Here is a 230,686-nt window from a genome sequence, read left to right on the forward strand (position 1 = left end):
GGCAGCGGACCAGTCCTCGCCGCGGGCCTCGTACTGGTCGCGTTTAACGGTGGCCAGGACACTCGAGGCTTGGTTTCCGCCCATGACGGAGATCCGGGATGCCGGCCACATCCAAAGAAACCTAGGTGAGTAGGCCCGGCCACACATGGAGTAGTTGCCCGCGCCGAAGGACCCGCCGATGACTACGGTCAGCTTCGGTACGCGCGCGGTGGCAACGGCTGTGACCATCTTGGCGCCGTTCTTGGCGATGCCGCCGTGTTCGTAGTCTTTGCCGACCATGAAGCCGGAGAGGTTCTGCAGGAAGATCAGCGGGATGCCGCGCTGGTCGCACAGTTCGATGAAGTGCGCTCCTTTGAGCGCGGATTCGCTGAAGAGCACGCCGTTGTTTGCGACGATCCCGACCGGGTGACCGTGGAGCCTGGCGAAGCCGGTGACCAGGGTGGTGCCGTAGTTCGCTTTGAACTCATGGAACTCGCTGCCGTCCACCAGCCGGGCGATGACCTCCCGGACATCGTATTGAGCGTTCACGTCAACGGGAACGACGTCATAGAGTTCGTCCGGCTCCGCCAGCGGCGGGAGTACGACGTCGGCTACGTCCCAGACGGGCGCAGCGGGCCTGGGCAGGGTTGCCACGATGTTGCGGACGATCTGCAGGGCGTGTTCGTCGTTTTCGGCCAAATGATCCGTAACACCCGAGATCTTCGAATGGACCTCACCGCCGCCCAGTTCCTCGGCCGTGACGATCTCGCCGATCGCGGCCTTCACCAGCGGCGGGCCTCCCAGGAAGATGGTGCCCTGGTTCCGGACGATGACCGTCTCGTCGCTCATCGCCGGGACATATGCGCCGCCGGCGGTGCAGGAGCCCATGACGGACGCGATCTGCGGGATGCCGGCCGCGGACATTTTGGCCTGGTTGTAGAAGATGCGGCCGAAATGTTCCTTGTCCGGGAAGACTTCATCCTGCTTGGGCAGAAAGGCTCCGCCGGAGTCCACCAGGTAAATGCAAGGGAGCCGGTTTTCCAGGGCGATTTCCTGGGCCCGGAGGTGTTTCTTCACCGTCATCGGATAGTAGGTGCCGCCCTTGACAGTTGCGTCGTTGGAGATCACCAGCACCTGGCGGCCGTGGACGAGTCCGATTCCCGCGATGACGCCTGCGCCGGGGGCCTCGTCCTGGTACATTCCGTTCGCGGCCAGAGGGGCAATCTCGAGGAAAGGACTGCCCTCATCAAGCAGCTGGTCGATGCGGTCCCGTGGCAGGAGCTTGCCCCGGCTGACGTGTCGCTGGCGGGACTTTTCCGAACCTCCCAAGGAGGCCTTGGCCATGCGGCGTTTTAAGTCGAGGGCGAGGAACTTTTGCTCCGAGGGTTGAGGTTCGGGCTGTATTTGCAATGATTTGTCGCTGTGGTTCAACGTTTCCATCTGTTTCCTTTTTCAAATCTTGGGTCAGGTATGTGAATACTGGTCCCACCTATGCGGGTCAGCGGCTTACTTTTCCCATCAGCGAGGCCAGTGGCCGCAGGAAGATCGGCCGGGCAAGCCACCACGCCGTGGCCATGAAGGCAAGGGATCCGGCGAAAATCCATAGCCCTGTCCAGCCGCCATCATCGGTGGCGGCGTACATGTGGTTCAGGTTTCGCACGGCCCCGGTGGCCAGAACCAGGGTGACGTGGACAATGATGAAGGCCACGAAGTAGATCATCACCGGCAGGTGGACTGCCCGCGCCGCTTCCAGGGGGTATGCCCGGTTCAAGCCAGTGGCGTTTTTGGGCCATGCTCCGGATATGCGCAGCCCGGTCAGGATGGCAAGCGGCGCGGCGATGAAGATGGTGGTGAAGTAGCTGAGCAGCTGCAAGGAGTTGTAATTGTTCCACCCGTTCTCCAGCGGCCAGTTCAGTGAGGCGTACTGAAGTAAGGCTGAGAGAGCGTTGGGGAAGACGTCCCAGCTTGTGGGCACCACACGCATCCATTGACCTGTTGCGAAGAGCAGCACAAAGAATATGATGCCGTTCAGGATCCAGAGGGCGTCCAGGGTGAGATGGAACCACAAATTGAGGCTGATTTTCGCCGGTTTTTCCTTGGTCCGGACCAGGCCGGTGTTGTTCCGGGTCCAGTAGGCGGGCGGCCTGGGGCTGGTGCGAACCTGCCAGCCCGACCGGATGATCAGCAGGATCAGGAGGGAATTCAGAAAGTGTTGCCATCCCAGCCACGCCGGAAGTCCGACCGGCGCACCGGCGGGCAGAGGGGACTCTCCGGGATACACGGACAGGAAGTCCTGCACCGGGGATAGTTCACGCAGACAGCGGGCAGCGACCACCAGTACGAGCAGCACCGCCACAACTGCGATGGCGCGCAAGGCCATCCGGAACCATTTGTTCTTGACAACAGGGAAGGGTTTCACCGGCGTCGCCATGGGGTGTCTACCGTTTACGCGCTTCGAGGGCTTCGATGAATTGCGGGACGACTGTGAACACGTCACCGACAATTCCAAAGTCTGCGATGTCGAAGATGGGGGCGTCTTCGTCCTTGTTGATGGCCACGATGGTGGTGGCGGTCTGCATTCCCGCGCGGTGTTGGATTGCCCCCGAGATTCCCAAGGCAACGTACAGCTGAGGGGAAACCGTCATCCCGGTCTGACCCACCTGTGCCTGCGGCGTCACGTAACCGGCATCCACTGCCGCCCGTGAGGCGCCGACAGCGGCACCGAGGGCGTCAGCGAGATCCTCTACCAATGCGAAATTGTCTTTTGAGCCAAGACCCCGGCCTCCGGAAACTACTTTGGCGGCCCTGCGAAGCTCTGGTCGGGTAGCGTCCGCGGGCGTCTCATCGACCGAGTCGATGATGGCAGCTGGCCCATCGTCGTTCGGTACCGCCACGACTGTGACTTTCGGCGTGGCTGCAGGGGCCCGGTCGGTAACGGCACCTTGGCGAAGCGTGACGACGGCCGGGGTGCGCTCGGCTGTGTCTGCTGCGGATTCGGTGGAGTAGGCACCGCCGAATACTGAATGCACGGCCACGATCCTCCCGTCGGCCGTATGGACGGCCACCGCGTCGATACAGATTCCCGCCGTGATCCGCACCGCGAGGCGAGCAGCCACCTCGCGGCCCTGCAGCGAATGGGACACCAAAACTGCCACCGGGTCCAAAGCTTCAACAGCAACAGCCAGGCCAGTGGTCTCGGGGCTTGTGAGCAAAGCACCGACTTGGTCGGATTCGGCAATGACGACGTGCTCCGCGCCCAGAACGCCAAGCCGTTCGCCAAGATGTCCGCCTGTGCCTGGGGTGACAACGACCACAGCCGTGGGGGTGCCCAGTTGTGCAGCTGCACCAAGCAGCTCAGCAGCAGATTCGTGAGGTTCCCCAGAGGCGGAGGTTTCGATGAACGCCAGAATATTAGCCATGGTGGGATTCCTTAGATTAGTTGGGAAGATGCCAGGAACGAGGCCAACTGCAGTCCGGCGTCGCCATCGTCGAAAATTTTGACACCACCCGTCCGAACCGGTCGTTTGGTCACCGCCAGCAGCGCACAGCGGGATGCAGCGATGTCCGGCAGGTCCTCCAGAGACAAGGTGGTCACCGTCTTGCGCTTCGCGCTCAAAATGCCCTTGAAGTTGGGGAACCGAGGCTCGGCGGAGCGTTCGGTCACTGAGACCAAAGCCGGCAGTGCTGCGTGCACGGCGGTGCGACGCCCATCCTCCTCGCGTTCCGCGGCTACGGAATCCTCCGTGATTGTCACGTTATGCACGGCTCCAAGGAGTGGTAGCGCCAGGATTTCGGAGATCATCGCGGGTACCACTCCGCCGCTCCCATCAGTGGACTCATTTCCTGCGATCACTATGTCGAAGTCCATGGTGTTCAGGGCGGCCGCCAGCACCGCGGCGGTCCGCAGCGCGTCGGCGCCGGAAAGTGCCGGGTCAGAGATGTGGACGGCCGAGTCGGCACCCACCTGCAGGCCTTTCCGCACTGCCTTTCCTGCCGCGTCCGGACCCATGGACAGCACGACGACCTCGGTTCCCTTGTGGGAATCTTTGTAGGAGAGAGCCACGTCAAGGGAGCGTTCGTTTATTTCATCGGGCATCAACTCGCCATTCTGGCGCTCCAGAAGCCCAGTGGAGAGGTCAAGACTGAGCCCCTCGTCAGTATCCGGAACCTGCTTCATAAGTACAACGATCTTCATTCATCCACTCCTCTGGAAATATGCACGATGAACCCGATCTCCTTTGAGAAAGGGTGCCCTGCGGGTAACTGATTTTTTCGTACCCGAAGCTGGAGGGGTTTCGCGGCCGGCCTTCTTCTGACGCAGACACACGGTCCTCGCCGGGCTTCTCACCCACTCCATGACCTGGACGTCACATCACTCATAGCGCATCCGTTCTCGTAGGGGTCGTCGGTGAGAAGCCGTTATAGGAAGGGGAAATATTCACGGTGACGGCCGGCCAGCGAGTTGCTTCGGTCTCGCCGCCCTAAACCCGTGGCCTTGTTCAGATTTCAGACCCGGTGGCGGGGTCTGAAGCCTGCAAGGCAGCTGCGTCCGAGGAGTCACATTTGTGCTTGGTAGACATCACAGTTAATAGAGACTAACCTAAATCTCAGTTAAATCCTACTAACTGAGATGATCTTTTGAGGCTTTGATCGCCCCGGACGAATCACCGAAAACCGCTACAGCATCTGCCGCGGCAGAACAGACCTAGCAACAAAAGGAAGTCACAAACATGGTTGATTTTGAGCTCAGTGAAGACCACCAGGACCTCATCAAGACCGTCCGCGAGTTCGCTGACGAAATCGTTGCGCCGGTCTCTGCCAAGCACGACGAAGAGCACAGCTTCCCCTACGAAGTGGTGTCCCAGATGGCCGACATGGGCCTCTTCGGGCTCCCCTTCCCGGAGGAATACGGCGGGATGGGCGGTGACTACTTCGCTCTGGCCTTGGCCCTGGAACAATTGGCCCGGGTAGACCAGTCCGTGGCCATCACCCTCGAGGCCGGCGTATCCCTGGGTGCCATGCCCGTCTACCGGTTCGGCACCGAAGCCCAGAAAGAGCAGTGGCTGCCGATGCTGGCCTCCGGCGAGGCCCTCGCCGGCTTCGGACTCACGGAGCCGGAGGCAGGCTCGGATGCCGGCGGCACCAAGACCCACGCCAGGCGTGAAAACGGAAGCTGGGTGATCAACGGCAACAAGGAGTTCATCACCAACTCCGGCACGGACATCACCCGGATGGTGACGGTCACCGCCGTCACGGGCCAGAGGGAACACAAAGACGGGAGTATCAAAAAGCAAATCTCAACCATCCTGGTCCCCACCGATACCCCCGGCTTCACGGCGGAGAAGGCATACAACAAGGTGGGCTGGAACGCCTCGGACACCCACCCCCTGACGCTGAAAGACGTCCGCGTCCCGGAGGAAAACCTGCTTGGGGAGGAGGGGCGCGGCTATGCAAACTTTTTGTCGATTTTGGACGAGGGCCGCATCGCCATCGCCGCCCTGGCCACGGGAGCGGCTCAGGGTTGCGTGGACCAATCGGTGAAATACGCCAAGGAACGCAGCGCTTTTGGCCAGAACATCGGCAAGTACCAGGCCATTTCCTTCAAGATCGCGCGCATGCAGGCCCGTGCCCACACGGCCAGGCTGGCCTACTACGACGCCGCCGCGCGGATGCTCGCCGGAAGACCGTTTAAGACGCAGGCGGCCATCGCTAAGATGGTCGCAGGCGAGGCGGCCATGGACAACGCGCGGGATGCCACCCAGGTGTTCGGCGGCTATGGCTTCATCAACGAATTCACTGTGGCACGCCACTACCGCGACTCCAAGATCCTTGAAGTGGGGGAGGGCACCACCGAGGTCCAGTTGATGCTCATCGCCCGCGAACTAGGACTTGACACGCCCTCCCAGCGCGTAGGAGCCCACGTATGACCGCTCTGATTGCCGGCTACGCCCGGACCCCTTTCTCCCGGTTCAACGGCCGCTTCGCCTCCATCCCTGCCACAGCCCTCGGCGCCCACGCGATCACCGCAGCCCTGCGCCGCGCCGGCGTGGCTGCCACTGACGTGCAGTACGTCATCGCCGGACACGTACTGCAGGCCGGCACCGGGCAGAACCCGGCCCGACAGTCCGCCGTAGGAGCAGGCATCCCGCTGACCGTCCCCGCGCTGACACTCAACGCGGTGTGCCTCTCCGGGATGGAGGCTGTCGTCGCCGCAGAACGTATGATATCCGGCGGCGAGGCGGATATTGTCGTCGCGGTGGGCCAGGAGTCCATGTCCCTTGCTCCCCACGTCTTCAAGGCGCGGGCCGGGCAAAAATATGGCGCACTTGAAGCCATGGACACCCTTGAGCTCGATGGCCTGACGGACGCCTTCGAAAGGCGCTCGATGGGTATCTCGACCGAAGACGGCAATACGGACTACGGCCTGGACAGAACCAGTCAGGATGCCTGGGCAGCTGCCTCCCACCAGCGCGCTAGTGCCCACGCAGCCTTTCTTGCCGAAGAGATCGAACCCTACACACTGGTCTCGCGCCATGGAAACACCGTCGTGTCTGACGACGACGGTATCCGGACCGGAATGACAGCGGAGTCGCTCGCTGGATTGCGCGCGGCATTCGACAAGGAAGGCACGATCACAGCAGGCAACTCCTCGCAGATCACCGACGGGGCCGCCGCACTGGTACTGGTTGGCGAATCTGCCGCCAATCGGCTTGGCTTGTCGCCGCTGGCCAGAGTGGAATCCCACGCCCTGGTAGCCGGACCTGACGTGCGGCTCCACGACCAACCCGCAAACGCCATCCTTGCCGCACTCAAAAGCATCGGCGCCGGGACCCAAGACCTTGCAGCTGTGGAGATAAACGAGGCATTCGCAGCGGTATCCGTCCAATCCGTCCGCACGCTCGGGGTCAACTCTGACATCGTCAATACCCGCGGCGGGGCAATCGCACTCGGACACCCCATCGGCGCGTCCGGTGCCCGGCTTCTGGGGACCCTTGCACGGCAACTTGTCGAGCTCGGACCGGGACGGCTGGGCGCCGCAGGCATTTGCGGCGGCGGCGGCCAGGGGTCGGCCGTCGTCCTCAGATCACTCTAGGCAGTAGACCCGATTGCTACACCAACGGACCAGCGGACACTGGAGTTGCGGAATGCCAGGCCTTCTCCGTGAAACACTTGCTGAAACTGCGTCGAGCACCAATACCACCCATGTAATTGACCGACGACGCAACGCAGGGTGCTCCACCGAGCAGGGCGCCTGGACAAGTGGCGGTTTGGCCCGCCAGCAGGGGGTTGCTCCAGGCGTTATCCTCGTTCCTGCAGGACTCCGGACCATACCAGGGGTGGCTCCCTTCCCTGCCTATCGGCGAGGGGCCACACCCCGCCAACCCGCCCTCGGGAGACGCACTACACGCGGAGCAATCATTCCCAAGGTGTTTCGTCCAGAGTCGGTGCCCTCATAGGAGCTTTCCCCGCGTAGTGGGAAGGACTTCCTTGAGCCTACCGGGAGGGCGCGTCACGGCAGGGCCAACATTAATTTTTTCGTTCCGGATCCATCCTCTAGAGGAGCTCAACGATGACTCTTAACCCCTCCGCGCATCGCCGGCAGGGAACTCCCCGGGGTGAGGACGATGCATTGCATCGCGACCTCCGCGCATGGGGAGGTCCAGGCTCGGTAGTGGAATCGGAACTCGAACGTCGTGCCACGGCGCACGACGCTTCCCACTACCTTCTCCAACCGCGGGCTGTTGTCCGTCCAGGTTCCGTGGCGGACATGGGTGAGCTTTTCCGGGTCCTTGATCACCATGGTCTGGGGCTCACGTTTCGCTCCGGCGGTACCTCATTGTCGGGGCAGTCTGTAACGGACCAAGTCCTCGTTGACACACGTCGAAACTTCCGGAGCATGGAGGTTTTGGACGGCGGCGGATACCGCGTACGGGTCCAGCCAGGCGTGACTGTGCGTCAAGTCAACCAGCGGCTGGCTCAGTATGGGCGAAAGCTGGGTCCCGACCCGGCAAGCGAGGCGGCCTGCACGATCGGTGGCGTTGTGGCAAACAACTCTTCTGGGATGCATTGTGGGACGGAATTCAACTCTTACAAGACCCTGGAGTCCATGACGTTTGTCACGCCCTCCGGCACTGTAGTGAACACAGCCGATAAAGGGGCGGACCGCACCTTGCGCGAGCATGAGCCGGAGCTCCACGCGGGACTGTTGGGGCTCCGTCGTCGGGTAGTGCAGAGCGCGGACTCGGTACGGACCCTACGTCACCAGTTCTCAATGAAGAACACGATGGGTTACGGGCTCAACGCCTTCCTTGATTTCGAGGAACCGGTGCGAATTCTTGAGCACCTCCTGATCGGCTCCGAGGGCACACTCGGTTTCGTGGCGGAGGCCGTATTCCGCACCGTCGAGGTCATGCCCAAGGTGGCTACGGGTCTGCTCATATTCCCTGACCTGATCAGCGCCACGAGCATCGTGCCAGAGTTGATAGATGTGGAATCTGCCACCGTGGAGCTGCTGGATGCGACATCCCTGCGTGTAGCCCAGCGTACTGGCCAAGGCCCCGCGCGGATCGCGGAGATAAATGTTCAGGACCACGCTGCCCTGCTCGTGGAGTATCAGGGACGAGACGATGAGGAATTGCGGGAGCGTACCGCAGCGGCCAAGCAGCTGTTCACGCGACTGAACCTCAGCACCCCCGCCACGCTTACAGTCGTGCCGGGAGAGCGGGCGGCTCTATGGAAGGCGCGCAAAGGCCTGTACGCTACGGTGGCAGGGAGTCGGCCCACCGGGTCCAATGCTTTGCTGGAGGACATCGTCGTTCCCGTCGCGGCGTTGGGCGAAACTTGCAAGGATCTCACCAGTCTCTTCAAAAGTCACTCATATGAGGATTCGGTGATCTTTGGCCATGCCAAGGATGGCAACGTCCACTTCATGCTCAACGAGAAGTTCGACGACCCAGCGAGTTTGAAACGGTATGAACATTTCACCGAGGAGATGGTCCAGCTTGTCCTGAAGCGTCGCGGCTCGTTGAAGGCCGAGCACGGCACGGGCCGCATGATGGCGCCTTACGTTCGTCGTCAGTACGGGGACGAGCTGTACGAGGTCATGTGTGAGCTGAAGGTGCTCGTTGATCCGCGGAATGCGTTCAATCCAGGCGTCGTGCTCAGCGATGACCCGCGGTCCTATCTCGATCACCTCAAGACGGCGCCTAGTGTGGAGGAGGAAGTCGACCGCTGTGTAGAGTGCGGCTACTGCGAACCGGTTTGTCCCTCCAAGGACCTGACGCTAACGCCGAGGCAGCGCATTGTGGGGCGCCGGGAGATCGAGGCCGCAGAAGTTAGCGGTGACCACGAACTGGCCCAGCGACTCCGCTCGGAGTACGACTACGAGGGCCTGCAGACCTGCGCCGTGGACGGCATGTGTGCCACTGCTTGTCCGGTGAGCATCAACACCGGAGATCTCGTGCGCCGTTTGCGCTCGGAGAACCATTCCGTCGTTGCGGACCGCGTATGGAGTGCCGCCGCGTCGGCCTGGGGAACGACGACACGCGTGGCCAGTCTCGGACTAAGTCTGGCGAATGCCTTTCCGTCGGCCATGCCACGGGCCGTGACCAAGGTGGGCCGAGCCGTATTTGGCACCGAGCACGTGCCTGAGTACAAGGACCTGCTGCCAGGGGGTGGGCGGCCCCGTCCCTCCCACCGCGACGAGGCAGCCACGGCTGTCTTCTTCCCCGCATGCGTCTCGAGCATGTTCGGCACTCCGGACGGGGCGGGGCTTTCTGTATCGGATGCGTTCCTCGCAATATGCGAACGGGCCGGTGTTGCCATCACGATCCCGGACGCTGTTTCCTCCACCTGTTGCGGGACGCCGTGGAAATCCAAAGGCCTACCCTCGGGATACGCCAAGATGGCACCCCGTACGCTCGCTATGCTCTGGGAGGCCACGGACCACGCCCGGCTACCGGTCGTGTGCGACGCATCGTCATGCACGGAAGGATTAGCGGCGATGCGTGATCTGGCCATGGGATCGCCCGAATACAGCACGCTTCGGTTTGTGGACTCGGTGGAATTCGTTGCCGACAACGTCCTCTCCCATCTCAGGGTGACACGGCCCTTGGGCTCCATGGCACTTCACCCGACGTGCTCGTCAGTCCATCTAGGCATTACTGCCGCCTTAGAGACCGTGGCACGGGCAGTAGCCACCGAAATCGTTGTCCCGCAGGAATGGAGCTGCTGCGCTTACGCGGGAGACCGGGGGATGCTACACCCCGAGCTAACGGCTTCTGCTACCGCAGCAGAGGCGGCAGAGATAAGCTCCGGGCAGTACGACGCCTATGCCTCCCTCAACCGCACTTGTGAGCTGGGCATGACAGAGGCAACGGGACGGCCATACTGGCACATTCTCCAGCATTTGGAGAAGGCCACGCGCACTGACAAATCCAGGACGGTATAAGTTCCGGACACTGCTGCCCAACCTCGCGCGGGACCTTCCGCCGCGTGGGTGGGACGCTCCGCTCCCAGTAGGCATTGTTTTTGCCGCCCTCCGGATCGGTCCGCCCAGTTGGGACCAATTTGATCACTCCGCTGTTCCGTTGTTCCAGGACCGCGTGATGCTGGGCACGGTGCCGTCGGCCCTTGGGGGCGGCTGGTTGTCCGAACTTGGGCAGCTGGATCCCCCCTTAGTACAAATGGGTCCCCACCGCAGGAACTCTGGGCGTCATGCGGGGGATACATAACTGGTACCGGGTCCTGCACGCGGTACTCGTGTTGCTGCGGTCTTCCGCTCCTCATGGGCAGGGGTCTACGTGGTCGTCGGCTGGCCTCGGACGGATTGATTGGACTTTTCAGGTTTTCTCCCGGTACAACAAATGGCCCTTGGGTACAGACGCCGAGAACGAGGTCTGTACCCAAGAGCCGTTTGCGTATTCGGCGCCGGGCGTTTATCCGAGCGCCGCGCCGCCGCATACCCGCAGCACTTGACCAGTGACATAGGCGGCGCCTGGGGAGGCGAGATAGGCCACTGCTGCTCCGATCTCTTCAGGGGTACCCATGCGGGCTAGGACCTGCTGGTCGAAGTCGTATGCCACCCCTACGGTCAGTGGAGTTGCTATGGGGCCGGGAGCTACCGAGTTCACTGTGATCCCCAGGCCACCGACCTCCTTGGCCAACCATTTAGTCAACGCGATAACGCCACCCTTGGAGGCGGCATAGGCCGGGCCTGAACGGCCGCCGCCGTCGCCACCTGAAGTCGGGCCGCCCATGATCCCGGATATCGAACTGATGTTGATGATGGTGCCTGTCCCTTGGCGCTCCATGAAGGGATGGATAGCGGCCTGACAAAACAAGAAAGTACCGCGCAGGTTGGTATCGAGGTCCCGGAACCACTCCTCGTCAGTGAACTCGGCAAGGCCGGTCCGGCTTGCAGTCCCGGCGTTGTTCACCACTATGTCCAGGTGCCCGAACAAATCCACCGTTCTGGCAATCACCTTCTCCACTTGGGCACGTTCGCGCACATCGACTGTCATGCCTTCGAAGCGAGCGGCGGGATAGGCCGATCTCAAGACCTCTACGGTGTCCGCCGGTTCGACTACGTCCATCACGACAACGTCAGCACCCCTCTGAGCCAGCGATTCTGCGATGGATCGACCGATTCCACGGGCGGCACCGGTAACAAGGGCAACCTTGCCGGTCAGATCGAAGGGATCGCCGGGGAACAGCTGAACGGATTCACTCACTTCATACTCCGATTGGTTTCATAGTGCAGTTGGATGGTCGACGCGGTGGGCGCATCGCCAAGATGTGGCAGACCGGGCACGCCCGGGTCATCTAGATGGCTGGCGCAGTAGTATCGGTTGCTGCAGGGCTGTGGTGGGTGTCGGCGGCACGGAGGCTCTTACGCAGGGCGAGCAGGGCGATAACGGCTATGAGCTCGAATCCGCCGACCAACCACATTCCGATACGTGAGTCGCCGGTGACGTCCAGCAGCAAACCCGTCATGTATGGGGCAGCAAGGCCGGATATCGCACCCAAGGTGTTGACCAGCGCGATGCCTGCCGCTGCCCCTGCGCCGGCGAGGAAGGTTGAGGGCAGGTACCAGAACACAGGCAGTGCGCAAAAGATGCCGACGGCAGTGATGGAGATGACTACCATCGTGGCGAACGGGGAGTCCATGTACAGGGCCAGCGGGATACTGACTGCCGCAAGTAGCGCAGGCAGTGCGACGTGCCAGACCCGCTCCCCGGTACAGTCAGAGTGCCGCGTCCAGAACACCATGGCGATGGCGCCACAGACGAAAGGAACGGCGACGATCAGGCCGGTCTCGAGGATGGAGAACTTGGTATTAAATGTCTTGGCCAATCCGCCAACGATAGTTGGGAGGAAGAAGCTTAGGGCGAAGAGTCCGTAGCCGATACCAAAATAGACCAGCCCAAGGGCCCACACGCGGGGATCGCGAAGGGTGCGACCAACGGATACGTGCCCTGAGGCAGACGCCGTCTCGTGTTCGGCGTCGATGGTCCCGGCCAGCCACTCTCGCTCCTGGGTAGTGAGCCACTTCGCATGCTGCGGACGGTCCGTCAGGTAGAACCACGCAACCACACCCAGCAGGATTGTCGGAATGCCCTGTAGCAGGAACATCACCTGCCATCCGGCCATACCAAACACACCGTCCACGTATTGGATGATTGCTCCGGACAAAGGCGCGCCCAAGGCAGAGGACAGCGGTAGCGCGATCATGAAGATGCCAATGAGGCGAACCCGCACAGCACGCGGAAACCAGAACGTCAGGTACAGCACGATGCCGGGAAAGAATCCGGCCTCGGCGACACCCAACAGGATCCTCAAAATGTAGAGCGTTGTAGGGGTGTTCACGAATGCCATAGCCACGGCAACAAGACCCCAGCTGACCATGATTCGGGCGATCCATCGGCGTGCCCCGAAACGGTGCAGCGCAAGGTTGCTTGGAACCTCGAAGAATATGTAGCCAATGAAGAAGAGCCCACTCGCCAGGCCGTACATCGTCTCCGTGAGCCCCAGATCCTCGCTCATTGTCAGCTTGGCGAAGGAAATATTGGTTCGGTCCAAGTAGTTGAGGAAGTAGGCCAGACCCAAAAACGGTATGAGCCTCATGGCTACCTTGCGCATAACCTGCTCCTGAAGAGCCGGTTGATCCATATCGGGTTGCCCTTGATTGGTTCCGAAACCCATAAGACAGCCTCCTTGCTGTTTGAAGAGAGGAACCGTGAGCCACGGGTCCGAGAGAGCAGCTGGGGAGTGACGCTGCTTACATCAGCATGGAAGAAGTGTGCCGTAAGTCACTACTGCTAAACAGCGAGAAATCCGCTGCCATTTTCCTCTATTTGTCGAACCTGACCCTGGGCAGGGAAAATAGCCCTGCGGCCCTGACGTGAACCTCGTGCTTGCGCGAGGGGTTTACACTGGGCGACTAGTGCGGATGGTCCACCGGAATCAGATCCAGCATGGTGAGTCCGAGGTGAAGGCTGAGCCTGGTGCGCCCCTCGGACAGATCCAATCCTGTCAGCGTTGCGATGCGTCCCAGGCGGTAGTAGAGGGTTGTGCGGTGTATGTGGAGCGCATCGGATGCCGCAGGTCCGTTACAGGCGTGATCGAGGTAGACGCGCAGCGTTTTGGCCAGGTTCCGATCAGGATCAACGGCGAGAAGCCGCCGCACTTCTTCCGGCAATATATCCTCACTCAGATCCTCGTCGGGTATCCGCAGCAGCAGGGCGTAAGGCCCCACATCCGTCCAGGTTGCTACCGGCGTATCGAGGACAGTCGCCGCGGCCCGCCGCGCCAAGTGTGCCTGCCGGACAGTCTTGTAAGCCTGCTCGAGTCCCGGGACGCAGGGGCCGATTCCCGCCACGCAACCGAACCTCCCGGAGGACAGATCCTCCAACTGATCGATCATTTTCTGAACATGAACGCGTGCAGTAGCCTCCCCGAGGGGCACAGCGCTGCCAAGAAGCAGCAGACCCGTCGCCGATGCGACCATCGCGTGCAGCTGTGTGCCTCGCCCCTGCCGTAGACCCATGGTCAGTACAGCGCGCAGCGCCGCATCGGCATGTGACGCCGTGGCACTATCCCAGGTGCCACGTACCCAGAACTCCACGGCCGTCACGTTCTCGAAATGTCCCAATGCGTGGCTGGCCGCAAGCTCTGCCAGGGCGCGTCGACGCAATACTGCCTCCCGCCCGACCAGGTCAAGGACCGTCTGTTCCTGAACCTTCGAGTCGGCTTCTCTTTGCACCTCCACGGCCATCGCCGCTGCAACATCCTTGGCCGTTTGGTTGATGAGGGACAATTCGGCAGTGGTTAGGGATCTGTCGGCGTCCAGTACCATCAGCTGGCCCAACAGCTCACCCCTCCACCTGATCGGGGCACACACGCGGGCCTTCATCCCCATCTCTTCGTTTGCCGGAATGACTCCTGGCGTGGTCCACGTCGATACGCCCTGGGCGAGAACGTAGCCGATTGCCTTGGTGTCAGCGGCTCGTTTGAGGAACGCCTGCACGCGGATTTGATCTTCATCGCCGAAATGGACGCTGGAATAGAGCAGATGGACGCCCGGGTCGTTGATGACTACGGAACGCCGCAAATGCTCAGCCAGTTCGTCCACTGCAATTTGTATGCCATCGTCAGTCACGCTTCGATTCTACAGATAGAGGAAAACGTTCGGCATTCTCTCGTCGTGAGACGGTCCCTTCCGGGCTTGATACTTGGCATTGTGAGGGGAGACACAGCAGCCCGCACAAAGCGGGAGCTCCTTCCAGCTCTGTTGCCGGTCCCTTACTCCGGCACAAGCTTGAAACAAAGAGGTTTCGATGGTCACTTCACCCCACATCATAGGATGGGCTCATACCCCGTTCGGCCGCCAGCCGCACGAGGACGTCGAGGCGCTGATTGCGGCGGTCAGCAGTGCCGCAGTCGAGGACGCAGGCCTTGATCCCCGCGACATAGACGCTGTCTTCGTAGGGGTCTACAACAACGGATTCTCATCCCAAGGGTTTGAGGCCGCGTTGGTTGGATCGGCTCTGCCGGAGCTGGCCGGAGTGCCAGCCACTCGTGTGGAAAATGCGTGTGCCACCGGTTCTGCCGCCATCTTTGGCGCCCTGGATCGGATCGAGGCCGGGCGTGCCCGGGCGGTGCTCGTCGTCGGCGCGGAGAAGATGACCGCTATCGCAACGCCGGAGGTCAACAGAATCCTGCTCAGCGGCTTGCATCGAAGGACTGAAGAGTCGGTCGGCAGTTTCGCGGGCGTTTTCGCGGGGCTGGCTGACCGGTATGCCGACCGGTACGGCGACCCGCATGACGGCATGGCCATGATCGCAGCAAAGAACCATCGCAATGGCGTCGACAACCCATGGGCCCACATGCGCAAAGACCTCGGCTTTGACTTCTGTGCAACGGAATCCGAGCGAAACCCCAGGGTAGCGGGGCGGCTGCTGCGCACCGACTGCTCACTAGTTTCAGACGGCGCTGCCGCGATGGTGATTACCGATGCCGATATGGCCAGAACGGCCCGCCGTGCCGTCGCAGTCCGCGGACGCGCGCACGTCAACGACCACCTTGCAGTCGCTGCGCGTCCTGACCCCTTGGCGTTCCAAGGTGCGTCCAAGGCGTTCCGCTTTGCCCTCGAAGAAGCGTCCGCAACCCTGCATGACCTCGATCTGCTCGAGACTCACGATTGCTTCACCATCGCCGAGCTTCTGCAGTACGAAGCGTTCGGCATCGCCGAACCTGGCAAGGCAGCCGAGGTCCTGGCCAGTGGCGCCACCCACCGCGACGGATGGCTGCCCGTCAACGTCTCCGGAGGCTTAAAGTCCAAGGGCCACCCCCTGGGAGCGACCGGTGTCTCCCAGCACGTGATGGCGGCAATGCAGCTTGTTGGCGAGGCCGGAGCTATGCAGCTGGCTACAGCCGACCGGGCAGCTGTGTTTAACATGGGTGGCGCCGCCGTCGCCAACTACGCAACAGTATTGGAAAGTGTCCGATGAGCGCCGTCCGTTCAGAAGTGACCAAACTCGCTGGCTCGGGCACCCCTGCCGATCGCCCGGCTCATAGGGCCGTGAACCTGGCCCAATTTCTAACCCAGACCGCCAGGCGGATCCCGGACGCGGATGCCCTGATCCATGGGCAGACACGCTGGAGCTGGCGCGACCTGGACGAGAGGGTCAGCGCCCTTGCCGCCCACATGCTGGAAAGGGGCGTTAAGCCTGGGCAAAGCGTGCTGCTGGACGCTCCGAACCATCCCGAGTTCGTGCAGGCCATGTTTGCCACTTGGCGCATCGGTGCCGTGTTGGTGCCGATCAATACCCGTCTGCACGACAGTGACCTCGCTTCAATCGCGGAAGTGTGCGAACCGGTTCTGATGATCGCCCACTCGTCCACCACCTCCCACGTCAGCGCTGTTAAGGCTGTTGTCGGGCCGGAACTGGAAACGCTGTGGCTGGAAGCCACGGGACCCGATTCGGTCAGCGCTTACGTCCGTCCGTCCGGCCCGTTGCAAAACCTGGGCGTCTGGGCAGGCGACGCCGCCTGGTACTTCCTCACGTCCGGGACCAGCGGCCCGCCGAAAGCCGCCGTACTCACGCACGACCAGCTCGGATACGTAATTACCAACCACCTCGCCGATCTGATGCCCACCACAACCGAGACTGATTGTTCTCTCGTGGTGGCCCCGCTGTCTCACGGCGCCGGCATCCATCTGCTACCGCAGGTGGCACGCGGAGCAGCCACGGTCATCCCGGTCTCATTCAGCCTGAAACCGGCAGAGATCTGGGAGCTTGTCGAGACCGAGCGGGTCGCTAACATGTTCACGGTCCCCACTATCCTCAAGCGCCTGGTCGACGACGAATCAATTAGCCGCCATGATCATTCCTCCCTGCGCTACGTCATCTACGCCGGCGCGCCAATGGCCAGCCGCGACCAGCAGCAGGCGCGCGCCGCCCTTGGGGAGGTTCTCGTGCAGTACTACGGCCTTGCCGAGGTCACGGGCAACATTACCGTTCTGCCTCCGCACCACCACGGCCACACCTCGCCGGTCGAAGTCGAATTCAGTACCTGCGGCTTTCCGCGAACCGGAATGCAAGTAAGTATCCAGGACGATCAGGGCAACGAGTTGCCCGCCCTGGAGCACGGTGAGATTTGTGTAGCCGGGCCAGCGGTTTTCCCTGGTTACCTGAAGAACCCGATGGCCAACGAGAGGGCTTTCCGCCACGGCTGGTTCCGAACCGGAGACATCGGGACATTTGATAGCGAAGGCTTCCTGTACATCACAGGCCGGTCCTCCGACATGTACATCTCCGGGGGCTCAAACATTCACCCTCGGGACATCGAGGAAAAAATCCTCTCCCACCCGGCCGTCCACGAAACACTTGTCCTCGGCATGCCCGACCCCACGTGGGGCGAAATCGGAGTTGCAGTGTGCGTGCTGCACCCAGGTCACTCAGTGAGCGAAGACGAGATGCGCCAGTACCTCTCCGAGCGCATGGCCCGTTACAAGGTGCCCCGACACGTCGTGTTCTGGAATGAGCTGCCCCGCTCAGGAAACGGCAAAATTGTTCGTCGCACGGTACGGGATCTCTTCCTCGAACTCGGCTGGAACCCTCAGGGCAACAGCGCCGGACCGGACAAAGGCGCCACCTGGTGAGCCTCTCCCGCCTGATCCGGCCCCTTGAACACCCAGGAGTTGTCAGTGCGGAACGCCGCACATCGGTGGCTACCCGCAGCATCCCGACGCAGGTGATCCTTCCCGTAGGCGCATCGCTGACCGAGGCCGTGGCGGAAGCCTTGGAAGGACTGGGGGCCACTTCGGGACAGGTAGAGCTGCTCGAAGGGTTCCTCTCCCGAGTCAGCTACTGTTTCCCAGCCTTGTGTGACGACGGATCAGCCGCAGCTTCCTACAGCTCAACGCATGAGGCAGTGGTACCAGCCCGGCTGATCTCCGGATCCGCGACAGTCGGCTTTCGTGACGGGAAACGCTTCGCCCACTGCCATGCCTCCTGGTTCGATGCCAGCGGCGAGGTACGCGGAGGGCATCTTTGGCCAGAAACTATCATTGGACCTGGCCCAGTACAAGCCCTTGTGCACGCCCTGGATGAAGTCGAACTGATCAGCGACACTGATCCTGAGTGCCAGCTTCCGATCTTCACACCCCACCGTCGCCCCTCCCACAATCTGGAGCCTCGCGGTTCGGTCCGTGCAGTCATGTCCCGGCTGGCACCGGGAGTAAAGGTGGACACAGCCGTCCGAGAGATCATGCTAGAACACGGCTTCGAGCGGGCCTCCGTCGCAGGCAGCCTTGGCAGTCTTGTCGGCGCCGTCCTGCACAGGGGGGACAGTGTACTCGTCGTCGACGGCCCCGCGACAGAAGTCACTGTGACCGGTGAGTTTGACCTGCGTGATCCCCACGGCCCGGTTACACGCCTCAGTGGCATGATCATCGACCGCTTTGGCACCGTCCATGCCGGAGACCTCGTCAAGGACGAAACGATTGTGGCATGCACGCTGGAACTACTCGTGGAAGAGGTTACGCAATGATCGAACGTGAACTTGAAGGCAAGATAGTTCTGGTCTTCGGCGCAGGCTCCAGCGGTACCGGCATGAGCAACGGTGAAGCAGCTGCGCTGGCCTACGCCGCGGCAGGAGCGGCCGTGGCAGCAATCGATATGAACACTGATGAGGCTGACCGCGTTAGCGAGGAGATTGTCGCAGCCGGAGGAACTGGCATCAGCATTACCGCCGATGTCACTAGCGTGACTGATGTGGCTAACGCCGTTGCCACCGTCGTGCGAGAGCTCGGGATCCCCGAAGTCCTGCACAACAACGTCGGATCCCCGAAGATGGGTTCGATCTTGGAAACCGGCTTGGACGACTGGAACACGTCCATAGGCCTTAACCTGACCAGCACCTATCTAACATGCCGGAGTACGCTGCCGCATATGCTGAAGGCGGGCCGAGGCGTCATCATCAACGTTTCATCGCTGGCCAGCATTCGCGATACCGGCTATACCTATCCGGCCTACAGTTCCGCCAAGGCAGCGATAAACCAACTGACGGTGTCGCTTGCGCTCACGTATGCCAAACAAGGAATCCGGGCCAACGCCCTCCTGCCCGGACTAATCGACACGCCACTGGTGACAAACAAAATCTCGGATGACCCTCAGGCTCTTGCCACCCGCCACGCCATGAGCCCAACCGGGCGAATGGGCGCACCTCAGGACATCGCGAACGCGGCAGTATTTCTGGCCTCGGACAAGGCGTCGTACATCAGCGGTGTCTGCCTTCCCATCGACGGCGGGCTGGCGGCGCGCTGTGGCTGATCACGCTGCAGCGGCTTGGGTGGCACCCAACGCCACTGTCGTAGGTGATGTCACCATCGGTTCGGAATCGAGCATCTGGTACGGCGCAGTTGCCCGGGCAGATCAGGCACCAATCCGAATTGGTAACGGGTCCAATATCCAGGACAACTGTGTCCTCCACACCGACCCCGGCTTTCCACTCACGATCGGCGACAACACCACCCTCGGCCACGGCGCCATTTGCCACGGTGCCACAATCGGCGATGGGGTTCTGGTAGGCATGGGCGCCATCATCATGAACGGGTCAACGATCGGCGACGGAAGTCTCATCGCAGCTGGCGCCTTAATCCTCGAAGGCACGGCCATTCCACCACGTTCACTCCTGGCGGGGGTTCCTGCCAAAGTGATCAGATCCGTCTCCGATGCCGAAACCGGAGCGCTTCTCGACAATGCCCGAACCTATACTGCATTAGCGCGGCAGCACGTCGAGAACGATCCCGCCCCGGCTCAAGAAAGAACGGCTCACGGCTTACCTTGAGCTGATTGAACAGCTCTCGTCGATGCGCAAGCAGTTCGCTGTCGGAATGAAGGTGAGCAAGTTCAGCGGGCATGTAAAAAGCGATGATCACAATGCGGATACCGTTGATTGGGAGTGGCACGAACAGATGGCAGACCTAGAACGGGCCGAGGTGAAGGCGCGAATTTTTGGCGGCCGGCTTGGTTCTCTATACAACGCCAGTGCCGACGACCTGGTCGGCGATATGTTGGACGCCATCGAAGACCCTGACATCACTGAAACGGAGTGGGATGCATTAACTCGACGCGGCAACCATTTACAGGATGCCTTGGAGGAATCCGCCAAAGCCGACTTGGAAGTGCCGGTGCACCGACGGCCGATGCTGCGCTTGCCTGGCAGCTTCCGGCAGGGATTACGAGTGCCATCTGCAGCTGACTGATCCACGTGCTTCGTGCGATAGAAGCACGATTTTCTCGTCTGGTGACGCCCACTTGAGACGCCGCTTACGGAGATTTCGTAAAGAATATGCGTACGGGGGTGCGGGGGGCAGGGGAGTGCACTGATCGCTCTGCCAGTTAGGCGTTGGCGAGGTTACCTTCGCCTTGCCACAGCTCCCGTCCCAGAGCTGCAAATTCCCAACATAGCGTTTGTGGTTTAGATCATGAACGGGAACGGGTGGATTCTGAAACCCGAGCTATCTTCACGTCGAAGTCCCAGCTGGTGTCGTCTCCGGCGAGGCGGCGGAGCAGGTAGGCGCGGAGCGCGGCGTTGCTGGTCGTGCGTGGGTGGGGAGTGCTTCGCCGTTGAAGAGGTGCGTACGAGTCGCTGACATGAGACACCGACAGGATGCAGTCCTGAAGGTCATCTGAAGGCTCAGAACAGTGTCGTGGAAGCTGCCCTGTGCGCCGTTCGTGGGCAGAGCCGTCACGGAAAACGTCACGGCTTTCCTCCGTAAGCTCCTGACCCAAATCGTTGCCCCGGGCCGCAGTCGAAAAGGTTAGTCCCTGCATTCGGCGAAATAACCCTTACCGGGCAGTAACGGTGGGCCGAACGCTGATCGATCTGATGACGGCACCCGGAGCAAAACTCGCGTGCGGTGAACCTGGAACATCCGATTGGACCATGGCGCTTCAACAGCGTGGGGTAAGCCGGAAGTGAGCATTAGTTGAACCTTCAACTGATTTACCTTACATAACCTCCGTTATCGGTAGTTCACTATCACTTAGGGGAGTGGTAAAAAGGTCGTCCCATTCCAGCTGTCCTGTCTCATCGAAGTTGAGGCAATCTCACTACAGATGATGCATTGCTCCCTAGGCCCTAGGCGCCAGTAGCGCCCACCCTCCAGGCATTGGTCCGCACCCGAAACGGCCGGACCCGGGATGACAGGAGGTAAATGGCGCTCTATCTTAGTTTCAGCGGCTCGAAAGGGCCTCTGAACACTACCCGATAGTTCCATGAAGGAAATTTGGCCCATGGGAATAATGGACGGCGCGGCAAATGGATTGAAAGTGCGTCTCGAGAGCGCTGGTGTGAGGTCGACTCTGGCCTTCGCAATTGGACAGGTGGCCTATGTTTCGCTTCACAAGATTCCGTCGTGGGTGGCTCCGGCAGCGATCTCCAAGTCAGAAATTACATGGTGGGCTTCTGAATGCGAAAAAGACCTCCGCGGAATGCCGGAAGGTGGTCTCGCATCAATAGCAGTGATTCAGGGGCTCTGCAATCATGTCTTCGGAATACATGGAGAAGCCATGTTTGTGGGCTCGTACCCCGAGTTTTCGGAAGACCGATGGGAAGAAACTGTTCGTCGAGTGATGCCCGAGTCAGCGGCGATGAGAATACTAGACAAGAATACGGTCATCGGTTTCAGTGAAGAACTCATCTATTCCGATACGTGGTGGGACAGTAATCGATGGGTGTCATCGGACGTGGCAGATCCGTCAGAAGAGGAGTTAGCCGAAGCTCTGCATACGTCCCTGGCAGCCTCCAAGACTGTTGCCCTTCTTGGGCGCAAATATTTCGACACCCCTCGGGGCGGTACTGGGAAATATGTGCGCGATGAAGTCGTCGATAAGACGCGGGATTTGGACGATCTGTCGATTGTCTGCAATCTGATAGGACCAAATGGGCAGTCTCTGGAAGGCTTACTGATTCAATCGGGTAATCGGATCGGCTTCTTCGACGGTGAAGACATTATGGTCGAGGATCTGAATGACGGATCCCCTATCTTATTTGACGCCGAATCTGTCGTCGAAATATATTGCGCCCTGGATGAGTGTCTGATGGAGGCCGCCGGTGACTGGGAGCGAATCCAGACTGTGCCACTCGCCGGAAAATTGGAGCTGTCCCTTCAATTTCGAAATAATAATGCAATCCTTCTCGAAGTCAGACCCGAGTTCGTGCTGACGGACCCATATCATTCCAGATACTACGTATTGCGACATTTTCTCAATCAGCTGGATCGTGTCCTTAGCGGGAGTCGGTAGGGGATTCCGCACTCATCTGTCCAGACTCAGCTGAGCAGTTGAAAGGCTCTGGTGGAGCCGACGTCCACTCGGACGCAAAGAACGGTGAGCGGGGAGAAGTGTTCCGGAGCCAAGGCTAGGGACCCGGAAAAACTCACTACAACAGCACCGAAATATCCTCGGTACTAGGCCTGGATCAATCAACCAGCCGAAAACCGGGCCGCATAACTACCGTTGGCACCTACCGCCATCCCATCGCGACCGCTGAGTTGTGGTCGCCCTGCTGGATGGCCCCGACGCTGCCCAGAACATGGTTGTCGTAGTTGCGGTACCCGCGTGTTCTCAAGGTTCTTCTACCCCGCAGTTCTCTCCTTTGCCTCAACTAGATTGAGACAAAACGGAGAATTCCGTCTTGCCAAAGTGAGGCAAGCCCTCCAATTCGGCACTATCTGCCTCAACTTGGATGAGATACGACACCAGCGCTGCACTGAAGCCGTCGTGCCCTCGAAGAAGTCAATCGCACAGTGCAAGAGCGGCATCAAGGACTGGGCTGATGTCGATTTTCAGACCGGAAACATCGGGATTCGGCGCCCAGATTGGATCAATGTCGGCATAGTTCCCGTGATCCTTGGCTGTGCCATTGGCTGCGTAGGTCTTGCCATCCGGAGCATCGACAGTGGCCACCTGGAGGTGGCGACCGGCTACCGTGATGCCCTCACAAGTGGGCCACGACGTAAGGAACCTTCAGCGGCCGTTTATCTCCGAAAGTGGTGCTGATGAGAAGACCCGGATCTTTGGCTACCGCAGCGGGCACGTCAACCTTGGCGGGTGGTTTGGCAGCTGCTGGTGCATAAGCGGCGCAGGTTCCATCTTTGGGCTTGCCCAGGGCGACCGCAGGAAAGCTGACTACGACGTAGCCGGCGTTCCCTCCGAGCTTATCCGGACCGCCTCCCGGGGCCCAGGTGCGGTCAACGCAGATCTCGGATGCGTCAACGACGACCCCTTTGAAAGTCATGCCCTTCCAGATGGGCGCGTTGGGAAGTTCGGCCTGGACTGCGGCCTCCGCCTTGGTCACACGCTCCGCATCAGTCAGCGTGCTGACCGGAGTGGCTGATGTGGACACTGTCGAAGTCGACGGCGATGAAGTCTCCCCGGATGCCGGGGACGCAGGCGCGCAGCCGGAGAGAAGCAGCCCGGCAAAGGCGATGCAGGCCGGCGCTGTGTACCGAGAAGTATTCATGGGCTCACTCTACTGACGCATTTGCCGTCGTCAGCGGGACTTCCCCAAGGAGTCGCGCCAAACAGTCAGCGGGCGGCTAGGTTCCCGAACGCTGATCGTCCCGACCCTGGGGCGCTGTTACGCTCCAGAATACGACTGGCTGGGCCCGTCTGGAGGTAGAACAGCCCCTGGATCCTTGTTGATGGAATAGACAACCCGGGTGATTTTGCCTGGGGGAGAGGCTTGGAGCCCTGCTTTCGCAGGGCTCCCGGACTCGGCCTGACTCGAACAGGCTGCCACCCTCACCAGTGTGGGTGCGGTCATCCGGAGCCAGCGCACCTTGAGCGAGGTCCGAACCATTGACTCACACCGCATCCAGGATTTCCAGCGGACAAGCCGACAGCTAGACGGGTGCGCTATCCAAGCTGTTCGGCCGTATGGAAGTTTCCGTTGTAGCCGGCAATCTTCCATTTGCCGTCAGCGGGGTCCTTGGCGACAGCGTACGAAAGTTCCGCTGTCGAGCTTTGGTCCGGCTTGCGGATCCCGTCAGCAGTGACCCCCATCGAATAAGCAGCGGTTGTGTCAAGCATGACGCCTTGCAAGCCATTGCCCTCCACGTAGCGGAACTTCTCGGGCGTGATGATCCGCATGGTCACGCGGGGAGTGTCAGGTCCGTGGACGTACGAGAACCCGGGCTTCGTTGCCATCCACTCTTCTCGGGCCACGTCACCTTTCCCAGCTTTCAGCTCCTCAAGCATGATGGCCTGGTTAGTTGGGTGAATCTGGTCCTTGTGATCCTCAAACCAGAGGTCCGGATTTCCCCCACCGTTGAGGGTGGAGTCGATAGCTTCCTCGGCAATGAACCGGACGATCACCTTTTGGGCTTCGGCGAGGTCGGCCTCTGAGAAGTGGGCCTTCGCGGCGTCGTCGGTGATCGCCGGATTGTATTTCATCGCCGGGTCCGTATCGGCGATGCTCGTCTGAAGGTAGTCGCCTTTGCCGTCGTTGGCGACGCCCTTGGCCACAAGGCCGCTGGACAAAGTGTACGGAAATCTGCTGGTTGGGGATGGCGTCACCGATGAGGTGGCAGCCGCTGAGGCAGCATCCGAGGCGCCTGAAGTGCCGGCGGTCGATGTTGCCTCGGGCGCCGAGCAGGCGGAGGTGAAAAAGAGAGCGCCTCCAATTCCTGCTGCGGCAATGATTTTATGGAAAGTCAGCTGGCCCTTGTTTGACTTGAAATCGACCATTTGCCTGATAGGCCTGACGAAATAGACACAACTCATGTAATCCCCCAATTTTGTGCATGTGGAATGAGAATACATTCCAAGGAGCCGATTGGCCCGTCAGCGCACTGGCCGCGCCGGTGTAGCTACCCCTGATGTGTGCGGCAATGCCGATAACCCTCACCGCAGGACGCCCCTGCTCTTCACTGGACTGCATCAGGTCCCGCGCAGTGCGGGACAGCCTGGCCGCAGCTCGACGGGCCTCGTCGCCATCAGTCGTGGGCTGGGTCGGATTCGGCAGGCTCGATCAGCTCGGGGCCGTTGTTGCGGACGCTGTTGACCCTGGTGCTGACGATTCGAGGAATCAGGGTTCAATTTGTCCACAGAAGAACCCCCTTTTAGCCCCAGCTTGTCATAATCTCCGCTATTGGTGGCCGCCCACGCGGAGACTATTGAGCCGTAACGAGCGCAGCAAACCCGGGGGAGCGCGCTCACGTCCCCCTCGGTGCTCCCCACACCTTAACAATGGCTCCAGACCGGGATGACGGGTCAGGGACACGTCGTGCCAGGTAGAGCCTCGGGGCAGAACATCGACGGAAAAGCATGAGTGCGCTCAGCTGCCTTCCGTATGTACAGGTGCAGTGAGAACGCGTCCCAACGCTTCTGGGCACCCTGGCGGCTGATGACGAACGCCCTGCCGATATTTTGCCCGGAGATACCGTCCGCCCTTGCAGCGGCCACGGCCCCGTCGAGCCGCGCTTCGAGCTTTTTGAAATCCTGGCCCAGCGTGCGAATGGTGTGCAGCGACAGGCTGGCCAACAAGGTTTACTGGCCGATCGTTTCCATGAGGCCATCGGATCAGGTCAGGACCTCCTGGACGACAGTACACGCGCATGGTCGTCTACCTTTCGAGTACCCGGTACTCGTGCGCTTCAACCCGTAGTGACTTGTACTGGTATTTGTACTAGAGCGCTGCCCGCATGCCGCTGCGAACATCAAGTGATCAAGTGGATGGGGGAATCGAATATGAAGCGGTATCGCCCATCTCAGAGCCCTTGCTGTGGCCCCTATGCATCGGGGTGCAGTGGGAAGACAACTTGAAGGAGAACGGTCAGTATGACCCGTCGCGAAGCGCAAGCCCCCGGCTTCCGGGTTGGGAAGCCTGTCCCTGAGCCGACGCAGTATGAAGCTGGAGGGCGGTTGAAGCCGCGGCCATGGCCTGTTGGTCCGAGTGAGAGCTACGGGAAAGTGGACTTTGATGACAGCGAGGGAAAGGCCGTCCTCACCGTCTACGTACAGCGCGAGCCCGATGAAGGTTACGTCCTGCACGTCGAGCACCTAGCCTCGCCGTTGCGGGTGGATGGTACGCTCCTTCGCCTGAGCCCGGCGCCTCACGTTGATCGGGACGCCGCGGACTTCCGCCGGATCACCGCTGCCCGGACGGCTGCCGCGAAGGCCCAGGCCGAGCTCGACGCCGCCGTCAGCGCCGCCCGCGCGAACGGAGACTCCTGGGAGGTTATCGGTGCGGCCCTCGGCATGTCCGCTCGAACTGCGCGGGAGCGGTTCGGAAACACACCGGGACGGCCGTGAGGTCGGCTTCGACGGGTGACGCACGTGCAGGGCATGTTGTTCTCGCTTCTCCACGCAACACCCGCAAGTAGGAGATAGCCACAGATGGCAACAGATACGATCGCACCCGCCGTTACGACCGGGGAAGGCGCGACGGAGGAAGCCGTTCAGCAGAAGACCGCGCTGAACATCGTCGATCCATGTGCGGACGCGGCATGAAGTCACGGCATGGCTGCGAACAACTCAGCCCGCCCAGGGATGACCTCCGCTACACATGCTCCCTCGCCATCCGTCACCCCGGCCGTCATGCCATGGAGCACGATGGGCAGGTCATCGAGTGGGAGGACTACGTCGAGCCGCGCATTCCCGTACCCAAGCCCGACATCATGGTCATGCCAGGCCGGGTGGAGGGTGGGCGCGAGGACTTCTGGAGAGAACTGGGGAAGGTCAATCACTCCGTGGCATACATGCTCCATAGCAGGGAGCGCCCATGGCGGGAGTGGGATGGCAGCACATGGGTGGATCACATGTGGAAGCTCACCCCGGGCACCAAGTTCTATGACCACACGGATGACTGGACCGTGCTCATGGTTGCCGAGACCCCCGTCTCCGTCATCATCTGGACGTGTGAGCGCATGGACGCGCCACTGGTGTATGGCGGCGACAGGCTTGGGCGCGGCGGAAGAGGGAGCAGGGGGCCGGCATCCGTCAGCTTAGGCGACAGCGTAGTTCTGGGGGCCATGAAGATCCTTGCCCGCAGGAAAGGCGAGCCATTCAAGGGCGTATGGCGCGACGAGTTCGTGCCCCTCATGGGCTGCAGGTCATGACCCCGGCAGACGTACCACCGACTGCCCACTAGACCGGGAAGGCGGGGTCTTTTGGTTGGTAGCCGCCCCGTCTTCCCCCTCCTTAACCCAATGGCTACCAAGTGTGTCCACCGTGGACCATGAACCGCGTCCATGTTCCAAAATGGCCGGGGGAGGGGCCCGAAAAAAGGGGACGGTTTCACCTGCGGAATAGGGTGCTCCGGCATCGATACCCGCGACGTCGGGGCGGACGCCGCTAGCGCCGAAGCGATTCGACGGGCCGCCCGCCTAGCCAGTTAAGAGGCACATTGTCGATGAATGAATCAGGAACAAAGTGTGCCTGCCCTCCTGCGCGCGAATTTCGTTTGGCGCTACTGGCGAACCTCGATCTCGGGGTGGTTCTCCTTGACCCATTTGGCCATCCGCTGGTTCCGTCTTGCGATGAATTCCAGCGTGGCTTCCCGGTACGTTACGTACTCGTCTTTTGTGGCCGGCATCCCGGAACGCTTGAAGTTGTCAAAGGGCAGGTAGAACCGAACCTCGTGGTAGTCGGGCGTCACGAGGTCTTGCAGGTGGAAGAAGTCCACGAACTCCATGAACCCATCGAAGAGCTCGAAGAAGTCCGCGTAGGCGTTGATGACACTGGCGAGGGGGCTCTCTGGCTCTCCTGCGTAGTGACGCCGGATGCACTCAAGGGTGAGGTCCATCCGGTCGGCGATGAGCGACCTGAGCCCCCTCGCCTGGTTCATCGTGGGTCGGTCCTTCTTCCTGACGGGCCAGATCATCGCACTGCCGATGGTGTACGGCGGGTTCAGGTAGCGGGCCTGCTCGTCCTGGCTCAGCCCGGCGATAGCGTCGGCCAGAGACCTCGTACGTGCCCTGCCGGTGTAGGAGCTGGTGATGGCATCGCTGCCGTACCAATGCCTCGCCCCGGAGGTGTCAGTGAATATGAGGTAACCCTCCCGACGATCCGATGGCGCGGTCGGGGCGAAAAGGGCACCGGAGCGCAGCTCCTTAGTCCACAGCAGCTCGTGGTCCGCCCGGAGCCTCGGACTGCCACTGTCCGGGTCGGGATTGGCCCTAGCAGGGATGTCGGTCATGTAGTCGAATGAGGTATCGAAGACCCGCCCGCTGGAATTGTATGCGCGCGCCAAGTTTTCTTCTTCGCTGCTGCGGGTTCTCATGTAAACCCAAATAGCATGGTCAAGTACTCGCGGATCCACACCGTAGTGCCCGGCGGCAGCCTTTGCGAGTTGTTCGGTGTAAGTGCTCGACACCTCCTCTCGGCCTATGGCTTCGGCGACGAAACGGCGTACCCACGTATCAGCCTTTACGTCCGGCTCGCCCACTAACATGGTGAAATACGCGAACGTGACCTTGCCCAGGCCAGGCACGGACCTGTAGGCCGACTTCAGACGCTCGAACCTGACCTGTTGCTCCGGAGTCCTCCTCGCACCAAACTCAGCCACGGGAATGTCCTCCGCCCGCTCTACACCCTCCGCCTTGAGACGCTTTGCTGCCTCGATGACAGCAGTAGCCTTCGAAGCTCCACCTGTGACCTGACGGTTCTTTAGCACCTCGCCAAGCTCGGTCGGGTCGAACCCAGCCACGCGCGTCAGCGAATTCGGCCTGTCATCATCAACGAACTCCTTGTATCGGCGCACCGCTGCCCGTACACCAGTGTTCGCTGACCCGTAACGCGCCCTGATTGACAGTACGGCGTCCAAAAGTGCTGCCTCGATCTGGCCCGGCCACCCGCCCGGCCACTCGGGCCAGCCCGGCGGCAGCTTCTCATCGATGTACGCGATCAACTTGCCCAAGTCTTCGACGTACTCGGGTTCCGTTTGCACGGATTCACTCATAGTCTTGCCCCCCGGCCTATGGTCGCCGCCGGCGGCAGCGGCACCACCCGTATCTTGTCACGCACAATTTCGCCTGAACAGCTCTTGCTTGGATTGACCTTCGCCTTGCCAGCGATTTGACGCCGATAATTGTGTCACCAGTGGCTCTCTCCACGCAGCCTCCCCACTCTCCCAGAGCCTTAGGTTTGCTTGGAACTCTCTATAAGCTAGCGCCTAGTACAGTCAGGGGTCAGCCTGGCGTGGGCTGGAGGAACTATGTGGGAATACTCGTGGGACTACAGACTGCACGGAGTGAATATCGACTACTCCCGTCTGGACGAGGAACTCAAAGAGCTGGCACAGGACCTTGTCCAAAAAGGACACCACCCACGCCGAGACGATCCGTACATGGACGAATGGGCTGATTGTAGGGTCGAACAGTTCTTCCCGAGCCCTGGTACGCTTCCACCGCCGCCACGCGCACCAAAGTTGGATGAGGCGAACATAGCTGTCTGGGGGATTTTCCTCCTCATTGGTTCCCTGTTCGCGATAGGGCCGTTATCGGCGTCGCCATCAAGAAACGCCGGATTCATAACAGGCGCGATTGTGTTCTGGATTTGCTACATTGCTCTTTGGATAACGGCAAGGGCCTTGGATAAACGGTATGCAAGAGCCGTGAAACGCTATTGGGCCACTTATGACCCACACCACGTGCACAGGGCAGCGCTCCGGTCGGAACTGGCAAAGAGACTTGGTTCAGCGATCGATGACGCCTGGTATGAATTCAGCAGGCCTATCGCCACGGTTCCGGCGGCCGATATACGCGATAGTCCACGTTCGCAGCTTGCGTGGACCCCTCACGGGCCCAGACCTTCTGCCATGGCGTCATGTAATGATCGTCAGGCGGAATTTTTGGCGAGGGATTGGATGCTGTTCCTGGGGGAATCCGGCTGTCGGGTATCCCCGGCAACTCGGGACGGTGGGGCAGACGTGGTTTCAAAACGCTTTGTGGCTGAAGTTAAGCATCATGCTGCCCCGGTATCCCCCGCGTTGGTGCGGCAGATCTTTGGTGTGGCGACGGCCGAAGGGAAGACGGCGCTTTTCTTTTCTTTGTCTGGTTACTCAGCTGCTGCTGTCGAATTCGGTAAACAAGTGAAGATGGCTTTGTTTGTGTACGACTTCGCCCGAGGAACCCTCATTCCAAAATCCCCGGCAGCGGAACTGGCCTTGGTTAAAGGACTACCAAGCTTGTCGCGATATCTGCGGACTCCTGACGGGTTTTGATACTGAAGACCAGATAGACCGAAGAGTGTGGACTTCGGAGCTTTTTGGCGGTGTTTTGTTGGCGCTCTTTGTCGTTAGTTGCCGATGACGAGGGTGCTGGCGGCTGCCTCGATGACGTCGTCGGTGATGGTTTCGAGTTGGTTGGTCTTCAGTACTCGGGTGATCTGGGGGAAAAGCCGTTCGAGGAGCCGGAAGTTTCCGCGGGTGATTCGTTCGATCGCGGCGATTGCCTGGGCGTCAGTGAAGTCGTCCGGGTCGAGTGATCGGCCGAGTCGTTTCCAGTGCCGATCGAGGACGAACAAGAGCTCGTCGCGACCGAGTGCCCTGTAGCGGTGGGAAAAGCCGAGACGGCTGTAGAGCTGAGGGTAGTGGCGGAATCGTTGGTCGATGCCAGGCATGCCGATGAGGATGATCCCGAGATGGGTGCGGTCGTGGTTGTCGCGGAGGAGTTCGAGCGCGGTTGGGGTGAGGCGTTCGGCTTCGTCGATGATGAGCAGTTCGACCAGTTTGGTGATGCCGTTCATGAGGCGAGGGGTTGTTGGGTCGTTTCGGTGGAGGTGGCCATCGATGCAGGAGGCGATTCGGACCTGGGAGCGGTGGATTTCTGCCATGAGTTCTCTGGGGCGGCAGAGTACTTCGGGGGTGTAGAAGACGGCGCGGGATCTGTTGGCGAGTGAGAAGTGCTTGGCGTCTTCCTCTGCGTCGCGGGACCGCCACTCTGTTATGTAAGGTTCCAGGGCATCCCAGTTTGCGTAGCGCCGGGCGGAGTAGGTTTTGCCGACGCCGGCGTCGCCATGGCAGATGCCGATGGTGTGCTCTTTTCGCACGGCGTTGGCGAACTCGGTGAAACGCCGGTGTTCTTTGGTCACGATGAATGGCTGGTCCATCAGTCGTCCTCTTCGTAGGTGCGAAGCCGCGGCCGGCGGCGCGGTGGTTCAGCGGTTCGGGGTTGTTCGCGGGCAGCAATGATCGGGATGCGGTCGTTGATGGTGCGGCGCAGTTCACGCCGGCGTGCGCGGCGTGCGGCTTCGACGTCCCGCAAACTAAGCCGGAGATTCGGGTGGTCCTCGTCGATGGCGGTGCAGATGAAGCTGTCATGGTCGTAGACGCGGATCTCGGAGATGTCGCGGGGGTCGTAGCGGATGGTGATGGTGCGCCCGACAAATGGCGCCAGGGTGGGCGAGAGGTAGCGCTGCCCTTGGAAATGGATGCCGTCGCGTTGCACGACGCGGTTCTTCGGGACGGCGAGGAGGAGCCCGTCGAGTTCTTCGAGGGTGTCGGGCATGCGTGGAAGCCAGCCGTCAGCGACCCAGGCATCCCGGGGTGATGTGCCGAGTTCGCTGTGTGTCCGGTCGTTGTACGTGGTGATGAATGCCCCGATCTCGCGGTCGAGTGCGGGCAGGTCGAGCACGGGCAGCGGTGTGCGGGGTTCCGGGTCCTAGGCGTCCTGGCAGCGCGGCGAGCACTTCGGTGTTGATCGTTCCGAAGAAACGAAGATCTTGCCGCGGCCTTGAGGCCGGCCGACGGTGGAGTGGATGGTCCGGATGTGCAGCGCGACGGCGGTGCGTTCAAGGTGGTGGCTGGTGAAGTCAGAGCCGTGGTCGACGTGCAGGATGTCGGGCAGTCCGCACATCACCCAGGACGGATTCTGTTTGCGCCAGATCGCCTGCCGCAGTGCGAGGGCTGTGTTCAGGGCTGAGGGTGCGCCGGTAAAGACGGTGTATCCGCAGATTGCCCGGGAGTAGTCGTCCATCACGGCGGTCAGCCAGGGCCGGTCCGGTTTGCCGTTGGCCCCAATGATGAGGATGTCGAGCTCGGTGTGGTCTGCCTGCCATATCTGGTTCGGCCATTCGGCGCGGCGGCGGTACACGAGTTCGTGCCGATCACGGTATGAGGCCGGCCCCTCCAGGGCGAGGGTAACGAGCCCGGGGTCCAGGGACGTAACGATGTCCCGGACGGTTGAATAGCCGGGCGCCGAGGCGTTCCTTTGTCGGGCGTCGGCGACGGCGAGCCGATGCAGTGTCGCAAGGCTCGGGCGCGGCTTTGTCAGAGCGAGCCGTTCGATGAAGGCCACGGTCTCCGCTGCCGTGTGGCGCGTGCCGGCATCGACGCGGGGACGCGGGTCCAGCGCTGCGATCCCACCTTCCTGGAACAACCGGTGCCAGCGCTCCAACGTGCGCAGGCTGACCTTCGTATCCCGGGCCAGCTCCGCGAGGGGGATCTCATCTTCGACGTGCAGTCGAAGGATCCGCCACCGCTCCGCGCCATCCATGCCGCAGCTACATCTTGGTAGTCTCGCGGGTGGCGAAGGCCTGCTGGTGACGGTAAAGCGTTGCCCGGCTCCACCCGACGAGTCGGGCTGCTTCTTCGGCGGTGCGGCCCTTGGCCCGCGCGTCGGTCACGATCCGAAGTTTGTCGGCTATCACGACCGGATCAGAGAGTGGCCGACCGAACCGGGTTCCGCCCTGCCGCGCCGCGGCAATGCCCGCGTTCACGCGTTCGACGATCAGCTCCCGCTCGTACTCGGCCAAAGTCGCAAGCATGTTCAGCATCAGACGGCCCGACGTTGTCGTGGGATCAATACCGTCCGAAATGGATCTCAGGTACACGCCTCGTTCCCGCAGCAGGTTCACCGTGTTCAACACATCGATCAAGGACCGACCGAGCCGGTCCACCCGCCACACGACGACCGTGTCACCCGGCTCTACATACGCGAGGAGTTTCTTCATCCCCGGACGCTCAATGGCTGCCTTGCTTCCGGACGTGACGTCGGCGAAAACATCACGCTTCTGCACCCCGGCATCGACAAGCGCGTCGAGCTGCAGCTTCGAGTCCTGGCCCGACGTACTCACGCGCGTATACCCAAGATGTCTCACCCCGCCATTGTGCCTCAGGAACCCCCGGCCAGCACTGATCTGAGACGATCCACGGTGAGACATCTTTCCAAGACACACGGCGGCCCGGCAGGACGCTGATCCCTTAGACCCTCATCGACATGACGACCGTGTCTTGAAAAGCTTTTGTTTTTCAAGACACCGCCATGCGATGACAGCTGAAACCCTGTACTGGAGGAGCATTCAGGTGTGGGAACCGAATCAACTCACCACTCCTGACGCTCGCGCGTCAGGCCAAAGGGCACCGTATCGCTGAGGGGGGACTGTCCGATAAACGGTGTGTGGGTCCGGCCGGTTTTCATTAGTGAGTGGTCCTTTCGAACCGACCAGTGAAGGTAATCACGAACGCGTTCAGCGCAGGCTTCCACCTCATCACCCAGCGTGCCCGACCGCCGCCGGTCGGATCAAGAGACCTGGTGACCAGATACAGACATTTCAGCGCAGCGGCCTCGTTTGGAAAGTGCCCGCGGGCACTCACGGCCCGTCGGTAGCGGGCATTGATCGACTCGATCGCATTCGTCGTGCAGATCACCCGCCTGATCTCCACGTCGTACTCCAGGAATGGCACAAACTCCGCCCAGGAGGACTCCCAGAGTCGGACGATTGCCGGGTATCGCTGGCCCCACTCGGCCGTGAACTCGGCGAACCGCTCCTTCGCGGCCTGCTCGGACGGGGCGGTGTAGACCGGCTTGAGGGCCTTGACGATCCCGTCGCGGTGCTGGCGTCCGGCGTAGCGGAAGCTGTTGCGGATCAGGTGCACGATGCACTGCTGCACCACCGTTCGCTCCCACGTGGTCGTGATCGCCTCCGGCAGACCCTTGAGCCCATCGCAGACAGCGATGAACACGTCTTCCACGCCGCGGTTCTTCAGCTCGGAGAACACCTGGAGCCAGAACCGGGCGCCCTCGGCGCCGTCGCCGGCCCAGATCCCCAGAATCTCCCGCTCCCCGTTCACGGTGACGCCCATGACGACATAGAACGGGGTGTTGCGCACCTGCCCGTCACGGACCTTGACTACGATCGCGTCCACGAAGAGCACCGGATAGACCGGATCCAACGGTCGGGCCGACCACTCCGCGAGTTCGCCAACAACCTTCTCCGTGATGCGGCTGATGGTGTCTTTGGAGACCTTGGCCCCGTAGACCTCCTCGAAGTGCGCGGCGATTTCCCCGGTGGTCAATCCCCGGGCGGACAGCGAGAGGACGATCTGGTCGATCCCGTCCAAACGTCGTTTTCGCTTGGGCACAATCACCGGCTCGAAAGACCCGTCCCGATCCCGGGGCACCTCAATCTCGACAGGGCCGATCTCGGTCAGCACGGTCTTCGACCTGGTGCCGTTGCGCATGTTGGCTGCGATCGGCGTCTGGCCATGCTCGTGGCCCAGGTGCTCGGTCAGTTCCGCTTCCAGCGCGGTCTCCAGCACATTCCTCGTGAGCTGGTTCAGCAGCCCGCCCGGGCCTACCAGGCTCACGCCCTGCTCCTTGGCCTGCGTGAGCAACCGCTCCGCAAGCTCCTTCTGATCGATGATCTCTCCCGTCACAGGATCGATCATTACCCCTGTCATCTCGGTCGTGGACTCTGACACGGCCGTCTCCTTTCGGATCAGGCCGGACCCTCACACACCGTTTTTCTTACAGTCCCGCTGAGGGCGACGGTGAAGGAATTAAGGTTTATGCGGGTGACTAGAATTCCCTGTTGTCCTCCCTGCAGTGCCTGTGCTTTGGCATGAGTCACCGCCTCATCGAGCTGGCGTTCCATGCTGGCACGGTCCGCCGCTGTGATTGCGATTGTATAGTCCTTGTTGGTACTCATTGCTCCAGCCTTTGCGTTGATGACGTTGGAAAGGCAGGCTATGCAGCATTCAGACCCGCCAGTTCGGATTGGGTGGTTAGTGGCTCAGCAACCTGACTGAATCGGCTCGTGCTGCGGCTTCGAGAGTGATTTCCTGGCACAGGCCCACGTGATTGAGTGGATCGAGTAAGTTCTCGATTTCCAGGCTTGTTAGGTGGGCAGTGACTGTGGGGTTTTCACTTAGGACATCGCCGAATTGCCGACGGGTCCTGATGGCCTCTTGAGCGGATTCGTAGACGACGTCATGCGCGTGCTGCCTGCCGATGGCGTGACCGAGGGAGAGCATGACGGCCTCGGAGGAAACGAGCCCATGGGTGATTTCGAGGTTCGTCCGCATTCGGTCCTCGTCAATTTCCAGGTCGGTGAGGATTAGTTCTAGCCGTGCAAGCAGGTCTCCGGTGAGAATGATGGCACGGCTTAGAGCATCGTCCATCATGGCCGTATTAGCGCCGTTTACTTCCTGATCGTGCAGCATTGCTTCCATTGCCAAGGGCAGGAGGCTGCGGATTTGAGCGGAGATAGTGGTGCAGTCCTGGGAGAGCTGGGGATTTTGCTTGTGCGGCATGGTGGAACTGCCGACGGTCCCCGTTGGTGAAGCTTCCCGGACTTCACCGATTTCTGGGCGCATCAGCGTGTATATTTCACCGGCGACGCGGCCGCCGGTTGCGGCCAGCAAAGCCAAGACAGCGACGTATTCGGCGAACTGGTCTGCGATTCCTCGTGACGGAATGCGCATGCTGCCCAGCCCCAGGTCCTGGGAAAGGAGCTGCTGCACCTCCGGCCCATCGTTGCCAAGGGATGCGAAGCTGCCGACAGCGCCGCCGGCCATGGCATTGAACATCCGGGACTCCAGCTGCCGGAGCCGCTCATGGTGACGGAGGAGCTCATCGATCCACACGGCAACCTTGAAACCGAAAGTGATGGGAACGGCCTGCTGGCTGTGCGTCCGGCCGGCCATGACTGCGGAGGCCCCGCGCCGGGCCAGGAGTGCGGCCGCAGCGAGGGTCTGTTCCAGCTGGTCCAGCAGGATCAGGTGGGCCTTCTTGATCTGCAGCAGATCCCCGGTCTGGGTGATGTTCTGGGTGGTGGCACCCCAGTGCACCCAGCCGCCGTGCTGTTCCCCCGCGGCTTTGCTTAGTTCGGTTATCAGAGCCATCAGGGGGTGGCTGGTGGCCGCGATGCCGCGGTGTATGGCAGGAATGTCCAGCGCCGCCAGCGTTGACTTCGTTGTGATGGCTTCAGCGGCCTCGGCTGGAACGATGCCGAGCTTGGCCTGGGCTCGTGCGAGGGCCGCTTCTACCTGGAGCCAGCTCTCCCAACGGGCTTCGAGGTCGAAGAGGCTCCGGATTCCCGGGTCCGGGACCCGGTAGTCGGTGAAGCGCAACGGGATCGGCTCTCCCAAGGGAGCGGTTATTGCTGGCTGGCTTGGGGTATTGGTCATTTTTCGGATCCTGCGGTGAGACCTTCTGCGAGGAGGCGTTCGCTGCCGAAGAACAGCAGAATGATGGGCAGCGTGAGGATGACGGAGCCTGCCATCAGGATTGTGGTGGGAACTTCGAGGCTCCCGGAGAGCTGGGCGAGGCCGAGGGAGACGGTCCAGTTGTTACGTTCTTCGACCAGGAACAGCAGGGCGAAGAGGAATTCGTTCCAGGCGATCATGAACACGAACAGGGCGTTGGACATGATGGCCGGTCCTGCCAGTGGCAGGCTGATGCGCCACATGATGCCAAACCTGCCCAGCCCGTCCAGGGCGGCTGCCTCCTCGAGGCTTTCCGGAATTGTCTGAAAGTAGTTGCGCAGCATGAAGATGGACACGGCGATGGTCTGGGAGACATAGACCACCAGCAGCACACCGATGGCTCCGCGCAGTCCCAGCCTGGTGAAGAATACGAACAAGGGCACAGCGAGCAGGATGCTGGGGAACAGGTAGACGGCGAGGAACAGTGCGCTGATCTGGCGCCGGCCGAAGAACTGGAGCCTGCTGACGGCGTAGGCGCCGGGGACGGCAATGAGCAGGGTCAGGACCACGGTGCCGAGGGCAACCAGGCCACTGGTAAGGATGAACCCGGCGAATCCTTGGCCGCCGTCGGCGACGGACGCGAGAACGTTCCTGTAGGTGTCGAAGCTGATTTCGGACAGCTTGGGCCAGACCCTCGCAGGGTCAGCAATGAGGGAACCGATGTCCCTCACGGAGAGCGTGACCATGTAATAGAACGGGAAGACGGTGACGAGCAACAGGACGGCGATAACTACCCAGCGCAGGACACGCAGCGTTTTGGTTTCCGCGGTGTCGCGTGACCACGTGGGGGGCCGTCCCGGTGCTGTACTCCGGGACCGGACGTCGTTCAGGGTTGTCATTACGCTACTTCCTCGTCTTTGACGGCAAATTTCATGTAGATCAGGACCATGACGGTCAGGATGGCTGCCAGCACCAGGGCCTGTGCCGACGCGGAGCCGATGTCTCCGCGGCCGATGAGGTAGTTGAAGACGCCTACGCTGACGACTTCGGTGCCGGCGCCGCCGCCGGTGAGCAGGTAGACGTCATCGAAGTTGTTGAAGGTCCAGATGAACCGCAGCACGCTGAGGACGGCGATGGTTGGCAGGAGCTGGGGCAACAGGATGTGGCGGAACATCTGGGTCGGGACCGCACCGTCCATCCGGGCCGCTTCTTCGATTGATTTCGGCACGGCCTGCAGCCTCGCGGTGATGAACAGGAAGACGAAGGGGAATGTCCGCCAAATTTCAAAGGCGATGACCGTGAACAGGGCTGTCGGTACCGGAACGGTCAGGCCAAGGATCGACCAGTCGGTGGTTCGGGTGGTGAGGAAGGATATGGGCTGCTCCCAGCCCAGGAAGCCTGTGCCCCAGGCGTTGACCACACCGAACTGAGGATTGAGCATGGTCTTCCAGACGAACGCCGATGCCACGACAGGGGCAACGTAGGGAAGCAGCATGGCGGCGCGGATCAAGGTGCGGCCGCGGAAAGCGTTCCGCAGTGACAGCGCCGCGGCGAGCCCGACAACGATGGCCCCGGCCGTCCCCAGGATCGAGTACGCCAGTGTTGTTCCGAGGGATGACCACAGGGCTTCGGAGGTCAGGACGCCGATGAAGTTATCCAGCGTGTAGTTGCCGAAGAGGTTCGCGCGGCGGATCTGGATCAGCCGCACGTCCTGGAAGGCCAGCATCATGGTCCACAGGATGGGCAGGACCACCAGGAAGAGCACGATGATGAGGCTGGGTGAAACGAGGGCCAGCCCTGCCCGTGCTTGGCGCCGGCTGACGCCTCCGCCGCGGCGCAAGCCTGCCGGGGGCACAGGGGTCTTCCTGGTGCGGGGTGATTTCCTCAGGGTGGTGGTCATGATTCCTCCGGTGACCTCAGGGTCGGGTATCGGGTGTTCACTGGTCGGTCCGCCGATTACTTCAGGGTGGACTGGATGGTTCGTACGGAATCGGTCGCTGATTTGGCTGCGGCCTGCCCTGACGTTCCGCCCGTGATCATGGAGTTGATGGCTTTGGCGACTGGCTTCTCGGCGAGCAGGGCGCCGGCGAGTGCGCCCTGGCCTTGCGGCACGGCCCAGAGGCTCATCTTTTCCGGCGAGGTGGACAGCTGGTCGATGACGGACTGGGGGTAGAAGTCGGACAGCGGTGCCTTGGTGCTGGTGCCTGAGGACATGGCTTTCCAGGCGTCGACGTATTCCGTCGGGTTATCCTGGGTGCCCTGGCGGGAGGGAACCTTGCCCTCGGGAGCGAAGGCCAACCAACGTTCGTAGCCGTCGCTCATCATGTACTTGACGAAATCAGAGGCAGAGGAAGCGGCTTCCACCGGGATGGCCCAGTTCACCTGGGAGCCGAACTGTGCCGGTTCGGATCCGTCAGGGCCCTTGATGGCCGTGACCACTCTGCTGTTCTTGGCCAGGTATGAGGGGTCGCCGGCGCACTCGGCGCAGGAGGGCAGCATGTCGCCGCGGAGGCCGGCCATCTCGTCAAGGATGAACGAGGAGAACATGACCATGGCCGCCCGGCCGGAGAGGTAGTTGGACCGCGCCGTGTTGGTGTCCTGCTCGCCAGGGACCGAGTACTTGGTCATCAGCTCCTGGTAGAAGTTGAACGATGCGGTGCATTCGGGGCTGTCCAGCGTGATTTCCTTGGAGTCGTTGATCAGCTGGCAGTCGTTGCCCAGTGCCAGGTGCTCGAATGTTTCCTGGTTAGTGGTAAATCCGGAGAACCCGACCTGGCTGCCTGTGGTCAGAGTCTGGGCGGCTTTGAGGATGTCGTCGTAGGTTTCCGGTGTCTTCAGGCCTGCCTTGTCGAACAAATCCTTGCGGTAGACGAGCAGTGATGCCCAGGAATCGCTCGGGACTGCCAGCTGCTTCCCATCGATGCTGGCCAGCTCGAGGGACCGCGGGGCGAAGGTGTCCTTGCCCAGGTCGTTCACCACACGCGACGCCGCGTCACCGTCGAGCAGGTCGTTGGCCTGGAGGGCACCCACTCCTGGCAGCCCAAGCCCGCCGATCACATCGGGAAGTTCACCGGAGGCCGCGGAGGACACGAGCAGTTGGTTGTACTGTGCCTCGTCCACGGCCACAATTTCCACGTCAACGCCGGACTGCTTCGTGAAGTCAGCAGCAATCTGCTTCTGGATTTCGACCCGGTCAGGCTGGCGCTCCAGCGTCCAAACGGTCAGAGACTGCTTCTGGGCAGACTCTTCACCGCCCGGGCTGCAGGAACTGAGTGCCATAGCTCCGGCAAGGGCCACGGCAGCCGCAATAGTCCGCTTCTTTGCGTTCATTGAAATCTCCTGAGTAGATAAGTGATCAATCGATCTAGCAAGATGTAAGCACGTGCTCTAAGTCACTGTCAAGAGGAAATTGGTGCGGAAGCGTCGAAACTCACGTGGCGTAGCGGCCGAAGCTGCAAGTCCTTAGCGTGTTGAACTGCGTCTTGATGCTGGATCGGTATATCATTACTCCAGCAGCGGTCAGAGTGGAATTATCCTCTGATGCAAACGATGGGGCTGGGAGGCTTGGATGTCCGGAACGGTAACCCTGCAGGATGTCGCCGACCACGCAGGTGTTTCGCGCGCCACGGCCTCCCTCGTTCTGCGCGAAACGGGGCGGGTGTCGCAGCAAACCCGGCAACGAGTCGCCGAGTCCATGCAAACGCTCGGATACGTGTACAACCGCGGTGCCGCATCCCTGCGAACTCAGACGGCCAACACGATCGGCGTTGTCGTTACCAATATTGCGAGTCCATTTTTCGGCGAATTGCTCCATGGGCTGGAGACCGGCCTGACGGACTCAGGGTACCTCCCGCTGCTCGTCAACACGGGTGACGATCCTCACCGTCAACGCGAGGCCATCCGGAAACTACGCGAGCACCAGGTCGCCGGACTGGCTCTCGTGCCTGCCACCGGAACCAGCCCATCCCTCATCGACGAGCTCAAGGTCTGGGGACTTGAGCACGTCCTGATGACCCGCTACATCAAGGATGTCGACGCGCCATACGTCGGCGCGGACGACGTGGTCGGCGGCAGGCTCGCTGCAACCCACCTGATAGAGGCTCACGAGTGCCAGACAATTGCCTACCTCGGCGGCCTGCCGGCCATCCTGTCCCGCACGGACCGAACAAAAGGTGTCAAAGAAGCCCTCAAACGAAGCGGACGTGACGCTTCCGCGCTGATCGACATCCCAGGCGCCGTCAACAGTGTCAGCGGCCTCGACCTCGGTCAGCGGCTCATCGAAGCCGGCCCCCTCCCCGACGGCATCATCTGCCATAGCGACAGCATTGCCTTCGGCCTTTACCGGGCACTCCGCATCCATGGCTTGGGGACTTCCACCAAAGTCATCGGCTACGACAACATCGGCGGAGCAGCCCTCTGGGAACCACCCCTGACCAGCGTCGACACCAAAGGCGAAGCCCTCGGACGCCGCGCGGCACGCATGCTGCTCGAGCGAATTCAAGAACCCGGCTCACCTGCCTCAATCGACAAAACCATCCCGCAGCTAGCTGTCAGGCAATCCTGCGGCTGCCAGTAGAACCGTCGGCCACTGCTCCTCGTTCCACCTATCCGCGACATGGAGCGCTGCGAATTTACCGCCACTTATCGCCGCTATTCACAACGTTTGGGCTCCAGGTGGGCGGGGTCCCGGTGGCCGGACTTATCGCAGTTGTAGAACGGGCCCTGGGGGCCATGAGGACGCGCATGTGGGCTACCTTGCTGCTTGCGACGTGCTTTATTCGCCTGAGCTTGGCGTTGGCCATTTCCACCGGCCATCCGGCGTGATCTTGTACGACACTTGGCCGAACAGAAGGTCACTCGTGCCGGCAGGGTTGCCACCGTGGGCCACGTATTTGGCCTTGGTCTCTAAACCTCGTCGCTTGAGGAATCGCAGGAGCCACCACACTGATGCAGCGGCGCAGAGCAATGGGATACCGATCAATGCCCATTGGCGTACGCCGGCCCAGTGCAGGGTGAGCAGGGGGACAGCGATGCCAAGGGCTCCGACGACCGCTACTTGAATCCCGATCATGAACCGGAGTTCCGCGTTCGAGGGTCGGTTGTCGATGTCGTAGAGGTAGTCATCCAGTGATTTCACAGTTTCTTTCCTATCAGATTGCGCCGGCGTGGATTGTCCTGGCGGGGCAGTTTGGTCACGCGACCGCCTAGTTAGTCCAAATCGCCAGAATGCCCCAGGAGCACGCCCGCGCGCTCGACAGCCCCGAACCGCTGCTGTTGGGCAGCTTGTTTCGTTATGCCGAGGATGCGCCCGATTTCACTCCAGGCGGCTCCGGCGGCGCGGGCCGATCGGGCTTCCGCCGCGGTACGCAGGTCAACGGCTGTTGGAGTCACATGCTTTTGGCCTCTCAGGGCAACGTGTTGTCCCAATGGTCGCGCCAGTTTCCGAACAGTCCATAGTTCAGGTTGTCGGAAGGGTTATGCCGGCGCCGATCGCTGGTCGGGAGGTCAGGGAGTCGATCCTCGTCGTGGGCAGCAGCGGAGGTTCCGGAGCGCTGGTTTATCCAAGTTTGTGAAGTCTGCTTTTGCGGTGCAGTCGGCTGTATTCGTTGTTGCTTTTGCGGGGCAGGCACAGGAGTTGGCTGCTTTGGAAGCACCTTTCTCTGCCGCTTGACGTCCTGAATGAGCCTGCCGATATTTTTGAAACCCGGTGTGCCTTTGTGGATCTGCGAAAGGTCCAGCAGTTCGGTCTCCATCCGGTACATCCTGAGCATTGTCTCTACTCCGGGGTAACTCATGCCTTGTGCCATGATTAGCGCGTGGCCGGCTTCGCCCAGGAGCAGTAGCCTGGCCATTTCTCGTTCGGCGGGGGCACCTGCTTTGCCATAGATGTCGGCCAGGGCGCCCCAGGTGTGGAGCAGTGCGTCGAGAAGATATTCGTCCTTCAGCGTTTGGCGGACCTTTGAGTTGCTGAGCTCCAGAATGTCCATGACCAGCGCGTTGGGCATCGTGGCGGCGTGCTCGTGGCTAAGCCGCAGGAAAGCATCGACTCTTGCGGCTGTAATGCCATAGGCCCTCAGCCAAGTGAGTATCGCCTGAGATTGCCCGGTGCCCGGTCGGCGCTCCTCGATGTAAGTCGCCGCGGTCCAGTTGATGAAGCGTGCATATGGGTGTGACTTCATGGTTACCTCCTGTGTCTGAGTGCATCTGCGGATGCCCGAATGATGGGAAAAGCGCAAAAGAAAAGGACCGTCCGGGAGACGGTCCTTCGATTGTTGAGGCTGGCCGGGGGTGTAGTAGCTGCTCCTTTCCGTACTTAAATGAGAAGAACCCCTGCGGTTGCAGAGGTTCGAAGGTTGTTCAGGCGGGATGCCGGTGTGCCGTTACTAACTGATTGGCTACAATGACCCGCCCTGTGCCCAGTTGCCTATAAGAATCATGATGCGGGTCGTGTCAATAGGTCTTTGGTTACGCGCAACTGCGCACGTTGGTATCTATTTCCCAAGATAGCAGCAGCTCCAAATTTGACTGTGCACGCAGAACGCCAGCAGTGTTTTACCGGCTTCCGCAAAGCACAACCCCTGCAGCAAGCGGAGTTCTTTGTTGGGCTGTAACCGATATTCCCGAATCTTCCGTGCCACTTGCAAGTCAATGGTGCCGAAGACCATTGCGAAGGAGATTCAGAGTCATGGGCCGGCCTGCAACTCCGGTTCTTGATTGCTGCAGAACCAGAATCTGCGCTGCGAGAAAGCGCTGCTTCCTTGATCATTTACCATACTGGACAGTGTCAAATTTCTTGCGTACGCGCTTCAGCGCCCGGCTGGGTCCGTTTTGTGTCTCAGGATACTAGGCGAAAAAAATGCGGTTGCGCACGGACGTTTCTGCACGGATTCCACATCGGCGTGCCCGACAATCTTTCATGTGTTGGCTGGTGACATGACCCTGATCATGAGGGCGAACCCCAGGCACCGGTTTCTGACAACACCTCTAGTCCCTCACTCCCCCAGCCTTACAGAATCTAGGTTATCGGTAGTTGACTATCACTTAGGGGAGTGGGTCAACTTCAGGCCGAATTGTGGCCTGAAACTGGCCACAATTCGGCCGCCACAACAGGCGCGGCCCACTCATCGCCCACTAATGGGCTGGATCTGGTCACCGCCTGCCACGTTTCGATCGCCCAAAACGGTGGTGAGCAACAACGGGTCACTTGTGGGCAGGAACTGACCAGCAACAGCCCACAAGCAGCCCAACTGTGGGCCGCGATGCGGTTTTGCTGTGCTGACGGCCGGTTTCGCTGCATTCGAGGTGCTGAAGGCACTACGCAGGCCCACAGCTTGCCCGATGCAGGACGACTATGGACCCATTCTGGCCACAGGTGTCCAGAAGATGGCAGCCTTTGGGCTGCATTTTTTATCACCGCCGGCGCTCTCCGAGCGCCACGCTGTGTGGGATGCACTGTGCCAAGAAGTGCGAGGGGCGGGGGCGGTTGGCGATGCATTGGCGCAAAGCCCCACCGCTCACCAGGCGGTTCAGGAGTCCGGTTCCCTCGAGCAGAAATAGAGCTCCAAAGGAGGAGCAGATCTCTATTTCTGCTCGTGACAACCGTGTGTCAGAGAGTCCCCAAACCACCAGGCGAGCCAAGGAGCAGATGGGGTTAGGCCGGGGCGATACAGGATGGAAGGCCAGTCAGATGACGGCCGCCAACCACCCCCTTTGAGGACCTTCTTCTGGGTACGAAATCCTGCTCTTCCTAAGCCCGTTGATGCAGGGTGGGAGAGCACACTGAGGACACTGCGCAGAAGGTACTTTCCAGCCCCGGGCGGGCAGCGCTTATCCGGGCCCTGCGAGAGATTCCCGAGCCCGGGGGAGCGGTGGACGCGGTACCTGATGCGCCCGGAGAGAGGCGCCGCAGCAGCATCGCTACCACCCTGTGACGACCGCTGTGAGAGATTGCGCCACAAGCTGTGGCGCAAAGTCGACGGGACCGCCGGCGGCGTCCTGGCGAACTGTATTGGAGCTGCCGCCGGCGACACTGGAGCAGCCTTGGGGGAGTACCTGCGGCTGTTCTCGAAGCGGAGTTCTGAAGCAGGATCGCTGCCCCTCTGAAGAGGCTGCGCAGCGGCAACGCCACAGCCGCTGAGGCGGCCATGCAGCAACCTCCGAAGCAGCATGAAGGCGTGTGCAGCGATCCCTGCTGGCCGGTGAACCACCAGTGCCAAGGACATGGGTTGGACTGCTGCGCAGCCCCCTCGCCCCACTGTGACACCGTCTTCGTTCCTCAGACGGCGCCCCTGCGGCAGCTCGTATGGGACCACTGCTCCTGCGTCGCAGCGTCCTGTTGATGTGAGACCAGACGAAGGCTCAGAACCCGTTCCTACTCCTTCGTCGCAGGCCCGTGACGCTGCGTTGCAGCAGGTTCCTACCGGGTGCCATGCACTATCAATCCTGGTAGGAACCGAAAAGCCTTCAACCACCGCAAAGTAGCGCCACTCCAACCCTCCCTCCTACGAGTAGGAACCATAAATGGTCGGGTAGGAACGAAGTGGTAGGCGCTACTTTCCGCTGATACATCAACAGAAATCCCCTCAGTCTTCCGCTAAAGCTCCAGACGTGAGGGATAAAGAGAAAGGGCATAAGGGGGGATGGCACCTCGCTGCGCTCGGTGGTCGGCACAGCCGACATCCCTTCGGTCGCTTCGCTCCCTCACCCTCCGCTGCGCTCCGGGCCCCTTACTGCGTTCGCTGGCGCTCTCTTGCCCCACCAACGCTGCGCGTCGCTGGGGTGCCCCTGGAGCCATCGCTTCGCGAGTGGCACCAGCTTCCCGCCGGCCTGCCGGCCGTCGGACAGAGACTCCAGTGACGATGTCCCAGGCGTCCCTGAGAAGAGCAGAGCGAACGCCCCGCGGCCCCTGTCGACAGAGGCAGGAAGATCGGCTAATGGCTGATGGACTGCAGGGGTTCCACTACGATCTGGTGATCTTCGCCGAAGACCACCGCCAGGCTGACCGCGTGATGATTGAGCGCCGCGGATACGATGAAGATCTGAAGCAATATGGCGTGGGGGAGTACAGCATCGACGCCTACCCATCTGACGGCTGAGAGATGGAACCCTCGAAGTGGATCCCAACTAAGGACCGGGAAGGACCAACAAGAGAAGAAGCCCCAACCGAGTTTACCGGGCGGGGCTTCCTTCTGGTCGAGCCAAAGTTATTGCGCAGCCATGTGCCGCTGCACTTTCACCGCGGTGACCTCGGGGAGCTTCAGGTTCGACAGGCGGACCACAGCTTCCGGAGTTACGCGGCCGCGTTCTTTGTCCAGGGCGACGCGGAGCTGCGCGGCACGGATACCGCGGCGGATCTTCATCGCCTGAGCCTCTCGAGCCGAGACTTTGGAGTGGGTACCTTTAGTCATGGTCGGCCTCCTTCGTGGATTCATTGTCTCCTGATCTATCAGGGTCGTCCACGGCGGACTCACCTGTGGTTCCACATCCCTGCTATCAGTCAGATTCTCATCGGTCTCGGTGGCCGCCAGCGTGAACCCGGGCCCTCTGTTCCCAAGAAAGATGGATAGGTCGCGAGTGGGCGTCGACAGCCGAAAACCGCCTTGTTCGTCGTCGTGGACCCGGTAATGAAGACTCAATCAGCGACCCAGCCAGGTGACCTAAATTCTGACGTCAGGAACGAACGCGATGATTCGACCAAGACATAAATCCACTGCAGGCTGCCGACGGAGCTTTTCAGAAATGATTTCGGTAAATGCGTTACGGAGAAGTGGCTCCTCAACGGGTGTGACCAAGCGCTAGGGTGTCAGCGACGTTGATGCAACAAGAGGAGCTCCGTGAGTTCAGAAATTCCAGAACACCTGCTGGGCACACAACAACATCGGAACGCGCGCGACCTCGGCGACTACCTAGTCCACATGACTACGACACCTCAGGCGCTGGCAAGCATCATCACCTCCGGCCGCATCGAGGCTCGAAAGCCCTTTGGTCTCGGCCGCGGCCTCCATATGGTCGAAGACAAACACAAAGCTGCCGGCTTCACTGAGATGCCCCTGTCAGAACTTGACCGCCTAAGAGACCGCCGTAAGTCCTGGGGTATCGCCTTCAGACGGGATTTTGTGCTCAAGCAGGCGGCCAGCGCGTTTGGTACCTCGACATCGACAAAGCTCCCTACCAGGCTATCCACGGCCTCAAAGAGACGGCCTTCGAGAATCGCGACTGGGACAACCCCATCTGGGCCATCACACCCTTTGTCGATCAGTGGAATCCGGGCAAGAGCTACACCTTCGACTGGGAACGCGAATGGCGAGTCGTTGGTGGCCTGAGATTTGACCTTGAAGACGTAGTCCTTCTCATAGGCCTCGACGGCGTTGAACCGCTCTTTCACGAGAAATTCACCATCGGAGCGCCGTACTACGACGCTCGCGACATGACCTACCAATGGGCCGCAGACACCATCCCAGAGGTCGGCGCAAACATGGACGCAATCCTCGAAGAGTTCCACGTAACCTTCCTAACGCCAGACAATGCTGGAATCCCGTACGACAGTGAAGACGGGTACATGTGGGCGGAAGACGGGTACATGTGGGCGGGGTGCGCTACAGCCTATGAGACTGAGGACGCACTCGAATATCTGTTGCCGGAGGAGACCCCGTGGGAGGTCCTCCAGGCACTCGCCGAGCACCTCAACCCGATCAGCGTTCGATGGGCCGAACGTGAAGAAGTCGACTCGCGCGGCGACGACGATGACGACCTGGATTCTGCTGGAGCTCCTGACGAGGAGGACTCCACCTTCCAGCTACCGAACTGGAGCCTGTGACCGCACTCATTTATGGGGAGAGCCGAGCACCTAGGAATAATCCCCGTGCGAAGTAACGGCCTCGCCTCGTGGGTCACTAGAGCTGGTCGCGAAGAGCTCGATGGGAGGTTAGCCGACACACCTGTTAATCGTGATTCACATCTGGTTGAATGTGGATGACTGATCTTGACAATCCAATGAGACTCCAGCCGGAAAGATCACAGCATGACAAAAACCATCAAGGCCCCTGGTACCTACCGCGGTGGTGCCTACGGCATTGCTGCGGCTAATGCTCGGCTGCCTCTTGATTCCCGGCAGGCTGAAGATTTGATGGACAGGGCCGGCAACGTTACGGTGACGATTCTCCTAAACCAGGAAAACTACTTGCGGCACGTCATCGCCTCGGCCACCGATGGCTCGTCCACCCCTGAGCTCTACGCCCACCGTGCAGCGTTCAGTTTCGGCCGGCCCTTTGAGTGCGCGGCAGAAATCACCGGCGCATCCGGTCCGGACTTTATGGTTTCCTACACCACTCACATTCGCGAGTTTCTCGACGACTGAACGCGGTTCTTCACAAAACCCGGGATTGTCCACTCTAACGACAGCGTCTGCGAATCGGACCGGAATCTACGAGGGCAACCGCTCCCCATCCCCGATGAGGTTTCCGTTTAGCCATTCCCCGCGTTGCCTGGACGCGAGTCCAAGTGAGTGATGTTCCCCTCCTGGTTCGAGCGGTAGAGCCGTTCGGCCCGCACCGAGGTAAGTCCGTAAACCCATCCGCACATGCGTGGAACGTCCGCTCATCACTGAGCGAAGATGACCCTTTGGAGGCCTTCCCGTTTCATTGCCACCCGGTGCTCGTCCGTACCAGTTACGAGTTTGCCCGGGGCGGCTCGGCGGGCGTTTTGCGTCTCCTCCGTGCTGGGGGCGACGGCTGCTAAAGCGGCGATGTTGCGGGCTGCGTTGACATCCCTGTCCAGTACAAAACCACAGACCTGACATTCGAATGTTCGTTCTGCAAGTGCCAGTTTGGCTTTCACTGCGCCGCAGGTTGAACACGTTTTGCTTGTTGGCGCCCACTGATTGATGACTATCAGCTGGGATCCAGCCCAGAACGTCTTATAGGTGAGAAGGCGACGTATCCTGGCGGGTGCCACGTCGAGTATTGAGCGGTTGAGTCCGGCTTTGGCGTGAACATTTTTGCCGAGTTTTTCCACCGTCCCGCGGGATGATCTCGTCATACCCGCGACGTTGAGGTCTTCGATTCCAATGATCGCCCAAGTATTGACTAGGCGGTTCGTCAGGTCATGGGCGTAACCTTCTCGCTGGCGTACTTCGAGATGGGCGAGTCGGCCGATCTTTCCGACGAGTTGCGCCCGGTTGCGGGATCCTTTCTTTGATCTGGCAAGTGCCGTTTGTAGGTGTGCAAGCTTTTTTGCATGTAAGGCTTTGATGCGCGGGTTGGGAATCAGGTCCCCGGTTGAGAGGGCAGCGGTAACCTTCACTCCAAGATCTACACCAACGATTCCGGCAGCCCTCTTTCGTTTCGACAGTCGGGGCATCGGGATTGTTTCTTCCACGGTGAGACTGGCATACCACCGATGGCCGCGACGATTGACCGTAACGGAAGTGACCTCAACGGAGCCGGCGCGAATTTTCCTCTGAAGGCGTCTTGCATGGTCATGGATACGGACTTCGCCGAAAGTTGGGATCCTCAGTCGCCGAGTCGTCGTCAACCGAATCCCTGGCGACTTCCGGTTATGCGTGATCGTGAAAGAGTCTTTGGCAACACCCCGCTTCTTGAAGCGCGGGTACCCGACTCGCCGGCCAGTACGGGTTTGCTGAATGGAAGCGATCCAGTTCTTCCAAGCCTCGTCTGCCTGCCTCATCCCACCGACGAGCGCACTCCGATTCACCGCGTGAATCCAGGGCTCATGTTCCCGGCCGTCACGACCAGGCAAAAGGGATCCGTTGCCGGCGGCGTCCCGGTGGGTGTTTCGAATCGTGGTGAGCCAAGCATTGAAGTCAGGCGTTGACGGGATGGGGATCTTGATGGCCGTGCGAGCTTGCACTTCGGTGAGCGCCTGCTCGTACGTCGCAAAAGCTACCTCCTGGAGCCAGAGTCGGTGGCTACTGCGTTTCGCTCCAATCGCATGGTTGTACATATATCGCGCGGCGCCGGCCCACTGGGAAAGCTGTTCGGCCTGCTGCGGTGACGGATCAAGTGTGAGGCGATAGGCGCGATGAATGACAGTGGTTGCCGTCGCGGTCAGCGTGCTCATGACGCCAAGGTAGTCCCAGGAAACGGCCAGGGACCAGTCTCGTGGTCGCCAGAGCAACTGCAATCGGTCGTGCCAATTCTGGGGCCACTATCGACCGAATTCCGCTCGTAAATCAACCTTTTACGCACATGTGTACAGGAGCACTCCGCTGAACAATAGATTTTCGAATGAGTCTCGGTTGGCTGACTTAGGACGAGATTCGAATGTTATTGATGGGCCTGTCCAAATTTGGGGATGTTACGCGTCATGCACCAATTGTGAAGTCAGAGGCGTGCATGGAGGAAGCCCTGCCGTTGTTGTGCAATAGACGATTAGTCAGCCTCCAGCGAGAATGGGAGCAGCAAGGAGGAAATCCATGACCAGCCGGAGAAAGTACGACCCCAGGAGCAAGGAGCAGGTGTTTGACACGCTGCGGCGTGAGATCCTTGCAGCCCGTTTGAAGGTCACACTCGATGAGCAGTTGGGCCGCACAACGTCCTCGACGGTGAAGCGCCTGTCGAAGATGAAGCTGCCCCCGATCGTCCGGACGTACTGCCCGGTTGACGATGCCTGCGGCTATTCCGACGGGACGTCACTTCCCAAAAACTGAGGATGTGCCATGGCAAGACGGGGGCAGGCGCCCACCGGGCGTACATCAGCGGATTTGTTGCAGCCGCCAAATGTACGCCCGTTGGGCAATCTCTGCTGCTAGGGGACGCGTGGCATTGGTTGAGGTGTTGCACTCTTCATTCGATCCGGGGACCAGGTAGAAGTCTCTCCGACCCCCGGTGTTGTGACGGTGGAATCGCCACTCCCTCCGGGTGCCTGACTTGCCCTCTGGATAATCACGCCAACCGTGAGGAGTCCTGCAAGAATTGCAGCCAGAATCAGTCCTGCCGCCCTACGCCGCTTGTCCGTGCCGAGGTGCACGAAAGTCATGGTCTCGACCTCCTTCGATAGGACTAGTACATCAGGTTGAACATGCTCAGCACGTCGCTTGAGTTAGGTGTTGCGAGCAAAAGTGGCCGGCCAACCGGCATCCTGCGGGATGTCACTGCGTAGACGTAACCCAGGTTGTAGTTGATGGTGTCTTTCAACCAAGGTCCACCGCTGGCACCGCCAGTCATATCGCAGTAGAGAGCCGAATCAGTGCTGCTGAATGCAAAGGCTTCAGAAGTGCCATCACAGTAGTACGGAACCTCTCCGGTATAGGGCGCCCCGGCGGGCCACCCCCAAATGCGCGTGTTGCTCTGTGTGCGTGAGTTACCGGTCACAAGTCCGTTGCCGCCGGTCACGTTAACAAGCTCTTGTCCGTTCCGTGGCTGGAAGGACACAAATGCTTGGTCGTGTGACCAGTCACTACTGTTGATCCATGAATTGAATGTACGCGCCATTTCATAGTTCCAAACGCCGTAATAGCTGTTGGGGCCGTTGAAATAGGCGGGAGCGAAGGCAAACTCCTTGAAAAAGCCTGATCCTGGACCCCCATGGACGCAATGGGCTGCGGTGATGACGAGATTCTTATAGTTGCTATTGATTACCGAACCGGAGCATACATAGTCCCTCCGATCGTACGGATTGTAATAGAACAACTTACCTGCCGTGGAAGGGACAGTCGTTGCAGCGAGAAGAGCTGGTTGATCAGGATTGGTCAGTGGAGCAACTGGTTCCGTCGCCTTGGTAGCCTTCTTTTCCTTGTCTTTGCTGACGTTATCCTGGGCTTCGGTGGGACTAAGAGGAACGGCCGCGGAGGCTTCCGGGTCATCCGCAAGAATCGCCTTCTTCATTCTCTCCGCAGTCCAAGGTTTGGCTGATGCGAATTTCTCCAGAACTGGCTTCGAAATGCTTTGCGTCTGATCTTCATTGGGAAGCGCAATCTTCCCGCTGTCTGGTGCGGCCCCGGCAACCGCGGAACCCGAAAAACTGAGAGCTAGCACCATAAAAATGGTGCTAGTCATGACCGTACCTTTTTTCCGCACAGATATCCCCAACTCTTTGCCGATGCGATTAGGGCGCACTCGATCCCCAATCGACATCTTCGGATGACTTCTACTCGCCGCGCCGCCTACGCTGCTAGTTTCTTCTCCGCCTACAAATGAGGATTCACGACAAAGTCATGGCTCTGTCGGCAGTTGGGGAGAATTCTCGTCCCTTAGTTAGGTAACAGGAGAGAGCTTAACATTTAAGTCTCCTTGTTAAAAGCGCTTCGCCATTCTTTTCGGCCCACCATGTCACCCCGGCTTGGTTCACGCTCGAAGGTAGGAACGCTTCTGTGCAAACCGCTCAAGAACGGCTCGTTCGCGAGCAATACTTGAACCGCGGCGGTCCAGGTAGGTGCCGCTCTTGCCTAAGAGGATGACCTGCGGACGGCGGGCCCTGTCTCTGGCCCGCCGTCCGGTAGATGACGTACTACCTCAATTTAGGACAGTGTCGGCATGCCCTCGCTGACTGGGCCGGAAGGGCGCCTCTCGAAGACCCATCCGGCTGGGAAGCCCCATGTGTAGAGCGCGGATCCACCGCATTCCTGACCTTATGGGTGATGAGGCCTTTCTCCGCTGCTCTTGTTGCAAGCCCTTTCGCAAGGGTTACCGTGTGGTTTCCTTGTTTCCGCCTTCGCATCATGTCCTCGTTCGATTCGTTCACGAATGGCGTGCCAGGTACGGAGTAGTCCCGGCGGCATCGTGCGCCTCCCAGGCCGAGCGGCGTACGAAACCGCGCGCCTTCCGCTTCTTCTTCATCCATTCAGTAACACTGCCGGCGCCGTTGTCGCCGTACGCGTCCCAGCCCCAGTTCCCCACATCAGGCACATGGTCGAACTCCGCGAGCAACGGTTCGATGCCAATAATCCACTGGGCGATGCCCAGTTCCTTGTCTTTGCCGTTGCCGCCGACCGGTACTATCCAATCGCCCGGATCGACGAGCTTTTTCAGGCGTCCGGTGAACACCCTCATCGCTTCGACCGAACCCTTCGGATTCACCCGCTTCTCGTGTGCCACGAAGAGCTGATACAGCATCTCGAAGGGGAGGAAGTCCCGTTCAAAGCCGTCTCCGTATTCTTCCCAGAAGGCCACAACCTTGTCTGAGTCCGCACGAAACTCCGCTTTCGCCTTCGCGACACTCTCCGGCTCACTGAGTTTCGTATAGGCCGGCAGCTCCACGAGTGCCATGTACGCGAACCACTCGCGCACTTCTGCACGTTTGACGTAATCGTTCTTGATGGCAGGATTCTTCTTCATCCCCGCAAACCGCTCGGGAAATTCGATGAACATCTGGCGGTCGTACATAGCCTCTGTCTTGTCTTTGTGCTTCGGGAACTCGTTCAGGCTCGCAATGGTGCTCATGATCAACTGCACCGATATTGGATCCTTGTGTTTGCGATCAAGCAATATGGGGTCTCTCGAGATCACCTGCTTGAGTACCGCGGCATTCTCGATGAATTTGCCCACGTCATCTTCATCCACGAGATTCAGACGCTTGCCGACTGCCGAGCTGAGGGAGAACTGATCCGCAAACTTGCTCGGCGGGATACTGGTCACCAGGTGCGATCCAACGATCGCCCGAATCAACTCAAGGATCGTGCCCTTACCGTTCAAGCCATCCCCGATGAAATACACGAGGACACGCCAGTCAACTGCAGGGCGCAGGCACATACCGATGACCTGCAGGACCAAGGTGCGTGTTCCCTCGTCTGGGATCACTTCACAAAACCAGTCCCAAGCGTTCCAAACGGTACCGTCCACGTTCACGATCTCCGGCACCGGAGGTCCTACTGAGGGCAGACGTGTTGCAAACTTCGACAGGGTCACTCGCTCAGGACCAAATGGCGTCCGCTGGCCAGTGCGGTAGTTGTACCAGCAGTCGTTCAATGGCAGCTCATCAGGGTTTACCAGCTCAGGTTCCTTTGGTACCCGGCGACGCAATGCCAGTTCGACTTCCTTGTGCCAATTCCGATCACCGGTCGGGCGGAGCTTTCCCGCCAGCTGATCCAGGAGACTGAGATCGGAGCGTCGGTAAGTGCCAGCGTGATCACCCTCGTCCTGGTAAAACGAGAGCAGGCCGAGCCCATCATCTGCTGATGTGCCGCCAGGAGTCACATCGCGGATGGAAAAAGCCGACTCAAGCAGAATGGCGGCTTGTATCGGCTGCAGAGTCTGGAATGAATGCAGCGATTTCATTCCGGCTACCTTGCGCGCGGCGTTTTGCTTATTAAGTACTTCCTCTGTTTTCTGCACACATAGTGAGCCGAGCTTATCCAGTGGGATATCACCGACGCTTTTGGCAGTGGAATTGGCACTTTCGACAAGAATCTCATCGAAAGTGAGTAGCAAGCTGCTAGAATTGTTGTCAGCGCCGCCAAACGCTATTTGAGCCGCCTCGTCACTGACGGGGCGGTTTTCTTTTGTGCTCACGGCTATGCACGTCCGAGAGCGGTAGTGAATGTCGAGACGATGATGTCCCGCTGCTCTGGCCTAAAAGGCGGGGCAGCGGCGGCCATGCGACGCGCCCAACTCTTCAGATCGCTGTCAGAAGCGACTATCGGAATGGGTGTGACGGCGGCGTCAAGATCCGGTCTGGTGACGTAGATCTTGCGTCCATCCTTGACAGCGGGTAGACGGCCGGCCTTGATGTAACGGCGGAGGGTGATGACGCTGCGGCCGCTGCATACAGCAGCTGCGCCAAGGTCGAGACGGGTAACGGCAGGCATTTGATGCTCCAAGATGAAGATGGGAGCACAACGAGAAGCCATCTGCACGATCCTGGGTGCTCGGGCCTGCCGGCGCCTGCACCTGGCCCATGAGGGGCCTGCATGATTCCCGTCTCGAAGCCTGCCGGCGATCGTGACGTGACGTCGACCTAAAAGGGAACGTCTGCATTGTTGTTTTGAAGTGCACGCGTCTGCCGACGTCTGCACCTGGCCGCGAGGGCCTGCATGATCTTCCCGTCACGACGCCTGCCAGCGATCGTGACGTGACGCCCGCCTAGGAAACGGGGCGTCTGCACTATGTTCTCCAGCTAACACGCCTGCCGACGGCGTTAGCCTGGCCCCTAAAGGGCTTGCACTTTTCTTCAGCCACGCCGCCTACCGACGAGCGTGACCTGATGTTCAGTTGCGCACCTGGGAATTCCAGATATCAAAACCATATCATCACCTTGATGATCTTTGATAGGCAAATCGCGGACACCGGCGGCAATTCAAATGTTTAGTGCTAGGCCACAGTTGCCCCTCGAAGATCGGAGATGCGAATGCTTGATTGCTCGGGCGGAGGGGAATGGGAGGCAATGTCGCACTAGCGAACTTAGGGTCTGTGCGACATGGTTTCCCCCGAGTTATCAACGAAAACAGTGTCTTGTCGCACTGTCGCACACGTTTGAAAGTTTTCTCTGGGGACGGCTAATGAATAGGGGCCTTCTCAAGTAAGTTCTTTTTTTCAGTGCTACAGTGCGACACTTTGTTTAAACATGCTCAAATATCAACAAAATCTCGTGTCGCACTTGGTGTCGCACATCCTGTCGCACACCAGTATCGAGTGTTGGTGTGCGACGGATTTCGCGGAGAAGTTGCTGTCCGCCGGCAGTCAACTCCTCTGCGACCCTTTGGCTGAGCATGGCCCGCAGGCGGCGCGGCACCTGAGCACGGATGTCTGATTCCGAGCTCTTCAGTCGAAGTTGTTCGAATATATGTTCTATATTTAACCAGTGATCAAGCGAGGTACTCCTGAGGACTCTGACCGCATGTTTGCGCGGATCCATGCGGAAGAGAGCCGTCCGATTGATGATCCGGGTCCCATCAGAGAGTTCCCGAAGTATGGCCGGCCCTTGGTGTACGTGGGCGGACTCTATGGCAAGGCTGTGGGATGGACCCGCAACTATGGCTTGATTGAGTGGCTCGACTCATCCGGCAAATATCACGTGGGCTGGGCGCATTCGTCCAGTATCAAGCGGGTGAAGCCTGAGGAGTGGAAGGGCGCCGGCGGGCTGTAGCGAGCGCGAGCAGTAGTCCCGAGTACTGGTGAAGTAAACAACGGTCTCTGGTCCGCTAAAACGTCTGGTTGACGATGTACTGGCACCGGCCTGAGCGATGACGCTAAAAAATATGGAACCCGCTAGCAGTCGCCGCAGCCCGCCATTTGCACCGCCCGCTCCGGTGACCTCCGCTTTCCCGTCAGCCAGGAAGGAGGTTGTCAGGTTCTTGTCCTTGGCCGGGTCCGATTTGTCGCCGCTGTAGCCCAGGCGCTGCCTGTGCAGCCACACGTCGAGTGCATTCACGGGGGCGTCCGCTCTCTGGTACCTAGGCCAGTAACCGCCTGCAGCCCTTAAGGCCCCCGCAGTTCCTCACCCACTCAGCTACCGCGCCTCGTCTTCGGCCTCCGCGTCGAGGGACTGACCCAGCCGGGGATCACCGCTAGGCGGTCGCGGTAGATGGGGAGACGGTCCCCTGAGCCGCCTCCCGCACCGTGACATGACCTAGCGAGACGAACGGGCTAGGATCGCTGAGGTGGCGCAGCTTTGCGCACGCGGTATTTGAGGAGTGTAGTGATGGATCTGGGGGCCACACGCGTCGAGGTGTTTGCCGATGGCAGGGTTACTGTCGGGGGTGAGCGGATTGCTCCGCCTCCAGGGATGGATCCGTATTCAGCAGCCATTGCGGTCCTTGCTGAATATGCACGCAGCTCGGGTGCGCCGGCCGTGGCTCATGCCGTTGACCATTCCAACGGTCAGGAGGGCAAATTCCAGGTTCTCGCCGATGGAACTGCCGAAGCCCTCGCCGACGCCCCGACTAGTCCTACCCCGGAAGGCCCCGGGAGTACGGGCGGCGTTGCCGAACAGGCTGCCGATGCCGGCGCACCAGAGGCCGCGGGCCGGTTCCCGGATCAGGATGTCTTACCTGTGGTGCTTCCCGCCCGGGAGGCGTTTCCGCAGATGCCACAGGCTGCCACGCAGGGCACTGCGGCGGTGAAGGTACCTGAGCAGGAGCCTTCACCATACGGAACACCTCATGTTGAGACGCAATTCGTCAGGCCGGACCGTCCGCGACCAACCACTGGCGTGAGGGGCGTTTTGTATTCGGCCACTGGTGGGTACTTGAATCTCGGCCCCAGCGCCAAGGACCAGGATGACGCCGAGCTGGAACGAAGGATCGCTCGTCCACTGTCGGGGAGCTTCAACACTGCCGTGCTGAGCCTAAAAGGTGGCATCGGCAAGACCTCCACCACCGTCGGGGTGGGCATGATCCTTGCCGAGTACCGCGGAGACCACCCCTGCGCCATCGACGCCAACCCGGACAGCGGGGACCTGGCCGAGCGTGCACTCGGGGAGATGCTGTACCAGAAGGTCAAACCCCGCACGGTCACGGACATTGTGAGGGACATTGATGCAATCACTTCCCTGACAGCTTTGACGGACTACATGCATCATGCCAACCGGCTGCACCTCGTAGCGGGCGAGCAGGACCCGGCCCTGTCCGATGCCTTGACAGCAGCCGAATACTCCAAGATTCATCACCTCGTCTCCCAGTACTATGCCGTGACGCTGACGGACTGCGGAACCGGGGTTTCGCACCCGGCGATGGCAGGTGTGCTGCCTCGGGCTACCAACCTGGTCATCGCCTCCGGCTACGCCGTCAGCGGCGCGAAGCGTGCCCGCAACACCCTGCAGTGGCTGGCTGGACACGGATACGAAAACCTGGCCCGCAACGCCATCGTGGTTGTAACAGACAAGGACCAGGTGTCGAACCGTGTGGACAAGCGCGCCATCGAAGAGCACCTGGCAGGGTACTGCCGCAAGCTGATCACGGTTCCGCATGACCGTGGCGTGGCTGACGGGGACAGGATCTCCCTCGAGAAGCTTTCTGGCAACACCCGCCGGGCCTACAAGGAGATCGCCGCTGCGATCGTCGACGGGTACCTGTAGGGCAGACCCGCTGCCGGCTTACGGTGCCAGGAGCAGTTCTTGGCGCAGGTGCTGCCCTTGTTCCTGGTCCCATGCGGTGACCAGCGGGAATCGTATCGCCAGATGCTGGAAGGGGCCGAACCCCAGCCTTTCCACGTCCGCACCCTCTATCTTCCGCTGGCTCAAATCAACCTCTTTGGCCAAGGAGGGCCCTAACACGGCTGCCAGCGGAACCCGGTATCGGTCGCTGCCTGAGTAGACACCCATCGAATCTGCACCGAAGTGATACTCCAGATGGAAATCCATGGCTGATAGAGATACGGACCTCTCAATGGCGGTGTCCCGCATCGTGCTGCTGAGGGGCGTTCCTGTTGTTACAAGGGCGTCGAAGGACTCCACAACGCCGGACTGTGTGCGCACGGCGGTCAAGAGGCCGGTGACATTGGCCCCGGAGAAAATGAGCGCGCCCCAAGGCATGTGTGATTGGAACCAGCGGCTGATGATCTCAATGTCCCATGTCCCACTAAGCGGCTCCGTGTCTCCCGCTCTCAAGGGACGCACCTGGAACGGCTCAAGCATCTGGGCGGTATGTGCCCCGATTCGTGTGGAGTAGTTGGCTGGGTGCAAGACACTTCCGCTCACGGCTAGGCTGCCGGAGACGAGGGGAGCACTTTCCGCCGGCTGAACGGTGAGGGCGTTCTCAAGGTTCTGGCCGTCTTCGGTGGGCCTGAACCACGGCAGGTTGGTGGCTTTGAGAAACGCGACTAGACCGTAGCTTGGCTGGGCTTCCCTTCGCATGGCCACGGCGGGAGTCGCTCCGGCGGGTACATCCGCGAGAGCATTACCAAATGCGCGGGTCTTCCAAGGCCGTACCGCGGGAGCAGGGATGATGTGCAATGGGAGTCCCGGATTCATGTATCCAGCGCATTCAGGATTTCGTTGGTCTGCGGATCGATGACCAGGCCGCGGGTTTCAGACACGGCAAGCATGAGGAATGTCCGGGCAGCTTCTGCGATGTCTTTGTCTTCGGGGCAGTTCACTTCGGACACCCACGCGGTTCCGCCAAGCTGGCGGGCTACATCCTGCCCAAGGACCCGCAGTAGTTCGTCATTATCGATGTGGCTGGGCACAGAAATCAGCGCCAGCTGTTCCCCTCCCAGCGTGAGGATGAGGTGCCCGGTATCGCCAGCCGATTCCAGTCTGGCCTTGTCCTCGAGGAGTGCGCACACCCTGGCGAAGTCTCCCTGCTGGGGGTCTGTTGCGGCAACGAGATGGAAATCGTAGCTCATGCGGAGTGGTCCTTGTTCTGATGGAGGAAGGTCTGTACCACCAAAGGCCGGCGGCCCGGGCGCAGGATGCGTGCGCGGCCGGTTGGCAGGTGGGCGGGGCGTTCGCCGTTTGCGATCACACCTTCTGTTCGCTCTCCGGAGAACAGCGCCACCGGCCCGCTGGCTGCCCTGATGGCGCTGAGGAACGGGTCGTGAATTGCGACGGCGGCCCCGTTGATCCTGCTTGCCACAACGGCGTGGAGTCCGGCGTCCGCGCCTGCCGGAATGTGGGGAGCCAAGGCTCTTAGGGGTTGGTTGCCGGCTGCGGCGAGGATGTCGTAGTCGTCAACGAGGAGAACGATCCGGGGAATGGTGAGGGCGGGTTTGCTGCCGTCTCCCATCCGGTCCTGGATCTGGCCTGCAACAAATTCAGCAAGCCGCGCGGCCACGAGAGCGTTCGAAGCGTATTCGCCGAGGTACTCATCCGGGATGAAGTTCCGCAGGTTCTGGCGGGGATCAAAGACAGCAAAGATCACATCGCCTGGAGCATGAGAGCCGATCAATTGTGAGGCAATGCTTTTCAACAGGTTGGTTCTGCCGGTTTCCGGGTCCCCGAACGCGAGGAGCCCTGGGTCTGTCCCGAAGAGATCCAGGACTTCGGTCCCCAGATCCTGCTCCCGCAGTCCCAGGCCGGGTCCGGACGTCCGCTCCGTTGGCGGAGGAAGCTCCACGGCTGCGGGCAGCACCCTGACGGCGGGGGCGGAATCGGCTGTGCCGCTGGCAACAATCTGGCACAGCTGCTCGAGTTCGCTGGCAGCGGCGTCCGGGTCGGGGCGGTTCTCCAGGGAGGTGAGCGCGAAGTGTCCGATGGTTTTGTCCAGCGTGAGGGCCCGCCCTGGCCGGCCCGCGCCGAGAGTTGATGCCAGACGGCGGTCGATGGAGTCGGCGGGATCGGAGATGTGGAGCTCGATTCGGTTGCCGATCAGGGATTGCCGCGTCATCCGGATCTCAGACCAGGTCCTGACCGTGACGACGACGTGGACCCCGAAGGTGCTCCCGCGCGTCATGATGTCGTGGACCATCTCCTCGATTTCCGGAAACTCTGACGTCAGGGCACCGAAGCCATCGATGAAAAGGAACAGGTCGGTGCAGCTCAGTTCTTCGAGCCCGCCGCGGGCCCGAGCTGTCCGCATCGCCTTGACAGTGTCTATCCGGTGGGCTTCGAAAACGTCCTGCCGCGCGGTGACCAACGAATGTACTTCTTCGACGGTCCGGCGCAGGTACTCACGGTTTCCACGCCCTGCCATGCCGGCGCTGTGCGGTAGTGCGGCCAAGCCGGTCAGTGAGTTGCCGAGAAGGTCGATGCCGTAAAGGTTTACGTCCTGGACCGTGTGGCTGAGGGCAAGGGCGGCGGCGATGCTGCGGAGCGCTGTGCTGCGGCCGCTCTGTGGTGCGCCGATAACAGCGAGATTGCCGCCCCTCGCGGCCAGGTCGAGGTGCCACGGTCCCTGCCACTGGCGTGACGGGTCGTCCAGGATGCCCACAGCAGGGCAAAGGTAAGCCGGTTGTTCCAGGCGCGGTCCGGCTGAAGTCAGGTTGAGCGCCGCCCCACTTTGGGACAGCGGGATTGAGACCGGCAACGGGGGAAGCCAGACCGGCGGTGTCATCGGTTGGGTGCCGGAGGCAAAACCAACGAGCGTCGAAAGGATGGTGGGGCCCTGAGGAGCTTGCCCTGATCCTGGGGAAGAGGCAGGAGCGGGGAGTGCCGCTGTCGGCTGGTCCGCGCTGCCTGGGCGGCTGAGGCTGAAAACGGCCACCGGGGGCGGCGCGTCTGCTGCGGAGGCGGTGTCCTCTTCACCGACCGGACGGGGCAGCGGGCCGGAAACGTACGATGCCTTGAAACGACGGAAGACGGTGGTGTCCACCTTCAGGATTCCGTGCCCTGGCGTGTTGGGGAGGTGGTAGGCATCCGGAACATCAATGACAGTGCGGCTTTCGCTTTCTGAATTGGTGTGCAGCGCAATCCGGTAGGCAAGGTAGGTCTCCAGCCCTCGAAGCATCCCTGATTCCACTTTCTGGCTGGACAGGAGCAAATGGATTCCGATGGAGCGTCCGATGCGTCCGATCGAGAGGAGGAGGTCGATGAAATCGGAGCGCGCTGTGAGGAGTTCACCGAATTCGTCGATACAGACAAAGAGGTAGGGCAGGGGAAGCCGCAGTGCGGGATCGTCCGGGGTGCGCACGCGTGCGCTGCGGTAGTCATCAATATGGGCGAAGTCACCACCGGACTTCAGCAGTTCCTGCCGGCGGACGACTTCTCCCGCCAGGCTCGCGTAAATCCGGTCAACGAGGCTGGCATCGCTGACAAGGTTCGTGACCAGGCCCGAGACGTGGGGGGCGTCAGCGAAAGGCGCGAATGTTGCGCCGCCTTTATAGTCCACGAGCACCATGTTCAGATCCTCGGGGGAATGGGTGGTCAGCAGGGACAGGACCAGTGTCCGCAGCAGTTCGGATTTGCCGGATCCGGTGGCCCCCACACAGATGCCATGGGGCCCCATTCCCTGCTTCGCGGGCTCCTTCAGGTCCAGGTAGACGGGCGAGGAGTCCTCGTCCATGCCGATGGCAACGCGGAGGAAGTCCGGCCCCCGCTGGGTTTCCCAGAGTTTGTGTACCTCTTCGGCGGTGTATCCGTTCAGTCCCAGTGACTCTGCGTAGCTGCGTGAAGCCTTGTGCTCGCCAAACTCATGCGACAACTCCGAGAGGCGCAGCGGAGCCAGAGCACGGGCAATGGACTCAGCCTCCGCCGGATGGACTTCGTCCGCCTGGCCAACTACCGTCTGCCCGTTTGAGGTGTTCGTCAGGGTGACGCTGCCGGTATCAACGGTGAGCCGAAGATCCACACTGTCAGGCTCCTGTTTCTGGTCTGTCAGCAGGTGGATCCGGGTCACCGCCAGATCAGTGAGCGACATGTCAGCGGGCAGCCCGGGGAGCGGCAGGGCGTTCTCCCCGGGCAGGTCGGTGATGATCACCAGCCGGGGCAGCGCTTCTGCGGGCAGCCGCTGGAAGTTCCGTGCCGCGCCGGCCACGGCAGCGATCCGGGCATCGAAGCTGGCGCCCAGGAGGCGGGCCATCCCATGGTGGTTTGCGGATTGTCGGGGCTGGTTTGACCGGTCCAGGAGATGGGGCAGCCATTTGGTCCATTCCCAGTCAGCCCGGCGGTCGTCGGCGACGACTATCCCCAGTTCGACATCCTCGGGGGATTGGGAAACGGCGATGCGGCTCAGGATGCTTCGGCAGACCGTCAGTGCCGTTTCCCTGTCTCCGATGATGGAGACGTTCGAGACCCCGGCCAACGGGAGTGTTAGTGGCATGTGTGGATTGGAGGCGAAACGGTGACTCAGCTGTTCCGCCTCGGCCAGCATGAAAGTATCGGGCCGTTCGACGGCATCCCCGCTGTCCTGGACGGAGATGATGCGCTGGGGAACAGCGCCGGTGCCAAAACGGGTGAGGAGGAAGTCAGGGCTGGTGCGGCGCCGTTCCCACAGCCTGTGCGGGTCCTCAACCACTGTTTCCAGCAGCTGGCCAACCGGCGGATGGCTGCGGTTAGCGGCCATTCTCGCCAGGCGTTCGTCGGCTTCGAATTCCTTATGCCGGCGGTGAAGATAGTCCATGTAGAGGCGGCGTTTCTGACTGCGTTGCCGTGCTGACTTTCCTCGCTGGGAAAAAATCAGCGCAAGGGACGCTAGAACCGTTGCCACCATCATGATCGCCCCGATTCCTGCCAATGACGATCCCCGGAAGAGCATCATGACCGTCACGGACGTGGCAGCACCGAGCATGGGGACAAGCGCCAACATGTTCATGCCGCCCCCGCCTGAGGGCAGCTGGGGAGGGGCATCCAACGCTGCTGACGGCGCGGGTGATTCGGGAAGGGCGGTCCGCGCCGGGCGGTGGATGATCCTGGTGGTCATGGCTACCGCCCGTTGGCGGCGGACAGGGCCGAGCCGGCGATCTCCGTCGCCGCGATACGGGTCCGCGCCCCCAGCCGGCTTAACCTGATGGGTCCGCCGGCGGCAAGGTGGCGGTCAAAAGGCAGCCCGGTCGCGTCCCAGGCACCGTTGGCTTGGCCGTTGATCTGGGTCCGCACCGTGACCACGGGAGTTTCCGGACGGGCGGCGAAGAGTCCGGCCCGTACCGCGGCCGCCCTGTCTGCTCCGAAGTCCGTATCCGGCGCGACAAGGACGATTGCGTGCGCTGTCTCCAGCAGGGCAGCGGTCTGCCGGGAGCGTGGGGACGACCCGGCATCGACGACGGTCACGGCGAGGAACCTCGAAAAAATCGAAGACAGGTCCGTCCATTCGGCGGCACCAATCGGGGTATCGGCAGCGGCGGGCACATCTGAGCGTCCGAGGGCGTAAACCTGGTTGCCGCAGGACACCGCTCGTTCCACAAGGTCGGGCAGGGTCCGGACCGGCTCTGACCGCAGTTTCAAAGCGGCTGCCGACAGTTCGGCGTCTTCGGCCGCCCCCAAGTAGTGCAGAAGCCGGCCCGATTCGTCCGTGGCGTCAATAGCCATGACAGCTTCCTGCCGGATGCTGCCCAGCAGCTTAACGGAGAGGGCCGCCACCGTCGTGGTGCCCACGCCACCGGCTACTCCGACGACGACGATCCTCCGGCCGGTGGTGATCGGGGCCTCCACGGCTGAGGAGGCCCGTACCAGGCGCTCCGACAGTCCGCCCGAGGTCAGGGCATCAGAAATCTCGAACCGGAGGCGTTCCCACCAGGTGTCACCGGTCGGCTGGCGGGCCGGTTTGGAGGGAGGCCGCCGGTGCAGGGGATCAGGTGCGATGTCCGGGGGAGTCGGACGGGCGTCTTCTTCAACGGTTCTCGGGGGACCATCAAGTTGACGCGGGCGTGGTGCCATGCCGGGAAAGCCGGCAGGGGGTTCGGCGCCGACCGTCCCAGGGGGCTGCTGTGTCTGCGGGGCGAGGGGGAACCCCGTGCGTGGTTGCTCAGCCAAAGGTGTGTCCTAATTGTTCGTAGGCTCCGGACAGGCCCAGAGTGAGCGGAATGGTGGCCAGGACGCACACCGTCTCAGTGCGTGTTGCCATGAGCCGCAGCCTGGCCCCGGCCTGTTCGCGGACGGCCCCTTGGGCCGCGCCAAGTGTGAGCAGGCCCACCGCACCGGCGATCAGGAGGTAGGGGGGCTGGTGCAGCTGAGTCGAAACTACGACGGCGATTCCCACCAGGCCGCCTGCGGCCAGCCCGTACACCCCGATCCGCTGCCAGAACAGGGGCAGTGATAGCCCCCGGAAGACGACTGCTCCCAGCAGTACGGCTGCCAGAGGCAAGGACCATTCGGCGCGGTCCCATGCCAGGCAGACACAGACGGCAGCACCTGAGGCTGCCAGTGCCGAAGCCAGGGACCACCCTGCGAGCGTGCGGTGCGCCCGGTGAAAAGCGTCCAGGGTCCGCTGCCGGTGGGGCCGGACACCCTGACGCTGGTCGTCGTCGAGACCGTTCAATCCGCCCACTACCGTGGCGAGCCTGGGCGCAATACCGAGCGTGAGAACAGCCACTATTCCTGTGACGGCGGCACCAAGCGCTGCATCCCCGCTGCCCTGCTGCACGGCAGCCCAAACTGCGCCGAGGGCCCCGAGCAGCCCGGCAGTCGCGATAAACGGGACCGGCTGGCGAGTACCGAGGCCCGCTGCGACGAGGGTCAGAATGGTAATGGCCAGTAGCAGCGGCCCAGACGGGAAGTCCTTAGTTGTAAACGACACAGAGACTGCCACGATCCAGCCAGCGGCCAGGACTGACAGGCCTGCCGGCACGGACCGGAATCGGCTGAGCAGGGATCCGACGAGCAACAGAATGCCAACCAGTGACATCCCAAAGATGACCTGGTCTGGCTGCTGGAGTACCGCCGCGCTCCCGCTGCCGGCCATGATCAATCCGGATACGGCGGCGAGACCGGCAGCGCGGAGGGCTCCGGTCCAGAGTAGGGGGGAGCGCTCTGTGGATTCAGCCGCGAACGACGCGATGTCATAAACCTCAGGGGAAGGCGGCACGGCGCGTTCGTCCCGGAGGTAAAGACGGGCACCGTCGGGTACGGCAGCAGCCCGCAATGTTTGGGACGCTTCAATAACCGTTCCGACGGCCGTGGTGAGGACAGTCGGCGATGACCGTTCCCGAAGGTCTTCAACGCCGGCGAAGATGAGTTCGCGGATTTGCGGGAGCAGGGAGGCCACAGGCTCATCGGATGGGACGCGGAGGTCCAGGTGCCGGTGCTCGCCGATGACGGTGATCCGGGTAAGGGCGTTAGACACGGTACAGGTCTGTCCACAACGTTAGAAGGGCAGTAGCGGCAGGACTATTCCGCTCACTCAGCAAATGCTGGACGAAGCTGAAACCAACGCAGACTGCCGCTATCAAGGCCGCAAGGAGGAGGGAGTACATCAACTTCATGGTGCTGCTGGAATAGCTTCGCTCCTGCACATTAATGCCGAACAGCAGCGCATCGTCCAGCTTGTGTTTTCGGACTTTCGCCGATTCCAACAGCCTGCCATCATAGTCTTCGGCCATGCGTGATCCCGCTCCCCTCCACGGCAAATATCGGCACAGACAAACCTACCCCGGACGGTGACGACCTGTGCAAGTCTCGGCCTCTTCACGAATTAGTTTGTGCATCGACTGGACATATAGCGTGGAGTTGAACATGCTGGTTAATGCGCGTTGTCGTCCACCGTCGGCGATGCAACCAGACAAGAGCGATTGTGGGGGAATCTCGTGGCTATCTTTGACATGGGTGCAGAGACCGTCGGGAACCTTAACAGGCAAACCGACTCAGCGAACCAAGACCTTGGCGCGCTCGTGCGCCGATTCGTGGACGCAGTGACCCCGCTGGAGGGCCGCTTCAGCGGTGCCGGCAAGGCAGCGTTCGATAACTTCAAGAACCGCTCGGATCTCGTGGCATCTGAACTCAACGCTGCGCTGGCAGGAATCGTCCAGGGCCAGGGCGGAATGAACACGGCCTTCCAGCAGGGCGACCTCGCTGCCAGCGACAACGCCCGCCAGAGCGAGGGCTCAGCCAACTTCGATGGTGCCCGCTTCCAGGGTCGTGCCTGATCGGGGCATCCCCTCTCACCAGGAAATTGCTGTTCAATCTACGGAATGGAGTGGGAGCCGGGCCGGCTCTGCTAAATCATGACTGCTAACAGAATCGCATTCGACACCAACGTTTCCGCCCAGGTTCAGGGCGACATCCAGGCACTCGCGGCGCAGCTGGAGTCCCTGATCGGCCAGCGTCAGGCCGATGTCAGCCAGGCAATGGCTGACTTCCGCGCCGACGGCGTTGACTCCGAGTACCAGGCAGTGGAATCCCGCTGGAACGCCGCCGCCAACGAGACCAAGGCCATCGTGGCACTCGTCAAGAGCACCCTTGGCCTCAACGACGAAACGGCATCGACGGCCATCAGCTCTGCACGGAACGCTGTCCAGGGCATTGGATAGGGACAGACCATGAGCGGCAGTTGGAACATTGATGTCGACTCGTCGATAGCCACCATCAGGGCAACCGCAACCCAGGCGGAGAACGTGGAACCGGCCGTTGCCGGGATGGAGCAGGCTCTGATGCTCGCGGCGTCCTCCATTCCTGGCGGGGTTGTGGTGGCTGCCTTGAACGACGTTGTCACCAACAGTCTCGGCCCAAACGCCAGGGCAGCCGTAGCCAGAACCGGGACGATCGTTACTTCCACAGTGCAGGCCGTGAGCTTCTACGTTCAGGGAGACCTGGAGATGGCCGCTGGCGCACAGCGCAGTGCGGCCCGGGCAGAAGGGCCAACTTCTCTTCCGGGGGCCGGACGCCGGCCCGTGCCCCAGTAAAAACTTTCCTTAGAGCTTGAAGGGTTCGGAGCAACATGGCTTTATCGCCTCATGGTGGCACCCCAATGGGACCGTCCGGACTGGACCCCTCAGGCGGCTTTGAATTGCCGGACGTCGACTCTCTCGACACCGCGGCCGCCGATCTCACGACGCATTCGGCCGCCTTCCAAAGCGGTTTGGACGCCGCCGCCCAAACATGGTCGGGATTAGGATCCTCCTATGTTTCGGAGGAGTCCCCGACCGTTCTGGCCGCGTTCAGCAAGGTTCCACCTCTGGCGGCAAGGGTCTCCAGTGACGCCCAGCTGACCTCCAAGGCACTGACGACGTTCTCTTCCACCTGCCGCGACCTGCGGCAGCGGCTTGAGGCCTACGGCCGAAGCGTCCGGGAGCTGGATACGGACATTGATGTCTTCCCGACGTCTGTTGAGAAGAAAACAATGGTCAAAGACCAGCAAATCACCACCCAGGTCCAGCAGCACTGGAGCGGCGATGCCGACTTGACCGGCCGCCGCAACGCACTCGCAGCCGAAGTTCAGGCCATCCATAACGACTATCTGAATGCGCAGGACACGTGCGCCGCCGCCATGGCAGCAGTGTCAGGGGCGGAGGTTCACCGCTCGGAACGTCTCCAGCATACTGACCTCCGATCCGGGAACTGGATCACTGAGGGGCTGTTCAACGCGGGAACACTTTTCGGGATCCAAAATGACCAGGACCAAAACCCTTGGGGCCAGCAAACCGTCCCTTACCGTCCCAACGGCGTCCTCGGAGAACTGTATGGATTTGGTGCCGGCGCAGTGATGCTGGTCGACGGTGTATGGTCGCTGCTCCCTGTTCTGAGTAACAAGGCGAAGAATGACGGCGCCATGGCGGGCCTCAGAACCTTGGCCACCACTGACCCCCGCTCGGTTGACTGGGGTGCGGTGGGGGCAGGCATCATTCACGCCGAGGACGCCGAGACGAACGCCGGCTGGGCCGCCGGTGCCAATGTATTCGGCCTGGCATCGCTACTGGTCCCGGCACTAGGCGTAGGCAAAGCCGGGACAGTCGCCAGCAAGGCCGGATCGGTCGCGGAAAAAATCAGCATCGCGACCACGGGCCGGCTCTCGGCAGGGATGGGCAGTGCAGCCCAGGGTCTCTATAGCACCGGTGCTTTCCTCTCCAAACCCGGGTCGCTCGCCCTGAAGGTCTCCGACCTGGTTATGCCCCAAACGACCGTTAAAGTCATGGACACGATCACAGCTATGAAGGTCAACGCCTGGATGGCGTTGGACAAGTTGCCCGCGGCCGTGGATCACGCAGCTACCCGCGCCTCGGACGGCTTGGCGACCGTCTTGCGTGCCACTGATCAAGCACTGGACCAGGCGTTCCCGAAAGTTGCGCCAGCTGGGATTAGCAGCGGGCTCGGGCAGGGACCGCTGGGACGGATGGCGGATTCCTTGTCCTCAGCTGTTCCGACGGACCACCTCCCGGGAGGCGGTCGCGCTCCGGCCGGGCACGTCCCGGGAACAGCAACCACGACACCAGTTGTCGCCCCTGTCGAGCACTTCCCGAAGCCCGAAACTATTGAACGGACGATCACCCTCGAGCGCGGTCATAGGAATTTCCCGGTCAGCGTAAGGGACAACTTCGCGGCCCGCACCGGCCTGGAGCCGAACACCGAGTACGTGGTGGAACACCGGTCCAGGATGAACCACGTGACGGGCAAGGCCGTCGACTCGGTCGAAAAGTACTACACGGATGCCACCGGAAGGGTCGTGAGGGTCGACACGTACGCGGGGATCCGTGGTGCCTGGTCACCTGAACTTAATAAGCCGGTGCCGAACGTCACGTACAACGTGGTGGCGAAGGTGGACGGTGGACTGGATAACACCTTCACGTACACCACGGACGCCGCCGGACACGCCCAAAGAGTATCGGGAAGGATCACCTCGACCTTCGCCGGCGACATGAACCGCAACGCCTGGCAACAACTCCTCGCGGGGAAGAGGGTGGGCGGCTTGGGCTACGAAGGCGGGCATTCAGCGCCTTCATTCCTCGGGGCCCCGGGCGAACGGATCGGCCTCTTCGCGCAGCACCAGTTCCAGAACCGCGGTGCCGGTGACTCCAATATCAGCGAGGGTGAAGCGAAGTTCTTCGAGGTGGAAAACCGCATTCGTGATGACGCGAAGAAGCGGTTGCAGACGGGGAAACCCCTAGACTTGAAGTGGGCCATGAGTACCCCATCAGGCGGGAAACCTGGGTTACCCGACACATTCACGCTCACACATTGGTTTGACGATGAGGTTCCTGAAAGGGTTCCTTTCAATAATCTTATGAAATAGGAGGCCGAACATGTCAGACGGAACCGTTGTGACGAGCGCACTTATCCGGGAAGGTCTCGAGAAGCTGCAGGCGGAAACCTTTGCTGAAGGAGGCTTAGGATTTGGCGCTGACGAAGTGATCAGTACCTCCGTTATTCAGCAAGGCATGGCCAGGCGGTATGAAAACGTTCTACGCGATGGTACGTGGGGATTCTGCGATGGCTTCATTGACTTCTCGCACGAGCTGATGGATGCGTGGTTACTTGATGTCAGAAGCAGTCTCTATGTCCCCGGACGGGGGACCTACAAGACCTATCGTGTTCATCTCTTTCCCAATGCCGTCGGCTGGCTGGAAGTTTTCGATGAAGAGATCCTGACCAAGGGAATATTCGGTAGGCCTGAAGACGGGAATCGCCCGGCGAACGCAGCGGACGTCCGGTCGGAACTGAAGGCGTTTCCGCGGACCGTGGACAACATTCCGCAATGGATGTGGGACGCTCTGCGTGCCGAAGGCATTACGCCGCCGGTGTACAACTCTGAATTGAAGACCGTGGATTGGGACAACAAGCGGCTCCCGGTCACTGACTCAGGCACGGATTTCTCGGCTGATCCGGTCATTATTGACGCGTCCAAAGAGCCTGGCATCTTTTCTAAGATTGGGGCGAAGCTCTTCGGGAGCTAAGTCCGAAGGAACGCTGTGGTGGTGGGGACCCTGGTCAGGAGGAAGCCGAGCCCATCTACGAATCCTGCGGTTACGCTCGCGTCCATTCGCTCATCCTCGGCGTTCCGCCGGGCGCCATGACTGTCGCCAGAATCCAGAGACCGACAATGGGGGGAAGAAGGTCTTGACGCGTGGCGAGAGGGAACTCGATGCGGCTCATGTGCGCAGAGGGCTTTGTTCAGGCGTGTACCGATCTCGCGACTCAGACAATTTTGGCGTATGGGAATGATGTGAGCCAGGTACCCAGCTGGCCGGAGCCTGAACGCTCCGGTCTGTCTGCAGAGAAGCGACCTCCGCTTCCGTTGATTTCCTGAAGATCTTGGGCCACTGACCTTCGATTGTGAACCGTCCCGGTGGTCGTGCCGCAGTTGTGCGAGATCCCGAGGAGGTCACGAAGAGGTTGCCACATGCGGAATCGAGCATGTGGGGCATCATGGTGGCCTGCAGCCTGCTGTACCGACTTGACGAGGAGGCCCGTGCGCTCGGGGTGGCGACGGAAGTGTGGGCATGGAAAACGGACAGTGGACCCGCTCTCCAGGCCGGCTTCGAACATCGGCCTGAACGGCGTGAGACCAGGCCAATTCAGTGCAAGCACGTGGCGGAACGCTGCCCTTGAGCCACGTACGTGTGGAGCAGGGCAAGCGGGGTGATTCGCGTAGGAAGGACCCATCTCCCAGTTAAACATTCTCTGGTGCAAACTGCGGTGCTTCTGCCTAGGCAAGTCATGACTTTGTTGCATAGGAGGGATACCAGAAATCTCCCGGGAAGACGCGGTTCTTTGGGCTGCCCACTTCTGGGAAGGGTGCTTCGGCTACCCACCTCTGAGAAGAAGCTTGGGTCGGGCTTGGTGCTCTTGGATGCCCCGGGGTCGGGGCTTTTATCAGTTCCCCTAACGGTGGGTCGGGTCGACACATGCCAGGCGCGGGGCAACAACAGTCAAAATGGCTGGTGGCGATCTGCTCGTCGCGGTCGCGGCCGCAGGCCAGTATCCCCGGCACATCGCGGGAAGGGCTGCTCGGCCGGGCCGTCGCGGCGGGAGGCGCTAGTATTGCAACCGGCCTGTCCCTTCCCGGCATAAGTGCTCCTCGGCCTCGGCATAGGGTTCCCAAGACCCAGTGGGTGTGCGGAAGGCTCCATATCCAGAGTTTCGCTTACCCCCTTGCACGCGTGCGAGCCCCGGAGGATACTACAAGGTCTGAACGGAGAGGAAAGAGCCGTGGCACCCGCGCTAATTGCAGTCTTCGGGAGTAATCGCCCCTCCGACAATGAGCCTGAGGCAGCGAGACTCTTCGGAAGAGCGATAGCGCGTCAGGGGGCCATCGTTCTGACTGGCGGCACGTGGATAAATCCCGCCACCCAGATTAAGGACATCGCGATCGTGGCCGCTGGGGAAAGTAACACCACCGCCGACGCCCCGGTGTGGATCGGAGTCGCGAACGAGCCTTCGCCCGCGCCGTGGATTGAATCGCATCGGGGCGGCGTGTTGACGCCAGGCGGAAACCACGAGCGCAACTTCGTTGAAGCATGTCTGTGCCACGCCGCGATCGCCATCGGAGCCAGCGACGGGACGTCGTCCGAGGCCATATTCGCCCTCTACCTTCACCGCCCCGTCGCACTAGTGAACGTTCCTAACACAGCCGGTCGCGAGGCGACGATGCGGACTCTCAAAACAGCGGCACTCAATCGAATCAAGTCGACTGAGCACGGGGATCCGGTTCGGAGGGGGATCCGCCAAGCCTATAGTTGGGCAGATAGGCCCGACAACGACTTCTGGTGTCAGCCCCTCCCGCGGACGGATGAAGACGCGGACGCGATCGTCAAGAAGCTCCTCGGAACCATCGGCCAGGTTGCGGACAGACCGGCCTGGCACACCCTCGATAACGCGCGGGCGTGGGCCGCGTTCGTTGAAGCGTCGATGACCGCAGCCGGGAGATGACCGCCACCGGGCTCTAAGCAAATTCGAACTGGATCCACCGTGATGGAGTGCAGATGATCGAGCGCATCAGCTTCGGAACTGCGCAGGTAGAGGGGGATCCCTCCGGGTCAAGCGGACGCAGGGGGAGCGGCTAACTGTCAGCTCAGGCGTCTCTGGGAGGCAGGCCGAGGATCTCGGAGGCGTAGCCGCATTCGCGTTTCAATGCGATTGCCATGACCGAGACAACCATCTGACGCTTATCAGGAAGCCTTCTCCTTCACCCTTCTGGGGGTATTGCTCGGTACCTTCATCGTGACTGCTTAGCTGGTCGTCCCTGGAGAAAGGTACTGGGCACAGCACCTGCACCACACCAAACACGCAGGGAAGATCGTCGCCTTTTCATCGGTGGGACCGCGGAGGACACCGAGATGATGTGGTAATCGCGAATTTCGGGGCTGATGCTCACCAAAGTTATCGAATCCGACTACCCAGAGGAGGTCGCGGGCGGGTGCGCTCAGCAACTACATCGGGTACTACTTCGGGTTTGTCAGCGCCGGTCGAAAAGTGAGCCGTTTCGTGGGTTGAAAAGTGAGCCACGTTGACGTTGGTTATTCTGCCGTATTTTCCGGTCTTGTCGAGGGCAGAGAGTCTGTCCGTGTGTGCTTGAGCCGGTAGCTGGAGCCTTTGAGGGTGACGACTTCGGCATGGTGGACGATGCGGTCGACCATGGCCGAGGCTACGACCTGGTCACCGAACACGTCTCCCCAGCGGGCGAACGGCAGGTTCGAGGTCAGGATCAGCGAGGCGTGCTCGTAGCGTGAGGAGACGAGCTGGAAGAACAGGTTCGCGGCGTCCTGCTCGAACGGGATGTAGCCAACCTCATCGACGATGATCAGCCCGTAGCGGCGCAGCCGAACCAGTTCCTGCGGCAGCCGCCCGCCCTGATGCGCAGCTTGGAGCCGGGCGACCCAGTCGATGGCGTCGCGAACAGGACCCGGTGGCCCAGCTGGGTGGCCCGCAGCCCCAACCCGGTTGCAAGGTGGGTTTTCCCGGTTCCGGGCGGCCCGAGCAGGACGACGTTGGACGCCTCGGTGAGGAACGCACCGGTGGCCAGGTGCGCGATGGTGTCGCGTTTGAGGCCGGGCTGATGGTCGAAGCTGAAGTCCTCGAGCGACTTGCGGGCAGGAAACCCGCCTGCCCGGGCACGGGCTTCGGCTCCGGAGGCTTCTCTGGCGGCGACTTCCCGGGACAGGACCGCGGCAAGGTATTCCTCATGGGTCCAGCCGGTCTCGCGGGCCTGGTCCGCGAGCCTGGCTGCCGCTTCCCGGATCCGTGGGGCCTTCATCGCGCGGGAGTAGTACTCGATCTGGCCGGCGGTTTCTTTCGCGTTGGTCATCATGCGACCTGCCCGTCATCAAGGACGACACCGAACGCCCGGTCGTAGTCAGCCAGGTCCCGCAGCCCGGCCGCGTCGCCATCCGGGGCCGGGTTTTGGAAGGCTTTCCGCAACGTCCGGGCGGCCTCGACATGGTCCGGATCGGTGACGGTCAACCCCGTGCCCCAGGATCTTGTGTGGCTTCCGACGCAGCGCCCGTCCAGGCTGATCATGACGGTTTCCAGGTCCGCGGTGACATCGACGAACCTGCCGATCGCCTGCGGATGCACGGAGTAGTCGTTGGACCCCATCCGGACGTAGTAGTCCCGCGGGAGCCGGACCCGGGCCGCGAACCCGGTCACGGGCGGAACCGGCGGCAGCCCCAGCATCGCGGCCTTGTCCTGGCCGATCAGCTCCGCAGGCCTCGCACCTGTCCGCCGGACCAGCCGGGCATGGGCCCTGGGCAGCCACTGACCGAGCTGGGCATTGAAATCCTCCGGCGATACGAAGGCCCGGCCGGGCAGGAACGAGGTCTCCAGGAACTGGTTCGCCCGCTCCACCACTCCCTTGCTCTCCGGATCATAAGGCTTGACCTGCACGATCCTCGTGGCGAGGACCCCGGCGAACGCCGCGACCCCCGCGGCATAACTGTTCCGCCGCCCGATGCCGGCTTCGTTGTCCCAGATCAGCCGCCGCGGAACCGCACCCAGGGACCCGATCAGCTCCCACATCCCGGCCAACAGGTCCCCGGTCATCCGCGACGGGAGCATCCGGGCCATGATGAACCGCGAATGCGAGGACACCATCACCAGCACCGGCAAAACCCTCGGCTTCCCGCCACCGACCGGTATCCGCACCTCCGGGAACCACAGGTCGCACTGCGCCTGATCCCCGGGTTCGTAACTGATCCGGTCCGCGGGATCGGCAGGGGCATACTCCGGCCGGATCCTGGCCACGTTCTCCCGGAACCACGCCGGGGACCCGGACCAGCCCACACGCTCCGCCAACACCGTCGCCGGCATCCGCGGGTTCTCCCTCAACAAGGCCCTGATCGCCGGTTCCGCCGCCTTGATCCCGGAGTCCTGCGGCGCACGCACATAGGTCGGCGGACCATCGGCGCTAACCGCTTTCGCGACGGTGTTCCGGGAAATACCCAGCCGCGTCGCTATCGACCTCATCGACTCACCCTCGGCAAGATGCAACCGCCGAATAAGCGCCCAATCCTCCACTGTGATCACCCACCCAATCGTTTGGAACGGGTGGCTCAGTTTTCAACCGTCAATATGGCTCAGTTTTCGACCGTCACCGACAGGGTTCGGCGACGTTCCGTGGGCATGGTTCCAATGCGGACCCCATCCAGTGGGATAATATGCCCGTTTCAGCCGAAATTGGTATCGGGCGGTACAGTGCTCTGATTCTGTCGTAGTACGAGCTATGGAGGTTTTGAAAGGAGTAGTGTCGAGGCCGTGGACGGGGGCAGGATTCCCACTGCTCTCGTAGGTCCAAGCGGCGATTGCCTAGATAAGTTGGCGCAGTCGAGTGTTTTTACCGAGCGTAAACCAGTCGGTATTCCCTTTCTTTTTCGCCGGTGCCCCTGTCGCTTGTGTCAGTTGGCAGGCGCAGACTCCAATTCACGCTGACTTCTGCCCTGTCGAGCAGGTCCTTAAGGGCGTCCGTTGTGACGTTCCCGCGTTCCGAGTTAGAGAGTCAACGCGGCCCCCCCGGGGAATCATGTCAAGATGCCCGCCTGGGATGGATCGTGGAATCGTTTGATTTTGCCCGGATCGCTGGCTGCGGTGTCGCGGAGTGTTTGGCGGTGGTCAGGGTCAGGAGTTCCGCGCAGAGGGCTTGGATCTGGCGCTGTAGCGCGGCGGGATTGAGTGGCTTGTTTTGGCGTTTTAGCCGGGCTTTCACGTCCCGTGAGACGGTGCCCTTGTATGCCAGAACGCTGGAACGGGGTCGCGGGCCGGTCGTATTTCTTGCTCATCTTCGCGCCCGTGCGGACCTTCCCGATCAGTTTCTGCTGGGGCAGAAAGTGGTTGGTCAGCAGTCGCTGCAGCGCCCAGATCCGGTTCAGCAGCTCCAGCTCGGAGGCCGTGTCGTAGCGGTGGTAGCCGACGGTCTGGCGCACGATGTGCCAGTTCTTCTGCTCCACGTGCGCCCCGTCATTCTTGTTCCCGGACCGGGATCGGGTGAACGTCAGTTTCTCCTGCTCGCACCACGCCAGCAGTTCCCAGTTGATGAATTCAGAACCGTTGTCCGAATCGATGCCCACGATCGGGAATGGAAACGCGGCCGTGACGTCCTTGATCGCGGCGAACACCCACTTCTGGGCCTTGTTCTTCACCGACCGGGTCTCCGTCCAGCCCGTCGCGATGTCCGTGATGTCAAGCGGGAAGCAGAACTCGCCCCTGCTGTTCCCGCCCTCGTGGCCGACCGGATCGATCTCCACGAACCCGGGCACCGCATCGTCCCATTCGGCCCAGGTCCGCATCGGGATCGAGTCCTTCAACACAGTCCCGGGCTTGGTATGGGACCGGCCCCGCGGCTCCAGCTTCGTCCGGTCCTGCTTCAGCCGGCGGTCAATGGTTGCCGGGGCGATCTTCAGCAGCAAAGCCTCCGTCGCGTCATCAATCTCCAGCTCTTGGAACCGGCGCAGGCGCGGCACCAGATCCGGCAGCGCAGCCGCCAGCAGCCTCCCGCACGACGTTCCCTGCACGGCCCAGCAGAACCGCAACGCCTCGATGACCTCCTCGCCATACAGCGGCGGCCGCGGCGCCCGGGCCCTGGCAGGCCGCAGCACCAGCGCACGGCGCAACGCCTTCCGTGCGTGATCCCGGTGCCACCCCGTCACCGCACACAGCTCATCCAGAATCGCCTTCTTGGCCGTCCGTGACGAGCGCACATAACGGGTCGCGATGGCCTTCGTAACAGCACGGCGTTCACTCATCGAAAGCTCCATGGTTCACAGTGCCGCGCCCGCGATCACCGGCCCGGCGGACACACCGCTACGCGGGCATTCCTAGATGCTTCCCCGAATCCAGCTAGGCGGGCATCTTTGATGAGTCAACGCGCGGTGTTGCTTTCAGTCCTCTTCACTGCCAAAATGCTCTCTATCAAACTCACGTTCGTGACAGGTCGAGATCTCCCTGTCGAACTGGCCACCTGTGCCAAGAATCCGGAACCCCCACATTGAAGTCCTTGAAACACAGGAAGGGGTGAAGTTAGTCCGCAGAATACACATTCGTATTGCTGCTTGCCGCGCATAAGGCGCTCGAATTATGCGGCTACTGTCTGGCGAGAGCGGCATCCTCGTGTGACCGCCCGTACCTCGTCTAAATCTATTCGTTCAACTGCAGCCTGACACTGGAGGAAATTAGATGTCCATCCAATCATTTTCTCCCCCTCTGGACGTAACTTGGGTCCGACTTGCCTATTCCAGAGATATGATTGACACCAATTTCGGTGACTTTGAATTTGGCGCCAAATGGCGGTCCTCTCTTGCCGTCTACTACTATCTGGTGCCTAGGGAGGAGACGGCGGACGACTACCCCAATTCGCGTATTGTCTACTTGAAGCTGACATGCAGCATTACCGGCTACAACCCCTCGGAAGACCTCTCCGGAGCTCAACAATTGAGAGAAGACTCGGGGGCACTTGATGACCTTCAGCGATCTACTTGGGAAGTCATCACTTCTAGTGGTTGGTCCACCCAATACTGGCCTTGCCTTGGCGCCATTATGCAATTGGCGGTCTATCCCAGTGACAGGGAGGGCGCTTCGCCGGACGACTACCCATACATCATGGACTTCGAGCCTAAGAAGCGAGAAATGTACGAGGCAGTGTCAGAAGGCGGGGAATATCTATCTGGCAGTGCGTCGAAGACGGAGATCACCAAGGGAAGTACCAGCGTAACTGCTACAGAACTCTCGGCATCCGGAGGCTTCAGCATTGGTCCCATCGGTGGTGGGGCGTCAGTATCCCACAGTTGGAGCGATACCACCATAAATCAAAACACCACGGACACCTCGCGGGAGAAGCGCGAAACGTTGAGCAAAACCACCCAGAGCAGCCAGATGTATCAACTGTTCAACGGCTACCACCTTGGAAGTAACCGTGCCCTGTTCGTCATCGCACCCAGGCCGCATACGGTGTCTGACCAAGCAAGCACAGAGTTCAACCTGATAGCGGGAGAACGCAAACTCGAAGGCGTACAAGAAGTGTTCGTTGTTGTCCACATGCCCCATGACCTATCGGGCTTTTGCGTACAGGCTGGACTCGACACCGGGCACGAGGTAACGACTAGTGTGGCGGCTCACTCATATGTCGCCCGACGCTACGACGACGGCGCTCCCACGCAACGAAATGGAGAAGAAATACCAGAGCCGGACCCGACTCCCCCTCCTGTCGAGCCGCCGCCTCCGCCATCCACCCCCATCCGGCAGTTGGTGATCACGCGCCGTGTTGTGCAGAGTTGCGGCACATTCGACGAGAATGATCGTCTGAACATCCAGCGGATCGAGGGGGCAGGCAGGCCCACCGTTCCTCCCGTTGTGGGTGAGATTACCTACGCGGACACTGGGGCCGCCCGCAGCGCCTCATATCGATTGGCCAAGGACGCGTCACGGAATGGTCGTGCAAAAGTTGCCGACGCACTAAACGTTGTTCAAAGTCACGTCAACCGCCTAATGCTTGCTCGCGCTACTAGCGTTGGCTATGAGCCACGAGAACTGGTCGAGACCGACACGTTCAAGTCACTGGTGGCTAATGCGAAAAGACAAGATGCCACTCCGATACAAAAAGTCGCGGAAGCCGGGCACCTAACTGAAGAGGACCTCAAGGATCTCGAAGCGCGCAAGATTCGAACTATGAGTGACCTTTTTGCCATCAACATGAACGAGGAAGACTCTATCGCTACAGCCGAGATCCGTCGGCGGGTCATCGACAAGCTAACGGCCCCTTCGCAGCAGGTGGAGTGAGGGAAAGGGAAGGCAATGCCCGGTCCGAGCAATCAGGGAACGAACCCGGGGACCACTCCCGACACACACGAAGACTTGCCCCCATCCGGAGAGCTCTCCAACATGAGCGACGGACAAATAAGGGCAGAGTTGCGAACTCACTACCTCAGGATCGGGGAAGATGCAGCCGTCGTCTTTGCGGAAGATGAGAATCACCCGATCAAAGACCTAGCGGCGTTCAAGGACTTCCTCCTGAAAAACGTTTGGAGACGCAATAGCAGCGATCCGGCTTTCCGCCCTCGATTCGAACGATTGCAGCAACAGGTTGTGGACGAAGTCGGTCCCGACCTCTTTGGTTACGTATCCGACGGACCCCCCACTATATCTAAATTCCATGACACCACCCCGACGCGGGGGAACGTCGCGCAGGCAGCGGACCCGGTGCAGCTATTTGATGGAGATTTCCGCTACAGTACTGTGGACTTCCAGCTAAACGGCGCCGGCATTGATCTCGTATTTGCACGCACATATTCCCAACTCACCAACTACCGAGGTCCCCTGGGGGAAAAATGGGATCATAGCTACAACCTTTGGATCCGCGTGGATACGGGAGGCGCCACTCTCCACCGATCAACCGGTGCACTAGCAGAAGAGACATTCACTCGGCATGAGACTCATGCTTACTGGGTTCCTCCGCCCGGCGTGCACGGCGTAGTGACCGAGGGTAATGACTCCCTAATCTTCAGCCGAAGTGATCGCAGTAGCATTACCTACGAGCAGCAACCTGGCATGTCAGAACTCGTGTACCTAGCAACGAAAATTGTCGATCGTTTCGGCAACGCCCTCACCCTTGAGTATACGGACGGACTCCTCTCTCGAATGTTCGTGAATGAGCCGAGCCGACGGTTGGAGTTCCGATACAACGATCAGTTCTTGACTGCCATCCGTGACTACACTGGGCGCACGTGGCAGTATCACTTCGGTTCTGAAGCTGATCTCGTCGGCATGACTTTGCCGGCTACTCGAGCACAACCACGGGGTGCCACTACGGAGTACGGTTACATGAGTGTTGCCACCGCGGCGCCTGACATGGCTCATCATCTAACGTCCATATTGGATCCCGACGGCAGGATCCGCCTGGAGAACGAGTACGGTACAGACAGGGGACTGCTTAACTATCGGCGGTTGGTGGCCCAGCGACAAGGTAGCGGCCAAGTCGATATGGATTACTCCGACGTGGTAGAGGACTTCGCGTTGCCCTACGCCGAGCACGAATTACCTCGTCATCAGACCATTGTCACCGAGCGTGACGGCCAAATAACCCGGCACTTATTTAACGCTTATGGCAACTTGTTGATGCACGAGGAAGTTGCACGGATCGATGGGCTCCCACGGCTCCTGACGACCCACTACCGATATAACCGCGACGGCAACCTCACCGCTGTGATGAGTCCGCTGGGGACTCTTACGCAAGGGCTATGGGGTCGTGACCTGTACGACCGCCGGTTTCCCGTCCAGGAGGGTACAAGGCCGGAACAAGATAACAATCTTACGCCTACAGCCCGTTTAACGTTCGGCAACCTCCTCACCGTGGTCAAAAGAACCAAGGGGCTAGATTTGGGACAACTGGGCCAAATTGCTGGCCTCTGGTCCAGTGAAGTCTTCCCCGACATTTTTGGTGCTGGAGGGGATGACGTGATCCAAAAGTTCACGTATGAACCTGAGGCCGGTCAAGTGCTAACTGCATCCGACCCAAGGGTCACGACCTCCCCGGATCCGGACGCTGAGGAGGACAATGAGTACAACCGCAGGATGACGCGGTATACCTACGCAAACGGGCCCATTTCCGGACGCTTGGAATTTGTCGACTTGCCAACCCCGACGCTGCCCGATGGTAACCCTGGACAGCCGGTTCGGACGCACTTTAGCGGCTATGACGACCATGGTCGGGTCGTGGAGACCATTGCTCCGAACGGGTTGCACACAGTGCACGAGTACGCACCTGATGACGCCGGCATCAAAGCAGGATTCCTGACCAGCTTCTTCGTCGACCCGGGGGGGCTCGGCCTCCGGCACTCGCTTGAACCAGACGATCTTGGCCGTACGGTCAAGCTGGCGCGTCCTTCTGCGGAATCAGCCGGCGACGGGCGTTACGTCTCATCGGTTGTCTACGATGAGCGCAGCCAGGTTCTTGAAACTGTCAGCACCCCGCCACTCTCGATTCGCACGGTGAACTCCTTCGACAGTGCCGGAAACCTTCTGCTCAGCGAGCAGGAGTTGGCCGATGCCGACGGCACCCGGACCGGGAGTCTGCTGACAGCGAGTCGGTACGACAATGAGGGACACATTGTGTACCAACGAATTGGCGATCCGACGGGAACTGACAGTAAGACTCAAAGGATGAGATTTGACGGTGCGGGTCGACCAGCCATTGTGCTCTCCGCCGTCGGCCGGATCCGCAAATTCCGCTACAACGAGCGCGGGTTAGTGTCTGCAGTGATCGATGATTTTGCTGGGGTTCATGCAGTTACTCGGCGAATTTACGACGGCGACGGGCGCCTGCAGTTACTCACCGACCCCCGAGGCTACGTGAGTCGTTATACCTACGATGCGCTGGGTCGCAACATTCAGGTCGAGGATCCCCTCGGCAATCGCTCAGTTCGGCACTTCGACAAACTAGGCAATCCTGTAGTCGAGTGCCTCTACGAAAAGCAAGATGACGATGCATTTGTGCTTGCGCAACGGCGCGCATTTGAATACGACGAACTCGGTCTTCTCATTTCTGCCGCAGCCAATCGTTTCCCCCCTCAGGCGCCAATTCAAGAAGCCGAGGTCCTTTCCTCCTATCGCAACGCTGGCCCTGGGCGAGATTTGAAGCTTCGCCTGTTCCGTGACAACTTGGGGAACATCGTCAAGGAAGTCGACCAGGACGATCGTGAATTTCCCGTCCAGGTCGACGTCCTTGGGCGGGTAGCCGCAAGATCAGATCCTTTAGGCAATGAGGTCCGCCTCAAATACGACAAGGAAGGCAACGTTGTCCGAGTGGACCGTAAAGAAGTTACTGTTGACCCGGCATCCGGAGCGGCTGTTGGTGAACAGTGGTTTGCCGAGTCCTTCTCCTTTGACGAACTGAATCGGCTGGATTCGCATCGGACCACTACCGGCACCAGCCACGTGGAGTACAACAGCCGTGGGCTACCTGTTCATCTCATTGACAGGATGGGCAATGAGACCGAGCACGACTACGACGTCTTCGGTCGCCGGAAAGAAATGCGCAGGCTGCTAGAAATTCCTGGATTCCCCGTCACGGCCATCCGGACGTCGTACTCCTACAACCTAGACGACCAACTTATCCAGTGCACCGATCATCTAGGCCACGCCACCCTGTTTAGTTATGACACAGCCGGACGGCTACGCGTTACGACGTTGGCCGATCAGACGCACGACGAGTACACCTACGATTCTGTGGGGAACGCCACGTCATACCGTGATCGCAACGGGCTTTGCCGTGATCTAATTTGGGATGCGCTAAACCGCAATACAGGCGTGATACTTGATGTGGCCACCCTCCCAGACGAGTTGATTCCCGAGGGCGCCGCCCACACTCGGTTCCAATATGACGCTCTGGACCGAGTCGTTTTGGCTACCAACGACTTCGCAGAGATCCAAATCGCATATGATTCGCTCGCTCCGGAACGCGAGTCGGTGTCATTTACCCCAGCCAGTGGCTTAGGCGGTAATCACCAGTACGTACTTTTACGGGAGACCAGTGACACCGGAGCTGTCTCCTCTTTGACGTACCCTTCCGGCCGTTCAGTCCGATTCCACCGAGACCCGCTGGACCGAGTGGTTGCAGTCGAGCAGACTAGTCGCGGCCAAGGTTATCCGGGAGGTCAAGGCACGCCCGATCAGTTTATCATCGCCACCATTGATTACTCGGGGCTGAGGCCCGCACGGATCAGTAGAAGCAATGGAGTAACCACGGCTTATCGCTATGACTTTGGCGGCCGAGCTATCGACATCGAGCACGTGTCTGCCGTAGGACGGTCCCTGCACCAGCAGCAGCTTTACGATGCCGCCGGGCGAGTCTGCCAACGGCTCGAAGAAGGGCAGGTGGGGCAGGGCCAGGCAAAGCGCTTCACTTATGATTCCCTTTCTCGGCTTCGCTCCGTCCACGAGTTGGCGATACCCGGACTCCCAGATGTTTCCACCCTTGCTGCCCCTTCATTGCCCTTAGCTGACCCCGTTCCCGATCGCCAGCATGAAATCGATGCCCTGCTGACCGCTATAGGGCCATTTGCTAGCACATACACTTACGACGAGACAGACAATCGCCGCACTGCGAACACCGCTACGGGCGCCCATCTATATATGCCGAACGACCTAAATCAATACGCTGAAGTAGATGGCAATGCCGTTGCGTATGATGCCAACGGCAATCGCAAATCATACAAGAACCGTACTTATGGTTATGATTACCGGAATCAGCTCGTGACGCTTCGCGAGCAAAATCAGATCCAGCTCGAGCTCTTGCGAGACGCATTTGGGAGGATCTGTGTCGAAAGGTCGGACGCCGGGATTCGAGCCCTGTTCTATGAGGGGCGAAGCATCATCGAGGAGCACGACGCCACCGGGCCGCGGCTCAGCATCCTAAACATGGATTGCGACAATCCCTGTCTGATGTCGACTGGTGCTGGCATGGAATGGTTCCCCTTGCATGATTTGAGCAGGTCGGTACGGATCCTTTTCCGCGGAAGGGAAGTTAGCAGCAATTACGAGTACGACGACTTCGGGCAGCTACTCGCGCCGCCGGCACCGATGGATAACAACATATTTTACTTTGCAGGAATGCGGTTCGTCGGGGCCAGTAATAACTATGAATGCGGCTACCGAGCCTACGACCCCGTGGACGGACGATTCCTACAACGAGACCCCCAGGGCCTGATCGACGGTAGCAACCTGTACACTTTCGTTCGGAACGATCCCCTCAGCCTAATTGACCCAGAGGGCACGGACAGCCAGCAATCTCACCCTTCGATCGGCGCGAAGGTTGGCGCGGAGCTGGCTTACAGAAATCCTGAGGGTTTCACGCTCGCACTGGACGACAGCGTCGGTTCCGAGACTCTCCGAGATTACCGCCGGCGCATCAACAACCCCACTGACCGTGCAGTTGGCATCCGGTCCCGACTGCCTGGACAGAAGACATCGACACAAGACATCCGTCGCCGTCCTGATGTCGTCAAGCTCAAAAATGACTTCAAGGCTTCGATGGGAGGAGATTATCGACCAGATGTGCACGACATCGGCCATAGGGTCGACCTGCAGCACATAATCCGTCCGCGCCCTGGGCAGTACGCGCCCGGGGCCGACACGGTGTTGGAGTTGGGAAAGGGGCACATACTTCAACAGAAAGGGCCGAACCGATCGTTGGGCTCCCTTAATCAAAAGGCTAAGGCGCGCCAAATACGCAGCGGCGCTCCTCTGGACACGTCGGCCGGAGGCGTAGCCTTGGAGCGCGACGTCAACAAACTCTGGAACCGTCCCGGGTACCGGACCACTTGGCGACTTTTTGGTTACTACAATCTTGTGGGCGGTACCTTCGATTCTCTGACCTCCATCGGCGATGCGTTGAGCGAGGGCGACTACGCTAGCGCCGGCGTCGGCACCTCCGCCTATTTAGGCGGTGCCTTCGAGATCGGAGGGATAGTTGCCAGGTCAAGCGTTCTTTTGAACGTAGGGAGCAAGCTTGGTGCTCCCGCCGCAGTAGTTTCTTCAGCTGTTATTGGGGCGCGCATAGGCACCAATCTCTATGAGCACTACGTAAACCATGACATGTTCCTCGATGCAGGATCCTGGATGGAAGAGAAAACGGGCTCAAGAATCGCAGGTGCCTCCTTTGCTGCTTACATAGCTGTCACAGACGCGGCTGCGAAGGCACCTGAGGCGGCCTATGACTACGTCGTCGACAACGTGACTCTGGACCCTGAGGACATCGATTGGGACCGTACTCTAAGACCATGGAGGTGGTAGCCCATTAGCGACCGTTTGAACGCAGTTGGAAGGCGATCAACAACCCATCCCTCGCAAACCCATAAGCCCCGTAGGGGTCACCAGCGAGGGGTATGTGACCTACCGGGAGGAAACACTGGAGTTCTCATAGCAGGACGCGGCCGCCGGGTGGCCGAGTAGGTCATGGAGCACCACCCTGAGATTGAGGTTGGCCATTAGCGCCCAGACAATCTGCATGCCGCTTCGGCGGTCTCATTAACTATCAGCTAGAGGCTCTGACCGGCACTTCAACGTTGCGAGGACCCTACTCGGCCGCCGTGTCGACATGGCGGTGCGCAATCTTCTAGGCACCCTTCTCGCGGCGATAGACCTGCGTGACCCGCAGAACGAAGCTGCGGTGGTTCCCGTCCACCGAGGTGGAGATGTGCTCCAGGGCCGGCAGTTTACGCCATGCCGGCCCTGCACGTCGGATGTGAGCAGCTCGAAGCGGTACGAGGGGCCGTAGGAGAACTGGGCTTCAAGGCTGGTGAACAGTGCGTCGAGTTCCTGCTGGCCGAAGGCATTTCGCCAAAGGCGCCCATGACACTCACCAACTCATTGCCGGACCGAATTGCCCGGCGAGGGCCGGCGTCACCGTTGTGAAGGGCCAATTCCGCCTCGTACAACGCGGACCTTACCCAAGCCAGGAATTTGTCGGAGTCAGCCAAACAGTTAAACCCCCTCGAACCCTACAAAGTACGACTGGGTCATGATCATCCTGATGTCCGCTGTCCTTGTTGCTGCGCTGCTGGCTGTGGCCGGCACGGCCCTGGAAGCCATGTTCAACTAGGCGATGGACACGGTCGGAAAGTAGCCCGTGAACGAAACCGGTGCGGCCGCTTCCGGACGCGAGCGCGGTGCTGCCGTTGTCGACTTTGATAGCTTCCGAGAAGACGTTGGAGCGCTCAGCAACAGCGAAAGAATCCTCTATCAAGACGATGCAACCAGGGACCCGGCGTCTTCAGTCTTACAGCCGACTTCATCTGCGGCTCCACTGGCCGCCCGGAACAAAAAGTAGGTGAAGAAGGCGTCATTGATGTTGTTCCCGCCGCTTCAGCCCAAATTTAGTACGGCCACCGGACGTTTCATCGGCTCAAGGAAGAACGACCGCAGCGTGCGGTACAGCCTTGGACGGTCGGCGCCACGAAAGGCGGTGTTTAGTCGCTATTTCATGGTCAGCAGTTCGCGTGCCAGCGAAGCATCGGCGACAACGGAATGTACCAGGCCGGCCGCGATGGCTGCCCCGCATTGCACGGGCTTTCGAGGCGCCATCGCCGACGCTGATAACCTCTGTAATGTTCTTCAGGGCTTCGGCAGGGATGGCAATCGTGCGGTCATTGATGGTGGTGACGCTATTTCCTCCTTCGGCGATCAGAGTGGCAGCCACTTCGCCCACGACGCCCTGGGCCAGCAGACTGTCCGCGTAGCCAAGCTCGCGGGCGGCATCGTAGAGCTGTGAATTGGGCGGATCCCAGCTGCCGACGGCCACACCCTTAGTCACCCGACGAAACCGCGACGTGGCCTCATGGATAAGGAGATCCAGCAGGGCCCGCGGTTTCCGGATCCCGCACATCGATGTGCCCATCAGCAATACGAGCTCCGCATAACGACTCGACGACTTCATGCGCCGGGCAGCCGCCCTCCAAAGGCAACGCCTACGTAGGGCGGCTCGTTCGACGCTCCTCGATACGATGGGGACTGGGGGAGGCCGGAACCATGTCCTTCCTAGCAAAAGGCCTTCGAATCCGGACGTGCGGCGACTCAGCAGGCAGTGCAATTCTGCCTAGGCAGTCCTTGAGGTTCTGCTTAGTGCGTACCCACCTCTGTTGAAAACATTCACTGGGGCAAACTGCAGCCTTATCCTGGGGGCACTGTTATTGGCTGCCCGATCTCTTCGCCTGTCCCGGGCGCCCGCTGCAGCGGCTGCACTGGCGGGACTGGCACTGTTCGTGCTGATTGTCGGCCCGGACGCCAGCGTCCTTCGGGCCGCGCTTATGGGGGCGATCGGGCTGGTATCCCTGTCCGGAGGCCGGACCGGGCGCGGACTCAGCTTCCTCTCGCTTGCGGTGATTGGACTGCTCATGGCGGACCCCGCACTCGGGACCAGCTTCAGTTTCCTCCTGTCCGTGCTGGCAACGCTGGGCATCGTGGTGGCCGGCCCGCGGATCATGGAGTGGCTTCCGCCTGTCGTTCCGCGCTGGCTGGCCGCCGGACTCGCGGTTCCCCTTTCGGCCCAGCTGTTCTGCGGGCCGGTGATTGTCCTGCTGCAGCCCCAGTTTTCGTCCTTCGCGCTGCTGGCGAACATGGTGGCGGCGCCGCTCGTGGCGCCGGTAACCATCCTCGGCACCGCAGCCGTCCCATTGGTGCCGCTGGCCCCGTGGGCAGCTGTCGTTCCCATGGCGGTGGCGGGGGCCTGCGCCGCCGGTGTGGCGGGCGTTGCCAGGTTCTTCTCCGCCCTGCCCGGCGCGGCCCTGCCGTGGCCGGAGGGACCGTTCGGCGCGGCGACGATGGTGGTGCTCTCCGCCTGCACCCTGCTTGCAATGTGGCTCATTCTGCACCCGCGGGCCGTGTGGGCACTGGTCCTGGCGGCGCATCGGAGGACCGTGCATCTGCTGGAGCTTTGGCCCCTGTTTACTGGCTTGGATGAGCGCCGCCGCCGTGGGAGTCTTAGAGGTAATAATCCAATTTCCGGGAGGAACCAAGAGTGGCCGCTGCGCAAAAAGCCCGATCCAAGCCGGCGACGTCAGCGACGGCCACCTGGCGCGATGTGACGCCGGCGCGTGTCGTGCTCATCGGTGGGCCCGAAGAATACCTCGGCATCCGTGCCATGGACCGCGTCAGGTCACAGGTCCGCGCAGCCGAACCGGATGTGGAAATCACCAGGCTCAACGCCGGCAGCTACGAACCCGGGTCGCTCGCCATGAATGTCAGCCCTTCCCTGTTCGGGGAATCGAAGCTCATCGAAGTCGAATCCGCAGAAGCAATGAATGACGCTTTCCTGGCAGACGCCCTCAAATACCTGGCCAACCCCGAACCGGACGCTGTCCTGGTGGTCCGTCACGGCGGCGGGGTCCGGGGCAAGAAGCTGCTTGATGCCATCAAATCCGCCGGCTGGCCCGTGGTCGATTGCCAGCCCCTCAAAAAGGACGCAGACAAGTCGGCGTTCGTTGCCGCGGAGTTCAAGGCCGCCTCGCGGCGGATCGAGCCGGAGGCCGTCCACGCCCTGGTCAATGCGGTGGGCGCCAGTCTTTCGGAACTCGCTGCCGCCTGCAGCCAGCTGATCGCGGACGCAGCCACGGCCGTGGATACGGACATGGTGGACCGGTATTACGGCGGCCGGATCGAGGCAACGGCGTTCAAAGTCGCTGATGCCGCGTTGGCCGGCAACGGCCCACTCGCACTGTCCACCCTTCGCCACGCCCTCGCCACGGGAGCGGACCCCGTGCCGCTGGTGGCCGCACTGGCCGCCAAACTTCGGACTGTCGCCAAAGTGGCCGGGGCACAAGGCTCTTCGGCCCAGATCGCGCGGCAGCTCGGCATGCAGCCTTGGTTGGTGGAACAGGCGCAGCGTGACGTCCGGCGCTGGACGCCCGAGGGCCTGGTCCGCTCCATCCAGGTGACGGCCGAGGCGGACGCCCAGGTCAAGGGCCTCTCCCGGGATCCCGTGTACGCCGTGGAGCACGCCGTCACCGTCATCGCAACGTCGGTCCGCCGAGGCTAGGCCGAAAAGCGGCGTTGCCGCAGCCCGCTCGCCGCAGCCCTTACGCGAAAGCGGCCCCGAGCGGCGTAGGCAGCTGTTAAATGGATGTGGCCGGCACCCCGAGGGGTGCCGGCCACGATCATCAGTTCAGTTGAACTGGAAAACCTTAGAGTGCGTTGACCTTCTTGGAGATCGCCGACTTGCGGTTTGCAGCGTTGTTCTTGTGAAGAACGCCCTTGCTGACAGCCTTATCCAGCTTACGGCCTGCAGCAACCAGCGCAGCAGCAGCGGCATCCTTGTCGGTGGACTCAACGGCGGTGTTGACGGCGCGGATGGCCGTCTTCAGCTCGGACTTGACTGCGTTGTTACGCAGGCGAGCCTTCTCGTTGGTGAGGATGCGCTTCTTCTGGGACTTGATATTAGCCACGTGTGAACTCTCTTTTTAAAGCGGAAAATGGTCTAGAGGGCTTTCAGATTGGCCATTGACTGAGCGGCGTGGGGATACCTATGGCGGCCAACCATCAGTGGCCGTCGACCTGCACGGACACACAGCTGTCAATAATAGCAGACACACGGGACTGCTGCTGGTCCTCCGGTGTTCCCCGTGGTCTTCCGGAGGGGTATCCGTCAGCTCCAGCCGTGCAGCTCACGGAGTGCCGATGAAACACTGTCAAAGCGCTTCCGGTCAAGGACGGCGCCCTCCCTGCGGATGTCAGCAGCGCTGATCTGGAGGATGCGATCCAGTTTCGCTTCGCTGGGCCGGCGCTGCCGGTCCCAGCTGCCGGTGCCGATGTCCACGTAGACGTCGTCGTTTCGGTGGTCCTGGTCGTGGTCCTTGCTGGTGAGCATGAGTCCCAGCAGGTACCGCCCGCGGCTCCCGATCAGCAGTACCGGCCGGTCCTTGCCCTGGGAGTGGTCCTCCTCATACGGGACCCAGGTCCACACCACCTCACCCGGCTCCGGTTTGCCGTTGGGGGAGGGTGCGTAGTTCACGCTCGCGACGCCCTTGAAGTCGCCGGGGTACTTTCCGCTTATTCCGCCGGCAGATCCGCGCGGCGGGGCGGTGGCCCGCGGCGCGCGGACGTGCGGCTGCCCGCCGGGACGCTCTTTGGCCGGGCGCCCTTCCAGGAAGCGAATGGCGGCGCGTACGGCCTTGCCGAGGGAGCGTAGGTTCAGTGCCATGCTGCAACGATACTGCGACTGCCGGGACGGACGGTGAGCGGTGCCGCAGGCCGGGCACGCAAACAATGCACCGACTGGCGGCCGGACGTGGGACACTATAAGTTCACGTGCGGCAGGTCCCGCGATGGCTCCGGCCTTCCTGATCACAGCCGCGAAATGCCAACAGTAAGGACCCTGCGTGTCTCCCATGGCCCGCACCGCCCCGGTGCCCGCCGCAACAGAGCCGGCCATCATCCGGAACTTCTGCATCATTGCGCACATTGACCACGGTAAATCCACTCTGGCCGACCGCATGCTGCAGTACACCGGCGTCGTTAAGTCCCGCGACATGAAGGCCCAGTATCTGGACCGTATGGATATCGAACGTGAGCGCGGCATCACCATCAAGTCCCAGGCTGTCCGCATGCCCTGGGAAGTTGACGGCACCAGCTACGCCCTGAACATGATCGACACCCCCGGCCACGTCGACTTCACCTACGAAGTCTCCCGTTCGCTGGCCGCCTGCGAAGGCGCGGTTCTGCTGGTTGACGCGGCCCAGGGCATCGAAGCCCAGACCCTCGCCAACCTGTACCTGGCGATGGAGAACAACCTCACCATCATTCCGGTCCTGAACAAGATCGACCTTCCCGCGGCCCAGCCCGAGAAGTACGCGGCCGAGCTCGCCAGCCTGATCGGCGGCGACCCGGACGAGGTGCTGCGGGTCTCCGGCAAGACCGGCGCCGGCGTCGAGGTCCTCCTGGACAAGATCGTGAACGACCTGCCGGCCCCGGTGGGCGATCCCAATGCCCCCGCCCGTGCCATGATCTTCGACTCCGTGTACGACACCTACCGCGGCGTGGTCACCTACGTCCGCGTTGTTGACGGCATGCTGCACCCGCGTGAGCGGATCCAGATGATGTCCACGCGCGCCACGCACGAACTCCTCGAAATCGGCGTGAGTTCCCCGGAACCCACGCCGTCCAAGGGCCTGGGCGTCGGCGAAGTGGGTTACCTGATCACCGGTGTGAAGGACGTCCGCCAGTCCAAGGTGGGCGACACTGTCACCAACCTGGCCAAGCCTGCCGCGCAGTCGCTGCCCGGCTATGCGGATGCCAAGCCGATGGTCTTCTCCGGCCTCTACCCGCTGGACGGCACCGACTATCCGGTGCTCCGCGATGCGCTGGAGAAGCTGATGCTCAACGACGCCGCCCTGATCTACGAGCCGGAAACTTCGGCAGCCCTGGGCTTCGGCTTCCGGGTGGGCTTCCTGGGGCTGCTGCACCTGGAAATCACCCGTGAACGGCTCGAACGCGAGTACAACCTGGACCTGATATCCACAGCACCCAACGTGGAGTACGAGGTGACGCTGGAGGACAAGAAGGTTGTCCATGTCACCAACCCCAGTGAATACCCCACCGGCAAGGTCGCCGAAGTCCGCGAGCCGATGGTGTCCGCCACCATCCTGGCGCCGAATGACTTTGTCGGAGCCATCATGGAGTTGTGCCAGAGCCGCCGCGGCATTATGGGCGGCATGGACTACCTGTCCGAGGACCGGGTGGAAATCCGGTACCGCCTGCCGCTGGCCGAAATTGTCTTCGACTTCTTCGACATCCTCAAGTCCAAGACCCGTGGCTACGGCTCACTTGACTGGAAAGCGGACGGCGACCAGGTTGCCGACCTCGTGAAGGTTGACATCATGCTCCAGGGCGAACAGGTGGACGCCTTCAGCGCCATCACCCACCGGGACAAGGCCTACGCCTACGGTGTGATGATGACCGGCAAGCTGCGCGAGCTCATCCCTCGCCAGCAGTTCGAGGTTCCCATCCAGGCCGCCATCGGATCCCGGATCATCGCACGCGAAAGCATCCGCGCCATCCGCAAGGACGTCCTGGCCAAATGCTACGGCGGCGATATTTCCCGTAAGCGCAAACTTCTGGAAAAGCAGAAGGAAGGCAAAAAGCGCATGAAGATGGTGGGCCGCGTTGAGGTTCCTCAGGAAGCCTTCATCGCCGCGCTGACCACCGACGAGTCCAAGGACAAGGCCAAGAAGTAGTGATGACAGTGGCCGGCAACACCGGACGCCCCCGCAATGCCTAGCATTCTCCCCCTCGGCGACCCCGCGCCGTCGGACGGCCTGCTTCCCGCGCAGGCCGCCGACGGCGTTGCCGGGCGGGCATTCGGGCTGTACGTCCACATCCCCTTCTGTGCCGTCCGCTGCGGATACTGCGACTTCAATACCTACACGGCCACGGAACTCGGCGGCGGGGCGTCCCAGGACGCCTATGCCTCCACGGCCATCGCCGAGGTGGAGTTTGCCGCCAAGGCATTGCGGGCCAGCGGACTGCCTGACCGCCGGCTGGGCACGGTCTTTTTCGGCGGCGGCACGCCGACGCTGCTGCCCGCGGAGGACCTGGCCCGCATCCTCACCGCGGCCGTTGCGGAATGGGGGCTGGAGCCCGGCGCCGAAGTCACCACCGAAGCAAACCCGGATTCAGTCACCCCGGAGTCCCTCCATCTGCTGGCTGACGCAGGCTTCACGCGTGTGTCGTTCGGCATGCAGTCCGCCGTCCCGCATGTGCTGAAGGTGCTCGACCGCACCCACACGCCCAGCCGCGTGCCGCAGGTGGTGCAGTGGGCACGGGACGCTGGCCTCGCGGTCAGCCTGGACCTCATCTACGGCACCCCGGGCGAGTCCCTGGAGGACTGGCGGTACTCACTCGAAACCGCCCTGTCCTACGGGCCGGACCACATCAGTGCCTACGCGCTGATTGTGGAGGACGGCACCAAGCTGGCCGCCCAGATCCGCCGCGGCGAAGTTCCCGGAATCGACGACGACGACCATGCCGACAAGTACGAACTCGCGGACGAACTCATCAGCGCCGCCGGCCTCGGCTGGTATGAGGTAAGCAACTGGTCGCGTACGCCGGAACAGGCATGCCGGCACAACCTGGCGTACTGGCGCGGGGATGACTGGTGGGGGATCGGCCCCGGCGCGCATTCGCACGTCGGCGGCGTCCGCTGGTGGAACGTCAAACACCCCACTGCCTACGCGGGCCGGCTCGCCGGCGGCGTGTCGCCGGCAGCCGGCCGGGAGACGCTCGACGCTGAAACCCGGAACGTTGAGCGGGTCATGCTCGAAGCCAGGCTGAGCAGCGGACTCGAGGTTGCCGGGCTGGGATCGTCGGGACGGCATGCCGTTGCGGGGCTGATCGCCGATGGGCTGGTGGACCCCGCCCTGGCGTTCAAGGGCAGGCTCGTCCTCACGCTCAAAGGCAGGCTCCTCGCCGACGCCGTGGTCAGAAGGATCCTTCCCGACTGACTCCGGCTTCGCCGTCCGGCAGCGCCCGGCCTCAGCCGGTTACTTGATCCAGCGCAGGTTGAAGTCGTACCGGTGCGGCTGGCCCCGGTTCACATGGATGCCGGCCGCGACCGAGAAGCAGGTCACGGCGATCCAGATCAGCGTGGCCAGCACCGCGAAGATGTTTCCCACGACCGGAAGCATCACGAGGATGTTGCAGATGACCGCCGCGACGGTGGGAGGCAGGGTGAAATTCAGTGCTTCCTTGGACTCCTGCGCCGTGAACGGCCCGCGCTCCTTGAAGATCAGGTAGATCAGCAGCGACGGGACACATCCAAGGATGCCGCCGAAGTGGGCGAGCGTTGCCCACTGCCGGTCTTCGTTGGCCGTCAGCGGCAGTGCGTTGGCGGGGACACCATGATACTGGGGCTGGCCATGGCCGGCCTGGTTGTCCCTTTGTTCACGTGCGTCTTCTGCCACGGTGTCGTCCTTCGGATTGCAGTGGTGCGGTGGTTCCCGGAAAAGCGGACGCTGCCACAACAGCAACAACCGCCGTATCAAGAATACTGGGTCAGGGGTGCATTCGGAGAGTCCACCGGCCCCTTACGGCACGGTGAGGAAGTCGATGACCTCTTCCACCCGGCCCAGCAGGGACGGTTCCAGGTCCGCGTAGCTGCGGACGGCCCCCAGCAGCTTCTGCCAGCCCAGGCCGATGTCTTCCTTTGTCTCGTGCGGCCAGCCGAAGGCCGTCAGGATTCCGGTCTTCCAGTCGACGCCGCGCGGTATAACCGGCCACGCGTCAATGCCGAGCACTGCGGGGCGGATCGCCTGCCACACATCCACGTAGGGGTGGCCGACGATCAGCACGTTGCCCGCGGCGCCGGGGGACGCCATGACGGCGTCGGCGATCCGCGACTCCTTTGAGTTGGCCACGAGGTGGTCAACCAGCACCCCCAGCCGCCGGCCGGGGCCCGGACGGAACGCGGCAACCGCCGCCGTGAGGTCGTCGATGCCGTGCAGAGGCTCGACGACGATGCCCTCCACGCGGAGGTCGTCACCCCAGACCTTTTCCACGAGTTCGGCATCGTGCTTGCCTTCCACCCAGATGCGGCTTGCCTTGGCCACCTGCGCGCGATGGCCGGCCACCCGCACCGACCCGGAGGCCGTCCGGTTGGATCCGGCGGGGGCTGCCTGCGCGCGGGGAGCAGGCGGCATCAGCCGGATGGGCAGGCCCTCCAGGAGGAACCCGTAGCCGAGGCGGAAGGTGCGCGACTTGCCGCGCCGGTCCTCCAGGGCCACAACATGCATGCCGCCCGACTTCTCCACCCTGGTGACAGCGCCCACCCAGCCGGACTGCACGTCTTCAAGCACCATGCCGCGTTCAACCGGAACTTCGGGAAGCTCGGATTTCCGGGGAGCCGTGATGTCCTGCGGGCCCCAGTTCTGGTACGACATCCGATACACACTGCCTTGCACTAGGAGGAGGGAACCAGGGCGGCCGTGCCTTCATTTTTCCGCACGTCCGGTTCCGCGCCGGAGTTTCGCCCGGAGCGGTACCAATGCTAACAACGCGGCGACTCATATTAGACTGGTTAGCACTTAGACATGACGAGTGCTAACGGGTGACGGGATATGCGCCTGGCGCAATGCCGGGACATGGCACGGGAAAGCCGATCGGAGGTGGAGAATGAGCGAACCACGCAAGCTTGAAGTACTGCGCGCCATCGTGGAGGACTACGTCCATTCCCGCGAACCTGTGGGCTCCAAGGCGCTGGTGGAAAGGCACCATCTGGGTGTCTCCAGTGCCACCATCCGCAACGACATGGCGGCGTTGGAGGACGAGGGCCTGATCACGGCGCCGCATACCAGTGCCGGCCGCATCCCCACGGACAAGGGCTACCGGCTCTTCGTTGACCAGATCTCCGCGGTCAAGCCGCTGTCGCAGGCAGAACGGCGGGCCATCCAGACGCTACTGGAAGGGTCCGACGACCTGGACGATGTCCTGGAACGCACCGTGCGGCTGCTGTCGCAGCTGACCAACCAGGTGGCGGTGGTCCAGTACCCACACCTTAGCCGTGCCATGGTGCGGCACATCGAGTTCGTGCTGCTGGCACCGCGGCAGGTCCTGATCGTGCTGATTGCGGACACCGGAAAAGTCGAACAGCGGGTCATTGACGTCGGGCAGGCCCTCGGCGACGACGCCCTCGGCGGCCTTCGCACACGGTTCCTGAAGAGCCTTTCCGGCACACCGCTGAGCCTTCTCCCGCAGGCGCTGCCCGCCGTCGTCGCCGCGTGTGAACCGTCACGCCGGCATGCCGCCCAGGCGCTGGCGCGAGGCCTCGACGCCCTGGCCAGCAGCACCCGCGAGGAGCGGATGGTCATGGCCGGAACCGCCAACCTCGCACGATCCAATGTTGACTTCCCGCTGAGCATCGGCCCGGTCCTCGAGGCACTCGAAGAACAGGTGGTCATGCTCCGCCTGCTCAGCGAAATGGCGGAGGACCCCCGTGGCGTCACCGTCAGCATCGGCCGCGAGAATCCGTACGACGGACTCGCCGAGGCCTCGGTGGTGGCTACCGGCTACGGCCCCGGCTCCAGTGCCAAGGTTGGCGTCCTTGGCCCCACCCGGATGGACTATCCCACCACCATGGCCGCGGTCCGGGCCGTGGCACGCTACCTTTCCAGGATCCTCGGACCTTGACCGGTCCTTCATCACCCAACCAGGCCTCCGTTTCCCGGCTTGCGGGGTGCGGCAGCAGCATCACAGGCAGTACAACCAGGAAGAGATACGAACTTTGAGCAGCCACTACGACGTTCTTGGAGTCTCACCCGAAGCGACGGGCGAAGAGATCAAGAAAGCCTACCGAAAGCTTGCGCGAACCCTGCACCCGGACGTTAACCCCGGCGAGGATGCCTCGGACCGCTTCAAGGCTGTCACGCACGCCTATGAAGTGCTGTCCGACCCGCAGAAACGCCGTGTCTACGACACCACCGGCAACGAGAACGGCACGGACAACGGCTTCGGCGGTGCCGGCTACTCGGGCCAGGGCTTCGCCTTCCAGGACATCTTCGACACCTTCTTCGGAGCGGGCGGCTCAGCCGGGCCCGCTTCGCGCGTCCGCCGCGGCCAGGACGCCCTGATCAGCGTCCGCATCGACCTTCGCGACGCCGTCTTCGGCGTCAACAAGAAGCTTGAGGTCGACACAGCCGTAACGTGCCCCACCTGCGAGGGTTCCTGCTGCCAGCCCGGAACCCACCCCGAGCGCTGCGACATCTGCGGCGGCAGCGGCCAGGTACAGCGGGCCGTCCGCTCCATCCTGGGCCAGGTCATGACAGCCGCCCCCTGCGGCTCCTGCGAAGGCTTCGGAACCGTCATCAAGGATCCCTGCAACGAGTGCAACGGCCAGGGCCGCATCCGCAGCCGCCGTTCACTGACGGTCAAGGTCCCTGCCGGCGTAGCCACCGGAACCCGCATCCAGCTGGGCGGCCAGGGCGAAGCCGGGCCTGCCGGCGGCCCCTCCGGCGACCTGTACGTGGAGATCCGGGTCAACAATGACGCCACCTACGTGCGTGACGGCGACGACCTTCACGCCACCCTGCACATCCCGATGACCGCCGCAGCCCTGGGCACCGAACTCAGCCTGGACACGTTCGACGGGCAGCAGGAAATCGACGTCAAGGCGGGCACCCAGTCCGGTGAGGTCATCACCCTGCGCGGGCTCGGCGTCACCCATCTCCGGGGCTACGGCCGCGGCGACTTGAAGGTCCACCTGCAGGTCGAGACCCCGGCCAAGCTCGATGCCGCACAGGAAGACCTCCTCCGCCAGCTGGCCAAACTCCGGGGCGAGCAGTACACCGAGGGCAAACTCACCGCCAGCGGCGGTGTGTTCGCCAAGCTGCGGGACCGGTTCGGTAACCTGTAGCGGTGAGCAACCCGGTCTTTTTCGCGACCCCAGGAGCACTGGACCAGCAGGTTCCCGGGTCGCAGTACGTCCTTCAGGGAGCCGAAGCCCGGCACGCCGTCACCGTCAAGCGGATTTCCGTAGGGGAATCCGTTGACATAGCCGACGGCGCCGGCAAAAGGCTGACCGGGACCGTCGTCGCCGTCGGCCAAGGCGAGCTGACCGTGGAGTGCGCGGCGCTCGAAACCGAAGAGCGCCCGGACCTGCGCCTTGTCCTGGTTCAGGCGCTGGCGAAGGGCGACCGCGACGAACTTGCCGCGGAGACCGCCACCGAACTGGGAATCGATGCGGTCATCCCGTGGCAATCGGAACGCTCCATCGTCCGGTGGAAAGGTGAGCGGGCCGCCAAGGCGCATGCCAAGTGGCAGTCCGTGGTGACCGCAGCGGCCAAACAGGCGCGCCGGGCCTGGATTCCCGAGGTCCGTGCCGCCGTCGACGGTGCAGGTTTGCAGGCCGCCGTCGCCGCGGCGGACCTGGCCATCATCCTCCATGAGGATGCCGTCCGGCCGCTCCGCGCTGTTCTGGAGTCCTGGCGCGACGGTGACAGCGACGGCGGGACGGGTGGTCCCGGGCCGCGTGAAATCCTGCTCATTGTCGGGCCGGAAGGCGGAATCAGTCCGCGGGAGGTCACCAAGCTGTGCAGCGCCGGTGCGGTGACGGCACTGCTGGGCCACCACGTGCTCAGGTCTTCCACGGCGGGACCGGCCGCCACGGTTCTCGCCAGCGATATCCTGGGACGCTGGTAGCAGCGTCCGCTGATTCAGGGGTGTTGCCGTGAAACGCTCAGGTGCTACTCAACCGTGAAGCCGCGCGTGTCCACGTTCATTTCACGGTCGGGCGTCCCGGGATCGATCTGGGAAACGCGGACTTCATAGTTTCCCGGTGCGAGATTGACGTTCAGGGAGAAGAGCCCGGACTGCGTCGCCTCGGCCGAGGCCGTGACGTCACCGCTCAGATAGGCCGCCCTGTCGGTGCCGCCTTCGACCTTCAGGATCTTCCACCGGAGCTTGGCCCCGGGGAGCGTGCTTCGTCCGCTGATTTTGACGCTACCGTCAGCAACGCCCACACCTTCCTGTGGATCAATGATCCAGACCGGCGCCACCATGCCCGCGCCGCGTGGAGTAGGCGTACCCAGCCTGACGTGGTTGAACGCGAGGTAATCAGTGTGGCCGTCGACGAGGATTACCACCTGGATCTGCTGGCCGGAGTCCACCAGCCCCGAGCTCGCACCGGCAGCCGTCGCTGTGTACACCAGCTGCTGGATGGCCCGCTTTGCCATGTCGTCGTCGAGATTGCTGTTGAAGGCGTCCGGCGAGACATCCACCGTGATCACGTTCTTGCCGGAGATTGAGGTGGCAAGCTTCTTCGGGTTCTGCCACGGGGTGAAGAAATCCGGATCCAGCGGCTTCTGGGACATCATCGAACGCAGCGCCCGCGTGACGGGGTTTTCCTGCTCGGGGACGTCCCGGAATTCACGGTAGAGGAAGACGTTTTCGTTGCTGCGGCCGATCCAGTACACCGGAGCCTTGTTCGAAGCCTGCGTGGTCTCCAGCGGTGCACTCGTGGTGGGAACGCCGGCGGTGGCGGACCCGGTCATGGCCTGGGGCGTGCTGGCGGCGGTTGTTTCGGGCGGCTGCGGAGTGGCCACACAGCCGGAGAGTACCAGGGCGGCGGGCAGCACAAACAGGAGCGCTGCGGAGCGTGCCCGACTGCCTCCCGCTGTGTTCCGGCGTCGTGGATTCCAGATCTCCATGGTGCTTCCGGGTTCCTCCGCCCTGTCCGTGTAAACGTGGTACGTGTAAACGTGCCTGTGTCGCACTCTGCGATGGATTCCAGCATTACATGGAGTCTCCGGCCCCCAGCGGCGTTTACGGACGGTCGGCCGAACTGCAACGGGAACGATATGAGGCCGATACGAAGTTGATACCTAATGACGGGAACCTGCAACGAAACGGTTGCACCCGGAACACCGGACGGCAACGGTCCGAGGCTCCCGCACGGTGTACTGGCGTAAGATGGAAGGACTCGGCCCGGCACGGAGCCCGACGCTGACGCAGCGAAGGCGAACTGATCAGGCAGAGCGACAAATTTCCTAACTGGAGGGGACCAGAGGCCCGCAGGCCGGCACCATGACTGAAGCAACAAACGGAAGGCCCCGGTTCAGCTCCGGTGAGCGCACCACAGGTGAATTTCCCCATAGTCTTCCCGGTGTCCGGACGGAGGTGGTCATCTTTGACAACTCCGAACAGATGGTTCAGTCCCTGGGCAGCCACGACGAGGCCCTCCGTTTCATTGAGGAACAGTTCCCCGCAGTCGACTTCCACGTCCGCGGCAACGAACTGGCCATCAGCGGCCCCGCCGCGGACGTTCCCCGGATCATGCGCCTCCTCCACGAAGTGCGGGGGCTCGTAGACCGGGGAACGGTCATCACGCCGGCAGTCCTCCAACAGCTCGCGGCCCTGCTCCGGAGCCAGTCGCTCCAAAACCCGGTTGAGGTGCTGACGTACAACATCCTGTCCAGCCGCGGCAAGACGATCAGGCCGAAGACGCTGAACCAGAAGAACTACGTGGACGCGATCGACGCCAACACAGTGATCTTTGGCATCGGCCCCGCCGGTACCGGCAAGACCTTCCTAGCGATGGCAAAGGCTGTCCAGGCCCTGCAGCAGAAGGAAGTCAGCCGCATTATCCTCACCCGGCCCGCTGTCGAGGCCGGCGAACGGCTGGGCTTCCTGCCCGGGACCCTCAGCGACAAGATCGACCCCTACCTGCGGCCGCTTTACGACGCCCTCCACGACATGATGGATCCCGAGTCCATTCCCCGGCTGATGGCGGCGGGCACCATCGAAGTGGCCCCGCTGGCGTACATGCGCGGGCGCACCCTTAACGACGCCTTCATCATCCTCGATGAGGCCCAGAACACGACGCCGGAACAGATGAAGATGTTCCTGACGAGGCTCGGGTTCGGCTCCAAAATGGTGGTCACCGGGGACGTTACCCAGGTAGACCTGCCCTTCGGCACCCGTTCCGGGCTCCGGATCGTGGAGGAAATCCTGCAGGGCATCGACGACGTGAACTTCAGCGTCCTGGATGCCTCGGACGTGGTCCGCCACCGGCTTGTCGGCGACATTGTCAATGCCTACGGCATTTGGGACGAGGCACAGAGGAACCGGGTGAAGCATTCCGTGACCCGGGAGAAGCGGGGAGAGCACGCATGAGCATCGAAGTAAACAACGAATCCGGCGTCCAGGTTGATGAAGCCCAACTGGTTGCCTTGGCCCGGTTCGTTTTCGAACGCCTGTACATCCATCCCCAGGCCGAGCTGTCCATCCTGCTGGTGGACGAGCCCGCCATGGAAAAGCTCCACATTGAACTGATGGACGAACCCGGCGCCACGGACGTTCTCTCTGTTCCCATGGACGAACTGACACCGGGCACACCGGACAAGCCGACTCCGCAGGGCATGCTTGGCGACATTGCCGTCTGCCCGCAGGTGGCCGAGGTCCAGGCTAAGAACGCCGGACATTCCACCCAGGACGAGATGCTGCTGCTTACGACGCACGGAATTCTGCATCTGCTGGGCTATGACCACGCCGACCCCGAGGAAAAAGAAGAGATGTTCGGCCTCCAGCGTGAACTGCTTGAGGGCTTCACCGGTAAAGAAGCCCCGTCTGAGACGATTCAGTGACCCCACTGATCCTTGTTGGCATGGCGCTGGTTTTCCTTAGTTTCGCAGCCCTGCTGACCGCGGCCGAGTCCGCTTTTAACTTTTTGCCCCGGCACGACGCCGAAGAAGCCATGCTCCGAGGCAACGGCCAGGCCCTGAAACGTATTCTGGACCAGCCCGTGGCCCACATGCGCTCCCTGAGGTTCTGGCGGATCTGGTTCGAAATGGCCTCGGCGGTGGCAGTCGCCGTGCTGCTGCACAGCCTGTTGGACAGTGTGTGGCTCGCCGGGCTTGCCGCCACCGGCATCATGGCCGTCGTGGGCTTCGTGATCGTGGGGGTTTCACCGCGGCAGCTGGGCCGCGCCCACGCAGCCGGCGTCGCCGGGTTCACCGCACCGATCATCCGCTTCCTGTGCTGGGTGCTGGGCCCCATTCCGGGGTGGCTTGTCGCCCTCGGAAGTGTGGTGGCTCCGGGCGCCGGCGGCGGTGATGAGGCTTCCTTCAGTGAAGAGGAGTTCCGCGAACTGGTGGACCGCGCCACTGAATCGGACATGATCGAAGACAACGAGGCGGAACTGATCCAGTCGGTGTTCGACTTCGGCGACACCCTGGTCCGGGCCGTGATGGTGCCCCGGACGGACATCCTCAGCATTGACGCCGGTTCGAGCCTGCACCGCGCCATGTCCCTTTTCCTGCGGTCGGGATACTCCCGGATCCCCGTCATCGGCGACAACACGGACCAGATCCTGGGCATCGTGTACCTCAAGGATGTTGCCGCGGCCCTGCACGGCCTCGGCCCGGGCGAGGAACCGCCCCTTGTGGACGAACTCGCCCGCGAAGTCCGTTACGTGCCGGAGTCCAAGCAGGTCAGTGACCTGCTCCGTGAACTGCAGAAGGAATCCACGCACGTGGCCATCGTGATTGACGAATACGGCGGAACGGCGGGCCTGGTCACGCTCGAGGACCTCATCGAGGAAATCGTCGGCGAGATCGTGGATGAATACGACACGGAGAGCGCCGAGGCCGTTGCCCTTGGTGACGGCAGCTACCGCGTCAGTGCACGGATGAGCATCGATGACCTCGGTGAGCTTTTTGATATGGAACTCGACGACGACGAAGTGGACACCGTTGGCGGCCTGCTGGCCAAAGCCCTCGGCAGGGTTCCCATCGTAGGGAGCGCCGTTGTGGTTCACGGCGTCTCGCTGCGCGCGGAGCGCCTGGAGGGCCGCCGCAACAGGGTCAGCCATATCATCGCAGCGCCCGTTGCAAAGGGCGCCGTTCCAGAAGAAACTGACCTTGAAGACCTACTCGACGAGGCCGAAACAACGCAACAGGGAGTTCCACGTGAGCAAGCAGAATAAAGCGGACGGCGGCGAGGCCTTTGGCGGCTTCCGTGCCGGATTTTCGATCCTCGTGGGCAGGCCCAACGCAGGAAAGTCCACACTGACGAATGCCCTGGTGGGCAAAAAAGTGGCCATCACGTCGGCGAAGCCGCAGACCACGCGCCACACCATCAGGGGGATCGTCCACCGGGATGACGCCCAGCTGATCCTGGTCGACACCCCGGGCCTGCACCGGCCCAGGACGCTGCTCGGCAAACGCCTCAACGATCTTGTTGCCGACACGTTGTCCGAAGTGGACGCCATCGGCTTCTGCCTGCCTGCCAACGAAAAGATCGGCCCCGGTGACCGCTTTATTGCCGCCCAGTTGGCTGCCGTCGGCAACAAGCCCATCATCGCCATCGTCACCAAGGCCGACCTGGTGGACCGGCAGGCACTGACCGAGCAACTGCTTGCGGTAGCAGCCCTTGGCCGCGAAGTCCTCGGCGAGGACGGATGGAAGGACATTGTTCCGGTGTCCGCAACGGACGGTTTCCAGGTGGGCACCGTGGCGGATGTCCTCATCAGCCACATGCCGCCGTCGCAGCCTCTTTACCCGGACGGGCACCTGACGGACGAGCCCGAAGCCGTTATGGTGGCCGAGCTGATCCGTGAAGCCGCCCTGGAGGGCGTCCGGGACGAGCTTCCGCACTCCCTGGCCGTAGTGGTGGAGGAGATCGTGCCCCGCGAGGGCCGGCCCGAGGACAGCCCGTTCCTTGACGTCCGGGTGAACCTCTACGTCGAACGACCGTCCCAGAAAGCGATCATCATCGGCAAGGGCGGCGCCCGGCTGAGGGAAGTCGGCACCACCGCCCGCAAAGGGATCGAAGCGCTGCTCGGAACGAGGATCTACCTCGACCTGCACGTCAAGGTAGCCAAGGACTGGCAGCGGGATCCGAAGCAGCTGGTAAAGCTCGGTTTCTAGCACCGCCAGCGGTTCCCGACAGCCCGCCGGTCCGCCGCCGGCGGGCTGCCTTGCAGGCTGCCGGTCCGGGGCATCGGGCATTCTCCCAGTCTCGGCCACTAAAATGGACCGAACCCCATTTTTTAGAGGAAGGTAACACCACGTGGTGCGACGCCGAGACACACCCGGACAAGGCGCTGGTTCGCCAGTGTCCGACGCCGCCGCCCGGCACTCGGATAACAAGGCCATGGGCCCCGCCCGGCACTTGGGCGCCATGCGCGGCAAGCCTGCCTGGCTCAAGGTGGCAACTGCCGTCCTTGCCCTCGTCCTGGTGGGCGGCCTGGCCTTCGCCGCCTTCTGGGTGGTCCGCTTTCAGATGAACATCAGCAAGGCACCGCTGGGGGCCGGAAGCAACCGGACGGAGGAGCCGGTCAACGACTCCAAGGACCGGATGCAGATCCTGATCCTGGGCTCGGACACCCGCGACGGCAAGAACTCGGACTACGGCACCTCTGAGGATTCCACGGGCTATGGCCAGTCGGACGTCATGATGATGATGGACATCTCGGCGGACAACAAGCGGGTCAGCGTGATCAGCTTCCCGCGTGACCTGCTGGTGGACATTCCGGAGTGCACCGACCAGAAGACGAAACAGGTGTTCCCCGCCCAGAGCGGCGTGATGATCAACGAAGCCATGAAGCAGGCCGGCATCGGCTGTGCCGTGGATACGGTGAACAAAATCACCGGACTGGAAATCGACCACTTCATGATGGCGGATTTCAACGCGGTCAAGGAGCTCTCCAACGCTGTGGGCGGCGTGGAAGTCTGCATCAGCGACGCGGTTTACGACCCCGACTCCAGGCTCCGCCTCCCCGCCGGGAATTCGCAGGTGCAGGGTGAGCAGGCGCTGGCGTTCCTGCGGACCAGGCATGCCTTCGCGGACGGCGGCGACCTGGGCCGCATCAAGGCGCAGCAGGGCTTCCTGTCGTCGCTGACCCGGAAGATCAAGGATGACGGCACGTTGTCCGATCCCCAGAAGATGCTGAAAATTGCCGACGTCGTGACGCAGAACCTCACCGTTGACGATGGATTGGCGTCCGTTCCGTCGCTGCTGACCATCGGCAACCGGCTCAAGAACATTGACATCAGCAAGGTCGCGTTTGCGGCCGTGCCGACCACCCCTGCGCCCGCCGACCCCAACAGGCTGGCCGTTGCCGAGCCGGCCGCATCCCAGCTCTTCGCCGCGCTGCGCAAGGACATTGACCTGACCGACCCGACGGCAACCCCGACGCCCACGGCCGAACCGAGCGAGTCAGCCCCCGCGCCCTCGCCGTCGACACCGACGGAGACCGCGCCGCCCGCCTACGACAAGGCGCTGCAGCCGGTGACCGTTGCGAACGGAACGGGCGTACCGGCACGGGCCCAGGAAATCACCCAGGCGATCATTGCCGGCGGCTTCACCCAGGTGGCTGAGCTCGTGGCGCAGCCTATCGAAAAGACGGCCGTCTACTATGGACCGGGCTTTGAGGACGTGGCGGCGGACGTCGCGGCGTTGATGGACATTCCGGCCACGCAGGTCCTTCCCGCGGCCGGCGTCAGTGGCGTGCAGGTCTATCTGGGTACGGACTTCATGTCCGGCACCAAGATGGGCGTGGCCCTCCCGACCGACATCGTGAACCAGACGGCCGGGGACACTGTGTGCCAGCAGGCCAACCCGGAGCTGATCACCCGCTAGCGCACCGGCAAAAAACTGAAGGCCTGCGGGGCCGGCCACTCTTCGTGGCCGGCCCCGCAGGCCTTTTTCGCGGCCGGTCTTTTACCAGATGCTGACGCGCTCTTCTGCCGGCAGCCACATCCCGTCCTGCTCCGCCACGTCGAATGCCTCATGGAAGGCATCCAGGTTGCTGGCGATTGCATTGGTGCGGAACTCGTTGGGGGAGTGCGGGTCCGTGGCCAGCCTGCGGATGGCTTCTTCGTTCCGGATCACCTGCCGCCAGCCGGCAGCCCAGGATGCGAAGAACCGCTGCTGGCCGGTCAGGCCGTCCAGCACCGGCGGTTCCGCGCCGTCGAGGCTGATCAGATACGCCTTGTACGCGATGGTGAGCCCGCCGAGATCGCCGATGTTTTCGCCGAGCGTGAGCTTGCCGTTGACATGGTGGCCCGGCGCCGCGGTGGGCGACAATGCGTTGAACTGGGCCACCAGCTTGGATGTCAGGGCCTCGAAGGCTTTCCGGTCATCCTCGGTCCACCAGTTGCGGAGGGTACCCCCGCCGTCGAACTGCGAGCCCTGGTCATCGAAGCCGTGGCCGATCTCGTGCCCGATGACGGCGCCGATGCCGCCGTAGTTGACGGCGTCGTCGGCGTCCGCCGTGAAGAACGGCGCCTGCAGGATTGCCGCCGGGAACACGATCTCGTTGAGCAGCGGGTGGTAATACGCGTTGACCGTCTGCGGCGTCATCAGCCACTTGTTCCGGTCAACCGGCTTGCCGACCTCGTCGAGGTGACGGTCGACGTCGGCGTTGTGGGCCCGCTCGACGTTCCCCAAGAGGTCGGCGGGGTCGATCTCCACTGCGGAGTAGTCGATCCACTCATCGGGGTAGCCGATTTTGGCGCGGAATGCGTCGAGTTTCTTCAGGGCCTCCAGCTTGGTGTCCTCGCCCATCCAGGTGAGCCCGGTGATGCTCTGCCGGTACGCCTCGATGAGGTTGGCCACCAGCGTCTGCATGTGCGCCTTGTGGGTTTCGGGAAAGTGCCGGGAGACGTAGATCTGGCCGACGGCCTCGCCCAGGGATGCTTCGACGACGGCGACTCCCCGCTTCCAGCGGTCCTTGTTGCGCGGCGTTCCGCTGATGGTGGTGCCGTAAAAAGCGAAGTTCGCGTCCACGAATCCGGAGGACAGATAAGGCGCCGCGGAGCTGACAACCCGCATGGCCAGCCAGTCCTGCCACGCTGCCAGCGGTTCGGATTCGAGCAGGCCGGCCGCTCCGGCGAAGAAATCAGGGGTGCTGACCACTACCTCTTCGCGTTTCTCCGGAGTGATCCCGGCGGCCTCGAACCAGGCGTCCATCAGGGGGAAAAGCTCCACCGCCTCTGCCGCGGATTTCAGGTTGTACGTTTTCTGCGGATCCCGCAGTGTGACGTTGTCCCAGTGGTGGGCGGCCAGGGCCGTCTCCAGCCCGACCACGCGCTCCGCGGCGCCGTCGGGATCGGCAGTCCCCGCGAGGCTGAGCATGGTCCGCACATGCTCGCCGTAGGCCTTGACCATGGGGGCGAACTTCTCTTCGCGGTAGTACGACTCGTCCGGCAGGCCGAGGCCGCCCTGCCCGGTGTACAGCAGGATCCGGTCCGGGTTGCCGGCATCGGGGGCCGGGTAGATGTAGAAAAGCCCGGACACGTCAGAGCGGAACAGCCTTCCGGCGAGTTCGATGACATCCCGTGCGGAGGCGGTGGCGAAGACTGCCGCAAGCCGTTCCCGGATGGGGTCCATGCCCTTCGCTTCCACGGTGGCTTCGTCCATGAAGCTGTTGTAGAGGTCCCCGACCTTCCGCTCGATGCCGCTGGCGTCATCGCCGCGTCCTGCGGCTTCTTCGATGATTTCCCTGACCGCCAGCTCGGAGCCGTCCCGCAAGGCCGTGAATGTGCCTTCCAGGGGGCGGTCGTCCGGGATGGTCGTGCTTTTCAGCCACGCGCCGTTGATGTGCTGGTACAGGTCATCCTGCGGCCGCACGCTGTGGTCGATATTGGACAGGTCAATCCCCGAGTTTGGCACAAGTGCTCCTTCAGGTGAGGGCTGCCTCCGGCGCTGGCACCGGTGGCAGCGTCTGCATAGTGGACGTTGCTGGAGGTGTTGCTCCTTCATCTTACGCACCCGTGTTACTGTGAAATGGTGCGCGCAGAACTGCTTCTTCTTAGCTGCCGCGGCGAGGCCTCAGACGCGATCTAGCGCAAGGCCCATCCTCGTCGCGGAGTTAGTGTTGCCCGGCCACCTTTCAAACAGGAACCACAGAAAAGGCCCCGATAGTCATGCGAAACGCACAGAAGCCCTCAGGAATGCCGGTCCACCGCTACGTCCCGTTCCAGGACCAGATCAACGTTGAACTGCCGGACCGGACCTGGCCGGACAAAGTCATCACCAAGGCCCCGCGCTGGTGCGCCGTTGACCTCAGGGACGGCAACCAGGCCCTGATCGACCCCATGAGCCCGGCCCGCAAGATGAAGATGTTCGACCTGCTGGTCCGCATGGGTTACAAGGAGATCGAGGTCGGTTTCCCGTCCGCATCGCAGACTGACTTCGACTTCGTCCGCCAGCTGATTGAGGGCAACCACATTCCGGACGACGTCACCATCCAGGTGCTGACGCAGGCACGCGAGCACCTGATCGAGCGGACCTACGAGTCCCTGGTCGGCGCCAAGCAGGCCATCGTCCACCTGTACAACTCGACATCGGTCCTGCAGCGCCGCGTCGTCTTCAACCAGGACGAGGACGGCATCCTGGACATCGCGCTCCAGGGCGCCCGCCTGTGCAAGAAGTACGAGGAAACGCTGGCGGACACGCACGTCACGTACGAGTACTCGCCGGAATCCTTCACCGGAACGGAACTGGAGTACGCCGTCCGCGTCTGCAACGCCGTGGCTGACGTTTTCGAGGCCTCCGCCGACAGCCAGGTCATCATCAACCTGCCGGCGACGGTCGAAATGGCCACTCCCAATGTCTACGCCGACTCCATCGAGTGGATGAGTCGCCACCTGCACCCCCGCGAGGGCATCATCCTCTCCCTGCACCCGCACAACGACCGCGGCACCGGCGTTGCCGCCGCCGAGCTGGGCTACCTCGCCGGCGCGGACCGGATTGAAGGCTGCCTGTTCGGAAACGGCGAGCGGACCGGCAACGTGGACCTGGTCACCCTGGGCCTGAACATGTTCGTCCAGGGCATCGATCCCATGATCGACTTCTCCGATATCGACGACGTCCGCCGCACCGTGGAGTACTGCAACCAGCTGCCGGTGGCGGAGCGTTCGCCGTACGGCGGCGACCTCGTCTTCACGGCGTTCTCCGGCTCGCACCAGGACGCCATCAAGAAGGGCTTCGAAGCCCTCGAGAAGGACGCTGCTGCCGCCGGCAAGGATGTGGCCGACTACACCTGGCAGGTTCCGTACCTGCCGGTGGACCCCAAGGACCTGGGCCGCAGCTACGAAGCCGTCATCCGGGTCAACTCGCAGTCGGGCAAGGGCGGCGTGGCTTACCTGTTGAAGAACGAGCACAGCCTGGACCTGCCGCGCCGTGCGCAGATCGAGTTCTCCGGCGTGATCCAGCAGCGGACGGACACCGTGGGCGGCGAGGTCAGCGGCGCCCAGCTCTGGCAGACCTTCCAGGACGAGTACCTGCCCTCCAGCAAGGAGGACGGCCAGTGGGGCCGCTATTCGCTGGGCTCGTTCAGCACGGAAACGGACGACGACGGCGCCATGACCTTGCACGCGACGGTCACCGTGGACGGCGTCCAGGTCCGCCGGACCGGCTCCGGCAACGGCCCGATCGCGGCGCTGCTGGCGATCCTGGGCCAGGACGGCGTGGATGTCCGGGTCCTGGACTACAGCGAGCACGCGCTCTCGGAAGGCGGCAACGCCCGTGCCGCGGCGTACGTTGAGTGCGCGGTCGGCGAGCGGGTCCTGTGGGGCGTCGGCATTGACTCCAACACCACCACGTCCTCGCTGAAGGCCGTCATTTCGGCAGTCAACCGCGCGGTCCGGGACGCCCAGGCCTAAACCCATCACCCGTCCCGCTGACCTGCTGCGCTCCCGGATCAATCCGGGGGCGCAGCAGCCGCGTTATCCGGAAGGTCAGTGCGAAGATTAACTGTGGCCCAACAATCCTCATTTTCTGCGCGCGCGTACCGGGATGATGCCGTCGTGCTGCGCACCCATAAGCTGGGCGAAGCCGACCGGATCATCACGCTCCTCACCAAACACCACGGCCAGGTCCGCGCGGTGGCCAAGGGCGTGCGCCGCACAAGCAGCCGCTTCGGCGCCCGGCTGGAACCTTTTATGGTGGCGGACCTTCAGCTGATTTCGGGCCGGACACTGGATATCGTCACCCAGGCCGTAGCCAAGGGCGCCTACGGGGGCAGCATCGCGGCGGACTACGGCCGCTACACGGTTGCAGCCGCCATGACCGAGACAGCCGAGAAGCTGACGGACGTGGACGGCGAATCCGGTACGGCGCAATACAACCTCCTGGTCGGGGCTCTGGCCTCGCTGAGCAGGGGCGAGCACACCCCGGAACTCATCCTCGATTCATATCTGCTGCGTGCCCTGGCCACCGGGGGCTGGGCACCAAGCTTCACGTCGTGCGCCCGCTGCGGCGCGCCGGGACCGCACACGGCGTTTTCGGCGCCACTGGGCGGCATGGTGTGCGCCAACTGCCGTCCGCCGGGATCGCCCGCACCCGCAGCCGAAACAGTTTTCCTTCTCGGGGCACTGCTGACAGGGGACTGGGCGACGGCGGATGCCTCCGTGGCGGTCCACCGGCGGGAAGCTGCCGGTTTGGTGGCCAGCTACCTGCAATGGCATCTTGAACGTGTGCTGAAATCCCTCAAACATGTGGAGCGTAGCTGACAGTGGCCCTTGGAAAGAAGAAAACTCCCGTCCGGCAGCGGACCACACCGGTGACCGCACCGTACCGGCACAGTTCCGGGGCCGTGCCGCCGTCCATTCCCGACGAGTTCATTCCCCAGCATGTGGCGATCGTCATGGACGGCAACGGCCGCTGGGCCAACCAGCGGGGGCTGCCGCGGATCGAGGGCCACAAGGCCGGCGAGCCGGCGCTCCTGGACGTTGTTGCCGGCGCCATTGAGCTGGGCATCAAGTACGTCACCGTGTACGCCTTCTCCACGGAGAACTGGCGGCGGTCCCCGGAGGAAGTCCGCTTCCTGATGGGTTTTAACAAGGATGTGCTACGACGCCAGCGGAACCAGCTGGACGAGTGGGGCGTGCGCATCCGCTGGTCGGGGCGCCGGCCCAGGCTGTGGGGCTCGGTGATCCGGGAACTGGAAGAGGCCGAGGATTACACCCGGGGCAACAGCACGTGCACGTTGACCATGTGTGTTAATTACGGCGGCCGCGCTGAAATCGCGGATGCGGTCACGGCGATTGCCGAAGACGTGGCGGCCGGCCGGCTCAAACCGGGTGCCATCACGGAGCGGACCATCCAGAAGTACCTGGACGAACCCGACCTTCCCGACGTCGACCTCTTCCTCCGAAGCTCCGGTGAGCAGCGGCTCTCCAACTTCATGCTGTGGCAGTCCGCCTATGCGGAGTTCGTCTTTATGGACACGCTCTGGCCCGACGTCGACCGCCGGACCCTGTGGGACGCCGTCGAAGTCTATGCCCGGCGTGACCGCCGGTACGGCGGTGCCGTGGATGCCGCGGCACCGGCAGGCGGTCAGCCCGGATAGGAATGCAGCCAGGCGACCAGGTCGCGGTACGCTTCCTGCCGCACCTCGCGGCGCGAGAGGAAGATGTCGTGGATGGCCCCCGGGTAGCGGAAGACGGCCGTGCGCCGGCCAAGGCCCAGCGCGCGGCGGGCGGTCTGCTCGACGTCAATCACGGCGTCCACCCGCATCAGCTCCTCGGACCACTCGGCCTGGATCCTGGTGCGGTCCGAGAGCATCACCAGGACCGGCGCTCCGATGTCCAGCCGCCGTTCGACGGCCGAGTGTCCGGCAAGGACTGCCCGGGTCCAGCCGGCACGGATGGGGAACGACGCCGTCGGGCGCCACTGCGGATCAAGGAACCATTCCCCGTGCGCCTGGTCGCTGACGCTCTGCCAATAGCCCGGCATTTCCGGGAAATGGAAAGGCCTCTTGGGATCGGTGCGCGCGAACGGCTCCACGAGGTGCATGGCGATGTTCCGGAGCAGGCTGCTGCCCTGGAGCTCCAGCCAGGGGGCATTCAGGATGAGTGTCCCCAGGGCGCCGGGATGGCGGTCGGCCCAGAGCGCGCCGATCAGCCCGCCCAGTGAATGCGCCAGCATGTGGACGGCAGGGTCCGCCGCCAAACCGGTACGCAACGCCACATCCGCCCTAATCGCTGCCATCGCGGCCGCAATGTCTTCGTCATAGACGCCCAGGTCGGTGGTGTAGCCGGGTGTCTGCCAGCTCCGCAGGCTGCGGCCAAACTTCCGCAGGTCGAGGGCATAGAAATGGAGCCCGTGTGCGCCGACGTGCTTCGCAAGTTCTGCCTGCAGGAAGTAGTCCGCCCAGCCATGCAGGTAGAGGACGGCTACGGGGCGTGCGGATCCGTTGTGTGTCCGCGCTTCCGATCCCGGCCATTCCAGGTTGTGGAACATGTTCTTGCGCAGGGCTGCGAAGAAGGCCGGCGGACCCGGCGGGGTGGCGGGCACGTACCGCACCAGCGTGGCACACACCGCGCCTTCGTCGTCGTCGGCCAACGGAAGCTCCACACACTCGAACCCGTCACCGAGCTGGTCAGGCCCCCACACCGGCGGGCTCGGCACGGCCCCGTTCATTCCGTGCCGCCGTCATCCGGGATGTATCCCCGGATCCAGCGGCTCAGCCGGGCGTAGGCATCGGCCCGGACGTGGGCCGGAGACAGGAAGACGTCGTGGAGTGCGCCGTCGATCCGTTCCAGCGTGACCGACCGGCCCAGGGCCATGGCCCGGATGGCAATGGTGTTCACATCCAGCACGGCGTCGGTCCTGCGCATCGCCTCGGTCCAGAACATTCCGGTTTCGCTGGCCCCGGACAGGAGCACCAGGATGGGGACGTCGATCCGGAGCCCGCGGGCCACCCTGGAATGCCCGGCCAGCACGGCCCTAAGCCAACCGGCCCGCACGGGAAAAGCCATCGGCGGCCGGTATTTGGTGTCCACCGTCCACTCACCCTCAGCCTCGCTGCTGATGCTCCGCCAATAGAATCCGCGCTCCGGCAGCCGCAGCACCGCTTCCGGCCGGTAATGCGCCAGCGGGCCGACCATTGACCGGGCCGCCCGCCGGACCAGGGAGCGGCCGTGCATTTCGAGCCACGGGCTGTTAAGGACCAGCTGGGCGGCAACCCCCGGATGGCGGCTGACCCACAGGGCGGCGACAAGCCCTCCGGTCGAGTGGCCCATCAGGGTCAGCGACGGCCTGCCGGCTTCCTCCGGCCAGAGGGAGCCGATGAGTCCGATCGCCTTGCTGATCTCTGCGTCATAGTCATCGAGATCGGCCACGAAGCCGCCGGGGGTATCAGGCTGCAGGCTCCGGCCGTGATTGTGCATGTCCAGCGCAAAAAACTCAAAGCCCTTGTTTGTCCAGAACTCGGCCAGCTCCACATTGAAGAAGTAGTCGCTCCAACCGTGCAGGAACAGGATGGACCGGCGGGGGAGCAACCGGGGAACCGTGTGGCCGTGCCGGTCCGTTCCGCCTTCTGGCACGTGCCGCACCAGGGTTGCCGTGCGCTCCACGCCGTCGGCGCCCGTCGCCTGGTAGGTCAAGGCTTCGAAATCATCCCCCAGGATATCTGTGTGCCACTTCATCTGCCCAGCCTAGACAACGCGCGCGGCAGCAGCGAGCAACCACAGTGCCTGCAGGATGCGTCACACCGCGGCCGGACCTGCGCGCCGGTTTGGTCTGCGCAGCCGGAACCGGAAAACTGGAGTCATGCGCGTATATCCCACCTTCTTCCGCTTGGCCTTTTCATGGATGGACGCCGAACGCGCCCACAAGATCGGCTTTCGGGCCATCAGGCTTGCCCACACCTCAGGGGCGGGCAAGGTTCTGGCGAAGTTCACGGCCCCCGCGCCGTCGCTGCAGACCTCCGCTTTCGGCCTGACGTTTCCCTCGCCGTTCGGCCTCGCCGCGGGCTTTGACAAGGAGGGGCACGGCATCGAGTCGCTGACCGAGCTCGGCTTCGGCCATGTGGAGGTCGGTACCATCACGGGGCAGGCCCAGCCCGGCAACGAAAAGCCCCGGCTGTTCCGCCTCGTCGAGGACAAAGCCGTCATCAACCGGATGGGGTTCAACAACGACGGCGCCACCTCCGTCGCCCCCCGGCTCAAGTCCGCGAGGGCTGCCTTGCAGCGCCGGCACCCGGCCGTCCGTCCGGTGATCGGCGTCAACATCGGCAAGAGCAAGGTGGTGGAGCTCGAAGACGCCGTCGGCGATTACCTCATCAGCGCCCGGAACCTTGCGCCCGCAGCCGACTATCTGGTGGTCAACGTCAGTTCTCCCAACACGCCGGGGCTCCGCCTGCTTCAGAACGTGGAAACCCTCCGACCCCTGCTCAAGGCAGTGGGGGAGGAGGCGGACAAGGCCGCCGGAAGGCACGTCCCGCTCCTGGTGAAGATCGCCCCGGACCTGACGGACGAGGACATCGACGACGTCGCGCGGCTGGCCCTGGACCTGAAGCTGGACGGAATCATCGCCACGAACACGACAATCGGCCGCGAGGGGCTCACCGCCGACCCGGCAAAAATCCAGGAATGCGGAGCCGGCGGCCTGTCCGGCGCTCCCCTGAAGGAACGGTCCCTGCAAGTCCTGCGCCGCCTCAGGGAAGCAACCGGCGGTTCCCTTACATTGGTGTCCGTGGGCGGCGTGGAGACTGCCAAGGACGTCCAGGAAAGGCTCGATGCCGGGGCCACGCTGGTGCAGGGCTACACGGCGTTCCTCTACGAAGGACCCTTCTGGGCAGCGCGCATCAACCGGCAGCTGGCCAAGCACCCCGTCCGGCGCTAAGCCGAACGTCGGCGAACGGCGCCTGAGACAGAAAAGCCCCCGGCAGTCGGACTGCCGGGGGCTTTTGTGGCCTGTGTCAGGCGGGGAATTCTCCGCGCTTTACGAGCGGCTTGGGAAGGCGCAGCTTGCGGAACTGGAGCGAGCGCATGGATCCGTACCAGACGGTGCCGCGTTCCACCTCGCCGAACTTCTCGGTCAGCCGCTTTCGGAGCTTCCGCGACAGGATGAACACGTCAACGAACACAGCAAGGAACATGACCCAGAACCCGCCCAGGACATAGATCATCGACTCGCTGGTGGACGGCACCAGAAGCGAGACTATGACGAACACCAGGGCTCCGAACATCAGGTACTCGCCCAGGCTGAAACGGGCATCCACATAGTCGCGCGCGTAGCGCTTCTGCGGACCCTTGTCCCGAAGGGGCAGGAATTTCTCGTCGCCGGTGTCCAGGGCCTGGCGCATCTTGATCCGCTGGTCCTGGACGGCCGCCCGTTCTGCTGCTTTGGAGGCCTTCCGGTCCTCCGGCACCAGGGGACGCTTCCGCGCCGCTTCCTGGGCCTTGCGCTTGGGCGTGGGTGCGCCCTTGCCAAGGGCTGCATCCTGCCGGGCCAAAGCCTCGGCCGCCTGCTGGTCAACTACGTCCTGCGCCGTTGGCGCTTCCTTTTTACGTCCAAACACCCCTACAGAATACCTTGCACCCGCATGCGAAAAGTCCTGCGTCACACTACTCCGCCGGCGACGGAACGGGGGAGCCGGCGGGAGGCATCCGGAGTGTTTCCTGTGGTCCCCGGCACAGGTAGGGTTTTGGCCATGACTTCATCACCGGCGGGGACCCCGCAAAAATTCAGCGCAGGATTCGGCGAGATCGACGTCGATGCCCTGCGCCGGGCCGTACACGCGTCCTTTGACACCACGGTTGGACACCTGAAGGACCTGGTGAAGCTCCCGGGTATCGCCTGGCCAAGCTTCGATCCTGCCCCGCTGGACCGCAGCGCCGAGGCTGTGGCCGAGCTGGTGCGTGCTGCGGGAATCAAGGATGTCCGGATCCTGCGGTGCAACAAAGAGGACGGCACTCCGGGCGGGCCGGCCGTGGTGGCGCGCCGGACCGCGGCCGCGGGAAAGCCAACGATCCTGCTGTACGCCCACCACGACGTCCAGCCGACCGGAGACCTGGCGCTGTGGGAGTCCGAACCGTTCACCGCCGTCGAACGTGACGGCCGGCTTTACGGGCGGGGCGCGGCCGATGACAAAGCAGGCATCATGGCCCACATCGCCGCCTATGCCGCTGTCACCGACGTGCTTGCCGACGAACTGGGCATCGGTGTGACGTTCTTCTTCGAAGGCGAGGAAGAGGCCGGCTCGCCGACGTTCCGCACCTTCCTCGACACCCACCGCGAGCTGCTGCGTGCAGACGTCATTGTCGTGGCGGACTCCAGCAACTGGAAGGTCGGCATCCCGGCCCTGACCACCAGCCTGCGCGGCCTGGTCGACGGGACCATCGAGGTCCAGGTCCTGGAACACGCCGTTCACTCCGGGATGTTCGGCGGGGCAGTGCTGGACGCTCCGACACTGCTTTCCCGCCTCATCGCCACGCTCCACGACGACGACGGCAACGTCGCGGTACTGGGCTTGGTCAGCAGGGACGATGTTGCCGTCGACCTGACGGAAGCTGAATACCGGGCCGACGCATCAGTGCTCGACGGCGTCCGGCTGGCCGGTACCGGGACCATTGCCTCACGGCTATGGACCAAGCCGGCCCTCTCCATCATCGGCTTCGACGCTCCCGCCGTGGACATGGCCTCCAATACCCTGCTGCCCCGGGCACGGGCCAAGTTCAGCCTGCGGCTGGCCCCGGGACAGGACCCGGCCGACGCGATGGCCGCCATGCGGAACCACGTGGAAGCCAATGCGCCGTTCGGCGCGAAGGTGGTGTTTACGCCGGGGGAGAGCGGAAACCCGTTCCTGACGGACACGGATTCCGTGGCTGCCGGGATGGCAATGTGGGCGCTGGGGGAGGCCTGGGGTGTTCCTGCCGTGGAAATGGGGATCGGCGGTTCCATTCCCTTTATTGCGGACCTCACTGACGCCTACCCGGAAGTGCAGATCCTGGTAACCGGTGTTGAGGACCCGGATTCGAGGGCCCACAGCGCCAACGAGTCGCTTCACCTGGAGGACTTCCGCAACGCCGTCGTGGCCGAAGCGCTCCTGTTGGCGCGGTTAAACCATGAGGGCCTGGGCTGATACCTGGACCTCAGGGGCGGCACGCGGCTGTTCCCTGGCGGGTCCGTTCCGGATTCGTCAGGGAACATTCAGGGTATGGCCACGGTTACGTCAGGAGTTAGAGCTACACGCAGGATCGACGTAGCATGTAGCTATAGCCCATACCGTTTCCGTAGGGGCGGGCAACGCGAAAGCCGAGTCGCCACCACCGTCGTAAGAAGGTAGGCCAATGAGCACTACAACCAATGAAAACAGCAACGCAGCCACCGGCACCGCAAGCGAGGACCTGGCCACACACGAGGTCAAGCTGACCGACGTCGCCGCCGGCAAGGTACGCAGCCTGCTGGAGCAGGAAGGCCGTACCGACCTTCGTCTGCGCGTTGCTGTCCAGCCGGGCGGTTGCTCCGGGCTGATCTACCAGCTCTACTTCGACGAGCGGCTGCTCGACGGAGACGCCGTGCGCGACTATGACGGCGTCGAGGTCGTAGTGGACAAAATGAGCGTTCCGTACCTGAGCGGCGCCAGCATTGACTTCGAGGACACCATCTCGAAGCAGGGATTCACCATCGACAACCCCAACGCCGGCGGTTCCTGCGCATGCGGAGATTCATTCCACTAACCTGGCTGTTTGCCCCGTGACAGCTTGCATTCGGCACCGGTTTTAACCGGTGCCGACGCACGGTGCCGACATGTGGGCGAAAACCCCCGGGGAGCGGTAAGCTCTACATCGAGTAGTAAAACTTTTAGTGTGCCCGGGGAGCCATCTACGGCCCGGGCAACAGCAACAAGTAGGAAGGGCCGTCTGTGAGTTCGCAGAACCGAACCGGCAGCCGACGCAAACAGATCACTACGATCACTGGCTTGGCACTAGCCGGCGCGTTGGCTTTGACTGGATGTTCACCAGAGGTACAGAAAGGCTGGTTGCCCACCGAGCGTGGCACCACCAATCACACTGACCGCATCATGGACCTCTGGGTCAACTCATGGATTGCCGCACTGGTCGTGGGCATCATTACCTGGGGACTCCTGGTCTGGTGCATCGTCGCCTACCGCCGTCGTAAGGGCACGGTGGGATTCCCGCGGCAGACCAGCTTCAACCTTCCCCTCGAGGTCTTCTATCTGACCATCCCGCTGTTCATGGTGCTGGTGTTCTTCTACTTCACCGACCGCGACCAGCAGGCGATTGATGACCGGTCCAAGCCTGCCGACGTCGTTGTAGATGTCCGTGGCAAGCAGTGGGCCTGGGACTTCAACTACAAGCAGGGTGACGTAGTCACCGGCGACGTGCATGAAGCGGGCGTTCAGGCGCACCTCACCGGTGCTGATGTGGACAAGGAAAAGCTGCCCACCTTGTACCTCCCGGTGAACAAGTCTGTTGACCTGGAGCTGAACTCCCGCGACGTGATCCACTCCTTCTGGGTTCCCGCCTTCCTGCAGAAGCGCGACATGATCCCCGGCAAGACGAACTACATCAGGTTCACCCCCACCAAAGAGGGCACCTATGACGGCAAGTGTGCCGAACTCTGCGGTGAATACCACTCCGAAATGCTGTTCCGCGTCAAGGTTGTCTCCGAGTCGGAGTTCCAGTCGCACCTGGAGCAGCTGCGCCAGGACGGCAATTCCGGACTGCTCGGCGAAGAGTACGACCGCAACCCGAACCTGAACGAAATTAAGTAAGGGGAGCGACGTGGCTACTTACACTCAATCCGCACCTGTCGGGACCCTTGGGGCGCCCGTAGTACCGAAATCCAAGGGACGCATCGTCGTCAACTGGATCACTTCGACCGACCACAAGACCATCGGGTACATGTACCTGATCGCGTCCTTCGTGTTCTTCTGCTTCGGCGGCGTGATGGCCCTGCTGATCCGCGCCGAGCTCTTCGAGCCCGGCATGCAGATCCTGCAGACCAAGGAGCAGTACAACCAGCTGTTCACCATGCACGGCACGGTCATGCTCCTGATGTTCGCCACCCCGCTGTTCGCGGGCTTTGCCAACGTCATCATGCCGCTGCAGATCGGTGCCCCCGACGTCGCCTTCCCGCGACTGAACGCGCTGGCCTTCTGGTTCTTCCTGTTCGGCTCCACCATCGCCGTCTCCGGCTTCATCACCCCGCAGGGTGCCGCGTCGTTCGGCTGGTTTGCGTACGCGCCGCTGTCCAACACGACCTTCAGCCCCGGCGTCGGCGGTGACCTGTGGGTCTTCGGCCTGGCGCTGTCCGGCTTCGGCACCATCCTTGGTGCGGTCAACTTCATCACCACGATCATCTGCATGCGTGCCCCGGGCATGACCATGTGGCGCATGCCGATCTTCACCTGGAACACGCTGGTTACCGCCATCCTGGTCCTGATGGCCTTCCCGCCGCTGGCAGCAGCGCTGTTCGCCCTCGGCGCCGACCGCCGCTTCGGTGCGCACATCTTCGATCCCGAGAACGGCGGTGCCGTCCTCTGGCAGCACCTGTTCTGGTTCTTCGGCCACCCCGAGGTGTACATCATCGCGCTGCCGTTCTTCGGCATCGTCTCCGAGATCTTCCCGGTCTTCAGCCGCAAGCCGATCTTCGGCTACAAGGGCCTGGTCTACGCGACCATCGCCATCGCGGCGCTGTCCGTGACCGTGTGGGCACACCACATGTACGTGACCGGCTCGGTCCTGCTGCCGTTCTTCTCCTTCATGACGATGCTGATCGCGGTCCCGACCGGCGTGAAGTTCTTCAACTGGATCGGCACCATGTGGCGGGGTTCCATCACTTTTGAGACACCCATGCTGTGGAGCATCGGCTTCCTCGCAACGTTCCTCTTCGGCGGCCTGACCGGCATCATCCTGGCCTCCCCGCCGCTGGACTTCCACGTCTCGGACTCCTACTTCGTGGTGGCCCACTTCCACTACGTGGTGTTTGGCACCGTGGTGTTCGCCATGTTCGCCGGCTTCTACTTCTGGTGGCCGAAGTGGACCGGCAAGATGCTCAACGAGCGCCTCGGCAAGATCCACTTCTGGATGCTGTTCCTCGGCTTCCACGGAACCTTCCTGATCCAGCACTGGCTCGGAGTCGAGGGCATGCCCCGCCGCTACGCCGACTACATGCCGCAGGACAACTTCACCTGGATGAACCAGTTCTCCACGATCTCCTCGTTCGTGCTGGGCGCCTCGCTGATCCCGTTCTTCTGGAACGTCTACATCACCTGGCGCAGCAACGAGCGTGTGGAAGTTGACGATCCCTGGGGCTTTGGTGCTTCGCTGGAGTGGGCCACGTCCTGCCCGCCGCCGCGCCACAACTTCACGTCGCTGCCGCGCATCCGTTCGGAGCGCCCGGCCCTGGACCTCCACCACCCGGAGCTCGCCCAGTCGCACACCGTTGAGTCACCGGCACCGGCAGCAGCCGTGCTCGGCAACGCCGATCAGAAGGACACCGCCAAGTGAAGATCGAATCATGGATTTTTGGAGCCGGAGTCTTCTTCTTCGTACCGGTCGCCCTGGTTTACGGATTCCTGACCAACTGGCATGAATGGGTCGGCACCCTGGGCATCCTGCTTGTTGGTGGGCTGGCCGGCATGATCGGCGCGTACCTGGGGTTCACCGGCAAGCGCGTGGGACTGCGACCCGAGGACCGCAACGACGCCGAGATCCACGAGGGCTCCGGCGAACAGGGACACTTCAGCCCCTGGAGCTGGTGGCCGCTGGTCCTGGGCCTGTCCTGTGCAGCAGGCTTCCTCGGCCTGGCCGTTGGGTTCTGGATTGTCTACATTGCGGCCGGACTGGCGACCATTGCCCTCGTTGGCTGGGTCTTCGAGTACAGCCGCGGCGATCACGCCCACTAGCCTTACCTGCTCCACTGACAACGACGGCGGGCCCCACCATTTGGTGGGGCCCGCCGTCGTTTGCTTTGTGTTCGTATTCTTTGCTGCAGGGTGCCTTGAGGCTGGGTTGCGATCGAGGCGGGCCGGAAGCACCCGCCGCGGCCCGCAGGAACCCTTTAGGCGGCCGCGCCTGCCTCCAGGAGCAGCGTCAGGCCTTCCAGTGCTGCTTCGGCTGATTCGACGGTGTAGCGGGCGGGCAGCGCCTCGGAGTCAACGGAAAGTTCCACTTCGCAGCCACAGTAGAAATCGGCCGTCATCACCTCGAGCAGGGATCTCGCATCGACGGGCGGAACCCCGTCCTTACCTATCCTGACCGGCAGACCGGACTCCGTGACAGCCCGAACAAAGATAGCGGCCGGCCGGGCGTGCAGGCCGATGGGTGATTGAACAATTGCCTTACGCACTGGCAACGGGACTCCTTTGTTCCGACGGGACTCGGCTCCGTCATGACTGCATTCGTGATCAAGCGTAGCCGCGGCGTGACCCGACGCTGAAACTGTTGCAGGGGTGGTCTAGACCTGCGGCGCCGGTGCCCTACGCTTAAACCATGAAATTTAATCTGGAGCATTGCCATGGCGGCCTCTGACGCCAACAAAATGGTGGGGGAGATCGACCGGGAAAGCGGCGTCCCCATCTACGTCCAGCTGAGGGAACTCCTGCGGGCCCACATTGCGGCCTCGTGCCCGCCCGGTTCCTCGCTGCCCTCGGAACGGGACCTGGCCGAAAGGTTCGGCCTGGCCCGTATGACGGTCCGGCAGGCCATCGACGCACTCGTGGGCGAGGAAGTCATCGAACGGGTCGTTGGCCTCGGAACGTTCGTCCGCAAGCCAAAACTCGACCTGCAGGTGAAGCTCACCTCGTACAGTGAGGAAATGCAGCGCCGCGGAATGGTTCCGGCAGCCAAGGTGCTGAGTTTCGAGCAGATCAGCGCCAGTGCGTTCCTGGCCCGTGAGCTCCAGCTGGACGAGGGAACGCCCCTGGTGCGCTTCAGGCGTCTTCTCCTGGCAGATAACGAGCCCATGAGCGTGGACGAAAACTTCATCCCCGCACACAGGGTTCCCGGGCTGCTCGACGGCGAACCTCCGACATCCCTGTACAACGTCCTGAGCGAACGGTACGGCCTGGTCATGGAATGGGGGGAGGACATGATCGAGGCCACCGCGGCCTCACCTTCCACCGCACGCCTGCTCAACGTCGAAGTCGGCTCGCCGCTGCTCAAGATCCAGCGGCACGCTTTCGTGGCCCGGTCCATGGTGGACTACTCGGTGTCCTACTACCGCGCGGACCGCTACAAGCTGTGGGTCCCGCTGCAACGTCCCGGCGTGAGGCCTACGCGCAACTACGCCTCAGGCTACCGAAACCCGTAGGAACAACGAAGAGGCCCCGTCCTGACGGACGGGGCCTCTTTCGTTTGTTGCGGTGATACTCGAACTAGTGGCTGAGCGTCTTCTGGGACTCAGCCGATTCGACGGCTTCATGCTGGCCGTGGTGGCCATGGGCCGCCTCAAGTTCAGCAGGCGAAGCAGGTGCAACCCGGTCTTCGAAGAACCACTGCGAGAGTGCGGCGCGGCGCTTTTCCTTCCGCGTCACGATGCCGTGTTCGTTGGGGACCGCAGGCAGCGGCACCGGCGACTCAAAGCCGACCAGCTTGTAGCGCTTGTAGTCATCCAGCGGTGCATGGACCTCGATGAACTCGCCGTGCGGCAGGCGCACGATGCGGCCGGTTTCGCGGCCGTGCAGGGCAATTTCGCGGTCCTTGCGCTGGAGGGCGAGGGCCACACGCTTGGTCACGACGAACGCGATGATCGGGCCAATGAAGAACAGTGCCCGCAGCCAGTAGGTCACATCGTTCAGTGCAACGTGGAAGTGGGTTGCAATGAGGTCCGAGCCAGCGGCTGCCCACATGACGGAGTACCAGGTGAAACCGGCTACACCGATAGCAGTACGCGTCGGCGCATTGCGCGGACGGTCCAGTACGTGGTGCTCGCGGTCATCCTTCGTGACCCAACGTTCGATCCACGGGTAGGTGAACAGCACGGTAAAGATGATGCCGGCCGGAACGAGCGCCGGAAGCAGCACGTTCAGTGTGAGGACATGCCCGAAGATGATGTATTCGAAGTGGAAGTCATTGATGACACCCGGCATCAGGCGCAGGGCGCCGTCCACAAACCCGATGTACCAGTCCGGCTGGGTTCCAGCAGACACGGGCGAGGGGTCGTAAGGTCCGTAGTTCCAGATCGGGTTGATCGTAAAGAAGGCTGCCATCAGGGCCACGACGCCGAACACGATGAAGAAGAAGCCGCCGGCTTTGGCAGCGTATACCGGCCCGAGGGGGTAGCCGACGACGTTGCCGTCGTTGCGTCCCGGGCCAGGGTACTGGGTGTGCTTGTGCACAACCACCATGAACAGGTGAAGGACAATCATCAGCAGGATGAGGGCCGGCACCAGAAGGATGTGCAGCATGTACAGGCGGCCGATGATCACGGAGCCCGGGAATTCCCCGCCGAACAGGAAGAACGAGATGTACGTTCCAATGACCGGGATGGATTTGATGACACCGTCGATGATGCGCAGGCCGTTGCCGGAGAGCAAGTCATCGGGGAGCGAGTAGCCGGTGAAGCCGGCAGCCATGGACAGGATCAGCAGGACGCCGCCTACAACCCAGTTCATTTCGCGGGGCTTGCGGAAAGCGCCCGTGAAGAATACGCGGAGCATGTGCACCGAGAGTGAGGCAACGAACAGCAGGGCCGACCAGTGGTGAACCTGGCGCATGAACAGGCCGCCGCGGACGTCGAAGGAGATGTCCAGGGACGAGCTGTAGGCAACCGACATTTCCACGTTCTTCAACGGCGTGTAGGAGCCCGAGTAGTGCGTTTCCGCCATTGACGGATCAAAGAAGAACGTCAGGAAGGTGCCGGACAGAAGCAGGATGACGAAGGAGTACAGGGCGACTTCGCCGAACATGAACGACCAGTGGTCCGGAAAGACCTTCCGGCCGAATTCGCGGAGGATTCCCGAACCGCCGACGCGCTGGTCAACGAAATCGGTAATGCGGCCGCCCTTGGTTTTGGCGACGAAGGCGGGGGCATTAGCTGTTGATGTTGCGCTCATGCTCATCACGCTCCCAGTAACTCGGTCCTACGGGTTCTTTGAAGTCGCTGGTGGCGACCAGGTAGCCCTCGGCGTCAACTGCGATGGGCAGCTGGGGGAGAGGCCGGCTGGCCGGGCCAAAGATAACCTTGCATTCCTGGGTCAGGTCGAAGGTTGACTGGTGGCACGGGCACAGCAGGTGGTGGGTCTGCTGCTCGTACAGGGCAACAGGGCAACCAACGTGGGTGCAGATCTTTGAGTAAGCAACGATGCCGTTGTAGCTCCAGTCCTCGCGTCCCGCGGAGGGCTTGAGGGACTCGGGGTTGAGGCGCATGAGCAGGACAACGGCCTTGGCCTTTTCGTTCAGTTTACCTTCATGCAGTTCGTTGAGACCTTCCGGAATCACGTGGAAAGCCGAACCGATGGTGACGTCCGAAGCCTTGATTGGCGTGCCGTCGGGGTCGCGGGTAAGGCGCTTGAGCTTGCCCTCCTGCGGAGCCCACATGGTGTGCGCCAGTGTGTTGTCCGGCCGGGGACCGAGGTCGCCGAAGACTGCCAGGGCCGGGAGCGGAGCCAAAGCGACGGCGCCGAGAAGGGTGTTGCGGATCAGCGGCCGGCGCTTGATCCCGGTTTCCTCCACGATGTCGTCAACGATGCGGACCGCCGCCTGGCGGTCGTCCTCGGTACGGATAGCGTGGCGCTCTTCCGAAACCTCGTGGTCCGGCATGAGGGCCTTGGCCCAGTGGACGATACCGGTGCCGATGCCGAGCATGGCAAAGGCAGTGCCAATGCCCAGCAGGGCATTCTGCAGCCGGATAGTGGCGATCGTGGAGTCGGGTCCAAGATCGATGGCGAAGTACGCCACCAGGAAGATCACGGTGCCCACAACGGAGCTGCCGAAGAGAATGGCAACCTGCCGTTCTGCACGCTTTGCGGCCTTCGGGTCCGTGTCAGCCAGGCGCAAACGATGCGGAGGAAGTCCAGGATCCTGGAACTTCTCCACCTCATTCTGACCAGCCGTAGCTACGGTGCCCGAGTGGTTCGGACTGCCGTCACTATGGTTGCCCATAATTCGCCTCATCCTTCTCTCGTCCCGGCCAGCGCCGGGTTAGTTTTCAATTCCATACTGCTGACTCGTCAGCAGGAGTTCTTACAGTTACGGACGTTGCTAGGACGTCCGGGATGTCAGCCAGATGGTGAAGGCGATGATGACGCCCAGGCCGGCGATCCAGACAAACAGGCCTTCAGAAACCGGGCCCAGCGCGCCGAGGTCGGCTCCGCCGGGTGAGCCGTTGGCTTCGATCTGCTTGAGGAAGGTAATGATGTCGCGCTTGCCTTCGGGAGAGACATTGGCGTCGTTGAAGACGGGCATGTTCTGCGGTCCGGTGGCCATTGCTTCGTAGATGTGCTTCTCGGAAACGTCCGCGAGGGCGGGAGCAAACTTGCCCCGGGTCAGTGCGCCGCCGGCAGCTGCCGCGTTGTGGCACATGGCGCAGTTCACGCGGAAGAGCTCGCCGCCTTCTGCGGCGTTGCCCTGTGCATCCAGAAGGTGCTCTTCGGGGATGGACGGGCCGGGCCCGAGCGAAGCGACGTAAGCGGAGAGCTGGTGGGTCTGTTCGTCGTTGAACTGTGCGGGCTTCTTGTAAGCCTGCGGGCCATTCATCTGCATGGGCATACGCCCGGTGCCTACCTGGAAGTCAACGGCGGCAGCACCGACGCCTACAAGTGAGGGTCCGTCCTGGGTTCCGCTCGCGCCCATGCCGTGGCAGGTGGCGCAGTTGGCGGCGAAAAGCTTCCCGCCCTCTTCAGCGTCGTTCGCACTGAAGCTGGTGGTGGAAGCCTTGGCCTCGTTGACGGTGGTGGCAACGGCGTACAGCCCACCAGTGAGGAGGAGGCCCATCAGCAGCAGCGCAATGGCTGCCAGGGGGTGACGTCGCTTCTGCGAGAGTGCCTTCACGTGGTGGTTCCTTTATTCGATCCTGCGTCGGCTCCGGGAGCCGCTTCTTGAAATTCTGCCTCTTGTAGAAAAAGAGTCAAGTCAGGGCTACCTGAGGACGTAGATGACCAGGAAGAGGCCGATCCACACGACGTCGACGAAGTGCCAGTAGTACGAGGTGACAATCGCGGACGTGGCTTCGAAGTGACCAAACTTCTTGGCGGCGAACGAACGGCCGATGATAAAGAGGAAGGCGATGAGGCCGCCGATGACGTGCAGGCCGTGGAAGCCGGTGGTCATGTAGAAGGACGAGCCATACGCATTCGACGAAAGCGACACATGCTCCGAAACGAGCATGGCGTATTCCGTTGCCTGGCCGGCAACGAAGAAGGCACCCATGATAAACGTCAGGGTGAACCATTCGTTCATCCCCCAACGCGTGATAGCAAGGGGGCCGCCGGCGCGGCGCGGCTGGAGCCGCTCAGCGGCGAAGACGCCCATCTGGCAAGTAAATGAACTTGCCACGAGGACGATGGTGTTTACGAGCGCAAAGGGGAAGTTGAGCTTTGCTGTCTCTTCAGCCCACATCGCTCCGGAAGTCGAACGGAGTGTGAAGTACATGGCGAAGAGACCGGCGAAGAACATCAACTCACTGGACAGCCACACAACGGTTCCTACAGAAACCATATTCGGGCGGTTCAGCGTCGGGTGCGCCGGGGTACTGGGGGCATGGGTCGCAGATGTCACATAGACATTATGTCTGTAAAAGTTCCTCCTGCCCAATGCAAACCGCCTTTTGCGGGGACTTTTTCTACAAAGACGCGAATTCGCGCGGAAAAGTTCCCGGGCCGGTTCACATTGGTCATCAGGGCGCGTGCCTCGATAGCATCAGGAGGTGACTTCACAGGCATCAGCACAGCCGGCCGGCAACACCTGGCCGCGGCTCATTTCGGCTCTGATCAACGGCACGGACCTCACGGCTGACAACACGGAGTGGGCGATGGACACGATCATGTCCGGCGAAGCCACACCCGCCCAGATTGCCGGATTCCTCGTGGCGCTGCGCGCAAAGGGCGAGACGGTGGATGAGATTGCCGGCCTTGTCGAAGCGATGCTGGCCCACGCAAACCCCGTGGACATCGGCGGCGAGAAGCTGGACATCGTGGGCACCGGCGGCGACCAGCTCAACACCGTTAACATCTCCACTATGGCGGCGCTGGTCTGTGCGGGAGCCGGTGCGAAGGTGGTCAAGCACGGCAACCGGGCCTCCTCGTCGTCGTCGGGCTCGGCGGACGTCCTGGAAGCCCTGGGGGTCCGGCTGGACCTCCCCATCGATCGCGTCGCACGGAACGCCGAAGAGGCCGGAATCACCTTCTGTTTCGCCCAGGTGTTCCATCCCTCCTTTCGGCACACAGCCGTGCCCCGCCGCGAACTTGCCATACCCACGGCCTTCAACTTCCTTGGACCGCTGACCAACCCGGCCCGGGTGCAGGCCTCAGCAGTAGGTGTTGCCAATGCACGAATGGCGCCCCTGGTTGCCGGCGTGCTTGCCAAGCGCGGAAGCCGCGGACTGGTCTTCAGGGGAAGCGACGGACTGGACGAGCTGACAACGACCGGGCCGTCCACGGTCTGGGAGATCAGGGACGGGGAAGTCAGCGAACAGGCCTTTGATCCGCAGGCGCTGGGCATCCGTCCGGCGACGGTGGAGGAGCTTCGTGGCGGTGACGCCGCAGCGAATGCCGCCGTCGTCCGTGATGTTCTGGCCGGCGCGGCCGGAGCGGCCCGCGACGCCGTCCTGCTCAACGCCGCCGCAGGACTGGTGGCCTTCGATGTCCGGGCCGAGGGTCCGCTGACGGACCGCATGGCGGCCGCGTTGAAGCGCGCTGAAGAGTCTATTGACTCCGGCGCCGCAGCTGCCGTTCTGGAAAAGTGGGTGGCCCTGACCCAGGGCTAGGCGGTGTGCCCGGCCTTACTGCTCGAAACCGAGGGCGAAGGCCGCATCGAGGTCGTGCTGGGAGTAAGCGCGGAAGGCGATGTGCGTTGTGGTGTGCACAACGGCAGGGACCTTGGACAGCTTGTCCGCGATGACGTCCGCCAGCTCATCATGCTTGGCCACCCGCGCAACAGCAATCAGGTCCCATTCCCCGGTCACGGAGTAGACCTCGCTGATGCCCGGAATCGCCGAAATCTCCTCTGCCGTTTCCGGAATGCGCGAGGCGTCTGTCTTGATCAGGACGAATGCGGTGATCACTCTTGACCTTTCGGATCGGGTGCGCCGTTGCGGAAACGGCAGGCGTTGCTGTCTGTTGCCAGCCTAGTGCATCAGGGTGCTTCAGCGGCGCTGCCGGCGCCCCGCCAGCCGCCGGAATCCGGCCACGATGAGCCGGTAGCCGAGGAGGAACACGCCCAGGCTGAGCAGCGCCACAATGACGAACGGCACTACCACCGTCTGGCCGGTCAAAGCACGGAGCAGCATGCCCAGGGCCACGGCTCCGATCCACACGCTGACCCCAGCCGGCCAGACGCGCAGCGGCGCCCGCCACACCCGCAGCCCAAGCCAGGCTAAGGCCGCTCCCGCCAGGAACGGCCAGGCTGTCAGGAGGACCCCGGCGATCACATCCCCGCGCTGGTGCGCGTCCCGGCCGATGGCGGCGAAGGTAAGAATCAGGGCCGCGTCGGCGAGGGCGGCAATAGCCACGGAACTCCTGGCGGCTGCGCGGACGGGTGCGGTGTTGGTGCGGGAAGGCATGCCTCCAGACTAGTAAAGGATTTTCGTTGCTACGACCTGGCGTGACCGCCTGACGCGATCGCCCGCGGCGGCCGTACACTGTGACCGGGGCCGTTTCCCGGCACATCGCGTTCCCGTAACTACACCCCGGACGGCAGCATGAGACTTGTCCAGATCGCGCAACATGCCAGTGACCTGCAGCGGGCGGCAGGGTTCTACGCGGCGCTGCTCGGCGCCGAGGCCCGGGCCGTGTTCGACCCGCCCGGGCTCCTGTTCTTTGACCTTGACGGCGTCCGGCTGCTGCTGGAGTCCGGGGCGCCGTCGTCCCTTGTCTACCTGGCGGTTCCCGACGTTAGGGACGCCGTGACCGAGCTCCGGAGCAGGGGAGTGGAGATCGTGGCCGAACCACAGGTGATCTTCAGCCACACAGATGACCGGCTGGGCCCGGACGGGACGGATGAATGGATGGCATTCATCCGGGACAGCGAGGGCAACACCGTCGGTCTGGTCAGCCAGTTGCCGCGGTAGCAGTCAGGCTTTGCTCGCCGCGATCTTCGCGGCAAAGGCCACAAGTACGACGCCGGCGATACGGTCCGTGGCTTTGCCCACCGCCGGGGACTGCAGCCAGCGCCGGGCATAGTGGGTGGCCACGATGATTCCCGCGAACCAGAGCATGCCCTCCACGTTGTGCACGAGAGGCAGCAGAACCCCCATTAATAGGGGCGGGACATCCTGTGGCAGGAACTGCGGGATCATGGCCATGTAGAAAACGCCCACTTTGGGATTCAGCAGACTCGTTGTCACGCCTGTCAGAAAGGGCGCCCGTGCGCTTCCCGCAGCCTGCACGAGTTCCGTGGGCATTGCGGGTCCTCTTCTGAAGGTCCTGATGAACATCGAGATTCCGAGAAATGCCATGTAGCAGGCGCCCGCGATTTTCAGCACCGTGAAGGCCGTCTCAGAGGCAGCCAGGAGCGCGGACGCACCCAGCGCGGCCGCAACGCCCCACGCCACCGTGCCGGTGCAGATTCCCGCCGCCGTCGCAAAAGCCGGACCGCGCCCCCGGCTGATCGCCGTGCGGAGAACCAGCACGGTGTCGAGCCCGGGAATCACGGTCAGCAGGGCAGCGACCACAGCGAACTGGAGAAGGGCTTCAGGGACCGACATACTCGATGATAACCAGGCCCGGATCCCTTTCCTGCCCGGCAGGCGGCAGTGCCGTGGCACCGGATGCCGCGGCACTGCCATTGTGTCCGGAATCACGCCCGGCTAGGCTCGCAAACGCAACCAAAGGATCGCCGTCGGGAGCCGTTTCCGGCGCAGCCAGTGAGATGAGGGACCAACGTGAGCCAAAAGATCACCACCTGCCTGTGGTTCGACACCCAGGCCGAGGAAGCCGCCGACTTCTACGTCTCGGTTTTTGACGGCTCCAAAATTCTCAACGCGGCACGCTACGGTGACGACGGCCCCGGACCCGCGGGACAGGTCATGACGGTCGAATTCGAGATTGAGGGCCGGAAGTTCCTTGCGCTTAACGGGGGCCCGGCTTTCTCCTTCAGCGAAGCGGTTTCCTTCGTGATCGACTGCTCCTCGCAGGAGGAAGTGGACCGCTACTGGTCGGCGCTTACGGCGGGTGGCTCGGAGAGCCAATGCGGCTGGCTCAAGGACAAGTTCGGGGTTTCGTGGCAGGTTGTGCCCTCCGTCCTGAGCCAGTTGCTGGGAGGTCCGGACCAGGAGGGGGCGCAGCGGGCCATGCAGGCGATGCTGGGCATGAGGAAGCTCGAGATCGCCGAACTCCAGGCCGCCTATGACGGTTCCTGACGGTTCCTGACCGTCCCGGGAGCCGGAGGGAGATGGCGTAAGGGGAGCGTGCCCATGACCATCGGCCCTACCCTGCTTCGCTCAACCGGACGATAATCGGGACTATCCCACACCGTACGTGATTGGAGGCGTTCGCGATGTCTGTTTACACGCTCGGAATCTGGTTGGTAAAACCCGGCAGGGAGGACGATTTTGTGCAGGCCTGGCGCGGCCTTGCCAGCAAGACCCAAGAAGAATTTCCCGGGGCAAAGGCGGTTCTGATGCGCGATCGCGACGTTCCCAACAGGTTCATCAGCACCGGACCGTGGGAGTCGCTCGAGCAGACTGAACGCTGGCGGGCCTCAGCCGCGTTCGTCCAGGGATACGAGGCCATGCGGGAAATGCTGGAGCATTTCGAACCGCATACGCTGGAGGAAGCAGCGACCATCGGGTGATGCCTGACGCGACTATGAAGCCGTTGATCCTTCTCGACATTGACGGGGTCCTCAACCCACGTGCCCGGGTGGCAAGCCCCGACGGCTCACTGGAACTGGTGCTCTCGGACGCGAAAATTGCCTTGGTCAACAGGCTCGCGGTGTTCGGCAGGATCGCTTGGGTATCGACGTGGCCGGCCGAGCAGACCGCCGGGCTCGAGTCTCAGTTGCGGCTGGGGAACGAAGCGTTACGAGTGCCATTGCCCGCACGTGCCCTGAACGAATCCGAGTCGCCTACACCGAAGCTCCGGCCGGTGACCCGGTGGCTGGCCAGGATGGAACTTTCGGGCGAAGCCACCTGGGACTCGGTCGTGTGGATTGATGACGTCCTTGGACCGGACGCCCGCGAGTGGGCGCGCGGATTCCGGCGGCAGGTACTGCTGGTGCGGCCCATGCCGGCTGAAGGCCTGACCGAAGCGCATGTTGTGGCGGTTGAGGTCTTCGTCGAAAGCGGTAGCTGAGCCTGGTGTGCTCAGCCGGGTCTCCGAAACTAGGGCCCACTGCCGCCGGCGTTCAGGAACTCATGGATCTTTTCCGCCATGGCCCGGGACTGGGTCCAGTGCAGGTAGTGGGGGCCGTCCAGACTGATCAGCTCATGGTGCTTGACCTTGAGCAGTTGGCGTTCATGCGCCGGGAGCCATTCCGGTTGCTGGTTCATGGTTTCCTGGGACAGAAACTCCAGCACGGGAAGAGTCTCGGGGTAGCTGAGGTTCTGGAGCTTCTGGGCGTTCTCTCCGATTCGGTTCGTTTCGTCGGTCAGTGCCGCGTTGCCAAAGTTCCAGCTCAGCAACTTACGCATTTCGTCGCGTTCCGTCGTCGTATAGCCGTCGCCTGCCGGGTCTGCGAGACCAAGAGCGCCGGCCCAGCGGACCAAGCCGGTGGTCGAAGGAATCCGTTCCCAGAAGTTGCCTGAGACAGGCATGTCGGCGGGTGCAGGAGCTTCGGCCGCGGCAGTCTTGGCGGCGGGTACCGTGGGGTCGATCCCGATAACACCGGATACTTCTTCCGGGTATTTGTTGGCGTAGTGAAGAGTGGTGAAGCCTGCGATCGAGTGACCGACAAGGACGTAGGGAACATCGATGGCGAGTTTGGCGAGCACCTCATGCAGTTCCTCCGACATGTTCTCGATGGTCCGCGGTCTGGCGGACATATCGCTGAAGCCGTAGCCGAACCCCTCTACAACGACGACCTGGTATCCGGCCAATTCCCTGATCAGCGGGGCAAAGTCCAGCGCCGGCGCCGGCGTGCCTAATCCGCTGAGCAGCACCAGGGTCGGGCCGGTCTTTCCGGTTCGGGCGACATTGATGGTCCCTTGGGCGATCTGGATTTTCTGCCCGTACGGCACGGTCTTGGAGCGTTCAACACTTTCCATGATGAGGTTTGCCGAGGTTGACCCAAGCACCAACCCGAGTATTGTCAGCGCGGCAATGCCCGTTGCCCGGAGCCGTCGGCTGCGCCGTTTCTGACGGGCTTGTGCGTGATCGGGGAATGAACGGGTGCGGCGGGAGAAGCTGCGCAGCGGCATGGCGGAACTCCAAGGTAGAGACGTGACGGGCCGCTGAGCGGGCCATCTGGCATTAGGTTAGTCCCACAACTTTTGGAACGATACTGCCGTTACTGACCGTGGACGGGGAAGCCCGCAGTTCTTGGGCAGGGAGAGGACGGCCGGCACCGTAGGGCAACGGTGCCGGCCGGGGGGGGGAAAGCCTGGTGACGTCAGAGCTTGGCCAGCATGGCCCGCATTTCCTGTATTTCTGCTTCCTGTGCGGTAACGATGGCCTGGCCGAGTTTGACGGCTTCGGGGCTTTTCCCGGCAGTGCTTTCGGTTTTGGCCATGATGATGGCGCCTTCGTGGTGGATGATCATCTGGTTCAGGAAGAGCCTGGCCGCTTCGCTGCCTTGGGCGACGTCGAGCTTGGTCATGTCCGCGTCGCTCATCATGCCGTCCATCCCGCCCGTGCCCTGGGTGGACATGTCATGGGCGTTGGGCTCCTGTATGGACTCGTTCCAGCTCTTGAGCCAGCCGGTCATCGTTTCGATCTCCGGTCCCTGCGCGGCCTTGATCCTGGTGGCGAGGGCAGTCACGTCCGCGGGGATGTCTTTCTTGGCCAGCATCACGTCGCTCATCTCCACCGCCTGGGCGTGGTGGGGGATCATCATCCGGGCGAACATGACGTCGGCGGCGTTGTGATCCGCGGCAGACGCCTGAGTGCTCCTGGCCGGGGCGGCGCTGGAGCTGCCGTGATCCATGTTTGGCATGGACGTGCCGGAGGAACCGGGTCCGGTTCCGGTGGTGCAGCCGGCCAGCGCGATTGCCGCAGCGATCGCAGTGGCGGAAAGGGGCAGAAACTTCTTGATCATGAAAAACCGTTCCTTCGAAAAATATTAGGGGGCCGCAAGGCACCGCCGGGGGAGAGTGTGCATCATTTGGATGCGGCGGACGCGCCCGGATTGGGGCGTGTGGTCATGCGCGCGTCGCATCCTCAAGGCGCTCCGGTTTACGTCCGACTGATGGACAACTCACCCGGCGACGGGCTTCCGGGAAGGTAGGAATTTCGCGGCGGGATCGAGCCTGGGGGATCGGCGGCGGGAACGGCACCGAACATCGTGGTGCCGGGGAGCGGGGCCGTCAGGGAGCCGGCCTTTGCTGACAGTGTGCAGCACGCCGTGGTGGCCTGGATGCTGTGGCAGCTGCCGGGGCATGGATCCGAGGGTTGCCCGGTCGTGTCCTGGACGAACACCGGGTGTGAATGTCCGTCAGACGCCCGGTGCCCGGCGGGGGCATCAACAGTGGATGATGTGTTGGCGGCGCCTGCGGGTAATGCCATTGCGGCGGCTGGGGAGTGCATCGAATGGTTGAGGGTGATCACGTGCATGCCGAGGATCCCGGCGGTCAGGGCCATAATCGCGGCGAGCCGTCCCCCGCGGCACAGGAACTCCGTCGCAACGTGCCAGTCTGGTGCCGGCACCGGTCTACTCAATCCCACGTCGCTGCCTCCCGGTTCAATCAATCCGGGCCGGATTCAGTTTCACCCGGCGAAGTAGCTGGGCGTTCAGTGCGACGACGATGGTCGAGGCCGACATCAGCACAGCCCCGGCGGCAGGGGACAGCACGACCCCCGCGAAGGCGAGCACGCCGGCGGCCAGCGGGACGGAAAGGATGTTGTAGCCGGTGGCCCACACGAGGTTCTGCCACATCTTCCGGTAACTGGCGCGGGAAAGGTTAACCATGGAGAGCACGGCCCGGGGATCGTTACCGGCAAGGATAACCCCGGCTGATTCAATGGCGACGTCTGTGCCGGCGCCGATCGCAATGCCGACCTCCGCTCTTGCCAGCGCCGGTGAGTCGTTGACGCCGTCGCCGACCATGGCGACCTTCAGCCCGCGGGCCTGGAGTTCCGCGACTTTCTTGTCCTTGTCCGCTGGGAGAACTTCGGCGAACACCTCGTCGATGTTCAGCTCCGAGGCCACGGCCCGGGCAACCTGGCGGGCATCGCCCGTGATCATGGCGACCTTGATGCCTCGGTGCTGCAGGGCTGCCACGGCCACCCGCGATTCCTCGCGGATGGCGTCCTCCAAGCTGACCGCGCCAAGGATCCGACCCCCCTCGATGACGTGCAGCACAGCCGCGCCGCGGTCCTTCCAAGCCCGTGTGAAAGCAGCCAGATCGTCGGGTTCGGTGATTCCGGCTTCCCGCAGAAGGGCAGGGCCGCCTACCAGAAGGGTTCGCCCACCCACAGTGGCGCGGACGCCCCGGCCCGTCATGGAGGTAAAAGCCGTGGCCTGGGGGATCTGCAGTTCCTGCTGCCGGGCCGCCCGGACGACGGCGCGGGCGACCGGGTGTTCACTGTCGGCTTCCACGGCGGCGGCCAAAGCCACCAGCGCCTCGGGGCTGACGCCGTCGACACCCATTGCGTCCCTGAGCTCGGGCTCGCCTTTGGTCAGGGTTCCTGTCTTGTCGAACAGGACGACGTCAATGGTCCGCATGCGCTCCAGCGCCATCCGGTTCTTGATCAGCACCCCGGCCCGGGCAGCCTGCTCGGTGGAAATCGCGATAACCAGCGGGATGGCCAGGCCCAAGGCGTGCGGGCAGGCGATCACCAGCACGGTGACGGTACGTGCGACGGCTTCAGGGACACTGCCCAGCAGGCTCCATACGATGAAAGTGATAACACCGGCACCGGCGGCGAAGTAGAACAGAAAGGCTGCGGCGCGGTCCGCCAGGGCTTGCGCCTTCGAGGACGAAGCCTGTGCTTCGGCGACCAGACGCTGGATGCCAGCCAAGGCAGTATCGTCACCGACGGCGGTGACCCGGACCCGGACGGTATTGTCTGTCGCGACAGTGCCGGCCACGACCTGGTCGCCGGGGGAGCGGGGCACCGTCCTGGACTCGCCGGTGATCATCGATTCATCGAACTCTGCCGCGCCGTCGACCACAATGCCGTCCGCCGGCATCCGGGCGCCGGAACGGACCAGGAGCGTGTCGCCGGCCCGGAGTTCGGTGACGCCAACGGTTTCGGTGCCTGCTTCGGTGATGCGTTCCGCTTCGTCGGGCAGCAGTGCCGCGAGGGCATCGAGGGCTCCCCGGGCGGAGCCAAGGGCGCGCATTTCGATCCAGTGGCCCAGCAGCATGATGGCCACCAGCAGGGCAAGCTCCCACCAGAAGTCCAGGTCGAACCCTCCGATCCCCAGGCTGGTGACCCAGGAAGCGGCGAATGCGACGCTGATGGCCATGCCGATCAGCAGCATCATCCCCGGCTGCCGGGCTTTCAGCTCATGCAGTCCGCCCCTCAGGAACGGCATACCGCCGTAGACAAAGATCACCGTGCCCAGGACTGGCGGGATCCAGGCCGCGCCCGGAAACCCGGGCGGCATGTAGCCGAGCAGGTGCCCGAACATCGGGCTGAAATACACCACCGGCACTGAGAGCGCCAGCGTCAGCCAGAACCTGTTCTTGAACATCGCCGTGCTGTGCCCGGCGTGCTGGCCGTGGCTGTGCACCACGTGGTCATCATGTGCACCGCGGCCTGCCGCGTGATCGTGGTGGCCCGTGGTGGTTGTTGCGCCCTCACCGAGCTCGACGGCGGAGCCGGCCATGCCGTCCATTGAGGAAGCCGAGGGCAGTTCTTTCCGGGATTCTGTTCCGCACATGTCAGTTCCATTCCTGAAGAAGGGTTCGACGGGTGCTGTGGTTGAACGGCTGTGACGGCGGTGCAAGGCCCTGCCTGGACATACCACTTCATTGACAACAACCACCAACATACCCCTAGGGGGTATATTCGTCAAGCGTCGGCAGGGCAGCGCAGACCCAGAAGGGTTGTGACCACGACATGAGGTTGACGACGACGCCCACGTCTCGCTGGACGGCGTAATGCAGGGGGTGTTAGCTGTGGGGCCCGAGGTGGACGGTCACGATGGTCCCGACGTCGGGGATCGGACCTATCTCGAGTCTTCCGCCGGCCGCGGCGGCTATTCGGGCGCAGGTCGCAAGGCCCAACCCGGATCCGGGCGGGTCGCCCTCGCGGTGCAGGCGCACCAACGGATCCAGAACGCGTTCACGGTCGGCCGGGCCGATGCCTTTTCCGTTGTCGATCACCCGCAGGACGGCACCCTCCTCGCCGCGGTGCCCGGTGATGTGAATCACCGGCGGGACTCGCGGTCGGCGATAGGCGACGGCGTTGTGGATCAGGTTCTGCAGCAGCACCCGCGTCTGGCCGGCATCCGCAGTGAATGTCAGTTCCCCGCAGTCGATAGACGCTCCGGACTCCTGCAGAATGGCGGCCAGGTCTTCCACGACGTCCTGGACAAGTTCGGGAAGTGAAAGGTGTGCCGGGTGCAGATCGCCGCCGATGGTTGCGAACGCGAGGACGTCCTCGACCATGGAGAGCATTCTGCGTCCGGTGTTGCCGACAATGTCCAGGTAGTCGGACGAATGTCCGTCGTCGCCGGCTTCGGCGTCCATCTCGGCCAGTTCCACGTATCCAAGGATGGTCGTCAGGGGGTTGCGCAGGTCGTGGCTGATCCGGCCGGCGAACTCCGCGAGTAGACCATTGCTGCGTTCGGCCTCGGCCAGCGCGCCGGCGAGCTGCCGGGCCCGGTGTTCCAGGTGCAGGACGTCAACCACTTGAGCTGCAAGAATTTCGAGGCCTCGGAGTTGTTCGTCACTGATCCGGCCGGTCTCGCGGGAACCGGCGCACAACGTGCCCAGGACAAACCCGTCATCCGTTATGAGGGGTATGGACGCGTAGAACCTGACCCGGCCACGCCGGCCGTCAACGTAGGGGTTGCCGCTGTAGCGCGGGTCAAGGGAGGCGTCTTCGAGAACGGTCGGTGCCCCGCTGAGAAATCCGACTGCGCACATCGAGTCTTCGCGGGCACACATGTGCGGGTCAATGCCTGCTGTCGCGACCTGATACTGAAGATCCTCGGTGATGATGTTGATCGCCGTCACGGGCTGCCCGCAGACGGTCCGGGCCAGCTCCACCAGGTTTTGCAACCTTTCCGATGGAATCGGGACCACAATTCGCGCGTCCGGCCCCGAAGGGATTGGAAGCCCGGCACCTGCAAGTACTGCGTCCCGTACTATTTCGTTCACCGTCATGGCTGTGAGCCCGGGCGCCAGGAACCGAAGTCGGCCACGCCGGCCGTGGCCAGGCGTTTCATGCTGCAGTCCCCATGGCTCCAGCATTGCAGATTCTCGCAGGCTATGAGACCAGATCCGCGATTTTGGCCGGTGTCCACGCGTAAGTCGGGTCCCTGTCCTAATGGCTGGATGGCATGTTCACGCGCACTGGAGGGCGATGGCCAGCGTCTGGGCGATGACGCCCACCCGTCGTCCACGGTGGCGTGCGGCCGGGCAGCGACTTTGATGCCGCGGACGCCCGTTCGATGATCCGTCCCGGCGGCCGCCAGACACTCCCTGATGCTGTCAGCGGCGATCAGCGAGTCGGGTTCGAGGACCCCGGATAAGGCGTAGGCGCGGGGTTCACTCCCGCCGGTGTGGGGCGGAGCAGGCGGCACGTGTACGTCCGCCCAGCCTCACGGAGCGGTCGGCCTGGAGCCGGGCCGCCGTTCCGGGAATCGTAGTCACGATATATTCGGCAGTGGCGGGAAGCTGCTGCAGGAACCACGGTTCATCGTTTTTGTGGAGCGCACCGGTGAACTGTATTTCGGGTGTGGCTCGCGGCCAACGGCAGGCAGCCTCTGTTTGTGCAGATAGCGAAAGACACTCCACGTCGTCGCCGGGAGCAGTCAGTCCGGAAACCCGGGGGTCAGCGTCTGACCGGTTCCTTGGTGTCCAGCAGGGTCAGTTCGTGGCGGCGGGGGAAGCCTTCCCAGTCACCTGGTACGAGGCAGGCGAACGCTCCGGTGGCCGCGGCTGTCCGCAGCCTTTCTTCGGGGCGGCGGCCGTTGACGTATTCGGCAAGGTAACCGGCGACGAACGCGTCGCCGGCACCGACGGTGTCCACAGCCTCGACACTGACTGCTTCCTGGCGGAAGACCTGACGGTCGATCAGGGCGAGGGCGCCGTCCGCGCCGAGCTTGATGACAGCCTGGCTTGGGCCCAGGTCAGCTATTCGGCGCGCTAGGTCCTCGGGCTCGCCGGTCCCGACTGCGATCGCGGCTTCGTCGTCGCCCGCGAACACAATGTCCGCGAGCGGGATGAGATCCCGGTAGACGCCTGCGGCGCCTTCCCGCGACCAGAGACTGGCCCGGAAATTGAGGTCGAAGGAGACCGGCACACCGGCTGCCCTGGCCGCAGCGATGGCATAGCTGATGGTTGACCCGGCCTGCCTGGACAGCGCCGGAGTGATTCCGCTGATGTGCAGCAGCGCGGCTTGGGAGATGAGCAGTTCGTCGACGTCCCCTGGAGCGATCCTGGAGCCGGCGCTGCCGGCACGGTAGTAGCTGACCCGCTGGGTGCCCGGCGTCCGGCGTTCCTTGATCATCAGTCCTGTCGGGGCTGTGAGGTCGACCGCGATGCGGACGTCCACGCCCTCTGCCCTGATTTCGCGCTCAACAAGCTGGCCCAGGGAGTCGGCCCCCACGCGTCCGCACCAGACCGCTTGTACGCCGAGACGTTGCAGTCCGATGGCGACGTTGGACTCGGAGCCGCCAATCCCCAGGCTCATGGTGGAGGCGTGGGCCAGAGGGCCGACCTGATCGGCACGCATCAGGGCCATGGTCTCGCCGAATGTCAGGACGTACGGCGCAGGGGAGGCGCTCACTGCTTCGCGCCCATCTGGTCTGTGGCCTTGCCGACCAGCTCACGAACACGCCGTGCCCTTGCCGTGAGCTCCCGGAGGTCCCCACCCTTGAAGGCGTCGCCAAGGAGCGGCCCGCCGAGGCTGACGGCAAGGGCTCCTGCCCTGACCCAGTCCGGTACATCCTCGATGTCCACCCCGCCGGAGGGGATGACCTGAATGTCCGGGAACGGGCCGCGCAGCTGGCCAACGTAACCGGAGCCGACCACGGATGCCGGGAAAATCTTCACCGCGGTTGCGCCGAGTTTCCAGCCGGCATGCAGTTCCATGGGGGTGAGGCCGCCGGGGTAGACGGCCACACCGCGCCGGATGCATGCCACGATGATGCCGGGGTCCGTCACCGGTGTGACGATGTACGCAGCGCCGAGGTCCAGTGCCGTTTCTGCTTCGTCCGCCGCCGTCACGGTCCCGACGCCGATTTCGAGGGTGTCGCCAAAGTGTTCCTGGAGGCGGGGGAGTTCGTCGAATACGCCCGGTGTGCTCATTGTCAGTTCGATGCTGAGCACACCGCCCTGCTGCAGGGCTTCGATGACAGGGGCATACTCCCTGGCGTGCGCGGCCCGGAGGACAGCTACCACTCTCGTGTCGCGGATGATGGAGGACGGGGCCGGGCGGGAGACGGCCCCCTGGTGTTCGAGGCGCAGCATGGGGTTCCTTCTTCGGAGGTGGTTGGGCCGGAGGGCTTTAGTTGGCGTGGCGGGCGTCGGCCAGCCCTGCGTCGGCTAACTCGGCGTCGGCGGGCGCCGGTCCGTTGCCGTGCCGGCGGGCATCCTCCGGATCCGTGAGGTCGCGGTTGAGGGTTTCGGGCGAGAGTCGGGTTGCTATGAAGCTGACGAGCATGACGAGGGACATGTAGATGGCCACCGGGACCCACGAGTTGCTGAAGACTGCCAGGAGTCCGGCGCAGACCATCGGTGCGATGCCGCCGCCGATGATGGAGGAGAATTCACGGCCCAGCGTGACTCCGGCGTAGCGGTAGCGGCTGCCGAAAATCTCCGGGAAGTAGCTCATGTGCACGCCGACGACTCCCTGGCAGGCGAGCATGAATCCCACAATGATCACGAGCATGATGGCAATGGGTGAACCGGTGGTGAGGAGCATAAAGGCCGGGGCCGGGAAGAGAACCAGTGCGCCGGTGATGATGGAAACCACCCGGCGTCGTCCGATCTTGTCCGAGAGCATCCCGAAGCCGACGGCGGCAGCACCTCCGCAGAGAGCTCCGATCAGGAGCACCTGAGGGATGAACTTGGGGTCCGTGCCGACAACAGTGATCAGGTACGAGGCCATGAACACCTGGATGGTGTAGGACTGGGTGCTGACGCCGAAGTTCATCAGGATGACGCGCAGGACGTTGGCCTTGCCGAATTTAGCGACTTCTCGGAGCGGGGCGGGCGGTTCGGTGCGTGCCTGCTTAATTTCTTCGAACACCGGGGATTCATCCAGCTTGCGGCGGATGACCAGTGCGGCGATGGTCACGAAGATGCTGGACAGGAAGACGAGCCTCCAGCCCCAGGTCATCATGTCGTTGGGAGCCAGGGCCTGGGCGCCGATCCAGACCAGGGCGCCGAGCGCGGTTCCGGCGGCGGCACCCACCATGATCAGGGAGGCGAGCTTGCCGCGGGTTCCGGGCGCAGCCGATTCCGTCAGCAGGGTGGCACCGCCGGACTGCTCGGCGCCGGCGCCGAAGCCCTGGGCTGCGCGGCAGACACAGAGCAGGAGCGGGGCGAGGACGCCCACCTGTTCGAAGGTCGGCAGAAGGCCGATGACGAGGGTGGCGCCGCCCATCAGCAGCAGGGTGCTGACAAGGATCCACTTGCGGCCGAGCCGGTCACCGAAGTGGGAGAAGAAGATGCCGCCGAGCGGACGGAACAGGAACCCGACGGCGAAGGTGCTGAAGCTGGCCAGCAGGGCGGCCGCGGGTGAAATGTTCGGGAAAAACAGGTGGCTGAAGACCAGCGCGGAGGCAGTGCCGTAGATGACGAAGTCGTAGAGTTCAAGCGTGGTGCCGATGAGGCCGGCCAGCGCCGCTTTCCGGACCTTCTTCTGGTCTACCGCCGTGGCTTGGGGATGTTCGGTGGTCATTTCCATACTCCTTTGAATGGATGTCCTGCACGGACGGTCTAAAGCTCCGCCGGTGCGGGAACGAATCAGTAGCTGATGAGGACCTTGAGGTTGGTGGGGTCGGTGACCGGGGCCGTGAGGGCGGTCGCGGCATCGGCGAGGGGGTAGGCGGTGGTGATGATGGACCGCAGGTCCACCTTCCCGGATGAGGCGAGGTCGATCGCAGTCGGGAACGCGTGCGCATAGCGGAAGGCCGTGACAAGGTCGATTTCGTAGCGCTGGAGGAATCCGAGCGGGATGCCGTCCACGGTGGGCCGTGCCTGGCCCACTACCGTCGCCCTGGCTGCCGGTGCCAGGGTCTGAATGCCATCAATGAGTGCCCTGCTGTTTCCGGAGCATTCGATCAGCCGGTCCATTGCGGTCAGGTCGAGCGCCGTTGCCGCCGTATTGATGGTGTGGGTGGCTCCGAACCGCGCGGCGACGGCCAGGCGGTCGTCGTTGACGTCGGTAACGATGATCTCGGCTGCCCCCCGTACGGCGGCAACCTGTGCCACGAGCAGGCCGATGGGCCCCGCGCCGGTGATGAGGACACGGTGTCCGGGCTGCACCTGGGCCCGTTCAACGGCCCAGACGGCGACGGCGAGCGGTTCGATCGCTGCGCCGATCTCCGCCGGGATGGACTCCGGGAGTGCATGGAGCGCAGCTGCCGGCACCACCACGTGGCGGGCGAACAGGCCGTCCGTGGGCGGCGAGCCGAAGCACGTGCCGGACGGGCATAGGTTGTACCGGCCGGAAACGCATGTGGGGCAAGTGCCGCAGGGGAGCGCAGGTTCAATGACGACGGCGGTGCCGGCGGCGACGGCGGCAGTCCCGCCGGCGGCCATGACCACCCCTGCACCCTCGTGCCCAAGGACGGTGGGCTGGCGGAGGACGTTGGTTCCGTTGCGGCCGTCCGCGAAGTAATGCATGTCCGAGCCGCAGATACCGCCGGAGCGCATTTCCACCAGGACGTCCCTCGGACCCAGTGCCTTCAACGGTTTCTGCTCGATGCGGAGGTCTTTGGCGCCGTACAGGACGGCGGCTTCAGTGGTGCGCGGCAGCGCCGGCTGGTCCGGGCGGCGTACGGCTTGCGTGGTCATGTGATGCTCCGGCTCTGTGCGGGAAGTAGGGCGGCTGACCCGGCCGCGGCGCTGGCGGCGGCCTGGGGTCCGTGCTGGTGGATGATGTCGATCAGTTCACCGGTGCGGTGGATGAAGTCGTCGCGGGTGGCGAGCTCGTCACCCAGGAGATGTAGCTGGCCGATGACTTTTTCGGCGAGTTCCCGGCCGGAGGCGGATCCGGCAGCAAGACGTTGCAGTGGTTCCCTGGCGGGGTCCTGCATCTCATGGGCGTGAACGCCGGGGTCGAATCCGTCCAGCGGTGCGATGCACGACAGGTACGCGGCGGTGGTGAGGGCGAGGTAGTGGGGCATGACGCCGGCGTCGAGCATCTGCAGCGCGGGGAGGGGGATCCGCTGGCGGAGCTTGACGGATCCGTCCGAGCCCACCTGGCTGGTCCGGTGTCCCAGCGCCGAGTTCCGCCACCGCGAGAAGAGCTGGGCTTCGTAGGCGTCCACGTCGACGTCGGCCGGCACCTGGACGCTGGGCAGGTATTCGTGCCGCAGGATGGCCCGGGCGGCGTTTTCGACGTAGTCCAAAGCCGTGGAATCGGGAATCGTGGCAGCACCGGACAACGCACCGAGGTAGGCGATCAGCGAATGAGTGCCGTTCAGGAGCCTGACCTTGAGCTGCTCGTAGCCCGCGACGTCGTCCGTGAAGATGGCGCCGCCGGCTTCCCATGCCGGGCGGCCCGCAATGAAGTTGTCCTCCAGGATCCACATCGTGAACGGCTCCGCGGGGACGGGGATCCGGTCTGTGTATCCGAGATGCTCGGCAACGAGCCTGCGGTAGTGGTCGGTCGTGGCGGGCACGATCCGGTCCACCATGGAGGACGGAAACGTCACATTGGCGTCCATCCATTGCAGTATGTCTGCGGCTTCGGCGGCCGGCAGCAGTGAGGCGAACTCGCGGACGAGGCGCCGTGTGTGGTGGCCGTTGTCCGAGAGGTTGTCGCAGCTGAGGATGGTGACGGGTTCGCCATGCGTCCGGGATCGCAGCTGGAGGCCGCGGACGATCTGTCCGATGGGCGTGAGGGGGTCCGTAGCCTGCGTCAGGTCATGCTGCACATCGGTGTCCGCCACGTTCAGCGAACCCGTTGCGGGGCTGTACGTATAGCCGTTTTCGGTGACGGTGAGCGACACGATCCGGGTTGTGGCCGCGCCGATTTCTGCGACGACGCGTTCGGGATTTTCAGCAGCGACAAAGGCGTCCGAATGCACGCGCGGCGTGGAGAAGGTCGATCCTTCGGGCGATATCTCCACCACCGTGTAGGTCATGTCCTGGGCATGCATGGCGTCGGTGACGGCGCTGGAGCGGCTGGATACTCCGATGATGCCCCAGTCGCCGCCGTGGGCGCTGATAGCGGCGTCAGTGTAGACGGCCTGGTGGGCGCGGTGGAAGTTTCCCAATCCGAGATGGACGATGCCGGGGGCCGGGACTGCGTCACGCCGGACGATTCCGGGCGTGGATGCCGTCAGCGGTGCAGGCTGGGGGCGGGTCATGGTCACCAGTCCTTCATGGAGCCGTCGAGCTCACGGGCAATGGGCAGGTAGGCCTGCTTGTACGGGAACTTGACCGCCGCTGCCTCATCCACCTGCACGCCGAGGCCGGGTTCGTCGCCGGGGTGGAGGTACCCGTCCTCGAAGCGGAAGCTGGACCGGAACACCTCGGAAACCAGGGGGTCGTAGCCCATGTATTCCTGGATGGCGAAGTTGCTGGTGGCCAGCCCAAGGTGCAGCGAGGCGGACAGGTTGATGGGCGAGACATCCGAGGGTCCGTGCGGGGCTCCTTTGATCTGGTAGACCTCGGCCAGTGCCAGGATCTTGCGGACGTGGGAGATGCCTCCGGCGTGGACGACGGCGGTCCGGATGAAGTCGATGAGCCGTTCCGTGATGAGCTGTTCGCAGTCCCAGATGGTGTTGAAGACTTCGCCGATGGCCAGCGGGATGGTGGTCTGCTGGCGCAGGGTGCGGAGCAGCCGCTGGTTTTCGGCCGGCGTCACATCTTCGAGCCAGAACAGGTCCACGTCCTCGAGGGAGCGTGCCAGGCGCGCGGCTTCGGTGGGGTTGAGCCGGTGGTGGACGTCGTGGAGCAGCTTCAGTTCCGGTCCGACGTGCTCCCGGACGGCCGAAAGAATCTTTGGGGCGTGGCGCAGGTAGGCGGAGGTGTCCCAGTCCTCTTCAACCGGTCCGGCGCCGCGGCCGGCGGGTTCGTAGCCGGCGGCGCCCTTCGTGACGCCGTAAACCTTGTCCAGGCCGGGAACGCCGGACTGCGCGCGGACGGCCCGGAAGCCCTGTTCGCGGCGCTGGTCGACGGAGTCCAGCAGCTCGGGGAGGTCCCAGCCCGTGGCGTGGGTGTACGTGAGGATTTTGTCGCGGGCGGCACCGCCCAGTAGCTGGTAAACGGGGACGCCGAGGGCTTTGCCCTTGATGTCCCACAGGGCAAGGTCGATGGCCCCAATCGCAGCCATGGTCACCGGTCCGCGGCGCCAGTAGGCGCCGCGATAGAAGTACTGCCAGGTGTCTTCGATCCGGTCGGCGTCCCTGCCCAGCAGCGCGGGGGCCAGGTGGTCGCGCAGGTAGCTGGCCACGGACAATTCGCGGCCGTTCAGGGTGGCGTCGCCCCATCCGACGATGCCGTCGTCGGTGCTGATTTTGAGGGTGACAAAGTTTCGGCTGGGGCTGGTCACCAGGACGTCGACGTCGACGATTTTTCGGGTCATCGGGAGATCACAACATTCGTGAGTGGTTCGTTCTTGGCCAGGCGGGTGATGTTTTCGGCGATCTCCCGGGCGCGGCCACGGAAGGTTTCGGCCGTGACGCCGGAGGAGTGCGGGGTCATGATGATGTTGTCCAGACGGCCGAAAGGCATGGTGGATGGCTCGCCCCGGCCGTCGGGGCCCGGGTACCGGTACCAGGTGTCGATGGCAGCACCGGCGATCCTGCGCTCCTTGAGTGCCTCGTAGAGCGCAGTTTCGTCGACTATCGGACCGCGGGCCACGTTGACCAGCAGCCCGTCAGGACCAAGGTCATCGAGCTGGGTGGCACCTACCAAGCCGGTGGTCTCGTCTGCCAACGGGATGCTGATGACCAGGATGTCTGATTCGCTGAGCGCCTCGGCCAGCCGGTCGGTTGAGCCGGTCCAGCGGAGCGAATTCGCCAGCGGATCCACCGTTCCGCTGCGGGTGATGGCGATGCCCTCGGCCCCGAATGCCTGCAGCAGGTTCCAGGCGGCGCTGCCGATATGGCCGAAGCCAAGGAATGTCACCACGGCTCCGCGCAGCGTTTCCGGCTGACGGATCTCCGCAGAGTAGACGGAAGAAGACCATACTCCCGTGCGCAGGGCGGCGTCCTGTCCGACCAGGTTCCGTCGCAGGGCTACGAGCACCGAGGCGATGTGTTCGGCAATGGAGCTTTCGTGATGGAACGTGTTGGCGCAGACTGCCCCGGCCGGCAGTGCGCCGGCCTCAATGCCGTCATAGCCCGCACCCGCCACATGGACCAGACGGACGTTCGGCGCTTCCGCGCCCATGGCTTCAGTGAACCTCGGTCCCACGTAGACGTCGGCGTCTTTGAGGTCCGTGAGAACGGAGTGTTCGTTCCAGCTGTCGTGCCAGGATGCGGTTGCCCCGTCGGGTAATGCGGCCTCGAAGGTGGTTCGTTGGGACATCAGATTGGGGTCGGCGATGACTATTCTCATGATTACTTTCCCTGGATTGCGTGATCTGCGGTGCGTGCAGCGAACGTGGAGCCGCGCACGATGAGCTGTGAGCTGAGGTGGACCGCCTCGGTGGCAGTCGGCTTCCCGGCCACCTGCTCGAGGAGGAGCTCGAGTCCCAAGGAGCCGCTTCGCTCGATGGGAACCCGGATCGATGTGAGCCCGGGTTCGGCGGCTGCCGCGATATCCAAGTCATCGATGCCCACCACGCTGATGGCCTCGGGGCAGTGATAACCGAGCGAGCGAGCCCCTGCGAGCATGCCGATGGCCACGAGGTCGTTGTAGGCAATGACGGCGGTGGCGCCGCTGGCGACCACAGAGGCCGCAGCCGCGAGCCCGCCGTCGACCGTTGCATTCTGGTTTCCCACAGTGACCAGTTCAAAGCCCCGCTCGGCGCAGAAGCGGGTGATGGCTGCGAGCCGCTGGCCGTTGGCCCAGGATGACGCCGGTCCCGGAATATAGGCAAGTTTGCGGTGGCCAAGGGCGTGGAGGTGTTCCACCGCCTGGCGGAGGCCTTCTCCGGCGTCCATCAGCACACGGGCTGCGTGATCGGCTTCGCCGTTGATGACCACGAGCGGTGCGTTGCCCACAAGCTGGTGGATCTGGTCCGAGGGCAGGCGGGGGGAGCAGAGGATGATGCCATCTACGCCGGCGGCCAAGGACTCCAAGTGCTCGCGTTCGCGTGAGGAGGATTCGGCTGTGTCGGCCAGCACCATGCGGTGGCGGCCATGCCAGGCCTGGTTCTGGATGGCCTTGATGAGCGCCGCGAAGACGGCGTTGGAGATGTCCGGCACAATGACGCCGAAGGTCCTGCTGCCGGTGAGGCCCGGTACGTCGTAGCCCAGCTCGGTGGCTGCTGCCATGACTTTTTGCCGTGTGTCCGCTGCCAGCCGTCCTGGATCCCCGAACGCCCGGGACGCCGTTGCCAGGGATACCCCTGCCAGTTTTGCGACGTCCGTGAGTTTTGCCGACATCAGTCCTCCAGTTGCCTCGTTGAAACTCTTCTCCTCAAGTATGGAAAGAGTTGTACAAGTTTGTCAATGGTTTTCCATGAGGTGCGTCACGCATCCATTGACCCAGCGCCGGATGAATGACCGCGGGGCCGGCGGCCAATGGAACAGGGGACAATGGAAGCAAGCCCAACGAAACGAGAACACCATGACCACCCTCAAGGAACGCCTCCACAGCGACGTTGTTATCCACATGAAAGACAGGAATAAGGTGGCGCTCACCACGGTGCGCAACGTCCTGGGCGAGATCGAAACGCGTGAGAAGTCCGGCAAAACCCCTGTCGAACTGGACGACACCCAGGTAACGGCGCTGCTCCAGAAGGAAGCAGCCAAACGCCGCGACACCGCAAAGATCTACACCGAAGCCGGGGAACCCGACCGGGCTGCCGCCGAAATCGCCGAAGCCGAGGTAATCGAGGCCTACCTGCCCAAAGCCCTGACCCGTGAAGAGGTCGAAGCCATCGTCGACGATGCCATTGCAGGGCTGAAGGCCGACGGCCAGGAACCGTCCATCCGCCAGATGGGCGGCGTCATGAAGCCGGTCACCGCCAAGGTTGCCGGACGATTCGACGGGAAGACCGTCAGCGAGATCGTCCGGAGCCGCCTCGCCTAAGTACCCGCTGAACTCCTCGCACCCCGGCTGACCGAGCCTGCTCTGGTGTGCGCGGGCCAACGGGGCGAGAATGGGCTCGTGGTTCCCCCTCTAGCCGGTGGCGGGGACGCCGACGTGCTGAACGCCGACGCCCGAAAGATTCAGCGGATCTACCTCACATTGACGCTGGGCAATACGGTTGCGGCCTCGTTCATCTGGGGGATCAACACCCTGTTCCTCCTGGACGCCGGGCTCAGCAACCTTGAAGCCTTCGCCGCGAACGCGTTCTTCACCGCCGGCATGGTGCTGTTCGAGGTGCCCACCGGCGTGGTTGCCGACGGCTGGGGACGCCGCGTTTCATTCTTGCTGGGCACGGTGACGCTGGCCGGGTCGACCTACCTGTACTACGTGCTCTGGCAGCTTTCGGCCCCGTTCTGGGCATGGGCGGTAGTTTCGGTTTTGCTGGGACTGGGATTCACGTTCTTCTCCGGCGCGGTCGAGGCCTGGCTCGTGGACGCACTGCGGTTCTCGGGCTATGAAGGCGGCCTGGAGGCGGTGCTCGGGCGCGGTGTGATGGTCTCGGGCGTCGCTATGCTCGTCGGATCGGTGGCCGGCGGCGTGATCGCCCAGGTCACTGACCTCGGCGTGCCGTTCCTGTTGCGCGTGGGGGTGCTCCTGGCCATGTTTGTAGTTGCCTTTTGGCTCATGCACGACGTGGGGTTCACGCCGGAGCGCTCCACCCACCCACTCCAGGCTACCCGTGCCGTTCTCGCCGCCTCGATCGAGAGCGGTTTGAAAAATCCGCCGGTACGCTACGTGATGCTGGCCGCGCCGTTCAGCGCCGGCGTCGGAATCTATGTGTTCTACGCCCTGCAGCCGTACCTGCTCCAGCTCTTCGGCGACCCGCGTGCGTACTCCGTGGCGGGCCTGGCTGCCGCCATCGTCGCCGGAGCCGAAGTGCTCGGCGGATGGGTGGCCCCCCGCATCCGGCGCCTGGTCCGCAAACGCACCACTGTGCTGATGCTGAGCGGCGGCGTCAGCGCAATGATCCTGGTGGTGCTCGGGTTCACCCAGGTGTTCTGGGCGGCGCTGGCGCTGTTGGCGCTCTGGGCGCTGGTCGACGCGGCGGGCGTCCCGGTCCGTCAGGCCTACCTGAACGACATGATCGCCTCGAAGCAGCGCGCAACAGTCCTCAGCTTCGACTCGCTTGTTGGATCAGGCGGCGGCGTGGTGGTCCAGCCGCTGCTCGGCCGGGCCGCCGATGTCTACGGCTACCCGGCCTCGCTGGCGATCGGCGGCGTGATCCAGCTGATTGCCGTGCCGTTCCTGCTGGCAAGCCGCCGGCAGGGACCCCCGGCCGACCTGGCCAGCGGCGCCGCTGGCACGACGAACGCGGAGTCCCCGCCGCCTTAGCGTCCTAAATTGCCGAGGCAACTCACCTGCAGAGCTGTCCGAACGTGCTGCCGGCCTTCTGGTAGTCAGCTGTCAGCGTTCCCAGCTTCTCTTCGTCGGGGCTCTCTTTCGCGGACTCGTCGGCCCATGCCACGATCGCTTCCACAGAGGGCTTCAGCTCATCCGAGGCGACACTGATGATCGGGCGAAGCCGGTTGGCGACGAGGGTCATTCCGGTCTTGCCGGCGCTGGCGCTTGGGTTGGACACAACGATCTTGATCCGTTCGCAGGTTTGTTCGGTAGTCAGTTTCGCCGGTGCCGAGCACGCGGACGCGGAGAGGATGAGGCCGGCGGCGAGCAGGGCCGTGGTGAGTTTCTTCATGGTTCCCTTGTTAGATGCTGGAGGTTCGATTGTAAGCAGATCCCTCTGGGCAGGCCGTCTAAGCACGTCGTCGATGACGGACCCGTCGTCGCAGGAGCTCACGGTAGGCGGCGTCCGCCGCTGGGAATTCCTCCCGGGGCGGTGTGGTTCCAGCAGTATGCCCTTTCCCCGGATCTCCATTCTCGACCGTGCCAACTCCCTGGACGGGTCCACTGCCGCAGAATCCCTGAACCTGGTCCTGGAACGCGCCCAAAGAGCTGAGGAACTGGGTTACCACCGCTTCTGGGTGGCAGAACACCATGCGGTGCCGGGCATTGCCGGCTCCGCTCCGGCAGTGCTCATGGCCGCCATTGCCGCGCGGACCAGCACCATCCGGGTCGGTTCGGGCGGGATCATGCTCCCCAACCACCAACCCCTCGTGGTGGCAGAGCAGGCGGCCACCCTGGAGGCCCTTCATCCGGGGCGCGTCGACCTGGGCCTTGGCCGGTCAGTGGGGTTCACCCCGGCAGTCCGGAGCGCGCTGCGCGCGGCGAAACCTGAAGCGGAGCGGTTCGAAAAGGACCTGGGCCAACTCCTGGAATACCTCGCGGGCTCTGCGCCCATCACGGCACGGCCACGGAACGACTCGGCAACGCCGGTGTTCGTGCTGGCCAATGGTGCGGGAGCCGATATTGCGGCCCGGGCCGGCCTGGGTGTGGTGCTGGGCGGCCCGGCCGTGTTTGGTCCGGACCAGGACGGACAACTGCCGGTGCTGGAAAGGTACCGTGCCCGGTTCCGTCCGTCGCGATGGTTCGACAGGCCCTTCGTCATGATTTCCGCGAACGTGGCAGTGGGAGCGAGCCGGCAGCTCGCACGGGAGCTGCTGTTGCCCGAAGCCGTTGCGCTTGCCCGTTCGAGGTCAACGGGCGAATTCGCCGCGCTGGCGCCGGTGGATCCGGAGGAGTGGAACGGACTTACCGCGCGGGAGCTGGAAGCCGTCGAAGGCAGCCTGTCCAACTCCGTCTACGGTACGCCGGCCGAAGTCCGGTCCCAGCTCGAGCGCCTGTTCACAGCGTCCGCTGCCGACGAGCTGATGGTGACCGGCGGTTCCTTCAATGTCGCAGGACAGTCGGAATCGGACCGGCTCCTGGCCGGAATCTTCCCGGCGGAAGGCCAGAGGGCCTTCCGGGGAAGCGACGCGGAACGGCTTCTGCTCCGCTGACCCGGCCCTGCGGGAAAGTGTTGAAGGTGGCACTGTCGCGGAGTAACGTGACCATCACCCCTCAAGCTCGCATCACCCTGACTCGGGAGCGACCATGCCTAATGTGAGAAGTCGAATTGCCGCCCTCACGGCGGCTCTGGCAATGAGTGTGACGAGCGGCGCGGTCGCTGCTCCGGCGTTCGCCGATCCGGGGGACAGCGTTCCGCACGAGATTAAGAAGACCGCAACCGCCACCGGGTACGGCGGCGCGGTGAGCACCGTGGACCCGGAGGCATCCGCAGCGGCTATCGAGATCCTCCGCGACGGCGGTAACGCGGCGGACGCCGCCGTCGCTGCTGCCGCAACCCTGGGCGTGACCGAGCCGTACAGCGCCGGGATCGGCGGCGGCGGCTACTTCGTCTTCTACAACGCAAGGAACGGCAGGGTCGGCACCATCGACGCCCGCGAAACCGCGCCGGAGGCCATGCCGAATGACGCTTTCATCGACCCCGCGACCGGCAAGCCCTACAACTTCACGCCCGAGCTCGTCACGAGCGGGGTGTCGGTGGGCGTTCCCGGCACGCCGGCCACGTGGGAGCGAGCCCTCAAGCGCTGGGGGACCTTGGACCTTGACGAGGCCCTGGAACCTGCCATAGACGTCGCGAGCCGCGGCTTCCTGGTCGACGAAACGTTCCGTCAGCAGACCCTCGACAACAAGGTCCGCTTTGAGGCGTTTACGTCGACCAGCAGCCTCTTCCTCCCGGAAGGCGACGCACCCGCCGTCGGAAGTGTCTTCCAGAACCCCGACCTCGCCGCGACGTACGAACTCCTCGCAAAAGAGGGCACGGACGGCTTCTACGGCGGCCCGCTGGCAGACGAGATCGTGTCCGCAGTCCAGGCTCCGCCGAAGTCGGACACCACGACGCTGCCTGTTCCGGCCGGCCACATGACGACGAAGGACCTCGCCGCCTACCGCGCCCTGGACCAGGCACCCACGCATGTGGAGTACCGCGGCCTGGACATCTACGGCATGGCGCCCTCGAGCAGCGGCGGCACCACCGTGGGCGAGGCGCTGAACATCCTGGACACGTCCAATCTTGCCGAGATGTCCAGGCCCGCGGCCTTGCACCACTACCTTGAAGCGAGTGCACTCGCCTTTGCGGACCGCGCCAAGTACGTGGGCGACCCGGCGTTTGTCGACGTCCCCACCGACGAACTCACCGATCCGCTGTTCGGCAAGGAGCGCGCCTGCCAGATCAACCCGGCCGAGGCGGCTACGAAGCCTGTGGCACCGGGGGACATCTCCTCGTACGACGGCGCGTGCCCGGCCGCCGCTGCGGCGCCCGCCGATGAGACGGACACCGAGAACATCTCGACCACCAACCTGACGGTCGCCGACAGGTGGGGAAACGTGGTGGAGTACACGCTCACCATCGAGCAGACCGGAGGCTCCGGCATCGTCGTCCCCGGACGCGGATTCCTGCTCAACAACGAGCTCACCGACTTCTCCACCGTGTACAGCCCGACCGACCCCAACCGGATCGAGCCGGGGAAGCGTCCGCGCTCCTCGATGTCACCCACCATCATCCTGAAGGACGGTGACCCGTACCTCGCCCTCGGTTCCCCCGGCGGATCGACGATCATCACCACTGTCCTGCAGACCATCGTGAACCGCGTGGACCTGGGCATGAGCATCTCCGATGCGGTCGCGGAGCCACGTGCGGCGCAACGGAACACAGCCAATGTCACGGCGGAGCCTGGGTTTATCGAGGCCTACGGAAGCCAGCTCACGCCGTACGGCCACGCGTTCACTCCATCGGGTGATGCGTTCACATCGGCAGCAGAGATCGGCGCGGCGACCGCCATCGAATTCCTGCCGGACGGGCGTACGGTCGCGGCTGCCGAGCCCGTACGGCGCGGCGGCGGCTCGGCAATGGTCGTCAATCCGTCGCGGTGAGCTGACACGGCCGCCATGGGCAGCGCGGACTACGAATTCCTCACCGTCTGGCGGGTGGCGGGCACCCCGGAGGACGTTGCGGCCGTCCTGGGCGATGCCAGGTTGCTTCCCCGATGGTGGCCGTCGGTGTATCTTGCCGTCGAACCCGCGGGCGGGACACTGGAGGGCAGCCCGGCCCCCGGCGTGCCCAGGCCGGTGCACCTGCACACGAAAGGCTGGCTGCCCTACACACTCCGCTGGACCCTGACTGTCACCGAGCCCGTCACCAACCGCGGGTTCGCGCTTACGGCGGCCGGGGACCTGAACGGAACGGGCCGGTGGACGTTCGAGCAGGACGGGCCGGAAACGGTAATCACCTACGATTGGCGGGTCAGTGCCGCAAAACCGCTATTGCGGCGTTTGAGCTGGCTCCTGAAACCGGCATTCGCAGCCAACCACCGCTGGGCGATGGCACGCGGCGGGGAGAGTCTCGCCCTTGAGCTCCGTCGCCGGCGGCACCGGGATGACCCGCAGTCCGTCCCGCTGCCTCCGGGCCCCACGTTCCGGCAGCTCCGCACCGTAAACCTAGCGGCAGCTGGCGCGGCCGGCGTTCCGGATCGTGGCTGCGGGAGTAGGGTTTGCCCTAACTGACGAAGGGGTCCACATGAGCTACAAATTCCGTACAGTCCGGGTTCGCGGCACCGACCTGGTTGGAACCATTGCGCGCAAACACGGGAGCGGGGCCGATATCTACGAAACCTCAAAGGACCCGAGCACCTCAGTTGTTCCAGTGTTCTTCTCGGCAACCGGCGAAGTCCGATTCTTCGACAGGTCAATGCTGGAGGACGTCGTGACGCCCGGCGGCGAGCACCCATAGGGCATCAGCGGGGCTGTCACCAGGGCGCGTAAGGTGGCCATCATGACGGGATCTGCTGGAAATGTCAGGACGGCTACGGCATCACACAGCCATCTGTTCCCCGGTGCAGTCATCCACATCGCCCCCGAAAGGGTTCATCGGTTGTTGCCAAACGACCGCCAGGGCCACAGACGGGTCCTCGGGCCCAGGCTGCTACTCCTCTTCATCGTCGGTGACATCCTTGGCGCCGGCGTCTACGCCGTCACGGGCACGATGGCCGGAACTGTCGGCGGCATCGTCTGGCTCCCTTCCTCCTGGCCTTCGTGGTCGCGTTCGCCGTCGTCTGTTCCGGCATCACCAGCGCCTCCACCTCGGCGAACGTGCTCGCCCAGAACTTTTTCGGCGGCCTGGAGATCAACGGCTGGATGGACGTGCCGGGATAGGGCGTGATCACCGCGGTGGCCATGGGGTTCATGCTGCTTTTGGCGGCGATCAACCTGCGCGGCGTGGGTGAGAGCGTGAAATTCAACGTGGTGTTGTGGCCAACCTCTCCGGCACTACCGCGTTCCTGCTGCTGTGCGTGTTCACTGATGGCGATCGGCGTCGTGCTGTGGTTTGTCACGTGGCTGATCAACAGGCGGACAAACACCGGAACTGCCTCCCGATGACGGCGGAGGGTTGGGGATTATCTGCGCCAGACGCTTCCAGGCCGGGCCATCCGCCGACCTATATCCGGGGAGGTGCATCAGCGTCCATAATGGCGATATGAACGCCGGGGAGACTCTCGAGCAGGCCGTTGATGCGGCCGCGAAAACTCCCCGACAGTCCCGGTGCATCGCAAATTGGCGACAGCCGGGTGCCGGGCAGAGCCGGCAATGCCGCCTTCGCAGGCGCCGCCTTCGGGGCGGATATCTCCATCCCTCAACTAAGGAGAATTCATCATGCTCAAGGATCGTGAGGTCGCCGCGGTGCTCCCGGCTAAGGACATTACCAGGGCACGTGATTTCTATCAGAACGTGCTGGGACTCGACGCCCCGGACGTCTTGGACGACCAAAACCTGATGTACCGCTGCGGGAACGGAACGACATTCCTGCTGTACCAGACCGACAACGCCGGCACCGCGAAAAACACCCAGATGGGCTGGACCACGGACAACATCGAAGCCGAGATGGAAGAACTGCGGGGCCGCGGCGTCACCTTCGAGGAATACGACTTTCCCGGCCTGAAGACTGAAAACGGCATCGCTACCGATGCCGTCGGCAAAGCTGCCTGGTTCCTGGACACCGAGGGCAACATCCTGAATATCTTCCAGAGCAAGTAGCCGTATTTCCCTGCGGGTGGTGCTCCTGGGCGCGGCGCCCGGTGTTCCAGCGGAATTCGCCCGGGTCACGCCTCGCGCCAAAGAGGCAGGGGCACCACACTGCGGCTGCGGCCGGACTCGTCCAGCAGATGGCCGAGCCGCTTGTAGGTGCGCACCACAGCCTGGCGGGAAATCACCGTGCTTCCGGGCGCCCTGGCTGCCAGCTCACGTTCGTGGCCCTGCACTTCCAGATAGTCGCGGACCCACAGTGTGACCACCAGGTTCTGGGCACCCAGAACCTGGGCGCTCAAACGGCAGCCCGGCAGGCCAGCGAAGTACTTGCCAATGGAATCCACATGGGTCGCGGGAACGTTCAGGCTCAGGCTGACTTCCCGCAGGCCCTGCTGGACGGAAACGGACGTATCGCACCTCATCGCCATGTAGCCGGACGCCAGGAACCGTTCCACCCGCCGTCGCGCTGTCTGGGGCGACACGCCGCAGGCAGCGCCCAGCTCCGCCCAGCTGGCCCGCCCGTCGACTGCCAACTCTTCGAGCAGGGAGGCGTCCAGCCGGTCCGGGGCATATGCCGGCGGCGGGGCCACGGACTCCTTCGCCATGAGCCGCGCCCGTGCCGGTTCCAGGGTGCCGCTGCGCCACTCCGAGGCCTGCCGGTAGAGCTGCGTGACAAAAACGACCTCCCTGCGGGTGACCCCCGGCAGGTCCGCGAAGGAGCCGGTGACAATCGCCATCAGTTCCTCATGGCTTGATGCGAAGCAGTCCACGAACAGGTCGTGGGGTCCCGAGACCAGGGAGACGGTCCCGAAGGCCGGTTCGGCACAGAGCCGCCGGATGAGGGCCTCGTGCTCGCCCGGCACCGAGGACAGCTGGATAAAGGCGGACCAGCCGGCACTGAGATAGCGCGGCCCCGGCGACGGTGTGATCCACGCGAGTCCCTCTTCCGCGAGCGCGTTCCAGCGGCGGGCGACGGTTGCCCCGGACAAATCCATGACGTCCCCGACCCGGGACCAGTCCGCCCTGGGGTTGATCTGCAAGGCGTTGACGATTTCGAGATCAAGTTCGGAGATCATGGCTAATTATTTCAAATTTCGGGGTGGATTGGTGCATTCGAGCAATTCAAGAGCTGAGAATGATGCCTGCCCTAACGTTGTGACTCGCATCACCCAGGCGTAATTGCCCCGAATCCCAAGGAAGCACATGACAAACAAGACAGCGCCACCGGCGGCAGCGGCCATCACCCGCCGGACCATCATGGGCATGATCGTGGCAATGGCTGTGATCGAATCACTCAGCGGCGTCACCCAGGGGTACTTGAACCCCATCCTGCCCGCCCTCGGGCCCGTTTTTGCGATAGACGATCCGACCATCAACGGCATCTTCCTTGTTGCCAACGTCAGTTTCGCGGTGCTGACGCCCATCATTTCGCGGCTCGGAGACAGCTACGGATACCGGTTGGTGCTCCGCTGGTCCACGGCCGTCGTCGCTGCCGGAGTGCTCATGATGGCACTCTGGCCCTCCCTGTGGACAGTGACCGTGGGCGTCGTTATGCTCACCTGCGTCGTCGGCTTCATCCCGTTGATGATGGGAATCCTGCGGGTCAGCAGCCCCGCCCATACCCGCACCGGAGTCAGCGTCATGATCGGCATGCTCATGATCATGGTCGGCGCCGGCGGGCTGCTGGCGGGGATCGTGGGCGTCAGCGACCCTGCCCTCGGTTTCTGGGTGGCCGTCCCCTTCGCCGTCGTGGCCCTGGTGTGCTCGTTCCTGCTGCCCGACGCCGGAACTCCCACCGGGGAAAGGCTCGCCGTTGTTCCGCTGCTGGCCTGTTCGCTCGGCCTGATCGGCTTCGTGGTTGCCCTGTCGATGGGACCGGACTGGGGCTGGCTCGATGCGCGGACGCTCGGATCCGGCCTGGTCGGGCTGGCATTGCTGGCCTTCTGGGCTGTGATCGATGCCGGCGGCGCGGAGCGCGGGAAGAGGTTCGTGGACCTGCGCTTGCTGGCAAACCCGCGAATCCGGGTAGTCTCGCTGGCCACCTTCTTCTTCGGCTTTGCGTCCATCAGCTACTTCGGCACCAACGGCATCTTTCTGCACGCCAACCCCGATCAGACCGGCTACGGATTTGCGCTCAGCCCGCTCATGATCGCCATCGTCCTCGCGGTGGCATCCGTGCTCTCGCTCGTGTCCTCGCTGTTGACCGCGCGGGCACTCGCAGCCTTCGGCGAGCGCGCCACGCTGGTGTTCGCAGGATTGCTCCTGGCCGGCGGATTTGCGGTGATGATTCTGGCACACACCTCGCTGGCCGGATATTGTGTCGGCTTCGCCATGTTCAACCTGAGCCTTGGCATGTACCAGGCAGGGACCCGCTCGCTGTCCGTTGAGGGTGTGCCCGTTGAGGAGACCTCGACGGCTGCCGGTCTCAACGAGCTGGCCCTTTCCGTCGGCATTGCGGTGGGCGCCGCCGTCGTCAGGCTGCTCTCCTCGTCGTCGGCCGAATCCGGGCGCATCACGGAGGGCGGCCTCGGCTCCATCTGGGGAACGCTCGCCGTAGCTGCGCTGGTCGCAGCCGCCGCCGCAGCGCGCTACCCGAAGGGGCAGCCGGCCGGGGTCCGGGCATGAGCCCGGCGGCGACGGGTGCGGGTGCGCTGGGCCTGGCTACGGTGACGGTGACGGCGGACCTTGCGCCCGCCGTAGGGTCCGGAATCCAAAGCCGGATCTCCGCAGAGCTGGATCGCTGGCAGCCCAGGATTCTCCGCCTGAGCCATGCCATCCACGCCGACCCGGAACGCAGCGGCGAGGAGTTCCGGGCTGCCAAACGGGCCAGCGGGCTGCTGCGCTCGGCCGGCTTCAGCTTTGACGCCGCCCAGCCGGTGCTCCCCGCGGCCTTCAGCGCCCGGTACGGGAGCGGGGAACTCGTGGTGGCCCTTTGCGTCGAATACGATGCCCTGCCGGATATTGGACACGCCTGCGGACATAACGTGAACGCCGCCAGTGCCGTGGGGGCGGCGCTCGCCCTGGCCGCTGTTGCGGATGACCTCGGCATTACGGTCAAGGCGCTCGGTACCCCCGCCGAGGAGACCACCGGGGGCAAAGTGGACCTCATCGGTGAAGGCTTCTTTGACGACGTATGCCTCGCGATGATGGCCCACGCCGGGGCAGAGGACGTCATCGGCGGCTCATCCCTGGCCATGGGCATGTGGGATGTGCTGTACGAGGGGCGGCCGGCGCACGCTGCGGCGGCACCGGCCGAGGGGATCAATGCCTTGGACGCGCTGGTGGTTGCCCAGACCGCTGTTGCCTTGGCCCGGCAGCAGCTTCCGTCCGGCTCGATCGTTTCGCTGATCGTCACCGAAGGCGGGAGCGCCGTCAACGTCATCCCGGAGCGTGCCCGGGCCAGCGTGGAGATGCGCTCACCCAGCCTGGCGACGCTGCGGGTGATCGAGGACCGTGTGCGGCGCTGCCTGGAGGCCGGTGCCCTCGCCAGCGGTGCCACGCTCAGGGTCACGCCTACCGGCAACGCGTATGCCGAGCTGAGGCAGGACAGGTTCCTGTCCGAGGCGTACCGCGAGGCGATGACTGCCCGGGGGAGGCAGGTCGTGTTCAACGACGAGCCGGTGGCTTCCACGGACATGGGCAACGTCTCGCAGCTGGTGCCAAGCATCCACCCGCTGCTGGGCTACGACGTGGGCGGCGCAGCCCACCACACGGCGGAGTTCGCCGCCTATGGGTCTTCCGCATCCGCCGACCGGGCGGTGCTGGACGGCGCGTTCGGTCTGGCGGCGGCCGCCGGGGCAGCTGCACGGGACACCCGGCAGCGGGCACGCCTGCTGGCTGGGGTTCGAGGGTAGCCTGTCAGCAGGAAGCCCTCGTTACCTGGACCCCAAAGGAACCAATGATGCGCCTGCGCCTTGCCATTCTTGATGACTACCAGTCCGTCGCCCTGGACTATGCGCCGTGGGAACAGCTTGCGGCGGACGGCGTCGAGGTCACAGTCTTCACCCAGCCATTTCGGGATGACGTCCACACAGTCTCGAGCCTGCGGGACTTCGACGTCGTCATCGCCATGCGGGAACGGACCGCCTTCGGCCGCGAACGGCTGCGGCAGCTGCCCGGACTGAAGCTGCTGGTGACCACCGGGATGGCCAACCAGTCCATTGATCTCCAGGCGGCCGAGGAACAGGGCATCATGGTGTGCGGAACCGGAGGTTCGCCGGCAGCCGCCCCGGAACTGACCTGGGCACTGTTGCTTGCATTCGCCCGCAGCATTCCGTTCGAGGACCGACGCCTGCGCGCCGGCCGCTGGCAGTCCACGGTCGGCTTTGAGCTGGCCGGCAAGACCCTGGGGGTGCTGGGCCTGGGCAAAATCGGGACCCGTATCGCCGCTTACGGCCAGGCTTTTGGGATGGACGTCATCGCCTGGAGCCCCAATCTCACCGACGAGGCAGCCTTGCAGGCCGGCGCCCGGAGAGTGGGCAAGGACGCACTCTTCCGGGAATCGGACGTGGTGTCGGTGCATGTGCGTCTTTCGGACCGCTCCCGCGGAGTCGTAGGCGAGGACGAACTCCGCCTCCTGGGGCCAACAGGGGTTCTGGTCAACACCGCCCGCGGCCCCCTTGTCGACGAGGACGCCCTGGTCCGCGGACTGACGGACGGCTGGCTGGGCGGCGCCGCCCTGGACGTCTACGACGTCGAACCGCTGCCCGCCGGGCATCGACTGCTGTCCGCACCCCGGACCGTTCTGTCTCCGCATCTGGGGTACGTCACGGAGCAAAGCTACCGTCAGTTCTACGGCGGTGCCTTCGAAGACGTGCAGGCCTGGCTCCAAGGCAGCCCGATGCGCCTGCTGACGCCCACCGGTACGCACCGGACGGGGCCTTCGGTGTGAGTGCACTGCAGGCTGATTCAGGCTCCTCACGGAACTGACTCATCCATGACGGAAGGACGACGATGTCCACGGACCTGCCCGCCGACCCCCTGAGATTGTCCGGGCGGACCGACGTCCGCGCCGCCCTGCTCGGCGGCAAGACCTTCCGGAGCCTGAGTGAGCAGGAGAGGTTCGAGCGGGCCAGGCAAACGCTGGGTTTCTTCCTCGCTCCTGCAGTGGCGACCACGTTCGCACTCCTGCCGGTGCCGATGGACCGGACGCAGCAGTTGCTGGCTGCGGTTCTGCTGGGCGTGATCATCCTGTGGATCTGTGAACCGGTGCCGATCCCCGTGGGTGGCCGCCGTCGTGGTCCTCGGCGTGGCCCCGGCCAGTGAGGTCCTGGCCGCGTTCGGCTCGACGACGATCTTCACCTTCATCGGCGCGTTCATCCTCGCCCTGGCGATGCTCAAGCACGGCATCGCGCAACGGCTCGCTTTTGCCGTATTTTCCCTCCCGGGCGTGGCCACATCCACCTACCGGGTGATCATCGCCTTCGGCGTCATCCGGCCGGTAGCAGACGACGCCGGCACTTCGCGGCTTTCGCGGGCAAAAAGGAACGCCCGCCCGGGTTACCCCGGACGGGCGTTTCTGCTGCCACTGGCAGCTGATTGTCCGCTCAGCTGGATTCCGAGTAGGCGGGGCGGCGGTCAGTTGCCGGGTGCTTGGGCGTGTGGTGGCCGTATTCGGCCAGATCCTCGTCGATGTCCGTGACCTCGTCGATGTGGATGGGGTCCTCTGCCGGCATCGGTTCCACAACCTCGCCGTTGAAGACCCGGCGGGCCCGGTCCGCGTCCAGGGTGCGGTCCCACCAGGCGATAAACAGTGTCGCGACGGCGTTGCCGGTGAAGTTCACCAGGGCCCGGCATTCGGACATGAACTTGTCGATCCCGAAGATGAGCATGATGCCTGCGGCGGGGATGGTGCCGATCGTGGTCAGCGTGGCGGTCAGGGCGATGAAGCCGCCGCCGGCGACGCCGGCCGCGCCCTTGGAGGTCAGCAGCATGACGGCGAGGAGGCCGAGCTGCTGGCCGATGGTCAGGTCGGTGTTGGTGGCCTGGGCGATGTAGAGGGCAGCCAGCGAGAGGTAGATGGCGGCGCCGTCGAGGTTGAAGCTGTAGCCGGTGGGGACCACAAGCCCGACGGTTTCCTTCTTGACGCCGGCGTGCTCGAGCTTGCGCATCAGGCCGGGGAGGGCCGGTTCGGCAGTGGAGGTGCCGAGGATGAGCATGTACTCCTCTTTGAGGTGACGGATCATCTTGAAGATGTTCAGCTTCAGGAAGGCCATGACGGAACCGAGGACCACCACAACGAAGAGGATGGAGGTGACGTAGAACAGGGCGATCAGCCCGCCCATGCTGGTGAGCGAGGAGACGCCGTACTTGCCGACAGCGAAGGCCATGGCACCGAAGGCGCCCAGCGGGGCAGCCTTCATGATGAAGCCCAGGATCTTGAACATCACGCCGGTCAGGCGCTGCACGCCGTCCAGGACCGGGGCGCCGACCTTGCCCATGGCGTTCAGGGCGATGCCGAAGACGACGGCGATGAAGATGATCTGGAGGATGTCACCTTCCACGAAGGGGCCGACGATGCTGTTGGGGATGATGTGGGTGAGGAACTGCCACCACTCCTGGTGCTGGCCGGCGTCGATGAGCTTGGCGGCGGACTCGGTGGTCTTGATGGTGCTGGCGTCAGCGTTGACGCCTTCACCAAGGCGGAAGATGTTGATGGCGACGAGGCCGAAGATCATCGCGAAGATGGTGCCGACCTGGAAGTACGTGAGGGCTTTCAGCCCGGTCATGCCAACCTTTTTCAGGTCCGCGACGCTGGCGATGCCGCCCACGATGGTCAGGAACACGATCGGGCCGATGAGCATCTTCATCGAGTTGACGAAGGTGGTGCCGATGGGTTCCATGGCGATGCCGGCGGACGGTGCGAGCCAGCCGACGAGAATGCCGACGAGAATGGCGGTCAGTACCCAGAAGTACAGCTGCTTGTACCAGCGTGTCCTGGGGGCCGGCTGCGTCTTGGCTGGGACAGCCGAGCCGGCGGTAGTGATGTGGTCCATGATTCCTACCTCGTTGTGGAATGTAACTGGAGGGTGCTTGATGAATGGGAGCACGACGGAGTGGACGGCGGCGGTGTGTTGAACCGCCGTCCACTCCGGGCTATGTACTGACCGCCCGGTTTGTCCCGGCTGGTCGCGCGTTCCGGCTAGACGGCGGCCAGGGTGTGGGTGAGGGCCTTGATGATTGCCTCGGTGACGTCATCGGTGTTGGCTTCGCCGCCGACGTCGCGGGTCAGGTACCCCGCAGCTGTGGTCTGTTCGATGGCGGCCTCGACCAGGCGGGCTTCCTCGTGCAGGCCGAAGTGGTCCAGCATCAGGGCCGCACTGGCGATCGCACCGATCGGGTTGCTGATGCCCTTGCCCGCAATGTCAGGGGCGGAGCCGTGGACCGGTTCGAACATGGACGGGAAGCGGCGTTCCGGGTTCAGGTTGGCGCTGGCTGCCAGGCCCAGGCTGCCGGCCAGGGCCGAGCCCAGATCGGACAGGATGTCGGCGTTCAGGTTTGAGGCCACGACGACGGACAGGTCCTCGGGGTGCAGGATGAACTTCGCGCTCATGGCATCGACCAGGACGCTTTCAGTCGCCACGTCCGGGTAGTCCAGGGCCACGCGCTGGAACGTTTCGTCCCAGAGGACCATGCCGTACTGCTGGGCGTTGGACTTCGTCACGGACGAGACCTTCTTGACCGTCCGGGTCCGGGCGAGGTCGAACGCGAAGCGCATGATGCGCTCGCAGCCCTTTTCGGTGAACAGAGCGGTCTGCAGGGCGACCTCGTTGCCGGGGCCGCGGCCGCTCAGGTTGCGTCCGCCCAGTCCGGCGTATTCGCCTTCGCTGTTCTCGCGGACAACAATCCAGTCCAGCTCGGTGTTGTCGGCCTTGCGGAGCGGGGACTGGATGCCCGGGAGGAATTTCACGGGGCGGATGTTGGCCCACTGGTCAAAGTTCTGCGTGATGTTCAGGCGCAGGCCCCAGAGGCTGATGTGGTCCGGGACGTTCTCCCAGCCGACGGCGCCGAAGTAGATAGCGTCGAAGTCCTTCAGGGTTTCAAGGCCCTGGGGATCCATCATCTGGCCGGTCTTTTCGTAGTAGCCGCAGCCCCACGGGAACTCGGTCCACTCGAATGCGAACTTGCCGCCGGAGTTCTCTGCCAGCGCGTCCAGGACGCGGCGGCCGGCGGAGACGACCTCCTTGCCGACGCCGTCTGCGGGGATTGAAGCGATGCTGAATTTCTGGGTGGCGCTCATGTGCCTACCTCCTCGTTGAGTCTGTTAGCAGCGTCACACTGCCTTCCTCTTCAAGTAGACGGCCAGCCCCTATCGGGCGTCCAAGACCAAGATACGATCCGGCAAATAGGTTCAGCCTATCGATCTTCCATCGATTGCCCCGCTAGCGCCCTTTCCGGTGCCCAAAAGGGCGCTAGCGGAGCAATGGATCGGGCTTGTCATGTGCGTGCAGCTCCGCCACTTTCAGGAACGCCCGGGCCGCCGGCGTCAGGTCTTCCTTCCGGCTCAGGATGGCAACATCGAGGTGGGACACGGGTTCGATGAGCACCGTGCGCAGCCCGGCCTTGTGCGCGGTGGGCGCCCAGGAGGAGGGCATCACGGCATGACCAACTCCGGCGAGCACCAGCGGCAGGATGGAGGTCCTGTGGGCCACCTCGACGACGATCTCCGTGTTGACGCCGTGCGCCAGCGCATCGTCCACCAGCCACCGCATCAGGGATCCACGCTGGCTGGCGATCAGCCGGTGCCCGCCGAGGTCCTCCCGCTGGATGGACGTTCCCGGGCTGAAGGTGTCGGCCTGGGGGTTCACGATCAGGATCAGCGGCTGGCGCTCCAGCTCGAGGACCTGCACGCCCGGGACCCTGATGGGCGTCGAGGAGCCGGCAAGACCGATTTCGGTGCTCCCCGTGCGGACGGATTCGATGACTTCCTCGGGCGTGAACGCGGCGCTGACGTTGAGCCGGACCGAGGGGTGGAGCCTGGTGAACCCGGCGATCATTGAGGTGAGCGGCTCAATCCCGGGCGAGGGCATGGTGATGATGTCCAGGCGGCCGCTGCGCACCCCCCGTAGCGCCTGTACCGCGGACTGCGCGGCATCGAGGTCGCGCATCACGAGGCGGGCCGGCCCGACGAGTTCCTTGCCTGCTTCGCTGAGGACCGCCCGGCGGCCGACGCGGTGGAAGAGCGGCACGCCGAGGTCCTTCTCCAGCCCCGCGATGGTCTGGGACAGCGAAGGTTGGGCGATCAGCAGGTGTTCTGCCGCGCGGCTGAATCCGTCATGGTCAACAACGGCCAGGAAATACTTCAGCTTCCGCGTATCCACGCCAGCCCCTTCGCGATTCGGTCCTTGGGCTTCCCGCGTAACGGCCCGACGGGAGCCATGCGTGCCGCCCTGAAGCATAGATAGCCTACGCCTATGACAGAATCAACGCAGCGTCCAAGCCGGCCCCGCTGACGCATTCGGAGAGGGGGCCCGCCCCGTAACTGCAAGGAGCCCCGTGAGCAGCCCGATCCAACCCCACAGCGAACATGATGGGGGCTCCGTGGCACCCGCCGCCATTGCCCCGGCCTATCCGCAGCTGCGGCTCAACAGCGACGCCCTCGAAAACAACATCCGGGTGATGGCGTCCTGGTGCCAGGAACGGCATGTGGACCTCGTGCCGCACGTGAAGACAACCATGTCCGCGCCGATCATAGCCCGGCAGGTGGCTGCCGGGGCGGTGGGCGTAACCGTGGCCACGGTGGACCAAGCCGCTTCTGCTCTCGCCTGGGGACACCGGCATGTCCTTATCGCCAATCAGGTCGTCGACCGGTTGGGCCTGACACGCCTCCGCAGCTGGCTGGAGGAAGATTCGGGGCGGGAAATCCGTTGCTTCGTGGACTCTGCTGCCGGAGTCGGGGCGGCAGCCCAGGTCTTCGACGCCAAAGCGGGAGCCGCCCTTGAAGTGCTTCTCGACGTGGGAACGCCGGGCGGGCGCACAGGGATCCGCAGCCTCCAGGAAGCTGTCCGCATCGCTGAGCTGGTCCGCGCAGCGCCCGGACTCCGGCTCGTTGGCGTTGCCGGCTACGAAGGCGTCGTGCCCAACAGCAGGGCCGAAGAGACGATCGCGGCCGTTGACCGGCACTGCCGGCTGGTGCGGGACGTGTATCTGGAAGTCGCCCGGTTTTATGAGACGCCGACGCCCATCTACTCCATGGGCGGGTCAGCTTTCCCGGACCGCGTGGCGGAATACCTCCCGGATGACAGCCAGGTCCCCGGAACACGGAGGATCGTCCGATCCGGCTGCTACGTCACCCACGATCACGGCACGTACGCCAGCGTCAGTCCCGTGCCCGGCCTCCTCCCGGCGCTGACGGTCCGCGCCGTCGTGCTGTCCACCCCCGAAGACGGGATGGCCGTCGTCGGCGCCGGCAAGCGGGATCTTCCCTACGACGCCGGCCTGCCGGTGGTCCTGTCGGTACAGACTGCTGACGGCGCACCGAAGGTCGGTGCAACCGCTGTGGTGCGCAATCTCTTCGACCATCACACGGTCCTCACCGGGGTGAACGGCCTGGACGTCACGGATGTGGTGGACTTCGGGATATCCCACCCCTGCTCCGCGTTCGACCGCTGGCCCGAATACGTCGTCACCGACGGAAGCGGTCAGGAAATTGGTGTGTGGCACACGGATTTCCACCGGTCGTCCCTTGTTGCGGCCCACGGGTGAGCCACGGCAGGAATGCCGAGTGTCCGGCCCGGTAGTCACCGGGCGGTGAGGCCGCCCAGGTTCCGGTATTTCGCCAGCCGCTGCGGCAGCAGTGTGGTGATTCCGGCGTTGGACAGGGTGGCGAGTTCGTATTCGATGGCCTGTCCAATCCGCTGGCAGAACGCTTTTGCCTCGAGGGAGGCGTCGGGGCGTTCGTCGACGATGTGTTCGACGAGTCCGTTGGCGTGCAGGGATGCGACGTTGACGCCCTGGGTTTCGGACATGGCGGGCGCGAAGTCGGTGTTCCGGTGGACGATGGCGCTGGCGCCTTCAGGCGGGAGCGGGGAGAGCCAGGCATGCTGGGCTGCGATGGTGCGGTCCGCGGGCAGGAGGGCCAGTGCCCCGCCGCCGGCGCCTTGGCCGAGCAGCACGGACACGGTGGGGGAGGTCAGCCCGATGAGATCGTGCAGGGACCGGGCGATCTCGCCGGCGAGCCCTCCTTCTTCGGCTTCCTTGGAGAGTGCCGCGCCGCCGGTGTCGATGACGGTCAGCAGCGGCAGTCCGAGTTCCTCGGCCAGGCGCATGCCGCGCCGGGCCTCACGGAGGGACGCCGGTCCCATCGCCGTCTGCTGCGAGGGCCGGGGCCGGGTGTGGCCGATGACCACGCAGGATTCCTGGCCGAAGCGTGCCAGGGCAAGCTGCAGGCCGGGATCCTTTTCCCCCTGTCCGGTGCCGTTGAGCGGCAGCACATCCCGGGCACCGTAGGCGAGCAGCTGGCGCAGGTCCGGCCGCCGCGGGTTCCGGGAGATTCCGATCGATTCCCAGGCGCCGGCGTCGGACGGTTTGACCGACAGGGTCCTCGGCGGCGCGGGCCGCGGGTGCGGGCCGGTGACCAGGATGCCCAGGGCGCGGTCGACGACGTCGGACAGTTGCGAGGGCGGGACCACCGCGTCGATCAGGCCCCTGTCGAAGAGGTTTTCGGCGACCTGGACGTTCTCCGGAAACGGCGTGCCATGCAGGGCTTCGTAGACGCGCGGTCCGAGGAAGCCGAGCAGGGCACCGGGCTCGGCCACGGTGATGTGGCCGAGGGATCCCCACGACGCCATGACCCCTCCCGTGGTGGGGTGCCGCAGGTAGACGAGGTAGGGCAGTCCGGCCTGGCGGTGCAGGCGGACGGCCGCGCTGATTTTCACCATGGACAGGAAGGCGATGGTTCCCTCCTGCATGCGGGTACCGCCCGACGCCGGACCGGCCAGCAGCGGCAGGCCTTCCCGGGTTGCCCGTTCGACGGCGGTGACGATGCGTTCCGCTGCGGCGAGGCCGATGGAACCGGCGAGGAAACGGAATTCGCTGACGATCACGGCCACGCGCCGGCCGCGGATGAGGCCTTCGCCGGTGAGGACGGATTCGTCCACGCCGGTTTTAGCGCGGGCGGCCGTCAGTTCCTGCCGGTACTCCGGGCCGGGATCGGGGTCAACCACCGGGGCGTCCCAGCTCCGGTAGGAGCCCGGGTCGAGTACGGCGGTGATGAGTTCGGCGGCGTCCAGGTGCCTTGCCTTTTGTTCAGTCAGCATGGTCAGCGCCTTTCCTGTCCCGCCGCGGCAGGGCCGACGCTGGCGCCGGCGGGAAGCAGGCCGAGCCACTGCCGGATCTGCTCCCCGTCCTGGTCCAGCAGCGGCGGGGCGGTGTGCGTTTTCAGTGTGGTTTCCGCGGTGTCGGCGGCGCTGAAGAACCGCAGCGGCGGTCCGGGCAGGCTCACGGTGCCCAGGATCCTGTGGTCGACGTCGATCACGAGCCCCTGTGAGTGGACCTGCTCCCAGGCGTAGACCTCGTCCAGGGTGCGGACCTTGCCGGCCGGGATGCCGGCCTCGTTGAGTTTGGCGAGCAGCGGCTCGGCCTCGAAGTCGGCGAAGGCCTGCTCGACCTCTTCGATGACCTTCTCGCGGTTGCGCACCCGGTCCGCGTTGGTGGCGAATTCCGGCCGGGCGGCGTCGATTCCAAAGGTGGATGCGAACGTGTTCCAGAGCTTTTCGCTGCCCACGCTGATCTGCACACGGCCCTGCCGGCAGTGGAACAGTCCGTAGGGGGCGATGGAAGGGTGGTGGTTGCCCTGGGCCTTGGGCGTTTCGCCGGCGACGGTGGCCCTGGTGCCTTGGAAAGCGTGCACTCCGATGAGGGCCGCGAGCAGTGACGTGCGGACGGTCTGCCCCTGCCCGGTCCGCTCGCGCTGCAGCAGCGCGGCGAGGGCGCCGAACGCCCCGTACATGCCGGACAGCAGATCGGCGATGGGAACGCCCACCCGCTGGGGATCGTCCGGGCCGGAGCCGGTCAGGGACATCAGCCCGGCTTCGCCCTGCAGGATCTGGTCGTAGCCGCTGCGGCGGGATTCCGGCCCGTCATGCCCGAAGCCGGTGATGGACAGGATGACCAATGCCGGGTTCAGCGCGTGCATTTCCGCCGCGGAAAAACCGAGACGGTCCAGGACGCCGGTGCGGAAGTTCTCGATGACGACGTCGGCGCGTTCGAGGAGTTCGCGCAGGACGGTCCGGCCGTCGTCGCTCTTCAGGTCCAGGGCGATGGATTCCTTGTTGCGGTTGCAGGACAGGAAGTATGTGGCCTGGGGGTCGTCCTCGGGGCCGACAAACGGGGGACCCCAGCCGCGGGTATCGTCTCCCGTGCCCGGATTTTCGACCTTGATGACCCTGGCGCCGAGGTCAGCCAGCATCATCCCGGCGTGCGGGCCGGCCAGGGCACGGCTCAGGTCCACGACGAGGTAGCCCGCGAGCGGACCATCGGTGCGGAGGGCGGATTCAGTGCTGGTCATGGGGTTCCTTCGTTGTTTGTTGTTGCCTGCGATGAAGTTCATGAGGGGGATGCCTAGAGCCAGCCCGGGACCACCATGACCAGCCAGGCGACAGCGGGTCCGGCAACAACGACGATGCCGCTGTAAGCCAGGATCTGCTTGTAGAACCTGTCCTTGTCCACGTCCTCGTGCGCGTTGGCCAGCACCAGGGCGCCGTTGGTGGAGAACGGGGAAACGTCCACGATCGTGGAGGCCACAGCCAGTGCGGCGATAACCCCGACGGCGCCGACTTCCCCGGTGGCCAGGAACGGCACCGCCAAGGGAATGAGGGCCGCGAGGATGGCGGTGGAGGAAGCGAAGGCCGAAACCACGGCGCCGATGTAGCAGATCAGCAGGGCCGCCAGCAGCGGCATACCCAGCTGGGCCACGCCGTCGGACACGAACTTGATGGTGCCGGCTTCTTCGAGCACTCCCACGAAGGTGAGCATGCCGCAGAGGAGTAGGACGGTGGACCAGCTGATCTTGTTGACGGCGCCCTTCTGGGCCGCCGGGGAAACGAGGGCAAGGACCATGGCAATGGTGATGGAGACGAAGCCGACGTCCACCTTGAACCCCAGGGAGATCACGGCGAGGGCGATCAGGCCAAGAACGGTGACGAGCTGGGGAACGGAGGCGCGGGCGTTGGTTCCCGACGGCCCGTTGGCCGCCCGTTCGCCGGCCCCGGAGGAAATGTCCGCACCCGAGCCCTGCAGGGTTACGCCGGCCGCGCGGGCACCAACGCTGACGGACATGCGCTTTTCGGCGGCCTGCTCCATGAGGCGTCCGCCCCCGGAAGACCGGAGCTTGTTGCCGCCGAGAACAATGAACAGCACCAGCGCGATGGCGAGGTTGAAGATGAAGCTCGCCAGGAAGATCGCCATGGGGCTGGCTTCCAGTTCCGTCTTGGCAATAATGCCGTTGACAGTAACGCCGTAGACGGCGATCGGGGAGAAACCGCCGGCCTGGGCACCGTGGATCACCATCATGCCCATCATGAGCGGGTTGATCTTGTGCCTGGCCGCGAAGCTGAGCGCGATCGGCGCGATGATGGCGACGGCGGCGGGGGAGAGGGCGCCGACCGCCGTGATGACCGCGGTGATGGCGAACATGATCCAGGGGATGAGCGACACCTTGCTGCCCACCAACCGAACGGCGCCCCGAACGAGGAGGTCGATGGTGCCGTTGTTCTGCGCGATGGCGAACAGGTACGTGACCCCGACGATGGTCAGGAACAGGCCACCCGGGAAGTTGGCAAGGATGTCGGTGGTGGACATTCCCAGCACGACCGAGCCCAACAGGAATGCGCCCACGAAGGCCAAGGCCCCCATGTTGAGCGGGAGCACTGTGGCCAGCAGGAACATCACCGCCAGGATGATGATGGACAGGACGGGAGCGGACATCTTTGTTCCTCCGGATCAGACGATGGGAAGCCAATTGGCTTAGTGGCCTAGCCTCCTAGACACTAGGTGTCTTTGTCAATAGTTCTCCGGTAGGCTTGGGCCAGATTCCTGCCGAAAGGACGCGCATGCCAAAGCAGACAGCGACGCTCAAGATCTCCCGCGTTTCGCGGCCCCGCCTCTATGAGCAGCTCGTGGAGCAGATCATGGACTTCATCGAGTCCGCCCAGCTGGCTCCCGGGGACACTTTGCCGGCGGAGCGTGAGCTCGCCGAGCGGCTGGGAGTTTCGCGGGCAACGCTGGCCCAGGCGCTGGTGGCCCTGGAGGTGCTCGGCGTTATCGACGTCCAGCACGGCACAGGAGCGGTGCTGGTCTACCGACCCAACGTCCCGTCCGTCATCAAAGGCCTGCGTGAGCACCGCAGTCGGCTGCCCGAAATTGTGGAGGCGCGAAGCACGTTGGAGGTCAAGCTTGCCGAGCTGGCTGCTGCCAGACGCAGCGACGGGGACATGAAAGCCATTGACAAAGCCCTCGATGCGATGGCGGAGGAGGTTGCCTCAGGGGCCAGGGGCGCGCACGGCGATGAGCTGTTCCACCAGGCCGTGACCGCCGCAGCGCATTCTGCGGTGCTGGCCCAGCTGATGACGTTCATCGCCGGAATGGTCCTGGAAACACGCCTTGAGTCGCTCGGACAGCCGGGGCGCCCGGAGCAGTCCCTTGCATCCCACCGCAAGATCGCGGACGCCATCCGTGCCCAGGATTCCGCCGGTGCTGCCGCGGCAATGCTGGAGCACATTGACCTCGTCTCCGATGTTGCCCTGCTGAAGAACGCATAAGTCTCACCCGGTCCGGTACTGCCCAATCAGCGCGGCTGCGTCTCGGTGAGGGGTCGAAAACTTCATGAAGGAAGTCATATTTCGACCGAGTTACTTGAAACATCAAAAGTAACACCCCCCACCCGCCGCGAACCGAATGCTGAGGCCACGAGATGACCGTTGTGTCCGAGACCATCATGCCTCCGGCGTCGTCAGTATCGGCGGCAGCCGTGCGCAGCAGGGTTACAGTGCCGCTGCGCTTTCCCGATGGCTACATGTCCACTGCGGAAGTGTTGACGTTCCACGGTCTGGCCGACGGCAAGGAACATCTCCTGCTTGCTTTGGGGGCCTGGGAGCAGGCGCTGCCGGATCCGGCGTCGGCAAGTGCGGGTCCGCTGGTCCGGCTGCACAGCGAATGCATGACCGGCGACGTATTTGGCAGCCAGCGCTGTGACTGCGGGCCGCAACTGCGGGAAGCGGTGGAAGAAATTACGGCCGCCGGCGGTGCCACCACCGTCCGCCTGCTCACCAACAACCCCGACAAAGCCGCCCAGCTCACCGCTCTGGGCATCGAAATCACGGAACAGGTACCCACAAGGGTCCACCTTTCGCTGGCCAATCACCGCTACCTGGCCGCCAAGCGGGACCACACCGCGCACACCCTCAACCTTCCGATGGCGGCTGGAAACGCGGCTGGAAACCGACAGGACCACGCATGATCGCCTTGCCCGCCGGCGTCGCCACCGATTGGGGAACTGCAGCGGCGGCCGCTGTCCCAAGCCACGACGAGATGCTTGCCCGGGTGGACGCGCTCATTCCCCACCTGTGGGAGCGCGCTGAGGAGACTGAGCGCATTCGCCGCATTCCGGAATCCACGATGGGGGACCTGAAGGACGCCGGCGTCTTCCGGGCGCTCTCGCCGAAGTCGGTCGGGGGATACGGAATGGGAGTGGAAACGTACGCGGAGGTGGTGCGCCGGCTCGCCAGGGGATGCCCCTCGACGGCATGGACCGCCGGGCATCTCATCGAGCACGTCTGGATGCTCGCCCGGTGGCCCCGGGAGGTTCAAAACGAGGTATTCGCCAGCGGGCCGGCACCTCTGGCCGCCGCCACCGGAGCTCCCGTAGGGCTGGCCGATAAGGTCGCGGGAGGATATCGTATCTCGGGCCGTTGGACCTTTGCATCGGGAGTGATGCACTCGCAGTGGGCCCTCCTGGCCGTGGAGCACCGGGACGTCCGCCTGCAGTGCCTCGTAGCGGTGTCGGACGTGGAGTTGCTGGACGTTTGGCACACGGCCGGGCTCAGGGGCACCGGCAGCAACGACATCCAGGCCGTGGAGCTATTTGTACCGGAGTATCGAACCATCGACTGGGCGATTCTGAGCGCCGCCGACAACCCCGGCAGCCGGATCCATCAGGATCCGATCGTCCACACGCCCATGGCCACCCTGCTGAACATGGTGGCCCCCGCGGCGGCCCTGGGGGCCGCCGAGCACGCCGTCGAATTGTTCCGTGAGGGGGTGTTGGTGCGCAAAGTCAAAACACCCTGGAGGGCCGCCAAGCGGATTCTCCGCTCGCCCAGGCCAGGTTCTCGCAAGCATACGGACTTGTTGCCACGGCACGGTTGCAGTGGGAAGAAGCAATCCGGGTGGAATGCCGGAGGAGGAGCGCGCCAAGTACCGGCTCGCCCTCGCTTTCAGTGGCGAGGCGTCGGCGGGCGCGGTTCGTCTCATCATGGCCGGATCGGGAGGAAGCGCCCACCGGCTGTCGCATCCACTTCAGCGGATCCAGCGCGACGTCGATGTACTGCTCAACCATCCAACATTGGCGATGGACCCGATTCTCGTACAGGCGGGCCGCGGTCTCTTGGGCCTCGGCGTCACTATTCCCGCGTTCTAAGGGCGACAAGTGCGGAAAGCCGGCGGGGTTGAAGGGTGCCCCGGCCGGGCGTAGAGTCCATCGAACCACGGAAGCGAGGTGTCGATCATGGGGCAGCTGATTGTCCAGGAATTCGTTACCGCAGACGGGTTTGCCGCCAACGCCAACAACGAATTTAAGGCGTACGAAATGCTCGAAGGCGGCACCGCCGAATTCGACCGCAGCCAGTTGAGCTGGCTCGATACCGTCCACGCGATGGTTCTCGGGGCATCCACCTACCGGATGTTCGTCGAATTCTGGCCCACTCCGGCATCCGACGGCGAGATCATTGCGCCGGCACTCAACGCGCTGCCCCGCTTTGTGTTCTCCCGGCAGCTGAGGAACGCGCCGTGGGGCGACTTTCCCGAGGCGACCATCGAATCCGGGGATGCGGTTGAGGCGATCCGCCGCATCAAGGGCGAAATCGACGGCACCATAGTGCTCTGGGGCAGCCTCACCCTGAGCCAGGCGTTCTTTGAGGCCGGTGAAGTTGACGGCGTTCGGCTCGTGGTCATGCCCATCGCCATTGGCGAAGGCCGGGGCGTGTTCCCAGCCGGCCAGGATCCTACGCTCCTCAGCCTGCTGAGCGCGAATACATACGATACCGGGCTGATTGAGCTCGAATATTCCCTCGGCTCCGGCCGATCGGTAGCCCCTATGTCTCCTACTTAAAGTGGAGGGTGATCAACAGGACGACCGCGGCCGAGGTGACCTCGGGTCAGTGCTACAACGGAGAAAGGCAGATCAACAGTTGTCCGCAGGCGATTACGCTCTGGAGCTAACGACCGAGCAGGACAACTATGGTACCTTCAACCTGAGGACTAGCTATGTACTCCCATGACGCCCGGGTGGTTGTTGATTCCGATGCCTTGATTGCCCGCGGGTGGGGGCAATACTGCGGTGAGTTCGGTGTTCTTTTTGTTCCCAAGGATCCTGCCTCAGTTGGCAGTGAGGCAATCCGCACATCGCTTGCTGTGGTCCGAATTGGTGACCATGGGAGCCAACGTCTAACGGTTGCGCCTGTCCTCAAAGGCTTCGCCATCCTCCTCAATCCGGTGCCTTCGCGTAAAGCCCTCCTGACGCTGCTATCGGGGATTCGGGATTCGCTTGAACTGTCCGGCTTCGAGGGTGTCTTGAGGGTGGGCGAGGACCAATTGACGAAGTGGAGACTAACGGACATCGTGCCCTCGTTCACGGTGGTGGTTTGCGTCAGTTCGGCCGTCCTGCCGATGTCAGAGCCGCCAGAGTATGCTTTACGGCCTCCGGAATCGGGTCTCTGGCAGACTGAGTCATCGGCTTTCATATCCCTCGCGGACCAAGCAGCGGCCCTGGCCAGAAACGAAGGCGACGGCCGGTGTCTCGTGGCCTCCGGGATGCTCAGCGCAGCCTGTCGGCCGGACCAGGTAGCAGCGTTTCTGAGGGCGGCGTGCAGCAGTATTGGTGAGGCTCTCCTTGAGATCCCTACGTCGGACGGCCGATGGATTCGATGCGTATTCGGCCTGGACGGGTACTTCCTCGTACACGAAACCATCGATGGCCAGCCGTGGAAGACTGCGCTGGCGGTGTCTGTCGGCAGGCTTCACCAACTGGCGCCGCTTGTTGATTACGGCTTCATTCGGCGTTCAGATTTCTTGGCGGGGTCCCTAAGCGAAGCCGTCGACTACGGACGGTCCAGGCCGCAACACCTCGTCCGGACGTACGCGGACAGCCATCACGTCCTCAAAGAAGCTGTCCCCGACATCTTCGGGGTACAGATCTTCGGGCCCAAACGCCCGACACTCCTTCCGCCTGGCGATTGGGATGTGGACGACCTTGCGGAGGGGCGGAAGCTTGTGAGTAGCAAGCGGATGGAGGACTGGTACGGAGACGATCTTTCTGTCGAGTCTGTACAGCAGCACGCGCGCAACGCGAACACAGCCGTCCTATATACCTTTGAGCGCTGGCTGGAACGTAATCTCCGAGCTCATGCTCACCACAAAACCATGATGTAAGTGGGCGCCCATCCCGAGGCACTAGATGGGTTAGCTGCCGATGTCTCTCCGCGAGCATCCATGCGCGATCAGGTTCCGGTTGACGGACGCTCGGAAGTCAATGCCTCTCTTGGCTGCAGGATTCCTTCTGTGGTGTGGTCAGGACCAAAGCTGAAGGAGCCTGATCCATGGATGGATGTCACCGGCGAGGACGACCGTTCCGCTCCGTGCGGCTGTGGTTCAGGGAGAGGTTCCCGGCGTTCGAGGTCTCCGGCCGGCGGAGCATAGGGGGAACTGGCCGGTACCGTGGGGCGACGGTTCATATAGGGCCGCTGGGAGCGAGGCGCCGAGCTGGGGGCGCACTTGGAGCACGACTTCGACCTCACGTGCACGCGTGTGCGCTGACGAGGACCCTCAGCACCACCTCACCTAGACGATAGTGGCCGCGTTGGGATCGTGCACAAAGAGCCATTGTGCGCCAACGGTCTGCGCCCACGATCCCACGCTGCTGACCACAACACCGAGCCAAAGCCAGAAGAAGGCACGGCGCCTGAATGAGGCCCACGGGGACACCCTGCCTGCCTGTTCAGTCTGCGTTGTCACGACCTAGAGATTTGTCATCCGCTCGGCGGCTTCGTTGTAGCGTCCGCCCGCCACCTGGATTCTGGATGCGGCCTCCTCGATCTCCCCGAGTTCCCCTGCCGTCAGTTCGACGTCGGCAGCACCGATGTTCTCCTCCAGCCGGTGGAGTTTCCGCGTGCCGGGGATCGGGACGATCCAGGGCTTGCGCGCCAGGAGCCAGGCCAGCGCGATCTGGCCGGGGGTGGCGCCTTTGCGTTGGGCGAGGCCAGCGAGCAGGTCGACGACGGCTTCGTTGTGCCGGAGCGCTTCGGGCGCGAACCGGGGAATGGTGCTGCGGATGTCATTGCCGGCGTCGAAAGTGGTTGCGGCGGTAATGGTGCCGGTGAGGAAGCCTTTGCCGAGCGGACTGTACGGCACGAAGCCGATCCCCAGTTCCTCGCACGCCGCCAGGACCTCCAGTTCGGGGCGCCGCCACCACAATGAGTACTCACTCTGGACGGCCGTGACCGGCTGGACCGCATGGGCCCGGCGGATTGTCCCGGCGGCGGCTTCGGACATCCCGAAGTGCTTCACCTTGCCGGCTTCGATGAGCTCCTTGACCGCACCGGCGACGTCCTCGATGGGTACGTCCGGGTCGACGCGGTGCTGATAGTAGAGGTCGATGGCGTCTACGCCCAGCCGCCTTAGGGAGCCCTCGACAACGCGCTTGATGACGTCGGGACGGCTGTCCACCCCGCCGCCGGGCCTGCGTTCGATCGGATCGATGTCCCATCCGAACTTCGTGGCGATCACAACCTTGCCCCGGTACGGGGCGAGCGCCTCGCCGACGAGTTCCTCGTTGGCGTAGGGACCGTAGATTTCGGCGGTGTCGAAGAACGTCACGCCGCGCTCCACGGCGGTTCGGATCAGGGAGACCATTTCCTGGCGGTCCGGCCTGTCGCTGTAACCGCCGGTCATGCTCATGCAGCCCAGCCCGATGGCGGAGACCTCCAGGCCGCTGGTACCTAAAGTGCGCTTATCCATTGCTCGTGCTCCTGTCGCTCTGCTGGCTGTTGCCCTGGTTGGCGGAGCCGCCTAATCAAGATCACCACGCCGGGCCCGGGCGCGGGAGGGCCTGCTGTTCCACGTACTGCCAGACCACCCTTCAGCAGCCACCGCCGCGAAGGGTGTACTGGCAGGACCTCCCGCCGACGCGTCCCCGGAACGTAGCCTGAAGGCATGGATGGTCAAAGCGATGTACGTGAATTCCTCCGATCCCGCCGGGCCAAAGTGACGCCTGAACAAGTCAACCTGATCGTGGGCACCAACCGGCGCGTGCCCGGCCTGCGCCGGGAAGAAGTCGCAACCCTGGCCTCCGTCAGTGTGGACTACTACGCCCGGCTGGAGCGCGGGAACCTCACCGGGGTTTCGGACGAGGTGTTGGAAGCCATTGCCCACGCACTGCGGCTGGACGAAGCCGAAACCGCCCATCTCTTCGACCTGGCCCGGGCCGCGCAGCAGCGGCCGGCCCGCCGTCGTCGTCCGGCGCCGCCGGAACAGGTGCGCCCCGTCCTGCAGCGGTTCCTGGACGCCGTCACGGGCGCCCCTGCCTGGATCCGCAACGATCGGATGGACTTCATTGCCTCCAACGCCCTTGGCCGTGCGCTCTACGCGCCGATCCTGGCTGATCCGGTGCGGCCTGCCAACAGTGCCCGCTTCGTGTTCCTCAACCCGGAGTCGCACTCCTTTTACCCTCATTGGGAGCAGGTAGCGAACGACGTCGTCGCCATCCTCCGCAGCTACGCCGGCCAGCGGCCGCACGACAAGAACCTCACCGACCTGATCGGGGAACTCGCCACCCGGAGTGACGAATTCCGCACGCGCTGGGCCGCCCACAACGTCCGGTTCCACCGCACCGGCGTGAAGCAGCTTTACCACCCGGCGGTGGGGGACCTTGAACTCACGTACGAAGTCATGGAACTGCCGGCCAACCCGGGCTGGACCATGTTCGCCTACACCGCCGAACCCGGTTCTGCCAGTGACGAGCGCCTGAAACTGCTCGCAAGTTGGGCCGCGACCACCGCCGGCGAACAGCCCGTCCCAGCGTCGGAAAGGACGCCCTAGGGAGGCATTAGGGGCAGGTTGACGCCCGCGGGCTGCGAACTTTATTGGCCCGCACCCGGCAGGAACTGACGGTTCCTGATCCGTGATTCGCCGAACCGAATTGCAAGGGGTTCAATTTCCCAGACTCCGCCGCCCCGCGTTTTCGGGCTGCCCACGGCGACGTGTGGTGTCCAGTGCGGGGACCGGAAGCCCAGGGCACGTGAGCTGAGGATGAAGTCGTCCACACTGTCCACCAGCAACCCGTCCAGGAGTTCGTAGAGGGCCTGCACCAGGGAGACCTGATAGTTATGCACGTGCTCCGGGACGGTGACGTCCAGCCCGGCCACGCTGCCACCGCCCAGGGTGATCAGCCGTTCAGCGCTTCCGGAAAAGCCATCCAGCACGGGCAGCCCCTGCACCCAGGCTGAGGCGCCGCGGGCGGCAGCGGCAACACTCGTAACGCCCTTGGTCCATTCCGAGACGTCCCGGGCGAAATCGGCCAGGACCCCGAGATGCAGCAGGGTCAGGTGCAGTCCCCGCGGCCTGCGCAGGCCGCGGACATAGCTGCCAAGTGCCTCGTAGTCCGAGGGGCCGGATCCGATGCTGAGCACCGGCGATTCCACCGTGATGCGCGGAATTGTCTCCATTCCGGCCCCTCCTGACCGCGCTGACATTTGGCTCTGGATGCCATTATCCGCCGAGGGTCGCCAGTACGCCCACGAGCCGGGTCACACGGCGAGTGGCCGCAAGCCGTCCAGCAGGGGAGTCGTGGGCCGCCCGGCGAGCCGTGCGAGGTCGCCGGTGGTCAGGGCAAGGGCATCCTCCCGGATGCTTCCGTCCAGGGCGGCAAGGAAACCGGCGGTTGCCGGGTCGAGGCCTGCAGCCTCCAGTGCGCTGGCGTGCTCTGTCGAACTCACGGAGTCATAGCTGACGGTGCGCCCCAGAACGGTGGAGAAGGCTGACGCCAGCTCCTCGTAGGTCCAGGCGTAGTCCCCGGACAGTTCGTAGACCCGGCCCTCATGCCCCGGGGTGGTCAGGACGGCGGCGATGGCAGCGGCGTAGTCAGCGCGGGTGGCGCTCGCCACGCGCCCCTCGCCGGCGCTCCCCAGGAGCGTTCCGGTCTCGCGCGCCGTGGCCAGCGCAGCAGCATAGTTCTCCGTGTACCACCCGTTGCGCAGGAAGGTGAACGGAAGGCCGCTGGCACGGATGTACTCCTCGGCCTTCACATGGTCCGGGGCAAGAATGATCGGCGTGCTGTCAGCCGCCAGCACGCTGGTGTACAGGATGTGGGCAACGTTGGCCCGCACGGCCGCGTCGATGACGGTCTCATGCTGTGCTGTGCGGTTCTGGATATCGTTGCCGGAAATCAGCAGCAGGGTGTCACCTTCGCTCAACGCCGAGTCAACGCTGGCCGGATCGTTGTAGTCGACCGATGCGGTCCTGACGCCGAGTCCCGCCAGGTCCGCAAGCTGTTCGGCAGACCTACCGCCGGCGACGATTTCCCCGGCCGGTACGCCGCGTTGCAGCAATTCCCCGACGACGAGTCGTCCCAGCTGGCCGGTGGCTCCCGCAATAACGATGGACATGTGATTCTCCTTGATTATCGGGCGCCCGGATCGGCGCCTTCCGTAATGGCCAACCTGCCCCGAACGGGAACAATTCCGTCTCCCGATCACGCACTTTGAAGTGCAATAGGCACCTTCAGGTAAGCAATGGAGAATGATTTTGCCGGATCACCCGGTCTTCAGGAGATGGACGGACAGCAGGTCTCCGGTGGTGCAATCCGGCTTCGCATGGACGGCGAAAACCAGCCGGCCGCCGTCGTGGAGCTGATCGGGGATGGCGAAGTCGGTTACCACTTCGTCGCCGTCCCGCCCGGACCTGACCGGGTCCGCCAGCACAGACCCGTTGAGCCGAAGGTCGTGCCCGCGGCCCTCGACGGCCCGGAACCGGACGCGCAGCAGGGTTGCCAGGGCGGCGGGATCCGACAGGGTGTAGGAGAACCATCCCGTTGCGCTGCGCCAGTGGATTCCCTCCCGGCCGGCGGCCCGGGTGGACTCACCGGTGAAGGCATGATCTGCCTCGGGCTGCTGTTCCCCTGCCACCACGGCGTCGATGATTTCACCCTGCGCGGCGGCTGCCTCGTCCAGTGCCGAAAGCTCCGCGAGACGCTCCCGGGCCGGGCCGGCGGGCCAGTAGACCGTGTACCGCTCGTCATGGATGCCGGCGAACGGTTCCAGCAGGACTGTGCGAACACTTCCATCGGCGTCCACCGCGGTGAGTTCCGCGATGATCGCGGACCGGTCGCGGAGCACCACGGCGTCCAGCGGTTCAGGTCCGGCCACTACCGGCGTGCCAGCCAGGGGAAGCAGCGTACCCGAGGCGACGTGCCCCATCCGATCGTCGGGAGCCTCAAAGCTCCCGACGCCGTCGTCCCCGGCCCGTGCAGCCAGCACCACCGGCCCGTACAGGAAAGACACCCACGGTGAGCCGTCCGGCAACATTTCGGCGCGCAGCTCCATCTCCAGCCGGACGGTGACGACTGTGGTGCCTTCCCACAGGCGGCGGACGGAAACATAAGTACTGCGGGACGTCCCGCAGTCGGACGCTGACACGGCAGTCCCGGCGTCGACAGGTGACCCATCGACGTCGACCTCCATCTCCGGGGACCAGGCCGGTCGGCGCAACCGGATCGTCGCCTCGGTGGGCGTGGCGGCGATGATGCGCAGGGTGGCAACGCCGGAACAGGGAAAAGCGGTCTCAAGCCGGACGGTGAGGCCCCGATCTGCCCACGCCAGCTCGGAGGCTGCGTAGAGGTTGACGGACAGCGCGTCGCCGTCGTGGCTGTAGATCAGTTCGCCGTAGCGGGCGTGGTTTTCCAGGCCCGACCCGACGCAGCACCACATCGATTCCTGGGTGCGGGAGTAGACGCGGTAGTGTGCCGGCCGCATGGGCGTGAAATAGACGAAGCCGCCGCGCCCGGGGTGCTGGGAAGACAGGATGTGGTTGTAAGTGGCGCGTTCGTAGAAATCGATTGCCGCAGGATCGCCGGTGCGTTCGAAGCGGAGCCGGGCCAGCTTGAGCATGTTGTAGGTGTTGCAGGTTTCCGGACCCTGCGCATCCAGGATCATGGGGGAGAAATCGGCAGAGGGGTGGAAGTGCTCCCGCACGCTGTTCCCGCCGATGGAGACCGTCCGGCGGGAGACCACAGTGTTCCAGAAGGAGTCGGCCGCTTCGGCGGACGGCGTCTCTCCCGTGGCGGCGGCGAGGCGTGCATAGCCGACCACTTTGGGGATCTGGGTGTTCGCATGCAGGCCGTCCAGCTCGTCGCGGCCTTCCGTCAAGGGGACCAGGAGCGAGAGGTGGGAGAAACGGCGTGCCTCCGCCCAATGGTCCGCGCGGCAGGTGATGCCGGCCAGGATGGCGAAGGCATCGTTCAGCCCGCCGAATTCGGTGCGCAGGACCTCTTCGAATATGTGGTCCGGGATGTGGCTGGAGACGCCGAGCCACCAGCCCGCAAGGGCCGTGGCGATGGCCAGGGCACGCCCGGAGGCCGCGTGGGTGTAGGCATCCAGGAGACCGGCAAACGTTTTGTGCAGGTTGTACAGCGGGACCCACCGCCCGTTCAGGGTGAACAGGTCCGCATCCACCGTCCCGGCCGCAAGTTCCTCTCCCAGGGCGCGTCCGCCAGGGACCCCGCCTACGTAGCCGTCCCCGCCGGCGGTCTGGCAGCGCCAGAACACCTCCACAAGGTGTTCGAGGCGGTCCAGCAGCCGGCTGTCGCCTGTGGCCGCATAGAGCTGGGCACAGGCAGACAGATAGTGGCCGCCGATGTGCCCGCCCATGCCGTCGGATTCCCAGCTCCCGTAGGGTTGGGCGGTCGGCTCCAGGCCGGCCTCCAGCAGGTACGGGGCGCTCAGCCTGTCGGCGTCGAGCGCCAAAACGTAACGGATGCTGGCGTCCTGGGCCGTTTTGAAGTCTCCGTCGAGGAGACGAACGCTGTCCAAGGAAAAGGCCGACGTCGGGAGAGCACTGTTGTTAGCGCTAACAGGAGGCATCCCTGAACAGTAGGTGGCGGAGACTTTTCCTGTCAATGGGACTCTGCGGGAGCTAATGCCTGGCCGGCCGCTGAGCGAGGATAACTGCCTGGGGCGACTTCTCGCGGGGGCCGGGTTCACGTGACATCTGGGCAACCATGGTGAATCCGGCGTCGGTCAGGCGTTCGATGACGGCCGCGGGCGGGAAGAGCTGGGCGTCCATGGACACGTCATGCCCGTAGGCGCGGGTTATATGTCTAGGGCCGTCGCCCACCTGGAAACTGATCATTGCATAGCCTCCGGGCGTGAGGACCCGGAAGAACTCGGTGAACACGCCCGAGAGATCGCCGGGGGCCAAATGGATGACTGAGTACCAGGCGAAAACTCCGCCCAAGTGCATATCCGGATAGGGAAGGTTCCTGAGCTCAGCCACTTCGAAACGGAGGCCGGGATACGTCCGCCGGGCCACCTCAACCATGCCGGCGGAGACATCGATTCCTGACACGTCGACTCCCAGGCGGGACAGCAACCCGGCCATCCGGCCCGCACCGCAGCCCGCGTCAAGCACGGGCCCGGAATTTCCTTCCTTCACGTAGCCGGCGAAAGCCTCGATCATCCCGCGGTCCGCCGGTGTTTCGAAACCGGCATCCGGAAGCAATTTCGCATAACTCTCAGCGACCGTGTCATAGGCCGAACGGACGTTGGGGAGGCGAACATCATGCATCCGGCAAGGCTACCGCGGGGTGGTGAGTTCAGTTCCCGCCGGCGTTGGGATACGGACGATCACCGGGAGCCGGGGCGGGGGCACGCAGTCCTTGCTGGACTATTTGCACCTGCTGAGCGTAGTGAGTTTGCGGACGGAAGACCTCGTCAGCAATTCCCAACATGCCACCGGTAGCACCGCGCCACAGGCCGCTGCGCCGGTTCCGCCGCGAAACCCAGTACCAGAGGCACGCAATCAGGGCCGGCCAACCCAGCACGACTACCAGCACAATGAGCAGATCCATGATGCAACTCTAGCCCGCGGGCTAATCATCCTTTGCGCAAAGACATCAACTACGCCATCCCAGTCCTAGCCCAGATACATGCGGGCCAGCGCTTCTTCGGCGAAGCCTTTCAACGTCGATGGGTGCGCAGCATCATGGCGAAGCGTTGCCGTGGTTGCGGCCCAGACGGCGCCCCAGAAGGCGTCCTCTCCCGGGTCCGTGTTCGGCGGCCGACGGATAAACCAGTCGTAGCCCCGGGGCCTAGGAGCAATTCCGGCATCGGCGAGGTACGAATCGATGTCGTCATCAATCGATTCCACATCAGCTTCAGTCAGGATGAACGGTTCCAATCGTTCGATCCCGTTCTGGAGCCGATGGACCACCGTGCCGTACCGATCGCCGGCAGCCGCGCGGACGCGCACAAAGTTGCCCTGCCCTGCCGCCCACACAACCAATGCGCCCCACCCGTTCTCCGGGGCTAGGATCCAGCCGGCGGGGGCTTCGGCAAGTTCAGCGGATGCCCAGGGATCGTTGTTCATGCCCGATACTCTATTGCCCCGAAACTGACCACGGACCTCATCACCGGATTCAGAGTTCCCCCATGCCCTGTATTGGCCGCGACGGCCCCAAAGGCTACACCTATCCAAAAGATTCTTCGGGAAATCTCAGAGAAGGAACGGAGCCGTGGTTCGGTAGCGTCGTCAACTAAGGCTGGTGACGTACAAGTTCCATTACGTGGGAATAGTTTTGAACGAGGGTTGGATCCGGAGCTTCCAGGCGTCGAATGGCGACACGAACCACGTCTACCGCGGTTTTGCTGGTGACCCGGACCAGGGGGTAATCCTCTTGGATCACCTGCCAGTGGGCTCCGGGAACGGTGTGAGTGAGCACGTCGCCGTAGAACATGCCAATGGGTCGGACAAATGCCGAGAGGGTGGCTTTATGGTTGATGGAATCAATGAGGTCATCGATCGCAGCCAGGCCATCCACAGACCGCGGTAACTGCATTCCGTTGGATCGGAAGTGCGCGATCAGCTCGTCATAGCCGCCGACATTTGTTGGCGGCGGGTTGGACTCTTGCCGGTCCACCGGCCGGTATTCGGCGTATCTCCTGGGCATTCCCGGGGGCAGCATTTGCAGCGGTTCGGCGGAATCCTGCGCATCGCTCATGTCGACAGACTACGCCGGGAATTTTCAGACGGGCAGAAATTGGAGCGGCCCTACTACGTCTCGTTTCAATTCAATCCCCCGTCCACATCGAGCAGCTCTGAAGAAGCAACCACCACGGCCGCTCCCTAGCATTAGGGTGTTCGCATCAGCCCCCTGGGAAAAGGAGCCCGCAATGAAGGACACGGAGAATTCAGGCACAGGCACCAAGACGTACGGCGGATTCGAGGACGACGAACGGGCCGCGATGAAGGAGCGCGCACAGGAACTCAAGAAGGCCGCCCGCCGCGGACCGCGCGGCGCCAAAGCTGACGGGGAAAGCGAGGTTCTCGAGAAGATCGCCGAGATGCCCGAATCCGACCGCCTCATTGCCGAGCGGCTTCATGCCCTCGTCAAGGCCAGTGCACCGGAGCTCACGCCGAAAACCTGGTACGGGATGCCCGCCTACGCCAAGGACGGCAAGGTGGTCTGCTTCTTCCAAAGCTCGCATAAGTTCAAGACACGGTACTCAACGCTCGGCTTCAACGACTCGGCGAATCTCGACGACGGCACCATGTGGCCGGCCGCGTACGCCCTTACGGAGCTGACCGCCGCCGACGAGGCAAGGATCAGTGCGCTCCTGAAGAAGGCCGTCAGCTGAGGTCTGCGTGCACGAGGAATACATCGATCGGGTCCTCGTGTTCGTGGACGAAGCCGTTGCGTTCGTAGAGGCGTCTCGCCGGGCTGCCTTGCAGGACGTTGAGCCGGAAAGGCCGGTGATCCCGTTTCGTCGTCATTACATGGCGCAGGACCGCGCTGCCCAGGCCCTTGCCTTGGTACTCAGGGGCCAGGTAGAAGTGTTCGATCCATTGCTCATCGGATTCGGGACGGACCGCAATGACGCCCGCCGAAGAGCCCGCAACGTCGATAACAAAGGTATGCGCGGGCTGAAAGCCGGTGAGGAAGCGCTGCCTGACGCGAACGGGGTCCCAGCGGCCGAGGCGTTCGAGGTCGGGCCGCATGACCTGGGCACGGAGCTCCGCAATCCATGGAGCGTCAGCGGGCAGGCTTGGGCGCAACGACCAGACGGGAGGCATGCCGCTATTGAAGCACAATGGAGGCGTGACTTCATCGTTCCCCCCTCCGGCCGCCGCACGCCCCATCGGACCCTTTGACTTGGGTGTCATCGGCGCGGGCCTGGCGTTCGCCGAGTCGCTGGGGAAGCTGACCGACGCCCTGTGCGCGGGAGGCATTGCCGGGACCGCCGTAGTCCAGGCACCTCCGGGCACGGGCAAGACCACCCTCGTTCCGCCGTTGCTCGCCAACATCGCAGCCGCCAACATAGCCGCCTCAGCGGTTGCGCCAGGTAAAACGGGGGTCCGCGGTCCGCGCGTCGTCGTGACCCAGCCCCGCCGCGTCGCCGCCCGCTCGGCTGCGCGCCGCCTGGCCACCCTGGACGGGAGTCGCCTCGGGGACCGCGTCGGCTACACAGTCCGCGGTGAGCGGGTCGCCGGTGCCGGCACCATGATCGAGTTCGTCACGCCCGGCATCCTGCTGCAGCGGCTCCTCGCGGATCCGGGACTCGAGAGCGTGGACGCCGTGATCCTCGACGAGGTCCACGAACGCGGGCTCGAGACCGACCTGCTCCTCGGCATGCTCGCGGAGGTGCGCGAGCTGCGTAGCGACCTCACGCTCGTCGCCATGTCCGCAACGCTGGACGCACCCCGCTTCGCCGCCCTGATCGGCTCAGGGCAGGGCGGGAACCACGACAACGGCGCGCCGGCGCCCGTCGTCGACTGTCCGTCCGCGCTGTACCCCCTGGAAACGGAGTGGGCACCGGCAGCGGCAGCGCGGCTGGACACCCGGGGAGTGACCCGGGGGTTCCTTGACCACGTGGCGGACACGGCTGCGGCGTCACACGCGGCGGCGCTTGCCGCGGACGCAGGTGTGGACGCCCTGGTGTTCGTTCCCGGCGCATGGGAAGTTTCGCACGTCGCCGCCCGCCTGCGGAGCCGGGTGGCCGCCGAAGTACTGGAGCTGCACGGCCAGGCAAGCCCGGCCGAACAGGACCGTGCCGTCTCCGGGCGGGAGCCTGGCGGACGTCCCCGGATTATCGTTTCCACCGCGCTCGCTGAATCCTCCCTGACCGTCCCGGGGGTCCGCTTGGTGGTTGACTCCGGCCTGTCCCGGGAGCCGCGCCGCGACGCGAACCGTGGCATGTCCGGCCTGGTCACTGTATCCTGCTCCCGGGCCTCCGCCGAACAGCGTGCCGGACGGGCCGCCCGCCAGGGCCCGGGCAGGGTGGTCCGTTGCTACGACCAGAAGAGCTTCGGTGCAGCCCCGGCCCACCAGACACCGGAAATCGCGGTGGCTGACCTTACCGGCGCAGCGCTGGTCCTTGCCTGCTGGGGATCGCCCGGCGGCCGCGGTCTGTCCCTTCCCGACGCTCCGCCCGCGGCGGCGATAAATGAGGCCGTCGAAGTTCTCCGCGAGCTGGGTGCCGTCGGACCGGACGGCCTCGCCACGGATTTGGGTAAGACCCTGGCCAGGATCCCCGCCGATCCCAGGCTGGCCCGAGCCCTCCTGGACGGCGCCGCAACCGTCGGCCACCGAACCGCGGCGGAGACGGTCGCGGTCGTGTCTGGTGACCAGCGCGCTCCCGGCGCCGACCTGACGCGCCTGCTGGCCACGCTGCGATCGGGCAAGGACCCGGCGGCCCGGCGCTGGAAGGAGGACGTCCGGCGGATGGAGGCGATCGTCCGCAAGGAGGATGCCGCCGTCGAACGTTCCCAAACCGTTCCGCCGGTTACCGCAGAGGAGGCCGTCGGGTTCGTCGTCGGCCTTGCGTTTCCCGACCGCGTGGCGCGCCGCGTTCCGGGCGGAGGGGCGCAGTACCTGCTGTCTTCAGGCACCCGGGCGGGCCTTCCCGCAGGCAGCCCGTTGTCCGGGCACGAATGGCTGGCAGTCGCGGAGGTCGCCCGCGCGGAAGGCCGCGATGCTGCCGGAACCGGCGCCGTCATCCGGTCCGCGGCGCCGCTGAACGCTGACACGGCGGAGGCCGCAGCCCGGCACCTGCTGAGTGAGGCCGTGGAAGCCAGCTTCACGCAGGGACGGGTCACGGCCCGCCGGGAACGCCGGCTGGGCGCCATCATGCTGGCTTCGACGCCCGTGCGGCCGTCGGCCGCGGAGGGACGGGCAGCCGTGGCCAGGGCACTGGCCAAGGAAGGGCTGGGAACCATTGGATGGTCGACGGCGGCGGACGCCTTGCGCCGCCGTCTGGCGCTGCTGCACCGGGAACTGGGCGATCCGTGGCCGGACGTTTCCGAGGCGGCGCTGCTGTCGCGGCTTGACGACTGGCTGGCTCCCGAGCTCGAAGCGCTTGCCGGCGGGGCTGCCACGGCCGGCGTCGACCTCACCGATCCGCTGCGCCGGCTGCTGCCGTGGCCGGACGCTGCCCGGCTGGGGGAGCTGGCACCGGAGGCGCTGGAGGTGCCGAGCGGCTCGCGGGTCAGGATCGACTACCCGGACGCGGAGCACGACGACGGCCGGCCGGTCGTGGCGGTCAAACTCCAGGAGTGCTTCGGCTGGGCCGACACACCGCGGTTGGCAGGCGGCAGGGTCCCGGTCCTGTTCCATCTCCTGTCGCCGGCGCGGCGGCCGCTTGCGGTGACGGATGACCTCGCCTCCTTTTGGTCCGGACCCTACGCTCAGGTGCGGGCCGAGATGCGTGGCCGCTACCCGAAGCATCCCTGGCCGGAGGACCCGTGGACTGCGCCGGCGACCGCGCGGACCAAGAGCCGGATGTAGGGCGGTCATCCGGCCACGTCGGTGGGGGACTATTTCCCCGGTCAGTGCCAAGTTCGGAATGACCGCAGTCATCATTTTGGAGAGCGCTGAGTCTTCGATACATGAGGGATCCAGCAGCGCACCGTGTCGCAGTACTGCTGGAATTCTTTGCCGAACCGTTTCTTTAGGTCGGATTCCTCGAGCGGCCTGACGACGTAGTTCCACACCAGCGAGCCCAGGACCGCGTAGGCGACAACGAGCCAGGACTGCAGGATGAAGCCCACCGCGGTGCCCTGGACAATGCCGGAGACCGCCATTGGATTACGAATCCAGCGATACGGACCTGCGATGACCAGACGGTTCGGCATCGCCGATGGCAACGGGGTGCCATCGCCCTGCGTCGACATCACCACTGCTGACGAGACGCCCAGAGCGCTGGCAAGTACGAGAAGCGCGACACCGACAGGACCAGCAAACGATGGGAACGGGAGCGCCACCATCCAGCGTTGTTCGAGAACCGCTATGGCCAACGGAATCACCACCAGGAAGAACCCCCAGAAGAGGACGATTTGCCCCAATGTTGAAGCCACGTGGGTCGCAGCGGTCGAGCGGTTGGCGGGACGGAAGGCGAACGGACCGCGGATGATCCACGCGGTCGGTACACGTCCCAGCAAGACGAGGCAGAGGGAGATCAGTGAACCTGCGGTGGCAGCACCCATGGTTAGTACGCCCCAGCCGGCTTCCGTTGTGACGGTGGCGTATACCGCCAGTGCGATGCAGACAGCGCCGGTCCAACCTGTACTCACGACCGCGGCAGCCTTGACGCCGCATGCTGCCGCGACCGAAGCCATGACGAACAGTGGAATATCGACGACCGCGACCGTTGCCGGGTCGAGGTCACCCAGGGTCGCCTGGCGCACCGCAGGCGACAGGAAAACCGCGGTCCACCAGGCGAAACCGGCAATCGCCTGCGCGGCGAAATATGCGCGACCCCACCGAACCAGCCGCGTCGCCGATTCAACCCCGAACATCAGCAGTCCCCGTTGCTTGTCGATGGAAATTCTTCGAGCTGTCACTTCCCAGTTCCAGGACTGGCCCTGTTTATGTCGAAGACAATGTTGGCCTCAGCCTACCGAATTCGACACTTCATGCCGCTCACTCGGGCACTGCAGTTCTTGTGCGGCAAAGCCATTGACCGGCGATACTTAACGATATATCGTTAAGTATCGCCGATGGTCGGCGACAGCAGTACCTGAAAGGACGATGCCACCATGAAAGGCATTCACGACAAATTTGCAGACAACGGCCCCGAGCGGGCACGATTCGAGCGCGGCCGGAGCCGCCGAGGACCCCACGGCCACGGCGGCGGTGGGTTCGGACGCGGCTTTGGGGCGGGGTTCGGGCCGGGGTTCGGTCCGGGATTCGGGCCCGGCTTTGGCCCCGGCGGCCCGCGCCGCGCCAACAGGGGCGACGTTCGCGCCGCCATTCTTTCCCTGCTCGCCGAAGCCCCCTCCAACGGGTACGGGCTGATCAGGACCATCGCGGAAAAAACCTCCGGGGCCTGGCGTCCCAGTCCGGGGTCCGTTTACCCGACCCTCCAGCAGCTCGTCGACGAGGACCTCATCGCACCGGTTGGTGAGGGCAGGCGCACCGAGTTCACGCTCACCGATGCCGGCAAGGCGTACGTGGCCGAACACGCCGAGGAGCTGGGCAACGCCTGGAACACCGATCCCGAGGGCGCGGTGCCGGTTTTTCATCAGAGCGTGGGGAAGCTCATGGGCGTCATTCATCAGTTCAGGGTCGCGGCTACGGACGAACAGCGCATGGCTGCCGTCGAAAAGATCGATGAAGCCCGCCGCGCGCTGTACCTCATCCTCGCGGAGTGACCGCGGAGGGAAGATGCAGAAAGCCCGAAGTGGCCATGTGAGGTAACTGATACACGCCTGAAACGTTGTGTCGTGGCCGCGAAACATTGCCCAGTTAGGCTCATTCCTACCTGGACATTGGAGTCCACGCAGCGAACGAAAGGACACACCATGATGACGCTTTTGAGCACTTTGACACTCTCCCTTCATGCCGGCTGGAAGGACAAGGACCCTCACCTCGGCGGGGCCGGTTCCATGGGTGCCTTCCCGAGCGGCCAGCTCTCATCCACTCCCTGGGAAGGGTGGTGGCACGACGAACCCTAGCCGTCCGGTCAAGGGCGACACGTCTTCCTCTTGAAGTTCGGCAGCCTCAGGGTGTCGAATCGTCTTACAGAGGCCGCGCGGCGGCTCACGACTAAGACGCCTGGAGTTGCTCATGTCGGTAAAAGGCACAAATGGCCGGGCGAAGAGCCCGGCCCGCGGCACCTCTGATTCCCGGCGGGCCGACACCGCCGCCGGGGCTCCTGCCGATGCACCGGAGAAAGTCCGCAATGTAGTTCTCGTAGGCCACTCCGGTGCGGGAAAGACCATGCTGCTGGAAGCACTGCTGGCAGCAACCGGCGTCATCTCACGGAAGGGTTCGATCGAGGACGGCACCACTGTCAGCGACGCCGAGCCCTCCGAGGTGCACCAACAGCGCTCGGTGGTGCTCTCCGTAGCTCCACTGGTGGTGGAGGGCATCAAGGTCAACCTTCTCGACACACCCGGCTACGGCGACTTCACCGGTGAACTCCGGGCGGGACTTCGGGGCGCGGACGCGGCCCTGTTCGTAGTTTCGGCCATCGACGACATTGATGCCGCCACCACGGCACTCTGGGCTGAATGCGACCAGGTGGGGATGCCCCGGGGGGTGGTAATCAGCCGGCTGGACCACCCGCGCGCGAATTTCGAGGCGGCCGTGGCCGCCTGCCAGCGCGCGTTCGGAGACTCGGTGGTGCCGGCCTATCTCCCCGTGCGCACCGGGGACGCCACCACCGGGCTGCTGGGACTGCTTTCGCAAACAATTTCGGACTATTCCGCCGGTTCCCCGACGCCAAGCGTGCGGCCGGCCGGGACGGAGGAACTCGCTGCCGCTGACGCCGCACGCGGCACGCTCATCGAGGGGATCATCTCGGAGAGCGAGGACGAGACCCTGATGGACCGTTACCTCGGCGGCGAGGAGATCGACGTCGACGCCCTGGTCAGCGATCTGGAGACCGCCGTCGCCCGCGGCACATTTTTCCCCGTGCTGGCCTCTTCCGCCGAGACGGGCCTGGGCATGGCTGAACTCCTGGAAATGCTGACCCGCGCATTTCCCTCTCCGCTAGAGCGCAGCCTGCCGCAGGTGACCAGCCTTTCGGGTGCACCGGCAGCCCCGCTGGCCTGCGATCCTGCGGGTCCGCTGGCCGGCGAGGTGGTGCGGACCACCATCGACCCGTTCCTGGGCCGCGTCTGCCTGGTGCGGGTCTTCTCCGGCACGCTGCGGGAGGATTCGGCCGTGCACGTCAGCGGGAGGGGGCTGTCCGAACGCGGCCACGAGGACCATGACAGCGACGAACGCCTCACGCACCTCTACTCCCCGGTGGGGTCCAGCCTGAGGCCGGTTCCGTATTGCGTGGCCGGGGACATCTGCGCGATAGCCAAGCTGGCCAGCGCAGAGACAGGCGATACCGTGTCCGCCAAGGAAACACCGCTGGTGGTGGTTTCGTGGGACATGCCGGAGCCGCTGATGCCCTTGGCCGTCGAGGCAGCCTCGCGGAGTGATGAGGATGCCCTCGCCAAGAGTTTGGGAAAGGTGGCAGCCGGTGACCCGACGCTGCGCGTGGAACGGAACTCCGAAACCCACCAGCTGATCCTGTGGTGCATGGGCGAAGCCCACGGCGAAGTGGTGCTGGACAGGCTGCGGGACCAAGGGGTAAAACTGCAGACCGTGGCCGTGATTACCCCGCTGCGGGAGACGTTCGTGGCACCGGCGTCGGGCCACGGCCGGCACGTTAAGCAGTCCGGCGGCCACGGACAGTACGCCATCTGCGACATCGACGTCGAGCCACTCGACCGAGGTGCGGGCTTCGAGTTTGTTGACAAGACGGTGGGCGGCGTCATCCCGGGGCAATACATCGGTTCCGTGGAGAAGGGCGTACGGGCCCAGATGCAGAAGGGCGTGTCAGCTGGGTTCCCGGTGGTGGACATCCGTGTGACGCTGACCGGCGGCAAGGCGCACAGCGTGGACTCCTCCGATGCGGCTTTCCAGGCGGCAGGGGCCTTGGCGCTGCGTGAAGCGGCCGCCGCGGGCCGGATCCAGCTCCTCGAACCCGTCCTGGCGGTGACCATCAGCGTCTCTGACGACTACGTGGGAGCAGTGATGAGCGATCTGTCCTCCCGGCGCGGGCGGCTGACTGGAACCGACTCGGCCGACGGCAGCGGCACTGAGATCAGCGCAGAGATACCGGAACAGGAACTGCTGCGCTACGCGGTGGAACTCCGGGCGCTGACGGCAGGCACCGGCCGCTTTCGGCGCACCTACCTGCGCCACGAGCCGCTGCCTCCGAACATGGCCCACACGGCGCCGCGGCAATGAGCTTGCTCCCCAGTTTCCAAGTCCCCGGCGCTTCCTACCCCTGAGGGCTCGCAGCCTGCGAGCGCAGGTAGGCCGCGACCGGCGCTGCCGCGGACGCACCGATCTCGCCGGCGCTGCGCTTTTTGCCCGCGACCGCAAACGAATGGTCGCCGCCGTCGTACCAGTGAAGCGTGGCGGTGGGCCCGATCCGGGCAACCACACCCTCCAGTAGTTCAGGCGTGGCAAACGTGTCCCGCGTCCCCTGCAGGAACAGCATCGGCAGGGTCAGGCCGTACAGGTGCTCATCACGCAGCTTCTCCGGTTTGCCCGGGGGATGCAGCGGGTATCCCAGGTAGACGAGCCCGGCCGCCGGCATTCCTTCGGCGACGGCCATCGAGGCCATGCGTCCGCCGAAGGACTTGCCCGCCGCCCACACCGGCCCGTTGTCGGAGTGCGCGGCCGCCCTGGCTGAGGCCTCCTCCATGGCTGCGCGCCACGTGGCTATCGCAAGGGGCGGCCGGTCCGGGAACTTCCGTCCGGCCTCGCGGTAGGGAAAGTTGAAGCGCAGGGTGGCCACGCCGTCGTCGTTCAACGCCTGGGTGAAGCCGCCCATGAAGGGGTGCTCCATGCCGGCGCCGGCGCCGTGGGCAAGGACGAGCGTGGCGAACGGGATGTCCGGCCGGGCGTAGAGGCCGGAGACCTGGACATCGCCGACGCTGATGGTTACGGGGGACTCGGGTACGGGCATGAGTCAATGATGCCGGATCTGCACGCACAGCCGGCACACAGACGGCCGAAAGTTCCCGGCGAGCAGCCAACGCCTAGACAGCACGCCTAGGCAGCACCCCTGACCCGCAGCCAGCCGAACTCCTGCGGCTTGAGCACAAACCCTTCGCCAATGCGCACCGGCTTGCCGGTCAGGATGTTTACCGCCTCGGCAACGAATCCAGAGAGAGTCTCAGCGGTGACTTTTTGGTCTGCGTCGCTGAAGTTGGCGAGGACCAGGATGTGGGTTTCGTCCCCGGGCCGCTGGTAGCCCAACACAGCCCGGTTCTTCGTGTCGAAATGGACCAGTCCGGTCCCGGCGAATTCGGGGGTTCGGGACCGTGCGGCGATCATATAGCGCAGGCCTTCGAAGACGGCTCCCTCAGGAAGAGATTGATCGTGACGGTTCGCGTAACGGTCTTCGGGGTAGTGCGGCCGGTGCACCCACCGGCTGTCCGCGCCGTGGCCTTCCTCGAGGGCGTACCCGTAGTCGTTGAGCTGCGCCACTTCGTCGCCCAGGTAGAGCAGCGGGATCCCGCCGGTGCTGACGGTCACGGAATGCGCCAGAAGGATCCTGCGTATGGACTCGGCAGAACCGTCCTCCAGCCCGCAGAGCGACGCCGTCGTGCCTGAAATCCGGCAGTCACCGGTCCGCGGGTTGTCCTGGAACGGAACGCCGCGGGCGAAGCTGCCCGGGAAGCGGTTGACGTAGAAGGAATTGAGGAAGCGGCGGTGGTCGAAGCCGTTGATGCCCAGCTCCGCGGCGTCCTCGTCAGCAAACGTCCAGCCGATGTCGTCATGGCTCCGCACGTAGTTCACCCAGGCCGTACCTGCCGGAAGGCTGTGCCGACGCTCCAGCGCCTGCGACAGCAGGGACACGTCGCGGGTGGCCATGGCCTCCCAGATCAGTGCCATCTGCAGCGGGTTGTACGAAAGCTGGCACTCTGCCGGATCGATGTACAGGGCAACGTCGTCCGGGTGAACGATCGCTTCGGACTTGAAGAGCAGCGACGGCGCGGCGAGCCGGCAGACGGCGTTGAAGGCCTGCAGCAGGGTGTGGGCCTCCGGGAGGTTCTCACACGGCGTTCCGAGCTGCTTCCAGATGAAGGCCACGGCGTCCATCCGAAGGATCTCCACCCCCTGGTTGGCCAGGAAGAGCATCTCTCCGGCCATGGCCCGGAAGACGTCCGGGTTGGAGTAGTTCAGGTCCCACTGGAAGGTGTGGAAGGTGGCCCAGACCCACCGTCCGTCAGGGAGTTGCACGAACGTACCGGTGTGGTCGTCCGGGAAGATTTCCCGCACGTGTTGTTCGAAGGCGTCCGGCATGGTCCGGTCCGGGTAGATCCAGTAGTAATCACTGAACTCGGGGTCGCCTTCGGCAGCGTGCCTGGCCCAGTCATGCTCATCCGAGGTGTGGTTGAAAATGAAGTCCACCACCAGGCTGATGCCGTTGTCCCGCAACTCGGCGGCCAGCTCGCGCAGCTGTTCCATGGTGCCGAGTTCCGGGTTCACGTCACGGTAGCTGGAGACGGCATACCCGCCGTCGGAATGCGGTTCGGGTGCCAGGAACAGGGGCATGAGGTGCAGATACGTGAGCCCGAGCTCTTTGAAATAGGGGATCCGGGAACGGACTCCTTGAAGATCCTCCGCATACCGGTCCACGTAGCAGACGCCGCCCAGCATGCTGTTTGACTGGAACCAGGCGCTGTTGTTTTCCCGTTCCGCATCCAATGCCTTCAGGTCCGCCGGGCGTTCGTTCCAGGAGCGGGCAGCCTGGAGGACAAGCGCAGTCAGCTGGTCCTGGAAGTCCGGGCGTGAGCCGTACAGGGACTGGAAGAGCCGGTACAGGGCGGGGAAATGGCGGTCGAAGCGCTGCTGGAATTCGGCGTTGTCCCGCCTCCGCGGCATGAGACCCGGCTGGGCGCCCAGGGCACTCAGGGCATGCTGCCTCGCTGCCTGGTCCACACCAGCGGCTTCAACCATGGAACGGGTCCCCTTCGACGTTTTGCCGGGAGCCGTGCGGCGTCCGGTCCGTTCACATCCTTACAGACGGGCCGGTACGTGCCCAGTGAAAAGGAACGTGTTTCTTCGTTTCGTATCCCAACTGCTGACGCCGCGCACCGGGCGGGGTAGGTTGTCCCCATGGCGAGCGAAGCGACCACCCTCACCGTTGACGGACCCGACGGCCCCCGCGACATGCGCATTTCGAGTCCCGGCCGTGTCCTCTGGCCGGATCTCGGCCTGACCAAGCTGGACCTGGCGCGCTATCTGGCGGAGGTGGGGGAGGCCTTCGTTGCGGCGAACGGTGACCGGCCGCTGGCGTTACAGCGGTTTTCGGACAACGTGGACGGCGAGCAGTTCTTCTCCAAAAATCCGCCAAAGGGAACACCGGACTTTATTCGGACGGTGAAGGTGGTCTTTCCGAGTGCGCGCTCGCATCCCATGCTGGTCCTGGACGAACCGGCCGCTGCCGTCTGGGCCGCCCAGATGAACACCGTGGTGTTCCACCCCTGGCCGTCGCGGGCCGGAAACACGGACAACCCCGACCAGCTGCGGATCGACCTGGACCCCCAGCCGGGAACGGACTTCGACGACGCGATCCCCGCAGCCCTGGAGCTGAAGGACGTGCTCGCAGAAGCCGGCCTCACCACGTTCATCAAGACCTCGGGCAACCGCGGACTGCACGTCTACGCGCCGGTGGAGCCGACGCACGAATTCCTGGACGTGCGCCACGCCGTCATAGCAGCCGCCCGTGAACTGGAGCGGCGGATGCCGGACAAGGTCACCACGGCGTGGTGGAAGGAAGAACGCGGCGAGCGGGTGTTCGTGGACTTCAACCAGGCCAACCGCGACCGCACCATTGCCGGCGCCTACAGCCCCCGCGCCCTGGCGCACGCCCCCGTCTCGTGCCCCATCACCTGGGACGAACTGGGCAACGCCGACCCGAAGAACTTCACCATCCTCACCGTCCCGGAACGGCTGAAGTCCGTCGGGGACCCTTGGGCGGACATGAACGCCAACCCGGGAAAAATCGACGTCCTGCTCGAATGGTGGGAGCGCGACGTCGGCTCAGGGCTCGGGGAACTGCCGTTCCCGCCCGACTACCCGAAGATGCCCGGCGAACCGCCGCGCGTGCAGCCCAGCCGCGCGCGCAAGAAGGACTGACGCAACAAGGGACTGAGGTGAGCCGGCGCCCGTCCGGACGCCTGGCCCCAAACGGCGACTACTCGAACCGGGACGGATCGCCCATGCCGCGCCGCACCACTTCCGCCGAACCTCCTGAGAAGTCGATGACCGTCGTCGGCTCCGCCCCGCAGTCACCGGAATCGACCACGGCGTCCACCACGTGGTCCAGCCGTTCCTTGATTTCCCAGCCCTGGGTCAGCGGATCTTCCTCATCGGGCAGCAGCAGCGTGCTGGAGAGCAGCGGCTCGCCCAGTTCGGCGAGGAGTGCCTGGACCACGGCGTTGTCCGGGATGCGTACGCCCACGGTCTTCTTCTTCGGGTGCAGCAGGCGCTTGGGCACCTCCTTCGTGGCAGGGAGGATGAACGTGTAGCTGCCAGGTGTCACCGCCTTGATGCTGCGGAACACGTCGTTGTCGATCTGCACGAACTGGCCCAGCTGGGCAAAATCCTTGCAGACCAGGGTGAAGTGGTGTTTGCTGTCCAGTTGCCGGATGGCGCGGATGCGGTCAAGCGCCTCACGGTTGCCCAGCTGCGCGCCGAGGGCGTAGCAGGAGTCGGTGGGGTAGGCGATCAGCCCACCTGACCGCACCAGGTCCACTATCTGGCCCACTGCGCGGGGCTGGGGATCATCGGGGTGCACGTCAAAATATCTCGCCATGCCCTGAGCTTATGGCCAGGCAGGGAAATGTGCACTTGCCGACGCGGGCCGCCCCTATGCAGCCCCGCACGACTGGGGCAACATATGAAGTGTTCCAAGCCCGGGTGGCCACCTGCTCCACAGGCGGTCCGGGTATCGACCGGTACGAGAGGACACCTGAATATGACCACCAGACTCAACCCATACCTGGGCTTCAAGGACAACGCGCGGGAGGCCATGAACTTTTACCAGTCCGTATTTGGAGGCGAACTGGCACTGAGTACCTTCGGTGAGTTCCAGGCCAGCCAGGACGCGTCCGAGCAGGAGAAGATCATGCACGGCATGCTGACGTCCGAATCCGGCCTGGTGCTCATGGGGGCCGATACGCCCAACGGCATGAGCTACACCCCTGGCGACAACTACTCTGTTTCCCTCAGCGGCGAGGACGACGCCGAACTCCGCGGGTACTGGGAGAAGCTGTCCGACGGCGGCACCGTGACGGTACCGCTCGAAAAGGCGCCGTGGGGCGACACCTTCGGCATGTGTACGGACAAATTCGGTGTCGCCTGGCTCGTGAACATCGCAGGCGCCCCGGCGTAGGCAAAATACCGGACGCACGACGGCGGCGCTTGCCGCCGTCGTCGTCGGCATGTGTGCGGGGCTTAAGGCCCTAACCCCTGCGTTGCCCCCGGAGCACACTGAAGGTGTCAGCGGCCTACGGCGTGCTGATCCGAAAACGCGATGGAGAAGAGCAGGATTCAGAATGGGCAAACCAATCGTCGTCGGCATCAACGGCTCCGCAGGGAGCGAGGCCGCAATGACGTGGGCGCTCCACCGGGCGGCCAGGTTCAAGCTGCCGGTGATCGCCATCCACGCGGTGGATGACCGGTGGATGTCGCCGGACTTTCAGTATCACGAACTGATCCGGGAATCAGGCATGGAGCTGTTGAGGCAGGTGCAGGAGGATGCCGCGAAGAAGGAACCCGACGTGGCGGTCGACGTGCAGTTGCGGCATGGCAGCGCCGGCTCAGCCCTGAAGGAAATGTCCAAGGACGTTTCCATCGTGGTCATCGGGTCACACCACCGCCACTGGGCCGACGGCGGGCCCGTGACGGACCGCGCCCTGCAGGTCGTTACTGCGTCGGACAGCCCGGTGGCGGTTATTCCGCAGGATCAGGGGCCGGAGGGCCGCGGTGTGGTGGTCGGCGTCGACGGCTCGGAGGAGTCCCTGCAGGCCGTAGCCTTCGCCGCGGCGGAAGCCGACCGCGAGGGGGACGAACTAACAGCCGTGCTGGCTTTCCGGCGCCCCGCTCGCTGGGTGCAGAGCGGGATGCCGGCCAGCGGCCTTGCGGAAGTCATTGAGGAAGAGGACAAGATTGTGCTCGCGGAATCGGTGGCCGGGCTGCGGGACAAGTACCCCGACCTGGTGGTGAACCAGTTGCTGGACAAGGACACAGATCCGGCCAAGGCCCTCGTGGAGGCCGCTGCGAACGCGCGCCTCCTGGTCATCGGCAGCCGCGGACGCGGGGGATTCAGCCGTCTTGTCCTTGGCTCCACGGCCCACGCGGTTCTGCTGCGTGTTCCCTGCCCCACGGTGGTCACCAGGGTCCACAAGGTCAAGCACGAGGATTAGCGGCCCCAGCCATACCCGCCGGGACGCTGCGGACATCCCAGCGCCCCGGGCCGGGAAGCGGCTCCCCAATCCTATTGAGGCGGGCTGTAGGCGATGCGAGGATGGAAGCGTGCAGCCCCTCCTGGATTTCTTCGCCCACTATTGGTGGTTGGTGTTCCCGCTCAGCGGCATGGCCGGGGGCTGGCTGCGTGCATTGTCGAAGGCAAGCGAGCGCCGGCACCAGCGCAAAGTGGAGCTGTACAAGCTGAAGCACCAGGCCGTTCAGGCCGAACAGGCCACCACCGCGGAGGTCCAGCTGCTGATGGACACCCATGCGGACATCAACAAGCGCTGGCTGGACTACGAACTGGACGTCGGGAAACTCATCGACTACCCGGTGATGACCGATGTCCGCGAACCGCTTACGGTAGCCTTCCTGCGCGCCAAGCGGGACGCCGACGGCTTGCGGCCAGTGGCACCGGGGGACATCACGAGCAAGGCCCGGGTGGATGAGTACCGGACCGCGGTGAACAGTTTCCAGATCGCTTTCGACGTCGCGGAACGGGAGGCCAGGCGCATCAAGGACCGGAATTTTTCGGGACCGGAACGCGAACGCCTCGCAAAGGCACGGAAGCTGCTGAGGATCGCCGAGGATGAGGCCGCGACCCCGGCGGAACGGCAGACCGCCTACAAACGGGCACGCCGTGAGCTGGAAGGCCTGATCGTCCTGCCGGAGCCGGCCATCGCTGCACTGGAAGCAAAAGTCGCACGGGTGCTCGCCGCCGGCGAGGCAACCGACATCCAGCTGCGCTGACGGCACTGCACCCGTTCTGCACCGGGGAGGAGGGACGACGCCGTGATGAATGTCTCCCTGTACCTCGACGTGGACGGCGTGATCTGCCCTTTCGGGGCAACAGGCACCACGGACTGGGGGAGCAGGTGGCAGGTTTCCGACGCCGGCCTGCTGGAAGTGGCTTACGCCGCGGAGCTCGTCGACTCCCTCAACACTTTGTCCAGGAGACCCGGTCTCCGGTGCGTTTGGCTTACCAGTTGGGAGGAGATGGCGCCCGAATATCTCTGCCCAGCGATCGGCCTCGCAGGGCAGGAATGGCCCGTCCTTGCCAGTGATGGACTGGGCAGCGGCGAAAGCTGGTGGAAACTCCAGGCCCTGCAGCGGGACATCGAGGCCTCAGCGCCGGACCGAGCGGTGTGGATCGATGACCAGCTCGGCTATGAAGCGGAGGCCCGCGCCTGGGCATCCATCATTGGCACCCGCCTGCTGCTGATTTCCCCGCATCCAAGGAGGGGATTGTCCCGTGCCGAGCTGGACGCCGTGCGTGCTTTCCTTTGAGCGCAGGGTGTTTTGTCCTTACGGCGTTGACGCGTACGATCGTTAGGGTTTCAAGCCCCTTCCGAACAACACTGTGTGTACTTCCAGAAAAATCTGGAACACTCCTGCGTGCGGCCGGGGCACGGGGAAAGTGGAACTGCTGACCGTCGACTCTGCAGATTGGGCAACAGGTGGAAATCACCTTCATGGTGGCGCTGGTAATAGCGCTGGCACTTTTTTTCGACTTCACCAATGGCTTTCATGACACCGCCAATGCAATGGCCACGCCTATTGCCACCGGTGCCATTAAACCCAAGACGGCAGTTGCGCTGGCAGCGGTCCTGAACCTGGTCGGAGCGTTCCTTTCCACGGAAGTGGCAAAGACAGTATCCGGCGGCATCATCAAGGAAGGGGCCGACGGTATCCAGATCACCCCGGACATCATCTTTGCCGGGCTGATGGGCGCCATCCTCTGGAACATGATCACCTGGCTGAAAGGGCTCCCGTCCAGTTCGTCGCACGCCCTCTTTGGCGGCCTGATCGGCGCAGCGATCGCCGGAATCGGCATCCATTCGGTCAACTTCGATTCCCTCATGCAGAAGGTCATCCTCCCCGCGCTTTTCGCCCCGGTCATCGCCGGCGGCGTGGCCTATATCTGTACCCGCCTGGCCTATGCGCTGACGTCCCGGCACGACCCCGAGACAGGCAGCAAGCTGACCCAGAAGCGCGGCGGCTTCCGTACCGGGCAGATCTTCACGTCCAGCCTGGTGGCACTGGCGCACGGAACCAATGATGCGCAAAAGACCATGGGCATCATCACCCTGGTGCTCATCGCTGCGGGAACGCAGCAGCCGGGGTCCGGCCCGCAGTTCTGGGTGATTACTGCCTGCGCACTGGCTATCGCTATCGGAACTTATGCGGGCGGCTGGCGGATCATCCGCACCATGGGCTCCGGCCTGACGGATGTGAAGCCCGCCCAGGGCTTCGCTGCGGAAACCAGCACGGCCTCAGCCATCCTCGCGTCCTCACACCTTGGCTTCGCCTTGTCCACCACTCAGGTTGCTTCCGGATCAGTGATCGGCTCGGGCCTGGGCCGGAGAGGCACCTCGGTGCGCTGGGGAACTGCCGGACGTATTGCCATCGGCTGGCTGTTAACCCTTCCCGCGGCCGGGATCGTCGGCGCGCTGACCGCCCTACTGGTGAAAACCGGGGTAGTGGGCGTGATCATAGCGGCCGTCGCCGGCACCGGCGCTGTGTTGTTCATGTTCGTCCAGTCCCGCAGATCCCATGTGGGCCACCACAATGCTGTGGAGGTCGAGGAAGCCGGGCAGGCTGTCCGGTTCCGGAAGAAGAAAGCCATGGCACGGGCGCTTCGTGCCCGGAACGCCAGCGAGCAGAAGGACGGCATGTCATGAAATGGTTGGAACTGGTTCAGGTCGCCGGAGCCACCCTCGCTGCGGCAATTACTGTGGTGGTCCTCTACTCCGTCGGAGTCCGCTTCACCGCCATCGCCGGAGATCCCGAACAGACCACGCCCCGGTGGATGAAGTCGCTCGCCTACACGTGTTTCGCCCTGTGCGGCATCGCGGTGCTGTTCGGCCTGTACCTGATCATTCCGTACTTCAGCAAATAGCAGCCTGCCCTCAGGGCGGACGCCCGGGAGACGCCGGTTCCTGAGGCGTTACGGCTGGAGTGCAAGGGGCTGCTCTGGCGGATATTGCCCAACGGGGGAATAGTTAACACTGTTTCAGCGTGTTTGGTCCGGCTCCGCCGCCGGCCGATGCCGGGAATCTTCCCGAAGGGTTCTATCCAGGCCGGTTCCCCCGCCGGGAACCGCAAGCAGGTGGGTCTGTCATGCACAGTCAAACCGGGGCGACTGCCCGAGCAGCAAGAACCGCGGCGGCCGTCTGCCTGCTGCTCCTCACCAGTGGATGCTTCGCTCCGCCGTCCCCGTCACCCACGGAGAGTACGACGACGGCGGCATCCCCCTCCGCCACGGAACCTTCGGGCAGTGCCTCCACCAACGGAGAACCAACGGCTTCCCCGTTGCCGGGACCGGGCGATGGCCCGCCGCCCGAGGCCGCACCCGTCATCCGCTGGATCCCCATCGGCCCCGCCGCCCCCACCGACCCGCCGGAGGGGACGCTTTACGAACTCCTCCGCCACAGGGACTGCGCCGGTTTGCGGGACTCCACCCTCAACACGGCCTTTCCGGCCGTGTGGACCGCTGCTGAGGCTACCTGCCTGGCGCTGGCCACAGACCTGACTCAGGACTGGCAGCGGGCACGGAATGCGCTGGCCGGTGTCCCCAGCCTGCCGCCCGGAAGGTGCTGGGAAATCAAGGTCACGGAATCCCTGCAGCAGGCCGTGGATCTCCGGACCGCACACCAAGGGGTCCAACTCCTCGTGGATGCCGCAGGCGCAGGCGACGACTGCCCCCGCCGGCTGACAGGACTGACGGTCCTCGACGGGCCCGATGCCGGTGCGGCCGCTCCGACCGTCCCCGTCCCCGCGGGCGGGGGAACGCCGGTGCGGCTCGAGGGATTCTTCGTGAACGTGGACAACGTTTTGGTGAACGGCAATCCGGTTGAATTCGAAGGCCCGCAGTTCGGCCCCTTCGTGTTTTACGCCCCGCCCGCAAACGGCATCGAGTCCGCGCGTGTGACGGTGGAGGCGACGCCTCCGGTGTCCGGTGAAGCCGTCCTGTTCTATGCTGGGCCGACGCCGCCCGGTCCCACACCAACAGCGCCGACCACGACGGCGCCGCCGGAGCCGCCGGGAACCGGACTTCCGACAGTCGGGTCCCCGGCAGCCGAAGCCCCGCCGCTGCCGCCGTCATGAGCGGCGAACCGGAGGGGGATCCCCGCTGGAAACGCGCCGTCGACATGCTGGCGGTCATCGGCCCGCCGTTGACCATTTCGACGGCCCTGCTGGTCTACTTCGGCTGGGCGCGGACGGATGCCCAGGCGAAGGCAATGGGGCTGGACGTAAGCCTCTTCGGGTACACCGTGCAGGATTTCGTGCTCAGGAGCATCCCGTCCCTGTTCATCCCGCTCGTCTGGCTGTTGATTCTTGCCGTCCTCTGGCTTGCCCTGGACCGGTTCCTGGCCGGACATATCACGGCCGGCCGCGTCGCCGGCACCCGGCGGCTTGCCGCAGTGATCCTGTTTGCCGGGGTGGCCTGTGCCGCGGCCATGTGGCTGGTGGTGATCCTCCAGCCGGAACGGACCGTGCTGTTCGTCCCCTACATCATGGCTGCAGGGGTGCTGCTGGCCGCGTGGGGCCTGAGCCTGTGGCGGCGTTCCACCGAAGGGCCCGGACGCAGCATTGCCGCACTTTCCCGCGGATCCGAAAAGACACTCATCTTCTGCCTGGTGAGCCTGCTTCTCTTCTGGGGCACCTCGGACTACGCCCAGGCGCTCGGCCGGGGATTGGCGGTGAGCTATGAGCAGCGGGCCATGCTCCTGCCCACCGCGGTTGTCTACAGCAAGGACCGGCTGGGTATCAGTGCGCCCAACGTGCGCGAACAGTCCAGCGGCACGGCAGATCATCCCGTGTACCAGTACACCGGCCTCCGGCTGCTCGTGGTCAGCGGCGGACGCATCTTCCTGCTCAATGAGGGCTGGACGCTCCGGAGCGGCAAGGTCGTGGTGCTGCGTGACGATCCCGGCATGCGCGTGGAGTATGGGAACCCCGAGTCGAAATGACTAGGCTTGGCCCATGTCCAGTCTTCAGTACTTCGTGGCCTCGTCCCTTGACGGATTCATTGCCACGTCCGATGACAACCTGGCATGGCTCCTCGAGTTCGACGGATTCGAGGGCGGCCGGGAAAGTTACGAAGCGTTCATGGCCGATGTCGGCTGCATTGTGATGGGCGGGGAAACCTACGCCTGGCTGATGGAGCACGAGCCCGGCAACTGGCCCTATCCTGACACCCCGTGCTGGGTCTTTACGCACCACGAACACTCCGCGCCGCGGGGAGCCAACATCACCTTCGTGCGGGGCGACGTCCGCGAGTTCATGGATGACTTCACCGCGGAGGCCGGGGCGGGGAACGTCTGGCTGGTGGGCGGCGGAGAACTCGCGGCCCAGTTCGCCGAGGCCGGCCTGCTGGACGAAATCATCATTTCCATCATCCCGGTGGTGCTCGGTGCCGGTAAGCCCGTGCTGCCGATCAAGGACGGTCCGATGCGTCCGATGGAACTGGTGGCGTCCAAGGCCATGGGCAGGGGAATTGTGGAGCTGCGGTACCGGCTCGGCGGCGCATCGTCGCAGGGCGCAGCGCCGAAGGGTGCAGCAGCGGGCTGAGCCCACGCCGTCAAGCCGCCGTAAAGCCGCCTTCAGGACGGGATTGTCAGGGTCAGATGTCCCGGATCAGGTTGGTGATGCGGGCGGTGGACAGGCGGCGGCCCTTTTCATCCGTCATCACGATTTCGTGGGTGGTCAGGGTCCTGCCCAGGTGGATGGCCGTGCACGTTCCGGTCACCGTGCCGGCGGCGATGGCGCGGTGATGCGTTGCCCCCACCTCGATACCAAGCGCCTGCCGTCCCGGGCCGGCATGCATCCCGGCGGCGAACGATCCTAGTGTCTCGGCCAGCACCACATGGGCGCCGCCGTGCAGGATCCCGGCCACCTGCGTGTTGCCTTCGACCGGCATGGTGGCAACGGTGCGTTCCGGGCTCATTTCGAGGAAGTGGATGCCCATCTTCACCACCAGTGCGCCGACACCGTACTCACCGAGCCATTCATGCATTTCTTCCGGGATTCCGGCGGCCATCAGTTCGTCCGCGAACTGGCCGGGCGTGAAATTGTCCATCATGGGAACTAGGCTGGCACCTGTGAGCGAAACTACCAAACCGGCCCTTGCCCCCTCTGCAGCAGACATCCTCCCGGCTCCTGACTCCGAATCAGTGACTGCGGCCAAGCCCGCCCGGAAAACCACACGTACCGCGGAGCCGGTTTCCGCCACCGAGGCTCCCGTGATTCCCATCACGGACCAGCCGCGCCTCCTTGTCCTGGACGGACACTCCATGGCATTCCGCGCCTTTTTCGCCTTGCCGGCGGACAAGTTCTCCACCGCGAACGGGCAGCACACCAACGCGATCCATGGATTCACCTCCATGCTCATCAACCTGATTAAGGAACAGAAGCCCACCCACGTTGCCGTGGCCTTCGATGTGTCGGATGAAACCACCCACCGCAAGGCCGAGTACAGCGACTACAAGGGCGGCCGGAACGAAACGCCCCGGGAGATGAGCGGCCAGATCGACCTCATCGACAAGGTCATGCAGGCATGGGGCATCAAGACCATCAAAATGCCTGGCTATGAAGCTGACGACATCCTGGCAACGCTCGCCGCCATGGGGGAGAAGGCCGGTTACGAGGTGCTCCTCGTGACCGGTGACCGTGACGCCTTCCAGCTCATCACCGACAACGTGTTTGTGCTCTACCCGCGGAAGGGCGTCAGCGACATTCCCCGGTTGGACGCCGCTGCCATCCAGGAGAAGTACTTTGTGACGCCACCGCAGTACTCGGACCTCGCCGCCCTGGTGGGGGAAACCGCGGACAACCTCCCCGGCGTTCCCGGCGTCGGCCCGAAAACCGCCGCAAAGTGGATCAACCTGTACGGCGGGCTGGAGGGGGTCCTGGAGCACGTCGACGCGATCGGCGGGAAGGTGGGGGACTCGCTGCGTGAGAACGTTGAGGACGTCAAGCGGAACCGCCGGCTGAACAGGCTCCACACGGACCTGGACCTCCCGGTAACGCTGGACGAACTCGCGGAACCGCGGCCGGACGAGGCCGCCTTGGAGCAGCTGTTCGACGACCTTGAATTCAAGACCATCCGTACCCGGCTGTTTGCCCTGTACAGCAGCGAGGACGTGGAATCCGCTGAGCGGGAGAGCATCGACACACCGGACTACGTGATCCCCGCGGACGCTGCCGAGCTGGGCGCCTTCCTGGCGGCGGGGGCCGGCAAGAGGTCGGCAGTCGCCGTCGACCTGGTGCCCGGCCGGATCGGCGAAGACGCCGCTGCACTGGCCATTGTCCGCGACGACGCCGCCGTGTACATCGACCTCGCAGCGCAGGACGCCGCAGCCGAAAACGTCCTGGCGGACTGGCTGCGGGATGGGGAATCGCCGAAGGTGATGCACGGCTACAAGGCGGCCCTCAAGGCCTTGTCCAGCCGTGGCCTGGGCCTGGAAGGGGTGGTGGATGACACCTCCATCTCCGGGTACCTCATCCAGCCGGACCGCCGCACGTACGAGCTCGCCGAGCTGGCCCAGCACCACCTCAACATCAGCATCTCGCCTGAGACCGCGAAGGCTGGCCAGCTTGAGCTGTCGTTCGACGGCGACGACGCCGCCGCTGCCGGCGAGCTGGTCCGGGTGGCCGCCGTCGTCCAGACCCTGAGCCGATACTTCGAATCGGAGCTGACGGAACGCAAGGCCGCGGACCTGCTGACCACCCTGGAGCTGCCCGTCAGCCGGGTTCTGGCCGACATGGAACTCGCGGGAATCGCCATCGACATGCCGCGCATGGACGACCAGCTGGCGGATCTCGCCAAGGTGATCGACAACGCCCAGGAGCTTGCCTTCGCGGCGATCGGCCACGAGGTCAACCTGGGATCGCCCAAGCAGCTGCAGACCGTCCTGTTCGACGAACTCAAGTTGCCGAAGACCAAGAAAATCAAGTCCGGCTACACCACCGACGCCGCGTCACTGAAGAACCTGCTGGAAAAGACCGGGCACGAATTCCTGGTCCAGCTGATGGCGCACCGCGAGTCGTCGAAGCTGCGCCAGATGTTGGAGACGCTCAAGAAGTCCGTGACGGAGGACGGCCGGATCCACACCACGTACGCGCAGAACGTCGCGGCGACGGGCCGGATCTCCTCCAACAACCCCAACCTGCAGAACATCCCCATCCGCAGCGAGGAAGGCCGGCGCGTCCGCGGCATCTTTGTGGTCAGCGATGGCTATGACTGCCTGCTGTCCGCGGACTACTCGCAGATCGAAATGCGTATCATGGCCCACCTCTCGGGGGACGCCGGCCTGATCCAGGCGTACAAGGACGGCGAAGACCTGCACCGGTTCGTGGGCTCCAACATCTTCCATGTGCCCACCGACCAGGTGACCAGTGCCATGCGCTCCAAGGTCAAGGCCATGTCCTACGGCCTCGCTTATGGCCTCACCTCGTTCGGCCTCTCCAGGCAGCTGGAGATTTCCGTTGACGAGGCGCGGACCCTCATGAAGGAATACTTCGACCGGTTCGGCGCCGTCCGCGACTACCTCCGGGGTGTGGTGGACCAGGCCCGGATCGACGGCTACACCGCCACCATCGAGGGGCGTCGCCGGTACCTCCCGGACCTCACCAGCACGGACCGCCAGCTGCGCGAGAACGCGGAACGCATTGCGCTGAACTCGCCCATCCAGGGCTCGGCGGCAGACATCATCAAGCGGGCCATGCTGGGCGTGCACGCCGAACTGGCGGCCCAGGGCCTGAAATCGCGGATGCTCCTGCAGGTCCACGACGAACTGGTCCTTGAGGTAGCGGCGGGGGAGCGCGCGGCCGTCGAGAAACTTGTCACCGAACAGATGGCAGCCGCCGCGGACCTGAGCGTTCCGCTGGATGTCCAGATCGGCGTCGGTCCCAGCTGGTACGACGCCGGCCACTAGTGTTAGCGGGCCTTGGGTCCGGTACCGGCGCGCCAGCGGCGTGCCGGTACCGGACCGGTGGCTGTATTGGCTAGGCTCGGCACTGTGCCTAATTTGAGTGCGGACTATGAAATCCGGCGGTTTGAGCCGGCAGCCAAAGACGATCCTGCGTACCCGCAGTCGGTTGCATGGATGCGGGCCGTGGCCTTCGGCTTCCACGATGCCCGACGCACCGATGAGCGGGTGGACAAAGGCATCGAGATGCAGCGCGCCGACAGGCGCGTGATGACCGGCGTCTACCAAACGGGATCTGTCGCGGGCCATTCGTTGGGCGCCGACGTACCTGTCGCCACTTTCGGAACCATGGTCAAGAGCCTGAACATCGGCTTTGGGAGGCTGCTGCCCACCCGGCTGGTGACCGCGGTGACCGTCCGGACTTCCCACCGCCGCCTCGGGCTGCTGCGGCGCATGATGGTCGAAGACCTGGCGCAGGCCCGCCAGGACGGCCTGGCCATGGCCGCACTCACGGCCTCCGAGGCGTCGATCTACGGCCGGTTCGGATTTGGCGTGGCAACCTCCGAGCAATCCATCAAAGTGGACACCACCACAAGATTCAAGCTGAACCACACTCCTGTGGGAAGCGTTGAAGTGGCCGACCCCAAAGTCCTCCTGGACTTGGCCCCGGTGGTTTTTGACCGGAAGCACCGCCTCACACCCGGGTCAATCGACCGCCACGAGTTCTACCGGGAGTTCATTTCGGGATCCATCAGCCGGGACGGCGGCGAGGACCCGAAGGTGAAGGTCGCGCTGCATTACGGGCCCGACGGCGGGGTGGACGGCTACGTCTCCTATAAGTTTTCCGGCTGGTCCAGCAAGCCTTACACCATGGAAGTGCTTGACCTGGTGGCGGCGACCGGTTCGGCGTACCTGGAACTGTGGCAGTACCTGGGGGCCATTGACCTGGTTGAGCAGGTTTCCTGCGAGGAAGCCCCGGTGGACGACGCGCTCAGCTGGGCGCTCGAGGACGCCCGCTGTGTCGAGGCCTCGGCTGCCCGGGACATGCTCTGGCTGCGGATCCTGGATGTGAAGCAGGCCCTGGAAGCCCGCCACTACCCGGCCGACGGGCGGCTTGTGCTGAAAGTTGCCGATTCGCTGGGCCTGACGGACGGCACTTTCGCCCTCGACGTGAGCGGAGGATCCGCAGTGGTCACGGACGCGGGCGCCAGCCCGGCGGACCTTGAATTGGATGTGGCGGCATTGTCCTCGATGTACTTGGGCGGTGTGCATCCGGTGACGTTGGTTGACTCGGGACGTATCCTCGAGCGCACGCCGGACGCAGCCTTCCGCGCCGCCCTGATGTTCGCCGTCGAACGCGTGCCCCACTGCCTGACGCATTTCTGAGCCGTTTCGGGCCCTCAGTCCGGCCCCGGCCGCTTTGACCGGCGTTGGAGGGTGCGACTAGAATAAACGGGCGTGTACTACGTGCACGTATCTAGAATCCACAAAATCAGGATGAACCTGGCAGGTCCATGTGGTCTGCCATCACCCGCGCCCCCGTCCATACGGGTGTGCGGCGGTCCGCCTGACCGACTAACTATCCACAACGGAGCCCCTACTACATGACCATCACCTCCACCGAGAAGCCCGGTACCCCCGTAGTCGCGATTAACGACATCGGTACCGCTGAGGACTTCCTCGCAGCAGTCGACGCCACCATCAAGTACTTCAACGACGGAGACCTCGTCGAAGGTACCGTCGTCAAGGTCGACCGCGACGAAGTTCTGCTCGACATCGGTTACAAGACCGAAGGTGTCATCCCCTCCCGCGAGCTGTCCATCAAGCACGACGTTGATCCCGGAGACGTCGTCTCCGTTGGTGATCAGGTCGAAGCCCTGGTGCTCACCAAGGAAGACAAAGAAGGCCGCCTGATCCTCTCCAAGAAGCGTGCTCAGTACGAGCGCGCCTGGGGCGACATCGAGAAGGTCAAGGAAGAAGACGGTGTCGTTACCGGTACCGTCATCGAGGTTGTCAAGGGTGGTCTTATCCTCGACATCGGTCTGCGCGGCTTCCTGCCCGCATCCCTCGTCGAGATGCGCCGTGTGCGCGACCTTGCTCCGTACATCGGTCAGCAGATCGAAGCCAAGATCATCGAGCTGGACAAGAACCGCAACAACGTTGTGCTGTCCCGCCGTGCATGGCTCGAGCAGACCCAGTCCGAGGTCCGCTCCACGTTCCTCAACAAGCTGGAAAAGGGCCAGGTTCGTCCCGGCGTCGTTTCCTCCATCGTCAACTTCGGTGCATTCGTGGACCTGGGCGGCGTAGACGGCCTGGTTCACGTTTCCGAGCTGTCCTGGAAGCACATCGACCACCCGTCCGAGGTTGTCGAAGTTGGCCAGGAAGTCACCGTCGAGGTTCTCGAAGTCGACCTGGACCGCGAGCGTGTTTCCCTGTCGCTCAAGGCTACGCAGGAAGATCCGTGGCAGACCTTCGCCCGCACCCACGCCCTTGGGCAGGTTGTTCCGGGTAAGGTCACCAAGCTCGTTCCGTTCGGTGCGTTCGTACGCGTCGAAGACGGCATCGAAGGCCTCGTTCACATCTCCGAGCTGGCAGTCCGCCACGTGGAGCTGGCTGAGCAGGTTGTCTCCGTTGGTGACGAGCTGTTCGTCAAGGTCATCGACATCGACCTCGAGCGCCGCCGCATCTCCCTCTCCCTCAAGCAGGCTAACGAGGGCGTTGACGCCGACAGCACCGAATTCGATCCGGCTCTCTACGGCATGGCCGCTGAGTACGACGAAGAGGGCAACTACAAGTACCCGGAGGGCTTCGACCCGGAGTCCAACGAGTGGCTTGAAGGCTACGAGAACCAGCGCGCAGCCTGGGAGCAGCAGTACGCTGATGCCCAGACCCGCTGGGAAGCACACAAGAAGCAGGTTGCCCAGCACGCTGCCGACGACGCTGCAGCTGCAACGTCCGGTGACAGCGATTCCGGCACCACCAGCTACTCCTCCGAGCCGGCTGCAGCCGAGACCGGTGCAGGCACGCTTGCTTCGGACGAGGCTCTTGCAGCACTGCGCGAGAAGCTGACCGGCAACTAATTGCCCGGTTGTCCCTGAGGGTGCATTCCCCCAAGGACCCAGGTAGTTAGCACGCTGAAGGTGGCCGTCCCCGAAAGGGGGCGGCCACCTTTTTGTTCACTTCAGCAGCCGGTCGGTTGTTGGGTCGGGACTTCCGTCGAAGTACCGGTTAAGGACTTCCTGGAACGCGGGCTCTTTCGGAGCGGCGCGCAGGAACAGCGTCATGGATGACCTCAGCTTCTGCGCGTCGATCCCGCCGAAAATCCGCACTGCGCTGAGTCCGGTGTGGGCGGCAACAGCGTTGGCGCTCTCCACCAGCCGCTGACCGAGTAGAGGATGCCGCAGGTAGGCCTGAGCTTCCGCCAGTGACGTGATGGCGTATTTCCTGGACGTGGGACTCTGTCCCAAGCCTGCGACCTGGGGAAAGACGAACCACATCCAATGGGACTGCTTCTCCCCGTTGCGGAGCTCCTCCAGGGCCCGCTGGTACGTCCCACCGGCATCCTGGGCCAACACGAACCGTTCAAGGTCGAAAGGATCTTCCATCGGCTTCCTCCACATCTCAGCTGGACATGTCCATCCAACCACCGGCCCCGCCGCCTGACGAGGCCCTTACCGTCACCACGGTCACGGCCTGCGGAACGGCCGGGCCAGTATCGGCTACTGGATCGCGCCCGGTCACCGGGGGAGAGGTGCTGCGTCCAGCGCCCTCGGTGCCGTTTCGTCAGCGAAGGCTGATCCGCCCCGTCACCGGTGAACTCACACCGTCTCCGGCCAGTTCGGCACCCGCTGAGCGCAGCAGCGCCTGGGCGGCCGCATTATCGGCGGTTGTTTCGGCCTGCAGCCTGGACGCGCCGGCGCGTAATGCCACGGCCCGGACAAGCGTGAGCGCCTCCCGGCCGATTCCCCGGCCACGGAAGCTGCGGCCGAGCCACAGCCCGGTTTCCAGCGGACCGCCCTCCGACGGGGACGCCCCGGGCCGCCGAAGCCGGATGGATCCCGCAATCTGCCCGTCGCAGCTGATCGCCCACGTCTTTTGGGCAGCCGGGCCGTCCAGTCCGGCGGCAGCGGCCCGGTGATACTCGCGGAACCAGCCGGTCCGTTCCGGGGTTCCAGCCGTCAGTTTCCCCCAGCGGGGGAGTGACGTCGTCGGGCGCTGCGTCGGAGAGGGCGACGTCGAGCAGTTCCTCGAGGATGCCGGCAGTGACGTCGAGCAGCTGCACGCGGCCCGCCCGTAAGGTGTGGTCAGAAGGGGACATCAATCCACTCCGTTTCCCCCGGCACGAGGACAGCGCTGCCGGCCGTCATGGCAGCGAGCCGTTCGGCTGCCCGGGCAAGTTCATCAGCCTGGTCCGCCAGGGCTATCCGGAGGAGAGTGTTTTGCGCCCCGTAACCGGTCTCCGCCATCACGTAGCCGGCTGCACGGAGGTCGTTTTCCAGCCTTCCGGCCGCCGAATGCGGCACCTCAACGGAGCAGATCCGCAGCCGGCTGCGCCGGACCAGCGGGGCGAGGTCCAGCGCGGAGGAAACCGACTCCGAATACGCACGCACCAGTCCGCCGGCCCCGAGGAGGATCCCGCCGAAATAGCGGACGACGACGGCGCTGACGTCGCTGAGGTCCGTCACCCCGGGCGCTGTCTCCCGCCGGATGAGGGCTTCCAGCATCGGGATGCCTGCGGTTCCGGACGGTTCGCCATCGTCGCTGGAACGCTGGATGTCACGGTCCGGACCCAGGATGAAGGCTGAGCAGTGGTGCCGGGCATCGTGGAATTCCTTGCGCAGTCCGGCCACCAGCGCCCTCGCGCCGTCCTCGTCCCCGGTACGCCGGATCACGGTGATGAACCGTGACCGCTTGACCTCCAGCTCGTGGCGGAAGTCCGGCCCGGCAGCAAGGGTGGTGTAGGCAGTGGCCCTGCTTTCTTGCGCTTGCACCGCCCAAGTCTAGTCCGGGCGCGGGCCCACGCCGTCAGGGCGCACGGCGGGTGGGGACTAGTCTGGTGGGGTGCTGAAGATCGGGTTGACGGGCGGCATCGCCTCGGGGAAGTCAGTTGTCGCGTCGCGTTTGCGGGAGTTGGGGGCCGTGCTGGTCGATGCCGACGCACTCGCCCGTGAAGTGGTGGAGCCGGGCACTGCCGGCCTTGCGCAGGTGGTGGAGGCCTTCGGGGAGGAAATGCTGGGAGCCGACGGCGGGCTCGACCGGGCGAAGCTGGGCGCACTGGTGTTCGGCGACCCCGACAGGCTCACGGCCCTCAACGGCATCGTTCATCCCCTCGTCCGGGAGCGGGCCGCGGCGGTGATCGCCGCCGCCCCCGTTGGCGCCGTCGTCGTCCAGGACATTCCACTGCTGGTGGAAACAGGCCAGGGCAGCAGTTTTCACCTCGTGCTGGTGGTGGACGCCCCGGACGATGTGCGGGTGCAGCGCATGGTGCAGCACCGGAAGATGACCGAAGAGCAGGCCCTGTCCAGAATGGCGGCACAGGCTGCGCGGGACGTCCGCCTCGCGGCGGCGGACGTGGTGCTGGACAACTCCGGCACTGTGCAGGAACTGAGGGACTCGGTGGACGCCCTGTGGAGCCGCCGGCTGGCACCCTATGCGAATAACATCAGCCATGAACGGGCGGCACCCCGCAAGGGCGGGCCCGTGCTGGCCCCTGCCGACCCGATGTGGGAGGCCCAGGCAGCCAGGCTGGCCGCCCGCCTTGAGGCGGCGGCCCCGGCAGGCATCCTTGCCGTGGACCACATCGGATCCACCGCCGTTCCGGGACTCGACGCCAAGGACATCATCGACCTCCAACTGATTGTTGCGGACCTGGCGACGGCGGATCGGATCGCGCCACTGCTGGCCGCAGCCGGGTTCCCGCTGTGGCCCGGTGTGCTCGCGGACAATCCGAAACCCTCGCACCCCGACCCGGCCGACTGGGCCAAGCGCCTGCACGCGAACGCCGACCCCGGCCGGCCGGTGAACCTGCACGTCCGGCCCGCGGGATCGCCCGGGTGTCGGTTTGCCCTGTGCTTCCGGGATTGGCTGCGCGATGAGGCGGCAGCGAGGAGGGACTATCTCGCGGAGAAGCGCAGGGTCGCCGCCCTCCACAGCGTGGACAAGTCGACGGCGGGCTACGCCGCGGACAAGGAGGCATGGTTCACCGAATATGCCGCCGTCCGGATGGATGCATGGGTGCAGCGCACCGGCTGGCGCCCTCCGCCCTATGCGGCAGCCCGTGCCGCTGGAACTGCAGCCGAAAGTGCCGCCGGTACCGCCCAAAGCTGAATGGGGCCACGATGTCAGTGCCCGGCGGTAGATTATATTCATGAGCCTTGCCCAGGAAATCAACCGTGTCGTGGCGCCCTTCGAGGTCATCAGCGAGTTCAAGCCGGCCGGCGACCAGCCGGCTGCCATCGCCGATCTCACTGAACGGATCAAGAATGGTGAAAAGGACGTAGTCCTGCTCGGCGCCACCGGTACAGGAAAAAGCGCCACCACCGCCTGGCTGATTGAACAGATCCAGCGGCCCACCCTGGTGATGGTGCAGAACAAGACCCTGGCCGCGCAGCTGGCCAACGAGTTCCGCGAACTGCTGCCCAACAATGCGGTGGAGTACTTCGTGTCGTACTACGACTACTACCAGCCCGAGGCATACGTTGCGCAGACGGACACCTTCATCGAGAAGGACTCCTCCATCAACGAGGAAGTCGAACGGCTCCGCCACTCCGCCACCAACGCCCTGCTGACCCGCCGCGACGTCATCGTCGTTGCCACGGTGTCCTGCATCTACGGCCTGGGCACGCCGGAGGAGTACATTGCCGGCATGGTCACGCTCCGTAAGGGGGCGGAGATGAACCGCGACGATCTCCTCCGGAAGTTCGTCGCCATGCAGTACGCGCGCAACGACATGGACTTTCACCGCGGCACGTTCCGGGTCCGCGGCGACACCGTGGAAATCATCCCGATGTATGAGGAACTGGCCATCCGGATCGAATTTTTCGGGGATGAGATTGAGAACATCCATACCCTGCACCCGCTGACCGGCGAGGTGATCCGGGACGAAGAGGAAATGTACGTTTTCCCCGCCTCGCACTATGTGGCCGGGCCCGAGCGGATGGCCCGGGCCATCAAGCGGATCGAGGACGAACTCGCCGAACGGCTCCAGGTGCTGGAGAGCCAGAACAAACTCGTGGAGGCCCAGCGGCTCCGGATGCGCACCACCTACGACCTTGAGATGATGCAACAGATGGGCTTCTGCAACGGCATCGAAAACTACTCGTCGCACATTGACGGCCGCGCCCGCGGAACCGCCCCGCACTGCCTCATCGACTACTTCCCGGACGACTTCCTGCTCGTCATCGACGAATCCCACGTCACCGTGCCGCAGATCGGCGCCATGTACGAGGGAGACATGTCCCGCAAGCGGAATCTCGTGGATTTCGGCTTCCGCCTGCCCTCGGCCATGGATAACCGACCTCTCAAATGGGATGAATTCCTTGAGCGGGTGGGCCAGACCGTCTACCTGTCCGCCACTCCCGGCAAGTACGAACTCGGCAAGGCGGATGGCTTCGTGCAGCAGATCATCCGTCCCACCGGCCTGATCGATCCCGAGATCGTGGTCAAACCCACCAAGGGCCAGATCGATGACCTGCTGGGCGAGATCCGCACCCGGACGGCGAAGAATGAACGCATCCTGGTCACCACGCTCACCAAGAGGATGGCCGAGGACCTCACCGACTATTTGCTGGGCCACGGCGTCAAAGTCGAGTACCTGCACTCGGACGTGGACACGCTCCGCCGCGTGGAACTGCTCCGTGAACTGCGGATGGGCACCTTCGACGTCCTGGTGGGCATCAACCTGCTCCGCGAAGGCCTCGACCTGCCTGAGGTGTCCCTGGTCAGCATCCTGGATGCGGACAAGGAGGGCTTCCTCCGTTCGTCCACCTCGCTGATCCAGACCATCGGCCGCGCCGCCCGTAACGTCTCCGGGCAGGTTCACATGTACGCGGACCGCATCACCGACTCAATGGCGCACGCCATCGACGAAACAAACAGGCGCCGCGCAATTCAGGTGGCCTACAACACGGAGAACGGTGTCGACCCGCAGCCACTGCGGAAGAAGATCGCGGACATCACGGACCAGCTGGCCAAGGAGGACGCGGACACCCGCGAACTGCTTGCCACGGCGGGAAAGACGCGCGGCAAGGGCAAGGGCGCGTCCACCGTGCGGGCGGACGGTCTTGCCGCCGCACCGGCGGAGGACCTCGTGGGCCTCATCGAACAGCTGACCGAACAAATGCACGCCGCAGCCGGCGAACTGCAGTTTGAACTCGCTGCCCGGCTGCGCGACGAAGTGGGGGACCTGAAGAAAGAACTGCGCCAGATGCAGGCCGCGGGCCACGCTTAGGGTAAGGTTGATGTCACGTAGGGGAGTATCCCAAGCGCTACGATCGTCAACACGCATGGCACTGGTGCCCTGCCGGGCGTAGCGGGCTGCCAATTCAGCACAAAGTGCACAGGCTGGCCGGAGAGACTTACACCACTGTTCCGTACCCTGCGAAAGGCCATCCTGTGCTCGATTTGCCCGTCTGGTTCGAGATCGGCTCCTTTGTCGTCCTCGGCCTGATCCTCGCCATCGACCTTCTTCTGGTTATCCGGCGTCCCCACGAACCCTCCATGAAGGAAGCCGGCCTGTGGGTGGCGTTCTACGTCACTCTGGCCCTGGTGTTCGCCGGCGCGATGTTCGCCTTCACCGGCCCGGAGTTCGGCGGCCAGTTCGTTGCCGGCTGGGTGACGGAATACAGCCTCAGCATCGACAACCTGTTTGTCTTCATCATCATCATGGCGCGCTTCTCGGTGCCCCGTAAGTATCAGCAGGAAGTGCTGATGGTGGGCATCATCATCGCGCTGATCCTGCGCGGCATCTTCATCATGCTCGGCGCCATCGTGATCGAGCAGTTCAGCTGGGTCTTCTACATCTTCGGTGCCTTCCTGCTCTGGACCGCCTGGAAGCAGGCCCAGGACGAGGGCGAAGACGAAGAGGACAAGGAAAACCCGCTGATCGCCAAGCTCCGCAAGGTGATCCCGATGTCGGAGAAGTTCGACGGCGGCAAGCTGCGCACCATGGTGGACGGCAAGAAGGTCTTCACCCCGATGCTGATCGTCTTCGTCACCATCGGCCTGACCGACCTGCTCTTCGCTGTTGACTCCATTCCTGCGATCTTCGGCCTGACGCAGAGCCCGTTCATTGTCTTCACCGCGAACCTTTTCGCCCTCATGGGCCTGCGCCAGCTGTACTTCCTGCTGGGCGGGCTGATGAACCGCCTGATCTACTTGAAGCACGCGCTGTCCTTCATCCTGGCGTTCATTGGCGTCAAGCTGGTACTCCACGCTATGCACGTCAACGAGCTCCCGTTCATTAACGGCGGCCACCACATCGAATGGGCTCCCGAGATCCCCACGTTCGTGTCCCTGGCTGTCATCGTGGGCACCATCATCGTCGCCGTCATCGCCAGCCTGCTGAGCTCGAAAGCCGCCCAGGCGAAGGTGGATGCCCGTCTCGATGAGGACTCACGCAAGAGCATGAGCGAAGCGGAGTAGGCACCCCACTACTTCAAGCACGCTCCAGACAACCCCGGCCACATCGTTGGCCGGGGTTGTCTGCGTTCAGCAGGCAGTTCCCCCGACTGGGCGGCCCCAGGCGAGTCCATTTACCAATCCGGCAGCCCTGTTTTCAAGGACACCCGCGGCGCTATGCTCTGAGGATGGCTAACACTTCCGGGGCGCAGCCCGGTGTGCGCCACGTCCCGCGGCGCCCCCTGCAACGCCAAACCGTCCAGCGCCGAACGGTTGTGCTCCTCGGTTCGGCACAGCTGCTCAGCGGAATCGGTACGGCGGCCACCGTTTCCATCGGCTCGCTGCTCGCAGTGGACCTTTCCGGCTCGAGCGCCTGGGCCGGCTCCGTGGCCACCGTCATGACGCTCGCCGCGGCACTCTCGGCGCTGCCGCTGGCTTCGCTGGCGCACCGCCGCGGCCGCAGGGCCGGCCTCGTGACCGGGCTCGCCGCAGCCCTCGCCGGCGTGGCGCTGATCGTGTGTGCTGTCGTGTCCGGAAACTTTGTGCTGCTGCTCCTGGGGACCGCCGGTGTGGGCATCGGCACGGCATCCAGCCTGCAGGCGCGGTTTGCCGCCGTGGACCTCGCCGATGATGAACACCGCGGCCGGGCCCTGTCAGCCGTCGTGTGGGCCATCACTATCGGCGCAGTGGCGGGACCCAACCTCATTCAACCGGGCGCCGTGGTGGGCCAGGCCGTCGGCCTGCCGCCTATTGCCGGTCCCTTCGTCATTTCTGCCGCCGGACTGGTGCTGGCCTGCGCCCTGCTGCTGACGGGGCTGCGCCCGGACCCGCTGCTGTTCGCGCGGCAGCTCGCAGAGGACGCCGCCGGGGCTGCCGGGCCCGGCCGACCGGACGACCCGGCACCGGCGGGCCCCGCTGCCGCCGGGGTCCGGGTGGGTGGGCAGCAGCCGCCAGCCTCGCGGGGCGGCGCCCTTCGCCGCGGACTGCTGGCCGCCCGCCATTCACCGTCCGCCATCCTGGCGCTGGCCGCCGTCGTCGGCGCCCACGCCGTAATGGTGGGTGTTATGTCCGTGACGCCGCTGCACCTGCAGGAACTGGTGGCCGGGCCCGGCGGCGCCGCCCACGCCAGTCACACCGCCGCCGGCGACGTCCTGGTGATCATTGGCTTCACCATCTCGTTGCATATCGCCGGGATGTTCGCGTTTTCACCCGTGATGGGGTGGCTGACGGACAAGACCGGACGCGGGCAGACCATTGTCCTGGGATTCGCCCTGCTGGTCGCAGCGGTGACCGTGGCGGGCTTCGGCCAGCGGTCAACCGTCGCGGTGACCGTCGGGCTGGTGCTTCTGGGGCTCGGGTGGTCCGCCGCCACCATCGCGGGATCCACGCTCCTGGCCGAAAGCGTGCGCCAGGAGGACCGCGTTATGGTTCAGGGCGTTTCGGACATGCTGATGGGTGCGGCCGGTGCGGTGGGCGGCGCCTTCTCGGGCCTCATCCTCAGCTGGGCCGGTTACCCGGGGCTCAACGTGGCAGGCGGCCTGGTTGCTGTGGTTGTTCTTGCCGCGGCGGTCATCGCCCTCCTGCCTTCCAGGGCAGGAGACGGACCGGCGACGCTGTTCGGCGGGGCCGGCGGCCGCTCAGGGGCGGACTGAGCGCACCATTCCCAGCAACCGCGAGAAGATGCCTTCACCGTCGTCTGCGATCCCGTCATGGTGGAAGTCCGACGTTTCCCAGACCTGGAGCCCGCGCACGGCCGAGGCCGTTTCCAGGGACAAATCCCGGTCAACGTAGATGTCCTCGCTGTACACCGCGGCGGCCACGGGCACGCTGTTCGACGCCAGCCGTTCCGGGTCGTACAGGGGCTTCCAGTCGGGCTTCCCGGCCAGGCGCCCGGCAACGTTCCGCAGCGGGCGGAGCGCTGCGTCCTGTTCGAAGTACCAGGGGTAGACCATTTCGCCGGTCAGGAGTGGCTCGGCGGCATCGGGGCTGAACTCCGGGAAGTCCTGAAGCACCCGCTGTGCTGCCCAGGCAGTCGCCCCGCCCTGGCCGTAGATGGATTCGTGCATGAGGGCATACAGAGGGTTGGCGGCACGCGAGACAATGCCGCGGACCTGCTCCAGGAACGCATCCGACAGGCGTTCGCCGCCGCGTGTGTCCACGAAGGCGTCCTCCAGCAGATGGTGCAGTGTGTCCACCCTGGTGTTGCCGCCCAGGAACGCCCCCACCATTTGGAACCGCTCCACGGTGAGCCGCTCGCCGTCGGGCAGGTACTCATCTGTCCCGCGCAGGTGCCGGGCAATCCGGCTGACCGCGGCGCGGTCCTCGGGATAGGCGGCGAAGTATTCGGCGTTGCGGGCGGCGACCCGGCGGAAGGTGGCCTGGTAGACCCTGTCCGCGGGGCCGTCCAGCGGCGCGAGCCCGCCGGTGATGAGTGCCTCACGCAGGCCCTCCGGGGCGAAGGAAAGGTAGCTGAGCGCGCAGAAGCCGCCATAGCTCTGCCCGTAGATGGACCACGGACCGGATCCCAGGGCATGCCTGATGGCCTCGGCGTCCGCGACGATCGAGTCTGCCCGGAAATGCGTCAGGTAGTCCAGCTGCTCCGTCTCGGTTCCGCGCAGCGGGAGCGTGTTGCGGTCGATGGGAGTGGACAGCCCGGTGCCGCGCTGGTCCAGCATCAGGATGCGGAAGTCCCTGGCGGCGGCTTTGGTCCAGCCGCCGAGGGCGGCGAGCCGGTTGCCCCGTCCGCCGGGGCCTCCCTGCAGGTACAGCAGCCAAGGCAGCTGGGTGGCCTCCTCCGCGCTGTGGTCCGTGGAGACGTACTCGCGCGCAAACACGGTGATCGTCCCGGCGCCGCCATTGAAGTGGTCCAGGGGCACCTCGAAATAGTGCTCGGCCGTGCGCATCCCGCGGTACTCATGCCGTGCCCTGATGGAGTGCGGAACGGTCTTGGCAAGGCTGGCCGTAGCCTCCAGCATTGCCACGGCGGTGAGCCCGGTCATGGGCAGGTCAGCCACGGGCGTGTGCTTCGCGGGCAGCGCCGAAGGCCTCCAGGGCCTCCCCGGTCAGCCGGAAGGTGGACCACTCCTCCATGGGGAATGCACCCAGCTTCTTGTAGAAGTTGATGGACGGTTCGTTCCAGTCCAGTACGCTCCACTCCACGCGCGCATAACCGCGTTCGACGGCGGTGGCCGCCAGGTGCTGCAGCAGGGCCTTGCCGTGGCCCTCGCCGCGGGCCGCCGGAGTCACGTATAGATCCTCGAGGTAGATGCCGTGGACACCTTCCCACGTCGAGTAGTTGAGGAACCAGAGGGCAAACCCTTGGACCTCGCCCGCCGCGTTTTCGGCCATCGTGGCGTACACCCTGGGGTTCCCGTCGAACAGCACGTCCGTCAGCATGTCCGGGGTGTTCCGGACCGCGTGGGGCTCTTTTTCGTAGATGGCCAGTTCGTGGATCATCTGCAGGATGGCGGGAACGTCTTCTACGGTGGCTGGCCGGATTACACTCATGATTGGGTTCTCGTCTCTCCCTGCTGGAGGGTGTCTTGAAACTCGGGCTTGATGTCCACTCTACTGAATTCCGCCGCCCTGCTGCTCGATGCCGTGGGAACCAGGCGGTCTCCGAACAACGACCGACCGGCGGGAGCAATGAACGACCAGAAGCGGCGGCGCACCCGGGGGATAGGCCTCCTCATCGTCGTGTTGGCAGTTGGACTGGCCGCGCTTGCCGGCATAACGCTGCTGCAATTGATGGACGCCCGTCCCGCACCGGTGTCCCCGGCCGGCACGTCGTCGGTGTCCGCCGCCGCCCCGCCGGCTGCCGCTCCTGAAGGCGCCGTGACAGTCGGGGAACTGCGGGCAATCGTCAGCAGCCGTGGCCCGCTGACCATCAGCGTCCTGGGGGACTCCACGGGCGACGAACCGGGTGAATGGGTCGACTTGTGGGCGCGGGACCTGTCGAAGCACGGAACCGTGACACTGCACTTCTGGGACGGGGCCACCGGTAACTGGAAAGCGCATCCGACCGTGTACGCGGGCCCGGACCGCCCCATCACCGTCTGGAACGGTTCCCGTTCAGGCGCCAGCTATGCCTATCCGCTTGAGCACCTTGACCGCATCCAGCCTTCAAAACCTTCGCTCACCGTGCTCAATTTCGGGCACAACCCGGCCCCGGAGCGTGCGGACAAGGGGGCGGCGGAGCTGCTGGCGGCCGCTGACGCCAAGTGGTCCGCACGGGTTCCCGCAGCGATTGTGCTGCAGAACCCGTCACTGGGGATGTGGGAGGAGCATACAGCCGGCAGCGTTGCAGCGCTTCGGGACTGGGCGCCAAGTGCCGGCTATCCGGCCATTGACGTCAATGCAGCGTTCCGGGCACGTGGGGACCTGCCGGGGCTACTCACAGACGATGTGCACCCGAATTCCGCGGGACAACGGCTGTGGGCGGACGCGATGGGCGCTGCCCTGGGCTGACGGCGGGAGCCCGGTCACAGCCTGCTGACGTCGGTCACCCGGACCACGGCCGTGCCGGTTTCGTCCGACGCCGCAAGGTCCACCTCTGCGGAGATTCCCCAGTCGTGGTTGCTGGCGGGGTCGTCGAAAATCTGCCGGACCTTCCACATGCCGGGCTCTTCGTTGATGATCAGCAGCCCCGGGCCACGGGCGTCCGGCCCGGTGCCGATGTCATTGTGTTCGTCGAAGTAGTCGTCCAGGACATCTTCCCAGCGGTCGGCATCCCATCCGGTGCCGCCGTCGAGCTCGCCGAGTTCCGTGGCCGCCTCATCGGCGAAAAGCTCCACGCGGCGGAACATTTCGTTCCGGACCATCACCCGGAACGCCCTGATGTTGGACGTCAGCGACGGCGGGGGCGGCGGGGGAGCGTCGTGCGGGGTCGGTCCGGCTCCGGAGGTTAGCTCCTCCCATTCATCCAGCAGGCTGGAATCGACCTGCCGGACCAGCTCGCCCAGCCAGGCGATCAGGTCCTCAAGGTCTTCCCGGAGGGAGTCCTGCGGGACCGTCTGGCGGAGCGCCTTAAAACCGTCGGCGAGGTACCGCAGCACAATGCCCTCGGAGCGCGCCAGGCCATAGAACTGGACGAATTCGCCGAAGTTCATGGCCCGCTCGTACATGTCCCGGACCACGGACTTGGGGGCAAGCTCGAAGTCGCCAATCCATGGCGCAGCCTTGCGGTAGACATCGAAGGCCTCACCCAGGATTTCCGCCAGCGGCTGGGGGTAGGTGACGTCCTCCAGCATGGCCATGCGCTGGTCATACTCAATGCCGTCGGCCTTCATGGCGGCAATGGCTTCGCCGCGGGCCTTCTTCTGCTGGGCCGACAGGATCTGCCGGGGCTTTTCCAGCGTGGATTCGATGACGGACACCACGTCCAGGGCGTACGACGGCGACTCCGGATCAAGAAGTTCCAGCGCCGCCAGTGCAAACGGCGAGAGCGGCTGGTTCAGCGCGAAGTTGGCCTGCAGGTGGACAGTGAGCCTGACGGTCCTGCCGTCCGGGCCCTGTTCCTCGGGCGGGATCCGCTCCACAACGCCTGCGGCCAGCAGTTCCCGGTAAATGCCCAGGGCTTTCTTCATCAGCTGCAGCTGCGAAGTGCGGGGTTCGTGGTTGTCCGTGAGCAGCCGGCGGGCAGCCTTGAAGGGGTCGCCGGGCCGCTCCATCAGGTTCATCAGCATGGCGTGCGTCACGGTGAAGCTGGAGGTAAGCGGATCGGGGACGGAGCCCACCAACCGGTTATAGGTGGGTTCGCCCCACGACACGAAGCCCTCGGGCGGCTTCCGCTTGACCACCTGGCGGAGCTTCTTCTGGTCATCGCCGAACTTGGCGGTGGCCTTGGCCATCGCCTTGACGTTCTCGGTCACATGTTCGGGGGCCTGCACCACCACGGTGCCGGCCGTGTCGTACCCGGCCCGCCCTGCGCGGCCGGCGATCTGGTGGAACTCGCGTGAGTTCAGCAGCCGGGTACGGACGCCGTCGTACTTGCTGAGGGCGGTGAGCAGTACCGTGCGGATGGGCACGTTGATGCCCACGCCCAGCGTGTCGGTGCCGCAGATGACCTTGAGCAGGCCGGCCTGTGCCAGCTGCTCCACCAGCCGCCGGTACTTTGGCAGCATGCCGGCATGGTGAACGCCGATGCCGTGGCGGACCAGCCGGTTGAGGGTCTTGCCGAAGCCTGCCGCAAAACGGAAGCCGGCAATCAGCTCGGCGATCTTGTCCTTCTCCTCGCGGGTGCAGACGTTGATGCTCATCAGGTTCTGCGCCCGGTCGATTGCCTCAAGCTGGCTGAAGTGGACCACATAGACAGGGACCTGTTTGGTGGAGAGCAGCTCCTCGAGGGTCTCGTGGACAGGCGTCTGCTCGTAGTAGTAGTGCAGCGGGATCGGGCGTTCAGCGGAACTGACGGTCGTCGTAGGGCGTCCCGTCAGATCGGTGAGGCCGGCCTCAAAGCGGCTGACGTCGCCCAGGGTCGCGGACATGAGCAGGAACTGCGCCTGCGGAAGCTCCAGCAGCGGCACCTGCCAGGCCCAGCCGCGCTGCGGGTCGGAGTAGAAATGGAACTCGTCCATGATTACCGCACCCAGGTCCGCCCCGGCGCCTTCCCTAAGTGCGATGTTGGCCAGGATTTCGGCGGTGCAGCAGATGATGGGTGCGTCCTGGTTGACGCCGGAGTCGCCCGTAATCATTCCCACGTTTTCGGCACCGAAGATCTCGCACAGGGCGAAGAATTTCTCCGATACGAGGGCCTTGATGGGCGCCGTGTAGTAGCTTCGGTCCCCCCGGGCCATGGCCTGGAAGTGCGCGGCAATGGCCACCAGGGACTTGCCGGACCCCGTCGGAGTGGCCAGAATGACGTTGTCCCCGGAGGCGAGTTCCATGATGGCCTCGTCCTGTGCGGTGTAGAGGGACAGCCCGCGGCTTTCCGTCCACTCAACGAAACGGGTGTAGAGCTCATCCGGATCGTGGTCCGCCCCGCTGGAGGTACGTTCGGCCGGGACAGGGAGCTGCTCAACGAGTTTCATTGCTTTCAAGCTTAGTGCCCGCAGCCAAGGGGTGGTTCGTCCTTGGTCGCGGGGCCGGCCCGGACTAGGCTCGGCCTGACGGCAACCGCTCGAGCCATTGGAGGACGTCCTTGAAATGGGATCCCGCTAAGTATGTGGAGTTCGGAAACCACCGCGACCGGCCATATTTTGACCTGACCGCGCGTATCCACGCGGACCATCCGCGCCATGTGGTGGACCTCGGCTGCGGGCCCGGCAATCTCACGGCGACCCTCGCGGAGCGCTGGCCCGGCGCCGACGTGCTGGGGATCGACTCGTCCGGCGAAATGCTGCAGAAGGCGGAAACCCACGCGGCGCGGTCGGCCAACCTCTCCTTCGCACTGACGGACATCGCCCGGTGGATGCCGTCAGACCGTACCGACGTGGTGGTGACCAATGCGGCCCTGCAGTGGATCCCCGGCCACCCGGCCCTGCTGGCCGGCTGGCTGGAGGCCCTCAGGCCCGGCGCCTGGTTCGCCCTGCAGGTTCCGGGGAATTTCGGTTCCCCGTCGCATGTGCTGATGCGGCAACTTGCGGAGTCCGGCCGCTGGAAGGAGGCCCTCGACGGCGTCCTGCGGCACGATGACGCCGTCGCTGAGCCCGCCGAATACCTCAACATCATGCTGGACGCAGGCTGCGACGCGGATGCCTGGGAAACCACCTACCAGCAGGTTCTGCAAGGACCGGATCCGGTCCTGCAGTGGGTCAGGGGAGCCGGACTCCGGCCGGTGCTGTCAGCGCTCCCGCCGGCGGACGCTGCGGACTTCGAAGCGGAGTATTCGGCGCTGCTCAACGACGCCTATCCTGCCACTGCGCACGGCACCGTTTTCCCGTTCCGGAGGATTTTCGCAGTCGCGCGGAAACGGGGCTGACCATGCCGTCGCGGCGGAGGGAGGTTCGATGCTCGCAGGCATGATGATGCGGCTGCTCGCCGCGCATAAGCCGGCGGTCCTGGCCATCGTGGTCCTGCAGCTCCTGCAGACCACGGCCAACCTCCTCCTGCCCACCCTCAATGCCGCCATCATCGACGACGGAATCGTCAGGGGGAACACGGACCTCATCCTTCGGCTGGGCGGATGGATGGCAGGAATTGCCGCCGTCCAGGTCGCCGCAGCACTCGCGGCCGGCTACTTCAGCGCCCATGTGGCCATGAAGCTTGGCCGCCAGCTGCGACAGGAGCTCTTCGTGAAGGTCCAGTCCCTGTCCTCCCAGGAGGTGGGGTCATTCGGCGTGCCCAGCCTGGTGACACGGGCCACCAACGACGTCCAGCAGATCCAGGCGCTGGCCGTGCTGGTCTTCACCATGCTTGTGGCGGCGCCCGCCATGGGCATCGGCGGCATCGTCCTGGCGCTGAACCAGGATGTGGTCCTCTCCGGCATCGTGGTGGCCATCGTGCCCGTGCTGGTGGTCATCATGTACGTGATCGTGCGCCGGCTCGTGCCCCTCTACAGGGAAGGCCAGATCCTGATCGACCGCATCAGCAGGGTACTGCGGGAGCAGATCATCGGGGCCAATGTCATCCGGGCGTTCGTCCGCCAGGCGCACGAAGCGCGCCGGTTCGCCGTCGTCAACCGTGAGCTGACCCGCAACAACCTGCAGTCCGCGCTGCTGGTGGCAGGGATGCTGCCGCTGATCATGATCGTGGTGAACCTGTCATCGGTGGCGGTGGTGTGGTTCGGCGGCCACAGAATCCAGGCGGGCGACATGAAGCTTGGCGCGCTGACGGCTTTCATCGCCTACATCCTGCAAATCCTCATCGCCATCATGATGGCGATGTACGTCCTGATGACGGCTCCCCGCGCGGCGGCCTGCGCGGAACGGATCCAGACGGTGCTGGAAACGCGCCCCGCCATCGCCGATCCGGCGATCTCGCGGGCCGGGCTGCCGCACGCACAGCGCACCGCAGGCGGCACCGTGGAATTCCGCGACGTCACCTTTGCCTACCCGGGGGCGGAGGCGCCGGTCTTGGACCGCATCAGCTTCACGGCGTCGCCTGGCACGTTCACCGCCATCATCGGTTCGACGGGCAGCGGAAAGTCGACCCTGCTCAACCTGCTGCCCCGTTTCCTGGACGCCACGTCGGGGGAGGTCCTGATCGGCGGCCACAACGTGAAATCACTTCCGCTTCATTTCCTGCGGAACAGCCTGTCGCTGGTGCCCCAGCGCGCCTACCTCTTCTCCGGTACTGTTGCCGAGAACCTGCGGATTGCGGCGCCTGACGCCGGCGACGACGACCTCCTCCGCGCGCTCCGAACCGCCCAGGCGGAGGACTTTGTGCGCGACCTGCCACACGGCCTCCACACCCCGGTGAGCCAGGGCGGCACGAATTTTTCCGGCGGCCAGCGCCAGCGGCTGTGCATCGCCCGCGCACTGCTCCGCAAGGCCCCGGTGTACCTTTTTGACGACAGCCTCTCGGCGCTGGACCATACAACGGACGCCCGCCTCCGCGAGGCCCTTACCCCGCTCACCCGCCGGTCCACGGTGATCATCGTTGCCGAACGCATCGCGACGATCCTCGACGCCGGCCTCATCCTGGTGCTGGACAACGGCAGGCTCGTCGCCCAGGGCACGCACAGCGAACTGATGCGTACGTCGACGGTCTACCAGGAAATTGCCGCCTCGCAGCTTGCGCTCGGAGGCAGGGCATGACCACAACGACGACGGCGGTCGCCGCCCCGGGTGGCGCCTGGGCCACCAGCAGGCGCCTTCTGGGACTGCTGCGCCCCGTCAGGTGGAGGATGTTCGGCGCCGTTGCCGCCACCTGCGCGTTTGTGGCGCTCAACGTGTCGGCACCCAAGCTGCTGGGCGACGCAACCGACGTCGTGGTTGAAGGTGTTTTTGGAGGGACCTTCAACGAACAGGAACTTGCCGCTGTGCTCCTGCTCGTGGCGGTGATGTACATCGGCGCTTCGCTCTTCAGCTGGGTACAGGGAGCCGTCACCGCCACCGCCGTGCAACACGTGAGCTACCGGCTGCGGGCCTCCGTGGAGGACAAACTGCACCGGCTGCCGTCCGCGCATTTCGACGAGCAGCGGCGCGGGGACGTCCTCAGCCGGGCCACCAACGACGTCGACAACATCTCCCAGTCACTGAACCAGCTGCTGAACCAGCTGATCCTGTCGGTGCTCATGCTGCTGGGCGCACTCGCCATGATGCTGTGGCTCTCCCCGCTCCTGGCGGTCATTGCCCTGGTGACCGTGCCGTTTTCGACGGTGGTCACTGTCCTCGTCGCCCGGAAGTCCCAGGCGCACTTTTCCGAGCAGTGGAGCACCACCGGCGAACTCAACGCACACCTCGAGGAGTACATCACGGGCCACGAGGTGCTCAAGGCTTTCGGCCGGCAGGGGATGGCCACCGAGGTGTTCACCACCAGCAACGACAGGCTCTCCCGGACCAGCGCGCGCGCCCAGTACGTTTCCGGCGCCGTCCAGCCGCTCCTGGTTTTCGTGTCCAACCTCAACTACATTGCCGTGGCTGTGGTCGGCGCGCTGCAGGTCACCGCCGGTGCCATGACCATCGGCGGGGTCCAGGCCTTCATCCAGTTCAGCAGGCTCTTCAGCCAGCCGATCGGGCAGATTGGCGGCATGCTGACCCTGATGCAGTCCTGCATCGCGTCGGCTGAACGTGTGTTCGCGCTCCTGGATGCCGCGGAAATTCCGCGCGACGGCACGGAGCAGGCCGGGAAGGAGCAGGCCGGGACGGAGTTGGCCGGAAGGGAGCCGGCGGGCGCGGAGCCGGCGGGCGCTGAGGTGGCGGCAGCCACCGGCGGCCGGGTGGTGTTCGACGCCGTGACGTTCGGGTACAACGGCGGTCCGCCCGTGGTCAGGGAGCTGTCCTTTACCGCTGAGCCCGGGCAGACCGTGGCCATCGTTGGGCATACCGGGGCCGGTAAAACCACCATGGTGAATCTGCTCATGCGGTTCTACGAGCTCGATTCCGGCCGGATCACCGTCGACGGCGTGGATATCGCAGGGCGCGGCCGTGACGAGCTGCGTTCCATGATCGGCATGGTGCTGCAGGACGCCTGGGTGTTCACCGGGTCCATCAGGGAGAACATCGAGTACGGGCGCCCCGGCGCCAGCGACACTGACATTTTCTCCGCCGCCGAAGCCACGCACGTGGACCACTTCGTGCGCGCCCTTCCAGACGGCTACGGCACACTATTGGGCAACGACGGCGATTCCCTCAGCCAGGGGCAACGGCAGCTGATCACCATCGCGAGGGCGCAGCTCGCGGGCCGCAGCATCCTCATCCTGGATGAGGCGACAAGTTCTGTGGACACGCGCACTGAAGTGCAGATCCGGCAGGCGATGCAGCGGCTGCGGCAGGGCAGGACGAGCTTCGTGATTGCCCACCGTTTGTCCACGGTGCGGGACGCTGATCTAATTCTCGTCATGGACCACGGACAAATCGTCGAACACGGGAACCACCAACAGCTGCTGGCAGCCAACGGGCACTACAGCAGGCTTTACGATGCCCAGTTCTCGGGTAGCGCTGATGCCCTGCGCGCGGGGGAGTCCGGGCAGTGAGCGGCGCAAATGAGTTTCCGGGGACCTGGAAGCCGAACCAGGCCAGTTCGGTTCCGCTCTTTGAACAGCTGCGGCTGAACATCATCGAGCGGGCGGACAGCGGTGCCCTTGCCCCCGGCACACGCCTGCCCGCAGTGCGCAGCCTTGCAACCGCGCTGGGCGTCGCCCCGCACACCGTGGCCCGCGCCTACAAGGAGCTGGAAGCGGCCGGGATTGTTGCCACCCGTGGCCGGCACGGAACCACAGTTTGCGCCAGGGACGAAGCATGGACCTCGCTGACTGCGGCTGCTGCTGATTTCGCCACCGCGGCAAAGGCCCAGGGCGCAAGCTTTGCGGAGGCAGTACAGCTGCTGGCGGCGGCCTACGACGCCGAATAGGGGGCGGCATGGAAATTCGAAGAAGTTTTCGATTAGCATTAGTGGGTGCCTAAAGCCGTAGCTGAAGAACCAGCCGTTGATGCCCGCTCCGCAGTCGTACCCCTAAACCAAGGGAAACCGGCGCGCCCGGACCTTTCCCGCCTTGTGGTGAAGGGGGCACGGGAGCACAATCTGCGCAACGTGGACCTGGACCTGCCGCGGGACTCCATGATCGTTTTCACCGGACTGTCCGGGTCCGGAAAATCATCCCTGGCGTTCGACACGATCTTCGCGGAGGGCCAGCGCCGCTACGTGGAATCGCTGTCCGCGTACGCCCGCCAGTTCCTGGGACAGGTGGACAAGCCGGATGTGGACTTCATTGAGGGCTTGTCCCCGGCGGTTTCCATCGACCAGAAGTCCACCAGCAAGAACCCCCGGTCCACCGTGGGCACCATCACCGAGATCTACGACTACATGCGCCTGCTCTGGGCCCGCGTGGGCCGTCCGCACTGCCCCATCTGCGGCGAACCGGTGGCGAAGCAGACGCCGCAGCAGATCGTGGACCAGTTGCTTGAACTGCCGGCCGGCACACGATTCCAAGTCCTCGCTCCCGTCGTCCGCGGGCGCAAGGGCGAATTCGTGGACCTCTTCAAGGAACTGACGGCCAAGGGCTATTCGCGTGCGCGCGTGGACGGGGACCTCATCCAGCTGAGCGATCCCCCCAAGCTCGGCAAGCAGTTCAAACACACCATCGAAGTGGTGGTGGACCGGCTCGTGGTCAAGGAAGGCATCAGCCAGCGCCTGACCGACTCGGTCGAAACCGCGCTTGGTCTGGCTGAAGGCCGCGTGCTCGCCGAATTCGTCGACCTCGAAGCGGATGATGCGGAACGGATCCGGGCATTCTCCGAGCACCTGGCCTGCCCCAACGAGCACCCCCTCGCCATCGATGAAATCGAGCCCCGCTCGTTCTCGTTCAACAACCCCTTCGGGGCCTGTTCCGCCTGCAGCGGCATCGGCACCAAGCTGGAAGTGGATGAGGAACTCATCATCCCGAACCCGGAGCTCTCCCTCGGCGAGGGCGCCATCGCGCCGTGGTCGCTGGGTACGGCCACCAGCGAGTACTGGAACAGGCTGCTGTCCGGGCTCGCGAAGGAACTCGACTTCTCGATGAAGACGGCGTGGCAGAAGCTTCCCAACGACATCCGGCAGACCGTGCTGCACGGCAAGGACCATAAGGTGGTGGTGCAGTACCGCAACCGCTTCGGCCGGGAGCGCAAGTACAGCACCGGCTTCGAGGGCGTCGTCCAGTACGTCCACCGCAAGCACCTGGAAACCGATTCGGACTCGGCCAGGGACCGGTACGAAGAGTACATGCGGCAGATTCCCTGCCCGGCCTGCAACGGCGCCCGCCTGAACCCGGCCTCGCTCTCGGTGCTGATCAACGGCAAGTCCATCGCCGAAGTGGCAGCCATGCCGATGCGTGAATGCGCCCACTTCCTGGACACCCTGGTGCTCACCGGCCGCGAGGCCCAGATCGCTCACCAGGTCCTCAAGGAAATCCAGGCCCGCCTCACCTTCCTCCTCGACGTCGGCCTGGAGTACCTGAACCTGGAGCGTCCCTCCGGCACCCTGTCCGGCGGCGAAGCGCAGCGCATCCGGCTGGCAACGCAGATCGGTTCCGGTCTGGTCGGCGTCCTCTACGTCCTCGACGAACCCTCCATCGGCCTGCACCAGCGCGACAACCGCCGGCTGATCGAAACGCTCACCCGCCTGCGGGACCTCGGCAACACCCTCATTGTGGTGGAGCACGACGAAGACACCATCCAGGAAGCTGACTGGGTGGTGGACATCGGACCGGGCGCCGGCGAGCACGGTGGCCAGGTAGTGCACTCCGGGTCCTACAAAGAACTCCTGGAAAACACCGAATCGCTGACCGGCGACTACCTATCGGGCCGGAAGAAGATCGAGATCCCCAAGAAGCGGCGCAAGTACGACAAGAAGCGCGAGCTGAAGGTCATCGGCGCCCGGGAAAACAACCTCGTCAACGTGGACGCCGCCTTCCCGCTGGGACTGCTGACGGCCGTGACCGGCGTCAGCGGCTCCGGCAAGTCCACCCTGGTCAACGAAATTCTGTACAAGGTGCTGGCCAACAAGCTCAACGGCGCCAAGCAGGTGGCCGGCCGGCACAAATTGATCCAGGGCCTCGAGCACCTGGACAAAGTGGTTCACGTCGACCAGAGCCCCATCGGCCGGACGCCGCGGTCCAACCCGGCCACCTACACCGGCGTGTTCGACAACATCCGGAAGCTCTTTGCCGAGACCACCGAGGCCAAGGTCCGCGGCTACCAGCCCGGCCGGTTCTCGTTCAACGTCAAAGGCGGGCGCTGCGAAGCATGTTCCGGCGACGGCACGCTGAAGATCGAGATGAACTTCCTGCCGGACGTGTACGTGCCCTGCGAGGTCTGCCACGGTGCGCGGTACAACCGGGAAACCCTGGAAGTCCATTACAAGGGCAAGACCATCGCGGACGTGCTCAACATGCCCATCGAGGAAGGCGCGGAGTTCTTCGCCGCCTTCTCCCCGATTGCGCGCCACCTGCGCACGCTCGTCGACGTCGGGCTGGGCTATGTGCGGCTGGGGCAGCCTGCCACCACGCTGTCCGGCGGCGAGGCGCAGCGCGTAAAGCTGGCCGCGGAACTCCAGAAGCGGTCCAACGGCCGGAGCATCTACGTCCTGGACGAGCCCACGACGGGCCTGCACTTCGAAGACATCCGCAAGCTGCTCATGGTCCTGCAGGGTCTGGTGGACAAGGGCAACACCGTGATCACCATCGAACACAACCTCGACGTCATCAAGAGCGCGGACTGGATCGTGGATCTTGGGCCCGACGGCGGTTCCGGCGGCGGCCAGATCATCGCCACGGGCACTCCGGAACAGGTCGCGAAATCCACCAAGAGCTACACGGCAACGTTCCTGGCGGAGATCCTGGCCTAGCCCGGACCCCGGCACACCGAATGGCTGGAGCTTGCTGATCCGGAGGGAAGAAGTATTCCCGTCCGGGAATGCGAGTTTCAGCCATTCGCGCACTTGTGGGAAACTAAGCCGGTGACCCTTTCAACAGTGCCCGTGATCTTCGACCTGGACGGCACTCTTGTCGATCCGGCGGGGGGAATAACGGGCGGAATCTCCGCGGCCCTTACCCAACTCGGCATCAGGGTCCCGGCCCAGGCCCAACTGGACGCGATGATCGGTCCGAAACTCAGTGACTCCCTCCTGAATATTGCCGGCGTTCCGCCCGAGCATCTTGCCGAGGTCATCCTGGTCTACCGGACCTACTACCTTGAAACCGGGATCGCCCAGAGCCGGCTGTACCCGGGCATCCGGGAACTCGTGGAAGGTTACGCCTCTTCAGGACGGCCCATTGCGGTGGCGACGCAGAAACCTGAAGGGCTCGCAAAGATTGTGCTCGAGCACCACGGCATCGCCGGCTCCTTCCGCTTCATCCGCGGTTCAGGCGCCGACGAGGCTGCAGGCGCCACCACCCCGCTCGGCAAAACTGAAATTGTGGCGGCTGCGCTGTCCGACCTGCGCACGCAGCACGCCGTGATGGTGGGGGACCGCGCCCAGGATGTGGCCGGCGCCATGGCCAACGGCCTTGACTGCATCGGCGTCAGCTGGGGATTTGCTCCCGACGGCGAACTCCACGAGGCCGGCGCCGTCGCGATCGTGGACTCCACCGCGGGCCTCGCGGCAGCCATCGACAACATGGACGCCGTCCGGACCGCAGCCATGAGTGAGGTGCACGACGATGGCATTGTTTGATGCGATCCGGTGGACCACCCGCACGCTGATCTCCGGAACCTGCCGGCCGACGGTCATCGGGCTGGAGAACGTTCCCAAGGACGGGCCTTTCATCGTCGCGCCCAACCACCTGTCGTTCCTGGACAGCGTGATTGTGCAGGCCCTGATGCCCCGGCCGGTGGCGTTCTTCGCCAAGGCCGAATACTTCACCACGGGCGGTGTGAAGGGGAAGGTCATGAAGTCCTTCTTCGAATCAGTAGGCTCCATTCCCGTGGAACGCGGTGAGCAGGCGGCCAGCGTCGCCGCCCTCAAGACACTGCTTGACATCCTCGAGGCAGGGAAGGGAATCGGGATCTATCCCGAGGGAACCCGCTCCCGGGACGGGATCCTGTACCGTGGCCGCACCGGCGTCGGCTGGCTTGCGCTGACCACAGGTGCCCCGGTCATTCCCGTCGGTCTCATCGGTACCGAAAACCTCCAGCCGGCAGGCCAGAACGGCGTGAAGCCGCAGCACTTCACCATGAAGGTGGGCGAGCCGCTGTACTTCGAGAAGACCGGCCCCGACCACTCACTGCCTGCCCGCCGCCAGGTCACGGACCGGATCATGGACGCCATCGCCGAGCTCAGCGGCCAGGAGCGCTCCACCAGCTACAACCAGAGCAAGGCAGCGGAGTAGCGTCGGGGACGCCCCTGCATTCTCAGTAGACTTGAATCGTGGCAGATCCAGCTAGTTACCGACCCCAAACAGGTGAAATTCCAACCAACCCCGGCGTGTACCGATTCCGGGATCCGCACGGCCGCGTCATTTACGTCGGCAAGG

203 protein-coding genes and 3 pseudogenes (2 of these 206 cut by a window edge) are annotated in these 230,686 nt (G+C 63.8%); 106 read left to right on the plus strand and 100 right to left on the minus strand.

Going from position 1 to position 230,686, the window contains the following annotated elements; all coding sequences use genetic code 11:
- The 4 genes in view from AB0N24_RS04640 to AB0N24_RS04655 are tightly spaced (at most 58 nt apart) and all read right to left on the minus strand, a layout consistent with a single transcriptional unit that may run on beyond the window.
- Positions 1-1,419 carry the 5' portion of a carboxyl transferase domain-containing protein gene (locus AB0N24_RS04640; RefSeq protein ID WP_364121088.1) on the minus strand. It extends 192 nt beyond the left edge of the window, so the window shows 1,419 of its 1,611 coding nt (coding positions 1-1,419); its start codon is at positions 1,417-1,419; its stop codon lies off the left edge, out of view.
- Between the two features lie 58 nt (positions 1,420-1,477).
- On the minus strand, positions 1,478-2,359 hold the full coding sequence (locus AB0N24_RS04645; RefSeq protein WP_364121627.1) for a cytochrome b/b6 domain-containing protein: 882 nt from the start codon (positions 2,357-2,359) through the stop codon (positions 1,478-1,480).
- Between the two features lie 58 nt (positions 2,360-2,417).
- On the minus strand, positions 2,418-3,398 hold the full coding sequence (locus AB0N24_RS04650; RefSeq protein ID WP_364121091.1) for an electron transfer flavoprotein subunit alpha/FixB family protein: 981 nt from the start codon (positions 3,396-3,398) through the stop codon (positions 2,418-2,420).
- A gap of 11 nt (positions 3,399-3,409) precedes the next feature.
- A complete protein-coding gene (locus tag AB0N24_RS04655; protein WP_364121093.1) occupies positions 3,410-4,174 on the minus strand; it encodes an electron transfer flavoprotein subunit beta/FixA family protein in 765 nt (254 codons plus the stop codon).
- Positions 4,175-4,709: 535 nt separating this feature from the next.
- Here AB0N24_RS04655 and AB0N24_RS04660 point away from each other — a divergent pair.
- From AB0N24_RS04660 to AB0N24_RS04670, 3 genes are all read left to right on the plus strand, one after another.
- Complete coding sequence (locus AB0N24_RS04660; RefSeq protein WP_364121096.1) at positions 4,710-5,906, plus strand: acyl-CoA dehydrogenase family protein; 1,197 nt, start codon at positions 4,710-4,712, stop codon at positions 5,904-5,906.
- Positions 5,903-7,072 (plus strand): acetyl-CoA C-acyltransferase, encoded by a 1,170-nt coding sequence (locus AB0N24_RS04665; RefSeq protein WP_364121099.1) that lies wholly within the window; start codon positions 5,903-5,905, stop codon positions 7,070-7,072. Before AB0N24_RS04660 ends, AB0N24_RS04665 begins: the two co-directional genes overlap by 4 nt.
- A gap of 477 nt (positions 7,073-7,549) precedes the next feature.
- Positions 7,550-10,429 carry an FAD-binding and (Fe-S)-binding domain-containing protein gene (locus AB0N24_RS04670; protein ID WP_364121102.1) on the plus strand — a complete coding sequence of 960 codons (2,880 nt, stop codon included), beginning with the start codon at positions 7,550-7,552 and terminating at the stop codon, positions 10,427-10,429.
- A 487-nt stretch (positions 10,430-10,916) separates the two neighbouring features.
- Here AB0N24_RS04670 and AB0N24_RS04675 read toward each other — a convergent pair whose 3' ends face one another.
- The 3 genes from AB0N24_RS04675 to AB0N24_RS04685 all read right to left on the minus strand — a co-directional run bounded on the left by AB0N24_RS04675 (position 10,917) and on the right by AB0N24_RS04685 (position 14,638).
- On the minus strand, positions 10,917-11,711 hold the full coding sequence (locus AB0N24_RS04675) for an SDR family NAD(P)-dependent oxidoreductase (protein WP_364121104.1): 795 nt from the start codon (positions 11,709-11,711) through the stop codon (positions 10,917-10,919).
- Positions 11,712-11,802: 91 nt separating this feature from the next.
- Positions 11,803-13,119 (minus strand): MFS transporter, encoded by a 1,317-nt coding sequence (locus tag AB0N24_RS04680; RefSeq protein ID WP_364121107.1) that lies wholly within the window; start codon positions 13,117-13,119, stop codon positions 11,803-11,805.
- A gap of 301 nt (positions 13,120-13,420) precedes the next feature.
- On the minus strand, positions 13,421-14,638 hold the full coding sequence (locus AB0N24_RS04685) for a helix-turn-helix domain-containing protein (RefSeq protein WP_364121110.1): 1,218 nt from the start codon (positions 14,636-14,638) through the stop codon (positions 13,421-13,423).
- Positions 14,639-14,816: 178 nt separating this feature from the next.
- On the opposite strand from AB0N24_RS04685, the gene AB0N24_RS04690 reads away from it, so the two are divergent.
- From AB0N24_RS04690 to AB0N24_RS04720, 7 genes are all read left to right on the plus strand, one after another.
- A complete protein-coding gene (locus AB0N24_RS04690; RefSeq protein WP_364121112.1) occupies positions 14,817-15,989 on the plus strand; it encodes a thiolase domain-containing protein in 1,173 nt (390 codons plus the stop codon).
- Positions 15,990-16,060: 71 nt separating this feature from the next.
- Positions 16,061-17,644: an AMP-binding protein gene (locus tag AB0N24_RS04695; protein WP_364121115.1), complete on the plus strand. Its 1,584-nt coding sequence runs from the start codon at positions 16,061-16,063 to the stop codon at positions 17,642-17,644.
- Positions 17,641-18,534, plus strand: coding sequence for a DUF296 domain-containing protein (locus AB0N24_RS04700; protein ID WP_364121118.1), 894 nt, complete (start codon positions 17,641-17,643; stop codon positions 18,532-18,534). Before AB0N24_RS04695 ends, AB0N24_RS04700 begins: the two co-directional genes overlap by 4 nt.
- Positions 18,531-19,316, plus strand: a complete 786-nt coding sequence (locus AB0N24_RS04705; RefSeq protein ID WP_364121121.1) for an SDR family NAD(P)-dependent oxidoreductase — start codon at positions 18,531-18,533, stop codon at positions 19,314-19,316. The genes AB0N24_RS04700 and AB0N24_RS04705 overlap by 4 nt, the downstream gene beginning before the upstream one ends.
- Positions 19,309-19,833 carry a gamma carbonic anhydrase family protein gene (locus AB0N24_RS04710; protein WP_364121124.1) on the plus strand — a complete coding sequence of 175 codons (525 nt, stop codon included), beginning with the start codon at positions 19,309-19,311 and terminating at the stop codon, positions 19,831-19,833. Before AB0N24_RS04705 ends, AB0N24_RS04710 begins: the two co-directional genes overlap by 8 nt.
- Before the next feature lie 22 nt (positions 19,834-19,855).
- Positions 19,856-20,251 carry a hypothetical protein gene (locus AB0N24_RS04715; protein ID WP_364121127.1) on the plus strand — a complete coding sequence of 132 codons (396 nt, stop codon included), beginning with the start codon at positions 19,856-19,858 and terminating at the stop codon, positions 20,249-20,251.
- Between the two features lie 1,033 nt (positions 20,252-21,284).
- A complete protein-coding gene (locus AB0N24_RS04720; RefSeq protein WP_364121130.1) occupies positions 21,285-22,295 on the plus strand; it encodes a hypothetical protein in 1,011 nt (336 codons plus the stop codon).
- 492 nt (positions 22,296-22,787) lie between these two features.
- Here AB0N24_RS04720 and AB0N24_RS04725 read toward each other — a convergent pair whose 3' ends face one another.
- The 4 genes from AB0N24_RS04725 to AB0N24_RS04740 all read right to left on the minus strand — a co-directional run bounded on the left by AB0N24_RS04725 (position 22,788) and on the right by AB0N24_RS04740 (position 25,535).
- Entirely contained in the window at positions 22,788-22,958 is a 171-nt protein-coding gene (locus AB0N24_RS04725; RefSeq protein ID WP_364121133.1) for a DUF2511 domain-containing protein, read from the minus strand.
- Positions 22,959-22,989: 31 nt separating this feature from the next.
- Positions 22,990-23,514 (minus strand): hypothetical protein, encoded by a 525-nt coding sequence (locus AB0N24_RS04730; RefSeq protein ID WP_364121136.1) that lies wholly within the window; start codon positions 23,512-23,514, stop codon positions 22,990-22,992.
- Between the two features lie 395 nt (positions 23,515-23,909).
- Positions 23,910-24,815: a hypothetical protein gene (locus AB0N24_RS04735; protein ID WP_364121139.1), complete on the minus strand. Its 906-nt coding sequence runs from the start codon at positions 24,813-24,815 to the stop codon at positions 23,910-23,912.
- 450 nt (positions 24,816-25,265) lie between these two features.
- On the minus strand, positions 25,266-25,535 hold the full coding sequence (locus tag AB0N24_RS04740) for a hypothetical protein (RefSeq protein WP_364121142.1): 270 nt from the start codon (positions 25,533-25,535) through the stop codon (positions 25,266-25,268).
- A 429-nt stretch (positions 25,536-25,964) separates the two neighbouring features.
- Between AB0N24_RS04740 and AB0N24_RS04745 the strand changes: the two genes are divergently transcribed.
- Complete coding sequence (locus AB0N24_RS04745) at positions 25,965-26,306, plus strand: hypothetical protein (protein WP_364121145.1); 342 nt, start codon at positions 25,965-25,967, stop codon at positions 26,304-26,306.
- Between the two features lie 194 nt (positions 26,307-26,500).
- Positions 26,501-27,112: a hypothetical protein gene (locus AB0N24_RS04750; RefSeq protein ID WP_364121148.1), complete on the plus strand. Its 612-nt coding sequence runs from the start codon at positions 26,501-26,503 to the stop codon at positions 27,110-27,112.
- Positions 27,113-27,462: 350 nt separating this feature from the next.
- On the opposite strand, the gene AB0N24_RS04755 is transcribed toward AB0N24_RS04750, so the two are convergent.
- Positions 27,463-28,953: a hypothetical protein gene (locus AB0N24_RS04755; protein ID WP_364121151.1), complete on the minus strand. Its 1,491-nt coding sequence runs from the start codon at positions 28,951-28,953 to the stop codon at positions 27,463-27,465.
- 291 nt (positions 28,954-29,244) lie between these two features.
- Here AB0N24_RS04755 and AB0N24_RS04760 point away from each other — a divergent pair, with 291 nt between their 5' ends.
- The gene (locus AB0N24_RS04760) at positions 29,245-30,216 is read left to right on the plus strand and encodes a restriction endonuclease (RefSeq protein WP_364121154.1); all 972 of its coding nucleotides are present in this window, start codon (positions 29,245-29,247) and stop codon (positions 30,214-30,216) included.
- 74 nt (positions 30,217-30,290) lie between these two features.
- On the opposite strand, the gene AB0N24_RS04765 is transcribed toward AB0N24_RS04760, so the two are convergent.
- The 10 genes from AB0N24_RS04765 to AB0N24_RS04810 all read right to left on the minus strand — a co-directional run bounded on the left by AB0N24_RS04765 (position 30,291) and on the right by AB0N24_RS04810 (position 39,750).
- On the minus strand, positions 30,291-31,103 hold the full coding sequence (locus AB0N24_RS04765) for an AAA family ATPase (RefSeq protein ID WP_364121157.1): 813 nt from the start codon (positions 31,101-31,103) through the stop codon (positions 30,291-30,293).
- Complete coding sequence (locus AB0N24_RS04770; protein ID WP_364121160.1) at positions 31,103-31,627, minus strand: Mu transposase C-terminal domain-containing protein; 525 nt, start codon at positions 31,625-31,627, stop codon at positions 31,103-31,105. The genes AB0N24_RS04765 and AB0N24_RS04770 overlap by 1 nt, the downstream gene beginning before the upstream one ends.
- 27 nt (positions 31,628-31,654) lie before the next feature.
- Entirely contained in the window at positions 31,655-32,488 is an 834-nt protein-coding gene (locus AB0N24_RS04775) for a DDE-type integrase/transposase/recombinase (RefSeq protein WP_364121163.1), read from the minus strand.
- Between the two features lie 7 nt (positions 32,489-32,495).
- Entirely contained in the window at positions 32,496-33,092 is a 597-nt protein-coding gene (locus AB0N24_RS04780) for a recombinase family protein (protein WP_364121165.1), read from the minus strand.
- Positions 33,093-33,411: 319 nt separating this feature from the next.
- Complete coding sequence (locus tag AB0N24_RS04785) at positions 33,412-34,662, minus strand: IS256 family transposase (protein WP_364121630.1); 1,251 nt, start codon at positions 34,660-34,662, stop codon at positions 33,412-33,414.
- A 50-nt stretch (positions 34,663-34,712) separates the two neighbouring features.
- Positions 34,713-34,922 carry a hypothetical protein gene (locus tag AB0N24_RS04790; RefSeq protein WP_364121168.1) on the minus strand — a complete coding sequence of 70 codons (210 nt, stop codon included), beginning with the start codon at positions 34,920-34,922 and terminating at the stop codon, positions 34,713-34,715.
- Between the two features lie 76 nt (positions 34,923-34,998).
- Entirely contained in the window at positions 34,999-36,402 is a 1,404-nt protein-coding gene (locus AB0N24_RS04795; RefSeq protein ID WP_364121171.1) for an adenylosuccinate lyase family protein, read from the minus strand.
- A complete protein-coding gene (locus AB0N24_RS04800) occupies positions 36,399-37,319 on the minus strand; it encodes a carbohydrate ABC transporter permease (protein ID WP_364121174.1) in 921 nt (306 codons plus the stop codon). The genes AB0N24_RS04795 and AB0N24_RS04800 overlap by 4 nt, the downstream gene beginning before the upstream one ends.
- A complete protein-coding gene (locus AB0N24_RS04805) occupies positions 37,319-38,320 on the minus strand; it encodes a sugar ABC transporter permease (RefSeq protein ID WP_364121177.1) in 1,002 nt (333 codons plus the stop codon). Before AB0N24_RS04805 ends, AB0N24_RS04800 begins: the two co-directional genes overlap by 1 nt.
- Positions 38,321-38,376: 56 nt before the next feature.
- On the minus strand, positions 38,377-39,750 hold the full coding sequence (locus tag AB0N24_RS04810) for an extracellular solute-binding protein (RefSeq protein ID WP_364121180.1): 1,374 nt from the start codon (positions 39,748-39,750) through the stop codon (positions 38,377-38,379).
- Positions 39,751-39,988: 238 nt separating this feature from the next.
- Between AB0N24_RS04810 and AB0N24_RS04815 the strand changes: the two genes are divergently transcribed.
- The gene (locus AB0N24_RS04815; protein ID WP_364121183.1) at positions 39,989-40,996 is read left to right on the plus strand and encodes a LacI family DNA-binding transcriptional regulator; all 1,008 of its coding nucleotides are present in this window, start codon (positions 39,989-39,991) and stop codon (positions 40,994-40,996) included.
- 198 nt (positions 40,997-41,194) lie between these two features.
- Here the strand turns inward: AB0N24_RS04815 and AB0N24_RS04820 are convergent, their stop codons facing one another.
- Both AB0N24_RS04820 and AB0N24_RS04825 read right to left on the minus strand, forming a co-directional pair.
- The gene (locus tag AB0N24_RS04820; protein WP_364121185.1) at positions 41,195-41,557 is read right to left on the minus strand and encodes a hypothetical protein; all 363 of its coding nucleotides are present in this window, start codon (positions 41,555-41,557) and stop codon (positions 41,195-41,197) included.
- Between the two features lie 268 nt (positions 41,558-41,825).
- Complete coding sequence (locus AB0N24_RS04825; RefSeq protein ID WP_364121188.1) at positions 41,826-42,599, minus strand: hypothetical protein; 774 nt, start codon at positions 42,597-42,599, stop codon at positions 41,826-41,828.
- Positions 42,600-45,353: 2,754 nt separating this feature from the next.
- Between AB0N24_RS04825 and AB0N24_RS04830 the strand changes: the two genes are divergently transcribed.
- Positions 45,354-45,515: a hypothetical protein gene (locus AB0N24_RS04830; protein WP_364121191.1), complete on the plus strand. Its 162-nt coding sequence runs from the start codon at positions 45,354-45,356 to the stop codon at positions 45,513-45,515.
- Positions 45,516-45,623: 108 nt separating this feature from the next.
- On the opposite strand, the gene AB0N24_RS04835 is transcribed toward AB0N24_RS04830, so the two are convergent.
- Both AB0N24_RS04835 and AB0N24_RS04840 read right to left on the minus strand, forming a co-directional pair.
- Positions 45,624-45,827, minus strand: a complete 204-nt coding sequence (locus tag AB0N24_RS04835; RefSeq protein WP_252573598.1) for a hypothetical protein — start codon at positions 45,825-45,827, stop codon at positions 45,624-45,626.
- 521 nt (positions 45,828-46,348) lie between these two features.
- The gene (locus AB0N24_RS04840) at positions 46,349-46,804 is read right to left on the minus strand and encodes a hypothetical protein (protein WP_364121194.1); all 456 of its coding nucleotides are present in this window, start codon (positions 46,802-46,804) and stop codon (positions 46,349-46,351) included.
- A 42-nt stretch (positions 46,805-46,846) separates the two neighbouring features.
- Between AB0N24_RS04840 and AB0N24_RS04845 the strand changes: the two genes are divergently transcribed.
- Together AB0N24_RS04845 and AB0N24_RS04850 are read left to right on the plus strand one after the other, a co-directional pair.
- A complete protein-coding gene (locus AB0N24_RS04845; RefSeq protein WP_364121197.1) occupies positions 46,847-47,236 on the plus strand; it encodes a hypothetical protein in 390 nt (129 codons plus the stop codon).
- 204 nt (positions 47,237-47,440) lie between these two features.
- Positions 47,441-47,776, plus strand: a complete 336-nt coding sequence (locus AB0N24_RS04850) for a hypothetical protein (protein WP_364121199.1) — start codon at positions 47,441-47,443, stop codon at positions 47,774-47,776.
- 242 nt (positions 47,777-48,018) lie between these two features.
- Here AB0N24_RS04850 and AB0N24_RS04855 read toward each other — a convergent pair whose 3' ends face one another.
- Complete coding sequence (locus AB0N24_RS04855) at positions 48,019-49,497, minus strand: RNA-guided endonuclease TnpB family protein (RefSeq protein WP_364121202.1); 1,479 nt, start codon at positions 49,495-49,497, stop codon at positions 48,019-48,021.
- Positions 49,498-49,852: 355 nt separating this feature from the next.
- On the opposite strand from AB0N24_RS04855, the gene AB0N24_RS04860 reads away from it, so the two are divergent.
- Positions 49,853-50,086 (plus strand): hypothetical protein, encoded by a 234-nt coding sequence (locus tag AB0N24_RS04860; RefSeq protein ID WP_364121205.1) that lies wholly within the window; start codon positions 49,853-49,855, stop codon positions 50,084-50,086.
- Positions 50,087-50,438: 352 nt separating this feature from the next.
- On the opposite strand, the gene AB0N24_RS04865 is transcribed toward AB0N24_RS04860, so the two are convergent.
- The 3 genes from AB0N24_RS04865 to AB0N24_RS04875 all read right to left on the minus strand — a co-directional run bounded on the left by AB0N24_RS04865 (position 50,439) and on the right by AB0N24_RS04875 (position 54,181).
- Positions 50,439-51,434, minus strand: a complete 996-nt coding sequence (locus tag AB0N24_RS04865; RefSeq protein ID WP_364121208.1) for a trypsin-like peptidase domain-containing protein — start codon at positions 51,432-51,434, stop codon at positions 50,439-50,441.
- A gap of 681 nt (positions 51,435-52,115) precedes the next feature.
- Entirely contained in the window at positions 52,116-53,885 is a 1,770-nt protein-coding gene (locus tag AB0N24_RS04870; RefSeq protein ID WP_364121211.1) for a phage/plasmid primase, P4 family, read from the minus strand.
- A gap of 2 nt (positions 53,886-53,887) precedes the next feature.
- On the minus strand, positions 53,888-54,181 hold the full coding sequence (locus tag AB0N24_RS04875) for a helix-turn-helix domain-containing protein (protein WP_252573605.1): 294 nt from the start codon (positions 54,179-54,181) through the stop codon (positions 53,888-53,890).
- A gap of 1,028 nt (positions 54,182-55,209) precedes the next feature.
- On the opposite strand from AB0N24_RS04875, the gene AB0N24_RS04880 reads away from it, so the two are divergent.
- Positions 55,210-55,458 (plus strand): hypothetical protein, encoded by a 249-nt coding sequence (locus tag AB0N24_RS04880; protein WP_364121214.1) that lies wholly within the window; start codon positions 55,210-55,212, stop codon positions 55,456-55,458.
- Between the two features lie 1,101 nt (positions 55,459-56,559).
- Positions 56,560-57,387 (plus strand): MinD/ParA family protein, encoded by an 828-nt coding sequence (locus tag AB0N24_RS04885; RefSeq protein WP_364121217.1) that lies wholly within the window; start codon positions 56,560-56,562, stop codon positions 57,385-57,387.
- 18 nt (positions 57,388-57,405) lie between these two features.
- Here the strand turns inward: AB0N24_RS04885 and AB0N24_RS04890 are convergent, their stop codons facing one another.
- The 6 genes from AB0N24_RS04890 to AB0N24_RS04915 all read right to left on the minus strand — a co-directional run bounded on the left by AB0N24_RS04890 (position 57,406) and on the right by AB0N24_RS04915 (position 65,219).
- Positions 57,406-58,164 carry a DUF6177 family protein gene (locus AB0N24_RS04890; RefSeq protein ID WP_364121632.1) on the minus strand — a complete coding sequence of 253 codons (759 nt, stop codon included), beginning with the start codon at positions 58,162-58,164 and terminating at the stop codon, positions 57,406-57,408.
- 113 nt (positions 58,165-58,277) lie between these two features.
- Entirely contained in the window at positions 58,278-58,655 is a 378-nt protein-coding gene (locus AB0N24_RS04895; RefSeq protein WP_364121219.1) for a hypothetical protein, read from the minus strand.
- Entirely contained in the window at positions 58,652-62,605 is a 3,954-nt protein-coding gene (gene eccCa / locus AB0N24_RS04900; RefSeq protein ID WP_364121222.1) for a type VII secretion protein EccCa, read from the minus strand. Before eccCa ends, AB0N24_RS04895 begins: the two co-directional genes overlap by 4 nt.
- Before the next feature lie 2 nt (positions 62,606-62,607).
- Complete coding sequence (locus tag AB0N24_RS04905) at positions 62,608-63,654, minus strand: hypothetical protein (protein ID WP_364121225.1); 1,047 nt, start codon at positions 63,652-63,654, stop codon at positions 62,608-62,610.
- Entirely contained in the window at positions 63,647-64,963 is a 1,317-nt protein-coding gene (locus AB0N24_RS04910; protein WP_364121227.1) for an EsaB/YukD family protein, read from the minus strand. The genes AB0N24_RS04905 and AB0N24_RS04910 overlap by 8 nt, the downstream gene beginning before the upstream one ends.
- Complete coding sequence (locus tag AB0N24_RS04915) at positions 64,956-65,219, minus strand: hypothetical protein (protein WP_364121229.1); 264 nt, start codon at positions 65,217-65,219, stop codon at positions 64,956-64,958. Before AB0N24_RS04915 ends, AB0N24_RS04910 begins: the two co-directional genes overlap by 8 nt.
- Positions 65,220-65,423: 204 nt before the next feature.
- Here AB0N24_RS04915 and AB0N24_RS04920 point away from each other — a divergent pair, with 204 nt between their 5' ends.
- The 6 genes from AB0N24_RS04920 (at position 65,424) to AB0N24_RS04945 (ending at position 71,478) form a co-directional block, all read left to right on the plus strand.
- Positions 65,424-65,762: a hypothetical protein gene (locus AB0N24_RS04920; protein WP_364121232.1), complete on the plus strand. Its 339-nt coding sequence runs from the start codon at positions 65,424-65,426 to the stop codon at positions 65,760-65,762.
- 78 nt (positions 65,763-65,840) lie between these two features.
- Positions 65,841-66,146, plus strand: coding sequence for a pore-forming ESAT-6 family protein (locus tag AB0N24_RS04925; protein WP_248760920.1), 306 nt, complete (start codon positions 65,841-65,843; stop codon positions 66,144-66,146).
- Between the two features lie 9 nt (positions 66,147-66,155).
- Positions 66,156-66,518 (plus strand): DUF6507 family protein, encoded by a 363-nt coding sequence (locus AB0N24_RS04930; protein ID WP_364121235.1) that lies wholly within the window; start codon positions 66,156-66,158, stop codon positions 66,516-66,518.
- A gap of 65 nt (positions 66,519-66,583) precedes the next feature.
- Positions 66,584-68,842 carry a hypothetical protein gene (locus tag AB0N24_RS04935; protein WP_364121237.1) on the plus strand — a complete coding sequence of 753 codons (2,259 nt, stop codon included), beginning with the start codon at positions 66,584-66,586 and terminating at the stop codon, positions 68,840-68,842.
- Between the two features lie 10 nt (positions 68,843-68,852).
- Positions 68,853-69,503: a hypothetical protein gene (locus tag AB0N24_RS04940; RefSeq protein WP_364121240.1), complete on the plus strand. Its 651-nt coding sequence runs from the start codon at positions 68,853-68,855 to the stop codon at positions 69,501-69,503.
- A 1,255-nt stretch (positions 69,504-70,758) separates the two neighbouring features.
- A complete protein-coding gene (locus tag AB0N24_RS04945; protein WP_364121242.1) occupies positions 70,759-71,478 on the plus strand; it encodes a hypothetical protein in 720 nt (239 codons plus the stop codon).
- A 587-nt stretch (positions 71,479-72,065) separates the two neighbouring features.
- Here AB0N24_RS04945 and istB read toward each other — a convergent pair.
- The 3 genes and pseudogenes from istB to AB0N24_RS04960 all read right to left on the minus strand — a co-directional run bounded on the left by istB (position 72,066) and on the right by AB0N24_RS04960 (position 75,782).
- Positions 72,066-72,853, minus strand: a pseudogene (gene istB, locus AB0N24_RS04950) (IS21-like element helper ATPase IstB).
- Positions 72,853-74,070, minus strand: a complete 1,218-nt coding sequence (istA, locus tag AB0N24_RS04955) for an IS21 family transposase (protein WP_364121245.1) — start codon at positions 74,068-74,070, stop codon at positions 72,853-72,855. The pseudogene istB and the gene istA overlap by 1 nt, the downstream one beginning before the upstream one ends.
- Before the next feature lie 491 nt (positions 74,071-74,561).
- A complete protein-coding gene (locus AB0N24_RS04960) occupies positions 74,562-75,782 on the minus strand; it encodes a transposase family protein (RefSeq protein WP_364121248.1) in 1,221 nt (406 codons plus the stop codon).
- 496 nt (positions 75,783-76,278) lie between these two features.
- Here AB0N24_RS04960 and AB0N24_RS04965 point away from each other — a divergent pair, with 496 nt between their 5' ends.
- Together AB0N24_RS04965 and AB0N24_RS04970 are read left to right on the plus strand one after the other, a co-directional pair.
- Positions 76,279-77,811: a hypothetical protein gene (locus AB0N24_RS04965; RefSeq protein ID WP_364121251.1), complete on the plus strand. Its 1,533-nt coding sequence runs from the start codon at positions 76,279-76,281 to the stop codon at positions 77,809-77,811.
- A 102-nt stretch (positions 77,812-77,913) separates the two neighbouring features.
- The gene (locus AB0N24_RS04970; RefSeq protein ID WP_364121253.1) at positions 77,914-83,820 is read left to right on the plus strand and encodes an RHS repeat-associated core domain-containing protein; all 5,907 of its coding nucleotides are present in this window, start codon (positions 77,914-77,916) and stop codon (positions 83,818-83,820) included.
- 1,111 nt (positions 83,821-84,931) lie between these two features.
- On the opposite strand, the gene AB0N24_RS04975 is transcribed toward AB0N24_RS04970, so the two are convergent.
- Positions 84,932-85,462, minus strand: coding sequence for a sugar-binding domain-containing protein (locus AB0N24_RS04975; RefSeq protein ID WP_364121256.1), 531 nt, complete (start codon positions 85,460-85,462; stop codon positions 84,932-84,934).
- A gap of 202 nt (positions 85,463-85,664) precedes the next feature.
- Here AB0N24_RS04975 and AB0N24_RS04980 point away from each other — a divergent pair, with 202 nt between their 5' ends.
- Together AB0N24_RS04980 and holA are read left to right on the plus strand one after the other, a co-directional pair.
- On the plus strand, positions 85,665-86,609 hold the full coding sequence (locus AB0N24_RS04980) for a ComEC/Rec2 family competence protein (RefSeq protein WP_364121259.1): 945 nt from the start codon (positions 85,665-85,667) through the stop codon (positions 86,607-86,609).
- Positions 86,543-87,559: a DNA polymerase III subunit delta gene (gene holA, locus AB0N24_RS04985; RefSeq protein ID WP_364121262.1), complete on the plus strand. Its 1,017-nt coding sequence runs from the start codon at positions 86,543-86,545 to the stop codon at positions 87,557-87,559. Before AB0N24_RS04980 ends, holA begins: the two co-directional genes overlap by 67 nt.
- Before the next feature lie 145 nt (positions 87,560-87,704).
- Here the strand turns inward: holA and rpsT are convergent, their stop codons facing one another.
- Both rpsT and AB0N24_RS04995 read right to left on the minus strand, forming a co-directional pair.
- Entirely contained in the window at positions 87,705-87,965 is a 261-nt protein-coding gene (gene rpsT, locus AB0N24_RS04990) for a 30S ribosomal protein S20 (RefSeq protein WP_090581023.1), read from the minus strand.
- A gap of 200 nt (positions 87,966-88,165) precedes the next feature.
- Entirely contained in the window at positions 88,166-88,720 is a 555-nt protein-coding gene (locus tag AB0N24_RS04995; RefSeq protein WP_364121265.1) for a type II toxin-antitoxin system PemK/MazF family toxin, read from the minus strand.
- 178 nt (positions 88,721-88,898) lie between these two features.
- Here AB0N24_RS04995 and lepA point away from each other — a divergent pair, with 178 nt between their 5' ends.
- Positions 88,899-90,752, plus strand: a complete 1,854-nt coding sequence (gene lepA / locus AB0N24_RS05000; protein ID WP_364121268.1) for a translation elongation factor 4 — start codon at positions 88,899-88,901, stop codon at positions 90,750-90,752.
- A gap of 36 nt (positions 90,753-90,788) precedes the next feature.
- Entirely contained in the window at positions 90,789-92,018 is a 1,230-nt protein-coding gene (gene hemW, locus AB0N24_RS05005; protein ID WP_364121271.1) for a radical SAM family heme chaperone HemW, read from the plus strand.
- 39 nt (positions 92,019-92,057) lie between these two features.
- Here hemW and AB0N24_RS05010 read toward each other — a convergent pair whose 3' ends face one another.
- Together AB0N24_RS05010 and AB0N24_RS05015 are read right to left on the minus strand one after the other, a co-directional pair.
- Positions 92,058-92,477: a DUF4870 domain-containing protein gene (locus AB0N24_RS05010; protein ID WP_364121273.1), complete on the minus strand. Its 420-nt coding sequence runs from the start codon at positions 92,475-92,477 to the stop codon at positions 92,058-92,060.
- A gap of 123 nt (positions 92,478-92,600) precedes the next feature.
- Positions 92,601-93,452 (minus strand): DUF3097 domain-containing protein, encoded by an 852-nt coding sequence (locus AB0N24_RS05015; protein ID WP_364121276.1) that lies wholly within the window; start codon positions 93,450-93,452, stop codon positions 92,601-92,603.
- A 232-nt stretch (positions 93,453-93,684) separates the two neighbouring features.
- Between AB0N24_RS05015 and hrcA the strand changes: the two genes are divergently transcribed.
- The 3 genes from hrcA (at position 93,685) to AB0N24_RS05030 (ending at position 96,705) form a co-directional block, all read left to right on the plus strand.
- Positions 93,685-94,698 (plus strand): heat-inducible transcriptional repressor HrcA, encoded by a 1,014-nt coding sequence (gene hrcA, locus AB0N24_RS05020; RefSeq protein WP_364121278.1) that lies wholly within the window; start codon positions 93,685-93,687, stop codon positions 94,696-94,698.
- Positions 94,699-94,792: 94 nt separating this feature from the next.
- The gene (gene dnaJ, locus AB0N24_RS05025; RefSeq protein ID WP_104172966.1) at positions 94,793-95,920 is read left to right on the plus strand and encodes a molecular chaperone DnaJ; all 1,128 of its coding nucleotides are present in this window, start codon (positions 94,793-94,795) and stop codon (positions 95,918-95,920) included.
- 2 nt (positions 95,921-95,922) lie between these two features.
- A complete protein-coding gene (locus tag AB0N24_RS05030; RefSeq protein WP_364121281.1) occupies positions 95,923-96,705 on the plus strand; it encodes a 16S rRNA (uracil(1498)-N(3))-methyltransferase in 783 nt (260 codons plus the stop codon).
- A gap of 44 nt (positions 96,706-96,749) precedes the next feature.
- Here AB0N24_RS05030 and AB0N24_RS05035 read toward each other — a convergent pair whose 3' ends face one another.
- Positions 96,750-97,712, minus strand: a complete 963-nt coding sequence (locus AB0N24_RS05035) for a GerMN domain-containing protein (protein ID WP_364121284.1) — start codon at positions 97,710-97,712, stop codon at positions 96,750-96,752.
- A 376-nt stretch (positions 97,713-98,088) separates the two neighbouring features.
- Here AB0N24_RS05035 and AB0N24_RS05040 point away from each other — a divergent pair, with 376 nt between their 5' ends.
- From AB0N24_RS05040 to AB0N24_RS05060, 5 genes are all read left to right on the plus strand, one after another.
- Positions 98,089-99,177 (plus strand): PhoH family protein, encoded by a 1,089-nt coding sequence (locus AB0N24_RS05040; RefSeq protein ID WP_364121286.1) that lies wholly within the window; start codon positions 98,089-98,091, stop codon positions 99,175-99,177.
- Positions 99,174-99,647 carry an rRNA maturation RNase YbeY gene (ybeY, locus tag AB0N24_RS05045; protein WP_214951393.1) on the plus strand — a complete coding sequence of 158 codons (474 nt, stop codon included), beginning with the start codon at positions 99,174-99,176 and terminating at the stop codon, positions 99,645-99,647. The genes AB0N24_RS05040 and ybeY overlap by 4 nt, the downstream gene beginning before the upstream one ends.
- Positions 99,644-100,987, plus strand: a complete 1,344-nt coding sequence (locus AB0N24_RS05050) for a hemolysin family protein (protein WP_364121290.1) — start codon at positions 99,644-99,646, stop codon at positions 100,985-100,987. The genes ybeY and AB0N24_RS05050 overlap by 4 nt, the downstream gene beginning before the upstream one ends.
- On the plus strand, positions 100,971-101,930 hold the full coding sequence (gene era, locus AB0N24_RS05055) for a GTPase Era (RefSeq protein WP_214951388.1): 960 nt from the start codon (positions 100,971-100,973) through the stop codon (positions 101,928-101,930). Before AB0N24_RS05050 ends, era begins: the two co-directional genes overlap by 17 nt.
- A 226-nt stretch (positions 101,931-102,156) precedes the next feature.
- A complete protein-coding gene (locus tag AB0N24_RS05060; protein WP_364121635.1) occupies positions 102,157-103,644 on the plus strand; it encodes an LCP family protein in 1,488 nt (495 codons plus the stop codon).
- 81 nt (positions 103,645-103,725) lie between these two features.
- Here AB0N24_RS05060 and AB0N24_RS05065 read toward each other — a convergent pair whose 3' ends face one another.
- Positions 103,726-105,678 (minus strand): M13-type metalloendopeptidase, encoded by a 1,953-nt coding sequence (locus AB0N24_RS05065; RefSeq protein WP_364121293.1) that lies wholly within the window; start codon positions 105,676-105,678, stop codon positions 103,726-103,728.
- Between the two features lie 254 nt (positions 105,679-105,932).
- On the opposite strand from AB0N24_RS05065, the gene leuA reads away from it, so the two are divergent.
- The 3 genes from leuA (at position 105,933) to AB0N24_RS05080 (ending at position 109,360) form a co-directional block, all read left to right on the plus strand.
- The gene (gene leuA, locus AB0N24_RS05070) at positions 105,933-107,672 is read left to right on the plus strand and encodes a 2-isopropylmalate synthase (protein WP_364121296.1); all 1,740 of its coding nucleotides are present in this window, start codon (positions 105,933-105,935) and stop codon (positions 107,670-107,672) included.
- 78 nt (positions 107,673-107,750) lie between these two features.
- Positions 107,751-108,521: a DNA repair protein RecO gene (gene recO / locus AB0N24_RS05075; RefSeq protein WP_364121299.1), complete on the plus strand. Its 771-nt coding sequence runs from the start codon at positions 107,751-107,753 to the stop codon at positions 108,519-108,521.
- Positions 108,522-108,523: 2 nt separating this feature from the next.
- A complete protein-coding gene (locus tag AB0N24_RS05080) occupies positions 108,524-109,360 on the plus strand; it encodes an isoprenyl transferase (RefSeq protein WP_364121301.1) in 837 nt (278 codons plus the stop codon).
- Here AB0N24_RS05080 and AB0N24_RS05085 read toward each other — a convergent pair.
- Positions 109,348-110,421, minus strand: coding sequence for an alpha/beta hydrolase (locus AB0N24_RS05085; protein ID WP_364121304.1), 1,074 nt, complete (start codon positions 110,419-110,421; stop codon positions 109,348-109,350). The genes AB0N24_RS05080 and AB0N24_RS05085 overlap by 13 nt on opposite strands.
- A gap of 8 nt (positions 110,422-110,429) precedes the next feature.
- Positions 110,430-111,440, minus strand: a complete 1,011-nt coding sequence (locus tag AB0N24_RS05090) for an alpha/beta hydrolase (protein WP_364121306.1) — start codon at positions 111,438-111,440, stop codon at positions 110,430-110,432.
- Positions 111,441-111,564: 124 nt separating this feature from the next.
- Between AB0N24_RS05090 and AB0N24_RS05095 the strand changes: the two genes are divergently transcribed.
- Positions 111,565-112,638, plus strand: a complete 1,074-nt coding sequence (locus tag AB0N24_RS05095; RefSeq protein ID WP_364121309.1) for a quinone-dependent dihydroorotate dehydrogenase — start codon at positions 111,565-111,567, stop codon at positions 112,636-112,638.
- 76 nt (positions 112,639-112,714) lie between these two features.
- Here the strand turns inward: AB0N24_RS05095 and AB0N24_RS05100 are convergent, their stop codons facing one another.
- Positions 112,715-113,317: a DUF3043 domain-containing protein gene (locus AB0N24_RS05100; RefSeq protein WP_364121311.1), complete on the minus strand. Its 603-nt coding sequence runs from the start codon at positions 113,315-113,317 to the stop codon at positions 112,715-112,717.
- A gap of 132 nt (positions 113,318-113,449) precedes the next feature.
- On the opposite strand from AB0N24_RS05100, the gene AB0N24_RS05105 reads away from it, so the two are divergent.
- The 5 genes from AB0N24_RS05105 (at position 113,450) to AB0N24_RS05125 (ending at position 118,672) form a co-directional block, all read left to right on the plus strand.
- A complete protein-coding gene (locus tag AB0N24_RS05105; RefSeq protein ID WP_364121313.1) occupies positions 113,450-114,880 on the plus strand; it encodes a dipeptidase in 1,431 nt (476 codons plus the stop codon).
- A gap of 208 nt (positions 114,881-115,088) precedes the next feature.
- Entirely contained in the window at positions 115,089-115,478 is a 390-nt protein-coding gene (locus AB0N24_RS05110) for an iron-sulfur cluster assembly accessory protein (protein ID WP_104172951.1), read from the plus strand.
- A 185-nt stretch (positions 115,479-115,663) separates the two neighbouring features.
- Positions 115,664-116,536: a cytochrome c oxidase subunit II gene (gene coxB / locus AB0N24_RS05115; protein ID WP_364121317.1), complete on the plus strand. Its 873-nt coding sequence runs from the start codon at positions 115,664-115,666 to the stop codon at positions 116,534-116,536.
- A 10-nt stretch (positions 116,537-116,546) separates the two neighbouring features.
- Positions 116,547-118,274 (plus strand): cytochrome c oxidase subunit I, encoded by a 1,728-nt coding sequence (gene ctaD / locus AB0N24_RS05120; RefSeq protein ID WP_364121320.1) that lies wholly within the window; start codon positions 116,547-116,549, stop codon positions 118,272-118,274.
- Positions 118,271-118,672 (plus strand): cytochrome c oxidase subunit 4, encoded by a 402-nt coding sequence (locus AB0N24_RS05125; protein WP_364121323.1) that lies wholly within the window; start codon positions 118,271-118,273, stop codon positions 118,670-118,672. Before ctaD ends, AB0N24_RS05125 begins: the two co-directional genes overlap by 4 nt.
- Before the next feature lie 155 nt (positions 118,673-118,827).
- On the opposite strand, the gene AB0N24_RS05130 is transcribed toward AB0N24_RS05125, so the two are convergent.
- Positions 118,828-119,121, minus strand: a complete 294-nt coding sequence (locus tag AB0N24_RS05130) for an HPr family phosphocarrier protein (protein WP_364121325.1) — start codon at positions 119,119-119,121, stop codon at positions 118,828-118,830.
- 162 nt (positions 119,122-119,283) lie between these two features.
- On the opposite strand from AB0N24_RS05130, the gene AB0N24_RS05135 reads away from it, so the two are divergent.
- A complete protein-coding gene (locus AB0N24_RS05135; protein ID WP_364121328.1) occupies positions 119,284-120,078 on the plus strand; it encodes a GntR family transcriptional regulator in 795 nt (264 codons plus the stop codon).
- 64 nt (positions 120,079-120,142) lie between these two features.
- Here the strand turns inward: AB0N24_RS05135 and AB0N24_RS05140 are convergent, their stop codons facing one another.
- The 4 genes from AB0N24_RS05140 to AB0N24_RS05155 all read right to left on the minus strand — a co-directional run bounded on the left by AB0N24_RS05140 (position 120,143) and on the right by AB0N24_RS05155 (position 124,520).
- Positions 120,143-121,822 (minus strand): cytochrome bc complex cytochrome b subunit, encoded by a 1,680-nt coding sequence (locus AB0N24_RS05140; protein WP_364121331.1) that lies wholly within the window; start codon positions 121,820-121,822, stop codon positions 120,143-120,145.
- On the minus strand, positions 121,800-122,870 hold the full coding sequence (locus tag AB0N24_RS05145) for a Rieske 2Fe-2S domain-containing protein (protein ID WP_364121334.1): 1,071 nt from the start codon (positions 122,868-122,870) through the stop codon (positions 121,800-121,802). Before AB0N24_RS05145 ends, AB0N24_RS05140 begins: the two co-directional genes overlap by 23 nt.
- 99 nt (positions 122,871-122,969) lie before the next feature.
- A complete protein-coding gene (locus AB0N24_RS05150) occupies positions 122,970-123,758 on the minus strand; it encodes a c-type cytochrome (protein WP_364121337.1) in 789 nt (262 codons plus the stop codon).
- An 87-nt stretch (positions 123,759-123,845) separates the two neighbouring features.
- A complete protein-coding gene (locus AB0N24_RS05155) occupies positions 123,846-124,520 on the minus strand; it encodes a heme-copper oxidase subunit III (RefSeq protein ID WP_364121340.1) in 675 nt (224 codons plus the stop codon).
- Between the two features lie 112 nt (positions 124,521-124,632).
- Between AB0N24_RS05155 and trpD the strand changes: the two genes are divergently transcribed.
- Positions 124,633-125,691, plus strand: a complete 1,059-nt coding sequence (trpD, locus tag AB0N24_RS05160) for an anthranilate phosphoribosyltransferase (protein WP_364121343.1) — start codon at positions 124,633-124,635, stop codon at positions 125,689-125,691.
- Positions 125,692-125,706: 15 nt separating this feature from the next.
- Here trpD and AB0N24_RS05165 read toward each other — a convergent pair whose 3' ends face one another.
- Both AB0N24_RS05165 and AB0N24_RS05170 read right to left on the minus strand, forming a co-directional pair.
- Entirely contained in the window at positions 125,707-125,988 is a 282-nt protein-coding gene (locus AB0N24_RS05165) for an Lrp/AsnC ligand binding domain-containing protein (RefSeq protein ID WP_028269180.1), read from the minus strand.
- A gap of 81 nt (positions 125,989-126,069) precedes the next feature.
- The gene (locus AB0N24_RS05170; RefSeq protein WP_364121346.1) at positions 126,070-126,486 is read right to left on the minus strand and encodes a DUF3054 domain-containing protein; all 417 of its coding nucleotides are present in this window, start codon (positions 126,484-126,486) and stop codon (positions 126,070-126,072) included.
- A 138-nt stretch (positions 126,487-126,624) separates the two neighbouring features.
- On the opposite strand from AB0N24_RS05170, the gene AB0N24_RS05175 reads away from it, so the two are divergent.
- Complete coding sequence (locus tag AB0N24_RS05175; RefSeq protein WP_364121349.1) at positions 126,625-126,993, plus strand: VOC family protein; 369 nt, start codon at positions 126,625-126,627, stop codon at positions 126,991-126,993.
- 3 nt (positions 126,994-126,996) lie between these two features.
- On the opposite strand, the gene AB0N24_RS05180 is transcribed toward AB0N24_RS05175, so the two are convergent.
- Positions 126,997-127,629 carry a LysE family translocator gene (locus AB0N24_RS05180; RefSeq protein WP_364121352.1) on the minus strand — a complete coding sequence of 211 codons (633 nt, stop codon included), beginning with the start codon at positions 127,627-127,629 and terminating at the stop codon, positions 126,997-126,999.
- A 177-nt stretch (positions 127,630-127,806) separates the two neighbouring features.
- On the opposite strand from AB0N24_RS05180, the gene AB0N24_RS05185 reads away from it, so the two are divergent.
- The 3 genes from AB0N24_RS05185 (at position 127,807) to AB0N24_RS05195 (ending at position 129,217) form a co-directional block, all read left to right on the plus strand.
- A complete protein-coding gene (locus tag AB0N24_RS05185) occupies positions 127,807-128,283 on the plus strand; it encodes a VOC family protein (protein ID WP_364121355.1) in 477 nt (158 codons plus the stop codon).
- Positions 128,284-128,420: 137 nt separating this feature from the next.
- On the plus strand, positions 128,421-128,717 hold the full coding sequence (locus tag AB0N24_RS05190) for an antibiotic biosynthesis monooxygenase family protein (RefSeq protein WP_364121358.1): 297 nt from the start codon (positions 128,421-128,423) through the stop codon (positions 128,715-128,717).
- Complete coding sequence (locus AB0N24_RS05195; RefSeq protein WP_364121361.1) at positions 128,717-129,217, plus strand: HAD domain-containing protein; 501 nt, start codon at positions 128,717-128,719, stop codon at positions 129,215-129,217. Before AB0N24_RS05190 ends, AB0N24_RS05195 begins: the two co-directional genes overlap by 1 nt.
- Before the next feature lie 29 nt (positions 129,218-129,246).
- Here AB0N24_RS05195 and AB0N24_RS05200 read toward each other — a convergent pair whose 3' ends face one another.
- From AB0N24_RS05200 to AB0N24_RS05265, 14 genes are all read right to left on the minus strand, one after another.
- On the minus strand, positions 129,247-130,158 hold the full coding sequence (locus AB0N24_RS05200; protein ID WP_364121364.1) for an alpha/beta hydrolase: 912 nt from the start codon (positions 130,156-130,158) through the stop codon (positions 129,247-129,249).
- A gap of 314 nt (positions 130,159-130,472) precedes the next feature.
- Positions 130,473-131,117 (minus strand): DUF305 domain-containing protein, encoded by a 645-nt coding sequence (locus AB0N24_RS05205; RefSeq protein WP_364121367.1) that lies wholly within the window; start codon positions 131,115-131,117, stop codon positions 130,473-130,475.
- Between the two features lie 137 nt (positions 131,118-131,254).
- Positions 131,255-131,725, minus strand: a complete 471-nt coding sequence (locus tag AB0N24_RS05210; protein WP_364121370.1) for a hypothetical protein — start codon at positions 131,723-131,725, stop codon at positions 131,255-131,257.
- A gap of 34 nt (positions 131,726-131,759) precedes the next feature.
- Positions 131,760-133,907, minus strand: a complete 2,148-nt coding sequence (locus AB0N24_RS05215; RefSeq protein ID WP_364121373.1) for a copper-translocating P-type ATPase — start codon at positions 133,905-133,907, stop codon at positions 131,760-131,762.
- A gap of 232 nt (positions 133,908-134,139) precedes the next feature.
- The gene (locus tag AB0N24_RS05220; protein WP_364121376.1) at positions 134,140-135,357 is read right to left on the minus strand and encodes a GAF domain-containing sensor histidine kinase; all 1,218 of its coding nucleotides are present in this window, start codon (positions 135,355-135,357) and stop codon (positions 134,140-134,142) included.
- Positions 135,358-135,741: 384 nt separating this feature from the next.
- Positions 135,742-135,990, minus strand: coding sequence for a DUF4862 family protein (locus AB0N24_RS05225; protein ID WP_364121379.1), 249 nt, complete (start codon positions 135,988-135,990; stop codon positions 135,742-135,744).
- Positions 135,991-136,027: 37 nt separating this feature from the next.
- Positions 136,028-136,984 (minus strand): sugar kinase, encoded by a 957-nt coding sequence (locus AB0N24_RS05230; RefSeq protein ID WP_364121382.1) that lies wholly within the window; start codon positions 136,982-136,984, stop codon positions 136,028-136,030.
- A complete protein-coding gene (locus AB0N24_RS05235; RefSeq protein WP_364121384.1) occupies positions 136,981-137,667 on the minus strand; it encodes a bifunctional 4-hydroxy-2-oxoglutarate aldolase/2-dehydro-3-deoxy-phosphogluconate aldolase in 687 nt (228 codons plus the stop codon). Before AB0N24_RS05235 ends, AB0N24_RS05230 begins: the two co-directional genes overlap by 4 nt.
- Before the next feature lie 37 nt (positions 137,668-137,704).
- Positions 137,705-139,102 carry an MFS transporter gene (locus AB0N24_RS05240; protein WP_364121387.1) on the minus strand — a complete coding sequence of 466 codons (1,398 nt, stop codon included), beginning with the start codon at positions 139,100-139,102 and terminating at the stop codon, positions 137,705-137,707.
- 65 nt (positions 139,103-139,167) lie between these two features.
- A complete protein-coding gene (locus AB0N24_RS05245) occupies positions 139,168-140,220 on the minus strand; it encodes an alcohol dehydrogenase catalytic domain-containing protein (RefSeq protein ID WP_364121390.1) in 1,053 nt (350 codons plus the stop codon).
- Positions 140,217-141,740 carry a mannitol dehydrogenase family protein gene (locus tag AB0N24_RS05250; RefSeq protein WP_364121393.1) on the minus strand — a complete coding sequence of 508 codons (1,524 nt, stop codon included), beginning with the start codon at positions 141,738-141,740 and terminating at the stop codon, positions 140,217-140,219. Before AB0N24_RS05250 ends, AB0N24_RS05245 begins: the two co-directional genes overlap by 4 nt.
- 2 nt (positions 141,741-141,742) lie before the next feature.
- The gene (manD, locus tag AB0N24_RS05255) at positions 141,743-142,960 is read right to left on the minus strand and encodes a D-mannonate dehydratase ManD (protein WP_364121396.1); all 1,218 of its coding nucleotides are present in this window, start codon (positions 142,958-142,960) and stop codon (positions 141,743-141,745) included.
- Positions 142,957-143,937, minus strand: a complete 981-nt coding sequence (locus AB0N24_RS05260; protein ID WP_364121399.1) for a 2-hydroxyacid dehydrogenase — start codon at positions 143,935-143,937, stop codon at positions 142,957-142,959. Before AB0N24_RS05260 ends, manD begins: the two co-directional genes overlap by 4 nt.
- Before the next feature lie 2 nt (positions 143,938-143,939).
- On the minus strand, positions 143,940-144,929 hold the full coding sequence (locus AB0N24_RS05265) for a LacI family DNA-binding transcriptional regulator (RefSeq protein WP_364121402.1): 990 nt from the start codon (positions 144,927-144,929) through the stop codon (positions 143,940-143,942).
- A 184-nt stretch (positions 144,930-145,113) separates the two neighbouring features.
- On the opposite strand from AB0N24_RS05265, the gene AB0N24_RS05270 reads away from it, so the two are divergent.
- Both AB0N24_RS05270 and AB0N24_RS05275 read left to right on the plus strand, forming a co-directional pair.
- Positions 145,114-145,578, plus strand: a complete 465-nt coding sequence (locus AB0N24_RS05270; RefSeq protein WP_364121405.1) for a GatB/YqeY domain-containing protein — start codon at positions 145,114-145,116, stop codon at positions 145,576-145,578.
- A gap of 117 nt (positions 145,579-145,695) precedes the next feature.
- Positions 145,696-146,970, plus strand: coding sequence for an MFS transporter (locus AB0N24_RS05275; protein WP_364121638.1), 1,275 nt, complete (start codon positions 145,696-145,698; stop codon positions 146,968-146,970).
- A gap of 22 nt (positions 146,971-146,992) precedes the next feature.
- On the opposite strand, the gene AB0N24_RS05280 is transcribed toward AB0N24_RS05275, so the two are convergent.
- Entirely contained in the window at positions 146,993-147,331 is a 339-nt protein-coding gene (locus tag AB0N24_RS05280) for a hypothetical protein (RefSeq protein WP_364121408.1), read from the minus strand.
- A gap of 73 nt (positions 147,332-147,404) precedes the next feature.
- Between AB0N24_RS05280 and AB0N24_RS05285 the strand changes: the two genes are divergently transcribed.
- The 6 genes and pseudogenes from AB0N24_RS05285 (at position 147,405) to AB0N24_RS05310 (ending at position 152,625) form a co-directional block, all read left to right on the plus strand.
- The gene (locus AB0N24_RS05285) at positions 147,405-148,532 is read left to right on the plus strand and encodes an MsnO8 family LLM class oxidoreductase (RefSeq protein ID WP_364121410.1); all 1,128 of its coding nucleotides are present in this window, start codon (positions 147,405-147,407) and stop codon (positions 148,530-148,532) included.
- A gap of 94 nt (positions 148,533-148,626) precedes the next feature.
- The gene (gene ggt / locus AB0N24_RS05290; protein WP_364121413.1) at positions 148,627-150,468 is read left to right on the plus strand and encodes a gamma-glutamyltransferase; all 1,842 of its coding nucleotides are present in this window, start codon (positions 148,627-148,629) and stop codon (positions 150,466-150,468) included.
- Positions 150,469-150,483: 15 nt separating this feature from the next.
- Positions 150,484-151,098 carry an SRPBCC family protein gene (locus AB0N24_RS05295; protein WP_364121415.1) on the plus strand — a complete coding sequence of 205 codons (615 nt, stop codon included), beginning with the start codon at positions 150,484-150,486 and terminating at the stop codon, positions 151,096-151,098.
- A gap of 13 nt (positions 151,099-151,111) precedes the next feature.
- Positions 151,112-151,324 (plus strand): hypothetical protein, encoded by a 213-nt coding sequence (locus AB0N24_RS05300; RefSeq protein WP_364121418.1) that lies wholly within the window; start codon positions 151,112-151,114, stop codon positions 151,322-151,324.
- A gap of 111 nt (positions 151,325-151,435) precedes the next feature.
- Positions 151,436-151,842, plus strand: a pseudogene (locus AB0N24_RS05305) (amino acid permease); the annotation flags it as partial.
- 402 nt (positions 151,843-152,244) lie between these two features.
- Entirely contained in the window at positions 152,245-152,625 is a 381-nt protein-coding gene (locus AB0N24_RS05310) for a VOC family protein (RefSeq protein ID WP_364121421.1), read from the plus strand.
- A 65-nt stretch (positions 152,626-152,690) separates the two neighbouring features.
- On the opposite strand, the gene AB0N24_RS05315 is transcribed toward AB0N24_RS05310, so the two are convergent.
- Positions 152,691-153,692: an AsnC family transcriptional regulator gene (locus AB0N24_RS05315; protein WP_364121424.1), complete on the minus strand. Its 1,002-nt coding sequence runs from the start codon at positions 153,690-153,692 to the stop codon at positions 152,691-152,693.
- Positions 153,693-153,819: 127 nt separating this feature from the next.
- Here AB0N24_RS05315 and AB0N24_RS05320 point away from each other — a divergent pair, with 127 nt between their 5' ends.
- The 4 genes from AB0N24_RS05320 to AB0N24_RS05335 all read left to right on the plus strand — a co-directional run bounded on the left by AB0N24_RS05320 (position 153,820) and on the right by AB0N24_RS05335 (position 157,881).
- Positions 153,820-155,241, plus strand: coding sequence for an MFS transporter (locus tag AB0N24_RS05320; protein ID WP_364121426.1), 1,422 nt, complete (start codon positions 153,820-153,822; stop codon positions 155,239-155,241).
- Entirely contained in the window at positions 155,238-156,470 is a 1,233-nt protein-coding gene (locus tag AB0N24_RS05325; RefSeq protein WP_364121428.1) for an amidohydrolase, read from the plus strand. Before AB0N24_RS05320 ends, AB0N24_RS05325 begins: the two co-directional genes overlap by 4 nt.
- Positions 156,471-156,517: 47 nt before the next feature.
- A complete protein-coding gene (locus tag AB0N24_RS05330; protein ID WP_364121641.1) occupies positions 156,518-157,507 on the plus strand; it encodes a D-2-hydroxyacid dehydrogenase family protein in 990 nt (329 codons plus the stop codon).
- A gap of 62 nt (positions 157,508-157,569) precedes the next feature.
- Positions 157,570-157,881 (plus strand): hypothetical protein, encoded by a 312-nt coding sequence (locus tag AB0N24_RS05335; protein ID WP_364121430.1) that lies wholly within the window; start codon positions 157,570-157,572, stop codon positions 157,879-157,881.
- A 281-nt stretch (positions 157,882-158,162) separates the two neighbouring features.
- Here the strand turns inward: AB0N24_RS05335 and dctA are convergent, their stop codons facing one another.
- From dctA to AB0N24_RS05350, 3 genes are all read right to left on the minus strand, one after another.
- Positions 158,163-159,611 (minus strand): C4-dicarboxylate transporter DctA, encoded by a 1,449-nt coding sequence (gene dctA / locus AB0N24_RS05340; protein WP_364121433.1) that lies wholly within the window; start codon positions 159,609-159,611, stop codon positions 158,163-158,165.
- 146 nt (positions 159,612-159,757) lie between these two features.
- Entirely contained in the window at positions 159,758-160,855 is a 1,098-nt protein-coding gene (locus AB0N24_RS05345) for a tartrate dehydrogenase (protein WP_364121436.1), read from the minus strand.
- A gap of 172 nt (positions 160,856-161,027) precedes the next feature.
- Complete coding sequence (locus tag AB0N24_RS05350; RefSeq protein ID WP_364121439.1) at positions 161,028-161,936, minus strand: LysR family transcriptional regulator; 909 nt, start codon at positions 161,934-161,936, stop codon at positions 161,028-161,030.
- A 175-nt stretch (positions 161,937-162,111) separates the two neighbouring features.
- On the opposite strand from AB0N24_RS05350, the gene AB0N24_RS05355 reads away from it, so the two are divergent.
- The gene (locus AB0N24_RS05355; protein ID WP_364121442.1) at positions 162,112-163,320 is read left to right on the plus strand and encodes an alanine racemase; all 1,209 of its coding nucleotides are present in this window, start codon (positions 162,112-162,114) and stop codon (positions 163,318-163,320) included.
- A 35-nt stretch (positions 163,321-163,355) separates the two neighbouring features.
- On the opposite strand, the gene AB0N24_RS05360 is transcribed toward AB0N24_RS05355, so the two are convergent.
- Genes AB0N24_RS05360 through AB0N24_RS05370 form a run of 3 tightly spaced genes read right to left on the minus strand, consistent with a single transcriptional unit; the run spans position 163,356 to position 167,541 of the window.
- Entirely contained in the window at positions 163,356-164,873 is a 1,518-nt protein-coding gene (locus AB0N24_RS05360) for a carboxyl transferase domain-containing protein (protein ID WP_364121444.1), read from the minus strand.
- A gap of 2 nt (positions 164,874-164,875) precedes the next feature.
- Positions 164,876-166,123 carry a CoA transferase gene (locus AB0N24_RS05365; protein WP_364121446.1) on the minus strand — a complete coding sequence of 416 codons (1,248 nt, stop codon included), beginning with the start codon at positions 166,121-166,123 and terminating at the stop codon, positions 164,876-164,878.
- 53 nt (positions 166,124-166,176) lie between these two features.
- Positions 166,177-167,541 (minus strand): SLC13 family permease, encoded by a 1,365-nt coding sequence (locus AB0N24_RS05370; protein ID WP_364121449.1) that lies wholly within the window; start codon positions 167,539-167,541, stop codon positions 166,177-166,179.
- 125 nt (positions 167,542-167,666) lie between these two features.
- Between AB0N24_RS05370 and AB0N24_RS05375 the strand changes: the two genes are divergently transcribed.
- The 6 genes and pseudogenes from AB0N24_RS05375 to AB0N24_RS05400 all read left to right on the plus strand — a co-directional run bounded on the left by AB0N24_RS05375 (position 167,667) and on the right by AB0N24_RS05400 (position 172,260).
- Positions 167,667-168,374 carry a FadR/GntR family transcriptional regulator gene (locus AB0N24_RS05375; protein WP_214951280.1) on the plus strand — a complete coding sequence of 236 codons (708 nt, stop codon included), beginning with the start codon at positions 167,667-167,669 and terminating at the stop codon, positions 168,372-168,374.
- Positions 168,375-168,526: 152 nt separating this feature from the next.
- Positions 168,527-169,072, plus strand: coding sequence for a GTP cyclohydrolase (locus tag AB0N24_RS05380; RefSeq protein ID WP_364121453.1), 546 nt, complete (start codon positions 168,527-168,529; stop codon positions 169,070-169,072).
- 158 nt (positions 169,073-169,230) lie between these two features.
- Positions 169,231-169,368: pseudogene (locus tag AB0N24_RS05385) on the plus strand (acyl-CoA dehydrogenase family protein); the annotation flags it as partial.
- Positions 169,369-170,005: 637 nt separating this feature from the next.
- A complete protein-coding gene (locus AB0N24_RS05390) occupies positions 170,006-170,251 on the plus strand; it encodes a hypothetical protein (RefSeq protein ID WP_364121456.1) in 246 nt (81 codons plus the stop codon).
- Between the two features lie 87 nt (positions 170,252-170,338).
- Complete coding sequence (locus AB0N24_RS05395) at positions 170,339-170,941, plus strand: dihydrofolate reductase family protein (RefSeq protein ID WP_364121458.1); 603 nt, start codon at positions 170,339-170,341, stop codon at positions 170,939-170,941.
- Positions 170,942-171,096: 155 nt separating this feature from the next.
- Positions 171,097-172,260 carry a hypothetical protein gene (locus AB0N24_RS05400; RefSeq protein WP_364121461.1) on the plus strand — a complete coding sequence of 388 codons (1,164 nt, stop codon included), beginning with the start codon at positions 171,097-171,099 and terminating at the stop codon, positions 172,258-172,260.
- Positions 172,261-172,668: 408 nt separating this feature from the next.
- On the opposite strand, the gene AB0N24_RS05405 is transcribed toward AB0N24_RS05400, so the two are convergent.
- Together AB0N24_RS05405 and AB0N24_RS05410 are read right to left on the minus strand one after the other, a co-directional pair.
- Positions 172,669-172,842, minus strand: a complete 174-nt coding sequence (locus AB0N24_RS05405; RefSeq protein WP_364121464.1) for an MFS transporter — start codon at positions 172,840-172,842, stop codon at positions 172,669-172,671.
- 3 nt (positions 172,843-172,845) lie between these two features.
- Entirely contained in the window at positions 172,846-173,844 is a 999-nt protein-coding gene (locus AB0N24_RS05410; RefSeq protein WP_364121467.1) for an aldo/keto reductase, read from the minus strand.
- Between the two features lie 195 nt (positions 173,845-174,039).
- Between AB0N24_RS05410 and AB0N24_RS05415 the strand changes: the two genes are divergently transcribed.
- Entirely contained in the window at positions 174,040-174,924 is an 885-nt protein-coding gene (locus AB0N24_RS05415; protein ID WP_364121470.1) for a helix-turn-helix transcriptional regulator, read from the plus strand.
- 41 nt (positions 174,925-174,965) lie between these two features.
- On the opposite strand, the gene AB0N24_RS05420 is transcribed toward AB0N24_RS05415, so the two are convergent.
- The 7 genes from AB0N24_RS05420 to AB0N24_RS05450 form a co-directional block, all read right to left on the minus strand.
- Positions 174,966-175,550, minus strand: a complete 585-nt coding sequence (locus tag AB0N24_RS05420) for a hypothetical protein (protein ID WP_364121473.1) — start codon at positions 175,548-175,550, stop codon at positions 174,966-174,968.
- Positions 175,551-175,631: 81 nt separating this feature from the next.
- Positions 175,632-176,489 carry an SDR family oxidoreductase gene (locus AB0N24_RS05425; protein ID WP_364121476.1) on the minus strand — a complete coding sequence of 286 codons (858 nt, stop codon included), beginning with the start codon at positions 176,487-176,489 and terminating at the stop codon, positions 175,632-175,634.
- A gap of 147 nt (positions 176,490-176,636) precedes the next feature.
- Positions 176,637-178,910, minus strand: a complete 2,274-nt coding sequence (locus AB0N24_RS05430) for a beta-L-arabinofuranosidase domain-containing protein (RefSeq protein ID WP_364121479.1) — start codon at positions 178,908-178,910, stop codon at positions 176,637-176,639.
- Positions 178,911-179,013: 103 nt separating this feature from the next.
- Positions 179,014-179,664: a methyltransferase domain-containing protein gene (locus AB0N24_RS05435; RefSeq protein ID WP_364121480.1), complete on the minus strand. Its 651-nt coding sequence runs from the start codon at positions 179,662-179,664 to the stop codon at positions 179,014-179,016.
- 28 nt (positions 179,665-179,692) lie between these two features.
- Positions 179,693-179,947: a hypothetical protein gene (locus AB0N24_RS05440; protein ID WP_364121482.1), complete on the minus strand. Its 255-nt coding sequence runs from the start codon at positions 179,945-179,947 to the stop codon at positions 179,693-179,695.
- 65 nt (positions 179,948-180,012) lie between these two features.
- Entirely contained in the window at positions 180,013-180,465 is a 453-nt protein-coding gene (locus AB0N24_RS05445) for a DUF5956 family protein (RefSeq protein ID WP_364121484.1), read from the minus strand.
- Positions 180,466-180,631: 166 nt separating this feature from the next.
- Positions 180,632-181,096: a DUF6278 family protein gene (locus AB0N24_RS05450; protein WP_364121487.1), complete on the minus strand. Its 465-nt coding sequence runs from the start codon at positions 181,094-181,096 to the stop codon at positions 180,632-180,634.
- A gap of 172 nt (positions 181,097-181,268) precedes the next feature.
- On the opposite strand from AB0N24_RS05450, the gene AB0N24_RS05455 reads away from it, so the two are divergent.
- On the plus strand, positions 181,269-181,733 hold the full coding sequence (locus AB0N24_RS05455) for a DUF1801 domain-containing protein (protein WP_364121489.1): 465 nt from the start codon (positions 181,269-181,271) through the stop codon (positions 181,731-181,733).
- On the opposite strand, the gene AB0N24_RS05460 is transcribed toward AB0N24_RS05455, so the two are convergent.
- Positions 181,726-182,169 (minus strand): GNAT family N-acetyltransferase, encoded by a 444-nt coding sequence (locus AB0N24_RS05460; protein ID WP_364121491.1) that lies wholly within the window; start codon positions 182,167-182,169, stop codon positions 181,726-181,728. The genes AB0N24_RS05455 and AB0N24_RS05460 overlap by 8 nt on opposite strands.
- 25 nt (positions 182,170-182,194) lie before the next feature.
- On the opposite strand from AB0N24_RS05460, the gene hrpB reads away from it, so the two are divergent.
- Positions 182,195-184,879 carry an ATP-dependent helicase HrpB gene (hrpB, locus tag AB0N24_RS05465; protein ID WP_364121494.1) on the plus strand — a complete coding sequence of 895 codons (2,685 nt, stop codon included), beginning with the start codon at positions 182,195-182,197 and terminating at the stop codon, positions 184,877-184,879.
- Between the two features lie 71 nt (positions 184,880-184,950).
- On the opposite strand, the gene AB0N24_RS05470 is transcribed toward hrpB, so the two are convergent.
- Positions 184,951-185,889: an isoprenylcysteine carboxylmethyltransferase family protein gene (locus tag AB0N24_RS05470; protein ID WP_364121644.1), complete on the minus strand. Its 939-nt coding sequence runs from the start codon at positions 185,887-185,889 to the stop codon at positions 184,951-184,953.
- A gap of 240 nt (positions 185,890-186,129) precedes the next feature.
- Between AB0N24_RS05470 and AB0N24_RS05475 the strand changes: the two genes are divergently transcribed.
- The 3 genes from AB0N24_RS05475 (at position 186,130) to AB0N24_RS05485 (ending at position 189,340) form a co-directional block, all read left to right on the plus strand.
- Positions 186,130-186,744, plus strand: a complete 615-nt coding sequence (locus AB0N24_RS05475; RefSeq protein WP_364121497.1) for a PadR family transcriptional regulator — start codon at positions 186,130-186,132, stop codon at positions 186,742-186,744.
- A gap of 150 nt (positions 186,745-186,894) precedes the next feature.
- On the plus strand, positions 186,895-187,047 hold the full coding sequence (locus AB0N24_RS05480; protein WP_364121500.1) for a hypothetical protein: 153 nt from the start codon (positions 186,895-186,897) through the stop codon (positions 187,045-187,047).
- A 112-nt stretch (positions 187,048-187,159) separates the two neighbouring features.
- Positions 187,160-189,340, plus strand: coding sequence for an elongation factor G-like protein EF-G2 (locus AB0N24_RS05485; RefSeq protein ID WP_364121503.1), 2,181 nt, complete (start codon positions 187,160-187,162; stop codon positions 189,338-189,340).
- A gap of 34 nt (positions 189,341-189,374) precedes the next feature.
- On the opposite strand, the gene AB0N24_RS05490 is transcribed toward AB0N24_RS05485, so the two are convergent.
- Both AB0N24_RS05490 and AB0N24_RS05495 read right to left on the minus strand, forming a co-directional pair.
- Positions 189,375-190,067, minus strand: a complete 693-nt coding sequence (locus tag AB0N24_RS05490) for an alpha/beta family hydrolase (protein ID WP_364121506.1) — start codon at positions 190,065-190,067, stop codon at positions 189,375-189,377.
- A gap of 86 nt (positions 190,068-190,153) precedes the next feature.
- Positions 190,154-192,067: an amylosucrase gene (locus AB0N24_RS05495; protein ID WP_364121508.1), complete on the minus strand. Its 1,914-nt coding sequence runs from the start codon at positions 192,065-192,067 to the stop codon at positions 190,154-190,156.
- A 159-nt stretch (positions 192,068-192,226) separates the two neighbouring features.
- Between AB0N24_RS05495 and ligD the strand changes: the two genes are divergently transcribed.
- On the plus strand, positions 192,227-193,249 hold the full coding sequence (gene ligD / locus AB0N24_RS05500) for a non-homologous end-joining DNA ligase (protein ID WP_364121511.1): 1,023 nt from the start codon (positions 192,227-192,229) through the stop codon (positions 193,247-193,249).
- 58 nt (positions 193,250-193,307) lie between these two features.
- Here ligD and AB0N24_RS05505 read toward each other — a convergent pair whose 3' ends face one another.
- Complete coding sequence (locus AB0N24_RS05505; RefSeq protein ID WP_104172880.1) at positions 193,308-193,928, minus strand: L-threonylcarbamoyladenylate synthase; 621 nt, start codon at positions 193,926-193,928, stop codon at positions 193,308-193,310.
- A 162-nt stretch (positions 193,929-194,090) separates the two neighbouring features.
- Here AB0N24_RS05505 and AB0N24_RS05510 point away from each other — a divergent pair, with 162 nt between their 5' ends.
- From AB0N24_RS05510 to AB0N24_RS05550, 9 genes are all read left to right on the plus strand, one after another.
- Positions 194,091-194,507 carry a VOC family protein gene (locus AB0N24_RS05510; RefSeq protein WP_364121515.1) on the plus strand — a complete coding sequence of 139 codons (417 nt, stop codon included), beginning with the start codon at positions 194,091-194,093 and terminating at the stop codon, positions 194,505-194,507.
- Between the two features lie 163 nt (positions 194,508-194,670).
- Complete coding sequence (locus AB0N24_RS05515; RefSeq protein ID WP_364121518.1) at positions 194,671-195,540, plus strand: universal stress protein; 870 nt, start codon at positions 194,671-194,673, stop codon at positions 195,538-195,540.
- Between the two features lie 109 nt (positions 195,541-195,649).
- Entirely contained in the window at positions 195,650-196,333 is a 684-nt protein-coding gene (locus AB0N24_RS05520; RefSeq protein WP_364121521.1) for a hypothetical protein, read from the plus strand.
- A gap of 45 nt (positions 196,334-196,378) precedes the next feature.
- The gene (locus AB0N24_RS05525; protein WP_364121647.1) at positions 196,379-196,870 is read left to right on the plus strand and encodes an HAD domain-containing protein; all 492 of its coding nucleotides are present in this window, start codon (positions 196,379-196,381) and stop codon (positions 196,868-196,870) included.
- Positions 196,871-197,040: 170 nt separating this feature from the next.
- Positions 197,041-198,264 (plus strand): inorganic phosphate transporter, encoded by a 1,224-nt coding sequence (locus tag AB0N24_RS05530; RefSeq protein ID WP_364121523.1) that lies wholly within the window; start codon positions 197,041-197,043, stop codon positions 198,262-198,264.
- Complete coding sequence (locus AB0N24_RS05535) at positions 198,261-198,482, plus strand: hypothetical protein (protein WP_364121526.1); 222 nt, start codon at positions 198,261-198,263, stop codon at positions 198,480-198,482. Before AB0N24_RS05530 ends, AB0N24_RS05535 begins: the two co-directional genes overlap by 4 nt.
- Positions 198,483-198,703: 221 nt before the next feature.
- Positions 198,704-199,690, plus strand: coding sequence for a hypothetical protein (locus tag AB0N24_RS05540; RefSeq protein WP_364121528.1), 987 nt, complete (start codon positions 198,704-198,706; stop codon positions 199,688-199,690).
- On the plus strand, positions 199,687-200,556 hold the full coding sequence (locus tag AB0N24_RS05545) for a hypothetical protein (protein ID WP_364121531.1): 870 nt from the start codon (positions 199,687-199,689) through the stop codon (positions 200,554-200,556). Before AB0N24_RS05540 ends, AB0N24_RS05545 begins: the two co-directional genes overlap by 4 nt.
- A gap of 13 nt (positions 200,557-200,569) precedes the next feature.
- The gene (locus AB0N24_RS05550) at positions 200,570-201,157 is read left to right on the plus strand and encodes a dihydrofolate reductase family protein (RefSeq protein WP_364121534.1); all 588 of its coding nucleotides are present in this window, start codon (positions 200,570-200,572) and stop codon (positions 201,155-201,157) included.
- A gap of 52 nt (positions 201,158-201,209) precedes the next feature.
- On the opposite strand, the gene AB0N24_RS05555 is transcribed toward AB0N24_RS05550, so the two are convergent.
- Positions 201,210-201,668, minus strand: a complete 459-nt coding sequence (locus tag AB0N24_RS05555) for a hotdog fold thioesterase (RefSeq protein ID WP_364121537.1) — start codon at positions 201,666-201,668, stop codon at positions 201,210-201,212.
- Between the two features lie 19 nt (positions 201,669-201,687).
- Between AB0N24_RS05555 and polA the strand changes: the two genes are divergently transcribed.
- The 3 genes from polA to rpsA all read left to right on the plus strand — a co-directional run bounded on the left by polA (position 201,688) and on the right by rpsA (position 207,596).
- Complete coding sequence (polA, locus tag AB0N24_RS05560) at positions 201,688-204,522, plus strand: DNA polymerase I (protein WP_364121540.1); 2,835 nt, start codon at positions 201,688-201,690, stop codon at positions 204,520-204,522.
- Between the two features lie 93 nt (positions 204,523-204,615).
- Entirely contained in the window at positions 204,616-205,902 is a 1,287-nt protein-coding gene (locus AB0N24_RS05565; RefSeq protein WP_364121650.1) for a GNAT family N-acetyltransferase, read from the plus strand.
- A 218-nt stretch (positions 205,903-206,120) separates the two neighbouring features.
- A complete protein-coding gene (rpsA, locus tag AB0N24_RS05570) occupies positions 206,121-207,596 on the plus strand; it encodes a 30S ribosomal protein S1 (protein WP_011691911.1) in 1,476 nt (491 codons plus the stop codon).
- A 96-nt stretch (positions 207,597-207,692) separates the two neighbouring features.
- Here rpsA and AB0N24_RS05575 read toward each other — a convergent pair whose 3' ends face one another.
- The 3 genes from AB0N24_RS05575 to AB0N24_RS05585 all read right to left on the minus strand — a co-directional run bounded on the left by AB0N24_RS05575 (position 207,693) and on the right by AB0N24_RS05585 (position 209,507).
- Positions 207,693-208,121, minus strand: a complete 429-nt coding sequence (locus AB0N24_RS05575) for a DUF1810 domain-containing protein (RefSeq protein ID WP_364121544.1) — start codon at positions 208,119-208,121, stop codon at positions 207,693-207,695.
- Between the two features lie 178 nt (positions 208,122-208,299).
- Positions 208,300-208,824: a GNAT family N-acetyltransferase gene (locus AB0N24_RS05580; RefSeq protein WP_364121652.1), complete on the minus strand. Its 525-nt coding sequence runs from the start codon at positions 208,822-208,824 to the stop codon at positions 208,300-208,302.
- Positions 208,821-209,507: a YigZ family protein gene (locus tag AB0N24_RS05585; RefSeq protein ID WP_364121547.1), complete on the minus strand. Its 687-nt coding sequence runs from the start codon at positions 209,505-209,507 to the stop codon at positions 208,821-208,823. Before AB0N24_RS05585 ends, AB0N24_RS05580 begins: the two co-directional genes overlap by 4 nt.
- 70 nt (positions 209,508-209,577) lie before the next feature.
- On the opposite strand from AB0N24_RS05585, the gene coaE reads away from it, so the two are divergent.
- The 4 genes from coaE to AB0N24_RS05605 all read left to right on the plus strand — a co-directional run bounded on the left by coaE (position 209,578) and on the right by AB0N24_RS05605 (position 215,786).
- Positions 209,578-210,843: a dephospho-CoA kinase gene (gene coaE, locus AB0N24_RS05590; RefSeq protein ID WP_364121549.1), complete on the plus strand. Its 1,266-nt coding sequence runs from the start codon at positions 209,578-209,580 to the stop codon at positions 210,841-210,843.
- Between the two features lie 40 nt (positions 210,844-210,883).
- A complete protein-coding gene (gene uvrB / locus AB0N24_RS05595; RefSeq protein ID WP_364121552.1) occupies positions 210,884-212,965 on the plus strand; it encodes an excinuclease ABC subunit UvrB in 2,082 nt (693 codons plus the stop codon).
- 164 nt (positions 212,966-213,129) lie between these two features.
- Positions 213,130-214,158 (plus strand): TerC family protein, encoded by a 1,029-nt coding sequence (locus AB0N24_RS05600; RefSeq protein ID WP_364121555.1) that lies wholly within the window; start codon positions 213,130-213,132, stop codon positions 214,156-214,158.
- 164 nt (positions 214,159-214,322) lie between these two features.
- Positions 214,323-215,786, plus strand: a complete 1,464-nt coding sequence (locus AB0N24_RS05605; protein WP_364121558.1) for an MFS transporter — start codon at positions 214,323-214,325, stop codon at positions 215,784-215,786.
- Here AB0N24_RS05605 and AB0N24_RS05610 read toward each other — a convergent pair.
- The gene (locus AB0N24_RS05610; protein WP_364121655.1) at positions 215,772-217,109 is read right to left on the minus strand and encodes an alpha/beta fold hydrolase; all 1,338 of its coding nucleotides are present in this window, start codon (positions 217,107-217,109) and stop codon (positions 215,772-215,774) included. The genes AB0N24_RS05605 and AB0N24_RS05610 overlap by 15 nt on opposite strands.
- Positions 217,110-217,140: 31 nt before the next feature.
- Positions 217,141-217,641 carry a GNAT family N-acetyltransferase gene (locus tag AB0N24_RS05615; RefSeq protein ID WP_364121561.1) on the minus strand — a complete coding sequence of 167 codons (501 nt, stop codon included), beginning with the start codon at positions 217,639-217,641 and terminating at the stop codon, positions 217,141-217,143.
- A 51-nt stretch (positions 217,642-217,692) separates the two neighbouring features.
- On the opposite strand from AB0N24_RS05615, the gene AB0N24_RS05620 reads away from it, so the two are divergent.
- Positions 217,693-218,601 carry an SGNH/GDSL hydrolase family protein gene (locus tag AB0N24_RS05620; RefSeq protein ID WP_364121564.1) on the plus strand — a complete coding sequence of 303 codons (909 nt, stop codon included), beginning with the start codon at positions 217,693-217,695 and terminating at the stop codon, positions 218,599-218,601.
- A gap of 14 nt (positions 218,602-218,615) precedes the next feature.
- Here the strand turns inward: AB0N24_RS05620 and AB0N24_RS05625 are convergent, their stop codons facing one another.
- Entirely contained in the window at positions 218,616-221,162 is a 2,547-nt protein-coding gene (locus AB0N24_RS05625) for a DUF3516 domain-containing protein (RefSeq protein ID WP_364121567.1), read from the minus strand.
- 110 nt (positions 221,163-221,272) lie between these two features.
- On the opposite strand from AB0N24_RS05625, the gene AB0N24_RS05630 reads away from it, so the two are divergent.
- The 8 genes from AB0N24_RS05630 to uvrC form a co-directional block, all read left to right on the plus strand.
- Positions 221,273-222,052: a trans-aconitate 2-methyltransferase gene (locus AB0N24_RS05630; RefSeq protein WP_364121570.1), complete on the plus strand. Its 780-nt coding sequence runs from the start codon at positions 221,273-221,275 to the stop codon at positions 222,050-222,052.
- A gap of 28 nt (positions 222,053-222,080) precedes the next feature.
- Positions 222,081-223,829 carry an ABC transporter ATP-binding protein gene (locus AB0N24_RS05635; RefSeq protein WP_364121573.1) on the plus strand — a complete coding sequence of 583 codons (1,749 nt, stop codon included), beginning with the start codon at positions 222,081-222,083 and terminating at the stop codon, positions 223,827-223,829.
- Positions 223,826-225,709, plus strand: a complete 1,884-nt coding sequence (locus AB0N24_RS05640; RefSeq protein ID WP_364121576.1) for an ABC transporter ATP-binding protein — start codon at positions 223,826-223,828, stop codon at positions 225,707-225,709. The genes AB0N24_RS05635 and AB0N24_RS05640 overlap by 4 nt, the downstream gene beginning before the upstream one ends.
- Positions 225,706-226,086 carry a GntR family transcriptional regulator gene (locus AB0N24_RS05645; protein ID WP_364121579.1) on the plus strand — a complete coding sequence of 127 codons (381 nt, stop codon included), beginning with the start codon at positions 225,706-225,708 and terminating at the stop codon, positions 226,084-226,086. The genes AB0N24_RS05640 and AB0N24_RS05645 overlap by 4 nt, the downstream gene beginning before the upstream one ends.
- Before the next feature lie 45 nt (positions 226,087-226,131).
- Positions 226,132-229,059: an excinuclease ABC subunit UvrA gene (gene uvrA / locus AB0N24_RS05650; RefSeq protein ID WP_364121582.1), complete on the plus strand. Its 2,928-nt coding sequence runs from the start codon at positions 226,132-226,134 to the stop codon at positions 229,057-229,059.
- Between the two features lie 111 nt (positions 229,060-229,170).
- The gene (locus AB0N24_RS05655; RefSeq protein WP_364121585.1) at positions 229,171-229,887 is read left to right on the plus strand and encodes an HAD hydrolase-like protein; all 717 of its coding nucleotides are present in this window, start codon (positions 229,171-229,173) and stop codon (positions 229,885-229,887) included.
- The gene (locus AB0N24_RS05660; protein ID WP_214951178.1) at positions 229,874-230,542 is read left to right on the plus strand and encodes a lysophospholipid acyltransferase family protein; all 669 of its coding nucleotides are present in this window, start codon (positions 229,874-229,876) and stop codon (positions 230,540-230,542) included. The genes AB0N24_RS05655 and AB0N24_RS05660 overlap by 14 nt, the downstream gene beginning before the upstream one ends.
- 38 nt (positions 230,543-230,580) lie before the next feature.
- On the plus strand, positions 230,581-230,686 hold the start of the coding sequence (gene uvrC / locus AB0N24_RS05665) for an excinuclease ABC subunit UvrC (protein WP_364121588.1). The gene runs 1,904 nt beyond the window's last position; only the first 106 of its 2,010 coding nucleotides appear in the window; the start codon lies at positions 230,581-230,583; the stop codon falls past the right edge of the window.

This window comes from Arthrobacter sp. NPDC093128 (genome assembly GCF_040683875.1).
In the GTDB taxonomy this organism is placed as follows: Bacteria; Actinomycetota; Actinomycetes; order Actinomycetales; family Micrococcaceae; genus Arthrobacter.

Excerpts from the sequence above, each read along its gene's own strand:
- AB0N24_RS05175 (WP_364121349.1), top strand. The coding sequence starts at position 126,625 with ATGAGACTTGTCCAGATCGCGCAACATGCCAGTGACCTGCAGCGGGCG.
- AB0N24_RS05310 (WP_364121421.1), top strand. The coding sequence starts at position 152,245 with ATGCTCAAGGATCGTGAGGTCGCCGCGGTGCTCCCGGCTAAGGACATT.
- AB0N24_RS05395 (WP_364121458.1), top strand. The coding sequence starts at position 170,339 with ATGGGGCAGCTGATTGTCCAGGAATTCGTTACCGCAGACGGGTTTGCC.
- ligD (WP_364121511.1), top strand. The coding sequence starts at position 192,227 with ATGGCGAGCGAAGCGACCACCCTCACCGTTGACGGACCCGACGGCCCC.
- AB0N24_RS05555 (WP_364121537.1), bottom strand. The coding sequence starts at position 201,668 with ATGATGGACAATTTCACGCCCGGCCAGTTCGCGGACGAACTGATGGCC.
- AB0N24_RS05610 (WP_364121655.1), bottom strand. The coding sequence starts at position 217,109 with ATGCTGGAGGCTACGGCCAGCCTTGCCAAGACCGTTCCGCACTCCATC.
- AB0N24_RS04930 (WP_364121235.1), top strand. The coding sequence starts at position 66,156 with ATGAGCGGCAGTTGGAACATTGATGTCGACTCGTCGATAGCCACCATC.
- AB0N24_RS05145 (WP_364121334.1), bottom strand. The coding sequence starts at position 122,870 with ATGGGCAACCATAGTGACGGCAGTCCGAACCACTCGGGCACCGTAGCT.
- AB0N24_RS04680 (WP_364121107.1), bottom strand. The coding sequence starts at position 13,119 with ATGCGCAAGGTAGCCATGAGGCTCATACCGTTTTTGGGTCTGGCCTAC.
- AB0N24_RS05195 (WP_364121361.1), top strand. The coding sequence starts at position 128,717 with ATGCCTGACGCGACTATGAAGCCGTTGATCCTTCTCGACATTGACGGG.
- AB0N24_RS05370 (WP_364121449.1), bottom strand. The coding sequence starts at position 167,541 with ATGTCCGCTCCCGTCCTGTCCATCATCATCCTGGCGGTGATGTTCCTG.
- AB0N24_RS04785 (WP_364121630.1), bottom strand. The coding sequence starts at position 34,662 with ATGATCGATCCTGTGACGGGAGAGATCATCGATCAGAAGGAGCTTGCG.
- AB0N24_RS05205 (WP_364121367.1), bottom strand. The coding sequence starts at position 131,117 with ATGATCAAGAAGTTTCTGCCCCTTTCCGCCACTGCGATCGCTGCGGCA.
- AB0N24_RS04830 (WP_364121191.1), top strand. The coding sequence starts at position 45,354 with ATGGCTGATGGACTGCAGGGGTTCCACTACGATCTGGTGATCTTCGCC.
- AB0N24_RS05525 (WP_364121647.1), top strand. The coding sequence starts at position 196,379 with ATGAATGTCTCCCTGTACCTCGACGTGGACGGCGTGATCTGCCCTTTC.
- AB0N24_RS05315 (WP_364121424.1), bottom strand. The coding sequence starts at position 153,692 with ATGATCTCCGAACTTGATCTCGAAATCGTCAACGCCTTGCAGATCAAC.
- AB0N24_RS04670 (WP_364121102.1), top strand. The coding sequence starts at position 7,550 with ATGACTCTTAACCCCTCCGCGCATCGCCGGCAGGGAACTCCCCGGGGT.
- AB0N24_RS05575 (WP_364121544.1), bottom strand. The coding sequence starts at position 208,121 with ATGGAAGATCCTTTCGACCTTGAACGGTTCGTGTTGGCCCAGGATGCC.
- AB0N24_RS04925 (WP_248760920.1), top strand. The coding sequence starts at position 65,841 with ATGACTGCTAACAGAATCGCATTCGACACCAACGTTTCCGCCCAGGTT.
- ybeY (WP_214951393.1), top strand. The coding sequence starts at position 99,174 with ATGAGCATCGAAGTAAACAACGAATCCGGCGTCCAGGTTGATGAAGCC.
- AB0N24_RS05615 (WP_364121561.1), bottom strand. The coding sequence starts at position 217,641 with ATGAGTGTAATCCGGCCAGCCACCGTAGAAGACGTTCCCGCCATCCTG.
- AB0N24_RS04835 (WP_252573598.1), bottom strand. The coding sequence starts at position 45,827 with ATGACTAAAGGTACCCACTCCAAAGTCTCGGCTCGAGAGGCTCAGGCG.
- AB0N24_RS05300 (WP_364121418.1), top strand. The coding sequence starts at position 151,112 with ATGAGCTACAAATTCCGTACAGTCCGGGTTCGCGGCACCGACCTGGTT.
- AB0N24_RS05245 (WP_364121390.1), bottom strand. The coding sequence starts at position 140,220 with ATGACCACGCAAGCCGTACGCCGCCCGGACCAGCCGGCGCTGCCGCGC.
- AB0N24_RS04890 (WP_364121632.1), bottom strand. The coding sequence starts at position 58,164 with ATGCGAAGGGAAGCCCAGCCAAGCTACGGTCTAGTCGCGTTTCTCAAA.
- AB0N24_RS05240 (WP_364121387.1), bottom strand. The coding sequence starts at position 139,102 with ATGACCACCGAACATCCCCAAGCCACGGCGGTAGACCAGAAGAAGGTC.
- AB0N24_RS05035 (WP_364121284.1), bottom strand. The coding sequence starts at position 97,712 with ATGGAGATCTGGAATCCACGACGCCGGAACACAGCGGGAGGCAGTCGG.
- AB0N24_RS04965 (WP_364121251.1), top strand. The coding sequence starts at position 76,279 with ATGATTGACACCAATTTCGGTGACTTTGAATTTGGCGCCAAATGGCGG.
- AB0N24_RS05270 (WP_364121405.1), top strand. The coding sequence starts at position 145,114 with ATGACCACCCTCAAGGAACGCCTCCACAGCGACGTTGTTATCCACATG.
- AB0N24_RS04825 (WP_364121188.1), bottom strand. The coding sequence starts at position 42,599 with ATGAAGTCACACCCATATGCACGCTTCATCAACTGGACCGCGGCGACT.
- AB0N24_RS04790 (WP_364121168.1), bottom strand. The coding sequence starts at position 34,922 with ATGAGTACCAACAAGGACTATACAATCGCAATCACAGCGGCGGACCGT.
- AB0N24_RS05475 (WP_364121497.1), top strand. The coding sequence starts at position 186,130 with ATGAAAGGCATTCACGACAAATTTGCAGACAACGGCCCCGAGCGGGCA.
- AB0N24_RS05170 (WP_364121346.1), bottom strand. The coding sequence starts at position 126,486 with ATGCCTTCCCGCACCAACACCGCACCCGTCCGCGCAGCCGCCAGGAGT.
- AB0N24_RS04715 (WP_364121127.1), top strand. The coding sequence starts at position 19,856 with ATGCGCAAGCAGTTCGCTGTCGGAATGAAGGTGAGCAAGTTCAGCGGG.
- AB0N24_RS05265 (WP_364121402.1), bottom strand. The coding sequence starts at position 144,929 with ATGTCGGCAAAACTCACGGACGTCGCAAAACTGGCAGGGGTATCCCTG.
- AB0N24_RS05450 (WP_364121487.1), bottom strand. The coding sequence starts at position 181,096 with ATGAGCGATGCGCAGGATTCCGCCGAACCGCTGCAAATGCTGCCCCCG.
- AB0N24_RS05325 (WP_364121428.1), top strand. The coding sequence starts at position 155,238 with ATGAGCCCGGCGGCGACGGGTGCGGGTGCGCTGGGCCTGGCTACGGTG.
- eccCa (WP_364121222.1), bottom strand. The coding sequence starts at position 62,605 with ATGACCACCAGGATCATCCACCGCCCGGCGCGGACCGCCCTTCCCGAA.
- AB0N24_RS05625 (WP_364121567.1), bottom strand. The coding sequence starts at position 221,162 with ATGAAACTCGTTGAGCAGCTCCCTGTCCCGGCCGAACGTACCTCCAGC.
- AB0N24_RS05455 (WP_364121489.1), top strand. The coding sequence starts at position 181,269 with ATGAAGGACACGGAGAATTCAGGCACAGGCACCAAGACGTACGGCGGA.
- AB0N24_RS05250 (WP_364121393.1), bottom strand. The coding sequence starts at position 141,740 with ATGACCCGCCCCCAGCCTGCACCGCTGACGGCATCCACGCCCGGAATC.
- AB0N24_RS04720 (WP_364121130.1), top strand. The coding sequence starts at position 21,285 with ATGGGAATAATGGACGGCGCGGCAAATGGATTGAAAGTGCGTCTCGAG.
- AB0N24_RS05410 (WP_364121467.1), bottom strand. The coding sequence starts at position 173,844 with ATGGATAAGCGCACTTTAGGTACCAGCGGCCTGGAGGTCTCCGCCATC.
- AB0N24_RS05335 (WP_364121430.1), top strand. The coding sequence starts at position 157,570 with ATGTCCACGGACCTGCCCGCCGACCCCCTGAGATTGTCCGGGCGGACC.
- AB0N24_RS04765 (WP_364121157.1), bottom strand. The coding sequence starts at position 31,103 with ATGGACCAGCCATTCATCGTGACCAAAGAACACCGGCGTTTCACCGAG.
- AB0N24_RS05660 (WP_214951178.1), top strand. The coding sequence starts at position 229,874 with ATGGCATTGTTTGATGCGATCCGGTGGACCACCCGCACGCTGATCTCC.
- AB0N24_RS05280 (WP_364121408.1), bottom strand. The coding sequence starts at position 147,331 with ATGAAGAAACTCACCACGGCCCTGCTCGCCGCCGGCCTCATCCTCTCC.
- AB0N24_RS05485 (WP_364121503.1), top strand. The coding sequence starts at position 187,160 with ATGTCGGTAAAAGGCACAAATGGCCGGGCGAAGAGCCCGGCCCGCGGC.
- AB0N24_RS04935 (WP_364121237.1), top strand. The coding sequence starts at position 66,584 with ATGGGACCGTCCGGACTGGACCCCTCAGGCGGCTTTGAATTGCCGGAC.
- AB0N24_RS05435 (WP_364121480.1), bottom strand. The coding sequence starts at position 179,664 with ATGCATGATGTTCGCCTCCCCAACGTCCGTTCGGCCTATGACACGGTC.
- AB0N24_RS04705 (WP_364121121.1), top strand. The coding sequence starts at position 18,531 with ATGATCGAACGTGAACTTGAAGGCAAGATAGTTCTGGTCTTCGGCGCA.
- leuA (WP_364121296.1), top strand. The coding sequence starts at position 105,933 with ATGCGAAACGCACAGAAGCCCTCAGGAATGCCGGTCCACCGCTACGTC.
- AB0N24_RS04970 (WP_364121253.1), top strand. The coding sequence starts at position 77,914 with ATGAGCGACGGACAAATAAGGGCAGAGTTGCGAACTCACTACCTCAGG.
- AB0N24_RS05540 (WP_364121528.1), top strand. The coding sequence starts at position 198,704 with ATGCACAGTCAAACCGGGGCGACTGCCCGAGCAGCAAGAACCGCGGCG.
- AB0N24_RS04755 (WP_364121151.1), bottom strand. The coding sequence starts at position 28,953 with ATGAGTGAATCCGTGCAAACGGAACCCGAGTACGTCGAAGACTTGGGC.
- AB0N24_RS05605 (WP_364121558.1), top strand. The coding sequence starts at position 214,323 with ATGGCTAACACTTCCGGGGCGCAGCCCGGTGTGCGCCACGTCCCGCGG.
- AB0N24_RS04860 (WP_364121205.1), top strand. The coding sequence starts at position 49,853 with ATGACCAGCCGGAGAAAGTACGACCCCAGGAGCAAGGAGCAGGTGTTT.
- AB0N24_RS05550 (WP_364121534.1), top strand. The coding sequence starts at position 200,570 with ATGTCCAGTCTTCAGTACTTCGTGGCCTCGTCCCTTGACGGATTCATT.
- AB0N24_RS05380 (WP_364121453.1), top strand. The coding sequence starts at position 168,527 with ATGACCGTTGTGTCCGAGACCATCATGCCTCCGGCGTCGTCAGTATCG.
- AB0N24_RS04655 (WP_364121093.1), bottom strand. The coding sequence starts at position 4,174 with ATGAAGATCGTTGTACTTATGAAGCAGGTTCCGGATACTGACGAGGGG.
- AB0N24_RS05510 (WP_364121515.1), top strand. The coding sequence starts at position 194,091 with ATGACCACCAGACTCAACCCATACCTGGGCTTCAAGGACAACGCGCGG.
- AB0N24_RS05640 (WP_364121576.1), top strand. The coding sequence starts at position 223,826 with ATGACCACAACGACGACGGCGGTCGCCGCCCCGGGTGGCGCCTGGGCC.
- AB0N24_RS05135 (WP_364121328.1), top strand. The coding sequence starts at position 119,284 with ATGGCGGCCTCTGACGCCAACAAAATGGTGGGGGAGATCGACCGGGAA.
- AB0N24_RS04855 (WP_364121202.1), bottom strand. The coding sequence starts at position 49,497 with ATGAGCACGCTGACCGCGACGGCAACCACTGTCATTCATCGCGCCTAT.
- AB0N24_RS05635 (WP_364121573.1), top strand. The coding sequence starts at position 222,081 with ATGCTCGCAGGCATGATGATGCGGCTGCTCGCCGCGCATAAGCCGGCG.
- AB0N24_RS05515 (WP_364121518.1), top strand. The coding sequence starts at position 194,671 with ATGGGCAAACCAATCGTCGTCGGCATCAACGGCTCCGCAGGGAGCGAG.
- AB0N24_RS04960 (WP_364121248.1), bottom strand. The coding sequence starts at position 75,782 with ATGAGTGAACGCCGTGCTGTTACGAAGGCCATCGCGACCCGTTATGTG.
- AB0N24_RS04650 (WP_364121091.1), bottom strand. The coding sequence starts at position 3,398 with ATGGCTAATATTCTGGCGTTCATCGAAACCTCCGCCTCTGGGGAACCT.
- AB0N24_RS04915 (WP_364121229.1), bottom strand. The coding sequence starts at position 65,219 with ATGGCCGAAGACTATGATGGCAGGCTGTTGGAATCGGCGAAAGTCCGA.
- AB0N24_RS05345 (WP_364121436.1), bottom strand. The coding sequence starts at position 160,855 with ATGAGCGCCACCCAGAAATTCAGCATCGCTTCAATCCCCGCAGACGGC.
- hrcA (WP_364121278.1), top strand. The coding sequence starts at position 93,685 with ATGAGCGAACCACGCAAGCTTGAAGTACTGCGCGCCATCGTGGAGGAC.
- AB0N24_RS05400 (WP_364121461.1), top strand. The coding sequence starts at position 171,097 with ATGTACTCCCATGACGCCCGGGTGGTTGTTGATTCCGATGCCTTGATT.
- AB0N24_RS05330 (WP_364121641.1), top strand. The coding sequence starts at position 156,518 with ATGCGCCTGCGCCTTGCCATTCTTGATGACTACCAGTCCGTCGCCCTG.
- AB0N24_RS05420 (WP_364121473.1), bottom strand. The coding sequence starts at position 175,550 with ATGGAGACAATTCCGCGCATCACGGTGGAATCGCCGGTGCTCAGCATC.
- AB0N24_RS04730 (WP_364121136.1), bottom strand. The coding sequence starts at position 23,514 with ATGAATACTTCTCGGTACACAGCGCCGGCCTGCATCGCCTTTGCCGGG.
- AB0N24_RS05215 (WP_364121373.1), bottom strand. The coding sequence starts at position 133,907 with ATGTGCGGAACAGAATCCCGGAAAGAACTGCCCTCGGCTTCCTCAATG.
- dctA (WP_364121433.1), bottom strand. The coding sequence starts at position 159,611 with ATGGACCACATCACTACCGCCGGCTCGGCTGTCCCAGCCAAGACGCAG.
- AB0N24_RS05095 (WP_364121309.1), top strand. The coding sequence starts at position 111,565 with ATGCGCGTATATCCCACCTTCTTCCGCTTGGCCTTTTCATGGATGGAC.
- AB0N24_RS05190 (WP_364121358.1), top strand. The coding sequence starts at position 128,421 with ATGTCTGTTTACACGCTCGGAATCTGGTTGGTAAAACCCGGCAGGGAG.
- AB0N24_RS05040 (WP_364121286.1), top strand. The coding sequence starts at position 98,089 with ATGACTGAAGCAACAAACGGAAGGCCCCGGTTCAGCTCCGGTGAGCGC.
- AB0N24_RS04775 (WP_364121163.1), bottom strand. The coding sequence starts at position 32,488 with ATGGATGGCGCGGAGCGGTGGCGGATCCTTCGACTGCACGTCGAAGAT.
- AB0N24_RS05110 (WP_104172951.1), top strand. The coding sequence starts at position 115,089 with ATGAGCACTACAACCAATGAAAACAGCAACGCAGCCACCGGCACCGCA.
- AB0N24_RS05105 (WP_364121313.1), top strand. The coding sequence starts at position 113,450 with ATGACTTCATCACCGGCGGGGACCCCGCAAAAATTCAGCGCAGGATTC.
- AB0N24_RS04665 (WP_364121099.1), top strand. The coding sequence starts at position 5,903 with ATGACCGCTCTGATTGCCGGCTACGCCCGGACCCCTTTCTCCCGGTTC.
- AB0N24_RS05140 (WP_364121331.1), bottom strand. The coding sequence starts at position 121,822 with ATGAGCGCAACATCAACAGCTAATGCCCCCGCCTTCGTCGCCAAAACC.
- AB0N24_RS04865 (WP_364121208.1), bottom strand. The coding sequence starts at position 51,434 with ATGACTAGCACCATTTTTATGGTGCTAGCTCTCAGTTTTTCGGGTTCC.
- AB0N24_RS05425 (WP_364121476.1), bottom strand. The coding sequence starts at position 176,489 with ATGTCCATCGTTATTGCGGGAGCCACCGGCCAGCTGGGACGACTCGTC.
- manD (WP_364121396.1), bottom strand. The coding sequence starts at position 142,960 with ATGACCCGAAAAATCGTCGACGTCGACGTCCTGGTGACCAGCCCCAGC.
- AB0N24_RS04795 (WP_364121171.1), bottom strand. The coding sequence starts at position 36,402 with ATGACCAATACCCCAAGCCAGCCAGCAATAACCGCTCCCTTGGGAGAG.
- AB0N24_RS04815 (WP_364121183.1), top strand. The coding sequence starts at position 39,989 with ATGTCCGGAACGGTAACCCTGCAGGATGTCGCCGACCACGCAGGTGTT.
- AB0N24_RS04875 (WP_252573605.1), bottom strand. The coding sequence starts at position 54,181 with ATGCCTGCCGTTACCCGTCTCGACCTTGGCGCAGCTGCTGTATGCAGC.
- AB0N24_RS04805 (WP_364121177.1), bottom strand. The coding sequence starts at position 38,320 with ATGACCACCACCCTGAGGAAATCACCCCGCACCAGGAAGACCCCTGTG.
- AB0N24_RS05390 (WP_364121456.1), top strand. The coding sequence starts at position 170,006 with ATGCCGGAGGAGGAGCGCGCCAAGTACCGGCTCGCCCTCGCTTTCAGT.
- hemW (WP_364121271.1), top strand. The coding sequence starts at position 90,789 with ATGCCTAGCATTCTCCCCCTCGGCGACCCCGCGCCGTCGGACGGCCTG.
- AB0N24_RS05360 (WP_364121444.1), bottom strand. The coding sequence starts at position 164,873 with ATGCTGACTGAACAAAAGGCAAGGCACCTGGACGCCGCCGAACTCATC.
- AB0N24_RS05365 (WP_364121446.1), bottom strand. The coding sequence starts at position 166,123 with ATGACCAGCACTGAATCCGCCCTCCGCACCGATGGTCCGCTCGCGGGC.
- AB0N24_RS04940 (WP_364121240.1), top strand. The coding sequence starts at position 68,853 with ATGTCAGACGGAACCGTTGTGACGAGCGCACTTATCCGGGAAGGTCTC.
- AB0N24_RS04850 (WP_364121199.1), top strand. The coding sequence starts at position 47,441 with ATGACAAAAACCATCAAGGCCCCTGGTACCTACCGCGGTGGTGCCTAC.
- AB0N24_RS04995 (WP_364121265.1), bottom strand. The coding sequence starts at position 88,720 with ATGGCACTGAACCTACGCTCCCTCGGCAAGGCCGTACGCGCCGCCATT.
- AB0N24_RS05295 (WP_364121415.1), top strand. The coding sequence starts at position 150,484 with ATGGGCAGCGCGGACTACGAATTCCTCACCGTCTGGCGGGTGGCGGGC.
- AB0N24_RS05535 (WP_364121526.1), top strand. The coding sequence starts at position 198,261 with ATGAAATGGTTGGAACTGGTTCAGGTCGCCGGAGCCACCCTCGCTGCG.
- AB0N24_RS05320 (WP_364121426.1), top strand. The coding sequence starts at position 153,820 with ATGACAAACAAGACAGCGCCACCGGCGGCAGCGGCCATCACCCGCCGG.
- AB0N24_RS05470 (WP_364121644.1), bottom strand. The coding sequence starts at position 185,889 with ATGTTCGGGGTTGAATCGGCGACGCGGCTGGTTCGGTGGGGTCGCGCA.
- AB0N24_RS04750 (WP_364121148.1), top strand. The coding sequence starts at position 26,501 with ATGAAGTCACGGCATGGCTGCGAACAACTCAGCCCGCCCAGGGATGAC.
- AB0N24_RS05090 (WP_364121306.1), bottom strand. The coding sequence starts at position 111,440 with ATGAAGTGGCACACAGATATCCTGGGGGATGATTTCGAAGCCTTGACC.
- AB0N24_RS05445 (WP_364121484.1), bottom strand. The coding sequence starts at position 180,465 with ATGAACAACGATCCCTGGGCATCCGCTGAACTTGCCGAAGCCCCCGCC.
- uvrB (WP_364121552.1), top strand. The coding sequence starts at position 210,884 with ATGAGCCTTGCCCAGGAAATCAACCGTGTCGTGGCGCCCTTCGAGGTC.
- AB0N24_RS05480 (WP_364121500.1), top strand. The coding sequence starts at position 186,895 with ATGATGACGCTTTTGAGCACTTTGACACTCTCCCTTCATGCCGGCTGG.
- AB0N24_RS05505 (WP_104172880.1), bottom strand. The coding sequence starts at position 193,928 with ATGGCGAGATATTTTGACGTGCACCCCGATGATCCCCAGCCCCGCGCA.
- AB0N24_RS05495 (WP_364121508.1), bottom strand. The coding sequence starts at position 192,067 with ATGGTTGAAGCCGCTGGTGTGGACCAGGCAGCGAGGCAGCATGCCCTG.
- ggt (WP_364121413.1), top strand. The coding sequence starts at position 148,627 with ATGCCTAATGTGAGAAGTCGAATTGCCGCCCTCACGGCGGCTCTGGCA.
- AB0N24_RS05220 (WP_364121376.1), bottom strand. The coding sequence starts at position 135,357 with ATGACGGTGAACGAAATAGTACGGGACGCAGTACTTGCAGGTGCCGGG.
- AB0N24_RS04800 (WP_364121174.1), bottom strand. The coding sequence starts at position 37,319 with ATGACAACCCTGAACGACGTCCGGTCCCGGAGTACAGCACCGGGACGG.
- AB0N24_RS05285 (WP_364121410.1), top strand. The coding sequence starts at position 147,405 with ATGACGGACCCGTCGTCGCAGGAGCTCACGGTAGGCGGCGTCCGCCGC.
- AB0N24_RS05460 (WP_364121491.1), bottom strand. The coding sequence starts at position 182,169 with ATGCCTCCCGTCTGGTCGTTGCGCCCAAGCCTGCCCGCTGACGCTCCA.
- AB0N24_RS05260 (WP_364121399.1), bottom strand. The coding sequence starts at position 143,937 with ATGAGAATAGTCATCGCCGACCCCAATCTGATGTCCCAACGAACCACC.
- AB0N24_RS05490 (WP_364121506.1), bottom strand. The coding sequence starts at position 190,067 with ATGCCCGTACCCGAGTCCCCCGTAACCATCAGCGTCGGCGATGTCCAG.
- AB0N24_RS04645 (WP_364121627.1), bottom strand. The coding sequence starts at position 2,359 with ATGGCCTTGCGCGCCATCGCAGTTGTGGCGGTGCTGCTCGTACTGGTG.
- AB0N24_RS04880 (WP_364121214.1), top strand. The coding sequence starts at position 55,210 with ATGTTTGCGCGGATCCATGCGGAAGAGAGCCGTCCGATTGATGATCCG.
- AB0N24_RS04660 (WP_364121096.1), top strand. The coding sequence starts at position 4,710 with ATGGTTGATTTTGAGCTCAGTGAAGACCACCAGGACCTCATCAAGACC.
- AB0N24_RS04810 (WP_364121180.1), bottom strand. The coding sequence starts at position 39,750 with ATGAACGCAAAGAAGCGGACTATTGCGGCTGCCGTGGCCCTTGCCGGA.
- AB0N24_RS05415 (WP_364121470.1), top strand. The coding sequence starts at position 174,040 with ATGGATGGTCAAAGCGATGTACGTGAATTCCTCCGATCCCGCCGGGCC.
- AB0N24_RS05375 (WP_214951280.1), top strand. The coding sequence starts at position 167,667 with ATGCCAAAGCAGACAGCGACGCTCAAGATCTCCCGCGTTTCGCGGCCC.
- AB0N24_RS04690 (WP_364121112.1), top strand. The coding sequence starts at position 14,817 with ATGGTCACTTCACCCCACATCATAGGATGGGCTCATACCCCGTTCGGC.
- rpsA (WP_011691911.1), top strand. The coding sequence starts at position 206,121 with ATGACCATCACCTCCACCGAGAAGCCCGGTACCCCCGTAGTCGCGATT.
- AB0N24_RS05180 (WP_364121352.1), bottom strand. The coding sequence starts at position 127,629 with ATGTCGGTCCCTGAAGCCCTTCTCCAGTTCGCTGTGGTCGCTGCCCTG.
- AB0N24_RS04895 (WP_364121219.1), bottom strand. The coding sequence starts at position 58,655 with ATGAGCTACGATTTCCATCTCGTTGCCGCAACAGACCCCCAGCAGGGA.
- AB0N24_RS05235 (WP_364121384.1), bottom strand. The coding sequence starts at position 137,667 with ATGCTGCGCCTCGAACACCAGGGGGCCGTCTCCCGCCCGGCCCCGTCC.
- AB0N24_RS04845 (WP_364121197.1), top strand. The coding sequence starts at position 46,847 with ATGACCTACCAATGGGCCGCAGACACCATCCCAGAGGTCGGCGCAAAC.
- AB0N24_RS05620 (WP_364121564.1), top strand. The coding sequence starts at position 217,693 with ATGTCCACTCTACTGAATTCCGCCGCCCTGCTGCTCGATGCCGTGGGA.
- AB0N24_RS05545 (WP_364121531.1), top strand. The coding sequence starts at position 199,687 with ATGAGCGGCGAACCGGAGGGGGATCCCCGCTGGAAACGCGCCGTCGAC.
- AB0N24_RS05015 (WP_364121276.1), bottom strand. The coding sequence starts at position 93,452 with ATGTCGTACCAGAACTGGGGCCCGCAGGACATCACGGCTCCCCGGAAA.
- AB0N24_RS04975 (WP_364121256.1), bottom strand. The coding sequence starts at position 85,462 with ATGAAGTCGTCGAGTCGTTATGCGGAGCTCGTATTGCTGATGGGCACA.
- AB0N24_RS05060 (WP_364121635.1), top strand. The coding sequence starts at position 102,157 with ATGGGCCCCGCCCGGCACTTGGGCGCCATGCGCGGCAAGCCTGCCTGG.
- AB0N24_RS04735 (WP_364121139.1), bottom strand. The coding sequence starts at position 24,815 with ATGTATTCTCATTCCACATGCACAAAATTGGGGGATTACATGAGTTGT.
- AB0N24_RS05440 (WP_364121482.1), bottom strand. The coding sequence starts at position 179,947 with ATGGATCTGCTCATTGTGCTGGTAGTCGTGCTGGGTTGGCCGGCCCTG.